182 protein-coding genes, 1 tRNA gene, 1 other RNA gene and 1 riboswitch (2 of these 185 cut by a window edge) are annotated in these 230686 nt (G+C 68.7%); of the genes, 103 read left to right on the forward strand and 81 right to left on the reverse strand.

All coding sequences use genetic code 11. The features are described 5' to 3' along the window. Positions 1-2845, reverse strand: partial view of a pyruvate dehydrogenase (acetyl-transferring), homodimeric type gene (gene aceE / locus HPY32_RS07265; RefSeq protein ID WP_067592186.1) — the 5' portion only. The gene continues 47 nt to the left of window position 1, outside the view; the window shows 2845 of its 2892 coding nt (coding positions 1-2845); its start codon is at positions 2843-2845; its stop codon lies beyond the left edge, outside the window. A gap of 227 nt (positions 2846-3072) precedes the next feature. Between aceE and HPY32_RS07270 the strand changes: the two genes are divergently transcribed. From HPY32_RS07270 to HPY32_RS07290, 5 genes are all read left to right on the forward strand, one after another. After that, positions 3073-3645: an Rv2240c family protein gene (locus HPY32_RS07270; RefSeq protein ID WP_067592183.1), complete on the forward strand. Its 573-nt coding sequence runs from the start codon at positions 3073-3075 to the stop codon at positions 3643-3645. Positions 3646-3799: 154 nt separating this feature from the next. Further along, the gene (locus tag HPY32_RS07275; RefSeq protein ID WP_067592180.1) at positions 3800-4222 is read left to right on the forward strand and encodes a DUF3052 domain-containing protein; all 423 of its coding nucleotides are present in this window, start codon (positions 3800-3802) and stop codon (positions 4220-4222) included. Between the two features lie 82 nt (positions 4223-4304). After that, positions 4305-4769 (forward strand): peroxiredoxin, encoded by a 465-nt coding sequence (locus HPY32_RS07280; RefSeq protein WP_067592178.1) that lies wholly within the window; start codon positions 4305-4307, stop codon positions 4767-4769. A 52-nt stretch (positions 4770-4821) separates the two neighbouring features. Continuing rightward, a tRNA-Val gene (locus tag HPY32_RS07285) sits at positions 4822-4893 on the forward strand. 951 nt (positions 4894-5844) lie between these two features. Continuing rightward, positions 5845-6660, forward strand: coding sequence for an AfsR/SARP family transcriptional regulator (locus HPY32_RS07290; protein WP_171982738.1), 816 nt, complete (start codon positions 5845-5847; stop codon positions 6658-6660). Here the strand turns inward: HPY32_RS07290 and fabG are convergent. Next, the gene (gene fabG / locus HPY32_RS07295; protein WP_067592175.1) at positions 6654-7439 is read right to left on the reverse strand and encodes a 3-oxoacyl-ACP reductase FabG; all 786 of its coding nucleotides are present in this window, start codon (positions 7437-7439) and stop codon (positions 6654-6656) included. The two genes, HPY32_RS07290 and fabG, sit on opposite strands and share 7 nt — an antisense overlap. Before the next feature lie 192 nt (positions 7440-7631). Here fabG and HPY32_RS07300 point away from each other — a divergent pair, with 192 nt between their 5' ends. Genes HPY32_RS07300 through HPY32_RS07345 form a run of 10 tightly spaced genes read left to right on the forward strand, consistent with a single transcriptional unit; the run spans position 7632 to position 17783 of the window. Continuing rightward, positions 7632-8675, forward strand: a complete 1044-nt coding sequence (locus HPY32_RS07300; protein ID WP_067592172.1) for a methyltransferase — start codon at positions 7632-7634, stop codon at positions 8673-8675. A 28-nt stretch (positions 8676-8703) separates the two neighbouring features. Further along, a complete protein-coding gene (locus HPY32_RS07305; RefSeq protein WP_067592170.1) occupies positions 8704-9966 on the forward strand; it encodes a beta-ketoacyl-[acyl-carrier-protein] synthase family protein in 1263 nt (420 codons plus the stop codon). After that, entirely contained in the window at positions 9966-11168 is a 1203-nt protein-coding gene (locus HPY32_RS07310; RefSeq protein ID WP_067592167.1) for a ketosynthase chain-length factor, read from the forward strand. The genes HPY32_RS07305 and HPY32_RS07310 overlap by 1 nt, the downstream gene beginning before the upstream one ends. Before the next feature lie 24 nt (positions 11169-11192). Further along, a complete protein-coding gene (locus HPY32_RS07315; protein WP_197696578.1) occupies positions 11193-12263 on the forward strand; it encodes a methyltransferase in 1071 nt (356 codons plus the stop codon). A gap of 14 nt (positions 12264-12277) precedes the next feature. Beyond that, positions 12278-13612, forward strand: coding sequence for a methyltransferase (locus HPY32_RS07320; protein WP_156674615.1), 1335 nt, complete (start codon positions 12278-12280; stop codon positions 13610-13612). Then, the gene (locus HPY32_RS43805) at positions 13609-14559 is read left to right on the forward strand and encodes an aromatase/cyclase (RefSeq protein WP_067592161.1); all 951 of its coding nucleotides are present in this window, start codon (positions 13609-13611) and stop codon (positions 14557-14559) included. The genes HPY32_RS07320 and HPY32_RS43805 overlap by 4 nt, the downstream gene beginning before the upstream one ends. Positions 14560-14597: 38 nt before the next feature. Next, positions 14598-15485 carry an MBL fold metallo-hydrolase gene (locus HPY32_RS43810; RefSeq protein ID WP_197696577.1) on the forward strand — a complete coding sequence of 296 codons (888 nt, stop codon included), beginning with the start codon at positions 14598-14600 and terminating at the stop codon, positions 15483-15485. A gap of 9 nt (positions 15486-15494) precedes the next feature. Further along, a complete protein-coding gene (locus HPY32_RS07335; protein ID WP_067592155.1) occupies positions 15495-15941 on the forward strand; it encodes a nuclear transport factor 2 family protein in 447 nt (148 codons plus the stop codon). Further along, on the forward strand, positions 15938-16390 hold the full coding sequence (locus HPY32_RS07340; protein ID WP_067592152.1) for a nuclear transport factor 2 family protein: 453 nt from the start codon (positions 15938-15940) through the stop codon (positions 16388-16390). Before HPY32_RS07335 ends, HPY32_RS07340 begins: the two co-directional genes overlap by 4 nt. Before the next feature lie 28 nt (positions 16391-16418). Then, entirely contained in the window at positions 16419-17783 is a 1365-nt protein-coding gene (locus HPY32_RS07345) for an FAD-binding oxidoreductase (protein ID WP_231951805.1), read from the forward strand. Here HPY32_RS07345 and HPY32_RS07350 read toward each other — a convergent pair. The 8 genes from HPY32_RS07350 to HPY32_RS07385 all read right to left on the reverse strand — a co-directional run bounded on the left by HPY32_RS07350 (position 17755) and on the right by HPY32_RS07385 (position 30506). Beyond that, entirely contained in the window at positions 17755-19965 is a 2211-nt protein-coding gene (locus tag HPY32_RS07350; protein WP_082871643.1) for an AfsR/SARP family transcriptional regulator, read from the reverse strand. The two genes, HPY32_RS07345 and HPY32_RS07350, sit on opposite strands and share 29 nt — an antisense overlap. 252 nt (positions 19966-20217) lie before the next feature. After that, the gene (locus HPY32_RS07355) at positions 20218-20916 is read right to left on the reverse strand and encodes a response regulator transcription factor (RefSeq protein ID WP_067592146.1); all 699 of its coding nucleotides are present in this window, start codon (positions 20914-20916) and stop codon (positions 20218-20220) included. A 14-nt stretch (positions 20917-20930) separates the two neighbouring features. Further along, positions 20931-22097, reverse strand: coding sequence for a sensor histidine kinase (locus HPY32_RS07360; RefSeq protein ID WP_067592142.1), 1167 nt, complete (start codon positions 22095-22097; stop codon positions 20931-20933). Between the two features lie 71 nt (positions 22098-22168). Beyond that, positions 22169-24388: an MMPL family transporter gene (locus HPY32_RS07365; RefSeq protein WP_067592139.1), complete on the reverse strand. Its 2220-nt coding sequence runs from the start codon at positions 24386-24388 to the stop codon at positions 22169-22171. A gap of 133 nt (positions 24389-24521) precedes the next feature. Continuing rightward, positions 24522-26357, reverse strand: coding sequence for an asparagine synthase (glutamine-hydrolyzing) (gene asnB / locus HPY32_RS07370; RefSeq protein ID WP_067592137.1), 1836 nt, complete (start codon positions 26355-26357; stop codon positions 24522-24524). 305 nt (positions 26358-26662) lie between these two features. Continuing rightward, positions 26663-27946 carry an ABC transporter ATP-binding protein gene (locus tag HPY32_RS07375; RefSeq protein ID WP_309247505.1) on the reverse strand — a complete coding sequence of 428 codons (1284 nt, stop codon included), beginning with the start codon at positions 27944-27946 and terminating at the stop codon, positions 26663-26665. A gap of 47 nt (positions 27947-27993) precedes the next feature. After that, complete coding sequence (locus tag HPY32_RS07380; RefSeq protein ID WP_082871642.1) at positions 27994-29748, reverse strand: ABC transporter permease; 1755 nt, start codon at positions 29746-29748, stop codon at positions 27994-27996. Positions 29749-29786: 38 nt separating this feature from the next. Next, a complete protein-coding gene (locus tag HPY32_RS07385) occupies positions 29787-30506 on the reverse strand; it encodes a DUF8020 domain-containing protein (protein WP_067592132.1) in 720 nt (239 codons plus the stop codon). Between the two features lie 342 nt (positions 30507-30848). Next, a riboswitch (M-box (ykoK) riboswitch) is annotated at positions 30849-31018 on the reverse strand. Positions 31019-31195: 177 nt separating this feature from the next. Between HPY32_RS07385 and HPY32_RS07390 the strand changes: the two genes are divergently transcribed. The 9 genes from HPY32_RS07390 (at position 31196) to HPY32_RS07435 (ending at position 49482) form a co-directional block, all read left to right on the forward strand. Continuing rightward, positions 31196-31915, forward strand: a complete 720-nt coding sequence (locus tag HPY32_RS07390; protein WP_067592129.1) for a beta-ketoacyl reductase — start codon at positions 31196-31198, stop codon at positions 31913-31915. Then, positions 31912-32304 carry an MFS transporter gene (locus HPY32_RS07395; RefSeq protein WP_067592127.1) on the forward strand — a complete coding sequence of 131 codons (393 nt, stop codon included), beginning with the start codon at positions 31912-31914 and terminating at the stop codon, positions 32302-32304. The genes HPY32_RS07390 and HPY32_RS07395 overlap by 4 nt, the downstream gene beginning before the upstream one ends. Positions 32305-32585: 281 nt before the next feature. Further along, positions 32586-32786, forward strand: coding sequence for an MbtH family protein (locus tag HPY32_RS07400; RefSeq protein WP_098693977.1), 201 nt, complete (start codon positions 32586-32588; stop codon positions 32784-32786). 37 nt (positions 32787-32823) lie between these two features. Beyond that, on the forward strand, positions 32824-36111 hold the full coding sequence (locus HPY32_RS44455; RefSeq protein WP_171982741.1) for a non-ribosomal peptide synthetase: 3288 nt from the start codon (positions 32824-32826) through the stop codon (positions 36109-36111). Further along, complete coding sequence (locus tag HPY32_RS43825) at positions 36042-39419, forward strand: non-ribosomal peptide synthetase (protein WP_253949668.1); 3378 nt, start codon at positions 36042-36044, stop codon at positions 39417-39419. The genes HPY32_RS44455 and HPY32_RS43825 overlap by 70 nt, the downstream gene beginning before the upstream one ends. A gap of 32 nt (positions 39420-39451) precedes the next feature. Continuing rightward, positions 39452-44635 (forward strand): non-ribosomal peptide synthetase, encoded by a 5184-nt coding sequence (locus HPY32_RS07420; protein ID WP_171982742.1) that lies wholly within the window; start codon positions 39452-39454, stop codon positions 44633-44635. Between the two features lie 10 nt (positions 44636-44645). Further along, complete coding sequence (locus tag HPY32_RS07425; RefSeq protein ID WP_067592113.1) at positions 44646-46670, forward strand: ABC transporter ATP-binding protein; 2025 nt, start codon at positions 44646-44648, stop codon at positions 46668-46670. Then, positions 46660-48468 carry an ABC transporter ATP-binding protein gene (locus tag HPY32_RS46085; protein ID WP_171982743.1) on the forward strand — a complete coding sequence of 603 codons (1809 nt, stop codon included), beginning with the start codon at positions 46660-46662 and terminating at the stop codon, positions 48466-48468. The genes HPY32_RS07425 and HPY32_RS46085 overlap by 11 nt, the downstream gene beginning before the upstream one ends. A gap of 150 nt (positions 48469-48618) precedes the next feature. Continuing rightward, positions 48619-49482, forward strand: coding sequence for a hypothetical protein (locus tag HPY32_RS07435; RefSeq protein ID WP_067596125.1), 864 nt, complete (start codon positions 48619-48621; stop codon positions 49480-49482). A 23-nt stretch (positions 49483-49505) separates the two neighbouring features. Here HPY32_RS07435 and HPY32_RS07440 read toward each other — a convergent pair whose 3' ends face one another. The 6 genes from HPY32_RS07440 to HPY32_RS07465 are packed head-to-tail and all read right to left on the reverse strand — an operon-like array spanning position 49506 to position 56874. Then, positions 49506-51341, reverse strand: a complete 1836-nt coding sequence (locus HPY32_RS07440) for a non-ribosomal peptide synthetase (protein WP_171982744.1) — start codon at positions 51339-51341, stop codon at positions 49506-49508. An 8-nt stretch (positions 51342-51349) separates the two neighbouring features. Next, on the reverse strand, positions 51350-52315 hold the full coding sequence (locus tag HPY32_RS07445; RefSeq protein ID WP_067592107.1) for a fatty acid desaturase family protein: 966 nt from the start codon (positions 52313-52315) through the stop codon (positions 51350-51352). A gap of 6 nt (positions 52316-52321) precedes the next feature. Further along, a complete protein-coding gene (locus tag HPY32_RS07450; RefSeq protein ID WP_067592105.1) occupies positions 52322-53077 on the reverse strand; it encodes a thioesterase II family protein in 756 nt (251 codons plus the stop codon). Next, a complete protein-coding gene (locus HPY32_RS07455; protein ID WP_067592102.1) occupies positions 53074-54384 on the reverse strand; it encodes a cytochrome P450 in 1311 nt (436 codons plus the stop codon). Before HPY32_RS07455 ends, HPY32_RS07450 begins: the two co-directional genes overlap by 4 nt. After that, on the reverse strand, positions 54381-56120 hold the full coding sequence (locus HPY32_RS07460) for a non-ribosomal peptide synthetase (RefSeq protein WP_067592099.1): 1740 nt from the start codon (positions 56118-56120) through the stop codon (positions 54381-54383). The genes HPY32_RS07455 and HPY32_RS07460 overlap by 4 nt, the downstream gene beginning before the upstream one ends. Positions 56121-56136: 16 nt before the next feature. Continuing rightward, positions 56137-56874, reverse strand: a complete 738-nt coding sequence (locus HPY32_RS07465; protein ID WP_067592096.1) for a hotdog fold domain-containing protein — start codon at positions 56872-56874, stop codon at positions 56137-56139. Positions 56875-57149: 275 nt separating this feature from the next. Between HPY32_RS07465 and HPY32_RS07470 the strand changes: the two genes are divergently transcribed. From HPY32_RS07470 to HPY32_RS07490, 5 genes are read left to right on the forward strand one after another with little or no spacing between them, the layout of a single operon-like run. Beyond that, complete coding sequence (locus HPY32_RS07470) at positions 57150-58298, forward strand: NAD(P)/FAD-dependent oxidoreductase (protein ID WP_067596124.1); 1149 nt, start codon at positions 57150-57152, stop codon at positions 58296-58298. Then, positions 58291-58563, forward strand: coding sequence for a phosphopantetheine-binding protein (locus HPY32_RS07475; protein WP_067592093.1), 273 nt, complete (start codon positions 58291-58293; stop codon positions 58561-58563). Before HPY32_RS07470 ends, HPY32_RS07475 begins: the two co-directional genes overlap by 8 nt. Next, positions 58560-64592, forward strand: coding sequence for a non-ribosomal peptide synthetase (locus HPY32_RS07480; protein ID WP_067592090.1), 6033 nt, complete (start codon positions 58560-58562; stop codon positions 64590-64592). The genes HPY32_RS07475 and HPY32_RS07480 overlap by 4 nt, the downstream gene beginning before the upstream one ends. Next, positions 64582-66105, forward strand: coding sequence for a serine hydrolase domain-containing protein (locus tag HPY32_RS07485; protein ID WP_067592087.1), 1524 nt, complete (start codon positions 64582-64584; stop codon positions 66103-66105). Before HPY32_RS07480 ends, HPY32_RS07485 begins: the two co-directional genes overlap by 11 nt. A gap of 37 nt (positions 66106-66142) precedes the next feature. Beyond that, a complete protein-coding gene (locus HPY32_RS07490) occupies positions 66143-67732 on the forward strand; it encodes an acyl-CoA synthetase (protein WP_067592084.1) in 1590 nt (529 codons plus the stop codon). On the opposite strand, the gene HPY32_RS07495 is transcribed toward HPY32_RS07490, so the two are convergent. Continuing rightward, the gene (locus tag HPY32_RS07495) at positions 67643-87709 is read right to left on the reverse strand and encodes a type I polyketide synthase (protein ID WP_171982745.1); all 20067 of its coding nucleotides are present in this window, start codon (positions 87707-87709) and stop codon (positions 67643-67645) included. The two genes, HPY32_RS07490 and HPY32_RS07495, sit on opposite strands and share 90 nt — an antisense overlap. Positions 87710-88400: 691 nt before the next feature. Here HPY32_RS07495 and HPY32_RS07500 point away from each other — a divergent pair. Next, positions 88401-90476 carry a BTAD domain-containing putative transcriptional regulator gene (locus HPY32_RS07500; RefSeq protein WP_067592076.1) on the forward strand — a complete coding sequence of 692 codons (2076 nt, stop codon included), beginning with the start codon at positions 88401-88403 and terminating at the stop codon, positions 90474-90476. Positions 90477-90519: 43 nt separating this feature from the next. On the opposite strand, the gene HPY32_RS07505 is transcribed toward HPY32_RS07500, so the two are convergent. Further along, complete coding sequence (locus HPY32_RS07505) at positions 90520-91515, reverse strand: aldo/keto reductase (RefSeq protein WP_082871636.1); 996 nt, start codon at positions 91513-91515, stop codon at positions 90520-90522. Between the two features lie 11 nt (positions 91516-91526). Continuing rightward, positions 91527-92273, reverse strand: coding sequence for a 2OG-Fe dioxygenase family protein (locus HPY32_RS07510; RefSeq protein WP_067592073.1), 747 nt, complete (start codon positions 92271-92273; stop codon positions 91527-91529). A gap of 330 nt (positions 92274-92603) precedes the next feature. Between HPY32_RS07510 and HPY32_RS07515 the strand changes: the two genes are divergently transcribed. The 4 genes from HPY32_RS07515 to HPY32_RS07530 all read left to right on the forward strand — a co-directional run bounded on the left by HPY32_RS07515 (position 92604) and on the right by HPY32_RS07530 (position 99522). Continuing rightward, complete coding sequence (locus tag HPY32_RS07515; protein ID WP_067592070.1) at positions 92604-93716, forward strand: amidinotransferase; 1113 nt, start codon at positions 92604-92606, stop codon at positions 93714-93716. A 252-nt stretch (positions 93717-93968) separates the two neighbouring features. Continuing rightward, positions 93969-96413, forward strand: coding sequence for a leucine--tRNA ligase (gene leuS, locus HPY32_RS07520; RefSeq protein ID WP_197696574.1), 2445 nt, complete (start codon positions 93969-93971; stop codon positions 96411-96413). A 266-nt stretch (positions 96414-96679) separates the two neighbouring features. Further along, a complete protein-coding gene (locus HPY32_RS07525; protein ID WP_067592064.1) occupies positions 96680-97873 on the forward strand; it encodes a cytochrome P450 family protein in 1194 nt (397 codons plus the stop codon). Positions 97874-97917: 44 nt separating this feature from the next. After that, positions 97918-99522 carry a dolichyl-phosphate-mannose--protein mannosyltransferase gene (locus tag HPY32_RS07530; protein WP_067592061.1) on the forward strand — a complete coding sequence of 535 codons (1605 nt, stop codon included), beginning with the start codon at positions 97918-97920 and terminating at the stop codon, positions 99520-99522. A gap of 5 nt (positions 99523-99527) precedes the next feature. On the opposite strand, the gene HPY32_RS07535 is transcribed toward HPY32_RS07530, so the two are convergent. Both HPY32_RS07535 and HPY32_RS07540 read right to left on the reverse strand, forming a co-directional pair. Further along, complete coding sequence (locus tag HPY32_RS07535; RefSeq protein WP_156674613.1) at positions 99528-99674, reverse strand: hypothetical protein; 147 nt, start codon at positions 99672-99674, stop codon at positions 99528-99530. Positions 99675-99834: 160 nt separating this feature from the next. After that, a complete protein-coding gene (locus HPY32_RS07540; RefSeq protein ID WP_197696573.1) occupies positions 99835-101154 on the reverse strand; it encodes a helix-turn-helix domain-containing protein in 1320 nt (439 codons plus the stop codon). Positions 101155-101279: 125 nt separating this feature from the next. Here HPY32_RS07540 and HPY32_RS07545 point away from each other — a divergent pair, with 125 nt between their 5' ends. Then, a complete protein-coding gene (locus HPY32_RS07545) occupies positions 101280-101669 on the forward strand; it encodes a hypothetical protein (protein ID WP_067592058.1) in 390 nt (129 codons plus the stop codon). 4 nt (positions 101670-101673) lie between these two features. Here the strand turns inward: HPY32_RS07545 and HPY32_RS07550 are convergent, their stop codons facing one another. Both HPY32_RS07550 and HPY32_RS07555 read right to left on the reverse strand, forming a co-directional pair. Continuing rightward, entirely contained in the window at positions 101674-102504 is an 831-nt protein-coding gene (locus HPY32_RS07550) for an SAM-dependent methyltransferase (protein WP_067596121.1), read from the reverse strand. Between the two features lie 222 nt (positions 102505-102726). Then, on the reverse strand, positions 102727-103788 hold the full coding sequence (locus HPY32_RS07555) for a right-handed parallel beta-helix repeat-containing protein (RefSeq protein WP_156674612.1): 1062 nt from the start codon (positions 103786-103788) through the stop codon (positions 102727-102729). A 219-nt stretch (positions 103789-104007) separates the two neighbouring features. On the opposite strand from HPY32_RS07555, the gene HPY32_RS07560 reads away from it, so the two are divergent. Further along, entirely contained in the window at positions 104008-104793 is a 786-nt protein-coding gene (locus HPY32_RS07560) for a nuclear transport factor 2 family protein (RefSeq protein ID WP_067592052.1), read from the forward strand. 69 nt (positions 104794-104862) lie between these two features. Continuing rightward, positions 104863-106629 carry an Eco57I restriction-modification methylase domain-containing protein gene (locus HPY32_RS07565; protein ID WP_228786506.1) on the forward strand — a complete coding sequence of 589 codons (1767 nt, stop codon included), beginning with the start codon at positions 104863-104865 and terminating at the stop codon, positions 106627-106629. A 12-nt stretch (positions 106630-106641) separates the two neighbouring features. Here HPY32_RS07565 and HPY32_RS07570 read toward each other — a convergent pair whose 3' ends face one another. From HPY32_RS07570 to sigJ, 6 genes are all read right to left on the reverse strand, one after another. After that, the gene (locus tag HPY32_RS07570) at positions 106642-107262 is read right to left on the reverse strand and encodes a TetR/AcrR family transcriptional regulator (protein ID WP_067596120.1); all 621 of its coding nucleotides are present in this window, start codon (positions 107260-107262) and stop codon (positions 106642-106644) included. 121 nt (positions 107263-107383) lie between these two features. Then, entirely contained in the window at positions 107384-107563 is a 180-nt protein-coding gene (locus HPY32_RS07575) for a hypothetical protein (protein ID WP_067592046.1), read from the reverse strand. 140 nt (positions 107564-107703) lie between these two features. Then, on the reverse strand, positions 107704-108219 hold the full coding sequence (locus HPY32_RS07580) for a gamma carbonic anhydrase family protein (protein ID WP_067592043.1): 516 nt from the start codon (positions 108217-108219) through the stop codon (positions 107704-107706). Positions 108220-108262: 43 nt separating this feature from the next. Further along, positions 108263-108520 (reverse strand): Txe/YoeB family addiction module toxin, encoded by a 258-nt coding sequence (locus HPY32_RS07585; protein WP_067592040.1) that lies wholly within the window; start codon positions 108518-108520, stop codon positions 108263-108265. Then, positions 108517-108849: a type II toxin-antitoxin system Phd/YefM family antitoxin gene (locus HPY32_RS07590; RefSeq protein WP_067592037.1), complete on the reverse strand. Its 333-nt coding sequence runs from the start codon at positions 108847-108849 to the stop codon at positions 108517-108519. Before HPY32_RS07590 ends, HPY32_RS07585 begins: the two co-directional genes overlap by 4 nt. Before the next feature lie 41 nt (positions 108850-108890). Beyond that, entirely contained in the window at positions 108891-109829 is a 939-nt protein-coding gene (gene sigJ, locus HPY32_RS07595) for an RNA polymerase sigma factor SigJ (protein WP_067592034.1), read from the reverse strand. A gap of 508 nt (positions 109830-110337) precedes the next feature. Between sigJ and HPY32_RS07600 the strand changes: the two genes are divergently transcribed. Both HPY32_RS07600 and HPY32_RS07605 read left to right on the forward strand, forming a co-directional pair. Beyond that, positions 110338-111381 carry a cobalamin biosynthesis protein gene (locus HPY32_RS07600; RefSeq protein ID WP_171982746.1) on the forward strand — a complete coding sequence of 348 codons (1044 nt, stop codon included), beginning with the start codon at positions 110338-110340 and terminating at the stop codon, positions 111379-111381. After that, positions 111378-111608: a hypothetical protein gene (locus tag HPY32_RS07605; protein WP_067592031.1), complete on the forward strand. Its 231-nt coding sequence runs from the start codon at positions 111378-111380 to the stop codon at positions 111606-111608. The genes HPY32_RS07600 and HPY32_RS07605 overlap by 4 nt, the downstream gene beginning before the upstream one ends. Before the next feature lie 6 nt (positions 111609-111614). Here HPY32_RS07605 and HPY32_RS07610 read toward each other — a convergent pair whose 3' ends face one another. From HPY32_RS07610 to HPY32_RS07635, 6 genes are all read right to left on the reverse strand, one after another. Next, positions 111615-113105, reverse strand: a complete 1491-nt coding sequence (locus tag HPY32_RS07610; protein ID WP_067596119.1) for a cation:proton antiporter domain-containing protein — start codon at positions 113103-113105, stop codon at positions 111615-111617. A gap of 954 nt (positions 113106-114059) precedes the next feature. Next, the gene (locus HPY32_RS07615) at positions 114060-114992 is read right to left on the reverse strand and encodes an SURF1 family cytochrome oxidase biogenesis protein (protein WP_373686620.1); all 933 of its coding nucleotides are present in this window, start codon (positions 114990-114992) and stop codon (positions 114060-114062) included. Between the two features lie 5 nt (positions 114993-114997). After that, positions 114998-115519, reverse strand: a complete 522-nt coding sequence (locus HPY32_RS07620; RefSeq protein ID WP_067592028.1) for a low molecular weight protein-tyrosine-phosphatase — start codon at positions 115517-115519, stop codon at positions 114998-115000. A 128-nt stretch (positions 115520-115647) separates the two neighbouring features. Then, positions 115648-116484, reverse strand: coding sequence for a helix-turn-helix domain-containing protein (locus tag HPY32_RS07625; RefSeq protein ID WP_067592024.1), 837 nt, complete (start codon positions 116482-116484; stop codon positions 115648-115650). After that, positions 116481-117011, reverse strand: coding sequence for a DUF6879 family protein (locus HPY32_RS07630; RefSeq protein WP_067592021.1), 531 nt, complete (start codon positions 117009-117011; stop codon positions 116481-116483). Before HPY32_RS07630 ends, HPY32_RS07625 begins: the two co-directional genes overlap by 4 nt. Beyond that, positions 116992-117327 (reverse strand): hypothetical protein, encoded by a 336-nt coding sequence (locus HPY32_RS07635; RefSeq protein ID WP_067592018.1) that lies wholly within the window; start codon positions 117325-117327, stop codon positions 116992-116994. Before HPY32_RS07635 ends, HPY32_RS07630 begins: the two co-directional genes overlap by 20 nt. Positions 117328-117513: 186 nt before the next feature. Here HPY32_RS07635 and HPY32_RS07640 point away from each other — a divergent pair, with 186 nt between their 5' ends. The 3 genes from HPY32_RS07640 (at position 117514) to HPY32_RS07650 (ending at position 120138) form a co-directional block, all read left to right on the forward strand. After that, positions 117514-117678 carry a hypothetical protein gene (locus HPY32_RS07640; RefSeq protein WP_156674611.1) on the forward strand — a complete coding sequence of 55 codons (165 nt, stop codon included), beginning with the start codon at positions 117514-117516 and terminating at the stop codon, positions 117676-117678. A 95-nt stretch (positions 117679-117773) separates the two neighbouring features. After that, complete coding sequence (gene cobC, locus HPY32_RS07645; protein ID WP_309247516.1) at positions 117774-118829, forward strand: Rv2231c family histidinol phosphate aminotransferase CobC; 1056 nt, start codon at positions 117774-117776, stop codon at positions 118827-118829. Positions 118830-119037: 208 nt separating this feature from the next. Further along, a complete protein-coding gene (locus HPY32_RS07650) occupies positions 119038-120138 on the forward strand; it encodes a Nif3-like dinuclear metal center hexameric protein (protein ID WP_082871633.1) in 1101 nt (366 codons plus the stop codon). Here HPY32_RS07650 and HPY32_RS07655 read toward each other — a convergent pair. After that, positions 120128-120568, reverse strand: coding sequence for an OsmC family protein (locus tag HPY32_RS07655; RefSeq protein ID WP_067592008.1), 441 nt, complete (start codon positions 120566-120568; stop codon positions 120128-120130). The two genes, HPY32_RS07650 and HPY32_RS07655, sit on opposite strands and share 11 nt — an antisense overlap. Positions 120569-120731: 163 nt before the next feature. On the opposite strand from HPY32_RS07655, the gene HPY32_RS07660 reads away from it, so the two are divergent. Beyond that, positions 120732-121469: a zinc ribbon domain-containing protein gene (locus HPY32_RS07660; RefSeq protein ID WP_067592005.1), complete on the forward strand. Its 738-nt coding sequence runs from the start codon at positions 120732-120734 to the stop codon at positions 121467-121469. Between the two features lie 5 nt (positions 121470-121474). Continuing rightward, complete coding sequence (locus tag HPY32_RS07665; RefSeq protein WP_156674610.1) at positions 121475-122797, forward strand: bifunctional RNase H/acid phosphatase; 1323 nt, start codon at positions 121475-121477, stop codon at positions 122795-122797. Positions 122798-122828: 31 nt separating this feature from the next. On the opposite strand, the gene HPY32_RS07670 is transcribed toward HPY32_RS07665, so the two are convergent. Continuing rightward, positions 122829-123716, reverse strand: coding sequence for an alpha/beta hydrolase (locus HPY32_RS07670; protein WP_067591999.1), 888 nt, complete (start codon positions 123714-123716; stop codon positions 122829-122831). A 351-nt stretch (positions 123717-124067) separates the two neighbouring features. Between HPY32_RS07670 and rnpB the strand changes: the two genes are divergently transcribed. From rnpB to HPY32_RS07690, 4 genes are all read left to right on the forward strand, one after another. Next, positions 124068-124487, forward strand: an RNA gene (gene rnpB, locus HPY32_RS07675) — RNase P RNA component class A. A 119-nt stretch (positions 124488-124606) separates the two neighbouring features. Beyond that, a complete protein-coding gene (locus HPY32_RS07680) occupies positions 124607-125548 on the forward strand; it encodes a slipin family protein (protein WP_067591996.1) in 942 nt (313 codons plus the stop codon). 460 nt (positions 125549-126008) lie between these two features. Beyond that, entirely contained in the window at positions 126009-126341 is a 333-nt protein-coding gene (locus HPY32_RS07685; RefSeq protein ID WP_067591993.1) for a hypothetical protein, read from the forward strand. Between the two features lie 17 nt (positions 126342-126358). After that, the gene (locus HPY32_RS07690; protein WP_067591990.1) at positions 126359-127822 is read left to right on the forward strand and encodes an RNB domain-containing ribonuclease; all 1464 of its coding nucleotides are present in this window, start codon (positions 126359-126361) and stop codon (positions 127820-127822) included. A 46-nt stretch (positions 127823-127868) separates the two neighbouring features. Here HPY32_RS07690 and HPY32_RS07695 read toward each other — a convergent pair whose 3' ends face one another. The 4 genes from HPY32_RS07695 to panB all read right to left on the reverse strand — a co-directional run bounded on the left by HPY32_RS07695 (position 127869) and on the right by panB (position 131137). Further along, positions 127869-128732: a CHAD domain-containing protein gene (locus HPY32_RS07695; protein WP_067591987.1), complete on the reverse strand. Its 864-nt coding sequence runs from the start codon at positions 128730-128732 to the stop codon at positions 127869-127871. Further along, positions 128732-129691, reverse strand: coding sequence for a prolyl aminopeptidase (gene pip, locus HPY32_RS07700; RefSeq protein ID WP_067591984.1), 960 nt, complete (start codon positions 129689-129691; stop codon positions 128732-128734). The genes HPY32_RS07695 and pip overlap by 1 nt, the downstream gene beginning before the upstream one ends. Next, positions 129691-130152: a hypothetical protein gene (locus HPY32_RS44470; RefSeq protein ID WP_231951799.1), complete on the reverse strand. Its 462-nt coding sequence runs from the start codon at positions 130150-130152 to the stop codon at positions 129691-129693. Before HPY32_RS44470 ends, pip begins: the two co-directional genes overlap by 1 nt. A 136-nt stretch (positions 130153-130288) precedes the next feature. Further along, the gene (panB, locus tag HPY32_RS07710) at positions 130289-131137 is read right to left on the reverse strand and encodes a 3-methyl-2-oxobutanoate hydroxymethyltransferase (protein ID WP_067596117.1); all 849 of its coding nucleotides are present in this window, start codon (positions 131135-131137) and stop codon (positions 130289-130291) included. A 143-nt stretch (positions 131138-131280) separates the two neighbouring features. Here panB and HPY32_RS07715 point away from each other — a divergent pair, with 143 nt between their 5' ends. The 6 genes from HPY32_RS07715 (at position 131281) to HPY32_RS07740 (ending at position 140844) form a co-directional block, all read left to right on the forward strand. Further along, a complete protein-coding gene (locus tag HPY32_RS07715; protein WP_067591978.1) occupies positions 131281-132825 on the forward strand; it encodes an alpha/beta hydrolase in 1545 nt (514 codons plus the stop codon). Positions 132826-132898: 73 nt separating this feature from the next. Then, positions 132899-134236: a glutamine synthetase family protein gene (locus HPY32_RS07720; RefSeq protein ID WP_067591975.1), complete on the forward strand. Its 1338-nt coding sequence runs from the start codon at positions 132899-132901 to the stop codon at positions 134234-134236. Between the two features lie 24 nt (positions 134237-134260). Next, positions 134261-137275, forward strand: a complete 3015-nt coding sequence (locus HPY32_RS07725; protein WP_067591972.1) for a bifunctional [glutamine synthetase] adenylyltransferase/[glutamine synthetase]-adenylyl-L-tyrosine phosphorylase — start codon at positions 134261-134263, stop codon at positions 137273-137275. A gap of 312 nt (positions 137276-137587) precedes the next feature. Beyond that, positions 137588-138961: a bifunctional lysylphosphatidylglycerol flippase/synthetase MprF gene (locus HPY32_RS07730; protein WP_067591969.1), complete on the forward strand. Its 1374-nt coding sequence runs from the start codon at positions 137588-137590 to the stop codon at positions 138959-138961. 95 nt (positions 138962-139056) lie between these two features. After that, on the forward strand, positions 139057-139536 hold the full coding sequence (locus HPY32_RS07735) for a MarR family winged helix-turn-helix transcriptional regulator (RefSeq protein ID WP_067591966.1): 480 nt from the start codon (positions 139057-139059) through the stop codon (positions 139534-139536). A gap of 18 nt (positions 139537-139554) precedes the next feature. Then, on the forward strand, positions 139555-140844 hold the full coding sequence (locus HPY32_RS07740; RefSeq protein ID WP_067591964.1) for an FAD-dependent oxidoreductase: 1290 nt from the start codon (positions 139555-139557) through the stop codon (positions 140842-140844). A 2-nt stretch (positions 140845-140846) separates the two neighbouring features. Here HPY32_RS07740 and HPY32_RS07745 read toward each other — a convergent pair whose 3' ends face one another. Continuing rightward, entirely contained in the window at positions 140847-141653 is an 807-nt protein-coding gene (locus tag HPY32_RS07745; protein WP_067591962.1) for an alpha/beta fold hydrolase, read from the reverse strand. Positions 141654-141976: 323 nt separating this feature from the next. On the opposite strand from HPY32_RS07745, the gene HPY32_RS07750 reads away from it, so the two are divergent. The 4 genes from HPY32_RS07750 (at position 141977) to HPY32_RS07765 (ending at position 145185) form a co-directional block, all read left to right on the forward strand. Then, positions 141977-142384: a VOC family protein gene (locus HPY32_RS07750; RefSeq protein WP_067591959.1), complete on the forward strand. Its 408-nt coding sequence runs from the start codon at positions 141977-141979 to the stop codon at positions 142382-142384. Between the two features lie 49 nt (positions 142385-142433). Continuing rightward, positions 142434-143708, forward strand: a complete 1275-nt coding sequence (locus HPY32_RS07755; RefSeq protein ID WP_373686621.1) for an MFS transporter — start codon at positions 142434-142436, stop codon at positions 143706-143708. 23 nt (positions 143709-143731) lie between these two features. Beyond that, on the forward strand, positions 143732-144178 hold the full coding sequence (locus tag HPY32_RS07760; protein ID WP_067591953.1) for a VOC family protein: 447 nt from the start codon (positions 143732-143734) through the stop codon (positions 144176-144178). 92 nt (positions 144179-144270) lie between these two features. Then, positions 144271-145185 (forward strand): DMT family transporter, encoded by a 915-nt coding sequence (locus tag HPY32_RS07765; protein WP_156674609.1) that lies wholly within the window; start codon positions 144271-144273, stop codon positions 145183-145185. An 81-nt stretch (positions 145186-145266) separates the two neighbouring features. On the opposite strand, the gene HPY32_RS07770 is transcribed toward HPY32_RS07765, so the two are convergent. From HPY32_RS07770 to HPY32_RS07795, 6 genes are all read right to left on the reverse strand, one after another. Further along, entirely contained in the window at positions 145267-146433 is a 1167-nt protein-coding gene (locus HPY32_RS07770; RefSeq protein ID WP_067591950.1) for a glycosyltransferase, read from the reverse strand. Then, positions 146433-147200: a DUF2334 domain-containing protein gene (locus HPY32_RS07775; RefSeq protein WP_067591947.1), complete on the reverse strand. Its 768-nt coding sequence runs from the start codon at positions 147198-147200 to the stop codon at positions 146433-146435. Before HPY32_RS07775 ends, HPY32_RS07770 begins: the two co-directional genes overlap by 1 nt. A gap of 66 nt (positions 147201-147266) precedes the next feature. Continuing rightward, positions 147267-148052 carry an alpha/beta hydrolase gene (locus tag HPY32_RS07780; RefSeq protein ID WP_309247507.1) on the reverse strand — a complete coding sequence of 262 codons (786 nt, stop codon included), beginning with the start codon at positions 148050-148052 and terminating at the stop codon, positions 147267-147269. A gap of 166 nt (positions 148053-148218) precedes the next feature. Beyond that, on the reverse strand, positions 148219-149565 hold the full coding sequence (locus HPY32_RS07785) for a M20/M25/M40 family metallo-hydrolase (protein ID WP_067591944.1): 1347 nt from the start codon (positions 149563-149565) through the stop codon (positions 148219-148221). Beyond that, the gene (locus HPY32_RS07790; RefSeq protein ID WP_253949544.1) at positions 149562-151208 is read right to left on the reverse strand and encodes a CocE/NonD family hydrolase; all 1647 of its coding nucleotides are present in this window, start codon (positions 151206-151208) and stop codon (positions 149562-149564) included. Before HPY32_RS07790 ends, HPY32_RS07785 begins: the two co-directional genes overlap by 4 nt. Positions 151209-151277: 69 nt before the next feature. Continuing rightward, positions 151278-152177 carry an oxygenase MpaB family protein gene (locus tag HPY32_RS07795; RefSeq protein ID WP_067591938.1) on the reverse strand — a complete coding sequence of 300 codons (900 nt, stop codon included), beginning with the start codon at positions 152175-152177 and terminating at the stop codon, positions 151278-151280. A 514-nt stretch (positions 152178-152691) separates the two neighbouring features. Here HPY32_RS07795 and HPY32_RS07800 point away from each other — a divergent pair. From HPY32_RS07800 to HPY32_RS07810, 4 genes are all read left to right on the forward strand, one after another. Further along, positions 152692-153507, forward strand: a complete 816-nt coding sequence (locus tag HPY32_RS07800; protein WP_067591934.1) for an SDR family NAD(P)-dependent oxidoreductase — start codon at positions 152692-152694, stop codon at positions 153505-153507. A gap of 41 nt (positions 153508-153548) precedes the next feature. Continuing rightward, positions 153549-153623 (forward strand): 50S ribosomal protein bL37, encoded by a 75-nt coding sequence (locus HPY32_RS46500; protein ID WP_373686622.1) that lies wholly within the window; start codon positions 153549-153551, stop codon positions 153621-153623. A 141-nt stretch (positions 153624-153764) separates the two neighbouring features. After that, positions 153765-154202 (forward strand): TY-Chap domain-containing protein, encoded by a 438-nt coding sequence (locus HPY32_RS07805; protein ID WP_156674608.1) that lies wholly within the window; start codon positions 153765-153767, stop codon positions 154200-154202. 122 nt (positions 154203-154324) lie between these two features. Then, a complete protein-coding gene (locus HPY32_RS07810) occupies positions 154325-154498 on the forward strand; it encodes a hypothetical protein (protein WP_156674607.1) in 174 nt (57 codons plus the stop codon). 16 nt (positions 154499-154514) lie between these two features. On the opposite strand, the gene HPY32_RS07815 is transcribed toward HPY32_RS07810, so the two are convergent. Then, positions 154515-155396 carry a tyrosine-protein phosphatase gene (locus HPY32_RS07815; protein ID WP_067591927.1) on the reverse strand — a complete coding sequence of 294 codons (882 nt, stop codon included), beginning with the start codon at positions 155394-155396 and terminating at the stop codon, positions 154515-154517. A 394-nt stretch (positions 155397-155790) separates the two neighbouring features. On the opposite strand from HPY32_RS07815, the gene HPY32_RS07820 reads away from it, so the two are divergent. Further along, on the forward strand, positions 155791-156774 hold the full coding sequence (locus HPY32_RS07820) for a phospholipase D-like domain-containing protein (RefSeq protein WP_067591924.1): 984 nt from the start codon (positions 155791-155793) through the stop codon (positions 156772-156774). Between the two features lie 845 nt (positions 156775-157619). On the opposite strand, the gene HPY32_RS07825 is transcribed toward HPY32_RS07820, so the two are convergent. Next, positions 157620-158213, reverse strand: a complete 594-nt coding sequence (locus HPY32_RS07825) for an HIT family protein (RefSeq protein ID WP_082871265.1) — start codon at positions 158211-158213, stop codon at positions 157620-157622. Next, a complete protein-coding gene (locus HPY32_RS46505) occupies positions 158095-159033 on the reverse strand; it encodes a GntR family transcriptional regulator (RefSeq protein ID WP_082871266.1) in 939 nt (312 codons plus the stop codon). The genes HPY32_RS07825 and HPY32_RS46505 overlap by 119 nt, the downstream gene beginning before the upstream one ends. On the opposite strand from HPY32_RS46505, the gene HPY32_RS07835 reads away from it, so the two are divergent. From HPY32_RS07835 to HPY32_RS07865, 7 genes are read left to right on the forward strand one after another with little or no spacing between them, the layout of a single operon-like run. Continuing rightward, positions 159032-159289 carry a hypothetical protein gene (locus tag HPY32_RS07835; protein ID WP_067586764.1) on the forward strand — a complete coding sequence of 86 codons (258 nt, stop codon included), beginning with the start codon at positions 159032-159034 and terminating at the stop codon, positions 159287-159289. The genes HPY32_RS46505 and HPY32_RS07835 overlap by 2 nt on opposite strands. A 2-nt stretch (positions 159290-159291) precedes the next feature. Further along, positions 159292-159570: a hypothetical protein gene (locus HPY32_RS07840; protein ID WP_156674384.1), complete on the forward strand. Its 279-nt coding sequence runs from the start codon at positions 159292-159294 to the stop codon at positions 159568-159570. Next, on the forward strand, positions 159567-159878 hold the full coding sequence (locus tag HPY32_RS07845; protein WP_067586770.1) for a hypothetical protein: 312 nt from the start codon (positions 159567-159569) through the stop codon (positions 159876-159878). The genes HPY32_RS07840 and HPY32_RS07845 overlap by 4 nt, the downstream gene beginning before the upstream one ends. Next, positions 159875-160264, forward strand: a complete 390-nt coding sequence (locus tag HPY32_RS07850; RefSeq protein ID WP_067586773.1) for a hypothetical protein — start codon at positions 159875-159877, stop codon at positions 160262-160264. Before HPY32_RS07845 ends, HPY32_RS07850 begins: the two co-directional genes overlap by 4 nt. Beyond that, positions 160261-161934 carry a replication initiator gene (locus HPY32_RS07855; RefSeq protein WP_067586775.1) on the forward strand — a complete coding sequence of 558 codons (1674 nt, stop codon included), beginning with the start codon at positions 160261-160263 and terminating at the stop codon, positions 161932-161934. The genes HPY32_RS07850 and HPY32_RS07855 overlap by 4 nt, the downstream gene beginning before the upstream one ends. An 8-nt stretch (positions 161935-161942) precedes the next feature. Beyond that, the gene (locus HPY32_RS07860) at positions 161943-162173 is read left to right on the forward strand and encodes a helix-turn-helix transcriptional regulator (RefSeq protein ID WP_216675889.1); all 231 of its coding nucleotides are present in this window, start codon (positions 161943-161945) and stop codon (positions 162171-162173) included. A 53-nt stretch (positions 162174-162226) separates the two neighbouring features. Then, the gene (locus HPY32_RS07865; protein WP_231951604.1) at positions 162227-163396 is read left to right on the forward strand and encodes a tyrosine-type recombinase/integrase; all 1170 of its coding nucleotides are present in this window, start codon (positions 162227-162229) and stop codon (positions 163394-163396) included. A gap of 6 nt (positions 163397-163402) precedes the next feature. Here HPY32_RS07865 and glnA read toward each other — a convergent pair whose 3' ends face one another. Then, positions 163403-164839 (reverse strand): type I glutamate--ammonia ligase, encoded by a 1437-nt coding sequence (gene glnA / locus HPY32_RS07870; RefSeq protein WP_067591916.1) that lies wholly within the window; start codon positions 164837-164839, stop codon positions 163403-163405. A gap of 255 nt (positions 164840-165094) precedes the next feature. On the opposite strand from glnA, the gene HPY32_RS07875 reads away from it, so the two are divergent. Next, a complete protein-coding gene (locus tag HPY32_RS07875; RefSeq protein ID WP_067596114.1) occupies positions 165095-165553 on the forward strand; it encodes an RDD family protein in 459 nt (152 codons plus the stop codon). Between the two features lie 62 nt (positions 165554-165615). Here the strand turns inward: HPY32_RS07875 and HPY32_RS07880 are convergent, their stop codons facing one another. The 8 genes from HPY32_RS07880 to sucB all read right to left on the reverse strand — a co-directional run bounded on the left by HPY32_RS07880 (position 165616) and on the right by sucB (position 175033). Then, positions 165616-166470 carry a C1 family peptidase gene (locus HPY32_RS07880; protein WP_082871630.1) on the reverse strand — a complete coding sequence of 285 codons (855 nt, stop codon included), beginning with the start codon at positions 166468-166470 and terminating at the stop codon, positions 165616-165618. A gap of 264 nt (positions 166471-166734) precedes the next feature. Further along, positions 166735-167478, reverse strand: coding sequence for a DUF4191 domain-containing protein (locus HPY32_RS07885; protein WP_067591913.1), 744 nt, complete (start codon positions 167476-167478; stop codon positions 166735-166737). 24 nt (positions 167479-167502) lie between these two features. Next, positions 167503-169704, reverse strand: a complete 2202-nt coding sequence (locus tag HPY32_RS07890) for an elongation factor G-like protein EF-G2 (protein ID WP_067591910.1) — start codon at positions 169702-169704, stop codon at positions 167503-167505. Between the two features lie 154 nt (positions 169705-169858). Continuing rightward, positions 169859-170914 carry a lipoyl synthase gene (gene lipA / locus HPY32_RS07895; RefSeq protein ID WP_067591907.1) on the reverse strand — a complete coding sequence of 352 codons (1056 nt, stop codon included), beginning with the start codon at positions 170912-170914 and terminating at the stop codon, positions 169859-169861. 21 nt (positions 170915-170935) lie between these two features. Continuing rightward, positions 170936-171727 (reverse strand): lipoyl(octanoyl) transferase LipB, encoded by a 792-nt coding sequence (gene lipB / locus HPY32_RS07900; protein ID WP_067591904.1) that lies wholly within the window; start codon positions 171725-171727, stop codon positions 170936-170938. Then, complete coding sequence (locus tag HPY32_RS07905; protein WP_231951793.1) at positions 171724-172254, reverse strand: GNAT family N-acetyltransferase; 531 nt, start codon at positions 172252-172254, stop codon at positions 171724-171726. The genes lipB and HPY32_RS07905 overlap by 4 nt, the downstream gene beginning before the upstream one ends. 90 nt (positions 172255-172344) lie before the next feature. Further along, positions 172345-173244 (reverse strand): TIGR01777 family oxidoreductase, encoded by a 900-nt coding sequence (locus HPY32_RS07910; RefSeq protein WP_067591901.1) that lies wholly within the window; start codon positions 173242-173244, stop codon positions 172345-172347. 10 nt (positions 173245-173254) lie between these two features. After that, complete coding sequence (gene sucB, locus HPY32_RS07915; protein WP_171982752.1) at positions 173255-175033, reverse strand: 2-oxoglutarate dehydrogenase, E2 component, dihydrolipoamide succinyltransferase; 1779 nt, start codon at positions 175031-175033, stop codon at positions 173255-173257. 258 nt (positions 175034-175291) lie between these two features. Between sucB and HPY32_RS07920 the strand changes: the two genes are divergently transcribed. Continuing rightward, positions 175292-175642, forward strand: coding sequence for an oxidoreductase (locus HPY32_RS07920; protein WP_067591898.1), 351 nt, complete (start codon positions 175292-175294; stop codon positions 175640-175642). A 7-nt stretch (positions 175643-175649) separates the two neighbouring features. Here HPY32_RS07920 and HPY32_RS07925 read toward each other — a convergent pair whose 3' ends face one another. Continuing rightward, positions 175650-177158 (reverse strand): leucyl aminopeptidase, encoded by a 1509-nt coding sequence (locus HPY32_RS07925; protein WP_067591895.1) that lies wholly within the window; start codon positions 177156-177158, stop codon positions 175650-175652. Positions 177159-177201: 43 nt separating this feature from the next. Here HPY32_RS07925 and gcvT point away from each other — a divergent pair, with 43 nt between their 5' ends. Further along, positions 177202-178302 (forward strand): glycine cleavage system aminomethyltransferase GcvT, encoded by a 1101-nt coding sequence (gcvT, locus tag HPY32_RS07930; protein WP_067596111.1) that lies wholly within the window; start codon positions 177202-177204, stop codon positions 178300-178302. Between the two features lie 270 nt (positions 178303-178572). Continuing rightward, positions 178573-179673 carry a branched-chain amino acid aminotransferase gene (locus HPY32_RS07935; RefSeq protein WP_067591892.1) on the forward strand — a complete coding sequence of 367 codons (1101 nt, stop codon included), beginning with the start codon at positions 178573-178575 and terminating at the stop codon, positions 179671-179673. 16 nt (positions 179674-179689) lie between these two features. On the opposite strand, the gene HPY32_RS07940 is transcribed toward HPY32_RS07935, so the two are convergent. The 3 genes from HPY32_RS07940 to HPY32_RS07950 all read right to left on the reverse strand — a co-directional run bounded on the left by HPY32_RS07940 (position 179690) and on the right by HPY32_RS07950 (position 181940). Continuing rightward, the gene (locus HPY32_RS07940; protein WP_067591889.1) at positions 179690-180403 is read right to left on the reverse strand and encodes an MBL fold metallo-hydrolase; all 714 of its coding nucleotides are present in this window, start codon (positions 180401-180403) and stop codon (positions 179690-179692) included. Between the two features lie 25 nt (positions 180404-180428). Further along, positions 180429-181403: a carbohydrate kinase family protein gene (locus HPY32_RS07945; protein ID WP_067591887.1), complete on the reverse strand. Its 975-nt coding sequence runs from the start codon at positions 181401-181403 to the stop codon at positions 180429-180431. Positions 181404-181589: 186 nt separating this feature from the next. Further along, positions 181590-181940 carry an iron-sulfur cluster assembly accessory protein gene (locus HPY32_RS07950; RefSeq protein ID WP_067591884.1) on the reverse strand — a complete coding sequence of 117 codons (351 nt, stop codon included), beginning with the start codon at positions 181938-181940 and terminating at the stop codon, positions 181590-181592. Between the two features lie 232 nt (positions 181941-182172). Here HPY32_RS07950 and HPY32_RS07955 point away from each other — a divergent pair, with 232 nt between their 5' ends. After that, the gene (locus tag HPY32_RS07955) at positions 182173-182844 is read left to right on the forward strand and encodes a DUF3043 domain-containing protein (protein WP_067596110.1); all 672 of its coding nucleotides are present in this window, start codon (positions 182173-182175) and stop codon (positions 182842-182844) included. A 6-nt stretch (positions 182845-182850) separates the two neighbouring features. On the opposite strand, the gene HPY32_RS07960 is transcribed toward HPY32_RS07955, so the two are convergent. After that, positions 182851-183036: a hypothetical protein gene (locus HPY32_RS07960; RefSeq protein ID WP_067591881.1), complete on the reverse strand. Its 186-nt coding sequence runs from the start codon at positions 183034-183036 to the stop codon at positions 182851-182853. 85 nt (positions 183037-183121) lie between these two features. Here HPY32_RS07960 and HPY32_RS07965 point away from each other — a divergent pair, with 85 nt between their 5' ends. Continuing rightward, on the forward strand, positions 183122-184075 hold the full coding sequence (locus HPY32_RS07965) for a helix-turn-helix domain-containing protein (RefSeq protein WP_067591878.1): 954 nt from the start codon (positions 183122-183124) through the stop codon (positions 184073-184075). 6 nt (positions 184076-184081) lie between these two features. On the opposite strand, the gene HPY32_RS07970 is transcribed toward HPY32_RS07965, so the two are convergent. Next, positions 184082-184954, reverse strand: coding sequence for an alpha/beta fold hydrolase (locus HPY32_RS07970; protein WP_197696570.1), 873 nt, complete (start codon positions 184952-184954; stop codon positions 184082-184084). A gap of 173 nt (positions 184955-185127) precedes the next feature. Between HPY32_RS07970 and cobT the strand changes: the two genes are divergently transcribed. Both cobT and HPY32_RS07980 read left to right on the forward strand, forming a co-directional pair. Then, on the forward strand, positions 185128-187242 hold the full coding sequence (gene cobT / locus HPY32_RS07975; protein WP_216675891.1) for a nicotinate-nucleotide--dimethylbenzimidazole phosphoribosyltransferase: 2115 nt from the start codon (positions 185128-185130) through the stop codon (positions 187240-187242). Between the two features lie 38 nt (positions 187243-187280). Further along, positions 187281-188030, forward strand: a complete 750-nt coding sequence (locus HPY32_RS07980) for an adenosylcobinamide-GDP ribazoletransferase (RefSeq protein WP_067591872.1) — start codon at positions 187281-187283, stop codon at positions 188028-188030. Positions 188031-188032: 2 nt separating this feature from the next. Here HPY32_RS07980 and HPY32_RS07985 read toward each other — a convergent pair whose 3' ends face one another. Then, the gene (locus HPY32_RS07985; RefSeq protein ID WP_067591869.1) at positions 188033-189670 is read right to left on the reverse strand and encodes a purple acid phosphatase family protein; all 1638 of its coding nucleotides are present in this window, start codon (positions 189668-189670) and stop codon (positions 188033-188035) included. 447 nt (positions 189671-190117) lie between these two features. Further along, entirely contained in the window at positions 190118-192043 is a 1926-nt protein-coding gene (gene asnB / locus HPY32_RS07990) for an asparagine synthase (glutamine-hydrolyzing) (RefSeq protein ID WP_067596108.1), read from the reverse strand. A gap of 417 nt (positions 192044-192460) precedes the next feature. Between asnB (HPY32_RS07990) and ctaC the strand changes: the two genes are divergently transcribed. Both ctaC and HPY32_RS08000 read left to right on the forward strand, forming a co-directional pair. After that, on the forward strand, positions 192461-193459 hold the full coding sequence (gene ctaC / locus HPY32_RS07995; protein WP_067591866.1) for an aa3-type cytochrome oxidase subunit II: 999 nt from the start codon (positions 192461-192463) through the stop codon (positions 193457-193459). A 13-nt stretch (positions 193460-193472) separates the two neighbouring features. Further along, on the forward strand, positions 193473-193889 hold the full coding sequence (locus HPY32_RS08000) for a cytochrome c oxidase subunit 4 (RefSeq protein ID WP_067591863.1): 417 nt from the start codon (positions 193473-193475) through the stop codon (positions 193887-193889). 110 nt (positions 193890-193999) lie between these two features. Here the strand turns inward: HPY32_RS08000 and HPY32_RS08005 are convergent, their stop codons facing one another. Both HPY32_RS08005 and HPY32_RS08010 read right to left on the reverse strand, forming a co-directional pair. Continuing rightward, positions 194000-194803, reverse strand: a complete 804-nt coding sequence (locus HPY32_RS08005) for an SDR family NAD(P)-dependent oxidoreductase (RefSeq protein ID WP_067591860.1) — start codon at positions 194801-194803, stop codon at positions 194000-194002. A gap of 4 nt (positions 194804-194807) precedes the next feature. Continuing rightward, positions 194808-196091 carry an FAD-binding oxidoreductase gene (locus HPY32_RS08010; protein WP_067591858.1) on the reverse strand — a complete coding sequence of 428 codons (1284 nt, stop codon included), beginning with the start codon at positions 196089-196091 and terminating at the stop codon, positions 194808-194810. Positions 196092-196318: 227 nt separating this feature from the next. Between HPY32_RS08010 and HPY32_RS08015 the strand changes: the two genes are divergently transcribed. Next, a complete protein-coding gene (locus HPY32_RS08015) occupies positions 196319-197512 on the forward strand; it encodes an MFS transporter (RefSeq protein WP_228806164.1) in 1194 nt (397 codons plus the stop codon). Between the two features lie 47 nt (positions 197513-197559). After that, on the forward strand, positions 197560-198327 hold the full coding sequence (locus HPY32_RS08020) for an SDR family oxidoreductase (RefSeq protein ID WP_067591852.1): 768 nt from the start codon (positions 197560-197562) through the stop codon (positions 198325-198327). A 381-nt stretch (positions 198328-198708) separates the two neighbouring features. Here HPY32_RS08020 and HPY32_RS08025 read toward each other — a convergent pair whose 3' ends face one another. Then, positions 198709-199608: an IclR family transcriptional regulator gene (locus tag HPY32_RS08025; RefSeq protein WP_309247508.1), complete on the reverse strand. Its 900-nt coding sequence runs from the start codon at positions 199606-199608 to the stop codon at positions 198709-198711. A 109-nt stretch (positions 199609-199717) separates the two neighbouring features. Between HPY32_RS08025 and cysD the strand changes: the two genes are divergently transcribed. The 6 genes from cysD to HPY32_RS08055 all read left to right on the forward strand — a co-directional run bounded on the left by cysD (position 199718) and on the right by HPY32_RS08055 (position 206224). Then, positions 199718-200623: a sulfate adenylyltransferase subunit CysD gene (gene cysD, locus HPY32_RS08030; protein WP_067591849.1), complete on the forward strand. Its 906-nt coding sequence runs from the start codon at positions 199718-199720 to the stop codon at positions 200621-200623. Beyond that, positions 200623-202485, forward strand: coding sequence for an adenylyl-sulfate kinase (cysC, locus tag HPY32_RS08035; protein ID WP_067591846.1), 1863 nt, complete (start codon positions 200623-200625; stop codon positions 202483-202485). Before cysD ends, cysC begins: the two co-directional genes overlap by 1 nt. Positions 202486-202509: 24 nt before the next feature. Then, the gene (locus HPY32_RS08040) at positions 202510-203685 is read left to right on the forward strand and encodes a hypothetical protein (RefSeq protein WP_067591843.1); all 1176 of its coding nucleotides are present in this window, start codon (positions 202510-202512) and stop codon (positions 203683-203685) included. After that, complete coding sequence (locus HPY32_RS08045) at positions 203682-204464, forward strand: SDR family oxidoreductase (RefSeq protein ID WP_067591841.1); 783 nt, start codon at positions 203682-203684, stop codon at positions 204462-204464. The genes HPY32_RS08040 and HPY32_RS08045 overlap by 4 nt, the downstream gene beginning before the upstream one ends. Positions 204465-204581: 117 nt before the next feature. Next, positions 204582-205715: a sulfotransferase family protein gene (locus HPY32_RS08050; RefSeq protein WP_067591838.1), complete on the forward strand. Its 1134-nt coding sequence runs from the start codon at positions 204582-204584 to the stop codon at positions 205713-205715. A gap of 53 nt (positions 205716-205768) precedes the next feature. Next, on the forward strand, positions 205769-206224 hold the full coding sequence (locus HPY32_RS08055; protein ID WP_067591835.1) for a MaoC family dehydratase: 456 nt from the start codon (positions 205769-205771) through the stop codon (positions 206222-206224). Here HPY32_RS08055 and HPY32_RS08060 read toward each other — a convergent pair. Together HPY32_RS08060 and trpD are read right to left on the reverse strand one after the other, a co-directional pair. Continuing rightward, a complete protein-coding gene (locus HPY32_RS08060; protein ID WP_067591831.1) occupies positions 206221-206865 on the reverse strand; it encodes a YdcF family protein in 645 nt (214 codons plus the stop codon). The two genes, HPY32_RS08055 and HPY32_RS08060, sit on opposite strands and share 4 nt — an antisense overlap. A 187-nt stretch (positions 206866-207052) precedes the next feature. After that, positions 207053-208108, reverse strand: coding sequence for an anthranilate phosphoribosyltransferase (trpD, locus tag HPY32_RS08065; RefSeq protein WP_067591828.1), 1056 nt, complete (start codon positions 208106-208108; stop codon positions 207053-207055). Between the two features lie 362 nt (positions 208109-208470). On the opposite strand from trpD, the gene ctaE reads away from it, so the two are divergent. From ctaE to qcrB, 4 genes are all read left to right on the forward strand, one after another. Continuing rightward, on the forward strand, positions 208471-209082 hold the full coding sequence (gene ctaE, locus HPY32_RS08070) for an aa3-type cytochrome oxidase subunit III (RefSeq protein ID WP_067591825.1): 612 nt from the start codon (positions 208471-208473) through the stop codon (positions 209080-209082). A 67-nt stretch (positions 209083-209149) separates the two neighbouring features. Further along, positions 209150-210016 carry a cytochrome bc1 complex diheme cytochrome c subunit gene (gene qcrC, locus HPY32_RS08075; RefSeq protein WP_067591822.1) on the forward strand — a complete coding sequence of 289 codons (867 nt, stop codon included), beginning with the start codon at positions 209150-209152 and terminating at the stop codon, positions 210014-210016. Positions 210017-210039: 23 nt separating this feature from the next. Further along, on the forward strand, positions 210040-211197 hold the full coding sequence (gene qcrA, locus HPY32_RS08080) for a cytochrome bc1 complex Rieske iron-sulfur subunit (RefSeq protein WP_067596107.1): 1158 nt from the start codon (positions 210040-210042) through the stop codon (positions 211195-211197). Further along, positions 211194-212825 carry a cytochrome bc1 complex cytochrome b subunit gene (gene qcrB / locus HPY32_RS08085; protein WP_067591819.1) on the forward strand — a complete coding sequence of 544 codons (1632 nt, stop codon included), beginning with the start codon at positions 211194-211196 and terminating at the stop codon, positions 212823-212825. Before qcrA ends, qcrB begins: the two co-directional genes overlap by 4 nt. A gap of 55 nt (positions 212826-212880) precedes the next feature. Here qcrB and HPY32_RS08090 read toward each other — a convergent pair whose 3' ends face one another. Both HPY32_RS08090 and HPY32_RS08095 read right to left on the reverse strand, forming a co-directional pair. Beyond that, the gene (locus HPY32_RS08090) at positions 212881-213156 is read right to left on the reverse strand and encodes an Lrp/AsnC family transcriptional regulator (RefSeq protein ID WP_067591816.1); all 276 of its coding nucleotides are present in this window, start codon (positions 213154-213156) and stop codon (positions 212881-212883) included. A gap of 9 nt (positions 213157-213165) precedes the next feature. Continuing rightward, positions 213166-214989 carry a DEDD exonuclease domain-containing protein gene (locus HPY32_RS08095; protein ID WP_231951789.1) on the reverse strand — a complete coding sequence of 608 codons (1824 nt, stop codon included), beginning with the start codon at positions 214987-214989 and terminating at the stop codon, positions 213166-213168. Between the two features lie 501 nt (positions 214990-215490). Between HPY32_RS08095 and HPY32_RS08100 the strand changes: the two genes are divergently transcribed. From HPY32_RS08100 to HPY32_RS08145, 10 genes are all read left to right on the forward strand, one after another. Then, on the forward strand, positions 215491-216096 hold the full coding sequence (locus tag HPY32_RS08100; RefSeq protein ID WP_067591813.1) for a C40 family peptidase: 606 nt from the start codon (positions 215491-215493) through the stop codon (positions 216094-216096). A gap of 190 nt (positions 216097-216286) precedes the next feature. Beyond that, positions 216287-217324 carry an NlpC/P60 family protein gene (locus tag HPY32_RS08105; RefSeq protein ID WP_231951787.1) on the forward strand — a complete coding sequence of 346 codons (1038 nt, stop codon included), beginning with the start codon at positions 216287-216289 and terminating at the stop codon, positions 217322-217324. A gap of 31 nt (positions 217325-217355) precedes the next feature. Then, positions 217356-218363, forward strand: coding sequence for a hypothetical protein (locus tag HPY32_RS08110; protein WP_067591807.1), 1008 nt, complete (start codon positions 217356-217358; stop codon positions 218361-218363). 38 nt (positions 218364-218401) lie between these two features. Further along, the gene (locus HPY32_RS08115; RefSeq protein WP_067591804.1) at positions 218402-219559 is read left to right on the forward strand and encodes a glycosyltransferase family 4 protein; all 1158 of its coding nucleotides are present in this window, start codon (positions 218402-218404) and stop codon (positions 219557-219559) included. Positions 219560-219574: 15 nt separating this feature from the next. After that, the gene (locus tag HPY32_RS08120; RefSeq protein WP_067591801.1) at positions 219575-219973 is read left to right on the forward strand and encodes a polyketide cyclase / dehydrase and lipid transport; all 399 of its coding nucleotides are present in this window, start codon (positions 219575-219577) and stop codon (positions 219971-219973) included. 46 nt (positions 219974-220019) lie between these two features. Then, entirely contained in the window at positions 220020-220457 is a 438-nt protein-coding gene (locus HPY32_RS08125) for an SRPBCC family protein (RefSeq protein WP_067591798.1), read from the forward strand. Positions 220458-220477: 20 nt separating this feature from the next. Further along, the gene (locus tag HPY32_RS08130) at positions 220478-221695 is read left to right on the forward strand and encodes an ArsA family ATPase (protein WP_082871905.1); all 1218 of its coding nucleotides are present in this window, start codon (positions 220478-220480) and stop codon (positions 221693-221695) included. After that, entirely contained in the window at positions 221692-222261 is a 570-nt protein-coding gene (locus HPY32_RS44475; RefSeq protein ID WP_231951785.1) for a hypothetical protein, read from the forward strand. Before HPY32_RS08130 ends, HPY32_RS44475 begins: the two co-directional genes overlap by 4 nt. After that, on the forward strand, positions 222258-223376 hold the full coding sequence (locus HPY32_RS08140) for an ROK family protein (RefSeq protein ID WP_082871625.1): 1119 nt from the start codon (positions 222258-222260) through the stop codon (positions 223374-223376). Before HPY32_RS44475 ends, HPY32_RS08140 begins: the two co-directional genes overlap by 4 nt. 144 nt (positions 223377-223520) lie before the next feature. Then, complete coding sequence (locus tag HPY32_RS08145) at positions 223521-224246, forward strand: lysophospholipid acyltransferase family protein (protein ID WP_067591796.1); 726 nt, start codon at positions 223521-223523, stop codon at positions 224244-224246. Positions 224247-224540: 294 nt separating this feature from the next. On the opposite strand, the gene HPY32_RS08150 is transcribed toward HPY32_RS08145, so the two are convergent. After that, on the reverse strand, positions 224541-225035 hold the full coding sequence (locus HPY32_RS08150; RefSeq protein ID WP_171982753.1) for a polyadenylate-specific 3'-exoribonuclease AS: 495 nt from the start codon (positions 225033-225035) through the stop codon (positions 224541-224543). Positions 225036-225155: 120 nt separating this feature from the next. After that, positions 225156-225524, reverse strand: a complete 369-nt coding sequence (locus HPY32_RS08155) for an Rv2175c family DNA-binding protein (protein ID WP_067591790.1) — start codon at positions 225522-225524, stop codon at positions 225156-225158. 162 nt (positions 225525-225686) lie between these two features. Between HPY32_RS08155 and pknB the strand changes: the two genes are divergently transcribed. Further along, a complete protein-coding gene (gene pknB, locus HPY32_RS08160) occupies positions 225687-227663 on the forward strand; it encodes a Stk1 family PASTA domain-containing Ser/Thr kinase (protein WP_067591787.1) in 1977 nt (658 codons plus the stop codon). A 15-nt stretch (positions 227664-227678) separates the two neighbouring features. Here pknB and HPY32_RS08165 read toward each other — a convergent pair whose 3' ends face one another. From HPY32_RS08165 to HPY32_RS08180, 4 genes are all read right to left on the reverse strand, one after another. After that, entirely contained in the window at positions 227679-227996 is a 318-nt protein-coding gene (locus HPY32_RS08165) for a hypothetical protein (RefSeq protein ID WP_231951784.1), read from the reverse strand. Between the two features lie 136 nt (positions 227997-228132). After that, positions 228133-228432 carry a hypothetical protein gene (locus HPY32_RS08170; protein WP_067591784.1) on the reverse strand — a complete coding sequence of 100 codons (300 nt, stop codon included), beginning with the start codon at positions 228430-228432 and terminating at the stop codon, positions 228133-228135. A gap of 13 nt (positions 228433-228445) precedes the next feature. After that, positions 228446-229831: a class II 3-deoxy-7-phosphoheptulonate synthase gene (locus tag HPY32_RS08175; protein ID WP_067591781.1), complete on the reverse strand. Its 1386-nt coding sequence runs from the start codon at positions 229829-229831 to the stop codon at positions 228446-228448. Between the two features lie 61 nt (positions 229832-229892). Further along, positions 229893-230686, reverse strand: partial view of a phytoene/squalene synthase family protein gene (locus HPY32_RS08180; RefSeq protein ID WP_067591778.1) — the 3' portion only. Its footprint extends 184 nt past the window's final position; 794 of the gene's 978 nt are visible here — the last part of the coding sequence; the start codon falls outside the window, past its right edge — the gene reads right to left on this strand; its stop codon occupies positions 229893-229895.

Here is a 230686-nt window from a genome sequence, read left to right on the forward strand (position 1 = left end):
CGTCGTGGATGCGGTAGCGGGCCGCGGCCTCGACGACCGTGCCCCGCTCGATCTTTCCGCCGCGGGCCAGCGCCTCCAGCACCGCGACCGCGATCGACTGCGCGTCGACGTTGAACACCCGGCGCGCGGCCGGGCGAGTATCGGAGAAGCCGAATCCGTCGGTGCCCAGGGTGGTGTAGTCGCCGGGAACCCACTTGCGGATCTGGTCGGAGACCGCGCGCATCCAGTCGGTGGCGGCCACGAACGGCCCCTGCACCCGCGACAGCGCCTCGGTCACGTACGGCACGCCCGGCTCGGTGTCGGGGTGGCGCAGCGTGTGAATCTCCTTGGCCAGGGCCTCTTTTCGCAGTTCGCTCCAGGAGGTCACCGACCACACGTCGGCCTGCACGCCCCATTCCGACGCCAGCAGCTCCTGCGCGCGCAGGCCGTCGGGCACGGTCACGCCCGACACCAGGATCTGCGCCCGCACCTCGCCCTCGCCGCCGCGCCGGTACAGGTAGATGCCCTTCAGCAGGCCCTCGATATCGAGGTTGTCGGGCTCGGCGGGCTGCGGGTAGGGCTCGTTGTAGAGGGTGATGTAGTAGGAGACGTTCTCGCCGCCGAAGGCGTCGTTCTTCGAATGCGGGTGGGTGCCGGGCAGGGCGATCGATTCCGGTGCGGGCTGCCCGCCGCCGTACATCCGGCGCAGACCGTCGCGCACGATGTGGGCGATCTCGAAGGCGAACGCCGGATCGTAGGACACCATCGCCGGATTGGTGGAGGCCAGCAGCAGCGAGTGACCGTCGTTGTGCTGCAGGCCCTCACCGGTCAGCGTGGTGCGCCCGGCGGTCGCGCCGAGGATGAAACCGCGCGCGAGCTGATCGGCCGCGGCCCACAGACCGTCGCCGGTGCGCTGGAAGCCGAACATCGAATAGAAGATGTACAGCGGGATCATCGGCTCGCCGTGCGTGGCGTAGGAGGTGGCCGCCGCCGTGTAGGACGCGGTCGACCCGGCCTCGTTGATGCCCTCGTGCAGGATCTGGCCGACCTGACTCTCCTTGTAGGCGAGCATCAATTCCGCGTCGACGGATGTGTACAACTGACCGTTGCGGTTGTAGATCTTCAACGACGGGAACCACGAGTCCATGCCGAAGGTGCGGGCCTCGTCCGGGATGATCGGCACGATGCGCTTGCCGATCTCCTTGTCGCGCAGCAGTTCCTTCATCAGGCGCACGAACGCCATCGTGGTCGCCACGTTCTGCTTGCCCGACCCCTTGCGCACCGAGCGGTAGGGCTCGTCGCCCGGCAGCTGCAGCGGCTTGGCGACCGAGCGGCGCTCGGGCAGGAAGCCGCCCAGGGTGCGGCGGCGGTCCAGCAGGTACTGGATCTCCGGGGCGTCCTGACCGGGGTGATAGTACGGCGGCAGATAGGGATCGGCCTCGAGCTGCGCGTCGCTGATCGGGATGCGCTGCACGTCGCGGAACGCCTTGAGATCGTCCAGCGTCATCTTCTTCATCTGGTGGGTGGCGTTGCGGGCCTCGAAGTGCTTGCCCAGGCCGTAGCCCTTGATGGTCTTGGCCAGGATGACCGTCGGCTTGCCCTGGTGCGCCAGCGCGGCGGCGTAGGCGGCGTAGATCTTGCGGTAGTCGTGACCGCCGCGCTTGAGGTTCCAGATCTGTTGATCCGTCAGCCCTTTCACCAGCTCCTTGGTGCGCGGGTCGCGGCCGAAGAAGTGCTCGCGCACGTAGGCGCCGTCGTTGGCCTTGTAGGTCTGGTAGTCGCCGTCGGGGGTGGAGTTCATCAGGTTCACCAGCGCGCCGTCGCGGTCGGCGCCCAGCAGCGCGTCCCACTCGCGGCCCCAGATGACCTTGATGACGTTCCAGCCCGCGCCGCGGAAGAACGACTCCAGCTCCTGGATGATCTTGCCGTTGCCGCGCACCGGACCGTCGAGCCGCTGCAGGTTGCAGTTGATGACGAAGGTCAGGTTGTCCAGCCCCTCCAGGGCCGCGACGTGGGCCAGGCCGCGCGATTCGGCCTCGTCCATCTCGCCGTCGCCGAGGAACGCCCACACGTGCTGGTCGGAGGTGTCCTTGATGCCGCGGTCGTGCAGGTAGTGGTTGAACCGGGCCTGGTAGATGGCGTTCATCGGGCCCAATCCCATGGACACCGTGGGGAATTCCCAGAAGTCCGGCATCAGCCGCGGGTGCGGATACGACGACAGGCCGTGGCCGGGACCCCCGGCGCTGTACTCCTGCCGGAACCCGTCGAGCTGGGCCTCGGTGAGCCGGTTCTCGAGGAAGGCGCGGGCGTAGACGCCGGGGGAGGCGTGCCCCTGGATGAAGACGTGGTCGCCGCCGCCGGGGTGGTCCTTGCCGCGGAAGAAGTGGTTGAACCCGACCTCGTACAGCGCCGCCGACGAGGCGTAGGTCGAAATGTGGCCGCCCACAGCGATTCCCGGGCGCTGGGCGCGATGCACCATGATCGCGGCGTTCCAGCGGATCCAGGCGCGGTAGCGGCGCTCGACCTCCTCGTCGCCGGGGAACCACGGCTCGTTCTCGGTCGGGATGGTGTTGACGTAGTCGGTGGAGGTCAGCGAGGGGATGGTGACATGCCGTTCACCGGCGCGCTCGAGCAGGCGCAGCATCAGGTAGCGGGCCCGGCCCGCGCCCTCGCGGTCGAGCATCTCGTCGAACGATTCGAGCCACTCGCTGGTTTCCTCCGGATCGATGTCCGGGAGGTAGGACGCCACCCCCTCACGGATCACACGCACACGCGCTCCCGCCGGCCGCGTGCGCGCCGACCCCGGATCGGCGGTGGCGCCGTTGGCGGTGGGGCTCGACGACTTCGGGTGCATCACGTCGGTCAAAATCAATGCTCCTCGTACAGGGGTGGACAAGCGGATGGCTCTAACCCCGGGTGGCTCGCCGATGGGCCGGCCGACCCGTCACAGTTGGGGCGCATCTCACATCCTTGTCGATGATGCGTCCCAGGTCATCATGTCAGCAGGGGATCCAGTACCGTTCGCTAGGCAAACGCGGCGCTGTGGCCGCCGCCCATTTCAACACGTCGAGGGCTCGGGAAGCGGGGAGGACGATGAAACTGCTGAACCCACGCGGGTTCGGACTGGTATGTGCGACCGTCGCGGTCGGTTCGGGACTGGTGGTTGCGGGCTGCTCCAATGCCGTCCACGGTACCCCGACCGTGAATCAGGCCGATGCCGCGGCGTATCGCACCGAGATGGCCTCGTCCTCGGCGGCGGCCACCTCCTCGCGCAAGGCGGCCGCGCAGGCCAAGGCGATCGCGGAGGGCTGCAAGTCGTTTCGCGACGTGGCCGCCACGCCGATCACCGGCAACGCGGTGACCAGGTACAACGATTTCGTCGACGCGCACGACTCCAACGCCCCCGACCAGGACGCCAAGCGCGATCTCGCGGCGCAGACCCTCGAGGACGCGGCCCGCCAGGTCGAGAACGGCATCAACTCCGGCGGGGCGGCGCTGCCGCCCGACGTCGCCCAGAAGTTCACCGACTACGTCAACGCGGCGCGCGCCCTGGCGGCCGAGACCCGCAAGATGGTCTATACCGCACCGGTCGGTCCGCTCAACGACGCCAGTCAACGGGTCAACGACGCGCTCGGCATCGCACGCAACCTGTGTCCGACCAAATAGCCGTCGGCGGTTCGCCGAACAGCGGTTTCACGGCGCGTCGGCCCGGTTCGGCCCGACATTTCGGAGGGTAATCGGCCCGATCGGCTTGCGCTTGCGCGCATAACCATGTTCGCTTGCAAATACCTTACTGTCGGGAGTTGAGGAGGACACCACCGTGGTCGCCGCGGCGGACGCGCAGAACTACGCTCAGAAGCTTGGCATTACCCACGACATGGTGGTTCAGGAACTGGGTTGGGACGAGGACACCGACGACGCCCTGCGGGCCGAGATCGAGGAGACGATCGGGTCCGAGCTGCTCGACGAGGACACCGACGAGGTGGTCGACGTCGTGCTGCTGTGGTGGCGAGACGGTGACGGCGACCTGGTCGACGAGCTGTTGAATGTCATCACACCGCTCGCCGAGGAGGGCGTGGTCTGGGTGCTCACCCCCAAGACCGGGCAGGACGGCCATGTCGACCCGAGCGAGATCGCGGAGTCCGCGACACCGGCGGGGCTGACCTCGACGACGCCCGTCAGCCTGGGTGCCTGGACCGGAACCAAGCTGACGCAGCCCAAAACACCCTCGAAACAGCGCTGATCCGTCAGTTGGCTAAGGTTTTCGCGGGGGCGGCGCACGGCGCTCCCCCGCGGACGTCGCCATCGACACAGGAGGACTGCGCATGCCGCTCGAAGTGGGCACGGTCGCGCCGGATTTCACGCTGAAGGACCAGAACAACCAGAACGTGTGCCTGTCCGACTACCGGGGGCACAAGAACGTCCTGATCGTGTTCTACCCGCTCGCGTTCACCGGCATCTGCCAGGGTGAGCTGTGCAAGGTGCGCGACGAGCTGCCCAAGTTCCAGAACGACAACGCCGAGATCCTCGCGATCTCGGTCGGCCCGCCCCCCACCCACAAGATCTGGGCCGCCGAACAGGGCTACACCTTCCCCCTGCTGTCGGACTTCTGGCCGCACGGTGCCGTCGCCCAGACCTACGGCGTCTTCAACGACTCCGCCGGCTACCCCAACCGCGGCACCTTCGTCATAGACAAGGACGGCATCATCCGCTTCGCCGAAATGAACGGCCCCGGCGAACCCCGTGACCAGGCAGCTTGGGAGAAAGCCCTCACTGCGTTAGATTCGTAAACCGCTGCGCCTCACCACCGCAGCACCCACTTCGCCGAATCGGCGAGGTCCCGGGCGTATAGCTCAGCGGTAGAGCACTGGTTTTACACACCAGCGGTCGGGGGTTCGAACCCCTCTGCGCCCACTGTGGTTCGTGCAGCTCAGGAATGCTTCTGCGGGGGCTGGGAGATTCCGTAGGCGAAGTGGCCGAGAACTGGCCCACCCGCGGTGGCGTTATTGTGTCGCCGTTTCCGTGAACAACGGCGTCACCAGCTCCGCCGAGTGCTTCCTTGTTCGGGTGCGCGTAGACCCGCAGAAGTACGGCCGGGTCGTGGCCGAGCCACTTCGTCACGGTGGCGGGCTGCTTCGCCACGGTGGCGGGCTGCGCGCCGGAGCCCAGGAGAACCGTGGCGGCGGTGTGGCGCATATCCTTCAGCCCGATCACCGCTACGCCCGCTGCAGACATCCGGGGGAACCGGGAGAGTCCGCCCGGATCGCCACGACTTCGGGTCGCCGATCTCCGGCTCCGTCGCGGTAACCGCGACGCGGCCCTGACGAACCTCGACGGTACTGCCGTCGAAGTCCACTGCGCCCCATTTCATTCCCATGCCCTCGGCCCGCCGCAATCCGCACAGAGACACGTAATCCGCATAGAGGGCAACAGGAACACTGCGTACAACCGATGCGGGCGCACATGCTCGCGGAACTGTCGGCTCTGGCTGCGGGTCCACACCTGCAGATTTCGCACGGTAGGCCGCCGCACCAGCTGCGCGACGTTGCGAGTATCTCGATCGTTGTGTCGGTTTCGGGGGTGTCGAAAATGTCGGCGGGTGCGGGTGAGACCACGATAGGCCCTCCTACACTTGCTGTCTAAGTCAGCCGATCGGTCAGGTCCTGCCGCTGTTGTAGCTGAGGGTGTGCCGAGATGCCGGATTGACCACCGGCGCAGCGTTTTCCTTCTGCTGCGGCGGGTCTGCGGGAGTATATGTCGAGGAGGGGCTGGCAGCCATCTGTTAACAAACCGCATCGGTGGTTCGGGAATGCTGGGTATGACCGTTTCCCGTGGCGGTCGCAATGCCGAACAAGGGGGCTGTGGATGGATATTCGAATTCTGGGACCGCTGGCTGTCACGCATGACAATCGTAGTGCCACTCCTTCGGCGCGGAAGCAGCGGCAGCTGCTCTCGTTGCTGTTGTTGAACGAGGGGGAGGTTGTGTCGAAAAGTTCGCTCATCAGCGAGATTTGGGACCTTCGGCCGCCGAAAAGTGTCCAGACTACTCTGCAGACCTATGTAATGCAGATTCGTAAGCATCTGTCGACCGCCCTCGAGATGCCGGTTGTGGAGGTTTCTCGAAGTGTGCTTCGTACTCGAAACGGCGGATACGCGCTGACGCTGCATGATGCGGTCATCGACCTTGACGAATACCGCGTGCTGGAGAGGGAGGGACTGTCCGCCCTTGCTGAGCGAGATGACGACAGGGCGGTCGGAATCTTTAACGAGGCCTTGGGGTTGTGGCGAGGTAAGGCGCTCGCGGATGTCGAGCACGGGCGTGTCCTCGAACCTACGGTTGCCGGGCTCGAACAGTCTCGGCTTACCATCGTGGAATGTCGCCTCGAAGCGGAGTTGCGCCGCGGTCGGCATCGCGAGTCGCTCAGCGAACTGGTTTCGTTGAGCGCACAATACAGCTTCAACGAGAACCTACGGGCGCTGCACATGCTGGCGCTCTATCGCTCCGGTTGCCGGGGGCAGGCACTAGAGGTGTACGGCGCGCTGCGTGAATTGATGATCGACCAATTGGGGATCGAGCCGTCCACTCGGCTGCGTCGTCTGCACCACGCCTTACTTACCGGGGCGTCGGCACTCGACGAGCCGAGGACCGAATGGCTGGCCGTGGTGGATGAAGGTCAGTAGTTGCCGAGTCCTCCGCAGACATTCAGCGCCTGTGCTGTCACCGCGGTCGCATCGTCACTGGCCAGGTAGTCCACCATCGCGGCGACTTCTTCTGGTGTGCTGTAGCGGCCCATCGGGATTTTGGCGTTGAACCTGGTAAGGACGTCCTCCTCGGATGTACCCCAAATGCTCGCGTAGGTGGCTCGTACGCGTTGAGCCATTGCGGTCTCGACGTAGCCGGGGCACACGGCGTTGACGGTTATTCCGCTCTTGGCAAGCTCGAGTCCGAGTGCTTTGGTGAAACCGACGACGCCGTGTTTCGAAGCGGAATATGGAGCTCCGAGAACGACGCCCTGTTTACCGCCGGTCGAGGCGATGTTGATGATGCGTCCGTGCCCTAGGTCGAGCATTCCGCCCATGGTTAGGACGCGCCGTGTCACGAGAAAAACACTGTTGAGATTGATGTTGATGACATTGAACCAGAGCTCGTCCGGCAACTCCGCCGTGATACCTCCGCCACTTCGGCCGGCGTTGTTGACCAGGACCGAGATCGGGCCGAAACGATTCGTCGTTGCCCGCACCAGCAGTTCGATCTGTGCGACGTCACTCACGTCGCACACTGCGCCGTCGGCTTGGTGGCCCGCTGCCCGCAGATCTTTCACCGTATTGTCGATCGCCGTGCGATTGCGAGCGCAGATGTACACCCGGTGGCCGCTGCGTGCCAGGCGCCTGGCTGCGGCGAGCCCAATGCCACTTGTGGCGCCGGTGATCAGGGCGACTCGACCAAATTCATTCGTCATCGATCCTCCAAGCTTTCGTGCCGAATCTGCTATGGATCATCCGGCGGGCTCGTCGAGTAAACCTCGAGATACAGTCGAGATTACCTTGAATGTATGCCTCGAAGAATTTTCGAGGGTTTCTCGATGACAGGGTTACTAATGTGAATCGGGTCGATCATTCAATTATCGAATGCGATCCGAACGGAGCCATCGATGAGAATCGAGCATAAGGACATCGCCGACCATGGCGCAGTCATCGGTGTGCGTGAGCTCGCGCTCAGCGCCTCGGCGGCCTCGGCATTGCGCGCTGCGGTGCGCATCGGCATAGCCGAAGAACTGGGCGAGTCGCCGATAACGACAAATGAACTGGCCCGGGCATTGGACGTGAACGGGGAGGTGCTGGGCCGGTTGCTGCGCGCGCTGGCACAACACGGTGTGTTCGCCGAGACTTCGGCGGGACATGTGCATACTCCTCTCTCCCGACTGCTCAGAGAAGATGATCCCAACAGCCTCAAGTTCTATGTTCTCTGGGTTACCGAGCCATGGACCTGGGAGCTGTGGCCGCATCTCGAGGAGGCTGTGCGCAAGGGGCAAGGGGGGTTCGAGGAGGCGTACGGCGTTGACTTCTTCAGTTATCTGCACAAGACGTGGCCGGACTCCGCGGACGTGTTCAACAAGGCTCAGACCGAGTTGAGCAGGTTGGCCACCAACGCGGTGACGGAGGCGCTCGATCTGCGCGGAGTTGGCACGCTTGCGGATATCGCTGGCGGTCATGGGTACACATTGGCCACACTGCTCGAAAAAAATCCTGATCTACACGGGATCCTGGTGGATCTACCGCCGGTAGTCGTAGAGGCCGATGATCGATTGCGGACGGGCGGCTCGTTGGCCTCGCGAACACAGATCATTGGGGGTGACTGTCTTCGGGAGATCACCGTCGAGGCCGATGTGTACCTGTTCAAGAACATTCTCGAATGGGCCGACGAGAAATCGATTGTAGCGCTGCGAAATGCCGCTCAGGCGGGTCGGCGAGACAGTCGGATTTTCATCATTACCAACCTGATCGACGGTAGTCCGGAAATTAGATTTACCACGGGAACGGATCTTCTCTTCCTCTTGAATTCCAACGGTAGAAAGCACACAATAGAGACCATTACGGCGGTGGTCCGTGAGGCGGGCATGCAAGTTGTCGACATGCGGCCGGTGAACTCGTACCTCCATCTCGTCGAGGCAATGCCAACGAAAGTCCCGCACTGAAAGTAGAAATGCGTTGGAGGAGAAAGCTGTGGACCGGAGTGTGGTAATCACCGGTATTGAGGTGATCGCGCCAGGAGGTATGGGTAGGAAGGAATTCTGGAATCTAATCACTGCGGGACGCTCCGCGACCAGGAGAATTTCTTTCTTCGATCCGAGCCCGTTTCGTTCGCACATCGCGGGCGAATGTGATTTCGATCCGGCGGCCGCAGGACTGCGCCCGCGTGAAGTTCGGCGCCTGGATCGGGCGGCGCAGTTCGCCATTGTGGGTGCTGCGGAGGCAGTTGCCGACAGTGGGATCGATCTGAACGTCATCGATCCCGGACGGGTGGGCGTGAGCTTGGGCAGTGCGGTGGGTGCTACTACGAGTATCGAGCGCGAGTACCTTGTGCTGTCCGATAGCGGCCGAGAGTGGCTAGTGGACGAACGGCATCTCTCGCCGCATATGTACGACTACCTGGTGCCCAGCGCGGCGGCGGCCGAGGTTGCATGGCGAGTCGGCGCCGAAGGGCCGGTCTCGATGGTTGCGACTGGCTGTACGGCCGGTCTGGACGCGATGGGGCGCGCACATGAACTGATCATGGATGGGACGGTCGACGTGGTGGTTGCGGGCGCCTCCGATGCACCGATCTCGCCGATCGCGGTCGCCTGCTTCGATGCGATCAAGGCGACGACGCCTCGCAACGATGACCCGGAACACGCCTCCCGGCCCTTCGACCGGACGCGGAACGGGTTCGTCTTGGCGGAAGGTGCCGCTGTCATGGTGTTGGAAGACCTCGAGCACGCCAGGGCCCGCGGCGCGCACATCTACGCCGAGGTTGCGAGCCATGCCACACGCTGCAACGCATATCACATGACCGGACTGCGTGCGGATGGCAGGGAAATGGCCGCGGCGATTCAGCACGCACTGGCGGACGCGCGGTGCACGTCCGAATCCGTCGATTACATCAATGCGCACGGTTCGGGCACCAAGCAGAACGACCGGCACGAGACAGCGGCCTTCAAGGCGGCACTCGGATCACAAGCGTACCGGATCCCGGTCAGCTCGATCAAATCCATGGTCGGTCATTCGCTCGGCGCAATAGGCGCGATCGAGGTGGCCGCGTGCGCACTGGCCATCGAAAACGATGTGATCCCGCCAACAGCAAATCTCCACGAACCGGACCCCGAGTGCGACCTGGATTATGTGCCTAACGAGGCACGTGAGACCAGAGTGAACACGGTACTGACGGTCGGCAGCGGTTTCGGTGGCTTCCAGAGTGCGGTGGTCCTTCGTGCTGTGGAGAAGGCGTGATGTGCAGCGCCGTTGTGACCGGGATAGGGGCCATGGTCGGGGACGGTACCGATATCGAGGCCTATTGGAAGGCCGTACTTGACGGTCGCTCTTGGATCCAGCCGATTCGGCGGTACGACGCGTCGCGCTACAGCGCTCGATTGGCCGGTCAGATCGTCGGTTTCGAGGTCGCGAAGCACCTGCCGAGCCGACTCGTTCCGCAAACCGACCGGGTGACACAGCTGGCGCTCGTCGCCGCTGACGAGGCCCTGGCCGATGCCCGCATCTCTGATCGCGGTCACGATCCACTCGAGATGGGCGTGGTCACGTCCAACGCCTCGGGTGGCTGGGAGTACACGCACACAGAGATGAACAAACTGTGGACTCGAGGGCCCGCTCAGGTCAGCGTGTACGAGTCGTTCGCCTGGTTCTATGCGGCCAACACCGGACAGATATCCATCCGCAACGGCATGCGCGGCGCCAGCGGGGTGTTGGTCGCCGACCAGGCGGGTGGACTGGACGCGATCGGCCAAGCCCGGCGGAACCTGCGCCGGGGTGCCCAGCTGATGGTGACCGGTGGGCTCGATTCTTCACTCGATCCGTGGGGGTGGCTCTCCCATGTCTCCGGCGGTGAGGTGAGCACTGCCGAAGATGCGTTGAGCGCCTACTTGCCCTTCGATGCGACCGCGCGCGGATATGTCCCCGGAGAAGGCGGCGCGATCTTGGTACTCGAACGCGATGATTCGGCATGTCCTCCCTGTAAGCGGTACGGGCGGGTGGCCGGATATGCGTCGGCATTCGATCCCTCGCCGGGCAGCGGTCGGGCGCCCAACCTGACCCGGGCTCTGCGACTCGCGCTGGCCGATGCCGGGGTCGAACCTGCCCGGGTCGATGTCGTCTTCGCCGACGGCGCCGGTGTTCCGGAGCGGGATAGAAGCGAGGCACAGAGTATCGCCGAGGTCTTCGGGCCGAAAGGGGTTCCGGTCACTGTGCCGAAAGCCGGGGTGGGGCGGCTGCTCGCCGGCGGGGGTCCGTTGGATGTGGTCGTCGCGCTGCTAACCATCCGGGATGGCGTACTTCCTCCAACCCCTAACGTCCGAACGGTTCCAGATGAATACGCCATCGATCTGGTGCTGGGTCGGCGAGAGATGGAGGTCGGCGTCGCCGTCGTGCTGGCCCGGGGTCGCGGCGGTTTCAATTCGGCATTAGTGATCACCAAATGAATAGAAAGAATCGGAGAGAACAACATGCCCGAGCAAAATATGAAGTCAATGCACACCATGTCGGCGCTGCATGGTGATTCGTTGTTCAGTGACATGATCTGGCTGCTCAGCGGTATGCCGCTGGCATACATGCTCCAAACGATTGCGGAACTTGGCATTGCGGACGAATTGGTTAGCGGGCCGCTTTCTGTGGAAGAATTGGCGGAACGGACCGAGAGTGATGTCGATGCTCTGTACCGGGTACTTCGGGCAGTGGCGACAAGAGGTGTATTCACCGAGATCTCGAACCGTATCTTCGGGCTCACCGAACATGCTCAGATCCTTCGGTCCGACGTGCCGAACTCGCTGCGCAATGCCTTTCGAATGCACGGCCAGAAATGTATGCGTGATATGTATGCAGAGACGGCCTATTCGGTGCGGACCGGAAAATCCGCCTTCGAGTACGTGAATGGCGCGCCGCTGTTCCAATACTTCGCACAGCGACCGGAGTGCAAGGAACTCTTCGACAGTTTTGTGGGAATGGCCGCTCGTCGGATTCAGCATGCCGCGATCGAGACCTACGACCTGACCGGGGTGCGTAAGCTGGTCGATATCGGTGAAATGCACGGTGGTCTGCTGGCATCTATCCTGACCAACCATCCTGGAATGCGCGGTGTGTACGCCGACTTGCCTGTCGTAGTGCCGTCCGCCGAAAAGGTACTACGTGAAGCTGGGGTCGGCGACCGGGTCGAGCTGGTCGGCGGCAGCTATCTCGAGTCGGTCCCGTCCGACGCCGATGTCTACTTGTTGCCGCAGCTGCTCCACCGTTTGAGCGATGCCGAGGCGGTCGCCGTGCTGACGAACATCCGGCAGGTGATATCGCCAACCGGTCGAGTCCTGGCAATCGACGCGGTTCTTCCCGAGGGCGATGTGCCGCATCTGGCGAAGGTACTGGACAGTACCCAGCTTCTGCTGGGGCCGATTCGGGATCGCACCGAGGCCGAGTTCGTCGAAATCTTTGAGAAGGCGGGTTTCCGGCTGGTCGAGATCACCGGCCGGACATTGCCCGCCGGTGTGTTGGTCGCAGTGTCCCGGCCGCGCGTGGAACCGGCCTGAACGGAGGAATCGAAGTGGCTGAGGAACCAGTACGCGCCGCGATCGATGTTGATCGTGATGCGGTGTCGTCGCGAAAAATGTGGGAATTCCACAGCGGTCTGCGAATGGGTTTCATGCTGTCCGCAGTCGCCGAGATCGGCGTCGCCGACCATCTCGTGGAGGGCCCGCTACCGGTGGTCGAGCTGGCGGAGCGGACTCACAGCGATGCGGATTCGCTATACCGGGTGCTGCGGGCTTTGGCGAGCCAGGGAGTCTTCACCGAGGTCTCCCGTCGCGCTTTCGGCCTGACTCCGCTCGCGGCGATTCTGCGATCCGACTCGCCGGACTCGCTGCGCGATGTCTTCCGTCTGCAGGGGCAGAAGTTCATGCGGGATGCGTATGCGGACATAGGGTATTCGATACGCACCGGGGAACCTGCCTTCGACCAGGTGAACGGTGTGGAGCTGTTCGAGTATTTGGCCGGACATCCGGAGATGAACGATCTGTTCAGCCGGGCGATGGGAAATACAGCCCGGCAGACGCAGCGGGCGGCCGTCGAGGCATACGACCTCACCGGGGTAGGGAGGCTGGTCGATGTCGGTGGAGCACATGGGCACCTACTGGCGTCGATTCTGACCAGATATCCCGATATGGCAGGCGTTGTCTTCGATCAGCCACACGTAGTCGTCGGCGCGGAGCGGGTCCTCCGCGAGGCTGGTGTACTCGATCGGGCCAAACTGATCGGGGGCGACTATCTGGATTCGGTGCCGGCAGGTGGCGACGTCTACGTGATCTCTCATGTGCTGCATCAGTTGAGCGATGCCGATGCCATCACAGTGCTGACGAATGTTCGTCGTGCGATGTCTGAGGTCGGCCGTGTCCTGGTGATCGACCCGGTGATTCCTGAGGGTGATGTGCCGCACCCGGGAAAGTTCATGGATATCACCATGCTGGCGTTGAGCCGGGGCCGGGATCGGTCCGAGGAAGAGTTCGCCGACGTTTTTGAGAAGGCCGGTCTGCGACTGGCCGACATCATCGGGCTGGCGGCACCCTCGAGCGTTGTCGTCGCTGTACCGAGCCTGACGGAGCCACGAAATTCGGAGCGGATCATGACAGATCGAATCGCGCTCGACGACTTGCGATCGATTCTCGTCGAGGCGGCCGGTGGCGCCGAAGCTACGGCGCCGGATGAGGAACTTCTCGATGTCGATCTTTACGAGTTGGGCTACGACTCGCTCGCGTTGATCGAGGTCGGGGCGCGGATTAAGGATCGGTTCGGGGTGGCGATACCCGACGACAAGCTGACCGATCTGCGCACGTTCCGCCTCATCCTCGATCGGGTGAACGCAACCGAGGAGGGCGAACAATGACCGTGTCGAAGATCGATGTCCGGCGCGAAATCATCGTCGATGTATCGCCTGCGGTGGTCTACGAGCTGATCACGAACGTCGAGCTGTGGCCGGTGATCTTTGGTCCGACCGTGCACACGCGAGTGCTGGAACGTACCGAGCACCGGGATCGCTTCGAGATCTGGGCGACGATGTCGAACGGTGAAGTTGAAACGTGGCGTTCGCGCCGAGAATTCGACCGGCCTGCCAGTCGGGTTTCGTTTGAGCAGGACCACGACAACGCGTTCGGTCGCATGGCCGGTGGTTGGGCCTGTATCCCGCGCGCTGGCGGGCGGACACTGGTTGTGCTCGAACACAGCTGCGTCCCATCGGCGGATCGGGCCGACGCTCGTCAGCGGATCACCCGGGATCTGGACCACAACACCGCGGCCGAGCTCGAGGCGCTGCGGACTGTCGCGACTCTGCCCGGCGGTTTGGATCGATGGCTGCTGACATTCGTCGAGTCGACCGAACTGGCGGGTCCGGTGAGTACCGCGCGCGAGTTCATCTGGGACGCGGATCGCTGGTCGGAGAGATTACCACATGTCGTCGACCTCGAGCTGGTCTCAGGAGTCGGTGGCACCCAGGACCTGACCATGCGGACCCGAGCCCCGGACGGTGCGATCCACAGGACTCGGTCGGTGCGGGTACTGCTCCCGGACGGTTCGATCGTATACAAGCAGACCCGACTACCGCGTGCGTTGCTCGGGCACAGCGGCCGCTGGGACTTCCGCACCGACCATTCGAGTGCCTCTCTCCGCTCGTCGCACACATTCCTGCTGGATCCTGTGGGGGTGGCGGAGGTGTTCGGGTCTTCGGTGTCGGCGGACGAGGCGATGGAGCGAGTCCGTGCGGCATTGTCGGCCAACAGTCTGGTCACGATGGAATATGCATCCCGGTACGCGGCGATGCACGGGGCGCTGCGGTGACCACCGGGCTACGTGCTCCGCTCGGCAGACTCCACGAGGTGGCGCCGGACATCCACGCGTTCCTCCAGCCACCGGGAAGCTGGTGTCTGAACAACGCCGGGGTGATCGCCGGACGGAACGGAGTGGTCCTGGTGGATACAGCCGCGACCAGATCCCGCGCCGAGGCGCTGCGCACCGCGGCCGAGGGACTCGGCCGCGGTGCGGTGCGGTTGGTGGTCAACACACACAGCCATGGCGATCATGTCTTCGGCAACTGCGTGTTCGCACCACCCGCCACCATCGTCGCGCACGAACTGACCGGGCCGGAGATCGCGGCTGCCGACCTAGGGCTGCGCACGTTGTGGCCGGACGTCGAATGGGGGGAGCTGTCCCTTCGGCTGCCGACGGTTACGTTCGGACGGAGTCTGACTCTCTTGCTCGGTGACCGAGTTGTCGAGCTCTACCATGTCGGTCCCGCGCACACCACCAACGACGTCGTGGTGTGGATCCCGGACGTCCGCGTGCTCTTCACGGGTGATGTGGTGCTTCCTGGCTGCACCCCGTTCTGTCTCATGGGTTCGGTTCGCGGCAGCCTCGCGGCGCTCGACCGGCTTCGTAATTTCGGTGCGGAGACGGTGATCGGCGGGCACGGTCGGATCAGCGGGCCCGAAGTCTTCGACGAGACCGAGCGTTACCTGCGCAGGGTCCTCGATCTGGCGGCCGAGGGCGTTGCCGAGGGGATGACTCCGCTCCAGATCGCCGGTCGCCACGGGCTCGGCGAGTTCGGCGAACTGCTCGACTCGGAGCGGCTCGTCGGAAATCTCCACCGGGCCGTCCTGGAGATCGAGCGACCGGATCTGCCACTCGGCTCGGACACCGATGTTTTCGCGGTGTTCGAGGAGATGATCGATTTCAATGGCAGGTGCATGCCGGCCTGTTTGGCGTAGCGAGGAAATATGCTGTCTACGAAAATCTATTACGAATTGAGACAATTCTACGCTGATCAATTGGATGCTCGCGACCGGGGGCGTACCCAGGAATGGTTGGATGTCTTCGACGACGACGCGACGATGACGACCAAGGTGCTCGGTCACGGCTCGCCGGTGAGGAAGGCTGACTTCGCGCCCGCAGTGTGGGATCTGGACGCCTCTTTCCATGAAAAAGGAATCCAGCGGCGCCATTGCGTCCACGGCTTCACATTTCAGGCCCGTGACCGCTTGATCGTCACAAGGTTCTACGGGCTTTTCCTGGTTGTCGATCCCGAAAGGGGAGCTCGGGTGCAGTCTGCCGCGATGATCTCCGATGTGCTGCGGAGATCCGGCTCTACCTGGCGAGTGCTGTCCCGCGAAATAGAGCGGGATGATCTCGGTCGGTTGAAAGATATCGAAGGAGATAAGTCATGAATCAGATGGTCAACCAAGGCATCGTGACAGTATCGGCCGAAGTGTATTCCTGCGTAGACCAATTCTATGCATTTCAAATGCAGACTCTGGACGACGGTGACATCGACGGATGGGTGGGTACTTTCACCGATGATGGAGTGTTCATATCTAACGGTTTGCCGGATCCTGTCGTGGGAAGGGAACAGCTGGCAGAACTCGGCAGGAAGACGGTGGCCCGCTTGAGTGAGAGGGACGCCATTCGACGGCATTTCGTTTTCAACGTCATCATCGAACCGGCTTCCGGCGGAGTCTTGCGCACGACGTGCTACGTCCCGGTCTTCGACACCGTTGACGGCATAACGAGTTTGACCACGAGCACGGTCATGCATGACGAACTGGTGAAGTCCGACGACTGCCTGCTGGTACGGCATCGTGTCATCTCGCGCGACGATCTTGCGGTGAAGTCGTGACTGCCTCGGTAGCGAAGAGGGCGGGCCTGTGATCACCTTCCAGACGCTGACCATGCGGCTCGATGGAACGGCACTGCGCGTCGGGGACATCGGCTACGAGGAGGCCCGCAGCGGCGTGCAGCGTGCCTATCTGCACCGTCCATCGGTCGCTGTGCGCGCGACCTGTGTGGGCGATGTGCGGCTGGCGGTTCGGTACGCCGCCGAGCGCGGCCTCGACGTCGCGGTGCAGGCTACCGGACACGGCCTCAATGTCGCCACCAAAGGTGGTGTATTGATCGACGTCTCGCGGATGGCCGACGTCCGGGTGGATCCGGTGTCGCGCACTGTATGGGTGTCGGCCGGGACCCGATGGGAGCGGGTGATTGCCGCCGCGGCCGAGCACGGCTTGGCGCCGTTGTCCGGTTCCTCCCCGGACGTCGGTGTGGTCGGGTACACCCTCAGCGGTGGCCTCGGCCTGCTGAGTCGCAGATTCGGCTACGCGGCAGACCATGTGCGCCGGTTGGAGCTGGTCACCGCCGACGGAGAGGTCCGATCCGTGACACCGGGGGAGGATCTCTTCTGGGCGTTGCGGGGTGGCGGCGGAAACTTCGGCGTGGTGACCGGGTTGGAATTCGATTTGTTCCCGGTAGCCAGCCTCTATGGCGGTGGCTTGTACTTCGATACCGACCGCATACCTGTTGTGCTGAAGGCCTATCGGGAGTGGACCGCGACGGTGCCGGACGGGATGTCTTCGAGCATCGGGCTGATCCCGCTGCCGGATGCCCCGGTCGTGCCGGCGCCGCTGCGCGGGCGGCATGTTGCACACGTCCGTATTGCTTATCTCGGCACGGTCGAGGACGGTGAGCAGTGGGTGACTCCGCTTCGGGCATTGGGGGCATGTCTGGTGGACACTGTTGGCGAAATGCCTTACACGGCAACGGGTTCGATTCATAACGAACCGAAACAGCCGCGAAACTTCTACTGTACCAACGCGATGCTCAGCAAGTTCGACGCGTCGGTCCCGGACGCCGTGCTCGATCTGGTCGGTCCTGGCGCTGAAACTTTCGCAGTGGTGCAGTTCAATCACCTGGGCGCAGCGCTGGCTCGTTATCCAGAGGTATCCAACGCGGTATGTCATCGAGACGCCTCCCATGTGCTGCGAGTGGTGACCCTGCCTGCAGGACCCGAGCGGGACATGGCCCACGAGACTGCCGATGCCGTGACACGGACCGTGGCGCCCTGGACATTCGGACGCTCACCCAACTTCGTGCAGGGGGAGTCGATTGCGCAGGAACAAATGCGAGATTGTTATGACACGACCACCTTCGGCAGGCTCTCCGCGATCAAGGCTGCCCACGACCCGAGCAATATGTTTCGGTGCAATGTCAATATCCCTCCGGCACCACGGATTTGATAATTGTGGCTTCCCGCGCGAGATCCCTGCTGGTTCGGTGATTCGTTTTTCGAGTCCCCGCTAACTCTGTGGCCAGCATTCGGAAGTACGGAATGAACCCCGCCAGCAGCGGAATGTGCCGTGCACCCGAGCCGGCCACCCAGGAGCGGACATCGAAACTGCCCGCCATGGACTGGTCGAATATGGCGAGCAGCACTCGCCGTTCGGCGGTTAGCCACGACATCGCCGCAGCGCAGTCAGCGAAATGCTCAGGATACGCGGTCGGGGATGCTGGAGGTAGGACATCGGGGTTCCGGTGCGGGTATAGCAGCCGAGCCGCATTGTGGGCCGTGTGCAGGTAGTGGTCGAGCATCCGAGTGGTGGCGGCGTGGCGTTGCTCGCGAGAGTCGATGGTGTGGGTGAGTTCGGTGGCGTAGGCACGCAGCAGATCATGGACGGCATACCGGCCGGGGGTGTGTTCGACGATCACATTACCGCCCACCAACTCGGACAATGCACGGCGCGTCTCGTCCGGGCTCTGGCCGACGAGGCTGATCACCGCGGCCACCGAAATATCCGGACCAGGGTGCAGGCTCAGCAGTCGGAACAGCCGCGCGGCCGGCGAAGTCAGGGTGGTGTACGACCAGGAGAACACAGCTCGCACCTGGCTCGCACCGTCACCGCCATCGAGCGCGTCCAGTTGCCGACCGGTTTCGCGTAGTTCGTCGACGAGAGTGGTGAGAGGGAAGCCGGTCAGTTGGGCGCGTGCGGCGACGATGGCCAAGGCGAGAGGGAGCCGAGCGCAGGCGGTGATGATCTTGTCGACCGCGTTCGGATCAGCAGCAATGCGGTCGGCGCCCAGCCGCTGGGCGAGTAACTCGTGTGCTTCTGCCATTGGTAGCAGGTCGAGCGTAAGGGCCTGCGCACCCTCGACCGCGACCAGGGACGTCAGCTGGTTGCGGCTGGTCACGAGGACCAGGGCGCTGGGCGTTCCAGGTAGCAGCGGCCGAACCTGCTCGACGTCGCGGGCGTTGTCCAAGACGATCAACACCCGCCGGTTCGCAGTGAGGGTGCGATACAGGCCGACTCGGGCCGCTAGGCCGGCCGGTACTCGAGATCGCCGCACGCCAAGAGCGGCGAGAAATCCGCGCAGGGCCTCAGACGGGGACACCGCCAACTCTGTGGGGCCGAAGCCGCAAAGGTCGACATACAGCTGCCCGTCCGGGAACCGGTCTTTGACTCGATGCGCCCAATGAACCGCCAAGGCCGTCTTGCCGGCTCCGGCGGTGCCTGACATGGCCCAAATCCCGATCTGATTCTCAGCCGACAATAGGGCATCCAGCCGGGCGAGGTACTCGGTGCGGCCGGTGAACTTGCTGACGTCGGCCGGTAGCTGCCCTGGCACCGGAGCGGCCTGGGGAGAGCCGTAGTCAGACGGTGGTTGACGGATGCTCGAGCGCAGGACGGCCCGGTGCAACCTCTGCAAATCGTGCCCAGGGTCGATGCCCAGTTCGTCGGCTAGTGTCCGTCGGGTACGGGCGTACACCTCCAGGGCGTCCGCTGTACGCCCCACCCTGTGCAGTGCGCGTATCAGTTCCGCCGTGAGTGTCTCGGCGAACGGGTGTTGGTCGGTCAGCTCGGTCAGCGGTCCGATCACCGCCGCCGGGTCCCCTGCGCGGAGTTCGGACTGTGCCCAGGCCGCGACGACGTCCAGATACTCCTGCCGCCAGGCGGCGCGGTTTCGAAACGCCCACGGTCCGGGTAGCCCGGACAGCGGCTCGCCTCGCCACAGTGCAACCGCCGCGCGCAGATCGGTCACTCGGTCGCCGTCTCGACGATTCGGGTCCCGCGCGTTGGTCACCAACCGCCGGAACCGGTGGAGGTCGACACAGGACGGGTCGATGTCCAGCAGGTAGCCGCCGGAGGAGCGAACCAACGGTACTGCGGTGGCGGTCGTGTCGCGCAAGTGGGCGAATAACCGGCGCAGCCGAGCGACATGCACTTGCAGGGTCCGACGTGCACCGATGGGAGCGACCTCCCATACCCGGTCGATCAGTGTCTCGATCGTGACCAGATGCCCGGCGTGGACGAGCAGGATGGCCAAGACCAACCGCTCCTGCGGCCGCCCGAGCGGGATCATTCCATTTTCTGTGTGACCCTCTACCGGGCCGAGTAGGCAAAAATCCACAGATCTTCCCCCCATCCACAACCCTCAGACATTCCCCCCGGAAAACAATCGGCGCAACCTGATTACCCCGCGATTACATCCTACCCTCGCGTGTTCGTAGAGGTCGGTGGCGGTGTCCGTCCGGAGCAGTACCTGTCCGGAGTTCGTGCAGGCTGTCCAGCTTCCGGTGATATCGATGGCTTGACAGCAAGATTCGGCGCAGCGGTGGCAGCGGATGTCGTGGCAGATCAGTGAATTGGTGAGTCGGCTGCCGAGTTCGGTATCACACTATGATCGAAATTCGGGCGAATTGCCGAATGGTCGTGGTCGTACCAGCCCGGTCTGATAGGCGATGACCACCAGTTGTGTGCGGTCGCGGGCACGCAATTTGGTTATGGCGCGCTGGATATGGGTACGGACCGTCAGCGGGCTTACGACGAGGAGCTGGGCGATCTCGGCGTTGGACATGCCCTCGGCGGCTAGGGCCAGTACCTCCCGTTCCCGCCCAGTGAGCGCCGCCAGTCGTTCGTCGGCGTGGACCGGAACTTCAGGTTCGTTGGTGGCGAGGAACTGTGCGATCAAGGCTCGGGTGGCCGTGGGGGACAGCAGCGCCTCACCGCTGGCGACGGTTCTGATGCCGTCGAGGAGAGCTTCCGCGGAGATGTCCTTGCCGAGAAATCCGCTGGCGCCCGCGCGTAGGGCTTGGGCGACGTACTCGTCGGTTTCGAAGGTCGTGAGGATGAGGACGCGGGTGGCGGCCAGATTCGGATCGGCGCAGATATCGGTGGTGGCGGTGAGACCGTTGACGCGGGGCATGCGGATGTCCATGAGGACGACGGTGGGGTGGTGCGTGCGGGTCAGCGCGACCGCTTCCTCGCCGTCGGCGGCTTCACCCACGACCGTCATGTCCGGGTTGGCCTCGATGAGCATTCGGAAGGTCGTACGCAGCAGCGCTTGGTCGTCGGCGATGAGGACGCTGATGGGCATGGTCGTCGCTCGGGTCAGAGCCGGATCGGCAGTGTGGTCGTGACGGTGAACCGGCCTTCGGGTCGCGGTCCGGCCTGGAACCGACCGCCCGCGGACAGGACGCGCTCACGCATCCCGACGATGCCGAAGCTCTTACCCTCGGGTTCGGGCTGCACGGGTCCGGCGGCGTTGCTGATGGTGATGGTGAGCCAATCCTCCCTGTACGTCAGCCGAACGGCGGCGGTCTTGGTGACGGCATGCTTGGCGGCGTTGGTGAGTGCCTCCTGCACTATGCGGAAGGCTGTCAGGTCCGTGCCCGGAGAAAGCGGTTGCTCCTCGCCCTCGACAGTGACGCCGACGTCGAGCCCGGCGGCGGCGAACGCGGCGGTGAGCTCCGGTAGCTGTCCGAGTCCGGGCGGGGGATCCAGCGGGGAGTTCGTATCGTCGAGGTTTCGCAACAGGCCCACGGCGGCCTTGAGTTCGCGTAACGCGGCGGATGTGGTGCCGCTCAGCTCCGTGAGGATTGCCTGGACCTGCTCGGGGCAGGGCTTCGCCAGGTAGGCGGCCGTCCCGGCCTGGGCGTTCGCCAGGGCCAAGTGGTGGGCGACGACGTCGTGCAGTTCGCGGGCGATCCGCACGCGGTCCTCGGCGACGCGCCGACGAGCCTCCGCCTCGCGGTTGCGCTCGGCGTATTCGGCACGCGTCTCGACGGCCACGAGGTAGTCGCGCCGCAGACGGGCGGTGCCGGCCAGCGCGACCGGAAGTAGCAGGAACAGAATGGGATTCAGCACCGTGAGGGGCCAGGGATAGTCATAGCGATCGCCGATGGTCGCCGCCACGACGATCGATGCCGTCGCCGCCAGGTAATACAGATGAGTGGTCCGTCCGGGGATCTGCACGGCCAGTTCGTAGAGCGCGATCATCACGGGGGCGAGGAGCACCGGAGTGATCAGGAAGCCGGACCCTCCGGCCGCGGCTGCGGATGCCGCGGTGAACACGACCACGATGCGCGGATGGCCGCGTCGCCACAGCAGGGCCAGCGCGCCGATCACGGCGGGTGGGATAGCGGACTGCCAGCCCAGGCTGGTGGACAGGTGGCTGTTGAGCACCGCGGGGCCGGATATCGCGAGCAGTAGCAGGGCGATGAGCGCCACGTCGACGACGCGATGGTCCCGCGTGTACCGACGCCAGCCGACCGCCATCACCTGCTCCGCCCCTCGAGTGACCTGGATCCATGGTGGCCGATTCCCGTATCGGAGGCCACCCCGCCGGGTCAGCCGTCCTCCGGAGCGCGTCCGGCCGCACCGGACACCGCGGCCACGGCCGGAGCGTCGGTGGCGCGGTGGTGCAGGGCCGCTCCTTCCACGTCGACGTGCGGCAGCAACCGGTCCAACCATCGCGGCAGCGCCCATGCCCGTCCACCGAGCAGTCCGAGGACGGCGGGCACCAGGGCCATGCGAACGATGAAGGCGTCGAACAGGATTGCGGCGGCCAGACCGAACCCGATCATCTTGATCAGGGCTAGATCGGCGCCGACGAACCCGGAGAACACGGCGATCATGATCAGCGCGGCGGCCATCACCACCCGGGCGCTGTGCCGGAAACCGGTGACCACAGCTTGCCGGGCGGGCTCACCCTGACTCCTCGCCTCCCGTATCCGGGAAACCAGGAACACCTCGTAGTCCATGGCCAGGCCGAAGATCATGCCCACCAGCACGATCGGCATCATGCTGATGATCGGGCCGGTCTGCTGCAGGCCGATCAGATCCGCGCCCCAACCCCACTGGAAGACCGCGACGATCGTGCCCAGCGCGGCGAGCACCGACAGCAGGAATCCCAGGACAGCCTTGAGCGGTACCAGCAGGGAACGGAACAGTACCAGCAGCAGCACGAACGCCAGACCCAGCACGAGCGCGAAGTAGGGGATGAGCGCGTTCTGTACCTTTTGTGCGACATCGATGTTCACTGCGGTGGTGCCGCTGACCAGGAAGGTCGCCCCGGTGCCAGCCTCGATGGTCGGGCGCGCGGCCCGGATGCGGTGGACTAGGTCCTTGGTTCGTTCGTCGGTGGGGGCAGTAGACGGTACGGCGGTCAGCAGCGCGGTGTCTTGTGCCGGATTGAACTGCGGCGGAGAAACGACCACCACGCCTGCGGTACTGGCGATCTTCGTGGTGATGGTGTGCACGGCCGCCTGTGGATCGCCGGCGCGGCGGGTGTCCACCACGATGGTCAGTGGGCCGTTGGCGCCGGGGCCGAAGCCGCGGGCGAGGTCGTCGTACGCCCGGCGCTCGGTGGTCCTGGTGGATTTCGCCTCGTCACCGGGCATTCCGAGTTGCAGGTGCGCGACCGGCACGGCCAGCACCGCCAAGACCGCGACTAGGGCCAGCACTACGAGCACGGGTCCACGCAGGACGAATCCGGCCCATCGGGCCCCGCCATTGTCGGTCATCGATCCGGTTGTGCCCCTGCGGGTTCGGCGAGACAGGACGGCGTTCGGGCAGAAGGCCAGTAGCGCGGGCACCAGGGTCAGTGCGATGAGGACCGCGATCGCGACCGCTCCAGCGGCGCTGAGCCCCATCTTGGCCGCCGTCGGAATGCCGACCACCGTCAGCCCGGCGAGCGCGACGATGACTGTCGCCCCGGCGAAGACCACGGCCGAGCCCGCAGTGCCCACAGCGAGGCCTGCGGCTTCCTCGGGGGAGTGCTTGTCGGCTCTCTCCTCGCGGTAGCGGGAGACGACGAACAGGGCGTAGTCGATGCCGACCGCCAGCCCCAGCATCGAGGCCAGGGTGTTGCTGGAGGTAGACAGCCCGAGTGCACTGCCGAGGGTGAGGATGGTGAGCATGCTGACTCCGACGCCGAGCAGAGCGGTCACCAGCGGTAGCCCGGCCGCCACCAGTGAACCGAACATGATCAAGAGCACCAGCCCGGCGAACACGACACCGATCACCTCGCTGATCCCACCGACCTTGGGTTTGCCGGCGAGCACAGGCCCGCCGACCTCCACGGTCAACCCCGCCGCCCGAGCTTGATTGACGGTCACTTGCAGCTGGTCCTTCGTGGAGCCGGTGAGGTTGTCGACGGTCGCCCGATACATGACGCTCGCGTATGCCGTAGACCCGTCCGGACTCACTCCGCCCGCCTGGAACGGGCTCGTGACAGTGGCGACCTGGCTTCCCTGCCCGATCTCGCCAACGAACCGCTCGATAGCCGCCCGGTACCGGGAGTCGGTGACCTTGTCCCCCACAGGGGAGACGAACACGACTCGGGCCGTTGCCTTGTCGATATCCCCCATGCCGCCGGGGAAGCGCTGCTGAACCAGGTCCAAAGCGCTCTGCGCCTCGATACCGGGCATGGATGCGCTGTCCTCGGGGAGCCCGGATGCGGTGCTCGATGCTATGCCGACACCTCCCAGAACGACCGCCCACACCAGAATGACGTACCAGCGCCGCCGATAGGCCAGGCGGCCCAGCCGGTAGAGAAACGTAGCCACGGAACAGCGCCCTCCCAGCTCGGAATCGTTTATCACGTTCAGCCTCGTCCCGGTGCGAGGCGCCGTCGTCGTGCGATTGCTGATACCTGCCTACTGAAATTGCAGTACGCCACGACCACCCCGCGGCGGGCGATCAGTCCAGCTTCAGCGTGGGCTTCCGGAGGTCCAACCAGGTTGCGAAGTCGAGGAATCGTTCGATGCCGAACCGCTGTGCCGGGGTGATGGTGTCGACGGTCGTGTTGCTCGCCGCCAGCACCTCCTCCCGGTTGTAGAGGTCTATGACCGGATGGCCGTTGGTGACCAGGCCTCGTACCTGATCTTGGATAGCGGTGAGGTAGTGGGGGTCGTAGCTGCCCGGGTAGCCGCTCTTCTTGCGGTCGGCCACCACCGCAGGCAGCAGGTTGCGTGTGGCGCCGCGCAGGATGCTCTTCTCTCTGCCGTCATAGGTCTTCATCGACCATGGCGTGTTGAACACGTACTGCACCAGCCGGTGGTCGCAGTAAGGCACTCGAACTTCGAGGCCGACCGCCATCGAGATCCGGTCCTTGCGATCGAGCATGAGCCGTAGCACCCGCGTCAGACTCAGATGGCACACTTCCCGCATGCGTCGTTCCAGTCCGGATTCGGATTCCCGGTGTGGGACCTCCCGAAGCGCCTGCCGGTACTGATCCGCGGCGTATGTCTCCAGGTCCAGTTTCCCGACGAGGTATGGATCCAGCATCCCGGTGGCCCGCAGGGGGGAGTTCTGATTGCCCAGCCAGGGAAAGCCGTCGATGCTGCGCATGGCGTCGACGTGGAACCACGGGTAGCCGCCAAAAATCTCATCCGACGATTCACCGGACAATGCTACGGTCGACCGCTCTCGAATTGCCTTGAACAGCAGGTACAGCGAGTTATCTCGGTCACCGAAAGCTCCGGGGAAATCCCTGGCGCCGACCGAGGCAGCCCGAACCGCCGGGTCGGCCATCTCGGTGCCGTCCAAAACGATGTCCTTGTGCTCGCAGGCGATGTGTTCGGCGAGAAGGTGTACATACGGGGTGTCGTGGGTCAGCGATATCTCGTTGGCCCGGAAGTTGTCCGCTTGCTGAGCGAAGTCCACCGCGAAACTGCGCACAACCTCGCCTTGGCGCTGCAGCTCGGCAGCGGCGAGCGCAGTCATAGCCGAGGAGTCGAGTCCGCCGGATAGCAGCGTGCACTTCGGCACATCGGCGATCAGCTGACGGTGGATGATGTCGTCCAGCAGTTCCCGCACCCGGGCCACCGTGGTTGGCTGATCGTCCGTGTGCTCCTCGGCCTGCAGCTTCCAATAGCATCTCTCGCGTAACCCGGTGCGATCCAGCACCGCGAAATGGCCGGGCCGCAGCTCGCGCATACCCTCCCAGACCGCGTGTCCCGGAGTTTTGGCGAAGGTGAGAATTTCTCGCAGTCCGTCGAGACAGACCAGGGCATCTGCGAGCGGGTTGGCCAAGATGGCTTTCGGCTCGGAGCCGAACAGCACACCGCCGTCGATCGGGTAGTAGTAGAACGGCTTGATTCCCATCCGGTCCCGGATCATCACCAGCTTGTCGACGCGGGAGTCCCAGATGGCGAAACCGTACATGCCGTTCAGCCGGTCTACGACCGCCTCACCCCACTTCAGATAACCGCGGAGGACCACCTCGGTATCAGAATCGGTGCGGAACGTTGTGCCCTGACGGCGCAATTCGTCGCGCAGTTCGATGAAGTTGTAGGTCTCGCCCGAATAGACGGTCGCTACCGGCCCCTGCGGGGTGTCGATGACCATCGGCTGTGTGCCGCCGGGCAGGTCGATCACGGCGAGCCGACGGTGCCCCAACGCGACATGCGCGCCGAGCCATGTCCCCGATTCGTCCGGCCCCCGGCAGGACATGGTCGCGGTCATCGCCTCCAGCGTGGACTTTCGTGAAGAAAGATCTTCACCGAACGATACCCAGCCAGCAATACCGCACATCGATTTCCCCTTTCGGATATTTCCCGACCATTTCGCTGTGGCACAGCGACTCGGCCGATATTTCGAGCCGCCACAGTCCATGAACGTGTCCGTGGCCATGCGATTCACTATCGAGGTGTGCCCTCGACTTCACCTACAGCCGGTCTCGACCTGCGAGCCCCGAGCGATGCGGAGAGCTGAGCGGTGGGTTGGTGCGTCGGCTGATCGAGCCTGTGTTCGAGTGCGCTTGCTCGGTGCGACCGCAGGTGACCGAACATCGCTCGCGGTGATCTTGGGTCTGCCCGACGGTGATCACCCCGCCCGTCTCACCCCTCCACCGATCCCCGGATCAACAACTGATCATCCGCATCATAATCGAACAATTCCCCATACCGCCCCCAGTCGATGGCGATGCGCAGTTGTTGTTGGGCGGTCGTGTCGGTGAGGTTGCGGCGGAGGAGGTTCAGGAAGAAGGCGGTGGGGATTTGGTGGTGGGGGGTGGTGGTCAGGGTTTGGGTGATGGCTGATATCAGGGGGGAATTTGATTGGGCGGCTCGGGCGAAGATTTGTTTGGCTGTTGTGGGGTCGGCGGTGGTGAAGGCTTGGCCTTCGGGGGTGAGGGTGAGGTGGGCGGTGTGGGTGGTTGCCAGGTTGAGGAGGGTGGCGGCGTCTACCAGGGGCATGAGGTCGTCTAGTTCGAAGCGTAATGAGGTGGCCAGGTCGGGGAGGTTCAGGCGGCCGTTGTGGGCGGCGAGTAGGTCGAGCAGGCCCGCGATGGCGTCTACGTCGGCGTCGGGCAGGGGGTGGGTGGTCGGTGTGGGGGTGGTGGGGGTAGCGGGGTGGTCGGTGGTGTCGGTCAGCATTCGGTACGCCTGGTCTACGATGCGGTGGAATTGGGGGGTGCGTACGTCGCGGGGGCGGGGGAGGTCTACGGGTAGATCGCCTTTGATGCGGCCGGGGTTGTTGTCCAGCACCAGGATTCGGTCGGCCAGTTGGACGGCCTCCTCGATATTGTGTGTTACCAGCAGGATGGCCTTGGTCGGGAAGTCGGGTTGTCTCCACAGCCGGATCAGTTCGCCGCGAAGGTTTTCCGCGGTGAGGACGTCCAGGGCCGAGAACGGTTCGTCCATCAGCAGCACCTCCGGTTGCACGACCAGGGCGCGGGCGAAGCCCACTCGCTGACGCATGCCGCCGGAAAGCTCCTTGGGGTAGGCATTGTCGAAGCCGTCCAGGCCGATCATGTCGATCGCCCTGCGGGCCCGCTCGCCGCGTTCCGGATCCGAGATCCCCTGTGCCCGTAGGCCGAGTTCGACATTCTGGCGCACCGTCAGCCAGGGCAGCAGGGCGAAGGTCTGAAACACCATGGCGGTGCTGCGATTCGGTGCGGTGATGACCTCGTCGCGGAGCGTGGCGGCACCGGCCGAGGGTTGGATCAGACCGGCGACGATGCGCAGCAGGGTCGACTTGCCGGATCCGGATTTGCCGAGGAGCGCGACGATTTCGCCCTCGCGGAGCTCGAGGCAGACGTCGGCGAGGACCGGAAGCTGTTCTCCGGCAGGATTGGTGAAGTTCTTGGTGACACGATCCACGGTGATGATCGGTGCGGGCACGTGATTCTCCATCCGAGTTACATAGTGTGGGGGACAAGGGTTTTCGGTCACAGCAGGGCGTAGCGTCGTTCGGCGATGCGCTGTAGCCGCCGCCAGGCGAGGCGGTTGATGGTGACGGTCACGATGCTCATGACGACCGTGCCCAGCAGGACCTTCGCGAAGGCGTCGGCCGCGGTGGCATTGGTGATGTAGGCGCCGAGGCCGAATGCCTGCAGGTGGGTGTCGCCGGAGTCGACGACCTCGCCGACCAGGGTGGCGTTCCATGCCCCGCCGAATGCGGTGATGGCGCCGACCACGTATCCGGGCACGATGGCGGGCAGGATCAACGACTTCCATCGCAGGAGTCCGCGAACTCCCAAGTCGTCCATGGCTTCTCGCAGATCGGTCGGGATCTGTCCGGCGGCGGCGATGACATTGAACAGCACGTACCACTGGGCGCCGAGCGCCATCAGCGCGATACCGCCGACATTCAGCGAGATGCCGCTCCAGGTGAGCGCCGCGATGACGAAGATGTACAGGAACTGCGCCGGGAAGCTCGCCAGCACCTGCACCACCGGTTGCGCGAACCGGCAGATCCGCGGGTTCATCCCGATCCAGACGCCGACCGGCACCCACACGACCGTCGACACCACCAGCAGCACCAGCACCCGGCCGAGGCTGACCAGGCCCATCAGCGTCGTCGGCCCGAACTCGGCGAGTCCTACTGTGCGCGCGAAGTATTCGGCGAGTGTCCAGGTGAGCCACCCCAGCGCGGCGAACAGTACCGCGAAGAAGACCGCGTCGGCGGGCGTGCTCCGATGCTGTTCCCAGGCAGCGGGTTTCGTGCTGCGCCCGAAGATCGCCATGGCCCGATCGACCCGGTCCGCGACCGGCCGCAACCGTCGCCCGAGGCGGCTCGGGATCGTGGTCCGGCGCAGCAGATCGAGGACGACACTGCGTGGCGCGACGGCGCTTTCGGTGTGTTCGATGCGGAAGCGTTCGGCCCAGGCGGTCAGCGGCCGCCAGAACGCGACATTGATCGCGACGATGCTGGCGATCATGACGAGCGCGCCCAGCAGCAGCGGACCCACCTGGGCGTCGGCGGTCGCGGCGGCGATGAAGCTGCCCATGCCGGGCAGGGCGTGGTCGTTGCCCGCCACGGTGATCACCTCGGAGGCCGCGAGCATGAACCAGGCGCCGCCGAAGCTCATCATCCCGTTCCAGATCAGCGGGACCATCGCGGTCGGCACCTCCAGCTGCCACAGCCGCTGCCAGCGGGTCAGCCGCATCGAGCGCGCCGCCTCGTCGAGTTCGCGCGGCATATTGCGCAGCGCCTGGTAGTAGGCGAAGGTCATATTCCACGCCTGTGCGGTGAAGATCGCGAACACGCAGGCGGCCTCGGCGCCCAGCAGCGAGCCGCGGAACACCCCGATGAACGCCGTCACGGTGATCGACACCAGGGCCAGCACCGGCACCGATTGCAGGATGTCCAGGGCGGGGATCAGCACCTTCTCCGCGCGCCGGGATCGGGCCGCCCACTGCCCGACGATCAGGGTGAACACCATCGACGCGGCCAGACCGACGAACATGCGCAGCGCGGTACGGGCCGCGTAGTAGGGCAGCTTCGCCGGATCGGTCGACACCGTGTCGTCGGAGTCGGGTGTCCACGGTATCGACATGTCGCGAAACAGCCGCAGGGCCACCACGATCAGCGCGGCCGCGGCCACGATGAGCAGGTAGTCCGCGGGGTGCAGGCGCTCCCGTGTCCTACGGTCGCCGACGTCGGATGGTTTGGGGGCGTTCGAGATTGCCAGGTCAGCCATGACGGCCGTACCCCTTTCGTCGCTGGCCTGTCGTTCGGTCAGTTGTCGGCCGGGCCCGCGTCGGGGGCGGGCGGCGCGGTCATGGTGGTGAGGAAGTGGATGGCCGTCGCGATGAGGGCGGGCACCCCGATGAGCAGGTCGAACACGATCACGCCCATGCCCGCGCCGGTGACGGCGCCGGTCAGGCATCCGGCGAGCGCGCCCGGGGCCGCCAGCGCACCGAGGCTGGCGGATCCGGTGGCGGCACCCCCGGCGGCACCGAGTGCGATGCAGCCGATCGGGCCGCCGATGATCGCGCCCAGCAGCGTGCCCACCGCCAGGGCCACCGTCAGTTCGTTGTTGGCGTTGCTCATCGCGGTGTTCAGCCGATCCTCGAAACTGTCGCCCGCGATGTCGGCGGCGGTGGGATAGGCCCGGTCGGGACGCGGGGTCAGCAGCGCCGTGTGCTCGTCGGCCCGGGCGTCGATCGGGTATGCGGTGCCGTCGCGAACGATCGTCAATGGCACACGGCCGATGACGATCTCGTGCGGGTCGATGATCTGGAGCTGGTTGTCGGCGACGCGCAGCGTGCCGAGGTCGGTGTGCAGCCGGACCGCCCCGTCGGCGATCCGGGCCTCGACGGGAAGCGACGGCAGGCCGGACTCCGCGGCCGCGGGGCGGACGATCGGCGGGGTCGGTTGCGCGTCGGCGGTGGCCGTGGCTCCGGCGAGCGCGGTCACGGTCAGTGCCGCGACGACGGCGGTGGAACGAATGCTCACGGGTATTCTCCTGAAGTTTCCGCCCGATTTCGGGCAGGCTCGATTGCCGTTGCGCCGGGCGCGAACGGATAATTGTTCATCGCTGAATTTCCGGTCGTCTGCGAGAATTCGACCGGATATCTGAATGGAGGGGAAACGGCTGCTGTACGGAATGCGGACATCCGCGAACCGGCGCGCTACCGAATGCTGTCAGCGGCGGTTTCGAGGCGGGTGCGCGGCGGAGCGGCCGGGCGGGCAGGGGTACGGATCGTCGTCTGACGCCAAGGTGGTTTCTCCACCTCCTCGCTGGTAGCACACGGATTCGACGCACGCGAGGAGAGTGCCGGACGCAACGGCGCCGGGCACGCACCCCTCTCGTCAGAGCTTTGGCACTGCGCGACGTGTTCCGAATCGGAAAGCCACTTTGGATATCCCCTTAATCCGAAGATATCTGTCCTAACCTTGGGCGTCTCTCGACGTCGTCAGATCAGTGGCCTATGTTCACGCAGGAGCCTCGCCTATCGAGGTGCAGTGCCAACGTAGGCAAGCCTCGGGAAAATGTCAACTCCGGATATCGGGAGAATAGTTTATTTTCGAAGCAGACCTCGGCCCGCGGCCCCGTCCGACCGACCGGCAGGCAGGTTCCTGCTATTGACTGAATGTCTTGTCAGACGGTGTCGTAGCTGACACGTCGGGCCGTACTTCCCGGCATGAACGGGGCGGCCAACGCCTTCCTCGACGCCTTCGCCGTGCACCGCAACCGCACCGGCGACCGCCCCGACGCCACCACCTTCGCGTGGGCGGCGTGGCGCGGGCTCGGCATGGCCGCCGGGACCGTCACCGAGCTGTACAACGCGGAGGCCGAGGCGCTCGGCGTCGCCGACATCACGGCCGAACAGGCTTTGCGTGCTTGGGAATTCGCCGTCCGGCATCGGGTCGAGTGCTGCTCGGTGATGCGGGTGCTGCCGCTGGAATCGGGTGCGCCGCGGCTGCCGCTGCTGAGCGAATTGTCCGCGGCCGCGGTCGCGTCCGGGACACCCACGCGCGCACCGGACTCGGCGCCGGACTGGTCGGCGCTGCCGCCCGAGCAGCTGCACGAGCGGCTGCCGGACGAGGTGCAGGCACAGTTCGAGGCCGAGCTGGGACTCCCGGAGGGGCAGCTGGACGTGCGGCGCCCGCTGGCCGACACCGGCCTGGACTCGATCATGACCGTGGCGATCCGGGCGGCATGGCGTCCTACTTCCTGGTACTCGCCCTCTATCTGCAATTCGGCCGCGGCCTGGACGCTCTCGGCGCGGGCCTGGTCTTCATCGCCGTCGGCACCGGTTACCTCGGCGCCTCCCTGGCCGCCCGCCACATCGCGGCCCGACTGGGCCGCCAGGCCATCGCCGTCGGCGGCCTGCTACGCATCCTCGGCCTTGCCGTATTGATCGCGACCGTGGCGCGGATCGGCGTATCGGGGTCGGCCCTGTGGCTGGTGCCGGGCTTGATCATCGACGGAGCCGGATTGGGTCTCGCCGTCGCACCACTGACCACGACGGTGCTGGCCCGCATGACCCCGCAGCACGCCGGTGCCGCCTCCGGTGTGCTGGCCACGGGGCTCCAGGTCGGTAATGCGCTGGGGGTGGCGGTGATCGGGGTCGTGTTCTATGGGCTGCTGCCGCCGGGGGCGGAGGCCGTGGCGGGGTGGAATGCGGGGTACGGGCATGCATTCGGTTGGAGTTTGGTGTATTTGACGGGTGTGGCCGTCGCCTTGATCGCGTTGGTGCAGGTGCTGCCTCGGGGGGTCGAGCGGGGCTCGGCGGTGGGTGGCCGCTGACAAGCCTTGCGGGCATGTCGAGGTGATTCTCGGGCGTCGCGGCGGTGGATCGGTCCCGTACTGCGCCGGGCGGACCCGTAGTCAAACCATGTGCCAAGGGGTGGAGCGCGGGCTGACCAGGGGGTTGAGGGTGGTGATGCGTCAGCCGTGCGTCTGCTCGATGTCGGGGGGCGTGGCGAGTATGGGTTCGTGACGATGGCAGGAGTCGGGGTGGCGTCGCGGGCCGTCGGGGGTGCTGGTGCGGCAGGTTGCTCCCGGGGATTCTCGAAAGGACTTGCGTGGTGATCGGTTTCGACGAATATCTGGTTGTTCGGAACGACGAGGAGCAGTATTCCGTGTGGCCGAGCGCGCGGCCGGTGCCGGACGGGTGGACGGCGACCGGTGTGCGGGGCGGGCGCGACGAATGCCTGGCGCATATCGACGAGGTGTGGACCGATATCCGGCCCAAGAGTGTGCGTGACCGTCTCGGATCCGCCGACTGACAACACTTTCTGCTTCTCGACTTGGATGGAGTGTGCCGTGTCCGGTTCGGCTGAGAGTTCGATTGCGTCGCGCCGTCGGTTGCTGGTGGAACGGATGCTGGCGGCGGGCGGGTCGCCGGGCGGAGGCGGGACGATCGGCCGGGCGGATCGATCCGGTGCGCTGCCGGTGTCGTTCGCGCAGCAGCGGTTGTGGTTTCTCGATCAGCTGGTGCCGGGGAACCCGTTCTACAACATGCCGGTGTCGTTCCGGCTGCGGGGTTCGGTCGATGCGGGCGCGCTGGACCGGGCCGTGCGGGAGCTGATGGTGCGGCACGAGGTGTTCCGGACGGCGCTGGTGAGCGCGGGCGGTGAGCCGCGGCAGGTCGTCGGTGAGCCGCCGGTCGGGTCGGTATTGCCCGTGGTGGATCTGTCCGGCGCCATCGATCCGTTGGCGCGCGCACGGGAGTCGGCGCGCGCGGAGGGGCGACGTCCCTTCGACCTGTCGGTGGGTCCACTGTTGCGGGCGTGCCTGATGCGGTTGGCCGACGACGACCACGTGTTATTGCTGACGATGCATCACATCGTGTCCGACGGGTGGTCGATCGGGGTGCTGCTGCGTGAACTGAACACGCTGTACAAGGCGTTCGCCGCGGGTGAGCCGTCGCCCCTGCCGCCGCTGCCGGTGCAGTACGCGGATTTCGCGGTGTGGCAACGGGATTGGTTGTCCGGTCCGGTGCTGGAGGAGCAGCTGGGATACTGGCGGGATCGGCTGGACGGGCTGGCCCCGTTGGAATTGCCGTTGGATCGACCCCGTCCGGCCGTCGCGAGTTTCGATGGTGGCGCGCATTCGTTTTCCCTGTCGGCCGAGTTGAGCGAGAGGCTGCGGGCACTGAGCCGCCGGTATCAGGTGTCGCTGTTCATGACCTTGATGGCGGCGTTCCAAGCGCTGCTCAGCCGGTACGGCGGCAATGCGGATTTCGCGGTCGGCGTCCCGATCGCCGGACGGGTGCGTCCGGAGCTGGAGCAGCTGATCGGATTCTTCGTGAATACGCTGGTCATGCGGGCCGACTGCGCGGGGGACCCGACGTTCGAGGAATTGCTGACGCGCACGCGCGAGACCGCGCTCGGCGCCTACGCGCACCAGGACCTGCCCTTCGAGCGGCTGGTGGAGGAACTGGCACCGGAGCGGGACCTGTCCCGTAACCCTCTGGTGCAGACCACCTTCCAGCTGATCAATACTCCTCGCGAAGACATTCGGATCGGTGCGACGACCGAGGACGAATTCGATGTCGACGCCGACATCGTCCGGTTCGATCTCGAACTGCACATGATCGAACAGGGCGAACAGCTGGAGGGCGCGTTCATCTACGCGCGGGATCTGTTCGATGCGGTTACCGTGCGGGTATTGGCGGAGCGGTTCGTGGCCATCCTCGAAACGGTGGTGGGCGACGTCGGAGTGCGGCTGTCGGAATTGCCGATGGTGGTCGGTGGCGAATGGACCGACCTCGTCGAGCTGCGCAACCGGACGGCGATGGAACTACCCGGAGCGGCGACGGTGGTGTCGCTGCTCGAACAGTGGGCAGACCGGACACCGGACGCGGAAGCGGTCGTGTGCGAACAACAGCGGCTGTCGTATGCGGAGCTGGATGCGTGGGCCAATGGTGTGGCATGGCGTCTGCGGGACGCGGGCGTCGGGCCGGAGACGGTCGTCGGAATCTGTGTCGAGCGTGGCGTGGCGGCTATCGTGGCGATCGTCGCGGTCCTGAAGGCCGGTGGCGCGTATCTGCCGCTGGATCCCGGCCACCCCGCGGATCGAATCGCGCAGGCGCTGACCGATACCGGCGCGGCAATTCTGCTGACCGACACCGAGTCCGGAGCGTTCTCGGCGTCGATCGTGGACTCGATGCCGGGTCTGCGGCGGGTGGATGTGGAACGGCCGGGGTCCGGCGAGCGGTCCGATCGCCCGATGGTGGAGATCCGCCCCGGGAACGCGGCCTACGTCATCTTCACCTCGGGATCGACCGGGCGTCCGAAAGGCGTTGTGGTCGAGCATCGTTCGCTGTCGAATCTGTGCGCATTCCTCTCCGGTGGTATCTATCCGGATGCCGGGGTGTCGCGGTCGACGGTGGGTTTGTTCGCGTCGCTGGTCTTCGATTCCTCGGTGAAGCAGCTGCTGCCCATGATGTGCGGGCATGTGCTGCACGTGATTCCGGAATCGGTGCGGCGCGATACCCGAGAACTGGTGAGCTACGTGCGCCGCGGCGGGATCGACATCATGGATGCGACACCGTCGCTGGCGCGAGTGCTGATCGACGACGGTCTGCTGGACGGTGAGACCGTGCCGCGAGTGCTGCTCGGCGGTGAGGCGGTGGATCAACAGCTGTGGGATCGGTTGGCGGACACCGCCGGAGCTTCCTACAACCTGTACGGGCCCACCGAGTGCACGGTGGACACGACCTGGGCCGCGATCGAGTCCGGTTGTTCCCCGTCGATCGGTGTGCCGGTGGGCAATTCGCGAGTGTATGTGCTGGATAGGTCCGGGAATATCGCCCCGATCGGCGTGGTGGGGGAGCTGTATATCGGCGGTGCGGGGGTGGCGCGGGGCTATGTGGGCCGAGGCGGAGCGACCGCCGATCGGTTCGTGCCGGACCCGTTCGGGCCGCCCGGTTCTCGGCTGTATCGCACCGGTGACGCGGTGCGCTGGACACGGTCGGGTGTGCTGGAATTCGTCGGCCGACTGGACGATCAGGTGAAGGTGCGGGGCTTCCGGATCGAACCGGGTGAGATCGAATCCGCGCTGACCGGCTATCCGATCGTCAACGACGCGGCGGTCTTGGCGCGAGAAGACACACCCGGCGATATTCGGCTGGTTGCCTATGTAGTGCCCGCCGAGAGTGGCGCCAACGACGAAACCCCGCACCACACCGAGACATTGGCCGGTGATCAGGTCGCCGACTGGCGGATGATCTTCGACGACGTGCAAGGGTCGGAACGCGCCGCCGCGGACGGCGGTTTCAATGTGTCGGGGTGGAACAGCAGCTACACCGGTGAACCCCTTGCCGCCGAGGAGATGCGCGAATGGGTGGACGCGAGCGTGGACCGCGTGCTGGCGCTGGGCGGCCGCCGCATTCTGGAGATCGGCTGTGGTACCGGCCTGCTGGCGCTGCGGCTGGCATCGCATGCGCAGGAGTACGTCGGCGTCGACTTCTCCGCGGAGACACTACGCGCGAGACCGCGCTCGGCGCCTACGCGCACCAGGATCTGCCTTTCGAGCGGCTGGTCGAAGAACTCGCGCCGGAACGCGAGCTGTCCCGTAACCCCTTGGTGCAGGTCATCTTTCAACTGATGAATGCGCCCCGCGAGGAGTTGACACTCGCCGGAACGAAGGCCGAGACCTTCGACGTCGAATCCAATATCGTGCGATTCGACCTGGAACTGCACATGATCGAGCAGGGCGAACAGCTGGCCGGGGTATTCGTCTACGCCCGAGATCTGTTCGATGCGGCGACGATCGAGGTCATGCACGACCGGTTCGTCAAGGTGCTCGAAGCCATCGTCGGTGATGTGAGCGTGCGGCTGTCGGAGCTTCCCGTGGTCACGGGCGCCGAGTGGACAGATATTGTGGTGGAACGCAATCGGACCGCCGTGGAGCTGCCGAAGACGACCGTGGTGGCGCTGTTCGAGAAGCAGGCCGACAGCGCGCCGGATGCCGTGGCCGTGGTGTGCGGCGACCAGCGGCTGTCGTATCGCGAGCTGGATGCCTGGGCCGACCGGGTGGCGTGGCGGCTGCGGGATGCGGGCGTGGGCACCGAAACCATTGTGGGCGTCTGTCTTCCGCGCGGCACCGCGGCGATTGCGGCGATCCTGGGCGTGCTCAAGGCCGGTGGCGCGTACCTGCCGCTGGACCCGGGGCATCCCACCGATCGGATCGCGCAGGCGCTCACCGACACCGACGCACGCGTGGTGCTCACCGATTCGTCGACCTCGTCCGTGCTGCCGGGGCGCGAGTCGATCGATATCGGCGAGCTCGAACGCGGCGCGGATCGGGGTCGGCTCGCGCTCACGGCCGAACCCGGGAACGCGGCGTATGTGATGTACACGTCGGGCTCCACCGGCCGTCCGAAAGGCGTTGCGATCGAACATCGCTCGATCCTGCGATTGATCTGGGACGCGAACTACGCGAACCTGGGCGACGACGTGGTGATGCTGCAGGCCGCGCCGCTGGCATTCGACGCCTCCACCTTCGAGATCTGGGGCCCGCTGGCACACGGCGGAAGCTGCGTGGTGTCGCAGGAACGGGTTCCCTCCGCGGCCGGTCTTCGTGAGCTGTTCGACCGTGCCGCAGTGACGACCGCGTGGCTGACCTCGGCCATGTTCAACGCGCTCAGCGATTCGGACCCGACGGTGTTCGCGGGACTGAAACAACTGCTGGTGGGTGGCGAAGCACTGTCTCCGGATCATGTGGCGCGCGTGGGCCGCGCCGTCCCGGCGCTGCAACTGATCAATGGCTACGGCCCGACCGAATGCACCACATTCAGCTGCTGCGGGCCGATCTCGATCGATGACCTCGACAGCTCCCGGCCCGTCGCCATCGGCGGGCCGATCTCGAATTCACAGGCGTATGTGCTGGACGGGTTCGGGAATGTGGTTCCGGTGGGCGTGGCCGGGGAGCTGTATATCGGTGGGGCGGGCGTCGCTCGCGGGTACGTGGGTCGGGGTGGTCCGACCGCGGACCGTTTCGTGCCGAACCCGTTCGGGCCGCCCGGCTCTCGGTTGTATCGGACCGGTGACGCGGTGCGGTGGACGCGGTCGGGTGTGCTGGAGTTCGTCGGGCGACTCGACGATCAGGTGAAGGTGCGGGGCTTCCGGATCGAGCCGGGCGAGATCGAAGCCGCGCTCACCGGTCACGACGGGGTGGCCGAGGCCGCGGTGGTGGCGCGCGAGGACTCCCCGGGCGACCTGCGGCTGGTGGCCTATATCGTGCCCGACACCGACGCCGAGACCGGTATCGATGTGGCGGACGGGGCCGAGGAGCTGGCCGGTGACCAGGTGGCGGACTGGCGGTCGATCTTCGATGACGTGCAGGGACAGTGGGGCGGCGACATCGATGGCGGCTTCAATGTGTCGGGCTGGAACAGCAGCTACACCGGCGAACCCATTCCCGCCGAGGAGATGCGGGAATGGGTGCAGGCGAGTGTGGACCGCATCTCGGCGCTGGGCGGCCGCAGAATCCTGGAAATCGGCTGCGGCACAGGCTTGCTGATGTCGCGGCTGGCGTCGCGGGCGGACGAGTACGTCGGCGTCGACTTCTCGGCCGAGACACTGGCCGGGCTGCAACAGGTGCTCGACGAACACGACCTGAGCCAGGTGCGGCTGCTGTGCCGGGAAGCCGCCGATCTGGGTGATCTGCCCGAGGGCGGGTTCGATGTGGTGGTCATCAATTCGGTGGCCCAGTACTTCCCGGACCAGGAGTATCTGATGCGGGTCCTGCGGGAGGCGACCCGGCTGGCAGTGGGCGGCGGACACGTCCTCGTCGGCGACGTGCGGAACCTTCGGGTGCTGGAGGATTTCCACACGCGGGTGCAGGCCGCCAAGCGCGGTGACGCGGCGGTGTCGGCGCAAGAGGTGGCGTGGGGAGTCGCCGAGGAAACCGAATTGCTGATCGACCCGGCATTCTTCACCGAGCTACCGCGGACGCTTCCGGAAATCGTTGCGGTGCAGGTGATGCCGCGACGCGGGCGATTCGCCAACGAGATGTCGCAGTACCGGTACGAGGCGGTGCTGCGCGTCGGCGAGCCGGTCGCCGGGACCGCGGTCGGGCGGTGGCTGGAATGGTCCGAGCCGGAATCGTCGCTGGAGTGGCTGGCCGGGCAGCTGACCGGCGCGGGTGTGATCGGCGTGCGAGCGGTACCGAATGCGCGTATGCACCGGGTCGTTTCGGGTGCGGTGCACCCCGAGGATCTGTACGAGCTGGCCGCCGAGCACGGCTACCGGGCCGTCCTGAGCTGGGCCGACACCGACCGGCACGGCCGCTTCGACGCCGCATTCGTTCCCGCGACCGAACCCGATTCCGCGCGGATGCCGTGGATCGAGTTCCCGGTGGCCTCGGCGCGGCCGACCGGCCTGATGAACGACCCGTTGCGCGGGCGACGACTCCAGCAGCATCGCCGGACCTTACCGCCGGTACTGCGCGAGTATCTGTCGGATCGCCTGCCCGAGTACATGATTCCGTCGAGCTTCGTGGTGCTGGACGCGCTTCCGTTGACCGCCAACGGCAAACTGGATCGGCGAGCCCTGCCCGCCCCGGAGGGACGGCGTGCCCTGCGGGCGGAACTGGTGGAGCCGCGCAATCCGGACGAGGAGACCCTGGCGGGGATCTGGCGCGCGGTACTGAGCCTGGACCGGGTGGGTGTGTTCGACAATTTCTTCGAGCTGGGCGGTCATTCGCTGCTGGCGACCCAGGTGGTCACCCGGGCATCGGAGGCGTTCGATGTGCAATTGCCGGTTCGCATCATGTTCGACACCCCCACCATCGCCGAGCTCGCCGAGCGGATCGCGGAGTCGATTGTCGAACGGCGACAACAGATCACCGATGCCGTGTCGAATATGAGCGACGAAGAAGTCGAGCGCCTGCTTCGTGAATACGATGCGTAACCCGCGATCCCTCGATGTGGATGGAGCATACTGTGGCCGATTCGATTGAGAGCTCGCGTCGTCGGTTGCTGGTGGAGCGAATGCTGGCGGGCAAGGGCGGATCCGGAAAAGACCGGGCGATCGGCCGGGCGGATCGGTCGGGTGCGCTACCGGTTTCGTTCGCACAGCAGCGCCTGTGGTTCCTGGACCAGCTGGTGCCGGGGAATTCGTTCTACAACATGCCGTTCTCGTATCGGTTGCGGGGCCCGGTGAACGTGGACGCCGTGGATCGAGCCGTGCGGGAGATCGTGGCGCGGCACGAGGTGTTGCGGACGGTGCTGGTGAGCGTGGCCGGTGAGCCGCGTCAGGTGGTGGGCGAGCCGCCGACGGAGTCCCTGCTGGCGGTGGTGGACGTGTCGGATTCGGGCGATCCGGTGCAGCGGGCGCGGGTTGTGGCGCGGGAGGAGGCGCGGCGGTCGTTCGATCTGTCGACGGGCCCGTTGCTGCGGTCGTGTCTGGTGCGGTTGGCCGACGACGACCACGTGCTGTTGTTGACGATGCATCACGTCGTGTCCGACGGGTGGTCGATCGGTGTGCTCGTGCGCGAGTTCAACGCGCTGTACGACGCGTATTCGGCGGGGGAGGAGTCGCCGTTGTCGCCGTTGTCGGTGCAGTATGCGGATTTTGCGGTGTGGCAGCGGGATTGGTTGTCGGGGGTGGTGCTCGAGGAGCAGTTGGGGTATTGGCGGGATCGGTTGGAGGGGTTGGTTCCGCTGGAGTTGCCGTTGGATCGGCCACGCCCGGCCGTCGCCAGTTTCGATGGCGGCGCGCACGTCTTCGCGCTGTCGGCGGAGCTGAGCGAGCGGCTGCGCACGCTGAGCCGCCGATACCAGGTCTCGCTGTTCATGACACTGTTGGCCGCATTCCAGGCGTTGCTCAGCCGTTACGGCGGCGGCGAGGATTTCGCGGTGGGCGTTCCGATCGCCGGGCGGGTGCGGCCGGAACTCGAGGAGCTGATCGGGTTCTTCGTCAACACCTTGGTGATGCGGGCGGACTGTGCGGGTGATCCGACGTTCGAGGAACTGTTGACGCGCACGCGCGAGACTGCGCTCGGTGCCTACGCGCACCAGGATCTGCCGTTCGAACGGCTGGTGGAGGAACTGGCACCGGAACGGGATCTCTCCCGTAATCCCCTGGTGCAGACCACCTTCCAATTGATGAACGCACCCCGTGAAGATCTCCGGATGTCCAGCACCGAGACGGAACTGTTCGGAGTGAGCACCAGCATCGTCCGATTCGATCTCGAACTGCATATGTACGAACACGCCGATGAACTCGTCGGTCGCCTGGTCTACGCGCGGGACCTGTTCGATGCGGTGACGGTGCAGATGCTGGCCGAGCGGTTCGTGGGAATCGTGCAGGCCGTGGTCGCGGATGTGAGTGTGCGATTGTCGGCGCTGCCCGTGGTGGCGGGTGCCGAATGGACCGATGTTGTGGTGGAACGTAATCGGACCGCCGTGGGGTCGCCGGAGACGGGGACCGTGGTGTCGCTGCTCGAGGGCTGGGCGGATCGTGCACCGGATGCCGTGGCGGTGGTGTGCGGCCAGCGACGGTTGTCCTATCGCGAGCTGGATGCCTGGGCCAATGGGGTGGCGTGGCGGTTGCGGGACGCGGGTGTGGGTCCGGAGACCGTCGTCGGCGTGTGTGTCGAGCGCGGTGTCGCGGCGATTGTGGCCATCGTGGCCGTCCTGAAGGCCGGTGGCGCGTACCTGCCGCTGGACCCGGCGTACCCCACCGATCGGCTGGCCGGGATTCTCGCCGATGTCGCGGTGCCGGTCGTGGTGACCGATTCGTCGACCTCATCGGTGGTGCCGGTTGCCGCGGGGGTCGGGCTCGTCGATGTCGGCGAGTTCGAACACGCGTCGGACCGGGGTCGGCTCGCCCCGACCGCCGGGCCGGAGAACATGGCGTATGTCATCTATACCTCCGGTTCCACCGGGCGGCCGAAAGGTGTTGTGGTCGAACACCATTCGCTGTCGAATCTCGGTTCGTTCCTCGCGAGTATCTATCCGGATGCCGGGGTGTCGCGGTCGACGGTGGGTTTGTTCGCGTCGCTGGTCTTCGATTCCTCGGTGAAGCAGCTGCTGCCCATGATGTGCGGGCATGTGCTGCACGTGATTCCGGAATCGGTGCGGCGCGACGCCCGCGAACTGGTCGACTACGTGCGCGACCACGGGATCGACATGGTCGATGCGACACCGTCGTTGGCGCGGTTGCTGGTGGACGAGGGCCTGCTCGACGGTGCGGCCGGTTCGGCGCCGCGAGTGCTGCTCGGCGGTGAGGCGGTGGATCAACAGCTGTGGGACCGGTTGGCGGGCCATGCCGGGGTCTCCTACAACCTGTACGGACCGACGGAGTGCACGGTGGATACCACCTGGTCCGCAATCGAGTCGGGTCGTTCGCCGTCGATCGGTGTGCCGGTGGGCAATTCGCGGGTGTATGTGCTGGACGGGTTCGGGAATGTGGCCCCGGTGGGCGTGATGGGGGAGCTGTATATCGGCGGTGCGGGGGTGGCCCGGGGTTATGTGGCTCGTGGCGGTCCGACGGCGGATCGGTTCGTGCCCGACCCGTTCGGGCCGCCCGGGTCGCGGTTGTACCGCACCGGGGATGCGGTCCGGTGGACGCGCTCGGGTGTCCTGGAGTTCGTCGGGCGACTCGACGATCAGGTGAAGGTCCGTGGGTTCCGGATCGAGCCGGGAGAGGTCGAGGCGGCGCTGACCAGCCATACCGGGGTCGCCGAAGCGGCGGTGGTGGCGCGGGAGGACGCGCCGGGAGATGTGCGACTGGTGGCCTACCTGGTGCCCGGCGAGAATGCCGCCGTCCCGGACGGGGGCGACGGCGAGACCATCATCGATGCGGCGGATGGTCTGGCCGGTGAGCAGGTGGCCGATTGGCGGTCGATCTTCGATGACGTTCAGGGCGAGTGGGGCAGCGGCATCGACGGTGGCTTCAATGTGTCGGGGTGGAACAGCAGCTACACCGGCGAACCCCTTGCCGCCGAGGAGATGCGGGAATGGGTGGACGCGAGCGTGGACCGCGTGCGGGCACTGGGTGGCCGCAGGATCGTGGAAATCGGGTGCGGCACAGGGCTGCTGCTGTCGCGGCTGGCGACGGAGGCGGAGGAGTACGTCGGCGTCGACTTCTCGGCGGAGACCCTGGCAGGATTGCGGTCGGCGTTGGATCAGCGCGGCCTACAGCGGGTGCGGTTGCTGTGCCGGGAGGCCGCCGATCTGGGCGACCTGCCCGAGGGCGGGTTCGATGTGGTGATCATCAACTCGGTGGCCCAGTACTTCCCCGACCGGGATTACCTCGTACGGGTGTTGCAGGGGGCGACACGGCTGGTCGCGGGCGGCGGGCAGATCCTGGTCGGCGATGTGCGGAACCTGCGGATACTGGAGGATTTCCACACTCGGGTGCGACTCGCCCAGGGAAGTGGTGCCGCGGCACCGGCGTTCGAGGTGGCGCGGGGGATGGCCGAGGAGACGGAGTTGGTTATCGATCCGGTGTTTTTCACGGGTCTGCCGGAGGTGTTGCCGGAGGTGACGCGGGTGCAGGTGATGCCGCGTCGGGGGCGGTTCGCCAATGAGATGTCGCAGTACCGGTACGAGGCGGTGCTCCAGGTCGGTGCGTCGGTCCCGGAGATCACGGTCGGGCACTGGCTGGAATGGACCCCGGCATCGTCACTGGACCGGCTGGCCGCGCAGCTCACCGGCACGGGTGCGGTCGGGGTGCGGGCGATACCGAATGCCCGCATCCATCGGTCGATTCCAGGTGCGGTGCATCCTGAAGATGTGCACGATCTGGCTGTGACACATGGTTATCGGGCGGTACTGAGCTGGGCCGACACCGACGACAAGGGCCGATTCGACGCCGCATTCGTGCCCGTGACCGGCCCCGGCGACAAGCCGCACCCGGCGGGCATGCCGTGGATCGACTTCCCGACGCCGTCCACGCGGCCGGTGCGGCTGGTGAACGACCCACTGCGCGGACGCCGACTCCAGCAGCAGCGGCGCGACCTGCCGCCGACCCTGCGCGAATACCTGTCGGAACGACTGCCCGAGTACATGATCCCGTCGACATTCGTGGTCCTGCACGCCCTTCCGCTGACCACCAATGGAAAGCTCGATCGCCGCGCCCTGCCCGTGCGCGACAACGCGACCGGCAGCGGTTACCGCGCCCCGTCGACACCGACCGAGGAAGTGTTGGCGGGCCTGTTCGTGGACCTGCTGGGAGTCGATCGCCCCGGCGTCGACGACAACTTCTTCGCACTCGGCGGAAACTCGCTGCTGGCAATGCGTTTGATCGCCGCGATACAGCGATCGTTCGGCACGGGAATGGCGGCCCGTGCGATCTTCGAGGAGCCGACCGTGGCGGGCCTGGCGCGCCTGGTCGAAACCGGCCTCACCACCCTGCCCGACCTCGAGCCCCTGGTGCAGGTGCGCGACGGCATCGGCAACCCGGTGTTCTGCATACATCCGCACAGCATCATGCCGTGGCGGTGGCGTGAGCTCGGCGAGTACACGCGGCGCCCCGTCCACGTCGTGCGGCTGGCCTTCACCGGTGACGATGCGCTGCCGGAGTCGCTCACCGCGGCGGCCGAAGACTATGCGGACCGGATCGTCAAGATTCAACCCGAAGGACCCTACGACCTCATCGGATGGTCGTTCGGCGGCCGCGTCGCGCACGAGATAGCGAATGTCCTTCAGGGGCGCGACCTTTCGGTACGGCGACTGATCATGCTGGATACCCGCCTCACCACCGATGTCGCCGAGATCGAGGCCGCGATGTTCAAGTCGGCGGTCCTGCGGGAAATCCTGTCCGACAGCGGAGTCGATTCCTCCGCGGTCCCCGATCCACTGAGCCAGGAGGCCGCCGTCGCGCTGGCGGACGGGCGCGATATTCCCCTGCCGCAGGACTGGTATCTGGATCTGCTGGTCGAGGCCGTGCGCATGAACCGCCAACTCGCCGCCGGGCACACACCCGGGGCATTTCGCGGGGACCTGCATATGATCACCACCCCGCACAGCCGCCACCGGTTCCGGCCGTCGCACGGATGGCGGCCCTATATCGGCGGGAACGTCGAGGAAATCGTCGTGAACTGTTCCCATTTCACGATGCTCCGGCCGGAATCGTTGCGGGAGTACGGCGAATTCCTCGAAACGGTACTGGGCGATTGAGGACGCGCCGATGAAGCGTCCGATGGTGCCGCGCGAGCCGTGGCCGGGCCTGACGCTGATGCGGATGGTGCCGGCCAACGGCCGCGGACTCACCTGCCTGCTGGCCGGACTGATCGTCGTGGCGGGCGCGGCACCCACGCTCGCGATCGTCGTCTCCGGCCGGTTGGTATCGGCGATCGTGAGCGCCGGACCCACCGGCCTGCATGCCGCGGCCGGGCATCGCGCGGTGCTGATGCTGGTTCTCCTGGCCGTTCTGTTCGGGGTGAGCCAGGTGTCGGCGCGGCTGTGCAGCGAGCTCGCGGCCACCCTCGGCGCGCGGCTGGACGCGCGGTTGCAGCGCCGCGCGATCCGTGCCGTGAACGGTCCCGCCGGAGTGGCCCACCTGGACACCCCCGAGGTGCGAGACCTGCTGTCCCGCATCACCGGAGTGGGCATGGGTGGCTACACCACCGGCGGCGCGGTCAGCGGATTCGTCACCAACGCCGTGCAACTCGTGCAGTGCGTCGGCGCGCTGGTGGTGCTGTGCGGCTACCGATGGTGGCCCGCGGTGCTGGTTTTCGCGGCCGGGCTGTGGTGGAGCAGGGAGAGCCGTCGTGACTACCTCGACCAGACCCGCACGCTCGCCCGGCAGACGACGGCACTGCGGCGCTCGAACTACCTGCGCGACCTGGTGTTGCGGCCGGAGGCGGCCAAGGAGATCCGCCTGTTCGGTCTCGCGGGATGGCTCACCGACCGATTCCGAATCGCCTGGGACGAGACGATGGACGCGGTGTGGCAGCGGCGCGGCGCGCGGAGCGTTCCGGCATTCGCGGCACTGCTGATGCTCAGCGGGGCCAACTTTCTGGCGTACGCACTGCTCGGTGCGGACGCGGCGCACCACGTGATCGGGCTCGGTGCGGCGGTGGTCTTCCTGCGCGCGGTCACCCTCGTCGGTCAGGTGTCGACCAGGGGACAGCAGGACATGCAGATCGCGTACGGCCTGAGCGCCCTGCCCGCGGTGACGGGTGTGGAGCGGGCCGCCGCCCGGGTCGTCGAGCGTCCCGGCGCGCCGTTACCGCCGGGAAACGCGGGAGTGCGAATCACCCTGCGGGACGTGCATTTCCGCTATCCGGGCACGGAGAAACCGGTGCTGAACGGCATCGAGTTGGACATCCCGGCGTCGGGGTCGCTGGCGATCGTCGGCAACAACGGCGCGGGCAAGACCACGCTGATCAAGCTGCTGTGCCGGTTCTACGACCCGGACGCGGGCGCCATCCTCGCGGACGGCACGGATCTGCGAGAGCTGGACGCCCGTGGCTGGCAGCGTCGAGTGTCCGCGGTATTCCAGGACTTTCAGCGATTCGAGCTGTCGGCTCGGGAAAACGTGGGCTTCGGCGCCATCCCGCTGCTCGGCGACGACGCGGCGCTGCGGAGAGCGGCGGCCAAGGCAGGCATCCTGGAACGCATCGAAGCGTTGCCCGCGGGCTGGGACACCCCGCTCGCCCGTCACCTCGCCGGCGGCGCTGATCTATCCGGCGGCGAATGGCAACGCATCGCCCTGGCACGAGCGCTACTGGCCGTGGAGGCGGGCGCCCGTGTCCTGATTCTCGACGAGCCCACCGCCAGCCTGGACGCCCGCGCCGAAAGCGCCTTCTACGACCGGTTCCTGGAGCTGACCCACGAGGTCACCACCATCGTCATCTCCCACCGCTTCTCCACGGTGCGGCGAGCGGACGCAATCGGCGTCCTGGTCGACGGCAGAGTCGCCGAATTCGGCTCCCACGAGACGTTATTGGCGGCCGAGGGCCGATACGCCCGGATGTACCGTGCGCAGTCGTCGCGGTTCGACGGACTCGGTCGAAATACGGGCCGAGTCGACGCGATGACGGGCCGGTTCGACGCGATGACGGGCCGAGTCGACGCGATGACGGGCCGAGTCGACGCGATGACGGGCCGGTTCGACGCGATGACGGGCCGAGTCGACGCGACAACGGGCCGGTTCGACGCGACGACGGACCAACTCGACTCGAGGAATGGCTCGCGTCGTGACCGATGATCCTGTGGTGGTGCGCGAGGCGTCCTGGTGGCGGCGGGCGGGGACCGTTTTCGCGCTGTGCTTTCGGGCGGACCCTCGGCGCGCGAGTCTGCTGTTCGGCATGCAGGTGCTGGCGAATCTCGCCACTCTGGCCTCGACCCTCGGGATCAAGGTCGTCATCGATGCCATCGTCCACGGCGATGTGGCGCGGGTGCTGGCGGGGGCGGGGTTCATGGCCGGAGCGGCGGGACTGGCGTCGGCGTTCGGCCGCGGCTATTTGCGGTTCACCACGGTCGTTTCCGAGCGGGCGGGCAGATACATCGATACCGAGCTGATGCGGCTGGCCGGGTCGATACCCACCATCGAGCATTTCGAGCGGCCCCGGTATGTGAATCAGATGACGCTGCTGCGCCAGGAACGGAGCGCGCTGGCCGGTGCGGTCAATGCGGCCGTGCTGAATCTGCGCGTGGCCGTGTCGCTCACGGGCGCGGTCGTGGTGCTGGCGGTGCTGCACCCGGTGCTACTCGCATTGCCGCTGTTCGGGATTCCGCAGGTGCTGGCGCATCGGGCGTCGACTCGGATGGCCCAGCGTGCTCGCGAGGACAATGCCCAGGACACCAGGGCTCGTGACCATCTCTATCAGGTGGCCGCGTCGCTGTCCGCCGGGCGGGAACTGCGGCTGTTCGGTCTGGTCGACGAGGTGTTGACCCGGCACGAGGAGATCGGTGAGCGGATCGTGCGGCGGACCGCGCGGGCGGCGCTGCGCGGAACCGCGTTGACCGCGGCGGCGTCGCTGGTGTTCGCGGCGGGGTATGTCGGCATGATCGTGCTGATGCTCGCCGATACCGAGGGCGGTGGGGCGGCCGCCGTCGGCACGATCGTGCTCGTGGTGTCGCTCGCGACCATGATCAATACCCAGCTCGCCGCCGCCGTGCAGTTCGGCTCCTATTTCCAGCGGGTGGCCGCCGCGGCCGGGCGGCTGCTGTGGCTGACCGAGGTGAGCCGACGCGCCGCCCGGCCCGAGGCCGACGCGTCGCCGCCCGCGTCGTTGACCGAGGGGATCACTCTGGAGTCGGTGTCGTTCCGCTATCCCGACACCGACCGCGATGTGCTGCGCGAGGTGTCGGTGCGGATCCCGAAGGGCAGCGTGGTCGCCGTCGTCGGCGAAAACGGTTCGGGGAAGTCGACTCTGGTGAAGCTGCTCAGCGGCCTGTACCAGCCGACGGCGGGCGTCATCCGGGTGAACGGCACCGACCTGGCGGGTATCGCGCCGGATCGATGGCAGCACCGGGTGAGCCCGGCGTTTCAGGACCATGCGCGATTCGAGTTCCTGCTCGCGGAATCGGTGGGGTTGGGCGACCTGCCGCGCATCGACGATCGGCAGGCCGTCTCCGCCGCGCTGGTCCGTGCGGGCGCGTCGGAGCTGACCCGATTGCCGGATCCGGGCCTGGCCACCCAGCTGGGCACCACGTGGGGCGGGGTGGACCTGTCCGGCGGTCAGTGGCAGAAGCTGGCGCTCGCCCGGGCTCTGATGCGGGAGGACGCCCTGCTCGTGGTGCTCGACGAGCCCGCGGCCGCGCTGGACGCGTTCGCCGAGAAGCAGTTGTTCGAGCGGATCGGCGAGATGGTGCGCGAACGGGCGGCGGCGGGCGCGATCACGCTGCTGGTATCGCATCGCTTCACCACCGTCACCATGGCGGACCTGATCATCGTGCTGACCGCCGGGCGGATCACCGAGATCGGCGACCACGAGACGCTGCGCGGCAACGGCGGCCTCTATCAGGAGCTGTACGAGTTGCAGAGCCGCCTGTACCGGTGACCGGCGGCGCGGCGATCGGGTGCGCACCGCACTCGGCCCGTACCATTCGACCACGATCCGGCCGCATGCGTTCTGAGCTGCGGACATGGCAGGGGTTTCGAGGTGGCGCGGGGTACGTTGCGCACGATCGCGGATCGGCACCATGAAGACATGACCGCAGAGGAACTCGTCACCGCGCCTGTCACCGGAACGGCCTTGCCCGCCGAGCAGTTTCGCCTGCATCGGTCCCACGGTGAGGTCGATGTCGCGCGGGTGCTGGACGTGCTGCACGGCAGGCTCGCGGCCTACCGGGTCAGCGACTTCGTGCCCGAGGCGGACCGCCGGAGGATCACCGCCAACTTCATGGCGTCTCCCGCGCGCACGCCGCGCTACGGCGAGGGCGCCGACGGGGTCGAGGCATACATCATGGGTGCCTCACATATCGACAAGACCACCGCGGCCTACCTCGACACTGTCGAACGCACCGCCGAGGCGGTGGCGGATCTGTACCGCGGCGCCGCCGACCCGGTGGCGCGGCTGCGCGAACTACTCGTCGATCACGGCGGTGTCGCGGGCGCGCGTGCCGCGGCGCACGGGGGCCGCCGGGCGGGATCGTCGAAGGCGGTGTGCTGGAACAATATCGGCGACTATCTGCTGCTGCCGCACGACGATCTCGCGCAGCTGAGCGATCCGCTCCAGGCCGGGTTCGAGATCCAGCGCATTCGCCGGGTGATGGCGGTTAACGTGTACCCGCACATTCCCGGCCGCGGCGGCGCGCTCCGGCTGTGGAATGTGCTGCCCGACGACGCGACTCGCGCCCGCCTCGGGGTGACGCACAGCGGATACCCGTACCCCCCGCAGCTGCTCGTCGACCATCCCAGCCTGGACATCCCGGTCGAATCCGGTGACCTGTGCGTCATCAACGGCAATCTGATTCACGGTGTGCTCGGCGGCGATGAAACGGACCGGGGCAGGCTGCTGCTCACCTGCTTCACCGGGCTCGCCGAGAACGGCGAATTGCTGTGGTGGACATGACCGTGGCGGGCCGGTCGGCGGGGTCAGAGCGCGTCCCCGCCGAGTTCGGCCAGTAGCCGGTCCACCTCGTCGTCCGACATCCCCGCGACATCGCGGCGCAGGCGCACCAGCGTGGCGAGCCGATCCGGGTCCGGATGACCGCCGCGAACCGCCTCGGCCAGCGCCGCCACGGTCGGCGCCGACATCGCCACCTGCGCGGGGAGGTCGGTGTCGAGCAGCTCGCGCAGGCGCGCGACCAACTGCGTCGCCAGCAGCGAATGCCCGCCGAGGGCCAGGAAGTCCTCGTGCACATTCGGTGCCCGGTCCGCCAAACCGAGTACCTCGTACCAGACTTCGGCGATCAGGGCCTCGAGATCGTCACGGGGCGGTTCGGCGAGAGCGGATTCGGCCGCCGCGGGATCCGGCAGAGCCGCCCGGTCCAGTTTGCCGTGGGCGGTCAGCGGGAAGGCCGGGACGGACATCAGAGTCGCCGGAACCATTGCGGCGGGCAAGGTTTGCCGCAGGAAATCGAGAATGCCTGCGGGCGTGGCCTTCCCGGACGCAGGAACGATATAGGCCGCCAGGTGATCGTGGCCGTTGGGCGCGGGTCGCACGATCACCGCGGCATCCGCGACCTCCGGGTGCGCCCGCAGGCGCGCGGTGATCTCACCTGGTTCGATCCGAACACCGCGCAGTGACACCTGATCGTCGCGCCGACCGACGAAATCGATGGCCCCGTCGTCCCTTCGACGCACGATATCGCCGGTCCGATACAGCCGCTCGCCCGATCCGGACGGATCGGCGACGAAACGCTCCGCCGTCCCTCCGGGGCGACCCAGGTAGCCGCGAGCCAGTCCGGGTCCGGCCAGGTACAGCTCCCCGGGCGTGCCGACCGGTACCGGCAGCAGTTTTTCGTCGAGCAGCTGCGCCCGCACCCCGTCGATCGGCCACCCGATGGACGGCAGACCGGCCGCACCCGCGGATACCGGACCCGCGGTGGCGACCACCGTCGCCTCGGTGGGGCCGTAGTGGTTCACGACGCCGAACGGGGTACCGACGGGTGGGGCCGCGGTCAGCGCGTCGCCGCCGACGAGGAGCAGACGTGCCTGCAGCGCACGGTGATCCGGGACTCGCAGCACCTCCTCGGCCAGCGGCGTGGGCAGGAAGGTCACCGTGATGCGCCGTTCCGCCAGCCAGCGGGCCAGGCTGTCCGGCCGGGTGCGCCCGGCGTCGTCCGGTAGATGGAGCCCGGCGCCCGCCGCCAGCGTCGGCCAGATCTCCCACACCGAGGCGTCGAACCCGAAGGACGCCACGTGTGCGCAGCGGTCGCTGCGGGTGATCCCGTAGGCGCGAATGTGCCAGTCCACGAGGTTGTTCAGGCCGCGATGCGGGATCTGCACCCCTTTCGGCGCGCCCGTGGAGCCGGAGGTGTGGACCACGTAGGCCAGATGGTCCGGATGGACGGCCACCTCCGGGTCGGTATCCGGCTGGGCCGCAAGAGCTGCGGCGTCGCGGTCCGGATCCAGCACCGCGGTGCCGTCGGGTAGCGACAGCCGGCGCCCGATCGAGTCGGTGGTGATCAGCAAGGGGGGACGTGCGTCGGAGAGGATGTGCCGCAGGCGTTCCGGAGGGTAGGAGGGGTCCAGCGGGCAGTAGGCGGCACCGGCCTTCAGCACCGCGAGGATGGCGACGATCAGCCGCGGCGTCCGTGGGAGCGCGACACCGACCACCACCTCGGGTCCGGCGCCGCGCTGCCGGAGCAACCGGGCGAGCCGGTTGGCCTGCCGGTCCAGATCCCGATAGCACAGCGTGACGGTTCCGTCGGTGACCGCCGTCGCCCCGGGCTGCTCGGCCGCCAGCAGTGAAATGCGCTGGTGCACGCCGTGGTTCATCGGTTCGTCGGGGTGTAGGGCCGGGTGCGGTGCAGCAGCGGCCTGTTCCGGTGCAGGAAGCCGAGCATCGCCGGAACCGGGCTGATGATCCGCGGCTGGGCGTCGAGCAGGTCTCTGCGCCGCTCGCGCACCGTCGTCAGCTGGGACCAGTGCGCCGACGGATTCAGGTGGTGCTCCTGGTGATAGCCGTCGTTGAAGGTGAGCCGGTTGTACACGCGGCCGTAGTAGCTCACCGAGTCCGCCCCGCGGTGGCTGGGATCGGCCCCGAAGTGCCGGTAGTAGTTCTGAACATTGACCAGCATGAGCGCGGCGAAGAAGGCGGGCAGGTAGCACAGCAGCGTCCACTGCCAGGACAGGGCCGCGAACCCGGCCAGCGACAGGATGTGCGCGGCCCGGTCCGCTCGGATCTGCCGCAACTCCCGGGTGCGCCGCGGTTCCCGACGGGAGACCAGCGACAGCAGGTGCGTCTCGCCCGAGCCGACGCCCCACAGGCGCGTGCTCGCCCACACCTCCCGGCCACGCGTGATCAGGCTGTCGACGGCGCCGGACACCACGTAGCGCAGCAGCGGCGTATGCTCCCCGTCGCGGCCGTCGCGATAGGTGGAGGAGGTGTCGCCGGTGGTGCCGTCCGGGCCGATCGGATCGTTGTTGTAGCGATGGTGATTTCGGACGTGGGTCAGGTGATAGATCTGCACGGACTGACCGATGCAGATCGAATTCAGCACCGAGACCGCGGCATTCAACCGTGCCGAGACGAACCACGGGACGTGAGTGAACAGGTGCGACACCACGATGATGTGATAGGCGGTCAGCACGGTGATCAGGACGAAACCGCCGATCGCCGCCGCGACGCCGAGCCCGTCCCAGTTCCACGCGAACCAGATCATCACCGCCAGCTGCGCCACGGTGAACCCCAGCAGCGCAGCGTCTTTCGGGGTATGCCTCCAGATGCGAACCGACATTGCCGTCTATACCTCCATGGTCACCGGACGGAGTCCGCGGCTCAGTTCCCGCAGCAATGGGTCCGGGGCGCTGAGGAACTCGTAGTGGCTGCCCGGCAGCACGACCCGGGAGAACCGGTCCGGGGTCGCGTACGAGTGCCAGCCGGTCATCTGGTCGGGCCGGATCTCGGGGTCGGCGTGCCAGCCGATCGCGCAGAGCCCGCCGGGCAGGATGCGGGGGGCATCGAGCCGGTATCGCTGGTTCGCGGTGACATCCGCGCGCAGCACCCGCAGGCTCATGGCCAGAATCTCCGGCTGCGGTTCGGCGCCCAGGGCGCGGGTCAGGTCGGCCAGTTCGACCTCGAGTTCGTCGTCGCTCATGCTCAGGAACCGGCCGAACGGCCCGTCGTGCGGCGCCACCTGGGACGAGACGAACAGGCACTGCGGGGCGGGCAGTGACTGCTCGGCGAGCAGCAGTGCGGTCGCGAACGCCGCCAGCGCGCCACCGCAGTGGCCGAACAGGCCGAACGGGCGATCCAGCAGCGGTGCGAGGCCGTCGACCACCTCCTCGGCCAGCTGCTCGTAGGTGCCGAAATGCGGGTCCCGCATGCGGTTCTCGCGTGCGGGCGGCTGGATCAGGCAGACATCGATGTCGTCGAAGCGGCGGGGCCAGCGCCCGAACATCGAGGCGCCCAGGCCCGAATAGGGGAAGCAGAACAGCCGTGCCGCACAGTCGTCGCTGGGCGGTCGCAGCAGCAGTTTGCCGGGACGCTTCGGACTCATCCGATACCTCCGGTCGCAGGGGTCGGTACGGCCGCAATCGCGGTGCCGGACAGCGGTTCCGGCGGTCGTGCATGCGGGAAGAGGCGTGCGGTCAGCGGCAGTCGTTTCACGCCCGCGGTGAAGGTCGATTCCAGATGTTCGACCGGGCCCGCGACCGCGAACTCCTCGACCACGGCCGTGATCCGTTCGAACAGCACCCGCAGGGCGATGCGCGCCAGTGGCGCGCCGATGCAGTAGTGCGGCCCGTATCCGAACGCGATGTGCGGGTTCGGGGTTCGGGTGAGATCGAACCGGTAGGGCTCGGCGAAGGCGTCCTCGTCGCGGTTGGCGGAGCCGAGCCACGCCACCACCGCCTCACCGGCGGCGATCGAGTGGCCCGCGAGCGTGGTGTCCGCGGCGACATAGCGCATGAAATGGTTCGCGGGCGACGACCAGCGCAACCCCTCCTCGACCGCCGTCGGGGTCAGTGACGGGTCGGCGGTCCAGTGCCGATACTGGGCGGGATTGTCGATCAGGGCCAGCACGGTGGCCGCAACCGCGTGCGGCGTGGTGACATTCGCGCCGAGCAGCAGGCTGTAGCAGTTGTAGACCAGTTCGTCGTGGCGCAGGGGGCGGCCCGCGGTGGTCATGCGGGTGAGAAAGCCCACCAGGTCGTCGGACGGATGTTTCTTGCGGTGCAGCACCAGCGTGGAGAAGTAGGCGAACAGGTCGTGATGGGCGGCCGCCAGGGTTCCGGAGGTCTCCCGGAAGTCGGGGTCCTGCGGTGCGATCGACATCGTCGTCAACCGCGTCAGGGTGGGCCAGTCGGACTCGGGGATGCCCATCAGCGCGCCGGTGAACATCATCGGGAACCCGGCCAGCGCACCGGCCAGATCCCAGGTGCCGCCGTCGAATACGGGCGCGAGCAGGGTGTCGACGATGCCGCGGATGCGGGGTAGCTGGGTGCGCAGTTCGCGCGCAGACAGCACCTTGCCGAGCGGTTCGCGCAGTTCGGTGTGCTCCGGGGGATCGCTGGCGGCCATCATTTTTCTGCCCGCCGGATCGGCGCCGCCGAGGATCGACAGCAGCGTGCCCCGCGTGGAGGTGAAGCGGGTGTGGTCGCGCAGGACGGCGCGCACGTCGCCGTAGCGGGTGACCGACCAGAACGATCGGCCGTCGGGAAGGACCTGCCGGTGGGCGGGAGCCCGGCGGCGCAGCTGCGCCCAGATCGGATGCGGGTCTCCGGTGGAGTAGAGCAGGGGGTCGGCGAGATCCAGTGTCGCGAGGTCGATGTCGGGCGCGTCGGGCGCGGGCACGGTGATTCTCATCGGCGATCCTCCTCGGTGCCGTCGGCCGCGGCCTGTTCGATCAGTTCCGCGAGCCGGGCGATCGTCGGCTCCTCGTAGAAGGTGACCGCGGAGACGGTGCGCCCGAACCGTTCGCCGATCTCGACGGTGATGCGGGTGGCCATCAGGGAATGGCCGCCGAGCTCGAAGAAGTCGTCGTCGACACCCACCCGGTCGACGTGCATGAGGTCGGCCCACAGCTGCGCCAGCCAGGTTTCGGTCGCGCCGCCGGGGGCGCGGTACTCGGTGCTCAGCTCGGGGCGCTGCGGTGCGGCGATCGCGGCGAGCGCGGTGCGGTCGACCTTCCCGTTCCCGGTCAACGGCAGCCGCTCCAATCGCTGGAAGGTCGCCGGAATCATGTACTGCGGCAACAGTTCCGCCAGATGTGTCCGCAGATCCGCCGACACCAGGGGCAGATCGCTGAGATAGAACGCCGACAGCACCCGGTCGCCGTCGTCGCCCCGCGCGACGACCGCCGCGTCGAAGACCTCTGGGTGGCCGCGCAGGGCGGTCTCGACCTGCCCGGTCTCGACCCGGAACCCGCGGATCTTGACCTGGCCGTCGGTGCGACCGTGGAATTCCAGCACCCCGTCGGGCCGTCGGCGGGCGAGATCGCCGGTGCGGTAGAGACGGTCACCGGGCGTCCGGGAGAACGGATTCGGGATGAACCGCGCCGCCGTGAGCGCCGGATCGTTCCGATATCCGAGCGCCAAACCCGCACCCGCGGCGAACAATTCACCGACCTCGCCGTCGGGCGTCGGTGCCAGATCCTCGGTCAGCAGGTGAACAGTGGTGCCGTGAATCGGATACCCGATCGGGACGCGGTCGTCGTCGAGCGGTTCGGTGATCGGATGGCAGGCGGTGAAGGTGGTGTTCTCGGTCGGCCCGTAGCCGTTGATCAGGGTGGTGCCGGGCAGCGCGCGCAGCGCCCGGTTCACGTGGTCGGCGGAGAGCACGTCGCCACCGGCGACCAGGTACCGCAACCCTTTCAGGCGGCCGATGCCCGCATCCACCACGGTGTGGAACAGGCCCGCCGTCAGCCACAGCACCGTCACCCCCGCGCGCGCGACCAGGCGGGCCAGCGCGGCCGGGGACAACTCCTCGGGCGGGGCGACGACCAGGCGGGCGCCGTTGAGCAGCGGCCCCCAGATCTCCAGCGTGGAGGCGTCGAAGGCGACCGGCGCCAGCTGGAGGAAGACGTCGTCGCTATCGATGGGCAGCGACGGCTGATTCGTGACCAGCCGCAACACCGCTCGATGCGGCACGCACACCCCTTTGGGGCGGCCGGTGGAACCGGAGGTGTAGGCGAAGTAGGCGACGCTCTCCCCACTCGAGGTGTCCGTGGGCGACGCCTCGGCCGTCGCGGGCACCTCGGCGACGACCTCGGGCGTCACGATCACCTTGACCCCGGCGTCGGCCAGAATGCTCGACCGAACCTCCTCCGGCTGATACGGATCCAGGGCGAGATAGCCCGCGCCGGCCTTGCCGACGGCGAGCAGGGCCACGATCAGGTCGGCAGAGCGCGGCAGGTCGACACCGACCGGATCGTCGGGCTGGACGCCCAGCTCGCGCAGGTGTGCCGCGAGCCGGTCGGCGCGAATGTTCAGCTCCGCGTAGGTGAGTTCGGCGGCGGGGGCGCTGATCGCGACCCGATCGGCGAACTCGGCGGCGCGGCGCTCGAACACCGCCGCGATGGTGTCGGACGAATCTGGGCGCACACGATCTCCTTTCCGATCAGTGGCCGGTGTGGTCCGGAAAATCGGTCCACGTCGCGGTGGCCTTGGCGACCAGCTGCAGGGTGTCGGTATAGAGGGCGGTGGCGACCGTGCGGGTCCGGCCGTGCCGGCGCACCACTGCCCCGACGACCGCGTGCCGACGCCCGGCCCGGACGGGCCCGGTGATCTCGGCCGACATCCGGGTCAGCACCGCGCGGACGGGGGACGATGTTCCGGCCCAGCCGCCCGGACAGTCGAGCGCGCTCCATACGAATTCCTCGGGCACGGGATCGCCCAACTCGGCGGCCGGTGTCCAGGGGCAGGCGACGGTGTCCGGCCGGTCCGCCAGCGCGCCCGGCCGCAGCCGCAGACCGGACCCGCCCGATCGGCCGTGCCCGCAGACGAAGCAGGTCGGGAAGGGGTGATCGGTGTTGCTGAAACGCTCCGCCGCGGCCTCGGCCGTGCGCAGGTCGACCGCCGCGACGGGACCGCCCACGCCCTTCGGCAGCGTCGCCACCGTGGCTATCAACTGCCCGTCGGCCCGGACCGTGCAGCGCGTCGTGCCGGGAAATATCTCGATCGCGCTGTCGAGCGGGGGCGGGACGAGCAGCGTGACCGCCAGCGGCGGCGGCAGACCGCATCCGCGTGCGAATCTCGCACACGCGTAACCGCCGTGCGCCGAATCGGCTGGGCCGTTGAAAACGCGGTCGATCGATAGTCGAATCGGGTCGGACGCGGGCCCCGAATGACTGATCATGAACCGATTCTCGGTGGACGGGCCGCTGGACCGGTGGCATCCGCGCCCCGGGGTTCATCGGCCCCCGCCCTGCTCAGGGCGGCGATGATCAGGCCGCTACCGGCTTTCTGCGGATGTCCGCGGGTACGGGGACACGGGAAGCGCCGGGCCGCCGCGACTCCCGTACCGGACTGTTGCCCGTTCCGCTGTCACGGGGCCCTCCAGCGTCGCGACCGGCGGCCACGGCGCGACCGACCATCCATCACACGTAGTGCCCCTCGCCGACCATGAGCGGCATGGCCTTTCCAACGTCGGCTCGGGTCGTGATCGTAGGCGGCGGCGTCATCGGCGTGAGCATCGCATACCACCTGGCACGGGTCGGTGTTCGCGACGTCGTGCTGCTCGAACGCGACAGTCTCGGTGCGGGTTCCACCAGCCGCGCCGCCGGCGGGATCCGCGCGCAGTTCTCCGACCCGCTCAATATCTCGATCGCCCTGCGCAGCATGGCCGCCTACCGGCGGTTCGCCGCGGACTTCGGCCAGGAGATCGACCTGCACACCACCGGCTACCTGTTCCTGCTGTCGCGGCCGGAGGACGTGGCGGCGTTCGAGCGGAGCGTCGCGCTGCAGAACGAGTTCGGCGTGCCCAGCCGGATGATCGATCCCGTTGCGGCACAGCGTCTCTCGCCACTGATCGAGATCGACGGCCTGCTGGCGGCATCCTATTCGCCCGACGACGGCCACTGCACGCCCGAATCGGTGGTCCTGGGCTACGCGACCGCCGCGCGCAGGCTCGGCGCACGGCTGATCACGCAGTGCGAGGTCACCGGAATCCGGGTGGCGGACGGCGAGATACGCGCCGTCGACACGAACCGGGGCACTCTTGCCGCGTCGACCGTGATCTGCGCCGCGGGCGCGTGGTCGGCGACGATCGGCGATATGGTCGGCGTGCGGTTGCCCGTGGTGCCCTACCGGCGGCAACTCGCCTTCACCGATCGCATCGACCCCGACGTGCCGGTGCCGATGACGCTCGATTTCTCCTCGGCGCTGTACTTCCGGCGCGAGGGACGCGGATTGCTCGTCGGACTGTCCGACCCGGACGAGCAGCCCGGTTTCGAGACCCGGCAGTCCGGCACCTGGCTGGCCAAGACGACCGAGGCACTGGCCGCCCGCGCACCGCGGCTGCTCGATGTCGGCCTGGCGGGCGGCTGGGCCGGACTGTACGAGGTGACCCCCGACCACAACGCGCTGCTCGGCGAGGCCGCCGGGGTGGGCCGATTCCTGTACGCCACCGGGTTTTCCGGGCACGGATTCATGCAGGCGCCCGCCGTGGGCGAGATCGTCGCGGATCTGGTGCGCGAGCGCCCGCCCTTCGTCGACGTGCACGCCCTGCATGCCGAGCGCTTCTCCGGTCGGCAGCGATGTGCGGAGTTGAACTATGTCTGACAGTGTCGAACCCGGGGCCGACGCGGTGACTTGGCACATCACCGAGTCGTGGCGGCGAGCCCTCGGCGTGCCGGAGATCGCGGACGACGACGACTTCTTCGAACTCGGCGGCAACTCGCTACTGGTTACCCGGATCGTGTCCTATCTGCGCCGCGAACTGCAGGTCGAGGTCGAGATGCTGCAGGTCTTCGACACCTCCTGCTTCGGCGAATTCCGCAGCGTGGTCGAGGAATCGGTGGCACGGTCGAAGGAGTCGGGCCGATGAGCGCTGAACAGTCGGCGCGCCGCCGGCAACTGCTGTCGGTGCTGATGCGGCGGGAGGGCATGGCAGCACCGGCTCCCGCCATCGAGCGAGCGGATCGCAGCGGTCCGCTGCCGATGTCGTATGCGCAGCAACGATTGTGGGTGCTGGACCGGTTGCTGCCGCGCAAGTCGGTCTACAACGCGCCGATGGCGTATCGGGTCGGCGGCCCGCTCGACGTGGCCGCGCTGCGCGGCGCCTTCGGTGTCCTGGTGGCCCGCCACGAAACCCTGCGCACCACGTTCACCGTTCGTGACGGCATGCCGGTACAGGTGATCGGCGCACCGGCGGAGGTTCCCGTCCGGGTGATCCGAGCGGATTCGGAGGCCGACGCCGAGCGGCTCGCCCGCGCGGAGGCCGCCGAACCGTTCGATCTCGAACACGGACCGCTGCTGCGCGTCACGGTGCTCGAGCTGGCACCCGACGATCACGTCCTGCTGCTGACGATGCACCACATCATCACCGACAGCTGGTCGCTGTGGGTGATGTACCGGGAGCTGGCGATCGCCTACGCCGCCACCCGCTCGGGGCAGATTCCGGAACTGCCGGAGCTGCCGATTCAGTACGCCGACTTCGCGGCCTGGCAGCGCGCCCCGCAGACGGAGGCCCGGCAGCGGAGCGATCTGGACTACTGGGTGGAACGACTGCGCGGGGCTCCGCAGATCGTGACCATCCCTGCGGACCGGACCCGCTCGGTGGTACCGCAATTCGACGGCGGCGAGCACATGTTCACCCTGCCCGAGCAGACGGCCGCGACCCTGCGCGCGCTGGCGGTGCAGGAGAACGCGACGCTGTTCATGGTCCTGTCGGCCGCGCTGGCGGTGCTGCTGGCCCGCTACAGCGGCGAGTACGACGTCGTGATCGGCTCGCCGGTCGCCGGTCGCGGCCTGGTCGAATTGGAGCCGCTGGTCGGCTTTTTCGTCAACAGCATCGTGCTGCGGATCGATCTCACCGACAACCCGACCTTCCGCGAGACCGTGCGGCGTGCGCGCCGGGCCGCCCTGGACGCCTACGACCACCAGGATCTGCCGTTCGATCGTCTGGTCGAGCAATTGCAGCCCGTGCGGCAGCTGAGCGTGCACCCGCTGCACCAGATCAGCTTCCAGGTCATGACCCCGCTCGACGCCACCACCGGTGAACTGGCCCTGGACTCCGTCGCGGGGGCGGGCACCGAGGTGGCTCCGACCCTGCCGGGGTTGACGATTCGGCCGTTCCCGACCGGGACGGGCACCAACAAGTTCGATCTCGCCATGTCCGTCGCGGACACCCCGGAGCTGCTGGCCGGGCGGATCGAATACTCCGCGGATCTGTACGACCACGCCACGATCGAACGCGTCGCCGACGGATTCCGATCGATCCTCGCCGCCGCCGCCCATCGGCCCGATGCCCGCGTGACCGAGCTTCCGCTCCTCGGTGAACGGGATCTGCACCTCGTGCTCGAGGAGTGGAACGCAACCACCGTCGACTGCGAACAGCGTTGCCTGCACGAGCTGTTCGCCGACCACGCCCGCCGGACCCCGGACCGGGTGGCGGTGCGCGCCGAGGGTCGATCGCTGTCCTACGGGGAACTCGATCGCCACGGCAATGCGCTCGCCCATCGGCTGCGCGAGCTCGGCGCCGGTCCCGAACGCATCGTCGCCATCTGCGCCGAACGGTCGGCGGAGGCCGTCATCGGCATGGTCGGCGTGCTGAAATCCGGTGCGGCGCTGACCATTCTGGATCCGGCGCAGCCACCGGCCCGGCTCGCCACGCTGCTCGCCGACACCGGCGCCCTGGCCGTCGTCTCCCGCGCGGGCGCGGGCGCGGATCCGGCGGCCGCGGCGGGCCTGCCGTTGGTCGACCTGGATCCGGAGCTCTCCGGCCTGGCCGGATATCCCACCGCCGCGCCGGAAACCGGTGTGACGCCGGACAATCTGGTCCACGCGGTGTTCACCTCCGGATCGACCGGCGCACCCAAGTGCATCGTCACCCCGCACCGGGGTGCGGCCAACCTGCTGGCCTGCGATCAGGCCGAGTACCGGCTCGGTCCCGGCGATCGACTGCTGCAGAAGGCGCCGTTCACCTTCGACGCCTCCATGTGGGAGGTGTTCTGGCCGCTCACCAGCGGCGCCGCCGTCGTGGTGGCCCCGCCCGGCGGTCAGCGCGACCCGAAGTACCTGGCCCGGCTCATTCGCGCCGAACGGGTCACCGGCGTGCATTTCGTGCCGGCGATGCTGCGGGCGTTCCTCGCCGAGCCGGAGGCCGCGCTGTGCAGCTCGCTGCGGATGGTGCACTGCGGCGGCGAGGCCGTCACCGCCGATCTGGTGCAACGGTTCCACGAGGTGTTTCCCGCGGCGGAACTGCACAATCAGTACGGTCCGGCGGAGTGCTCGGGACAGACCAATTTTCATCGGTTGCGGCCCGGTGAGCAGCGCATCCCGCTGGGCGGGCCGACGTGGAACACTCGGCTGTACGTGCTCGACAGCGGATTCGCTCCGGTGCCACCGGGTGTCGCGGGCGAACTGTACGTGGCCGGGGTGCAGCTGGCCCGCGGCTACCACGGCCGATCCGGCCTCACCGCAGGCAGATTCGTGGCGGACCCGTTCGGCGCTGCGGGGACCCGCATGTATCGCACCGGCGACCTGGTCCGGTGGCTGTCGGACGGAACGCTGGAGTTCATCGGCCGCACCGACTACCAGATCAAGGTGCGTGGCTTCCGGATCGAGCCCGGTGAGGTCGAGGCGCAGCTGAAGTCCCATCCGGCGGTGAGCGCCGCGGTCGCGGTGGCGCGCGCCGACGGCGGGGGCGCCAAGCGGCTCGTCGCCTACGTTGTGGCGGAGGCTGTTTCGGCGCCCGAGTCCGCGGCCCTGGCCGCGCGGTTGCGCGCGCACCTGGTCGAGCGGGTGCCCGAGTATCTGGTGCCGAGCGCGATCGTGGTGCTGGACGAGTTGCCCCTCACCGTCAACGGCAAGGTCGACCAGCGTGCCCTGCCGGAGCCGCCGATCGAGCGCAGCGGCCGGGCGGTGCCGCCGCGCACCGCCACCGAGCGGCTGCTCGCCGATATCTGGCGGGAGGTGCTGCGGGTCGACGAGGTGGGTGTCCACGACAATTTCTTCGCCCTCGGCGGGGATTCGCTGCGCGCGATCGATGTGGCCGCCCGCGCCGATACCGCGGGCCTTCGGCTTTCGCCCAATCAGCTGTTCCGCTACCAGACGCTGGGGGAGCTGGCCACCGCCGCGCGGACCGCCGAAGCGACCGCTGTGGTGGCCGAGCAGCAGGAGATCACCGGGTCGGCGGTTCTCACCCCGATCCAACGGGACTACCTCGAACTCGGTGACCCCGGCCGCGATTGGGTGTCGCAATATGTGGTGCTGTCGGTACCGCCCGAGCTGGAACCGGCGGTGCTGGACGCGGCGCTGGACCGGCTCGTCGCCCGGCACGACATGTTGCGGGCGGCATTCACCCGGGAGACGGACGGCTGGACCCAGACGATCCTTCCGCACCGATCGCTTCCGCGAATCGAACCGCTACGGGGACACCACGATTCGCCGATCGAGGCGGCGATTTCGCAGGCCCACGCCGGTTTCGCACCGGAGACGGGTGCCGTGGTGCGCGCGGTGCTCGCGGACCGGCGCCTGGTGCTGGCGATTCACCATCTGTGTGTCGACGCCGTGTCCTGGCGCATTCTGTTGGCCGACCTCGAGACCTTGGTCGCCGATCCGGGGGCCGCGCTCCCCGCCAAGACGACGTCCTACCGCACGTGGGCGGATCGCCTGCTGGCCTACGGTTCTTCGGCGGAACTGGCGGACGAGATTCCCCGGTGGCGCGCCGCGCTCGAGGCGCCCGTGCCGCGTCTGCCCCGCGACGGCGGCACGGATACACCGGGTCGCCGCGCCGACATGGTGGTACACGAGGCCGCGCTGTCGGCCGACGTCACCACCGCCCTGCTCACCGACTTCCCGATCGCCTACCGGACGGGTGGCGAGCGTTCGGCGGTCGCCGATGCCGTGTCGACCGCGCTGCTCATGGCCCTGCGCCGCTGGGTCGGCGCGCCACGGCTGCTCATCGATCTCGAGGGGCACGGCCGCGAGCCGCTGTTCCCCGATGTGGACACCACCCGCACGGTCGGCTGGTTCACCTCGGTGCACCCCGTGCGCGTCGACCTGTCCGACCCCCAGGACGTGACCGGCAGCCTCGCGGCGGTCAAGGAAGCCGTCCGTGCCGTCCCGCGCCGCGGGATCGGCTACGGGCTGCTGCGGTCTCTGCACCCCGCCGGGAATCCGTTCGCCGACCTGCCCACCGCCGAAGTCCTGCTCAACTACCTGGGGCGCACCGACGACACCGCCTCGGACGGCCGGATGCTGCGGCCCATCGGAGACCCGTTGTACGCCGCTGCGGCGGGCACCCGTGCCTACACCCACCCCCTCGAGGTGGTGGCGCAGGTACACGGTGGACGACTGCGGTTCGCCCTGTGCTACGACCGGCAGGCATTCGCCGCGTCGACCATCGAAAAACTGAGTGCCGCACTGTGTTCCGGCCTCGAGCAAATCGCCGCCTGGGCGGGGCGGCCCGATTCCGGATGTCCGGTGGCCACCGACTATCCGATCGCCGGGCTGACCACACGGGACCTGGCGCGGCACTTCGGTTCCTGCCGCGGCATCGCCGACATCTACCCGCTCACACCGCTGCAGGAGGGCATGCTCTTCCACGCCCTCCAGCAGCCCGGATCCGGCCTGTATACGACCCGAATGACCTGGGAGGCAGGCGATATCGACCCCGACGCGTACGCCGGGGCATGGGCCGAGGCGTTCCGGCGGCACCCGGCGCTGCGCACCCGGATCGTCTGGCGAACCGTCGACCGGCCGCTGCAGGTGGTTGACGAGCGGCCACGCGCCGATGTCACCCGCCTGGACTGGACCGGCCTGTCCGCCGCGGACCGCGACAGCGCGCTCGACGGCTTGCTGGCCACATCCCGCGACCGCGATATCGACCTCGAGCGGGATCCGCTGGTGCGCGTGACGCTGATTCGCGTCGGTGCCCGGAATTGGCGCGTGGTCCTGGAGTCGCATCACCTCGTCATCGACGGCTGGAGCAGTGCCATGCTCATCGGCGACGTGCTCGCGCTGTATCGCAGCATTCGCGACGATCGTCCCGCGGAGCTGCCCGCCCGCCGCCCCTTCCGCGATGTCGTGGCCTGGCTCGCGGAGCGGCCCGCCGATCGGGAGGCAGGCTTCTGGGCCGATTATCTCGCCGGATTCACCGAGCCGACGCCACTGCCGTTCCTGCGGCACACCGGGGCGGATTCGCGACACCTGCTGCTGCGGGTCGACCTGCCCGACGATTTCGGGCCCGCGCTCACCCGATTCGCCCGGGCCGCCCGGCTCACCCGGAACACGGTGTGCCAGGCGGCATGGGGCGCGGTGCTGAGCAGCCGCACCGGTCGCGACGATGTGGTGTTCGGCGCCACCAGCGCGGGCCGATCCGGGATGACCGGGATCGAACTCGTCATCGGCAACCTGATCAACACCCTGCCGGTGCGGGTACGGGCCACCTCCGACCGGCCCCTCGCCGATTGGTTGCGCGACCTCCAGAACAGCAGGGCGGCAATGCCTTCCGAGCACACCCCGCTGGTCCATGCGATACGGGCGGCCGGTATCCGGCGCGGTCGCGCGCTGTTCGACAGCGTCCTGGTCTTCGAGAACTTCCCCGTCGGCGACGATGTCCGCGAGGCCCTGCACGGCCTGTCGCCCGACGCGCTGCGCGCCGACGATTCGAACAACTATCCGCTCACCGTCATCGTCGAGGGCGACGAACGGCCGTGGCTGCAACTGATGTACGACACGGCCCGATTCACCCCCGACGCCGTCGCTCTCCTCGGCCGCGACCTGGCCGCGGCACTGTCCGCGCTGGTGGACCCGGCGAACACCCGGGTGGCCGATATCTTCACCGCCATTGCCGCCGACCCGGTCGGCGATCGAATCACTACCAGGGAGGAGGCCGGCCATGCTCGATGAGCTCGCCGAGGCGATCGAGGAGGTGCTGCCGAACATCGTTGCCGCGACCGGCTCGCCGGGTGTGGCGGTCGCGCTGGCCACGGCCACCGAGCTGCGGACGATCGGGTCCGGGTACGCCGATCTCGCGCAGCGAATTCCGATGACCGGCAACAGCGTCGGTCCCGCCGGGTCGCTGACCAAACCGCTGCTCGGCGTCGCGCTCATGCAGATGGTCGAGGCCGGGGCGATGACGGTGGACGCGCCGATCAATGATTTTCTCCCGCCCGGCCTGCGCCCCGCCGATCCGGTTGGGGCACCGGTCACCCCGATGATGCTGGGCTCGCACCAGGGCGGGTACCGCACCGATTTCATCGATGCCACCCTGCACCGGCCCGGCCCGTTCGCCGACCATTTCGCGCGCCGCCTGGCCGCCGACCGCACACCGGAGTACGGCGGTGTCTCCCCACTGCTCGGCACGCCCGGCACCTACGCCTACTCGAGCCTGGGCATGTCCCTGTTGGGTTGTGCGGTGGAACATCTCACCGGGCTCGGCTACGCCGAGTACGTCGACGAACACATCCTGCGCCCGCTGCGGATGAACGGCTCGGCGCTGCCGACCGGCGCACCCGGACCGTCGCACTGGGACGAACTGTGGCAGCGGCCCGATCGTGCCGTCGGCTATATGGGATTCGGCGGCTGGTGCGTGCCGACACCGGAGTTCCACGCCGCGACCTACCCGGCCGCCGGAATGGTCACCTCACCCGCCGACTACGCGAGACTCCTGCGGTCCCTGCTGCGCAGCACCGCGGGCGACACCGGCGTCGTGTCTCCGGAGAGCGTGGCCGAGATGCTGGTGCCGCGAATTCTGCGCAGCAGTCCCGTCACGCCCGACACCTGGGCCGGGATCGCCCTCGAGATCAGCAATCCCGAACGGCTCGGCCGACAGTGGTGGTGGGGACATTCGGCGGCCTATCCATGGGGCCACTGGTGGGACGCGCGGGTCTATCCGCACGCCGGACTGATCGTCGTCGCCATGACCAACAAGTGGGACATGATGCGGCTGCACAATCCGGCGGACCGGAATGCGGCGGGCATCGTCGCCCAGTGGGCCGGGCGCTGGGCCGTCGAGGGTGTGCCCGCGCGACCGCGACAGGTTGTCGGGGACGGGCGCACCGCCATCGTGCCGACGTCGCCCGCATGGATTCCCGACGAATCGGCGGCCGCGTGGATCGGCGCGCTGACCGCCGAACGCGCCTACGGCACCCTCGGCGTCACCGAACGCTGGGACGCGGCGACCACCAAATCGATGGTCCTCGACGCCCGCCCGAGCGACGGCAGCAACCCGCCCGGCCTGGACCCGGCCGCCTTCGAGGCGGCCGTGGACACCGTCGCCGCTCTCGCCCCGGACCCGGACGCGATCCGCGACTACGGGCGATCGCAAGGCCCCGAGGCCGCGCTGTGGGCGCTGGCCTGTGGCGCGAGCACGGCCGAATTCCCGATGCCGGTGGCCGCTCTCGCCGGACCGCATCCCTGACACCGCGTCGCATCCGGACCCGTAGCCGAGGAGCGCCATGTACCTGACCCAGTCCCTGCATCGTGCCCGGCAACAGCATCCGGCCCGGATCGCCAGCATCCATCGGGGGCGGCAGCGGACCTTTGCCGAGCAGGCCGACCGGGTCGCCCGGCTGGCGGGCGGCCTGCTGGCGCTCGGTGTCGAGCCGGGGGACCGGGTCGCGATTCTGGCGCTCAATTCGGATCGCTACCTCGAATATCTGATGGCGGTCCCGTGGGCGGACGCGGTGCTCGTGCCGGTGAACACCCGGTGGGCGGCGGCGGAGATCGTCGACTGCCTGCGGGACGCCGAGGCCCGGCTGCTGGTCGTCGACGACGACTTCGCCCGGCTCGCAACCGAACTCGCGGCCCGATGCCCGAGCGTGCGGCGGGTGATCCATGCCGGAGACGGCCCTGCCCCGGCGGGGTGTCTCGATGACGAGGAGCTGATCGGCTCCACCGCACCTGTTCCCGACGCGCGCCGCGGCGGCGCCGCGTTGGCCGCGCTGTTCTACACCGGAGGCACCACGGGGCGGCCCAAAGGCGTCATGCTCAGCCACGACAACCTGCTCACATCGGCGCTCGGCTGTCTCACCGCCGGATTCATGGCCACCCCGCGGGGGCGGTTTCTGCACTCCGCCCCGATGTTCCACCTCGGCGATCTCGCCCACTGGCTCATGCAGGCGCTGGTGGGGAACACTCAGGTCACCGTGCCGAAATTCGCTCCCGCCGAGGTGCTTTCGGCGCTCGCCGAGCACGCGATCACCGACCTGTTCCTGGCGCCCACCATGCTGCAGGCGCTGCTCGATCACCCGGAGTTCGGCCGTCACGATCTGCGCGCGGTGCGGCGGATCGTGTACGCCGCCGCGCCCATGCCGCCGGATCTGCTGGATCGAGTCTCCGACAGCTTCCCCGGCGTGGAACTGGTGCAGGGATACGGAATGACGGAACTGGCCCCGGTCGCCACGCTGCTCGGGCCCGCCGACCACGCCGACCGCACCGCGCACCGCTACTCGGCGGGACGGGCGGCCGCGCACAGCGAGATCCGCGTGGCGGGACCGGACGGGACCGACGCCCCGATCGGGACGGTGGGCGAGATCCTGTGCCGCGGTGGGCATGTCATGCTCGGCTACTGGCGTCGCCCGGACCTGACCGCGGCCGTCGTGCGCGACGGCTGGATGCACACCGGCGACGCCGGTTACCTCGACGCCGACGGTTACCTGTACGTGGTCGACCGCATCAAGGACATGATCATCACCGGCGGCGAGAACGTGTATTCGGCGGAGGTCGAGTCCGTGCTGCGCGACCATCCGGCGGTTTCGGCGTGCGCGGTGATCGGGCTGCCGGACCGCCGGTACGGCGAACGGGTGCACGCCGTCGTCGTCGCCTCCGGCGCGGTGACCGCGGATCAGTTGCGCGCCCACGTCAAACGCCATCTGGCCGGGTACAAAACGCCCCGCAGCATCGACTTCGTCGACGAGCTTCCGGTCTCCAACGCGGGCAAGATTCTCAAACACCAGCTACGCGACCGATACCGCGGCCAGGAGGCCGGCGATGTGGGCGGCCAGCAGCCGCAGGGTCGGGAATCGGAACAGGTCGGTCGGGCGTAGCGCGATACCGAGCTCGGCATTGATCCGGGTTGCGATCTGCATGGCACGTACCGAGTCGACCCCGTGATCCTTGTGCGAGGTGTCCGGTTCGAGTGTGCGTGACTGTCCGCCTGTCACCTCCGTGATGGCGTCGACCGCCGTCGTCATGGCGATGCGGTAGACCTCCGACTCGTCGGCATGCTGTCCATTGTCGCGAAACGGGTTGTGTACCTCGGGAATCGATGGGGGTGTCGTCGCCGGTGTCACGGCACCGAATACTTGGTCGTCGGCGGTGAACCAGTGCGGTTGCGGCTCGAACGGGTAACCGGGCAGCGTCAGCGGCGGGCCCGACCGGCCGTGCCAGTTGCTCGCCCATTTCACCTCTGCGCCCGACAGGTAGGCCGCGGCCGTCTCGTCCCGGACAGCAGCATCGGCGGAGGCTGTATCGGGATGTTCGAGTGCCGCGCGTAGGGCCGTGCGATCGGCGACCACGAACACGGCCCGATGGGCGAAATGGTCTTGGCGCGTTTGCAAGTGGTAGGCGAGATCGGCCAGCGGAGTCTGCGTACCGGGGCCATCCAGCCACCGTGCCAGTTGTGCGCATCGAGCCCGCAGTGCGCCGGGTGTGTGCGCGGAGATCGGCACCACCACGGGTCCGGCCATGGGCTCGAATGCGGACAGGCTCGGTCGCGGCGGTTCTTCCAGCAGCACATGGGCATTGGTGCCACTGAACCCGAAACTGCTCACGGCCGCGCGGCGCGGTGAGCCGGGCTGCGGCGTCCACTCTCGCAGCCGGGTGTTCACCACGAACGGTGACGACTCGAAATCGATCATCGGATTGGGGTTGTCGAAATTCAGCGAGGGCGGAATCTGCCGGTGCCGCATGGCCAGCAGCACCTTGATCAGGCCGACAATTCCCGACGCCGCGGCCGTGTGACCGACATTGGTTTTCGCCGTGCCGATGGCGCAGAACCCGACGCGGTCGGTCCGGGTCCGGAAGGCCGTGGTCAGTGCCTCGACCTCGATGGCGTCGCCGAGCCCGGTCCCGGTCCCGTGCGCTTCGACGTATCCGATTGTCGCGGGGTCGATATCGGCCGCGGCGTAGGCCGCCAGTGCCACCTCGGTTTGCGCCGTGCCGCTGGGCGCGGTGAGCCCGTTGGTGCGGCCGTCCTGATTGACGGCGCTGCCCTTGACAACGCCGTGGATACGGTCGCCGTCGCGCAGGGCGGCGGCCAGCGGTTTGAGCACGAGGGCGGCTACCGCCTCGCCGGGGACGAAACCGTCTGCCGCCGCGTCGAACGTCTTGCATCGGCCGTCGGCGGCGAGCATGCCACCATTACCGGCCACCACGTAGTAGTCGGGGTCGAGGGTGATGAAAACACCACCGGCGATTGCCGTCTCGCATTCGCCGCGAATCAGGCTCTGCACCGCCAGATGCAAGGCGACCAGCGACGACGAGCACGCGGTATTGACCGCCATGGTCGGGCCCTTCAGATCGAGCAGGTAGGCGATGCGGCCTGCCAGGACCGAGGATTCGTTGCCCCAGAACACCTGTGCCGGTTTGGGCGCCCCGGCCGCGGTCATCCGGGACAGGTACTGGCTCGGGCCGACACCGACGAACACACCGCACCGGCTGCCGCGCACGGCCGCGGTCGGATAGCCGGTGTCCTCCACCGCGCGCCAAGCTTCTTCCAGGAACAGCCGCTGCTGGGGATCGGTGTAGGCGGCCTCCTCCGCCGAGATGCCGAAGAATGTCGCATCGAATCGCGAGACGTCGTCGAGGAATCCGCCCCACTTGCAGTTCGACGTGTCCAACCGCCGCGGGTCGGGGTCGTAGTAGGTCTCCGACCTCCAGCGCTCGCCGGGAACCTCCCGGATCGAGCTCGTGCCGGAGGCCAGGTTGTCCCAGAATGCGTCGACATCCGGTGCGCCGGGGAAGCGTCCGGACATGCCGATCACCGCGATATCGGTGTCGCGCACCGGGATCTCGTCGGGTGTGGGTGGTTCTTCGGCGGCGAGCGAGGCCGAGACCGTGTGCGGGTCGGGCATCGTGACCACCACCCGCCCGATCAGCGCCCGATCCTCTTTCAGCGCATAGGCTTCGGCGATCCGATCGAAGGGAACCACGTGCGCCACGGCCGGAACGACCTTGCCCGAGGCGAGATATTCGGCGGCCGTGTGCAAATAGCGCGCCCGCAGCTCCGGATGTCTGCGGAAGAACTTCTTGGTGTTGAAGCTGTGGAAGCTCTGATTGTCCACAAGCCGGGACAGATCGAGGCCGCCGGAGGACTGCAAGCCGAACACCGCGATCTCCACATAGCGCCCCTCCGGCGCCAGCACGCGCAGACCCTCCTGTGTGGCGCTCCCGCCCCGGGTGTTGATCACCACGTCCACGCCGACGCCATCGGTCCGGCGGAGTACCTCGCTCGCGACATCGGCGCGCGAGTGGTCGATGGCGTCCGGTACACCCATCCGGGTCAGGTAGTCGACCTTGTGTTGCCCGCCCGCGGTCGCCATGACCCGGGCCCCCGCGAGCCGGGCGAGCTGCACGGCGACCAGACCGTTGGTGCCGGTGGCCGCCGGGATCAGCACCCTGTCGCCGGGGCGGACCCCGGCCCGTTCGAACGCCAGGTACATGGCGAGGAATGCGACCGGGAACCCGCATGCCTGCTCATGACTGACGTTGTCGGGCTTGGCGACAACGAAGTCCTCGTCGGTGACCACCACCGACGCCTGCCCACCGAACTCCGGCCCGGTCAACGCAATGACCTCGTCACCCACCGAGAACCGCTGCACCCCCGGCCCCACCCGGCGCACGACTCCCGACACCTCCACCCCCGGGGTGCAGGGGAAGTCGGGCATTGTCGGGTAAAGGCCCTGGGCGAACAGGAAATCCGAGAAGTTGATCGGAAACGCCCTGACCTGAACCTCCACCTGCCCCGGCCCCGGCGCGACCGGATCGAACGACACGACCCGCAAGTCCCTCGGATGCCCCGGCCGGTCGAACCGCACGGCCCGGAAAGGGGTTGGCGGCAAGGGAATTTCGTCCACCGCGGTCTCGCCCGGTTCGTCGTCTATCAGCGCCCCGAGCCGATCCCCATACCGCGCCACGATATAAGCCGACAAATCCGCGACCGTCGGATGATCGAAGACGACAATCGTCTTCAGCCCAACCCCCAACGCCTCACTCAACCGATTCGTCAACTCCACCGCCACGATCGAATCAACCCCCAACTCCGCCAACGGCGTCCCCTGCCCGACCTCCGCTACCCGCACCCCCGAACACGCAGCCACAAGCTCGGTAACGACCGCCCGAACCCGCGCCCCGACCCGCTCACCATCAACAGCCACTCCACCCCCGACCACACCGCCCCCTTCCCGCAATCCCCCCACTTCTCCTGCCCCACCCACACTCCCACCTCTCCGCCCCGAAGCAGCACCACTTCCAGCCCTCGGTGTGCTCCCACTCCCGAACTCCAGTGCGCTCCCGATTCCGAACCCCAGTGCGCTCTTACCTCCAAACCCTGCTGTGCTCTCACTATCGGATTCCGGTGTGCTCCCGCTTCGGGACTCTGGTGTGCTCCCGCTTCGGGACTCTGGTGTGCTCCCGCTTCGGGACTCTGGTGTGCTCCCGCTTCGGGACTCTGGTGTGCTCCCGCTTCGGGACTCTGGTGTGCTCCCGCTTCGGGACTCTGGTGTGCTCCCGCTTCGGGACTCTGGTGTGCTCCCGCTTCCGGACTCTGGTGTGCTCCCGCTTCCGGACCCCGGTGTGCTCCCGCTTCCGGACCCCGGTGTGCTCCCGCTTCCGGACCCCGGTGTGCTCCCGCTTCCGGACCCCGGTGTGCTCCCACCTCTGGACCCCGGTGCGCTTCCACCTCTGGACCGTGGTGTGCTTCCACCCCCGGATCCTGATGTGCTTCCACCTCTTGGGGCCGGTGCGTTCCCACCTCTTGGCCCGGGTGTGGTCTCCCCTCTCGTTCCCGGTGTGCTTGTCCACTTTGTTCCCGGCGTGCTTTTGGCCGGGACCTCGTGCGCGCCGAGCTCAACCCCATCCGCCTGCACTCTCGCGCTTTCGACAGTCGCCACCAGAACGTGCTGCCGTAGCACCCCCGGCGTCGCACCACTACCGAGCACCCGGACATCGGTGAACCCCGCGTCCTCCAGCCGACTACGCCACATATGGGTGTCGAGCAGTGGGGAGCCTGGCAGCCTGCGGTCGGTATCGCTGTGGCGCCACCAGCCGTCCAGCAGGCCGAAGGTGATGGTGTGGAACGGCTGTACGGCGGTGACCTCGGTGAGGACCACTCGGCCGCCCGGGGCCAGCAGCCGCCGGATCTCGCCGAGCGCGGTATCGAGGTCGGCGGTCGCGTGCAGGACGTTCGCCGCGACGACGATGTCGTAATGCGCTGGGGCGAAGCCTTGTTCGAGTGTGGGGCGCTCGATGTCCAGCGTGCGGAATCGGGCGGTGTCGCCCGCCGCGGCGAGCGTGGCGGCGGCCTGGCGGACCAGGGCCGCGGAGACGTCGGTGACGTCGTACTCGGCCTCGACGTGCCCGGCCGCCAGCGCATCGAGGATCCGCTCGGTGGTGGCACCGGTCCCGGCCCCGACCTCGAGCACCCGCAGCGGGCCTGCGGCCGCGGTGCCCGCGATCAGTCCCGCCACGATCGCATTGCAGTAGTCCGCTTGCGGCTCACCGCGATACAGCGCGGCCACCTGCGCCATCGAACCGTTCGGGAAGAGCACCTCGGTGGCCGATCGGGCGCCGGTGAGGACATCGGGCAGCGCGGCCAGGCAGACCGACACGAGGTCGAGCCGGTCGCCGAGACGGGGGAACCGGGCCCGCAGCGCCTCCGGCTCCGGCGATGGGCGGTGCGCGGCAGCATCGGTGGTGACCAGCAGATCGGCCTGCTCGACCAGGACACCGTGCCGCACGAGAATGCCGATCACCGCATCGATGAGTCCGCGGTACCTCGGGAGGGCACCGAGCCGCCGCGACAGCGAGGTGCGCGTGTAATGCTCCTCCGGGCGGGTGAATATGCCCAGCCCCGCGAAGGTTCGGCGCAGCTCCGCCACGACGAACTCGTCGAGGGCGGCCTGTTCGGCCGGGTCACCGTCGAAGGTCGCGTCGGTGCGCGCCATCGTCACGGCCCCGGATCTCACGACGCCGATCGAGTCGAGCACCTCCCGTTCGGCGCGGAGCACGACCAGTTGTCGTTCCGCGCCGCCGAGAATCCTTTCCAGCGCGGCGATCGCCTCGGTCGGCCGCAGCGGCCGGTAGCCGCGGGCGATCAGGTCGTTCTGATAATCGGATGCGGCGACCCGGCCGACCTCCGCCCAGGGACCCCAGTTGACGATGTGTACCGGGAACCCGCATCGGGTCGCGAGCCGGTGGGCGACGGCGTCCTGGGCCGCCGACGCGGCCGCGTAGTTGGCCTGACCCGCTGCGCCGGTGAAGGTTTGCAGCGAGGACATGACCAGCAGAAAGTCCAGCGGTTCGGTGGCCAGGAGATCGGCCAGGACCGCGGTGCCGCGCGCCTTGGGGTCGAGTACTGCGTCGAAGGCGTTGTTGGACAGCCGTTCCACGATGCCGTCGTGCAGCACCATTGCCGCGTGCACGACCCCGTGCAGCGGGCCGAAGGTCTTGGCCTTGGCGATGGCCGCGGCCATGTCGTCCCGGTTGGTCACGTCCGCCTGCCGGTAAGCGGCCTGCCCGCCCAGCTGGTCGATCCGCTCGAGGGCGGCCTCGATGCGGCGATCGCGTGGGCTGCGGCCGATCAGGATCAGCCGCGCGGAGCGGGTGGCCGCCAGGTGTTCGGCGAGCGCGAGGCCGATGCCTCCGGCGCCGCCGATAATCATGTAGTTGCCGCCGTGCCGGAACGCGGATCGCGGTGCGGGCCCGAGGGCGACGGGTCGTAGTACGCGCACCATCCGTCGGCCCCCGACCAGCGCGACCTCCCGGCCGTCCTGTCGCACGGGCTCATCGAGCAGCGCATCGACCACCCGCTCCAGTTCCGCGCCGGTGGGCCGATACCCGACCGGGACGCCGATGTCGACGCAGTTCACCCCGATCCGCGGATACTCGTGCGTCACCGACTTGGTCAGCCCCGCGAGTGCCGCGGCCATCGGATTCCCGACCCGCCGCCCGGCCACGTCGTGCGCGTCGTTCACCACCGACCGAATCGACTCGACGTGCTGGATCAGATCGGTCTCGGTCAGGGCACGCACGAGCCGGAACAGCAGGGCGGCACCTGCGCCCAAGACCGCGGGATCGTCGGGCGCGGTCTCGTCGACCAGCAGCCCGCCGAGGAACCAGATATGCCGGACGGTGCCGATCTCGCGCAGGCAATCGCGCAGACCCTCGGCGGGGTCGGTGGGATCGATCTCCCAAACCCGTTCGGCTGTCCGGCGATTCGCTCGACCCGTGAGCACCCGCCAGACCGGTCCGGTATGCCGAGCGGTGAGCGCGGCGTCCAGGCCCAACCCGTCCGGCGGACCCACCACCAGCCAACCACCGCCGGGCGACGTCGCGGTCGTCGGCGGACTCGCGGCGGTCCAATACGGCCGGAAGAACACACCGTCGAGCACATCCCGCTCGGGCCGGACCACGACCTGTCGCAGCACGACACACGGCCGACCCGCATCGTCGAGGATGAGAATGTCGTGACCATCCGGCCCGCGCAGCACATGCACATACCCGGTGGCAGGCGGATCGGCGATCAGCTCGACCGATTCCACGGAGAACGGCAGCCGAGTCGTGGTGATCGCCTCGCCCGCGGCCTCCAGCACGGTGATCGCCTGCAGCGCCGCATCCAGGACCGTCGGCGGGAATACGTACGAGCGATCGTCCGAGCCGCTGTCGGCCGTGTATCGGGCCAGCAGTTCGCCCTTGCCGATCCACGCGGTCCGCAGCCCCCGGTACAGCCGCCCGTACTCGATCTCGATGGCATCGAAGATTCGGTAGATCTGCGACCGATCGATCTGCTCGACGCACCTGCGCCGGACCGTATCGATATCCGGTTGCGCCACATCCGCCGCACCATGGCCGGTGGTCCAGCGTCCGGTGGAATGAAGGATCGACTCTCCGCGTCGCTCGGTCCGAATCTCGTGCACGATGTCGCCGCCGTCCTGCGTCAGGCGGATGATCACCTCACGCCCCGACTCCGGCACCTCGAGCGGGCGCAGCCAGCGCAGCTCGGTCACCCGTCGCGGCCGGGGCAGAGCCAGTGCGGCAGCGGCCAATTCCAGCTGAACCACCCCCGCGACCACGGCCGCCCCGTGCACGCGATGCTCATCGACCAGCCGATCGGAGGTCGCGAGCCGCACCCGGAACACCACGCCCTCGTCGTCATCGGTGAAGCCCGTGCCATCGACCAATCGCCGGGCCGCGACCGGTTGCGCGGGAGCGGTCGGCTCGGTCTCCGGTTGCGGGATCCAATGCCGTTCCCGCGCAAACGGATACGTGGGCAGGCTCACGCGCCGCGGGCGAGAGCCGGTGTGCAGGGCGGGCCAATCCACCGCCGCGCCGCCGACCCAGTGCCGCGCCAGTTCGCGGAGGTCGCCGCCCTCGACGGTGTCCGGTCGGTCGTCGGCCACGGCATACCAGGCGTCGGCGCCCGGGGCGCCCGTCGCCGCGAAACGCCGTAGCTCCGCGGCGAGTTCGGTTGTCGAGGCGGTGACCAGGGCCAGCCGATGCGGCAGCGGCTCGCGGCCGAGCTGGAGGGTATAGGCGATATCGGCTGGGGCACCGGCGGATTCGCAGTGGTCTGCCACCACCCGGGCGTGCTCGCGGAGCTGCTCGGGGGATCGGGCCGACAGCACGAATATCTGCTCGGTCGGCATCGTCCGGGGCTGAGGCTCGGGGATGTACTCCTCGAGCAGCACATGGGCATTGACCCCGCCGAATCCGAAGGAGCTGATCCCCGCCCGGCGGGGCAGTTCGGCGCCGTCGGCGTCGCGCATTCGCGGCCATGCGGTGGTGCGGCGCACGATGGCGAAGGGGCTGTCGTTCAGCTCGATGTGCGGGTTGATCTCGGAGATGTGCAGGTTGCCCGGGATTCGGCCGTGCTTCATGGCGAGAACGACCTTGAAGATTCCGGCCATACCCGCGGCGGCCTCGGCGTGTCCCATATTGGATTTGACCGAGCCGATCAATGTGGTCGGCTCGGTGAGCCGCGGCAGTCCCGCCCGATCCCGCAGCTGCCGGAAGGCGCGCTTGACGCCGTTGATTTCGATCGGATCGCCGAGAGCCGTTCCGGTGCCGTGTAATTCGAGATAACCGACCGTGGCCGGGTCCACCTCGCCCTCGGTGAGCGCGCGCGTGATCAGATCGGCCTGCGCGACCGGATTCGGGGTGGTCAGGGTGCTCACCTTGCCGCCGTGATTGACCGCGCTGCCGCGAACGATCGCGTGGATGTGGTCGCCGTCGCGTTCGGCGGCCGACAGCGGCTTGAGCAGCAGCGCCCCGACGCCCTCGGCCCGCACATATCCGTCCGCAGCGGCATCAAAGGTGCGGCAGCGTCCGGTGGGACTGAGCATGCCCGCCCGCGCGAACGACAGGTAGACCATCGGCGACAGCAGCAGGTTGACGCCGCCGACGAGCGCGGTGTCGCAACTGCCCGCGCGCAGCGATTCGATCGCGGTGCGCAGCGCCACCAGCGAACTCGAGCATGCGGTATCGATCGGGAAGCTGGGTCCGGTCAGATCGAGCAGATACGACACCCGGTTGGCGAGAATGGCGTGGAACAGGCCGGTCGTGGTGTGCGCCTCGATCGGGACCCCGGCGTCGCGCAGCAGGTCGTAGTAGTCGTGCGAGGCCACGCCGACGAACAGCCCGGTCCGGCCGCCGGACAGATCGGACGGCCGGTATCCGGCCTCCTCGATCGCCCGATAGGCGGTCTGCAGGAACAGCCGCTGCTGCGGATCCATGAGCCGGGCCTCGCGCGGGGAGATCCCGAAGAACGCGGCGTCGAACCGGTCCACCTCGGGCAGGAAGCCGCCCCATTTACTGTTGGTCCGCCCCGGGCCGGGAATCGTGTGATAGTTCGTGCGCCAGTCCCACCGGTCGGGCGGAATCTCGGTGACCAGGTCGCGGCCGTCGTCGAGATTGCGCCAGAAGGCATCCAGATCGGGGCTGCCCGGGAGAATGCCATGCATGCCGATGATGGCGATCGGCTCCGGGCCGTCGGGCACCCGGCGCTGCGAGACGACCGGCGCGCCCGGTTCGGTCCGCGGTGTCGAGACGGCCTGTGCCGGTGTGGCCGACAGCGTCTCGGCCAGTTCCGCCGGGAACGTGTCCACCAGATGCGCGGCGATCTCGTCGACCGTCGTGTACTCGAAGAACAGCGCGGCGGTGATGTCCACCGCCAGCCGTTTCACGAGCCGGTTGGCCAGGGTCCCCAGCGACAGCGAGTCGAAACCGTAGTCGCCGATCGGCCGATCGGCGCGGATCCGGTCCGCCGCCAGCTTGCCGATGTCGGCGATCTCCGTGATCAACAGGTCGCGGACGGCGCCCGTGCTGTCCGAGGCGTTGGCCGACATGGAAACCTCCTGTCCTGCTTGCGGAGTCGGCCCGGGTTCGGGCGGTTCGGCAATGCCCAGGTGACGGCCGACCGCGTCGCCGTCGCCGGGGACGAACATCACCTGCGTCCACGAACTGTCGAGAGCCGTACCGAGAGCGGATAATCCGAGCGCCGTCGGGAGCGGGTGCAGCCCCAGCCCGGCACGCAGCCATTCGGCCACCGCGCCATCGACACCCATGCCGCCCTCGGCCCAGAGCGGCCAGTCGATCGAGATGGTGCGCTGCCCACGGGCTTCCCGCCAGGCGGCGTAGGCGTCGAGGAAACCGTTGGCGTAGGAATACGGTGCCTGGCCCGCGCTGCCCAGCGCGGCGGCGGTCGAGGAGAACAGACAGAGGAAGTCCAGCCGCCGGTCGACGGTGGCGGCATCGAGATGAACCGCACCCAGCACCTTGCCCGCCACCACGGCCCGCAGTCGCGCCGCGCTCTGCCGGACCAGGTAGTCGTCACCGAGCACACCCGCGCAATGGAATACACCGTGCAGGCCGCCGTATTCGGCCACCGCGGCCTCGACGGCCGTCCGGGTGCCGACGGCTGTCGACAGATCGGCCTGGACGTAGGTGACCGCCCCGCCCGCCGATCGGACGGTGGCCGCGACGGCGTCGAATCGCTCGCCCGGTGCCGAGCGGCCCGCCAGAACGACGCGCGCGCCGCACTTTTCGGCCAGCCACCGGGCCACCAGCACGCCCAGCCCACCCGCGCCGCCGGAAATCAGATAGACACCGTGGTGTCGTAGTCTCGAGGCCGACTCGGCCGGGTGCGGGGTGCGCCGCCAGCGCAGGACCGTGCGGATTCCGTCGCGGTATCGCACCTCCGATTCGGTGGTGACCGAAAGAGCCTCCCGCACCATATGGTTCGTTTCACCGGAGCCTTCGCGGGGGAGTGCCACGAGCACGGTCGACAGCCGGGCGCTCTCCCGACCGGCCGTGCGCAGCAAGCCGCCCAGGGCGGCGTGGGCGGGGGAGTCGCCGGAATACCCGCACACCACCCGGATTCGGCGCTTGCTGGTGGCGCGTACCAGCGCGCGCAGCAACAGCAGTACCGGCAGGACGTCCGTGTCGATCTGTTCGGTCACCCGCTCCGCCGTCGGCGGGGTGCCGCCGCCGGAACACTCGACGATCACGGTGTCGAAGGGCCCGGCGGCGCACAGTGTTTCGAGATCGACGTCGCTGTCCGGCCGTACTCGGTACCGGTCCGTGCCGGTCGCCTCGAACGAGGTTCCCACGGTTGCCAGCACGGTGTGCACCGGCCCGCCCGCCTGCCGGTTCAACTCGTCGGCAATCCGTTCGGCCGCCGTGCTCGTGGGGGCGAGCACCAGGACGTCGCCCGGCTCCCGTCGATCCGCCGCCGCGCTCGGCACCCAATCGGGACGAAAGTACGTGCCGGTGTCGTCGCTGCCGCCCCGTGGCCACGGACGCAGCCACATGTCCGCGACACGCAGCACGACGCGCCCCGATTCGTCGGCGACCCGGACATCGATCTTGGTTCCGGTCACGGTGGATTTCCGCACGACGACATGGGATACGGCCCGAGCCGGCAGCGGACCGAAGATATCGACGGATCCGATGCTGAACGGTAGGTGCAGATCCCGCGACCGTTGCGCGACCAGCCAGAGCGAGGATTGCAGTGCGGCGTCGAACATGCCCGGATGCAGGACGTAGGCGGCGTGGTCGCCCGCCTCGGGCCGGTGGATCTCGGCGATCGCCTCGTCGCCGTTCCACCGCACCCGGGTGATGCCCTGGTATGTCGGCCCCAAATGCAGGCCGCGGCGGTGGATCTCGCCGTAGAACTCGGCGGCGTCGATCTCGCCCAGGCAGCGCGCCCGGATGGCCGCGAGGTCCAACGGGTCGGGACGATCCCCGTCCGGCAGGTCCGCGATGCGCCCGGTCGCATGCGTCGTCGGCGTGCCGTCGGGCGCGGTGCCGACCACCGTGTACTCGGTGTGGCCCGCGACCTCGGCCAGCGCGACCCGGACCGTCCGCGCGTCGGGGACGGCGATCGGGGCGGCCCAGACATTGTTGCGCAGCCGAACGGGGACACCGCCGCTCGATGTCGCTGCGGCACGCACCATTTCGATATATCCGGCCGCGGGGAAGATCGGCACGCCGTCGACCCGATGGTGATCGAGGAACGGTTCGTGGCCGGTGAACTCCACGGAGGTTCCGTCGTCGTGGCGGGTGGTGGCGAACGGGTGCTCGGCCGAGGAAATGATCGGCACCCAATACCGTTCCACGGCGAAGGGATACCCGGGAAGGTCGACATGCGGCAGCGGCGCCGGATACAGCGACTCCCACGGCACCTCCGCGCCCGTCACCCACGCGGCCGCCAGGGCGGGCAGATCGCGGCGGGCGAGGGCATCGGGCAGATCTCGCACCGCACGCTCGCGGGCGGCGAGATCCCGTACCGTGGTCCAGTTCCGGCCGGTCGAGGGTCGATCCTCGGCGAACTCGGTCAGGCGGTCGGCGAGTTCGATCGGATCGTCGGCGATCAGGGCGAGCCGTTCCGCCAGCGGTTCCCGACGTACCTGCAACTGGTGGGCGATCTCCGAGACGCGGAGATCGCGTGCGTGCCCGCGGATCTCGCGGGCCAGGTTCGCGCAGTGCGCGCGCAGCCGATCCGCATCGGATGCCGACACCACCACCAGGTGCGAACCGTCGGCCGGGCCGCGGGCCACGGTCGACGCCGGAGCCTCCTCGACGACGACGTGCGCATTCGAGCCACCGGCACCGAAGGAGCTGATGCCCGCGCGGCGCGGGAGCTCCACCCCGCCGTCGTGCCGACGAGGCCATGGCCGCAGGTCGTGCGCGACGGTGAACGGTGTGGCGGCGAAGTCGATGCGCGGATTCGGTTCGGCGCTGTGCAGTGACGGGACGATCCGGCCGTGCTTCATCTGGAGCAGCACCTTGGTCAAACCGGCCAGGCCGGAAGCCGACTCCAGGTGACCGATAGCGGATTTCACCGAGCCGATCGCGCAGCTGCCGGACGGCACATCGCCGAATGCCTCGGTGAGACCGGCGATTTCGATCGGATCCCCCAGCGCGGTCCCGGTGCCGTGGGCCTCGATATAGCCGATCGCCGCCGGAGCCAGGCCCGCATCGGCCAGCGCGTCGGTGATCAGCCGGGCCTGCGCCCGCGGGTTGGGCACGGTGAATCCACTGGTCCGCCCGCCGTGGTTGACCGCCGTCCCCTTGATCACCCCGAGGATGCGATCGCCGTCGGCCACGGCCGCGCGCAGCGGTTTGAGCACGGCCGCCCCGACACCCTCGCCGGGCACGAACCCGTCGGCGTCCGCGCCGAACGCATGACAGCGGCCGGTGGGGGACAACATGTTCAGCTGCGCCAGCCACTCGTACTTGGTGGGGTGCAGATAGAGATTGACCGCCCCCACCAGCGCCATGGCGCACTCCCCGCGCAGCAGGCTGTGCGCGGCCAGGTGCACGGCGGTCAGCGCCGCCGCGCACGCCGTATCCACCGGCATGCTCGGACCGTTCAGATTCAGCCGATACGACAGGCGATTCGCGATCGACCACTGCGTGGACAGCGGAATCACGCCGGTCCCGGCGCGCCGCTGCTCTGGCCCCCACAGGTTGTAGGTCTGCGTCGTCACCCCGACGAACACCCCGACCGCGCGACCGCCCGGCAGATCCGGATCCCCGAGCCGCCGCGGCGGATACCCCGCGTCCTCGAGCGCATGCCAAGCGGTCTGCAGCAGCAACCGCTCCTGCGGGTCCATCGTCTCGGCCTCGCGCGGCGAGATATTGAAGAACAGTGGATCGAAAGCATCGACACCGTCGAGAAATCCACCCCACCGGTAATCTCCCGCCGCCGGGCCATCCCCACCGTGCGGCCGATCCTGCGGAACCTCCCGGATGCAGTCCCGCCCGGCGCTGAGGTTCTCCCAGAACGCGCCCAGATCGTCGGCCATCGGATACCGTCCCGCCAGCCCGACGATCGCGATGTCCCGGTTCTCCGGCTCGATGCTGCGGGGCGCCATCGAAGGCGTTGCGTCGATTCGTCTTTCCTCGACAGCGGTGGGCGGGTTGCTCGTCTGCCCGTAGTGGGTGGCGAGTTCGGCGGGGCGGGTGGCGGCTATGCGGGCGGCGGCGGCGTTGAGGGTGCGGGATTCGAACAGGAGGGTTTCGCTCACGGGGCCCAGGTCGGCTTCGATGCGGGCATTGAATTCGCTGACGACGATGGAGTCCAGCCCGAGACGGTCCAGGCCGAGGTCGAGATCGATGGATTCGGGTGGGACGCCGCGCAGGCGGGCGATGAGGGTTGCCACGTAGTCGCGGGCCAGCGCTGCCGCGGATTCGGTCGACGGACCGGATTCGGGTGTCGGGTCGAGCGTTTCGGCCTGGCGGACAGCGGTGCGGTCGATGCTCGGTAGTAGACGGGCGGCCGTGGCAGGGTCGCCGTAAAGGAAGGAGCAGGAGCCGGTGCGGGTGGCGCGGATTCGGTCCCACAGCGCCAGGCCGGTGTCCGCGGACATGGGGCGCAGGCCCGATGCCGTGCCGAGGATGCCGTGTTCGGTCACCGTCATCCCGCCGTCGCGCCAGATGGGCCAGCCGATGGATATGCTGCGGCCGTTCCGAATCCCTTTTTCCCGCAATGCTTCCCGCTGTATCGCGAACTCGTCCAGATAGGCATTGGCGGTCGCGTAGTCGCCCTGGCCCGGGTTGCCGATCACCGCGACGACCGACGAGAACAGTGCGAACAGGTCCAGGGGATCGTCGCGGGTGGCCAGATCGAGATTGTGCGCGCCCCGCACCTTGGGCGCCAGCACGGCGGCCAGGTCATCGGTCGACTTGTGCGCCAGATACCCGTCCCGGAGCGTGCCCGCGCAGTGGAGGACCCCGCGCAGCGGGCCGAACCGGTCCCGGATGCGGGCGGCCACGGTCACGGTTGCCTCGAGGTCGGCGATATCGGCCTGGAAGTAGGCGATGCGGTCGGTCGCGGCGGGCCCGAAGCCGGACAGATCCGGTCGCTGCGGACCGGTCTGCGGGGCGCGCCCCACCAGCGCGACCCGAACTCCGGGCCGGGTGAGCAGGTGGGCCGCCAGCAGCCGTCCGATGCGACCGAGTCCGCCGGTGACCACATAGGTTCCCGCGCCCGGTGATTCGGCGGCCGCCGGTGGCAGGTCCGTGATCGACGGGACGACCATCCGGGTCTCGCGGCGCCCGTGGTAATGCCGGATCAGGTCGCCACCGTCGGCACGACCCAGCTCTGCGGCAACGATCTCCCAGGTGGAGCGATCCGCCGGACCCTCGGGCACCGCGAGCACCCGCAGCGTCACCGAATCGGTTTCCCGATGCAGGCAGCGACCCATGCCCGCCAGCGCCGCCAACTCCGGCGCGATCGCGCCGCCGACATGTCTGCCCAGTGCGAGGATCGAAATCCCGCGTCCGTAGGCCGCTTTGATCAGTTGCAGCGCGGTGGTCGCGGCATCGATCCCCGCGACGGTGAGCACTACCGTCCGCACCGGGGCGTCGCGTTCGGCCACGGCGTCGAAGACCCGATGCCACGCATCGATGTCGGTCGGCGGAACCGTCCACCCACGATCGCCGACTCGGCCGAAGCGATCCCCGGATTCGACTGTGGCATAGGCGTCGTCGCAGGCGGTCCGAATCGCCTCCGCGCGGTCGCCCGAGGTCACCACCAGCACGGAACCGCTGCCCGTGCTCGGAATACGGTCGGTGACCCGCCATTCGGGACGTAGCTCGATCAACCGCGCCTCGTCGGGGACCGTGGGGGTCGCCTCGACGGCCGCACCGGTGCGGCGATGCTCGACCCCGTCGAACTCCGTGGTGGGCAACGGCACTCGCTTTCCCGCGGTCGCCACCGGGTGCCTGTCCCATCGCACATCGACGCCGCGCCGCCACAGCTCGACCGACGGTGTCGTGAGCGGATCGTCGGCCGAAACGGCGTCGACGAGAACGGTCGCGGGGCCGTCCGCGACGGAGACGACGGACAATTCCGGCGCGATGGCGGCGGACTGCCCGGTGCCTGACAGCGATACCCAGGTGTCGACATCCCGCAGCTCGACCGGCAACGCCGACGCGCGCCACAGCATCGGATAGCGATCCCGGTCGGCCGGGGTGATCCGGTGCCTGTTGCGGTGTGCGACAGCGGCTGCCGCCTCCAGGCCGGAATCACCGTCGAGCACGAGGCCGAGCAGATCGTCGGCCTCCAACACCCCGTCCAGGAGCAGGTTCAGCATTTCGGTGATCGGCTCCCCGTCGAGGAACCGGTGTAGCGGCAGATCCCACTTCCGATCGAGCCGGTCCAGCGCGTACTGCACGGCGATGCCCGTCACCAGGGCGCGGCGCGGCTCGCCGAGAGCGTCCGTCGGGGTGACCTCGTCCACCCGCCAGTGCCCCAGGCCCCGGGCCGCCAGCCTGCCCTGCCAGTCGCGCAGGGTGTGCCCTATGGAGCGCTGTCCGCCGAGCCGTTCGGCGAAGGCGAGCAGTTCGGTGAACCGTTGCGGATCAGGGGCTCCGGCGGCACGCAGCCGATCGAGATAGTGCCGGTCGACCGACAGCGGCTGGATGATCCGTCCGGACCCCGGCATCGCGACAGCCAGTTCCGGCGGGCGCAATTCCGCTTGCGGCCGTTGCCCGGCGGCCAACTCCGCCGCCACGGCGATATCGAGGCAGCCCGCGGCGGCCAGGGTCGGCCAGATACCCGGCCCGCTGCCCGCGATCAGCTCGGCTCGCAGGCCGAGCCGTCGAAGCGCCGAGACGACAATGGTGGTGAACACGGACCGTGCCACCCGACCGTCCGGGTGGTCGAGCAGTGCGCGGACCCGAGAACCGTACTCGTCCACCACCTCCCGGAACGGAGATAGCGTCAGCAGCAGCTCTACCTCCCCCGGGGAAGGCATCGGAAGCGTACCGACGCGCAATGCCCACCGCCGGGCCTCCGGAGCATGCTCGGGCACCTGGGCCGTGGCCAGCAACTCGGCGATGTCGGCCCGATCGGCGGCGAAACCGGCGATCCGGAACGGCAAGGGGGAGCGTCCGGTGGCCAGCGTGGCGCAGATATCGCCGACCGAGGCATCCAGCCAGCCCGCCGGACTCAGCGCCGCTTGCCAGCTCGTGACCAACCGCCGCAGCGATGTGGCCGACGCGGCCGACAACAGATACGGCAGTCGCGGAGCGCCCTGCGGCGACGAAAGGGTAAGCGCCGTAGCCGATTCCGCATCATCCCCGGGTGCCTTCGGCGACGGGTCCGGCAGGTATTCCTCCACGATCACGTGCGAATTCACCCCGCCGAAACCGAACGAACTCACCCCCGCACGCAGGGGCTCCCCGGGTGCCGTCGGTCGCCATTCGGCCTCGTCGAGGGCCAGCCGGAACGGCCCGTTCTCCACATCGATGAGCGGATTCACCGTGCGCACGTGCAGCGTCGGCACGATCCGCCGGGCCCGCATCATCATCAGCACCTTGATCAGCCCCGCGATCCCGGCGGCCCCCTCGAGGTGACCGATGTTCGACTTGACCGAGCCCAGCGCACACCAGCGGGTGTCCGCCGAGGCGGGCGCGAACACCTGACGCAGCGCCTCGACCTCGATCGGATCGCCCAGCGCCGTTCCGGTGCCGTGCGCCTCCACATAGGTGATGTCGCGCGGGGAGATCCCGGCCCGCTCGATCGCCGTCGCGATCACGGCGCGCTCGGAGGCGACCGTGGGGGCGGTCATCGTCGCCCGTCGGCCGCCGTGATTGACGGCGGTGCCGGTCACCAATCCGTAGATGTGGTCCCCGTCGCGGATCGCGTCCTCGTACCGCCGCAACAGCACCACGCCGACACCGTCACCGGGCACGAACCCGTTGGCATCCCGATCGAAGGTCTTGCACCGACCGTCCGGACTCAGCATGCGTGCCTTGGAGAAACCGACGTACTTCCACGGCCGGGTGGACAGATTGACCCCACCGGCGAGGACGTAGTCGGCCTCACCGCCGGTCAGGGCCTGCACCCCGAGATGCACCGCGACCAGCGACGACGCGCACGCCGCATCCACCGACACGCTCGCCCCCGACAGATCGAACGTCTGCGACAGCCGATTGGCGAGCAGGCAGTCGTAAACACCGAGCACCGAATGGGTTTCGACGTCCCGATCCGGGTGGGTCATATGAATCAGATGGTCGCGTTCGAAGTTTCCGATATAGACCGCCGACCGGGCGGACGCCAGCATCGCCGCCGTGACCCCCGCATCGTCGAGGCAGTGCTGGGTCTCCTCCATCAGCAGTCGCTGCAGCGGATCGAACAGCGCGGCCTCGCGCGGGGAGACCCCGAAGTACTCGTGGTCGAAGGACCACGGATCATCCAGTGCCGCAAGCCATTTGCTGACCGAGCGGTTCGGGGCGGTGATGTCCCGGTCGTAGAACAGGTCCGCCTGCCAGCGATCCGCCGGTATCTCGCGCACCGAGTCCACGCGATCGCGCAGGTTGGCGAGGAATTCGCGGTGGTCGCGCGCGCCGGGCATGCGGCACCCGATACCCACGATCGCGACGGCGGTGGCCGCCGACCGCGGGGAACACGACCGCCGCGGCGGCACTGGGCCCGCCGCCGTATCGGCCGCGGGTTCGGTCGCGCGAATCGCGGTGACCAGTTTGGTCAAAACGTTTCCGGGACCGACTTCGCGGATGGTCGTCACGCCCTGAGCCAACAGGTGACGCACGGTCTCGTCCCACCGCACCGGACCGGTGAGCTGTTCGGCCAGCAGCGCCCGGATATCGCCGTCCGGGTACGGGCGCGCGGTCGCATTGGCGACGACGGGCACCCGGGGCGACCGCAGCTCGACACCGTTCAGGAAGCGCTCGAATTCGACGCGGGCCGGTCGCATGTAGCGGGAATGAAATGCGCCACCGACTCGCAGCGGGACGTAGCGCGCGCCCGTTTCGAGGAATGTTTCGCGGGCCCGCGCGAGGCTCGTGGACGGCCCGGATATGACCAACTGGTCGGCACTATTGATATTGGCGATGTCGAGATCGTCGAACCCGTTCGCCGACAACGCCGCGCACACCCGAGACTCGTTCAGTCCGACCACGGCGGCCATACCACCATCCGCTATAGCGGACATCAGTGCACCGCGTTCGCGAACCAACCGAACCCCGGTGCCGAAATCGAAGGCGCCCGCCGCCCACAGCGCGTTGTATTCGCCGAGACTGTGCCCGGCGAAAACGTGTGCCGGGCCGTGTTCGCGTTCCCATGCGCGGTAGTACAGCGCGTTGGCGACGAACAGTGCGGGCTGGGTGAATTCGGTTCGTCCCAGCACGCCGTCCGGGTCCTCGACGCACAGTTTCCGCACCGAATAGCCCAGCACGTCGTCGGCCTGCGCCACCAGGTCGGGGAATTCGCCGAACAGGTCCTCGGCCATTCCGAGCATGTGCGAGCCCTGGCCGGGAAACACGACGGCGGTGCGCGGCGAATCCGGCTGCGGCGCAGGGCCCGGCCGTGTTCGGGCGGTCGCGCGCAGCGCGCGGGCCTGCGCGAGCCCCTGCCCGGCGGGCGCGAACCGGTCCAGCAGCGGAATCGCTTGTGCGCCGGAGCCGGAGCGGACGTTCTCGGTCGCGAACCGGGCCAGGGTGCCCGACGGGGTGAGATCGATGTAGCGCAGGTCATCGTGCTGCGCCTCGAGCAGACGGACCGTGTCGCGAAACTCGATCCGGCCGCGGAACATTCGCCACAGCGTCTCCGGCGCCGGATCGGTCACCTCGGCGACCAGCGCGCTGGAGAGCAGCCGGATGCGCGGCTGGCGCAACGGTATTCCCGACAGCAGCCGCAGATACGGTTCGGCGACGGCATCGACGGCCGGGGAATGGAAGGCATACCGGACCGGAAGCCGCACGCAGGTGATGCCGCGGGCGCGCAATCGCTCCTCGATGCGCCCGATCGTCTCCGAGGCTCCGGAGACGACGAAATGCCGGTCGTGGTTGACCGCGGCCAAATCCACGCCCTCCCATTGTCGTTCGGCGGGATCGTACAATTCGCCGACCGCGCCGAGTATCGCCGACATGGCGCCGGGGGAGCAATTCTTTTCGACCAGGCGCACCTGTTCGACGACGGCGGCGACCAACCGTTCCCGATCGAGTACTCCGGCGACCGTCGCCGCGACCGATTCGCCGAGACTGTAACCGATCAGACAATCGGGCTCCACACCGTCGGCGGCGAGTGCGTCGAACAATGCCAGCTGAATCATCGCAATGGCGGGATGCGTATGCCGGAGAGTGTCGAACGACATTCTCTCGCTGCCGTCCGGGGGATATACCTCGTGCAGTAGTCCCGGAATTCCGAAATCGCCGAACATGGTGTCGAGTGCCCGCATCGATCGCTCGAAGACCGGATGCGCCGAAAACAGCTCGCGGCCCATTCCGTAGTACTGCGAACCCTGTCCGCCGAACATGAATACGTTACGGATCGACACGTTCGTCTTTCCTCCTGTGCCGGACTTACCGGTGGGTGGATCGTTGGCGCCGAGGTCACAGTGGGCCTCGAATCGTATTCACCATGACGTGTCCGCCGGGCGATCGACGGTCGCCGACCTGACACGTCGGAAGCCGCGTCAACGCTGGTGGGACAAGTTCTTCGGCGAGGAGGAGCATTCGGTACGGTCTTGAGTTCGGCTCTGGGCGCCAGCATCTCGCCGGGGGCGTGCGCCCGGATCCCGGGCCGGGCCCGCGCGGCGGTGGCCGGGACGGGCGGCCCGGGCTCCGTAGCGCCACCGTACTCACTCCGTAGCCGGTGCCGCACTTCCATCTGAAACGTGATTCGTTTCTTCTATCAATTGCCGGAGGATGGCGTTTCTCGACATCCGGGCGGCGGTCCGGTATTGGTGACGGAAACACGAACCGCTCACATCTGTTCACTCCAATTCAGGTACAAATCGGACATTTCTCTCGCGGCCGGAAGCGGCTCTTGCCCGCACCCTGTATCGCTGCTAGCCTCCACGAGGAAGGGGTTTAGGCGCCGACGGCGGAATTCTGCCGCATCGCTGTGAGAAACCGATCTGCTCTGGGAGGGGGGATCTCGATGGAACCCGCATTCGTTTCGTTGTCGAATGCGGTGGATATTTCGGTAATCTTCGATCGAGTTTTGCACGGTGCAGGTGAAGGTGTATGGACAATCGGGCACAACACGAGCTGGGTGCATTGATCCGCCGGGGTCGAAACCGCATCGGGCTGACCCAGCACGAAGTCGCAACCAGAGCACGGATCAGTGTCGGTGGTTTGCGCGATATCGAACAGAATCGGGTCACCCGGCCGCGGAGCAACACCCTGCGGCGGATCGCGGCGGCACTGGAGCTGTCGCCGGTCGAAACAGAGGAACTCATGCAGCGCGGGCAGCAGGGCTCGGTGCTGGCCAACGATCTGCGCATGCTCGTGCTCGGCCCGCTCGAGGTGCAGGTCGATGGCGCCCGTGTCGAACTGAACTCGGTGCGCCAGCGCCTGCTGCTGGGCATGCTGGCGCTGTCGCCCAATGCCACCGTCAGCGTCGACGTCCTCGCCGACGGGATGTGCGACGGGCAGGCGCCGCCCTCTGCGGTCGACGTGGTGCGGACGCAGGTGTCGCGGCTGCGCCGACGGTTGCAGTCCAAGGGGTACGGGCCGAGCCTGCTCGTGGCCAATGCGGGCGGCTACATGCTGCAGGTGGAGAGCAACCAGCTCGATGTGCTGGCGTTCCGGAAGCTGGCCGACAGCGCCCGCCGCGACTGCACCGCGGGGCGCCTGGAACTCGCTGCGCGCCAATATCATACGGCCGTCGAGCTGTGGCGCGGGGCGCCGCTGGCGGACCTGCCCGGCCTGCACACCCAGGCCGCGGTGGCCGAGCTGAACCGGGAGCTGGAGAAGGTCCTGCTCGAATACGCCGACGTCGCATTGCAGGTCGGCCAGCATTCCCAGGTGCTGGAACCGCTGCGGCGATTCATCGCCGCCAACCCGCTGCACGAGCTGGCGCACGCCTCCCTGATGACAGCCCTGGCACGCAGCGGTCAGCGGGCCGCGGCCCTGGAGCTGTTCGAAACCCTGCGCAAGGCACTGGCCTACGAGCTCGGTGTCGATCCCGGTCGCGAGATCTCCGAGGCGTATCTGGCGGTGCTGAGCGAATCGGACTACACCGGACCGGAACCGGGCCAGGCGAATGTGCGCGCCCTGCCCACACCGGCGCAGTTGCCCGCCGACATTCCCGGCTTCATCGGCCGCGAACATCAACTGACACACCTGGATTCGGTGCTGGCGCAGCAGCACACGCCGATCTTCGCGATTCACGGGCTGGGCGGAGTGGGCAAGAGCGCCTTGGCCATCCACTGGGCCCACCGGGTGGCCGACCGTTTCCCCGACGGTCATCTCTACGCCGATCTCGGCACCTCCGAACCGCCGGATGTGTTGCGCGGCTTCCTGATCGCGCTCGGAATGTCGCCGCTGATGGTCCCGACGGAGTCGGCCGAACGCGCCGGGCTTTACCGCAGCATGCTCAGCGACAAGCGGCTGCTGATCCTGCTGGACAATGCCGCGCACGCACATCAGGTGCGGATGCTGCTGCCCGGGTCCCCCGGATGCGTGGTGGTGGTGACCAGCCGTCATCAGATGCGCGGTCTGATCGCCGCCGAGGGCGCCACCCCGCTGCCGCTGGATGTCATGTCCAACGACGAGGCCCGCGCGCTGCTGCATCGCCGGATCGGCTCCGCGCGCGTGATCGGCGAGCCCGAGATCGCCGACGAGATCATCGCCCGCTGCGACCGGCTGCCGCTCGCGCTGGCCCTCGTCGCCGCGCGCGCCGTCACCAACCCGCAGCTGCCGCTCGCCGACATCGCATCCCGATTACGAACCGCCGCAACGGTTCTCGATGTCTTCGCCACCGGTGAAGAGGCCACCGACCTGCGCATGATCCTGTCGTCGACCTACCGCACCCTCGGCAACGAGGCCGCGACCCTGTTCTGTGCGCTGGGCGCGTTCCCCGAGCGGCACTTCCGGGCGGAGACCCTCCGCGACCGTCTCCGGATCCCGGCCGACCGAGTCGCCCGGCTGCTCGACGAACTGGCCCGGGTCCACTTCGTGATCGAGGTCCAGACGGGGGAGTACGTGATCCCCCTGGTCGTCTACGCCTATGCGACGGAGTCGGCGCCGTCCGAGCTGTGCGGGACATTCGGCGGCCGACGCGACCACGACGAGCCGGTGGTGGAGGAAGCCGGATAGCGTCGGCGGCGTACCGTGCGGGGCCCGCACGGTACGCCGGTCCTCAGTCTGTGTCGCCGCGCCGATCGGTCCGCGGCACCGCGAACGAGTGGCGGCTGCCGGACCAGGACGACCGCGCCAGGGTCGTCTCGATCTCGGCGAGATCCTCGGCGGACAGGTCGATGTCGGTCGCGGCGGCGTTCTCCGCCAGCCGATCCCGGCTGCGCGTTCCCGGAATGGGCACCACGTCCTCGCCCTGATGCAGCAGCCAGGCCAGGGCCAGCTGGCCCGGGGTGATGCCGCGGTCCGCGGCCAGGCCGGACAGCTGCCGGAGCCGGTCGGTGTTGCGAGCGAGGTGCTCGCCGTGGAAACGCTGATCCGGAAGCCGGTCGTCGTCGGGCCCGAGCGAGTCGAGATCGAGTGCGCCGGTGAGGAATCCGCGCCCGAGCGGGCTGAACGCCACCACGCCGATGCCGAGCTTGCGGGCCAGCGGGACGATGTCGTCCTCGAGCTCGCGCCACGACAGTGACCACTCGTACTGCACCGCGCTGATCGGATGCACCGCCGCCGCCCGCTCCAACTCGGCCGGATCGGTCTCCGAAATGCCCAGGTAGCGAACCTTTCCCGCGGCCACCAACTCGGCCATGGTGCCGACGCTGTCCTCGATGGGGACCTGCGGATCCACCCGATGCAGGTAGTACAGGTCGATCCGGTCGGTGCCCAGCCGGGCGAGCGAGGCGTCGCAGTAGCGGCGGATGTCGTCGGGCCGCGCGCACAGCCGTGCCGGGTCGCCCGGCCGGTCACGGACGATGCCGAACTTGGTGGCGAGCACGACCTCGTCACGCCGCCCGGCGAGGGCCCGCCCGACGAGGCGTTCGTTCTCGCCCGCCCCGTAGCTCATGGACGTATCGATCAGGGTGATGCCCAGATCGAGTGCGTGCCGGATGGTCCGGATCGAGTCGGCCTCGTCGGCCGGACCGTAATCCTGTGACATCCCCATGCACCCGAGCCCGAGCGCCGAGACGGCCAAACCCTGACCGCCGAGCAATCGTGTCTTCATTCGCCGTCCCCTCAGGACAATCGGCCGGGCAGCGCGGAGTAGTTCAGGACGAGCACGTCGCGGTGTGCGGGCTTGCCCTTGTCGATCGCCTCGATCGGAGTCACCGCGTGATAGGTGCGCTGATCGTCGTTGAGCAGCAGCTCACCGGGATTCGACAGCGTCACCGTGCGGAGCCGCCGGGCGTCCTCGTCGTAGGTCGAGCTCTCCCCGCCGGTGATGTTGAGCCGATCGACGAGCAGCGAGCCGACGAAGGTGACGCCGTCGCGGTGCCGCCCCTCCGGCGCGGGCTTGCCGATCTGCTCACCCGCCACGATCCGGACCGGATGCAATTTGATCAGCCACCGCCGGGTCTCGTCGACGGCGGTGAAGACCTGGCCGAGCCGGATGAGCAGGGCACGCAGCAGGGGATCGGTGGCGAACGTGTCGGTGAGCGGTTCGTAGACCCGGTCGACGCCGCCGTTGAGCCGGTTGAAATAGCGCTCCTGCCGGTAGGGTTCGTGCGGCAGCGCCGTCAGCTCACCGGTGTCCGGGTCGAGTTCGAACTGACCGTAGCGACGGTAGCGGTAGGTGCCGCCGTCGGCCATGAAGGTGTCGAGCCGCAGGTCTTCCCAGTTCTTCGCGAACCGTGCCCAGTCGCCGGCGTCGGCGTCGAGCAGCGCGGACAGCTCCTCGGCCTGCACCAGGCTCTCGCCGACCTCGGTCAACTGCTCGACAACCTCGCGCTCTTTGTCCTGGAGGGCGATGCTGCTAGGGGACATAGCAGTCCTTTCCGTATGTGACCAGGTCTCGATGGTGGCCGGTGCCACCGGCGCTACGTGGGCAGCCTGATTACAGCCGCACCCGTTCCATCCCCTGATCACGACGGTTCCCCTCGGCGACGCGTGGTTCCGCTACGGGGCGTGCCCGTATCGGGTGACGCGGTGGTCGGACACACGACCGAACTTGCGGCAGATCCTTACTCGGATCGATGCGACCCGGCTGAGCTGGGGGCCGCGCCGGGGATCGTGCCGTCCCGGGTGCCAGGCCGTTGATCCCCCGGCCCCACAGAATCGGCAGCGACTTCGCCATTGTGAGGACGGGAAACGAATATGACGAGTGCAACCCAGGCGACGCACGACGGTAGCGAGGATCGGGAAGTGCCCGCGAGCCCGGTCTGTTCCTACAACGAATGGGATCCGCTGGAGGAAGTGATCGTCGGCATCGTCGACGACGCCAGCTTCCCGACCTGGCACGAGTGCCTGCCGCCGGTGCTGCCCGCCGATCAGGTGGAGACCTTCCGCTGCAACGCCGGTCGCTCCTTCCCGGCCGAGCGGATCGACGCCGCCCGCCGGGATCTCGAGGAATTCGCGCACATCCTGGAGGCCGAGGGCGTCACCGTGCGCCGCCCCGAACCCATCCCGCAGCGCACCACCTACAGCACCCTGGACTGGTCGAGCACCGGCATGTACGCCGCGATGCCGCGCGACGCCCTGCTGGTGGTCGGCACCGAGATCATCGAATGCCCGATGGCCTGGCGGTCCCGGTACTACGAGTCGCTGGCCTACCGGCCGCTGCTGAAGGAGTACTTCCACGGCGGCGCGAAGTGGACCGCGGGCCCGAAACCGGAGCTCACCGACGCCCAGTTCGACCAGGACTGGACCGACGATCACCCCGACCAGGGCGTCCGGCTGGTCGTCACGGAATTCGAGCCGACGTTCGACGCCGCCGATTTCACCCGGTGCGGCCGCGACATCATCGCGCAGATGAGCAATGTCACCAACGCCTTCGGCATCGAGTGGCTGCAGCGCCAGCTCGGCGACGAATACCGCATTCACGTCTTCGAATTCGCCGACACCCACCCCATGCACATCGACGCCACCCTGGTCCCGCTGGCACCGGGCAAACTGCTCGTCAACCCCGAACGCGTCCCGAAGGTTCCGGCGCTGTTCAAGAATTGGGATGTGCTCGAGGCCCCGCGGCCGATCATTCCGGACACGCATCCGCTGTATATGACCAGCAAGTGGATCAACATGAACGTGCTCAGCCTGGACGAGGACCGGGTCATGGTCGAGCGTGAGGACGAGCCGATGATCCAGGCGCTGAAGGACTTCGGATTCACGCCCATTCCGTGCAGTTTCCGGAACTTCAACAGTTTCGGCGGCTCGTTCCACTGCGCCACGCTGGACGTCCGCCGCCGCGGCACCCTGCAGTCGTATTTCTGATCCGACGCATTTGTCCGTTTTTCGGCTGGGCGGGTAAAACGCAGCGGCGGGTCGGGTGCCGGTGTTGATACGCTCGACGGGCGCGTTCCCGGGGGTTACCCCGGGCGCGCGGCTGCCCAAATGCGCCCTACCGCATGGTTGTTCCGTATGATCGACAGGCTGTCCGACCCGAACCCCGAACAGAGCGAGCGAACCTGAGCTATGACCTCCTTCGACCCTGTGACCAGCGATGAGACCTTTGATTCGCGTGCCGTGATCGACAAGTGGATCGGGGTGTGGGACAGGCTCGGCACGTTCGCGGTCGATCGGCTCACCGGTGACGGGGATCAGGGAGAGCGGCGTTATGTGGTGAGCATGTTCTCCTATCCGTCGGGTGATCTGCACATGGGTCATGCCGAGGTGTATTCGATCAGCGACGCGATGGCCCGTTATGCCCGGATGCGCGGGTTCGACACGCTGTTCCCGGTCGGCTGGGACTCCTTCGGCCTGCCCGCGGAGAACGCGGCGTTCAAACGCGGGATGGATCCGCGCGACTGGACCTACGCCAATATCGAGACGCAGGCGGATTCGTTTCGGCGGCTGGGAGTTTCGTTCGATTGGCGGACCCGGCTGCACACCAGCGATCCGGAGTACTACCGCTGGAACCAGTGGCTGTTCCTGCGGCTGTTCGAGCGCGGGCTGGCCTACCGCGCCGACGCCACCGTGAACTGGTGCCCCAACGATCAGACCGTGCTGGCCAACGAGCAGGTCATCGCGGGCCGGTGTGAACGCTGCGGCGCGCATGTGGTCAAGCGGGCGCTCACCCAGTGGTTCTTCAAGATCACCGATTACGCGCAGCGGCTGCTCGACGACATGGCCCAGCTCGAGGACGGGTGGCCGTCGGAAATCCTGACCATGCAGCGCAATTGGATCGGGCGGTCCGAGGGCGCGTACATCGACTTCGCCATCTCAGAGCGCGACGAGCCGGTGCGGGTGTTCACCACTCGTCCCGACACCCTGTTCGGCGCAACGTTTTTCGTGGTCGCCTTCGACGCGCCGCTGGCGGCGGAGCTGTGCGCGCCGGACCGCAAGGAGGAGTTCGACGCCTATGTCCGGCAGGCGTCGGCGGCCACCGACATCGAGCGGCTGGCCACCGACCGGACCAAGACGGGCGTGTTCCTGGGCCGGTACGCGATCAATCCGGCCAGCGGCGAACGGATTCCGGTGTACGCGTCGGATTACGTGCTGGCCACCTACGGCACCGGCGCGGTCATGGCCGTGCCCGCGCACGATCAGCGCGACCTGGATTTCGCTCGGGCCCTGGGCATTCCGGTGCGCACCGTGGTCGACACCGGCGGCGAGGACCCGGAGCGGACGGGGATCGCCACCGACGGCGCGGGTGTGCTGGTCGCCTCCGGCCGCTTCACCGGGCAGCCCAATACCGAGGCCGGGGCGGCGATCGTCGCCGACCTCGCCGAGCGGGGCATCGGCGAGCACGCGGTCACCTACCGGCTGCGGGACTGGCTGCTGTCGCGCCAACGCTATTGGGGCACACCGATTCCCATCATCCACTGCGGTGACTGCGGTCAGGTGCCGGTGCCCGACGACCAGCTGCCGGTGCGGCTGCCCGACAGCGGCTACGAGCTGCGCCCCAGCTCCGGGCGCTCGCCCCTGGCCAGCGCCGAGGAGTGGGTGGCGGTGCCGTGCCCGCGCTGCGGCGGCCCGGCCCGGCGCGACACCGACACCATGGACACCTTCGTCGACTCGTCGTGGTACTTCCTGCGCTACCCGAACCCGAATTTCACCGGGGGCCCGTTCGACCCGGCCGGTATCGCCCGCTGGCTGCCGATCGACGAGTACATCGGCGGCAAGGAGCACGCCACCGGGCATCTGCTCTACGCGCGGTTCCTCACCAAGGCGCTGCACGACATGGGCCTGCTGCCGTTCACCGAGCCGATGACCCGCCTGACCAACCAGGGCCAGGTGCTGATGGACGGCAAGGCCATGAGCAAGAGCCTCGGCAACCTGGTCGACCTGCAGGATCAGATCAGGCAGTTCGGGCCGGACGCGGTCCGGGTCACCATGATCTTCGCCGGGCCGCCGGAGGACGACGTCGACTGGGCCGATGTGTCCCCGCAGGGCGCGGTCAAGTGGCTCGCCCGGGTCTGGCGGCTGGCCTGCGACATCGGTTCGGCCGCAGGCGCATCCGCGCCCGCGCAGGCGTCCGCCGCGGTGCGCCGGGGCGTGCACGAGGTGATCGCCAAGACCACCGAGCTGATGGAGGGCAAGCGCCTCAACGTGGCCATCGCCCAGCTCATGCAGCTGACGAACCTGCTGCGCAAGGCCGTCGACACCGGCCCGGGCCCGGCCGATCCCGTCGTCCGCGAGGGCGTGGAGGCGCTGGTCCGGATGATGTCGTGCTTCGCGCCCTTCACCGCCGAGGAGGCGTGGGAGCGCCTGGGCCACGCGCCGTCGGTCTCCGACGCGGACTGGCCGACGGCCGATCCGGCGCTGCTCGAACGCGACACCACCACCTGCATCGTCCAGCTCGACGGCAAGCTGCGCGACCGCCTGCAGGTCCCCACCGACATCGGCGAAACCGCCCTGCAGGAGCTGGCGCTGGCCTCCGAGCCCCTGGTCAACGCCCTGGCCGGGCGCGCGGTGGCGAAGGTGATCGTGCGCGCCCCGAAGCTGGTCAATATCGTGACGAAACGGTAAGCCGGGCAAGAACTCCGGGTCGTCCGGCTACCCGGCGATTCGCGGAAGTGATCCGGCGCCGACCGGGGCGACTGCGGATCGGGTACGGGAACGGCTGTCGCGGCGGTCGAGATACTGCCGAACGGAAATCGAATCGGTTGTTTGCGTGGTAGCCGCGTCTCCACCAGCGGTGTCGTCGCCGTGTCCCGGTCGGGGGATGGGCACGCGCTGCCACGGTCGCCGGTCACCATGGGCTCACCATCCGATCGGCGAAAGGTTGTCCCTCGATGACCGAGGTCGTAGCACTGGACACCGCATTCCTCGGTGACCCCCACCGGCTGTTCACGCGGCTGCGCGAGCGGGAACCGGTGTGCGTGGCGGAACTTCCCGGCGGCGAACGATTCTGGCTCGTCACCCGATACGAGGACGTGCGCGCCGTGCTCACCGACCCGGCGATCGGCAAGGACGCCGCCGGGCTGCTGCGCGCCCAGGGACTGCCCGGCCCGACCGCGGACAGCATGCAAACCCACATGCTCAATTCGGATCCGCCCGATCACACCCGGCTGCGCAGGCTGATCTCCAAGGTGTTCACCGGCCGCGCGGTGGAGCGGCTGCGCCCGCGGATCACCGAACTCGCCGACGACCTCATCGCGGCCGTCGCGGCGCACGACGAGGTCGACCTGCTCGCCGAATTCGCCTATCCCCTTCCGCTGACGGTGATCTGCGAACTGCTCGGCGTGGACACCGACGATCGCGACGACTTCCGGCGGTGGAGCACCACCATCGCGGGCACCGGCACCCTGCGAGAGATGCGTGACGCCTCGGCCCGGATGCGGGCTTACCTGGTGTCGTCGATCGCGCGGAAGCGGGCCCGGCCGCGCTCGGATCTGCTCAGCGAACTCGTGCACGCGCGCGACGGCTCGGACGCACTCAGCGAACGGGAGCTGGTATCGACGAGTTTCCTGCTGCTGTTCGCCGGGCACGAGACCACCGTCAATCTGATCGCCAGCGGCACCCTGGCCCTGCTGCGCAATCCCGACCAGTGGGCCGCGTTGCGCGCCGATCGATCCCTGATACCGGGCGCTATCGAGGAGTTCCTGCGCTACGAGAGCCCGGTGAACCTCACCTCGTCCCGATACACCAAGCGCGCCACGCGAATCGGCGGCGTCGACATTCCCGCGGGCGAATTCGTCGTCGTCGCACTGGGGTCGGCCAATCGCGACGCCGCCCGCTTCGCCGACCCCGACGGCGTGCGGATCTCCCGGCCGGCCGGTGGCCACCTGGCCTTCGGCCACGGCATCCACTACTGCCTCGGCGCACCCCTGGCCCGGTTGGAAGGGGAGATCGCGTTCGACCGGTTGCTCACCGCCTTCCCCGACCTGTCCCTCGCCGTCGATCCCGATCGGCTGACCTGGCGCGAAAGCGCGCACATTCGGGGGCTGACCACGCTCCCGGTCCGGCTGCGGCCGACCCGGGGATGAGGGCGGCTCACCGCGGGACCGGCCGCCGCATACGATCGTAAGCCGTGACCCAGCTGACCGACGTGCGACCGCCGATCGGCGCGGGCCCGGCCTCTTCCAGTCCGGCGCCGCTGCGCCCCTCACCCGACTTCGGCCCCACCGACCGGGCGCGAGGGTGGGTGGTCACGTTGTTCCTCACGGCCATTGCGGCGGTCACCCGGTTCACGATGGTGAACTACCCGACCGATGCGGGGACGCCGACGTTCGACGAGAAGTACTACGCGCATCAGGGGTGGGAGATGCTCACCGGGGGCGGGGTGGAGGACAACCCCGCCTACGGGGTGATCGTGCACCCGCCGGTCGGCAAGCAGATGATCGCGCTGGGGGAGGCGGTTTTCGGCTATACCCCCCTGGGCTGGCGGTTTGCCGCGGCGACCTTCGGAACCCTGCTGGTGCTGCTGGTGATTCGGATTACCCGCCGGATGACCCGCTCCACCATGATCGGCGCCATCGCGGGCCTGCTGTTGATCTGCGACGGCACCACCTTCGTGTCCTCGCGCATCGGCATGCTCGACATCTTCCAGGCGCTGTTCGTCGTCGCCGCGTTCGGCTGCCTGATCGTCGACCGCGATGTGGTGCGCGCCCGCATGGCGCGGGCCGCCGCCGAGGGCCGGATCGCGTTCAGCCCGTACGGTCCGCGGCTGGGGGTGCGCTGGTGGCGGTTCGGCGCGGGCATCCTGCTCGGATTGTCCTGTGGCACCAAATGGTCCGGGCTGTACTTCATCGCCGCCTTCGGTCTGCTATCGGTGTGTTTCGATCTGGCCGCGCGCCGCGCGTACGGGGTGTCGAGGCCGTGGGTGGGGACGGCCGTGCGCGATATCGGCCCCGCGGTGGCTTCCCTCGTCGCCGTTCCGCTGCTGGTGTATCTGGCCAGTTACGGGATGTGGTTCGCCAGCGAGGACGGATACGACCGCTATTCGGTCGGCAATCCCTATGCGGGCAAGAACCCGATCGGGTTCGGCGGCTTCTGGTCCTGGGTGCCCGATATTCTGCGTTCGCTCTGGCACAACCAGGGTGAGTCGCTGGCTTTCCATACGGGCCTGACCAATTCGGCGGGCAACCATCACCCCTGGGAATCCAAGCCGTGGTCGTGGCCGATGAGCCTGCGGCCCATGCTGTACCACTACGCCGACACCGGCTCCACCGGCTGCGGCCAGTCGATGTGTGTGAAGGCGGTCATGCTGGTCGGCACGCCCGCGCTGTGGTGGCTGTCGCTACCCATGCTGGCCTGGGCGATCTGGCGCACCGCGACCCGCCGCGATTGGCGCTACGCCGCGGTGCTCGTCGGCTACTGCGCCGGTTTCCTGCCCTGGTTCGCGGACCTGGACCGCCAGATGTACTACTTCTACGCGGTCCCGATGGCCCCGTTCCTGGTCATGGGCATCGCCCTGGTGCTCGCCGAAATCCTCGGCCCCGCCCCCTACGCCCGCGCCGCGAACGGCTACCGCTTCCTGATCCCCACCGAGCGCCACCGCCTCAACCTCCTGCTGGTGTGCCTCTACCTGGGCCTGGTGGTAGCCAACTTCATCTGGCTCTGGCCCATCCTCACTGGCCTCCCCATCACCGTAGGCAACTGGCACGCCCACCTCTGGCTCCCCAGCTGGCGCTGACCTTTTCACGGTTCCCGCTCCTCGGCCTCGATGCGCCGCCGAATCCCGCCCACGGACCGCTCCCGCGGAATCCGCTGCGGCCACAGGGTGATTCCCGCGTACACCAGGCCCGAGACGGCCAGGCAAACCAGCACCAGCCCAATGAATTGCATCCTGCGCCCACCTCTTTCCGAGCTTGAATGGGGAGTGGCCCAGGCGGTTCCGGGCGGGTAACGCCGGGCCGACATGAACTGTGGCCCGTGCCCGCGCCGCGAATGGGCGCAGAGTGCGACCCCTGTCGAAAAGGTCGCGAAGTGCCTCTCGGCGGTTCGCTCAGAAACCGAGGCCGATGCTGCCCGCCAGTGAGCGGGCGCGGTGGCTGATCAACGCGCCGCCGTGGGTGAGGGCGTCGGCCGCCATTTGCCTTGCCGTGGGCGAGTATCGGACCGAGTCGTTGGCTGTCCGGTACGCATATTCCAGCCAGTGCAGCATGGCCGGATAGTCGCGGCGCTGATGGTAGGAGCGGGCGATTTCGACACCGAGCCGTCCTCGCCGCTCCCGGCTCGGGATGGACTCGGGATCGATGCCCTCGGCCCGGCTTCGGGCGTCGGCGGACTTGGACAGGTCGATGGAGATCGAGACCGCGTGCAATTCGACATTCGAGGCACCGAACATCGTCCACGGGTGGTGATATCGAGCATCGAGACGGGCGGCGATCCCGTCGGCGGCGTCCCAGTACCGCCAGGCATCGCCCTCGCGGCCCGCCCGCGCGGCGGTGGTCGCGGCGTGCAATCGGAGCGCACCGTACATGGCACGCACTTCGTCGCCGCCCTCGGGCAGAGCGGGGGCGAGCAGGTCCGCGGCGTCGTTCACCAGGCCGATGGCGGCGTCGGTGTCGCCGGTCGTGCGCTGCACCATGCCCAATGTCCATGCCGCACTTGCCAAGGCCATCGGGGTGTCGGCGTCCTGGGCCGCGGCCATCGCACGATCGGCCACGATCCACACCAGCTCGGCCTCGCTGGCCCAGACCACCTCGTGCTGCGCCAGGGCATAGATGTCGGTGAGGACGGCATTGGCCCGGCGCCGATCACCACCTTCGGTGGTGCGCACGGCAATCCGGGCATCGGTGATCAGCCGGGGCAGTATCCGGCCCACGTCGGTGCGATGCTGCGAGGAGTGGTGCCACACGCGCCACGCCTGCGCCGTTCTCGACGCCAGCGCGGCAATGTCGACAGTCCCGGTCGGCGTCCGGAGCAGTGGGGCGCGGACGGCCTCGCGAATAGCGGGCAACGCATCATGCGGAATGCGTCCGAACGAATCGACCGGGATCGATGTCGAACCCCCGAGGTCCAGATCGGTCCCGGCCAGCACCGCCACATCGCTGGTACCCAACGCCTCGGCCAGCTTCACCAACATCGGCAGTCGCGGCGGCAGGCGGGAACCCCGTTCGATCCCCTTGAGCCAGGACGGTGACATACCGACCAGTCCGGCCAGCACGGGCCGACTCAGACCCTTGCGTTCCCGAAAAGCTTGTATGCGTTCACCGGTACGCATTCCGGCCATGTCATCGAGCATGTCCCAACCCCAGGTGTTCGGCGCCCGCTGGATCTCCTGCGCATCGTATCCGCTTCCCGGGCGCTCACTGCGCGTCAAGGCAACTTTCCTGCGCTTCTCGACAACCGGCGGTGGTCTCGCACTTCTACCGTGAGCTACTGATTTCCGCAGGAATAGTGTTGTGCGGGAACGGGATTCGAACCCATTGGAAGAGGTAATTACCCATGCGTAGCACCATTGTCACCATAGCCGTGATCGCGGGAATGGTCGGTGGTGGTTTGGTGGTGGCCGGAACGGCGGGGGCGGTGAGTGATGATGCCACCTGTTCGGTGGTGAAGCAGGCGGTGGAGGATTACAGCGCCGGTAGTGATGCCATCGATGGGGCCGGGGCCGATGCGGCGGCGCGGTCGGGGGAGTTGTGGCGGGGGCTTATCGCGAAGTTCTCCGATGCGGCCGCCGATGCCGATGACGGGCAGGTCAAGTCCGCGCTCAATGTCGCGGTGGCGCAGATGAATCGGGTGGTCACCCCGGCGGAGACGGATCTGAAGACCATGATGTCGGATCCGGCGTTCCGTGACGCGATGACCGGGCTCGATTCCGCCTGCGGGTTCTAGCGGGTCAGCGTTTGCGCCCGACGCCGCCGACGATGCACTGCCGGACCGGGGACAGCGGGGCCAGGCGGGGGCCGTCGGGCCACCAGTCGTCGCACAGGACGAGGCCGGGGTCGACCATGTCGAGATCGCCGAACATGGCCTGGATTTCGGAGCGGGTGCGGAAGCGGCCGCTGCGCATGGGGCTGTGCACGAACTTGTCTTCCATTTTCACGGCGAGGTCGCTGAGGCCGGGGACCTCGGGGTCGTAGAAGTGGGCGATGGCGACGAACGAGCCCGAGGGGAGGGCGTCGATGTAGGTCTGCATCACGGCGGCCACGTCCTCGCCGAGATAGTGGTGCAGGGTGCCGATGTGGAACAGCGCTATCGGACGGCTGAAGTCGAGTTCCTCGCGGACCACCTGGTTGGACAGCACCTCGAGCGGGCGGAAGATATCGGCGGTGACAATGCTGGTCTGCGGATTCTCCTCCAGCAGGGCCCGGGCGTGGGTGAGCACCATGGGGTCGTTGTCGACGTAGACGACGCGGGCGTTCGGGCGGATCCGCTGCACCACCTGGTGGGTGTTCTCCGCGGTGGGCAGGCCCGAGCCCAGGTCGAGATACTGCTCGATGCCCGCCTGCGAGGCCAGGAAGCGGCACGACCGGATCAGGAAATCCCGGTTGGCCCAAGCCAGTTCGGCCACCCCCGGCGCGACGGTGCGGACCTGCGCCAGCACCTCGCGGTCGATCTCGAAATTGTCCTTCCCGTTCAGCGCGGCGTCGTAGACACGGGCGATACTCGCGCGCGTAGTGTCCACCCCGACCGGTACTTCGCTCGGGTAGGCCGACGGTTTGGACATCACCACTCCTGACATGGTTGGACGGGATCGGATCGGGATATCTCGAGTCTGCCGCAACCGGCGACGGGGCGGGGCGATACCGGCAAGTTTCCGGCGTGTTCGGACCTATCGGGCCGAACCGGTCGTCGCGGCCGACACCGCCATCGCGAGGAGCCAGGCGAGGGCCTGGCCGGTCGTGGTCATCCAGTCGTTCGCATTGAACGAACCCATATCGCCCTCCGATCAGGGATGGATCTCGTCGCCGGTGGCGGTCAGGTCGCACGAGGCGTCGTCGGCGCGGTTGCCGCCGGTGGAGACGATGTGCGCGAAAGCCTTGGCGCAGTTGCGTTCTCCGCAGTCGGAGGCGTTGGCGGCGATGGTCGAACCGCGCACGATCAGTTCGCCCGCGCCGGGGGCGAGGGCGTCGGTGACCGGCCGGGGCAGGGTGTCCAGGTAGGCGGGGGCGATATTGATTCCGCCGCCGCCGTCGGTGGCGGAATTGCCGGTGACCGTCGAGTCGATCAGCACCACCGCCCCGACGCCGCGGATGTCGAGTCCGCCGCCGCGCCCGGCGAATCCGCCGAACCGATACCAGCGCCGCGGATTGATGACGTGGTTGCCGGTGATCGCGGTGCGGGTGAAGGTGCAGGTGTTGTCGCAGCGCACCCCGCCCGCCTCGCCGGAGGCATTGCCGGTGACGACGCCGTCGGTCATGGTGAGATCCGCGATCGGAATATTGAAGATCCCGCCCCCGTAGTCCGCCGCGTTCCCGGTCACGGTGACGTGATCGAGCCGCAGCCTGCCGGAGTTGGCGATGCCGCCTCCGCCGGTGTCGTAGAGGGGGATCTCGTGCTCGGCGGCATTCCCGCCGGTGACCGTCAGGCCCGAGATCGAGACGTGCGCGGTGGTGACCAGCGCCCGATCCAGATGATTCGCGTCGATGATCGTCCGATCCTGCCCCGCGCCGATGACGCTGGTATCGGCGGTGATGTCGAGATCACCGGTGGTCGGATCGACGAGCGGGCCGTTGATGTTCCACGGATTCGGCGGAATGCTCAGCACGAACCGCCCGGCGGGCACCACGATGGTGCTCCCCGGCCGCACATCCGCCGCCTGAACCGCCGCCCGCAGCGTGCACCGTCCGGCCCGGTCGCGGCACTGCCCATCGAACGGATTCGCCGCCGCCCCGTCGTCCGTCGTCGTCACCCTGAATATCCCCGGACCCGAATCCGCCTGCGCAACACCGGCATTCACGGCGAGAACTGCCATCGCCGAACCGATCAGGCACAGCAGTGATCTCCTCATCGGCGTGCTCCCTACGAAGGCCGGACCGAGGATGCGGTATCCCGATCGTTCTACCACCCGCACCGCCACCGCCGCAGCGGAATCGGAGTTCGATCGAGAACCTCGGCACGCCGATTATGCAAGGGGCACAAAGAATTTGGTGATATCGCAGCAGTCGACCAAGGCGGCGCTCGGCTCGGAAGGTGACGCCCGGCTGGGTAGAACCGGTTATAATTCGGTATGTCTGCCGAGTTGCTGGCCGTTGTCGAGGGGTCGCCGCGTGCGGTTGCCGCGCACGATCGGGCGGCGTGGGTCGGGTTGTTCGCGGTCGATGCTCGGGTGGAGGATCCGGTGGGGGCGCGGGTGCATGTCGGGGCGGCGGCTATCGGGCGTTTTTATGACACGTTCATCGGGCCCAACGGCATTGCCTTTCGGGTCGAGCACGACGTGGTGTGCGGGACGACCGTGTATCGCGATCTGGATGTCGAGATCACCATGTCGACCGGGGTGCGGCTGCGGGTGCCCATGCATTTGCGGTACGATCTTGAGCAGGTCGGTGGCTCGTGGAAAATCCGTGCGCTGCACGCTCATTGGGAGTTGCCGGTGATGGTCGGGCAGCTGCTGGCCGCCGGAGGCCGGGGGCTGGCCGCGGCGGCGCGGCTCGGGCCGCAGCTGCTCGGGAATCAGGGGATCGGGGGCGCGCTGGGGTTCTGCCGGGGATTCGTCCGGGTCGGTGCGGGCGGGAAGCGGCTCGCGACGGGGATGATGGAGGCGGCCGGGCGGGGCGATGCCGCGGTCGTGCGACCGGTGCTGGCGTCCAGCGCGGTGGTGGAGTGGCCCGCGGGGACGCCGCTGGGGGTCGCGGAATTCGTGGCGCGGGCGCGCGGGCTGACGGTGGGCAAGACCATTGCCGCCGGTCGTTTCGTGACGCTGAGCGTGCAGACCCCGGGCGGGCGCGGAATCGCGGAGGTCCAGGTGGCTCCCGGCGGGCGGCGAATATCCGCGGTGCGGGTTTTCCTCGCCTGACTCACCGCCTTCGACTCGCCGTGATCGTTTGACAGGCATCGAGCGGGGTGGGCGGGCAGAATGCCGGGCATGGATGGCTGGGGCGGGCAGGCATCGGATGTCCGTGGCGCGGGTTCGGGGCGCGACGGCGATGGGGTGCGCAAGCGGCACGGCCGACATTACACGCCGCCCCGGCTGGCCGAATTCCTCGCCGACCGGCTGCTGGAACACCTTGTGCCGCAGCGGGAACTGCGGGTGCTGGACCCGGCCTGCGGGGACGGGGAATTATTGCGCGCGCTGGCCGAGCGTGTGGCGCAACGCCTTCCGGGAGTGCGGCTGCGCCTGGTCGGTTACGACCTGGACGAGCAGGCCGTCCGGATGGCGCGCGAGCGGATCGAGCCGGGCATCGTCGACTGGCATGTCGGCGACTTTCTCGGCGCGGCAGTGGAATTGGGGGAGGACGGCTTCGACGCCGTCATCACCAACCCGCCCTACGTGCGCACCCAGCAGCTCGGCGCGGCGACCGCGCAGCTGCTCAGCCAGCGCTTCGGCCTCCGCGGCCGCATCGACCTGACCCATCCGTTCGTGGCGAGCATGCCCCGGCTGCTGCGCCCGGGCGGGGCGCTGGGCCTGCTGTGCGCGAACCGGTTTCTCACCACCAAGGCCGGTGCGAACCTGCGCGCGCTGCTCCGCGCGGAACTGGCTCCGGTGGAACTGTACGACCTCGGCGACACCCGCCTGTTCGAGGCCGCGGTGCTGCCCGCCGTCACCATCGCCGTGCGCGGCGGGCCGGTGTCGTCGTGCCGATACGTCTCGGCCTACGAGGTGGACGGCGAGGAAACCGCCTCCGGCACCGACCTTTTCACCGCCCTGGCCGCGGACGGCGACTCGCTGGTCCGGCACGAGAAGCGCCTCATCGCGGTCGAGGTGGGCCGCCTGGATGCCGGTCGTGGCGACGCGAATGCGGTTGCGCAGCAGCCAGATACGGATGATGCGGCACGGCTCGCACCCATGCCGGAGCGTGGCGGAAACGCCGATGTCACCGTCCCCTGGCGCATGTCGCGACCCGGTGTCGACGCCTGGCTGAGCCGGGTCGGCGCGGGCACCTGGCGCACATTCGGACAGGTGGCGCGAATCAGGGTGGGAATCAAGACGACCGCGGACCGGGTGTTCATCTCCGACCGCTGGCACGAACGGGAGCCGTGCCCGGAACCGGAACTGCTGTTCGATCTGATCACCCACCACGATCTGCTGCCGTGGCGGGTGGCGCGCACCCGGCCGACCCGGGTGCTGTATCCCTACGACATCACCCGGCCCCGCCGCACGCCGGTGGACCTCGCCGAATTCCCCGGGGCCGCGGCATATCTCGCCGAGCACAAGGACACCCTGGCCGCGCGCGGATATCTCGCGGCGGGCGGGCGGGAATGGTTCGAGATCTGGGTGCCGCAGCGGCCGCACCTGTGGCGACCGCCGAAACTGGTGTTCCCGGACATCAGCGTGCGGCCGCGATTCGCGCTCGACCGCAGCGGCGCGATCGTCAACGGCGACTGCTACTGGATCTCGCTGCCCGACATCGGCGACGACGCGCTCGCGTATCTGCTGATGGGCGTGGCGAATTCGACCATGGGGCTGCGCTTCTACGACGCGGTCTGCGGCAACCGGCTCTACGCGGGCCGCCGCCGCTGGATCACCCAGTACGTGGCGCGGCTGCCCGTGCCGGACCCGGCCACCCCCGCGGCCGCCGCGCTCGCGGCACTGGTCCGCGATGTGGTCGACGGGGCGGACCCCGACCTCGCCGCCCTCGACGAGCGGGTGGCCGCCGCCTTCGCGCTCGGCTCGACCGCCGAAATCGCCTAGGGCGCAGGGGTTTCAGCCGCGGCGGCCGCCCACCATCGGCATCAGGGTGCGGCGGGCGAACTCCCGCGCGGCCTGGGCGTCGCCGAGCGGGATGAGCCCGTCCGGGGTGAGGGCGAGGGAGTGCGCGAGCCGGGCCATGATCTCGGCGACCAGGTCGGCGTCGAATTCCAGCTCGGGGTTGGTCTTCTGGAGCCCGCGCAGCTTGTCGGCCAGATAGGCGCGGCCGACGGCGAGGATGGGGCCCGCCTCGGTGGTCAGGCGCGGCAGGATCATGTCGGGCTCGGTGCGCAGCAGGCGTTGCAGCAGCTCGTTGCGCGCCAGCAGCGTGATGAAGGCGACGAAGATCTCCGCCAGCTGGTCCTCGTCGTCGGCGATGCCCGCGACCCGTTCCTCGATCTCGGCGACGAACAGCTGCGCCTCCCGGACCCCGACCGCCTCGACCAGGTCGTTCTTGGATTCGAACCGCCGATACAGGGTGGCCGGGCTGATACCGGCCCGCCGCGCGATCTCACCCATGCTGGTGCGCTTGATCCCGAAGTCGAGGAACGCGGACAGGGCGCTCTCGAGCAATTGCTCGCCATCGGCCCGCGGCTTCTCCAGGATGCGAGCCAGGATGGAGGGAACGGAGGGCATCGAGTCTCCAGTCGAATCGGTGGTCACCGCGTCGATGCGGAAGGGTGACCATCATTATCTCATCGAACTGCGCAGCCTTCCGCCGCCAGCGGCGTGTCGCACCGGCAAGCCGGGATCCCGGTCAGCGTAAATTCAGTGCGGCCATTTCTCTTTCGATCGCGTTCGCGGCGAAATCTATTCCGCTGGAACGTAATTCGTGTACCCGGCGACGCAGTGCCTCGATACCGCCGGGCTGGGCCGCGATATCGGCCACGCTGAGTCGCCGCTGGGGTCGGCGCATACCGGACTTCTCGTACGCCACCGTCGAACCTCCTGCTCACCCACACCGCGGCCCTGCCGGAAATACGAGTGTCGAATATCGGCACAGTGGTCCGGACCCCGAGCACGCTGGGACGATGCTAGCAAGCGCCGGACGGCCGCATCGGCGAATTGTGGTCTGAGTCACACCTCGATGCCGTCGCGGTGGACGGTCGTATTGTGCCGGTACACCGCGGCATTGAGCCGGATCCGGTCCCTCTCCGCCTCGCCGAGCTCGCGCCGCACCTTGCCGGGCACGCCCGCCACCAGGGAGCCCGGCGGGATCTGGGCGTTCTCCGGGATCAGCGCGTTGGCCGCGATCAGGCTGCCCGCGCCGATCATCGCGCCGTTGAGCACGGTCGCGCCCATACCGACCAGCACGTCGTCACCGATCGTGCATCCGTGCAGAATCGCGTTGTGCCCCACCGAGACTCCGCTACCCACCGTCAGCGGGAAGCCCGGGTCCGCGTGCAGCGCGCACCCGTCCTGGATATTGCTGCCCGCGCCGATCGCGATGTCCTCGACATCGCCGCGCAGCACCGCGTTGTACCAGATGCTCACCTCGGCGGCCAGCCGCACCCGCCCGATCACCGTCGCCGTCGGTGCGAGCCACGCGCTCTCATCGATCCGCGGCTCGTGCTCACCCAATCGAATCCTCATGATCGTGAACTTAGTGGTCCGTCGCGACCGGGTCGACGGGCGGTTACTCGTAGTGGAAGCGACACGAGATGATCACCACGGCGTCGTCGTCGAGTGCGTAGACCAGGCGATGCTCGCTCGTGATCCGCCGCGACCAATACCCGGAGAGATTGTGCTGCAACGGCTCCGGCTTTCCGATCCCTTCGTGTCCATTGCGGCAGATGTCGTCGATCAGGCGGTTGATCCGCCTCACGACCCGTCTGTCGTTGGATACGAACCACTGGTAGTCGTTCCAGGACTCGTCGGTGAACGTCCTCTTCACTCGGCCGCCGCTTTTTTGGTGGTCGTCTTCGTCCTGCGAGGTGTCTTGGTCGGCGCGGCGGCGGGTTCATCGTCGGTGATCTCGACAAGGTCACGCGGGGTGGCCTGTCCCTCGCGGTGCTGCGCGATGGACCGTTCGAGGTGGCGCGCGTTGGCCGGGTTGCCCAGTAGATACGCGGTCTCTTTCAGCGCCTCGTATTCACGCAGGGATACAACCACGGCGGGTTCGTGGCCCGCGCGGGTGATCACGACCTCTTCGAGGTCGTCGGTTGCACTCTCGAGTACCGAGGCGAGGTTGGCCCGCGCGTCGGTATAGGTCATCGGTTTCATATCCTCTAATGTACAGGATTCTGTACATGTCGCCGTGAGCCTTACAGATACCACTCCGGTTCCACGTCGGCGGGTAGGTCGCGCAGCTTGTCCGGGTTGCGGACCACGGTGATCGCGGTGATGCGGCCGTCGTCGACGGTGAAGGAGAAGACCCCGGTGTGCGTGCCGTCGAATACCACCAGGCCCGGGCGGCCGTTGACCAGGACCGAGCGGCCCCACGCCCCGTTGGTGGAGCGGTACCAGCCGAAGAACAGCTTGGCCACCAGTTCCGCGCCGTGCACCGGCTGCCGGATGGCGGGCACCTTGCCGCCGCCGTCGGCGGTCAGGCTGACATTCGCGTCCAGCACGCCGAGCAGTGCGCCGAGGTCGCCGGAGCGCCAGGCCAGGGCGAAGGCCGAGACCACCTTCTCCTGTTCGTCGCGGCTGGCGGGGAAGCGCGGGGTGCCCTCCTCGACGTGCTTGCGGGCGCGAGAGGCCAACTGCCGCACCGCGGCCGGGGTCCGGCCGACCACCTCGGCCACCTCCGGGCCGCTCATGCCGAACACGTCCTGCAGCACGAAGGCGGTGCGCTCGGCCGGGGACAGCGACTCCAGCACCACCAGCAGGGCGGTGGTGACCCGCTCGTCCTGGGTGATCCGATCGGCGGGATCCTCCCACGAGGTGACCTCCGGTTCGGGCAGCCACTCGCCGACGTATTGTTCGCGCCGGGCCCGAGCCGACCCGAGCTGATCGAGCGCCAGCCGCCCGGTGACCGTGGTGAGCCAGGCCCGCAGATTGTCGATCCGCTCATCCCCGGAACGATTCTCGTGCCACCGTTGCAGCCGCAGCCACGCCTCCTGCACCACATCGTCGGCATCGCTGAGGCTCCCGAGCGTGCTGTACGCCAGCCGCCGCAGATACGCCCGATGCTCCTCGAACTCCCGCGCCAACTCCACCCGATCCAGCCCGTCCACCACCGTCTTCCTTCCACCCCGCCCCATCGAGCAACCCTATCGACGCCTTCTCTAGGATGACGCCGCCAGGTGTGACATCGCAGGATGAACCTCGGCCACCTGCCGGTGTATTCCGCCCACCCTTGCTCCTGGCGTGCTTCCGCCCTGTGCTCTCGACGCGCTCCCGTCCTGTGCTCTTGGCGTGGTCTCGTCCTGTGCTCTTGGCGTGCTTCCGTCCTGTGCTCTCGATGTGCTCCCGTCCTATGCTTCCCGGCGTGCTTCGATCCTGGCGTGCTCTCGCCTTCTGCTCTCGGCGTGCTTCCGCCCTTTGATCCCAACGTGCTCGCCCTCTATTCCCGACGTGCTCCTGCCCACTGATCCTGGTGTGCTCTCACCTTTGCTCCCGATGTGCTCTCGTCCTCTGGTCCCGGCGTGCTCTCGCCCTTTGCTCTCGGCGTGCTCCTGCCTTCTGCTCTCGGCGTGCTCCTACCTTCTGATCCCGGCGTGCTTTTGGCCGGGATCTCCCGACCGGCCGGGTGCCGGTTAGTCTCACTCGATGCGTAAGGGGACTGCGGCCGCCGTTGGGATGTTGGTGGGGTTCGGGTTGGATCGGGTGCTGGGGGATCCGCGGCGGGGGCATCCGGTGGCGGGGTTCGGGGCGGTGGCGGGGCGGGTGGAGGCGGTGACCTATCGCGATGGTCGGGGGGCGGGGGTTGGGCACGAGATGTTGCTCGTCGGTGGGGTTGTCGGGCTGGGGGTGGTGCTGGATCGGCTGGTCGAATCCGAAGGGGCGGTGGTGCTGACGGCGCTGGCCACGTGGACCGTGCTCGGAGGGCGCACGTTGGCGCGGACGGGGCGGGAGATGGCGGATCGGCTCGAGGGTGGGGATCTGGCGGGGGCGCGGGCGTTGCTGCCGTCGCTGTGCGGGCGCGATCCCGAGGTGCTGGATGCGGACGGATTGGCCCGGGCCGCACTGGAATCCATTGCCGAGAACACCTCCGATGCGACGGTGGCGCCGCTGTTCTGGGGGGCGGTCGCGGGGGTGCCGGGGCTGCTCGGGTATCGCGCGGTGAACACCCTCGACGCGATGGTCGGCTACCGCAACGAGCGGTACGGGCGCTTCGGCTGGGCCGCCGCGCGCACCGACGATATCGCGAATCTGATTCCGGCGCGGCTGGGCGGCCTGCTCACCGCCGCGCTCGCCCCGGTCGTCGGCGGGCGGCCCGCGGCGGCGCTGCGGGCGTGGCGGCGCGACGCCGCCCGGCATCCGAGCCCCAATGCCGGGGTGGCCGAGGCAACCGTGGCGGGGGCGCTCGGTGTCCGCCTGGGCGGGCGCACCCAGTACCGGCACGGCGTCGAACAGCGGCCGACGCTCGGCGACGGTCCCGCGCCCCGCGTGCCCGATCTTCTTCGGGCCGTGCGTCTTTCGGAGGCGGTGCAGCTGGCCGCCGCCTGCGCCATGGCGGCGCTCGCGCTCACCCGCCATCGGTCTGCCAAGGTTTCGTCAATATTCCGTTCGGAATCGAAAGGCGTTGTGTTGCATCGACGTAAGGTCGGGCGGTCGGCGGTGTCGACCGCCGGGAAAGGTGGGACGGAGTGAGAGGGAAGGTTCTCGATATCGTTCTGCTCGTCGCGTGGGCGATCCTGTTCGTCGCCGTGGCGAACTTCGCACCGGGCGTGGGCGTGGCCCTGATCGCGTGGGGCGGCATCGCGGTGCTGGGGTACTACAACTCGTTCGTGCGCCACGATCGGGCGCTCGATCTGGGCCACCCCGCCCTCGGCCGACGCGTGAACCACGACGAGACGCTGCGCCCCGCGTGGCGCTGACCATCGTTACGAAACCGGTTGCGGCCCCGTCGATTCGGAGCTGAACAGGGCGGCGACCTGGGGGAGCGCGGCGCGCTCGGCGAGCACGACGACCTCGTCGCCGCTGTGCAGCAGGGTATCGGCGCTGACGGTCACCAACCGCCCGCGGCGAATGATCACGCTCACCCACAGATCGTCGGACGGCAGCTCGGCGACGCTGCTGCCGTCCGCGGCCGACCCGGCGGCCACGGTGAACCGGTGCAGGCTGTCCGGCTCCTCCTCGAACCGCGTATTCATCGTCCACGGCCGGAGATTCACCGTTTCCAGCGGCACACCCAGCCGCCGTGCCAGCGCCGGTACCGCACTGCCCTGCACGATGACCGAGAACGCCACCACCACGAAAATAATCTCGTAGGCGCGCCGGGCGTCCGGGACCTCGGCACGAAGAATGAAGGTGCCCAACAGAATCGGTACCGCGCCCTTCAATCCGGTCCACAGCACGAAAAGCCGTTCCCCGCGCGACAATCGGATCCGCCAGGTCAGCGCGCCGACCAGCAGCGGCCGGATCACCAGCGCCAGCAGCACCGCCAGCCCGAGTCCGATGAACCACGCGCCGCCCACGGCCACCCCGTGCGACCCGGTCACCTGGATGGTCAGCCCGAGCAGCACGAAGGCGACGATCTCGCCGAGATTGGCCAGCGCGGAATGGAATCGGGCGATCTCCGCGCGATACGGCGCGCGCTGGCCGCCGATCACGATCCCCGCCACCAGCACCGCGAGGAATCCGGAGCCGTGCGCGAGGGTCGTCGCCGCGTAGATTGCCAGCACGCTCATCAGCACCCGCAGCGAGTACAGCCCGGACGTCGGCAGCGGCACCCGCCGCATGAACCACAGCAGCCCGAGGCCGCCCGCGAGACCCAGCACCGCGCCGACGACGATCTGCACCGCGAATTCGCCCAGGACCGAGCCGATCGCGTCGCCGCCGAGGCTCGTGGTGCCCAGCAGCACCACCAGCAGCGCGATGCCGACCGGATCGTTGGCCCCGGATTCGCCCTGCAGCAGCACGCCGCTGCGGCCGCCGATCTGGCGGCGGCCCAGCACCGAGAACACCACCGCCGGATCGGTCGGCGACAGGGCGGTGCCGAGCAGCAGCGCGATCCGCCAGTCCAGGCCGAACAGCGCGTGCGCGGCCAGCGCCAACGCGGCCGCGGTAACCAGGGTGCCCGCCACCCCGATCCAGGCGATGGCCCTGGCATTCTCCCGAAACCGCCGCCAGCCGATCTGCATCCCACCGTCGAACAGGATCACCACCAGCGCGACCGTGACCACCCGCTCCACCAGGGTGACCGGCACACCGCCGAGGGCGGGCCAGACATCGGAGGCCGCGGCGGCGCAGACCAGAAACAGCGCCGGAGCAGGCACCGGAAACCAGTCACCGAGTCGATTGGACAGCACGGCCGCGAGCCCGACCAGCGAGACCACCAGCAGGGCACCGGAAAAGACCGTCACGTCGGTCATCGCGCCCAAACCCGGATCGCCCAGCACGACGAAATGTCCCTACAGGGGCATCGCGAGACCGACACGTGATGTCCTTCCGCCGATCGAACCACCACCACTTCGTCGACCAGACTTCCCGACACTCCGCTTCCACCTTAACGGTTTATTGACGCGCTGAACGAAGATGGTCCCGTGGCGGCGTCGGGGGTCATGGGCGAGTCCGACCCTGCTTCGGTCTCGAGACCGCGCTGGCAGTCTCTACCGAACCTGGCCATCACCGCTGCGGTTCCGTTGCCGCCGGAGTCTCTGCTGAGCCCGGCCGTTGCCGTTTCGATCTCGAGACCGTGCTGGCAGTGTCTGCTGGACATGGCCGTCGCCGCTGCGGTTCCCGTGGCCGCGCCGAAGAGTCTTTGCTGAATGCGGCCGTTGCCGTTTCGGTTCCGTCGCCGCGTCGGGCAGTCTCGGCGGAACCTGCTCGTTGCCGCTGCGGTTCCGTGGCCGCGTCGGAGAGTCTCCGCTGAATCCGGCCGCCGCCGTTTCGGTCCGTGGCCGCGCCCGGCAGTGTCCGCCGAACCTGGCCGTTGCCGCTGCGGTTCCGGGGCCGTGCCGGGGGGTGTTGGTCGAGCCTGGCCGTCGCCGCTTCGGTCCTGTGGTCGCGCTGGGCGGTTTCGGTCGAATCCGGCTGTTGCCGCTTGGGTCGCGGGGCCGCGTCGGGCGGGCTTGGCCGAACCCGGTTGTTGTCGCCTGGGTTGCGGGGCCGCGTCGGGTGGTCTTGGTCGAATCCGATTGTTGCTGCTTCGGTTCCGTGGTTGCGATGGGGAGTCTTTGCTGAATTCGGCCGCGTCGCTGCGGTTCCGGGGCCGTGCTGGGCGGTTCTGCCGAAGTCGCCGGTCGCCGCGCCGGGGCCGGGATCGGCTGCGCGGTGGGCGTTCCGTGTATCGCTGGCATTGGCTGTGTACGCGGGTGGGGGTGGTTTCAGCGGCGGGCGTTGCCGTAGCGGTCTGCCAGGCGTTCGGCGGTGGTTTGCTGGTGGGGGGTTGGTGGGGTTGTGGAAATCGGTGTGGGGGAGGGGGGTTCGGTGGGGGCGTGTGAATCTTTCACCGGCTCGGGGGGTTCGGTGGGGGCCGGGGCGGGAGGGGGTGTGGCCGTGGCGCGTTCCTTGCGGCGTTCGCGGAGTTCGGCGTAGACGAAGTAGCCCAGGCCCAGGGGGGCCATGACGCCGAAGGCTATCCATTGCAGGCCGTAGGACAGGTATGGGCCCGCGTCCAGCTGGGGTAGCGGCTGGGAGGTGAACGCGCCCGGCTGCTTGTCGGTGAGTTGCAGGTAGCCGGGGTGGCCGCCGGTCGGGACGGTGGTCAGCGGGGTGCCGAGTACGGTCGAAACCTGGCCGGTGTCAATGGAATACACCTGGCGGTAGCCGTCGCGGGTCATCGGGTCCTTGCCGGGGATGATGCCCTCGGACTTGCGCAGCCGGGCCTCGATGCGTTGCGGGCCGCTCGGCGGCTCGGCGATCGGCGGCAGTTGCACGCCGTCGGCGGCCGCGACCAGGCCGCGATCCACCAGCAGGGTGCGGCCGTCGTCGAGACGGAACGCGGCCAGCACCCCGTAGGCGGGCTTGTCCTCGAGCCGCTGCAGCCGCTCCAGGACCGTCGAGCCGGGTACGTAGTTGCCGGTGGCGCTGACACGCCGCCATTCGGTGTCCTCGGTGGCGGGCTTGTCGAGCAGCGTGGTGACGTCCACCGGGGCGGCGCTCACCGAGTCGGCGATGAGCTGGTTGCGGTGCGAGGTCCTGCCGTTCTTGCCCAGCTGCCAGGGCGCGAGGATGGTGAAGCACAGGTAGGCGAACGCCACGACCACGGCGGCCAGGATCACCCAGCTGGGTCGCAGCAGGAAGGTGAGTCGGCGCAGCATGGTCATCGAGCCCGCCCCGATGTCTCCCCGGTGCCCGCGGGTTGCGCACCGTCGAGCCGTTCGCGCACCCAGTCGAGCAGGCCCGGGACCGCGGCCTCGATCTGTTCGCGAACCTCCTCGAAATCGGCGTCGTCGCCGTAGTAGGGATCGGCGACATCGGCGCCGCGGGCATCCGGATCGAAGCTGCGCAGCAGCCGACGGCGATCGGCCGGAACGCCCAGCGCCGCCAGATCCCGGTCGTGCGAGGTATCCAGCGCCACCACCAGATCCGCACTCTTGTGCTCGGCCCCCACCACCGCCGCCCGATGCCCGACCGGATACCCGTACCGCCGCAGCACCGCCGTCGTCCGCGGATCGGCCTCGGCCCCGACATGCCACGCCGTGGTCCCGGCACTGCTCACCCGGACCCGACCACCCAGCCCGGCCCGCTCCAGATGCGCAACGAAGATCTTCTCGGCCATCGGCGACCGACAGATATTGCCGGTGCAGACGAAGGTCACGTGCAGCTCACCCACGACAGCCATTGTGTCGGGTCGGCGCGCGGTCCGCTACGGAGGGTAGTAGATGGGCATGAGGGCGGGAGCGCTGGCGGCGGGGTTGACTCGCGCTCTCGGGGTGCCGCGAGCCCTCGAGCTGCAGCGACGGCGTACGGCTATGCGGTCCGCGTGTCCATCGCCTTGCGAAGCAGTCGCCGAGCCTGCTCGCCGATGACGGATCGGCTCGCGAGGATATCGAACGCTCTCCCGTACAGCGCGATCTCTCGTGGCTGCGTGACCGCTATCCCGGCCGTATGACCCTCCACTTTCACCATACGATTGTCGAACATCACGAAGTTTTCCACCACTACCACTCCCTCGGTCTCCCTGGGCACAATCCCCAGGGTGACGCGAGGCATCCCGATTATCGAGTAAAGCCTGTCCAGCTGCCCTGCCATTACTTCGTCGTCGCCGATTGTCGTGTACAGAGATTGCTCTCCGATCAGGAAATGGAACCTGTGGTTGCGTTTGTAGAGGACCTGTTGCCGTTCCATCCGCTTGGATACGGCTCCATCCAGGTCGTCGGGTATGCCGTAGAAGTCTATCGCGTATTTCAGGATCGCCTCGGCGTAGTCGGCCGTCTGCAACAGCCCGGTTATGACCTGAGGTTGCCAATTGCGAATAAAGGTCGCTTCGGCTTCCAGCTTCAGAGTTTGTTGTTGTATGCGTTTTATGCCTGTGCCGAGTGCCTGCCGCCATTCGATGTATGCGGAGTCGATATTGTGCAGAGTGGCCAGTAGGTCGGCTAGTTGATCCTCGGTGCCGGTGTGAACGCAGTATGCGCGTATGTCGGCGTCGGAAGGTTTGATCTTCCCGTATTCGATCTTCGAGACCTTGGACTCGTGCCATCCGGCGCGTGCGGCAAGCTCCCGGCCCGTGACTCCTGCCCTCCGACGAATTTCCCGGAGTCGTTTGCCGAGAGCTTCCCGCGCTTCCTGTACCGCGTTCGTCACAGTCCGGCGGCCGCCGCATACTCGACGTAAGGTGTTGCCAGCTCCCAGAGTCGTTCTTTCGCCCTCACGCAGTAGGCGGCGATATCGGGGTCGGTGGTTACGGCTGCACCCGCCGGTCCGCCCTCTCGATCGACAAGGTTGAAGGCGACTGTCCGGTCATCGAACAACCAGAAGTCGTCTGTGGGCACTTCCCCGGCGAGATGACGAGGCAGGTACCGGATATCTTCACCGGCCTCGATATTGTCGCCCGTCTCGCTGAGCAGCCATCGCTGATAATCGCTGTGGGGAACCGTAACCACCCGTACACGGCTCACTGTTACTCCGGACCGCGTCAGCCTCCGCATCAGATCTTTCCATTCCCGCCATTTCGGATCGGGCTCGGCGATCCTGGGTTCCCCATGCAGGAATCGACGAAACGGCTCGAACTCATCGGGCACTGCGTAACTGTCTCGGACCTCTAAATGGAAGGCCGACCGTCGGCAGGCTTCGAAGAGCTCCGGCCACGGGTTATGCTGCCTCAATTCCACCGTAGTATTCCCTTCGAATTTTCGATACCTCGACAGCTGCCTCGTAGGCTTCAATTTTAAGCTGCGCGAGGAGGCGTGACTCGGTCACCGGGTTCCCGGTGAGTGTGAATGTTCCCCGGCCGGTATCGGTCATAGTCGCACCGATGAATGTTTCCTTCTCCGTGAAGCCGAGTAGTAGATGTGGTATCTCGATCGTATCCGGCGCATCGGTCTTCCAGCCGATGATTACATAGGTTCCGTAATCGGTGGTGTACAGGGTCGGGCAGTCGTTGACTTTCGATCCGCCTTTGCCGAGAAACGTCAACTCCGTATCCATGATCTTGTCTCCTGTCGGGCGGTGTGCTCATGCTTGCACTGCCGGTTCTGATGTTCCCTCAGCGCGGTCGGTTTCGCGTAGCAACGGCCGATTTTGGGCAAATTTGTGCAAGTTCGTAGACGCCGAGAGCTGCCGGTTTCTAGCGTCGGGTCTGGTTCTCGGGAGGCAAAGGAGGAAAGGATTGCCATGACCGCACGTTCGAGGACGTTCGTCTTTCCCGGTGGAATGCTGCAAGTCGCTGCCTATGACGATGACAGTGATGACGATCCGGGTGTTTACCTCCAGCTGCATGATTACCGCGAGGCTGGGGCGGCGGAGAACCGGGACGCCGCCGATACCAGGGTCGGGTGATGTGTCGATGGGCCCACGTAGGGTGGAGGGCTGTGTCTGAGGAGATCCCGACGCCCCACATTGCCCGGCCCGCCGTGTGCGGCCCGGGGGCCGATGTGGAGGACGTCGATCGGGTGGCGCTGCGGCATCACGGGGATGTGGAGGTGCGGGCGGGGATGGTGGATTTTGCGGTGAATGTGCAGGGGAGTGGGCCGCCGGAGTGGTTGCGGGAACGGTTGGTGGGGCGGCTGTTCGATGTGGGGCGGTATCCGAGTGCGGGGGATGTGCGGGGCGCGCGGGAGGCGGTGGCGGGTCGGCATGGGCGGGGGGTGGAGGAAGTGCTGTTGCTTGCTGGGGCGGCGGAGGGGTTTGCCATGGTGCCGCGGCTTGGGGCGCGGTTGGCGGCGGTGGTTCATCCGTCTTTTACCGAGCCGGAATTGGCGTTGCGGGACGCGGGGGTGGCGGTGACTCGGGTGGTGTTGCCGCCGCCGTATGAGCTCGAGCCGGGGCTGGTGCCGGAGGATGCCGATTTGGTGGTGGTCGGTAATCCGACCAATCCGACCTCGGTGCTGCATCCGGCGGCGACGATTCGGGCATTGCGGCGGCCGGGGCGGTTGCTGGTGGTTGATGAGGCGTTTGCCGATGCCGTGCCGGGGGAGGTGGAATCGCTTGCCGGGGAATCGCTTCCGGATGTTCTGGTGCTGCGCAGCCTGACCAAGACCTGGGCGCTGGCGGGGCTGCGGTGCGGCTATTTCCTCGGTGCCCCTGATGTTTTGGCTCGTCTCGATCATGGTCGCGCGCACTGGCCGCTGGGCACGCTACAACTGGAGGCCATTGCCGCCACCGCGGAACCGGCCGCCGTCGCCGAATCCCGTTCCCGCGCCGAACGAATCGCCGCCGACCGCGCCGCCATGATCCCCCGCCTGCGCGAGCTCGGCCTCGATATCCACGAACCCGCTCACGCCCCCTTCCTCCTCGTCCGCACCTCCGACGCCGACCTACTCCGAAAACAACTCTCCGAAAAGGGAATAGCCGTCCGCCGCGGTGACACCTTTCCCGGCCTCGACTCCACCCACCTCCGCCTGGCCGTCCGCCCGGCCCCCGTCGTGGACCACCTCGTCACCGCCCTGCGGGAGATCCTGCTCCCACCGAGGCACCGCCCTGCCCGGTAGTTGTAGTGCCCGTCCTGCGTGGTAGTTCTATTGCCTGTCTTGCTCGGTAGTTCTAGTGCCTGTCCTGCTCGATAGTTCCAGTTCCCGGCATGCTTCATAGTTCTAGTCCTGGCACGTCATAGTTCTAGTTCCCGGCGCGCTTTTGGCCGGGATCCAAGGCCAGAAAACGAATCGGCATGAAAAATACTGGTGTGAAGGAGGTTTCAGCGTGACGCAGGCGGAAGTGAGCCTAGCGGAACTCATTGCGGTACTCGAAGCGGCCTACCCCCCGCGGTTGGCCGAGTCGTGGGATTCGGTAGGGCTCGTGTGCGGGGATCCCAAGGACGGGGTGAGCCGGGTGCTGTTCGCGGTGGACGCGACCGCCGCGGTGGTGGACGAGGCGATCGAGTGGGGTGCGCAAGCGCTGGTGGTGCATCATCCGCTGCTGCTGCGCGGTGTCGACACCGTGGCCGCGAGCACGCCCAAGGGGGCGCTGGTGCACCGGCTGATCCGGAGCGGCTGTGCGCTGTTCACCGCGCACACCAATGCCGACTCCGCCGATCCCGGGGTGTCCGATGCGCTCGCGCAGGCGCTGGGGCTGACCGTCACCGGTCCACTGGAACCGAAACCGACTGCGCCGGTGGATGAATGGTCGGTATGGGTGCCGGTCGCCCACGCCGACCCGATGCGCGCCGCGCTGATCGCGGCCGGGGCGAGCGCCCGCTCGTGTGCGTGCGGTGGCTGGCGGGAGGCCCCGACCGCCGAACCCGCACGCGAGCAACAGGAACGCCTGGAACTCACGGCCCCGCCCGCGGCCCGCACGGCGGTGCTCACCGCCCTGCGCACCGCGCACCCGGACCCTGACCCGGCATTCCACGTGACCGAGCGCGCGGCACTCCCGTCCGGTCTGGGCCTGGGCCGCATCGGCGAACTCCCCGAACCGGAATCGTTGCGCGCCTTCACCACTCGCGTCCAGGCCGCGCTACCCGCCACCGCCTGGGGCGTGCGGGCCGCGGGCGATCCGGACCGGGTCATCCGCCGGGTCGCGGTGTGCGGCGGCGCGGGCGATTCCTTCCTCGCCACCGTGTCGAGGCTCGGCGTGGACGCCTATGTGACCGCCGACCTGCGCCACCACCCCGCCGACGAGCACCTGCGCGCCGGTGGTCCCGCCCTGATCGATGCCGCGCACTGGGCCACCGAATTCCCGTGGTGCGACCAGGCTCGCGACCTCGTCCGGGCGGCGCTGCCCGGCCTGCAGACCCGCGTTTCCGCGATCCGCACCGATCCCTGGACGCTCGGCGCGGCGGACCGGTCGATTCCTATGGCGTGACGATCACCGGTTCGTGCTCGACCGGGAAGTTCATCGAATTGGCGAGGAAGCAGCGCTTGTGCGCCTCCTCGTGCAGTTCGCGGGCGTGGTCGGCGTGCTCGGGATCGGTGACGGTGACCCGGGGACGCAGCACCACCCGCTGGAAGCGAACGTTGTCCATGGTGCCCGCTGCGGAATCGCGATAGTCCACGACGACGATGCCCGCCTCGGCACACAGGTGCAGGTACCACAGCATGTGGCATTCGGAGAGCGCGGCGACTAGCAGCTGTTCCGGGTTCCAGCGGTCGGGGTCGCCGCGGAAGGTGGGATCGGCCGTGGCGAGGATCGGCGGGCGGCCGGGCGCGTGCGCCTCGTGATTGCGGGTGTAGGACCGGTAGTCGGTCGTAGCCCCGCTCCAGACCACCTCGACCTCGTAGTGATGTTCGCTCATGGTTTCGAGAGTGCCACGGCACATTCGCACCCGGTCCGACCTGAGCATTCGGGTGGGGTTGGGACGCGGTGGGGCGGGAAGAGAGTACGGTTGGACTTTCGGCATCGCCGCGATCGGGCGTCGATGCCGCCGAACCGTCCATAGTGTAGGAGTAAGTTCCGCGTTGAATGTCGAACCACCGATCCAGGCCAAGTTGCTCGATCTTGCCGCCGTCGACGCCGAACTGACGCGGATCGCGCATCGCCGCAAGGTGCTGCCCGAGCAGCAGGAGGTGCAGCGCCTGGAAGAGGAGCGCACCGTCCGCAAGGACGCGGCCGTCAAGGTCGAGATCCTGATCGACGACCTCGACCGCGATATTCGCAAGCTGGAGAACGAGATCGACGGCGTCCGCAAGCGCGAACAGCGCGACCGGGGCATGCTCGACAACGGCAGCGTCGGCGCCAAGCAGCTCTCCGAGTTGCAGCACGAGCTGGGCAGCCTGGAGCGCCGCCGGTCGGTGCTCGAGGACGATCTGCTCGAGGTGATGGAGCGCCGCGAGGCCGCCGTCGCCGACCACCAGCACGCGGGCGCCAACCTCAGCAAGGCCGACGACGACCTCGCCGACGCGCAGCGCCGCCGCGACGAGGCGGTGGCCGATCTCGACACCGCCGCGCAGCGCTGCACCACCGACCGCGAGCGGTTGACCGCGGGCTTCCCGGCCGAACTGCTCGCCATCTACGACAAGCAGCGCGGCCTGCACGGCGTGGGCGCGGCACTGCTGCAGGCCCGCCGCTGCGGCGCCTGCCGCATCGAACTGGACCGCGGCGAGATCGCCCGGATCGCCAAGACCGCCCCCGACGTGGTGGTCCGCTGCCCGGAGTGCGGCGCGATCATGGTGCGCACCAAGCAGTCCGGATTGTGAGTGCCGTGCCGACGAGGGTGATCGTCGAGGCCGACGGCGGTTCGCGCGGCAATCCGGGTCCCGCGGGCTACGGCGCGGTGGTGTGGGACGCGGACCGCGAGCGGGTGCTGGCCGAGCGCAAGGAGGCGCTCGGCGTCGCCACCAACAATGTCGCCGAATATCGCGGCCTGATCGCGGGCCTGTCGGCCGCCGCCGAACTCGGCGCCCGCGAGGTCGACGTGCGCATGGACTCCAAACTGGTCGTCGAGCAGATGACCGGCCGCTGGAAGGTCAAGCACGCGGCCATGATTCCGCTCGCCGACCAGGCCCGCCGCCTGGCCGCAGGCTTCGACCGCGTCGACTTCGAATGGATCCCGCGCGCGCAGAACTCGCACGCCGACCGCCTCGCCAACGAAGCCATGGACGATGCCCCGCTGGTCGGCGAGGTGCGCGCCTCCGACGCGAATGCGGCTGCCTCGCACAGAGATTCGCCTGGCACCCGAACCCATCGGTCGAGTCGGGCCGGGTTCGCCGACGAAGGCCGGGACCGGACGCCCGGCCCCGTCGCCGAGACTCGGGGCGAGGCGACCGGTCTCGCTGCCGAGAAGCGCGGCGACGCGACCGGTCTTGTCGCCTGGGAGCGGGGCGGGTCGTTCACCGAGAATCGGGGCGACGCAATCGAACCCGCTGCCGAGCGGCGCTCCGAGGCGGTCGGCCCCGGATGGACCGGTGCCACCGGTCGCCCGACTCGTCTGCTGCTGCTTCGGCACGGGCAGACGGAACTGTCTGTGCAGCGGCGGTATTCGGGGCGAGGGAATCCGCCGCTGACCGCGCTGGGGCGGGAGCAGGCGGCGCGAGCCGCCAAATATCTTGCGACCAGGGGTGATATCGCTGCGGTGGTGACCTCACCGCTGGACCGGGCTCGTGAGACCGCCGACGCCGCGGCGCAGGCGCTGGGGGCGCCGGTGCGGGTGCTGGACGGGCTCATCGAGACCGACTTCGGCGCCTGGGAGGGGCTCACGTTCGCCGAAGCGGCGCAACGGGATCCGGAGCTGCACGCGCGCTGGCTGAGCGACCCGTCGGTGCCCGCGCCGGGCGGGGAGAGCTTCGATCAGGTGCGCGAGCGGGTCGAGGGCGTGCGACGAGACATCGTGGCGCTGTATCCGGAACAGAACGTGGTGGTCGTCAGCCACGTGACGCCGATCAAGACGCTGCTGCAGCTGGCGCTGGCGGTCGGCCCCGAGCTGCTGTTCCGGCTGCATCTGGACCTGGCGTCGCTGTCGGTCGCGGAGTTCTATCCCGACGGCGGCACCTCGGTGCGTCTGGTCAACGACACCTCGTATCTGTAGGCGGCGCGGCGCGTTCCGGCCGCCGACCCTGCTACGGGCGCAGCACCGACACCAGGAATTCGGTCTGGTCGTAGACGGCCTTCTCGAACCAGTCGTCGAAGTAGATGTCGAAATGACCGATCGGATAGCGCTTCACGACAGCGTGTTTGGTGCGTTCGGCGGCCTTGAGCGTCGGGCCGACCGGCGCGACCGAATCGTTGTCGCAGACCGCGTAGAACACGGGCACCTTGATGGATTTCGTACGCCGCCACGGGGAGTCGAACAGCACCGACAGGCCGAACCGCGCCGCCACCTTCGGCTGATAGCGCTGGCTCTCCTCGGCCAGGCGGCCGAAGCCCTCCGGGACGTCGGCCGCGCTCATCAGCGCGGCCGAATGCTTGCGTCCGGCTAGTCGGACGCCGACGGGCTTGCGGCGGATCGGGCCGACGAGAATGTCGGTCATGGCCAGGGTTCCGGTCTTGGTCAGGCTGATCGGGCCCTTGGCGAACGCCGAGGCGCGGCCGCTGGTGAACGGGCACTGCGCGACCACGGCCGCGAGATAGTCGTCCTCGTGCGCGATCGACAGCACGTGCCCGCCGCCGAACGAACTGCCCCACAACGCGATCCGCGTCGCATCGAAACCCTTGATGGTGCGGCCGAAGGCGATGGCGGCCCGCCAGTCCTCCCGCTGCCGCGCGATGTGAATGAGCTGCCGCGGCGTGCCCCCGCTCGCGCCGAAATGGCGATAGTCGAAGGCCAGCACGCCCATTCCCGCCGCCGCGAACCGCCGGGCATACCGATCCAGCCCCATCTCCCGATCGGCCCCCAGCCCGTGTGCCATGATGACCAGCGGCCGCGGCTTCGGCGGCCCATCCGGGCGATAGAGCCACGCTGCACACTGTTCGCTTCCCGCCGGGAACCCCACCTCGACACGCTCCATGGCGAAATACCGTACTGTGTCCCGAAATCCTTCGCCGACCTGGCTACGGTCTACGCCCGCCCCCAGAACGCCGAATCCGGCATACCGGACGGCCTGCTGCGGGCAAGACCATGCCCACCTCTACGACACAGAACATGCCCCGGCGCATGAATGGGACCATGCCCCGGCGCTATGAAATGGGTGCGACTCCCACGCAACCACAACGGTTTGCGGCCCGGCTCGTCGTTCAGCGGCCGAAGCGCATGCGCGAAGCGCGAGTCTCGGCCGCTGAACGACGAGCCCCCCAGGGGCCGCAAACCCCGCGACGCCGGAGGCGGCGCCATAAACACAGTGCGGCATAATAGGCACAGACGAGTCGGTCAGGCGACCGCGGCGAGAGGAACGGGCACGTATGTGTCGCTGCCTGGCGCCGAGGAAAGTCCGGACTCCACAGAGCAGGGCGGTTGTTAACGGCAACCCGGGGTGACCCGCGGGACAGTGCCACAGAGAACAGACCGCCGGTGCCGGATTCGCGTCCGGTGCCGGTAAGGGTGAAACGGTGCGGTAAGAGCGCACCAGCGCCCCGGGTGACCGGGGCGGCTCGGTAAACCCCGCCCGGAGCAAGGTCGAAGGTCGCATTCCTCGCGAGTGCGGCTGCGCGGGTGTTCGAGGGCTGCTCGCCCGAGCCCGCGGGTGGACCGCTCGAGGTGCCCGGCAACGGTGCACCCAGATGGATGGTCGCCGCCCGGTATGCACCGGGTACAGGATCCGGCTTACAGACCGACTCGTCCTCCTCCGTCCCGCCCCCTGGGCGAGCAGAAATTCCGCTCGCCCGGGGGCGGATGGTGCCATGATCGATGGCAAGGGTTCGGTTGCGTTGGTGTGCCGGGCGATTCGCGGGGCGGTGCGAGATGGACTTGGTGGCGATTCTGGGGACGATCGTGGGGGCCGGGGCCGTGGTGAGCGCGGTGGCGGTCGGGACCGGGCTGCGGGTGGTCGAGCAGTTCGAGCGGGGGCTGGTGTTCCGGTTCGGCAGGGTGCGCGCGGTGCGCGAGCCGGGGTTGCGGGTGCTGATCCCGTTCGTGGACCGGATGCGCAAGGTGCCGATGCAGATCGTCACGATGCCGGTGCCCGCGCAGGAGGGCATCACGCGCGACAACGTCACCGTGCGGGTGGACGCCGTGGTGTATTTCCGGGTGATCGATCCGGTGCAGGCGGTGGTGGAGGTGCAGGATTATCTGTTCGCCGTCGGCCAGGTGGCGCAGACCTCGCTGCGCTCGATCATCGGCAAGAGCGAATTGGACGATCTGCTGTCCAATCGGGAACAGCTCAACAAGGGCCTGGAATTGATGATCGACAGCCCGGCGCTGGCGTGGGGTGTGCACATCGATCGGGTGGAGATCAAGGATGTGGCGCTGCCGGAATCGCTGAAGCGGTCGATGTCGCGGCAGGCCGAGGCCGAACGCGAGCGGCGCGCCCGGATCATCACGGCCGAGGGCGAATTGCAGGCGTCGCAGATGCTCGCCGACGCGGGCTCGACCATGGCCTCCGCCCCCGCGGCCTTGGAACTGCGGCTGTTGCAGACGGTCGTCGAGGTGGCGGCGGAGAAGAATTCGACGCTGGTGCTGCCGTTCCCGGTGGAGTTGCTGCGGTTTCTGGAGCGGTCTACTCCCAAGGACGGAGAATCGGGCGGCTCCGCCGCCGAATCGAAAGCCGAAGTGACGGAGGAATCTGCGGCCGCCGAGCCGCTCGGGCTGGAGGCGGGGGCGTCGGAGATTCCGGCCAAAAGCACGCCGGAATCTGTGGTGAGTGCGCCGGAATCTGTGGCGGGCGTGCCGGAAAGGCGTGCGTAAACGGCAACGGCGGCACCCGGATTCGGGTGCCGCCGCGGGTGTCGGAACGCTCAACCGGCCGGATTGACGACCAGGATCTGCGCCCAGTAGGCGGCCTGTTCCGGACCGAGCAGCGGCAGCAGGTAGTCGTAGACGATGGACGACATGCGGTGCGGGACTCCCTTTGTTGTCGACGATTGCGGATGCTTGCGAGCGTGTGCCGGAACCGGCATCCACCCGGCACACGCCGCCACAGTAACAGCGCGCGCCGTCCCCGCCCACCGCCAGCGGAAATCGGTCGATCTGAAACATGGGTCCGACAGATAAGACCGGTCGGCGTGTCCGGCGCGGCATACCGCGTCTAACTGGCAGGAAGGGTGATCGGCGTCATAAGGTAGTGCGCGTTGGAAAGCTTCCGTTGCAGGGGGTGGCTGCGGGGGCTGTGGGTGTCAACGAACGTCGGAAAGCAGGTTCTGTCTTTATGCGAGTGGTTCGCAAACTGGTCGCCGGTGCCTTGATCGCCGGTGCTGCTTCTGTTTTGGCTGTGCTGGGGGCCGGCTCCGCGTCGGCGGTGACGGTTAGTCCGCTGCCGGGCGGGGTCCAGGTCGACCTCACCCCCGGGGACACCCAGTGGGTCCATCAAACCCACATCGGCCAGGCCATTTCCGGCCTGCCGCACCCGTCGGCGGCGTCGTTCGGGCAGGCGCTCGACGCGGCGGCCGATCTGTCGTCGCACTACCCGGACGGGCGGGTCGTGTTCACGGTGTACGGGCCGTTCGATCAATTGAACGGCACCATGCTGGCGCTGCAGTAGTTTCTCAGCGTATCCGCGTGGAGTTTCATCCCTGGATCGTGTCGGCGCCGGTCGATTTCGGTGCCGTCCGAACCGAATTCGGATTGGCCTCGGAGTATCCGTCCGAGGCCCTCTCGGAGGCCCGCGGCGCGGCCGATGCGTTCGCGGGCTCCCGGGCCGATCTCCGCGATATCCCCTTCGTCACGATCGACCCGCCCGGCGCGCTGGATCTGGACCAGGCGCTGTATCTGGAACGCACCCCCACCGGTTTCCGATTGCAGTACGCGATCGCCGATGTCGGGGCCGTCATCGCCCCGGCCGGGGCGCTCGCCAAGGAATCGCTGACCCGGGGCCAGACCTACTACCTGCCCGACGGCGCCGTCCCGCTGCACCCGACCGTGCTGTCCGAGGGATCGGCGAGCCTGCTGCCCGGCCAGGACCGCCCCGCCGCGCTGTGGACCATCGACTGCGACGACCGAGCCGAAATCCGGCACTGCTCGGTACAGCGCGCACTGGTCCGCTCCCACGCCCGCCTCGACTACGCCGGTGTCCAGGCCGATGCCGATGCCGGCCGCCTGCACCCCGCCATCGCCGCCCTGCCCGAATTCGGCCGGCTCCGCATCGAGTCCGGCCTATCCCGCGGCGCCATCGGTCTGCGCCTGCCCGCCCAGACCGTGGTCCGCGACGGCAAGGGACCGGCCCGCGACGGCGATTCCGGCGACGGCGAACAACGCTGGCAGCTGGTGGTGGAACCGCGCATGGCGGCCGAGGATTGGAACGAGCAGGTCTCGCTGCTCACCGGGATCTGTGCGGCGCGGATCATGCTCGACGGCGCCGGCGGTCGGCGGATCGGGCTGTTGCGCACCATGCCCGCACCGGCGAAATCGGCCCTGGACACCATGCGCCGCACCGCCGCCGCGCTCGGCGTGGAATGGCCCGAGGGCGAGTCCGCCGGGCGCATGCTCGCCGGGCTGGACACCGGCACCCCGGCCGCGCTGGCGCTGATGTCCGAGGCGACCGGCCTGTTACGCGGCGCGACCTACACCGTGCTCGACGGCGAGACGCCGGAAGTCTTGCGGCACAGCGGTATCGGCGCACCGTATGCGCACGTCACCGCCCCGCTGCGGCGACTGGCCGACCGCTACGCCACCGAGATCTGCCTGGCGCACTGCGCGGGCACACCGGTGCCCGACTGGGTGCGCGACGGTCTGGCCGCGGCCGCGGAATCCATGCGCCGCTGCGACGCCCTCGCGGGCAGGCTCGACCGCGCGTGCATCGATCTCACCGAGGCCACCGTGCTGGCCCAGCGTCTGGGCACCGCATTCGACGCCGTGGTGGTCCGCGAGGCCAACGGCAGCCGCCCCGCCGAGGTCTTCGTCACCACCCCACCCGTGGTCGCCAAGTGCGTCGGCGGCCCCCCGGAGGGCTGGCGCGTCCGCGTCCGCCTCATCGAGGCCGACCCCACCACCCGCACGGTCACCTTCGCCTTTCCGGCCGACTGATCCCGGCCAAAAGCGCGCCGGGATCAGTTGTTGGTGCGTGCCGGGATCAGTTGTTGGTGCGCAAGAGGAATTCTGCGGTGGCTGGGTAGTCGGAGAGGGCCTTGCGGGCGGCGTCGGATTCGGTGCGGTACATGCGGTCGTAGGCGGCTCGGCCGTGGGGGGAGCGGGCGCGGGTGGCGCGGTGGCGGATGGTGGTCATGGCTTCGATCGCGTCGCGGTGGTCGCCCAGGACGCTCTGGAGTTTCTTTGCGCGACCGGCCAATTCGACGGCGGGGCCGTTGAGCACATCGTCGGCGGCCTCGGCCGCGTAGCGCAATCGCTTGGCGGCCTTGCGGATATCGTGCAGGTGCTCGACGTGGGCGTCCTCGGCCACCTCCGGCTCGGCCTTGATCAGGCGGCGCAGGGCGCGGAATTCGGTGCGCAGCACGCTCGCGAACACCTTGGTGGCCTCGCGGCGGGAGCGCTTGCGGCGCAGCGGGGGATCGGTGCGCAGCTGCTCCAGCCGCCGCACCAGCCGGGTGTAGCGCTCGCTGTCGAGGGCCTCCAGCACCACGCGGTGGGCCGCGGCGTAGCGGGCCCGCTCGGCGGCGACCAGGCGGCGGCCGATGCGGCGCTCCTGCGCCGGCTGCTCCTCGAGGTGGGCAGCGAACCGCTCGGCCCGCACCTCGGCGTCTCGTGCGACGCCGAGAACTCCAGCGAGCCAGCGCAATTCGCTGCGCGTCTCGTCGATGGGCGTGCGGTGGAAGACCTTTCGGTACGAGCGCAGCACGCTGCGGAGCCGCCTGGTCGCCACCCGCATCTTGTGCACCGCGTCCGGAATGTCGTCACGCACGGCGGGTTCGGCCGCCAGCAGCCGGTCCACGTCGTCGCTCAGGGCGGTGACGAGGGCCGGACCGGCTGCGGCTGGCATCAGGACTCCCGGAACTTGTCGGTGGCTTCGAGCAGGTGGTGGGTGATCCCCGGCTCGGCGGCCGCGTGACCGGCGTCGGCAACCATGTGCAACTCCGAATTCGCCCACGCCTTGTGCAGATCCCACGCGCTGACCGGCGGGCACACGACGTCGTGGCGGCCCTGCACGATCACGCCGGGGATGTGCGCGATGCGGTCGATGTCGCGCAGCAGCTGCCCGTCGTCGAGGAAGCCGCCGTTGACGAAGTAGTGGTTCTCGATGCGCGCGAAGGCCAGTGCGAAGCGCGGCTCGGCGCTCTGCGCGACCCGATCGGGTTGCGGCAGTAGCGTACTCGTCGCGCCCTCCCACGTGGACCAGGCGACCGCCGCCGCGGTGGCGACCTGTGGGTCGGGGGAGTGCAGCAGCCGATGGTAGATGCTCACGAGGTCTCCTCGGCGCTCATTCTCCGGCACCGGCGCCAGGAACTGTTCCCACTGATCAGGATAGACGTATCCGGCCGCGCCGTTGTAGTACCAGTCGATTTCCTTGCGCCGCAACAGGAAGATCCCGCGCAGCACCAGTTCGGTGACGCGCTCGGGATGGGTCTGCGCGTACGTCAGCGCCAGCGTCGAACCCCACGATCCGCCGAACACCTGCCAGCGCTGCACGCCCAGATGCGTACGGAGCCTTTCGATATCGCCGACCAGATGCCAGGTGGTATTGGTCTCCAGGCTTGCGCCGTCGGCGATGTGCGGCGTGGATCGGCCGCAGCCGCGCTGATCGAACAGCACGATCCGGTACGCCTGCGGGTCGAAGTAGCGGCGATACGACGGCTCGGTGCCGCCGCCGGGGCCGCCGTGCAGGAAGACGACCGGTTTCCCGTCCGGGTTGCCGCTCTCCTCCCAGTAGAGGTGCTGGCCGTCGCCGACGTCCAGCATGCCGGTGCGGTTGGGTTCCAGGGGCGGGTACAGCGTGCGCATCAGAAGGCGATCCCCGAGGCCAGGTCCTGCAGCTCCAGCGCCTGCAGCGCCTGGGTGCGGACGTCCGGGCAGGACTTGACGGTGATCCGGTCGATCACCGCCTTGTCGCCGAGCACCTGCAGGTTGAAACCGCCGTTGCGCAGCGCCCATTCGTGCACGGTGATGTTGAGGGCCGTCCGGCCCAGCGTGGGGCCCTGCACCCGCCAGTCCGACAGCTGCGGCGCGATGGCGTCGCACAGCTGCTTGGAGACCTCGTCGGTGACCTGCACCGGGGTCTGCGGCGCGCCGCTGGACGGCGCCGCCGACCCGCTGTGGTGCGCCGCGCCGGACGAGGTGGGCCCGCTGGATCCGGCCGGTGTCGGCGCCCCTCCGGTGCCGCCCCCGCATCCGGCGATCAGCGCGACAGTCACCACCCCGGTGGCGCCCAGCGCCCCACGAGTCATCCAACGGCTCTGCGACATCAGTTCCCTTTGCTCGAGTAGTGCTCCGTCGACCCCGAGTCTGCCATCCCGGCCAAAAGCATGCCGGGATCGCGATGGGAACGTGGTGGGAACAAGACGGGCGGCCACCGGGTGGTGGCCGCCCGATCTTTCGGGCTCAGAAGCTGTGTTCCGGGCCCGGGTATGTGCCGGTGCGGACCTCGGTGGCGTAAGTGGCTGCGGCGGTGCGTAGTTCGTCGCCGAGGTGGGCGAAGTGTTTGACGAACTTCGCCGTTTTGCCGCTGGTGTAGGCGGCCATGTCCTGCCAGACCAGGACCTGGGCGTCGCAGTCGCGGCCGGCGCCGATGCCGACGGTGGGGATGGTCAGCTTGCGGCTGACCTGGCCCGCAAGTTCGGCGGGGACCATCTCCATGACCACCGAGAACGCCCCGGCCTCCTGGACCGCGAGGGCGTCGGCGACCAACTGCTCGGCGGCGTCGCCGCGGCCCTGCACCCGGAATCCGCCGAGGGTGTTGACGCTCTGCGGGGTGAACCCGATATGCGCCATCACCGGGATTCCGGCATCGGTCAGCGTCGCGATCTGGTCCGCGACCCGTTCGCCGCCTTCGAGTTTCACCGCCTGCGCGCCGCCCTCCTTCATGAAGCGGACGGCCGAGGCCAGCGCCTGGGCGGGGGAGCCCTCGTAGCTGCCGAACGGCAGATCGGCGACCACGAGCGCGTGCGGTGCGCCGCGCACCACGCCGCGCACCAGCGGGACCAGCTCGTCGATGGTGATCGGCACGGTGGTGTCGTAGCCGTACACCACGTTGGCCGCCGAATCGCCCACCAGGAGCACCGGAATTCCGGCCTCTTCGAACAATTTCGCGGTGGAGTAGTCGTAGGCGGTGAGCATCGCCCACTTCTCGCCCGCGGCCTTCATCTGCTGCAGGTGCTGTACTCGCGTCTTCCGCCGGGAAGTAGCCGGTGCAGCGCCGTAGGCAGGGGTTTCCTGATCGGTTGCGGACATCATCGTCCCTTTCGTCGTCCTCGAGGCCCGTTCGGGTCCCCGGGTTGATGTGACGGCTTCAGTGTGCCACCGGGCCGCGGGCGCGAATAGGGCGTCCGAGCCATGCGATTGCTCACACCGTCCGGGATGGGAGGATCGTGCGCATGTCGTTGTTGCGAACCGGTCGTGTGGCCGCCGCGGTGGCCCTGATGTGCGTGGCCGCCGCGTGCTCCACGTCGTCGAAGAATCCCGCACCCGGCCCTTCGGCGGCCGCGCCCATTCCGGCCGGGCTGGAGAAGTTCTACGAGCAGAAGCCGCAGTGGGGTCCCTGCGACGGCTATGTCGACTCCTCCACGCGATTCCCCGACGGCACCGAATGCACCCGCATCACGGTGCCGATCGACTACGCCAAGCCCGACGGCGGCACCGCGCAGATCGCGCTGTCGCGGGTCAAGGCCACCGGCCAGCGGATCGGTTCGCTGCTGTTCAACCCCGGCGGCCCCGGCCAGGCCGGGCTGTGGATGGCCGGGCAGGGCCAGGACACGCCGGTCGCGCAGCGCTTCGACCGGGTCGGGTTCGATCCCCGCGGCGTGGGCGCGTCCACCCCGCTCATCACCTGCCTGACCGCCAAGGAGTGGGACGACGAGCGGGCCGAGCCGCCGAAGGACAACTCCCCGGCGGGCATCGCGGCCGCCGAGGACGAGAACAAGAAGTTCGCGGCGCACTGCAGCGAGCGCACCGGCAACGAGTTCCTCGCCCACGTCGGCACCCGAGAGGTGGTGCAGGACATGGACGTAGTCCGCGCGGTGCTCGGCGATCCGAAGCTGACCTACGTCGGCTTCTCCTACGGCACCCGGCTCGGCTACTCCTATGCGGAGAAGTTCCCGGACAAGGTGCGCGCGCTGGTGCTCGACGGCGCGGTCGACCCGTCGCAGGATCCGGAGAAGGAATCGGTGCAGCAGGCCGCCGGATTCCAGAAGGCGTTCGACGCCTACGCCGCCGACTGCGCGACCAAACCGGAGTGCCCGCTCGGCACCGACACGACCCAGGCGGTGGCCAGGTTCCATCAGCTGGTCGCGCCGCTGTGGGAGCACCCCGCCACCACCAAGGACGGCCGCGGCCTCGCCTTCGGTGATGCCATCACCGGTGTGCAGAACACGCTCTACGCCGAGGACAGCTGGAATGTGTTGAGCGCCGGGCTCACCGAGCTGGCCAACGGGCAGGGCGACATCCTGCTGAAGCTGGCCGACCTCTACGACGGCCGCCGCCGCGACGGCAGCTACGACAACTCGCAGGACGCGTTCCTGGCCATCCACTGCGCGGACGATCCGGCCGTGAAGGACCGCGCCGAGGCCGACAAGCAGGACACCGAATACCGCAAGGCGGCGCCGTTCCTCGACGACGGCCACGGCAACGGCAACGCCCCGCTCGAGCTGTGCGCGTTCTGGCCGGTGCCCAATACCGCGAGCCCGCACAAGCTTTCGATCCCGGGCCTGCCGAAGACCGTCGTCGTGTCCACCACCCAGGACCCCGCCACGCCGTATCAGAATGGTGTCGACCTGGCCCAGCAGCTGGGCGCGTCGCTGATCACCAACCGCGGCACCCGGCATACCGCGTTCCTGTCGGGCGGCGTGTCGTGCGTGGACGACGCGGTATTCGCGTACCTGACCGACCTGAAAGAGCCGCAGCAGGGCCTCACTTGCGGATGACGCGCGAAGTTGGCTTCGGTGTCGCATTCACCATGTAACACGGATTTAACGCCGGATGCTTACAGTCGCGCGTATGGATCGCCAGAAAGAATTCGTGCTGCGGACGCTCGAGGAACGGGATATCCGCTTCGTGCGGCTGTGGTTCACGGATGTCCTGGGGTATCTGAAGTCGGTCGCGATCGCGCCCGCCGAACTGGAGGGCGCGTTCGAGGAGGGCATCGGGTTCGACGGCTCGGCCATCGAGGGCTTCGCCCGCGTGTCGGAGGCCGATATGGTCGCCAAGCCCGATCCCTCCACCTTCCAGGTGCTGCCGTGGTCGACCAGCAAGGGCCACCAGCACTCGGCGCGCATGTTCTGCGATATCGCGATGCCGGACGGCTCGCCGTCGTGGGCCGACCCGCGGCACGTGCTGCGCCGCCAGCTCAACAAGGCCGGTGATCTGGGCTTCAGCTGCTACGTGCATCCGGAGATCGAGTTCTTCCTGGTGAAATCGGGCCTGCAGGACGGGATGCCGATCCCGGTCGACAAGGGCGGCTTCTTCGATCAGGCCGTGCACGACGAGGCGCCGAACTTCCGCCGCCACGCCATCGACGCGCTGGAGTCGATGGGCATTTCGGTGGAGTTCAGCCACCACGAGGGCGCGCCCGGCCAGCAGGAGATCGACCTGCGCTACGCCGACGCGCTCTCGATGGCCGACAACGTGATGACCTTCCGCTATCTCATCAAGGAGGTGGCGATCGACGAGGGCGTGCGCGCCACGTTCATGCCGAAACCCTTTGCCACGCACCCGGGTTCGGCCATGCACACGCACATGAGCCTGTTCGAGGGCGAGCAGAACGCCTTCGCCGACCCCGACGATCCGCTCAACCTGTCGGAGACCGCGCGGGCGTTCATCGCGGGAATCCTGGAGCACGCCAACGAGATCAGCGCGGTCACCAACCAGTGGGTGAACTCTTACAAGCGGCTCGTGCACGGCGGCGAGGCGCCCACGGCGGCGTCCTGGGGTCGCTCGAATCGCTCTGCGCTGGTGCGGGTTCCGATGTACACGCCGAACAAGTCGTCCTCGCGCCGGGTCGAGATCCGCAGCCCCGATTCCGCGTGCAACCCGTACCTGACCTTCGCGGTGCTGCTGGCCGCCGGTCTGCGCGGCGTCGAGAAGGGCTACACGCTGCCGCCGGAGGCCGAGGACGACGTGTGGTCGCTGACCGTCGCCGAGCGCCGCGCCATGGGTTTCCGTGAGCTGCCCGCCAGCCTGGACGAGGCGCTGCAGGCGATGGAGCGGTCGGAGCTGGTCGCCGAGACGCTCGGCGAGCACGTGTTCGATTTCTTCCTGCGCAACAAGCGTCGCGAATGGGCGGGCTACCGCGCTCAGATCACGCCCTACGAACTCCAGGAGTATCTGGATCTGTGAGGGCGACCCTGTAGTTTTAAGGGCATGGTAAGGCCACCGACAGCCCGTCCCGCTGTCCCAGGCGCCGGACGGCTCGGCCTGCTCGAGCCCACGGCCGCGGCGTCGCTGCACGAACTGGGCTGGGACAACGTCGACAGTGTCGCACTGCTGTGGGCGCTGTCGCGCTCACCCGACGCCGATCTGGCGCTGGTGACGCTGATCCGGCTGCGCGAACGGCTCGGGTCGGATTGGGACGCACTGGATTCGGCGCTGCGCACCGAGATCCCGCTGCGCGGTCGGCTGTTCGCGCTGATCGGCTCGTCGACCGCGTTCGCCGATCACCTGGTGGCCGAGCCCGCGAGCTGGCAGCTGCTGCGCCGCGGCACGCTGCCCGAGCGCGCGGAGCTGATCGCCGATCTGCTGGCGGCGGTCTCGGCGGCGCCCGAGCCGGGCACCGCCGACACCGCGCCCATGCTGTATCGCGCCGGGGTGGCCGGTCCGGACGCTATCGCGTTGCTGCGCAAGCGGTATCGCGATCAGCTCATGCTGCTGGCGGCCCACGACCTGGCCGCGACGGTGGAGAACGAACCGGTGCTGCGCTACCAGCAGGTGGGCCGCCACCTCACCGACCTGGCCGACGCGGCGCTGACCGCCGCGCTGTCGGTGGCGGTGGCCAGGATCTGCCCGGACGAGCCGGTTCCGGTGCGGCTGGCGGTCGTCGCCATGGGCAAAAGCGGTGCGCGCGAACTGAATTACGTCTCCGACGTGGACGTGGTGTTCGTCGCCGAGCCCGCCGACACCACCGCGACCCGGCTGGCCGCGGAGATGATGGCGGTGGCGGGCAACGCCTTCTTCGAGGTGGACGCCGGGCTGCGCCCGGAGGGCAAGGCGGGCGCGCTGGTGCGCACGCTGGATTCGCATCTGGCGTACTACCGGCGATGGGCGCGCACCTGGGAGTTCCAGGCGCTGCTGAAGATGCGGCCCGCCACCGGCGATCTGGCGCTGGGCGAGCAGTACCGCGACGCGCTCATGCCGATGGTCTGGAGTGCCTCGGAGCGGCCGGATTTCGTGACCGACGTGCAGGACATGCGCCGCCGCGTCGAGGATCTGGTGCCCGCCGACCTGCGCGAGCGCGAGCTGAAGCTGGGCCACGGCAGCCTGCGCGACGTCGAATTCGCCGTGCAGCTGCTGCAATTGGTGCACGGCAAGGCCGACGAGTCGCTGCACGTGCAGGGCACCGTCGAGGCGCTGACGGCGCTGGCCGCCGGGGGGTACGTGGGCCGCGACGACGCCGCGAACCTCACCGCCTCCTACGAATTCCTGCGCCTGCTCGAACATCGCCTGCAGCTGCAGCGGCTCAAGCGCACCCACACCCTGCCCGCGCCCGAGGACGAGGAGGGCATGCGCTGGCTGGCCCGCGCCGCGCACATGCGCCCCGACGGCCGCCAGGACGCGGTCGGCGTGCTGCGCAGCGAGATCAAGCGCAATGCGGTGCGGGTGCGCCGCCTGCACGCCAAGCTGTTCTATCGGCCGCTGCTGGACTCGGTGGCGCGCCTGGACGCCGACGCGCAGCGGCTGAGCCCGGCGGCGGCGATCCGCCAGCTCGCCGCCCTCGGCTACGCCGCGCCGGAGAACGCGCTCGGCCACCTCAAGGCGCTCACCGGCGAGGTGGGCCGCAAGGGCCGCATCCAGGCGCTGCTGCTGCCGACGCTACTGGGATGGCTCGGCGACACACCGAATCCCGATGCCGGGCTGCTCGCCTACCGCCGGGTGTCGGAGGGCCTCAGCGAGCAGACCTGGTTCCTGCGCGAGCTGCGCGACGAGGGCGCGATCGCGCAGCGGCTGATGATCGTGCTCGGGTCCTCGGCCTACCTGCCGGACCTGCTGATCAACGCGCCCGAGACCATCCGGATGTTCGCCGACGGTCCCGACGGCCCGCTGCTGCTGGTGCCGCAGCCGCCGGCGGTGCGCGAGGGCATCCTCGCCGGGAGCGCCCGCTACGACGATCCGCGGCGCGCGATCGCCACGGCGCGTTCGCTGCGCCGCCACGAGCTGGCCCGCGTCGCCTCCGCCGATGTGCTCGGCATGCTCGAGGTGCCGCAGGTGTGCAAGGCGCTGTCGTCGGTGTGGGTCGCGGTGCTGGAGGCCGCGCTGCAGGCGGTGACCCGGGCGAGCGAGGCCGAACTGGGCAGGCCCGCGCCCGCGGACTTCGCGGTCATCGGCATGGGGCGGCTCGGCGGCTGGGAGCTGAGCTACGGCTCCGACGCCGACGTGCTGTTCGTCTGCGACCCGCGCCCGGGCGAGGACGAGACCGTCGCGGTCAAGTGGGCCAACGGGATTGCCGAGCAGGTGCAGCGGCTGCTGGGCGCGCCCAGCACCGACCCGCCGCTGCAGGTCGACGCCGGGCTGCGCCCCGAGGGCCGCAACGGCGCGCTGGTGCGCACGCTCGCCGCCTACGACGCCTACTACCAGCAGTGGGCGCAGCCCTGGGAGGTGCAGGCGCTGCTGCGCGCCCACCAGGTGGCCGGTGACCAGGAGCTGGGCGTGCGGTTCCTGCACATCATCGACAAGGTGCGCTACCCGGAGGGCGGGGTGTCCGAGGAGGCGGTGCGCGAGATCCGCCGCATCAAGGCCCGCGTCGACTCCGAGCGGCTGCCGCGCGGCGCCAATCCGGCGACCCACACCAAACTGGGCCGCGGCGGCCTCGCCGACATCGAGTGGACCGTGCAGCTGATGCAGCTGCGCCACGCCCACGACGTGCCGGAGCTGCACAACACCTCCACGCTGGAGTCCCTGGACGTCATCGAGCGGACCGCGCTGCTCGACGCGGCCGACGTCGCGCTGCTGCGCGACGCCTGGCTCACCGCCACCAAGGCCCGCAACGCCCTGGTCCTGGTCCGCGGCAAGCCGACCGACCAGCTGCCCGGTCCCGGTCGCCTGCTGTCCGCGGTCGCCCGCGTGGCGGGCTGGCCCACCGACGACGGCAGCGAATTCCTCGACCACTACATGCGCATCACCCGACGTGCGAAAACAGTGGTCGAGCGGGTATTCGGGGCCTGACCCCGGACCGGGCGTTCCCGGTGATCGGCACCCATGCATCGGTGGATTGTGCTGTGGGGCAAGACATAACCCGTTGCGGGAAGAGAAGCGGCGGAGTATCGGTTTACTCGGGCATAGTGCGCCGCCACGGTCTGTCTTTCCGGTCGGGCGGGTGGGTGCCGAGTCGAGGGGAGCCACCGATGCCGGTCGGATGCGGTATGCGCCGCACGCCACGCCGGGGGTCACCCGTAGCCGGAACCCACGTTCCGAATAGTGTGTCCGTGGGCACGCGACCATCGGGAGGATCACCATGGTGAAGAGGGAGGTTGTGACGTGGCGGAGCTGAATTCGGCCGTATCCGGTCACCGCACCTACCGCCAGGCCGCGCTGTCGCCCACCCGCGCGGTGCGGGTGCCGCTGATCGCGGTCCTGCTGCTGGTCGGTGTGGTGCTGGTGTACGCGGCCGATCGGGCCGCCCAGGAGGGGGTGAACCGCGGCTGGTTCGTGGCGGTCTCGCTGTCGGGGCTGTTCGTGGCGCGCGGGCTGCATCTGCGCCGGCCGATCACACTGCCGCATTTCACGATCGCCGTCATCGTGCTGGGTGTATCCAATGTCGCCTATCGCGGCGAGCATCCGGGGGTCGGCTTCGTCTGCCTGGCCTCGACCGGATTCATCCTGATGCTGCCGCAGTCCACGCGCGCGCAGCCCGAGCAGCGCTTCCGGGTGGCGGCGCTGGTCGACCAGACGGTGGGCGACCCGCTCGCGCCGTTCGCGCTGCACTCGTCGAAAACCTACTTCTTCAACGCGAATTCGAGCGCGGCCATCGGCTACCGGACCCGCTTCGGCATCGCGGTGGTGGCGGGCGACCCGATCGGCAACAGTACCGAGTTCCCGCTTTTGATCAGCGAGTTCTCCGAATTCGCCCGCAATCACGGCTGGCGGGTCGCGGTGCTGGGCGCCAGCCCGGAGGTCACCGAGCTGTGGCGCACCCGGGCCGCGGATCACCATGGGCTGCACGCGATTCCGATCGGGCGCGACGTGGTGGTCGACGTCGACACCTTCGACATGGTGGGCCGCAAGTTCCGCAACCTGCGCCAGGCGGTCAGCCGCACCCACAATTTCGGGGTGACCACCGAGATCCTGCCCGAGCGGGAGCTGACCCCGCAGCTGCGCGACACGCTGCTCGGCATCGTCGACGAATGGCACTCGGGCCGCCAGACCCGCGGCTTCTCGATGATCCTGGACCACCTGCTCGACGGCCGGAACCCCGGCATGATGGTCGTGCTGGCGCGCGACGCCGACGGCGGGGTCGTCGGCTTTCAGCGCTACGGCGCCGCCAATCACGGCGGCGAGCTGAGCCTGGACGTGCCGTGGCGGCGCAAGGACGCGCCAAACGGCCTGGACGAGCGCATGATCGTGGATCTGGTCGGCTACGGGCGCGAGCACGGCGTGCATCGCATCTCGCTGGCGTTCGCGGCGTTCCCGGAGTTGTTCGCGGAGAAGGACCGGTCGCGGTCGCGGCAGGCCATCTACATGGCCGCGCGCACCCTCGATCCGCTGATCCGGCTGGAGTCGCTGTACCGGTTCCTGCGCAAGTTCAATGCCTTCGGCGATCAGCGGTACGTGCTCATCCGCTGGCGGGAGATCGTCTTCACCGCCGCGGCCCTGCTCACGCTGGAGTTCGTGCCCCACCGCAAGCAGAGTTAGCAGTCAGGACTGGTCCCGGCCGGTGGCCTCGCCCCGGCCGGGATTTTTTCGCCTCAACTCTTTTGTTTCATCGAAGCAAGTAATACTATTGCTTCATGGAAGCAAATAAAGAGCAGATGCGGGCGCTGGCCCGGACCACGCAGCGCTTCGCGGAGGCCATGCGGCAGGGCATTGCGCGCACCTACGATCCGGTGCGGGTCGGGGTGCTGAACCTGGCCGCCGAGCACGGGCCGCTGCGGGCGGGGGAGATCGCGGTGCGGCTGGACGCGCTGCCGTCGTCGGTGACCCGGCACGTGCGGATCCTGGTCGACTCCGGATTGGTGACGGCCACACCGGATCCGGCCGATCGGCGGGCGGTGCTGGTGGAGGCGACCGCAGCCGGGCGCGCCGAGCTGGCCGATTTCCAGCGGGTGGGGGACGAGGTCTTCGGCGCGGTCATCGCCGACTGGTCCGCCGAGGACGTCGTCGCCCTCACCGGTCTGCTGGACCGGATGGTCGAGGCATGGCTGACACGCGGCGTCGACCAGCAGGAACGCGTCCATCACCCGGCCCGCTTCGTGTGGAGCCGGAGCTGACTCGGGGAGGACATTGTCATGGCTACCAACGAACCTCTGCACGTCCTGATCGCCGGTGGCGGCATCGGCGGGCTGGCGCTGGCCAACGGGCTGCGTCGGGCCGGGGTCCGCGTCACGGTCCTCGAGCGCGATCGGCATCGCATCGATCGGTTGCAGGGCTTTCGCATTCACATCGATCCGCGGGGCAGCGGGGCGCTGCGGGAACTGCTGGCGCCCGAACTGTTCTCGGCCTTCGTCGCCGCGGCGGGCAAGGGCGGCAACGGATTCGGATTCGTCACCGAGCAGATGCGCGAACTGACGCGGGTCCGGATGGCGGAGCAGGGCCACTACGGCGTCAGCAGGATCACGCTGCGACAGATTCTGCTGGCCGAGCTCGGCGATATCGTCCGGTTCGACAGCATGGTGGTGGGTTTCGAGCGGCGCGGCGACGGGACGGTGGCGGCGCACCTCGCCGACGGCGATGCGGTGGTGGGCGATGTGCTCGTCGGCGCGGACGGCGGCGGCTCCCGGGTGCGGGCGCAGTATCTGCCGCATGCGCGGCGGGTCGAGACCGGAATCGTCGCCGTCGCCGGGAAATACGCGCTGACCGACGAGGCGCGGGCTCGGCTCGATCCGCGGCTGGTGGCGTCGCCGCTGAGCGTGCTGCCGCCCAGCGGGTGTGGAATGTTCGTCGCCCCACACGAATTCGATCCACCCGAGCTTCCCGGTGGGGTGGGCGGCAATGACGGTGCGGCGCAACGGTATCCGGGGCTGCTGTTCGACAACACGCAGCCGTATGTGTTCTGGGCGTATGCGGCGCGGCGCGAGCGCTACGGCGTCGATCTCGAATCGTTCGATCCGGCCGGGCTGCACCGGCTGGTCGGTGAGCTGACCGCGGGCTGGGCGCCGGAGCTGCGGCGGCTGATCGGCGAGTCCGATCCGGAGACCACCACGCTGCTGCCGATCCGGACCTCGGTGCCGATCGAGCCGTGGTCGGCCACGACGGTGACGCTGCTCGGCGACGCGATCCACAGCATGACGCCGTTCCGGGGGATCGGCGCGAACGTGGCCCTGCGCGACGCACAATCGCTGTGCCGCAGGCTGATTGCCGCCGACCGGCGGGAGCAGGGGCTGGTGGCGGCGATCGGCGACTACGAGCGGGAGATGATCGACTACGGTTTCGCCGCCGTGCGGTCCTCGCTCGCCGCGGCCGAACAGGCGGTGTCGGACAGTCGATTCGGGCGCGAGGCCGGGAAGCTGTTCTTCCGCACGGTCAATGCGGTTCCGGCGGTCAAGCGGCGGGTGTTCGCGGAGTTCGGGACCTCCTGAGCTCAGGGGCGGGGCAGCGTGGCAAGGAAATCCCTGGTGGCGGTGAGTAATCCGGGACGATCGTCGTAGTGCACGAAGTGGCCGCAGGCGGGGAATTCGACCAGGGTGGTCGCGGGGCGACGGGCGGCCATGGCGCGGGCCAGCGCGGTGGGCAGCACGGTGCTGAGACCGCCGTGGATCAGCAGGGCCGGGCAGTCCGAGCCCAGCCAGTCCGGCCACCAGTCGCCGATCAGATCCCGCTGGGACGCCATCATATCGGCGGGGTCGAACGGGAAACGCCAACCGTTGCCGTCGAATTCGGTGTTGTCGAGGAAGTAGTCGGCGACCGGTGCGCCGAAGCCGGTGACGACCGCGGCCAGTTCCTCGCGCCTCGCCGCCCGGCGCGGCCAGCCGCTCACGTCCAGGACGGGCGGCCCGACCTCGGGACCGCCCACCACGGCGGCCGCGTCCTCCAACACCAGCGCGCGGACCAGCCCGGGATGCCGGGCGGCCAGCCGGTAGGCCACGATGCCGCCCATCGAATGCCCGTACACCACAACCGGCCCGAGCCCGAGATGACGCAGGAATGCGGCGGCATCGGCCACGTAGTCGTCCGGATCGAACGGCCCCCCGGCCGCGGTCCGGCCGTGCCCGCGCTGATCGAGCGCGATCACCCGATATTCCGGAGCCAGCGCCTCGCCCAGAAACCCGAACATCCGCCCCCGCCCGAAATGCCCGTGCAACGCGAGCACCGGAACCCCCGCCTGCGGCCCGAAGTCCACATACCCGAAGCGACGACCATCCAACAACACATCGAGTTCGGCAGGCATTCGGCCGAATGTAGTCCGGACCTCGGCCCCGCACAATGTATTTCCCGGCGCGCTCACTCTTTGTGGTCCCGGCGAGCTTGCCCTTTGTGGTCCCGGCGAGCTTGCCCTTTGTGGTCCCGGCGAGCTTGCCCTTTGTGGTCCCGGCGAGCTTGCCCTTTGTGGTCCCGGCGAGCTTACCCTTTGTGGTCCCGGCGTGCTTTTGGCCGGGACCTCCAGAGATTCCGGCCAAAAGCATGCCGGAATCAAGGCGCGCTTGCCGGAATGGCGTTTATCACCGCGAAAGCCCCTGGGCCGGTGGGGGATCGGTGCAGTAGCGTGCGGGTATGGGGTTTTCGGTGGAGCGGTTCGATCATATTGTGCTCAACTGTCGGGATGTGGCGGCTACCGCGGCGTGGTATGAGCGGGTGCTGGGGATGCGGGTGGAGACGTTCGGCCCGGCCGGGCGTACGGCGCTGGCCTTCGGGCAGCAGAAGATGAATCTGCGGCCGCTGGGCGCGCTGGATTCCGACCCGAACTGGGTGACCGGGGCGGTGGAGGCCGCCGGGTCCGAGGACCTGTGCTTCATCACGACCGCGACGCCCGAGCAGGTGCGCGACCATTTGACCGCGTGCGGGGTGGAGATCATCAACGGGCCGGTCACCAAGGTGGGCGCGCTCGGCGAGATGACCTCGCACTACTGCCGCGACCTGGACGGCAACCTGGTCGAGATCGCGGTGTATCCGAGCGAGTGATCCGATAATCGCCGTCGATGTCTCCCGGAGCACCCTGCGCAAGGTCGGCCTGCGCCTGGTGCCGTTTCTCGGGCTGCTCTATTTCGTGAACTATCTGGATCGGGTGAACATCGGGTTCGCCGGACCCAGCGGAATGAAGACCGACCTCGGCCTCAGCGAGACCGTCTTCGGATTCGCCTCGGGCATCTTCTTTCTCGGTTATCTGGTGCTGGAGGTGCCCAGCAATCTGGCGCTGCACCGGTTCGGGGCGCGGCGCTGGCTGGCGCGCATCATGCTCACCTGGGGCGTGCTCGCGACGGCCATGGCCTTCGTGCCCAACCCGACGATGCTGATCGTGCTGCGGTTCGCGCTCGGCGTGGCCGAGGCCGGATTCTTCCCCGGCATCCTGCTGTATCTGACGTACTGGTTCCCGCAGGCGCACCGGGCGCGGGTGGTGGCGCTGTTCATGACGGCGGTGCCGATCTCCACGGCGGTCGGATCGACGTTGTCCAGCTTGGTTATTCGCTACGGCGACGGCGTCTTCGGTTTGCGCGGTTGGCGTTTCATGTTCCTGGTCGAGGGCATTCCGGCGCTGCTGCTGGCCGCGCTCACCTGGTGGTATCTCACCGACCGGCCCGAGCGGGCGCGGTGGCTGGCACCGGCCGAACGGGCATGGCTGGCAGCCGAACTCGACCGCGAGCGGGCCGAGCGGGAGCGCGGCGAGCGCTGGACGGTGCGCAAGGCGCTGACCCATCCGCGCATACTCGGGCTGGCCCTGATCTACGGCGGCATCGCCTACGGGCTGTATGCGCTCGGCTTCTTCCTGCCGACCATCATCGCGGGATTCCAGCAGCAGTACGGGGTGAACTACTCGATCGTGCAGCGCGGAGCGATCACCGCGGTGCCGTATCTGATCGGCGCGGTCGCGATGGTGTGGTGGGGGCGGCACGGCGACCGCACGGGCGAGCGGCGCTGGCATGTCGCGCTGCCCTCGGTGCTGGGCGGGCTGGCCATTCCGATCGCGCTGTATCTGGGCGACCCGCTCGCGGCCATGATCGCGGTGACCGTGTGCGCGATCGGCGTGCTGGCCGCCCTGCCCACCTTCTGGGCGCTGCCGAGCACCTTCCTGTCCGGGGCCGCGGCGGCGGGCGGGATCGCGCTGATCAATTCCCTCGGCAATATCAGCGGATTCGCCGCACCCTACGTGACCGGCTGGCTGCGCGACCTGACCGGATCGCAGCGCGCGGGCCTGTGGGTGGTCGGCATCTACCTGGTGCTCGCGGGACTGGGGGCGCTCGCGCTGCGCCCGCCACGGCGGGATACCTTCTCCGGCAACGGAATCTGATCACCGAAGTCGAAGGGATCCCGATGGGTATTCGCTATCAGGTCGTCATCGATACGCCCGATCCGAACGAACTGGCGCGGTTCTGGGCGCAGGCGCTCGGATATGTGGTGGAGGACCACCGGCCACTGCTGGAACGAATGCTCGACGCGGGCGAGATCACGCCGGATCGTGTTGTGCGCGAGGACGATCGACTGTACTGGCTGGACTTCGCGGCCATCCGGGAACCGGCCGCTCCCGTGGACGAGACGACGGGGATCGCGCAGGGCGACCGAATCGTGTTCCAGCGCGTGCCCGAGCCGAAAACCGTCAAGAACCGCCTACACCTGGATGTCGAAGTGGGGCCGCAGCGACGGGAATCCGAGATCGCCCGCCTGGAAGCACTCGGGGCCCGGCGGCTCTACGACGGCGACCTGGGCGGTCCGTGGACCACGATGGCCGACCCGCACGGCAACGAATTCTGCGTCCAGTAGTCGCGCCGTTGCGGTCGTCGGTGCGGTGATCGGCGGGGAGCGGCCATCGGTTGGACAACCGGGGTTAACCCGGGGTGCCCAGGATAGGGCCTATGCCGGGTGTGCTGGATATGGCCGGGGTGGCGAGTGGTGGGCTGGCGCTGCTGTCCGCCCTGCTGTTCGCGCTGGCCGCGTCGTTGCAGCAGGGCAGTGCTCGGCGGGCCGCGCTCGAGGGGGCGGGTGGTGCGCGGTGGTTCGCCGTGGTGGGCATCGCGCGCACGCTGGTGACGAATCGGCGCTGGTTGCTCGGACAGGGCGCCAGCGCGACGGGGTTTCTGTGTCATGCGGCGGCGTTGCGGCTCGGGGCGCTGTCGATGGTGCAGGCGCTGCTGGTGGTGCAGTTGCTGTTCGCGCTGCCGTTCGCGGCCCGGCGGCGTCGGGAGCGGCTGCTGCGGCGGGACTGGATCGGCACGATCGCGGTGTGCGGCGGGCTGGTGCTGCTGGTCGCCCAGGGCGCGCCGCACGGCCCGGTGCGATCGGCGGCGCTGCCGTTCGCCGGTGGCGGGGTGGTCGTCGCGGTGATCGCGCTGGTGGTGGCGGCGCGGCTGACTCGCTCGCCGCAGCTGCGCGCCGCCCTGACCGCCCTGGCCTCCGGCTGCTGCGTCGCCACCACCGCCGTCCTGGTCGTCATCGCCACATCCGCCCTGCCGCACCCGAGTTGGGCCCTGCTCGGCATCCCCCTGTCCACCACCATCGGCGCGATCCTCACCCAGGAGGCCTTCGCCCGCGGCTCCCTCCCCACCGCCCTCACCACCATGACCATCACCGACCCGGTCCTCAGCTACACGGCCGGACTCACCCTCTTCGCCACCACGGTCCGCCCCGCTCTCCTCGCGCTCGCCCTCGCGGCCGCGCTGATCATCGGAGGTGTTGTCGTACTGGCGAATTCGCCCACCCTGCACGACGAAAGGCGATTGGCCTCGCCGGACGCCGCGGGCCATCGCCTCGAGGCCGATGCTTCTGCGTAATGACGGGGCTCTCCTGAGCGCGTCGGCAGAAGTACCGCTCGTCATTCCGATGGGCTTGAATTCGGTATCGGGCACCGGCTTTCAGGCGGAGCGGGTGATCGTGGTGTGCTCCGTATACAGGCTCAGTAACGCATCCACCGTGGTCGACCACGGAAAACGTTCTGCGGCGCGGCGGGCGGCGCGGCGGCGTTCGGGGGCGGGGATGGCCAGCAGGGCGCGGACGGCGGCGGCCAAGCCCTCGGGGGTGCCGTCGCAGTCGAGGCCCGAGCCGGGGCCGCCGAGTAGTTCGCGGGCGGCGCCGTCCTGCGGGACCACCACCGGTGTGCCGCAGGCCAGCGCCTCCAGCACCGCGAGGCCGAAAGTCTCGGCGGGGGAGGGACATACGGCGATATCGGCGGCGGCGATCGTGGTGGCCACGGTGTTCCGGTCCGCGAGGTGGCCGAGGAAGGTGACCGGTAGCCCGGCCGCGAACTGCCGCAGGCGTTCTCGCAGTGGTCCGTCGCCGACAATGGTCAGCTCGGCGGGGATTCCGTTGTCGCGCAACAGGCGCAGCGCCTCGATCGCGCGGCCCGGTCGCTTCTCCCGGGACAGGCGGCTCACCATGACCAGTCGCGCGGCGGCGGAATCGGCGGTGCCGCTGCCCGTTTCGGGGGCGGGTTCGTCGCGGCCGACCAGGCGCAGGGGAGCGGCCACGGTGTCGAGCGGGCGGAAGGTGTCCAGGTCGACGCCCAGGGGAATGCGGTGCACATTGCGCGCGCCGATGCGGGCGAATTCGTCGCGGGCGAATCCGGAGGTGACCACGATGCGGTGGGCGCGCGCGACCAGCCGTCGATTGGCCACGTCGGCGGCGGTATTGAGTGGGAAACCGGGCGGTACCCGCGAGCGGAGGATGGCGTCGATCCGCTCGTGCGAGAACAGCACCAGCGGCACCCCCGCCCGGCGCGCCCACGGCGCCAGCCACCGCACGCTCAGCTTGTCGCTGCATTCGATCACGTCCGGTCGCAGCCGTTCCAGCAGCGGGCGGGTGCGGCGGGCGGTCAGCACGTGATACCCGGCCGAGCCGAAGCGCGGGCCGCGCACCGTGATTCGGCGTCCGGCGGCGGTCGGCTCGTCGGCGTCGGTCAGCCCCGGCACCACCAGGACGCGGTCGTGCCCGGCCGCGAGGTAGCCGCGGCCGATCTCGTCGACACAGGTGCGCAGTCCGCCCGACGCCGGGGTGTAGAAGTTGGCGAGCTGCACGATCCGCATCAGCCGACCACCGCCCGGTCGGTCACGGCCTGCACACCCGCGCCGCCGATCACCTCCGCGTAGGTCATGGGGCGGGCGCCCGCGGTGAGGGCGGCGTCGATCGCGCGCAGCGCCGAGTCGCGCAGCCCCGGCCGGTGCAGATCGTCGGGATGCAGGGCGATGCGGACGAATCCGCCGCGCTCGGCGGTGCGGCGGGCCAGGGTGCGCATCAGCCACGCGGCCGCGCGCTCGCCCCGCCCGCCCGGCCGCTGCGACAGCGCGAACCCGGGCCAGCGGCGGCCGGTGCGCAGATCGCGCAGCCCGAAATGGTCTGTGGTGTGCGAGAATCCGGCCCGGCACAGCACCCGCTCGGCGGCCGGGGAGGCCAGCCAGCCCGGTGGGGTGAAGCCGCCGGTGGCCAGGCCCAGCTCGTCCATGATCGCGATCGCGCGGCGCAGCCGGGCCTCGGCGCCCGCGATATCGAGCGCCGCGAACTCCGCGGCCCCCCGGGCCACCAGCTGCGCCACCGCGCGCCGCCACAGCGCCCCTTCGCGGGGCGCGCGATGCTCCCAGCCGTGCAGGACGATCTCGTCGCCGTGCGCGCGTCGCTCGCGTAGGAACATCCCGTAATCGGGCATCTCCGCCAGACTCGCTCCCCGCCACGGGCCGGGAATCACCAACAGCGACACCGGGATACCGAATGCGTCGGCGTCACCACACCAGCGTGCGGTCTCGGCGTCGGTAGCCGGTGCAACATCATGAACACTCACCACCAGGCGTGCGGGCACGCGCGCAGGCTAGCAGCGTCCGGTTGCCGCAAGCTGAACATTTGGGGGTGTTGCCGGGCGGACGACTTACCGATGGGCGTCGAGCCAGCCGACCAGGTCGGTGAGGACGTCGTCCTGTTCCGGCTCGTTGAAGACCTCGTGATAGAGGCCGGGGTAGCGGTTGATGGTCAGGTCCTTGGTCGCGGCGTGGCGTGCTATGAGGTCGGTGCCGGTGGGGGAGGCGAGGGCGTCGGCGGTGCCGTGCAGGACCAGGGTGGGGACCGTGAGGTGGTCGAGTCGGTGGCGGACGGTGTCGGCGGTGTGCAGGATTTCGGTGGCGGTGCGGGCCGGGAGTTTGCCGCAGAAGACGAGGGGGTCGGTGTCGTAGGCGCGGACCACCTCCGGGTCTCGGCTGATCGCGGAGGAATCCAGTTGCAGCACACCGAGGTTCGGGGTCCATCGGCTCAGTGCGGGGGCCAGGAGGCGCTGGACGGGGTTGCCCGCCTCGATCACCAGCGGCGGGGCCGACACCGCGATCCCCGCGACGTCCAGCGGTCCGCGAGTGGCCAGGTGGAGGGTGATCAGGCTGCCCATGCTGTGCCCGACGACGAATCGCGGCACGCCCGGATGCCCGCCGGACGCCAGGTCGAGCACGGTCGCCACATTATCCGCCGCCCCGTCGATCGAGTCGATATTCCCCCGCACCCCACCCGACCGCCCGTGCCCGATGTGATCGAGCGCATAGGTGGCAAACCCATTGTCCGCCAGCCGCTTCCCCACATGCTCATACCGCCCCGAATGCTCCGCCACCCCGTGCACGAGCGCCACCACTCCCCGCACCTCCCCCTCCGGCACCCAAGCCCGCCAGAACACCCTCCCACCCCGCCCTCGAACCCACCGCTCGCACTCCGAGCCATAACGCCTCCGTTCCGGCCAGCCCCACCCGCGCCATTCTCCCGCGCCCATCCTCGCCGCCGCCGCATTGACGAGGGTCGGTGTGACGGTTCCGTCGTTCCGGCGCGCTCTTGGCCGGAATCGACTACGTCGTGAGGTGGTCCAGCAGGTGGGTGTTGAAGGCTATGAGGCGGGCGTAGTTGGTGCGGGAGAGGCGTTCGTCGGTGCCGTGGATTCGGGACAGGTCGGATTCGGTGAGGAGGATGGGGGCGAAGTTGCAGCGGGTGGTGGCCAGGTCGGTGTAGTGGCGGGAGTCGGTGGCGCCGGGGACTATGCCGGTGGTGATGAGGGTGTCGGGGAGCAGGGTGTGGGTGATGTCGGCGATCAGGTCGAAGGCGGGGCCGGGGGTGGTGATCTGGGAGGGCTCCGAGGACAGGCCGACCAGGTCGATGGTGACGGCCGGGTCGCGGACCACGCGGCGGCAGTGGGCGAGGACGTCGTGGACCGAATCGCCGGGCAGGATGCGGAAATTCACCATGGCCTCGGCCTGCTGGGGCAGGACATTGGCCTTCACTCCGCCGTGGATGATGGTGGGGGCGGTGGTGGTGCGCACCATGGCCTCGGTCTGCGGCTGGGAGGCCATGATGCGGGCGACCGCGGGCCCCGCCAGCGGCAGCAGGCCCAGCGCGGTGCGGCGCGGTTCGGGCATGGCGGGGCGCAGCCGGGTGAGCATGTCCGCGATCAGCGGCGTCATGCGCAGCGGCATCGGATGGTCCTGCAGGCGCGCCACCGCCCGCGCGATGCGCCCGACCGCGGTCTGGCGGCCGGGCATGGAGGAGTGTCCGCCGGGATCGGTGACCGCCAATCGCACGGTGGCCCAGCCCTTCTCGCCGAGCGCGATGGTCGCGATCGGTTGGCGCATGCCGTGCGCGAGCCCGGTGGTCACCACCCCGCCCTCGTCGAGCAGCAGATCCGCGCGCACCCCGAGTTCCCGCAGCCGCGCGGCCATCCGGGTGGCGCCCTCGGTGCCGAAGACCTCCTCGTCGTGTCCGAAGGCCAGGAAGATGGTGCGGCGCGGGCGTTTTCCCGCCGCCAGCGTCGCCTCGACCGCCTCCAGGATCGCCAGCACCCGGCTCTTGTCGTCGATCGCGCCGCGGCCCCAGACGAATTCGTCGTCGACCACGCCCGCGAAGGGCGGATGCGTCCAGCGGCGCTCGTCGTCGACGGGCACGACGTCCAGGTGCGCCAGCAGGATCGCCGCCGGGCCCGGTTCGGCGCCCTCCCAGCGATACAGGCGGCTGTGCCCGAAGCGCTCCAGCGCCAGCCGCGCGTGCACCAGCGGGAAGGACCGCTCCAGATGCTCGGCGAGCCGGTCGAATTCGCGCTCGTCGTCGGCGGCCTCGTCGGTCGAGACGGTGACGCAGCGCAGCGCGGCGGCCAGCCGCTCGGCGGTGGGGTCGTCGACGCCGGTCGCGGCGTGGGTGGCGGTCATCGGCTGTCGCGCCGGTCGGGGAACGGAACTGTCACGCTGGCATTGTTCAGCACATCCGCGCCGAGGGCGACGGTCTTCTCGGCGCGCCACTTGGTAATGCTGTCGGTGACCGCCCCCGGCCGGTCCGGATGCCGCACCTCGGTCAGCAGCGGCAGCCGCACCGACCCGTCGGTCACCCGCACCCGCGCCGCGGCCGGGGCGTGCGACCAGACATCGTCGACGACGTCGGTGACCCGCGCCCCGATCCGATGCCCGGCCGGGATCGGCCAGTCCTGCGCCAGCAGGCGCACCTGCGCGGTGGCGGCGACGGGGGCGATGCCCCGGGTGATGACGGTGGCCCGCCCGTCCGGCGCGATATCGTACAGCTCGACGGCCACCGTCGCCGCGGCGGGCCCGTCCAGATGCAGTGTCGCGGTGGGGATTCCGGCCAGATGCTGATCGCGCGGCAGCGGTTGCGAGACGGACCAGAACTCACGATCCGGTCCCGGCAGCAGGCCGCGATCGGTGTAGGCGCCGGGTCGCAGCGGCATGGTGATCCGCACGGAATCGGCGGGCGGCCAGGCGTTCTCGCCCCGCCACTGCCCGTCGAACTGCCCCACCGTGATCCGCGGCCCCGGCACCTGTACATCGCGCCCCGCCACGTGCCGGTCGAAGAACGCCAGCAGTTCGGTATCGAATTGCGGTGTGCCGCAGGCGTCATGGCAGGTGCGGTGCCCCCACTGCCCGAACCACGCCCGATGCTCCCCGGGCCCGAGCGAATTCCACAGGTCGAACACCCGATAGGGGCGGGTGTTGTAGTCCACGAAGCCCTGGCCCAGGAACAGCGGAATGGTGTTGCCGCGCACCCGATCCACCAGATCGCGATCGCGCCAGAACGGCGTGGACCCGTCGTGATTCATGATCCCGGACAGATACGGCGGCGCGCACTCGGCCGGATTACGCGCCGCGTCGGCCTGATACTCCGGCGGATCGGCCGGATGCGCGGGCGTCGCCGAGATCAGCAGATGCTCGAACCCGGCCAGATCCGAGGGCCGAATGCCGTTCTCGGTCACCGGCTTTCCGGAGAATTTCCACGAGATGCCCTGCATGTACAGATAGGAGTAGGGATCGATGACCGGTTCGAACGCCGCCACCGCCGCCAGGCCCTGCGGCCTGTCGGCCAGGCCCATGATCCCGGTCCACGCCTCGTAGGAGGTGCCGAACAACCCCACCCGCCCGGTCGACCACGGTTGCCGGGCCGCCCATTCCACCGCGGTGCGCACATCCGAGCGCTCGCCCGGCCCGCCGAAGTCCGGGCAGCCGCTGGAGCCGCCGAACCCGCGCAGATCGACGATCACATAGGTGTACCCGGCCCGCAGGAACATGTCGACCTGGAGGTTCTCCGTGGACGGCCCGCCCAGCGGCCGCGGATTGCTCAGATACGCCAGATGCGCGCGGTACGGGCTGACGGTCATCACCACCGGCGTGCGCACATCGTCGGAAAGCCCTGCGGGGCGCAGGATGTCGGCGTGCAGCCGGGTGCCGTCCGGCGCGGTGAGAAATTCTTGCCGATACTGATACGGCACGCTGGGCGCGGCCACGGCGGCGGCCGGGGTCAGCAGCCCGAGCACCAGCAGCAGCCCGCCGAGGGCACGCGTGATCATCGTCCGAAGCACCATAGGACTATCGAGTCTGCCTGGACGTGGGTCCAGCCCCCGGAACCGGGGTCGGTGTCACACCGGCCGCAGGTCGATCATCCTGCGCAAGCGCGCCCGGTCGCGTTCCAGGCGGCGGGCCTCGTAGGCGATCGGGAAGTAGCGCAGCCGCTCCGGCAGCAGCGGCACGGCGCGGCCGATGGTCCAGCCCAGCGCGCGCAGGGTGACTTCGTCGGCGGCCGACCAGCGCAGGCCGAGCTTGCGGCGCACGGGTTCCGGCGTGGTGCCGACGGTGAAGAAGTACTGCAACCGGCCCACCGGGGCCGCCGCGACCCGCCACAGCGGGGCGAGCGGGCGCGGCAGGAAGGCCGGTGGCGCGATCGTGCGGATCACGCGCAGGTAGTCGTAGGCCACGGCGGTGGGCCGCAGCCGGTTCTCCACGATGTCGGCGAAGTACCGCTCCCAGTCGGCGTAGGTCGGCGGAATCTCCTTGGACGCCACCGAGAAATTCCGCATGAGCTGCACGATCTCCGCGTAGTACTGCTCCTTGTCCGCCTCGGTGAGCGGGGTACGGGTGAAGTACCGATTGCCCTCGGTGTAGGCGAACATGCCGGTGTGCAGCACCCAGGCCCACGGCCCGGCCGTCAGCGCGGCATGCCGCACCCCGCGCTCGTCGACCGTCTGCAGCCGAGCGTGCATGGCCCGCAGCCGATCGGCCTCCGCCAGCGCCTCGTCCCCGGCGTAGATCCACATCATCACCGAGGCGATGCTGCGCGCCGCCCGCCCGAGCGGGTCGGTCCGGAACGTCGAATGCTCGTCCACCACCGCGGCGATCGTCGGCTCCATCGTCTGCAGCAGAAACGCGGACCCCGCGGTGAGGGAGAAGGTGATCAACCCGAGTTCCTCCCACACCCGATGGCCGGGCCCGAACGGCCGCCGCGGCGGCAGATCGATATTCGCGATCCGAGCGGACGTCATGGGATCTCCTTTGATCGCACGAGGTTATGAGAGGCTGATGCGTTAATCTTCTCATTATATCGAGCGAGTGACAAGGCTTCCCCGGACCTCGAGCGGCCGAGCCGGTTGTGGCTCTAACGGATGCTGCCCGGCGGCGTCGAGGGGGATGGTTGACAATTTTCCGTCAAGACGGGGGCCGGGGCTTGCCCGGGGATATCGCCGTTGGGTCTGATGGAGGCATGGCCGACTCGCGCACGATGATTCGTGCATCGCTGGGGACCCGCGGGGTCCTCGAGGGGTCGGCGTGCTGCCCGGAACCGGCGCCGACTTCGTTGGAGCGCTTCGGTTTCGGCGGTGAGGACGAGCCGCCGTCGTGCGGCTCGCCGCGTATCTGACGGTCGAGCCCGATCGAATTCCGTTCCGCTGAGCGCGGTTCGGGCTCGGCGTCCGTTCATTCCCACTGATCCGCAGGACGGTGCCGCCGCGGGTGTACGCGCGCGGCCGGACGGTCCTGCCCCTTTCCCATGGAGGGCCGATGCCCGATTTCGTTTCCCGTACCGCGCTCGTCACCGGCGCCAGCACCGGCCTGGGGTTCGCGCTGGCCCGCCGCCTGGTCGACGACGGCGCGACCGTCATCCTGCACGCACCCGACCGGGAGTCCGGTGAGCGGGCGCTGGAGGAGCTGACCAAGGACGGGGCCGAGCCGCTGCGCCTGCGGCTGGTGGTCGCCGATTTCACCCGGATGAGCGAGGTGTTCTCGCTCGCAGGCGAACTGGCCCGCACCGCGGGGTCGCTGGACCTGCTGGTCAACAATGCCGCCATCGCCGGACCGGAGCGGCGCACCCGCACCGAGGACGGTCACGAGGTGACGCTGCAGGTGAATTACCTTGCGCCCTATGTGATCACCCGCGCGCTCACCGATGCGCTGACCGCCGCGCACGGCCGCGTCGTGAACATCGCCTCGGCGCTGCACCGCGGCGGCAGCATCGCGTGGAACGACCTGGACCGCAGGCAGGGCTACTACCTGCCGCTGCCGGTCTACGCGCAGTCCAAGCTGGCGCTGGCGATGTTCACCCGCACCCTCGCCGAGACCGCGCACGGCGCGTTCGGCGCGGTCAGCGTCGACCCGGGCAATGTCAAGACCGCCATGCTGAAGGTCTACGGCCAGGTGGGCCGCCCCGCGGCCGAGGTCGCCGCGGAAATCGCCACGCTGTGCGATCCCGCGCATCCGGTGACCGACGGCGGGTACTACGTGCGACTCGAATCGGTCGCGCCCGGCGCGCTGGTCGAGAACGCGAGCATTCGCGCCCGGCTGGCCAAACTCAGCGCCCGACTCACCGAAATCCACTGAACCACACCGAATCACAGATCCACGATAAGGAGAAGATCGTCATGTCCAAGCGTGCCGACAAGAAGCGGGCCCGGCGCAGGAAGAAGGCGAATCACGGCAAGCGGCCCGGCGCCTAGCCTCGCGCGCCCCGGCGTCCCGCCTACGGGTGGGACGCCGGAAATGTCCACCGGGCAGGATAATCCGGCTGTCACGCCCGTTCGACGGCGTATGATCGGCCCCGTCGATATGAGGGCTTCGGGGGACGGATGGGCGATTCGGTGACCGCGGAATGGGATGAATTCGAAGTGATGCTCGCCCGCTGCCTGTCGGAATTGCCCTCGCGAGTCACCTTGATCATCGCCGCGCCCGGTAACCGCTACGTGCAATTCTTGCAGTACGACATCCGGCTGACCGTCGAATTGACCGGGAATCACTATCTGTCCGAGCCCATGGGCGCGGCCGCCGAGCAACTGCTGCGCCGACACGGATGGACCGCCCCGGTCATGGCGCACGAGATCGAGAACTGGCATCGCACGCTGTTCTGGCCGATCACCCGGCGCGGCATGCTCGAGCTGGCCCGCGCGGTCGCCGTCGGGCTGCGCGACGCGCTCGGCGTCGGGTCGCCGTCGGAGTTACGGGCCATGGGGTGGACCCAGGCGTCCGGTGATCTCGATCTGAGCGTGCTCGGCACGATGGCGCGGCGGCGCGTGATCTGATCGTCGCCGAATCGATTCCGTAAGAAGCCCTTTCGCCCAACGGATTTCACGAAATATTGACGCTCGCCGCGGTCGATCGGTGGAAGAATGGATCTTCCTGCCGAAATCGAGAGGGGAGTGTGATGAGATATTTCCGCCGCGCCGAGCACCGCGCCTTCCTGCCCACCCTGCGTGACTATGCCCGCCGCTCGTTGGTCCGTCACACGCTCACCCCCCAGGAGCGCGCGAATCTGGCGGCGGGCCGCCGTCCGGCCGCGGTGTACTGCGCGTCGCTCGGCTGTCACCCGGATTTCTAGCGGCGTCGTCGGTCCGTCAGCCGACCAGATTCCGTCGTAGTTTCAGGATCGTTCCCGGATCCAGGCCCAGGCCCTGGGTAAGGAATTTCCCGAATTCACCGTAGGTCTGCTGCACCTGTTGCAGCGCCGTGTCCAGATAGGTTTCGCGTACCTCCTGGAGCGGAATGAGCAGATCCGGGTCCTGCATCAGACCGGCTCGCTTCACCTGATCGCGCAGTTGCGCGTCGGCGGCCGCGCGGTACCGATTGGACAGCAGATAGTCCTGGCGCGCGGTCTGTTCCGGCACGCCGACCGCGCGCAGCGTGACATAGGTCAGCCAGCCGGTGCGATCCTTGCCCGCGGTGCAGTGGTACAGGGTGGGCCCGTCCGTGTTCGCGAGATCGCGAATGGTCGCACCGAATTTCGCCCGCGAATCGTCGGACAGGAAACTGCGGTACACATTCGCCATGATCCGCTCGGCCCCACCGTCGCCCAATACCTGCTGTTGCCGCTGCGGGTCCGCCGACCGAATCACCTGCATCATCTGGAGATACAGTCCGGTGTCATCGATCGGCCGCGCCACCAGCGGCACCCCGGGCGGCAATTTATCCGCCCCCATGGCCTGAATCTCGGCCCGGGTGCGCAGGTCGACCACCGTTTGCAGATTCAGCCCGGCCAATGTCCGCACGTCGCCGGGCGTGAGATTGTTCAGCGCATCCGCGCGAACGACCTTGCCGGACCGGACCTGTGCGCCGTCGTAGGTGCGATAGCCGCCGATATCGCGCACATTCACCGCGCCCTGCAACTCGATCCGGGTGACGGCGGGCGCATTCGCGTCGGGGGCGGCCGAGGCCGAGGTCGCCGTCGGCACGGAGGCCGTCAGGGCGGCAGCGATCAGGGAAATAAGAATAAACTTCATGCTCGGCGAGGGTAAGTCCGTGGGCGAGGTGCGCGGCGACTTTCCGGCTCATCTCGCGGCTTCCGACTCGCTGACCGGGATGGTTCGCGCGGCCACCGGGATTCGGGTTTGTGCACGGCGAATCCGCTGTCCCGGTGGATGTTTCAATGTTCAAGATATACGCGGATGTGAACACACAATGCCGGTTGTAGCTTGAATGTGCGGAGCGCCCAGCGGGATTCGACCGGTGCTCCAGCGATTCCCCTGTGGCCGACGAGATTCGAGTGGGGTCTGTCGCCGAGACGACCCCCGGGCGACACCTTCGGTTAGCGCGATGGCCAGGTCCGGGCGGTGTGCTGGCGGTCCGGGCCCCGGCGGCCGGCCGGGGCGAACTGTCGAGCTCGGAGGTTCAACCATGCGCCACACCGTTATTCGACGCTGCGCCCTCGCCGTCGCGGCGGCCGCCGCCACCCTGGTCACCGCGGCCCTGCCCGCGCACGCGGCGACGGCGTTCTCGCTGGTCGTATTTCCCGATCAGGACCGTTCCACCGTCTACGATTTCATCAATTCGGCGGGGCGGTCGATCGATATGACCATGTACGAGCTCCGCGACAGCACCGCGGTCGACGACCTGGTGGCCAAGCAGCAGGCGGGCGTCGCGGTCCGCGTGATTCTGGACCGCACCAGGCAATCGGTGAACGACGCGGCCTACACCGCGCTGTCGAATGCGGGGGCCGGGGTGACCTGGTCCTCCTCGGATTTCGTGTTCACCCATCAGAAGACGCTCACGGTGGACGGCGAGAAATCACTGATCATGTCCGGGAATCTGGACGATCACTACTACGCCAACGACCGCGATTACGGCGTCTACGACTCCGATTCGGCCGATGTGGGCGCCATCGAGCACGTCTTCGCCGCCGACTTCGCGCAGAACTCGATCTCGCCCACCGACGGCGACGACCTGGTGTGGTCGCCGACCGACGCGCAGGACCGGCTGCTCGGCCTGATCAACGGGGCCCAGCGCAGCCTGGACGTGGAGGAACTCGAATTCGGTGACGCCGCACTGGTGGACGCCCTGGCCGCCGCCGCGCAGCGCGGAGTGGCGGTGCGCGTGGTCGGCATGAACCCGAGCTCGTACGGCAGCCAGTTCGACGAGGTGAAATCCGCGGGCGGACAGATCGTCACCTACTCCGCGAGCGGTGGCCTATACGTCCACGCCAAGGCCATCGTCGCCGACAACGGCACCTCGTCGGCGAAGGTGTTCGTGGGGTCGGAGAACTTCTCGGACAACTCGCTGAACAAGAACCGCGAGCTGGGATTGATCATTGGGGATTCGGGTGTCGTGAGCGGGGTCGAGCAGACCATCGACACCGACTTCACCAATGGGACGCCTTACTGAGACGATCCCGGCCAAAAGCATGCCGGGAACATGAGGTGAGGCGCGTGCCGGGACGGTGAGCCGAAACCCCTGGGCCCCAGCCGAATTCGGCTGGGGCCCTACTTCGGCTTACACGTCGTAGTACAGCTCGAATTACGTCCTGGGCTTTTGCGATTGATGGATTGTGATGGCTCAGGGCGTCTACCTGCATGTTCGATGATTGGCGGCGTTGGTGGACGGTGGTCCAAGTAAGAGGCGCTGCGGACGAACTGCGGACGAAACTGGGCCTGGTGCCCGGAGGATAGGTTGTCTATCCGACCCTCCTGACTACTCTCCCCCGCCTTCCTCATACTGGCCATCCCTCAGCGGAAGACGGATGGGTCAAGGATGCCGTAGGCACCGCGTAGCGGACACCGAAGGTGGTCCTTGATGCGTCCGGCTGGAGCGAGACAATCGGGCCATGAGGAAGGTGGGGGAACTCCCGACCGGACCACTGCCAGCAGGAAAACGGATGGATCGACGGACCGAAACCGCCCCGGCCGAATCCCAGCCGGGAATGTCGTCGGAGTCGAGCACTTGGTGTGTGAGGTCGAATGCCAGATCGGCTATCAGGAGCTCCGGTGCGATGCGCGGGCCGCGACGCGCCCGACGCTCCGGTGGGCCGGAGCGAAGCGGAGGCCCTTGCCGCAGTGCGGCCGGTTGCGTGGCGCGGCGCGCGCAGCGCGCCGCCTTGACTCTATATAGCTAAATTCGGCAAAGAGCTTGCACGCGAAGGGCGTTGAGTACGAGAGTCGGGAACGGCTGGGACTTCCGCCCGAAGGTTAGGCGAACGGAGAATCTCAGCCGTTGGTATGACTGGACGGGGGTTAGTGGCGAGAGTGACCCAAGGCTGTCGACAATGCCTTGCCGTCCTGCTCGAGCTCTTCGCCCGAGATGGCAGGCTCGGAACCATCCAGCGGCAAAAGTGGAAAGGGTCGGCCTGGTGCTGGGTCTTCGACATATCGCGGAAGCATATGAGTGTGTAGATGAGGGAGGCTGTTTCCGAGCGTCTCGTAGTTCATCTTCAGCGGCTGGTAGTAGTCCGTCAGGGCTGCTCCAACGGTCATAACGGCGTGCCAATACTCCAAAGCTTCCGATTCGGAGAGCTCGAATGGTTCGTTGACGTGTCGACCGCGCCAGATGACCAGGGTGTAACCTCGCTGCACATTGGCACGCTGGAGAATGGCGTCTACGTGTTCGGAGCGGAATATCCGAATACCATGGCGATCATTATCGGGGCGGCTCGAATTACACATTTCGCAGCCGATTCCGCTGGTCAGGTCATCCCAATTGGATGGCCAACTAAGGTTGCTCATGTCGGATATCACCTTCAGACCACTCGTAGGCAAATTCATGTCGATCACCTGCGTATATGTCATGCGCCGCTTGAAGTGTTCGACCTTGAGAATTGTAGTCCACATCCCACATGTGAACGACTGGAACGCCCGCTGGAAGCTGTAAGAGATCAGCTTCTTCGGGTGTGGGCATTCGTGCCTGAAATACTTCCACGCCGCGGTAGAAGTCATGACCTAGCGACTCGATAAGTTCATCCGGACCTTCCGGGAGAGGCTCCGGAGACTCAAGTCGTGTTCCCGCTGCGACCCAGAGCGGATAGTAGCTTGTTGACAATACGGCTGGTTGATCATCCAGCAACTGGAGACGTTTCCGAATTACAACTTCGTCTCCAGGTGAGATTTGGAGCCATTGTGCAGCTTCGGCCGGTATCTCGATGCGTCCGATATGGAGCATTCGCCGAGATGGAACCTGGCCTTGTTCGATCGCCATGGTATCGAAAATCGGCTTTCCGGACTGGCGGTGCTCGGCATGTCGGCGGGCGGCCGAGACACGGCGTATTGCTGGTCGTTTACGAACGAAAGTTCCACGCCCGAACTGGCTTTCGAGAAGACCTTCGGAACGAAGAAGGTCGATTGCCTTGTTCGCGGTGCTCTTCGAAGTCCGGTAGTGCTCGACGAGCTCCCGCTCAGACGGCAGCAACGATCCTGGTTGGCGCTCCCCCGACAGGATGGAGTTCCGCAGGTCCGCTGCGATCCGCCTACTGAGCGGTTGCTTATCCGTCGTCAATGCATCCACCTCCTGTCTACCAGGGTAGTGCAGCCACCCTAGAGAAGTCTCCTCAGGGAAGATTCCGCCAGTCTCTTGACAACCTCCCCAGGGAGGGTCATTGTTAGAGATGACCCTAGGGAGGTCGCCCCAGGGAAGTTGAGATCGGGAGGTCATCATGCAGGCGCTTCAGCTTCAGGGGATGGGCGACGTGGTCCGTCCGGCTCGGCTCAATGCGGCGGGTTGGTGCATGTGGTGCCTGGAGCGCGGTTGCTCCAAGGTGCGGTGCATCCAGTCGCACGAGCGGTCGGCGTGGGCGGTGTGCCCGGTGTGTGATGGCACCGAGTGGAGTGATCCGGCTACCGCGACTCGGTGCACGAACTGCATGTACGGCGTGGTCGAGATCGATGCTCCCTGCCTGTCGGTGGTGCGGTGATCATGGCTGAGGTACTCGCGCCTGCGGGCTGGATGGCTCCGGATCGGGAACTGCTGCTCAGTGTCCGGCAATCGATGGGTTTGGGCCGCAAGGCTTTCGCTGAATGCCTCAACGACGTCATCGGCCCGGTGGAGTATCCGGCGGTGCCCGTGTCGTGGCATGCGGTGCACGTGTGGGAGACGGCCGTTCGACCGCCTGCCTACGTCGTGGATGCGGCCCTGATGGCGCTCCGCGGTTCTCGTCCGGTGGTGGACCTGGATGTCCTGGAGGTCGCGGCATGAACTCCGGGACGGTCCTGAAATGGTTTCTCGGGCAACGGCATTGGCAGTCCTACCAGTCGTTCCGGCGGGAGTGGGACAAGGCTGCGGCGACGGTGGATGCGTCGCTGACGGCTCCGGGGGAGCGGACGTTGCGTCGTTGGAAGTCCGGCGGCATTCATGTTCCGCATGCGGAACGGTGCCGGGTCCTGGAGTCGATGTTTCCGGGCTACACCGCTGATCAATTGTTCGCCCCGCTGCCCAAGCGGAAGCCTCGTGCGCGCCGCTGCGAGTGCCGGGGTCAGATGACTCTCTTCGAGGTGATGGCATGAATTCCGGCACCGTGATCGCCCTGCCCTCCCGGCAGGATGCCGACGTGGTCCGCCCGCCCCGGCTGACGTTCGCGGGCCGCTGCGTCTATTGCGGCGCTATCGACTGTGCTGACGCGAATTGCATTGCCCTGCACGAGATTTCCGAATGGGCGGTGTGCGGGCATTGTCACGGCACGGGGGAAGGCTTCCGGTCGGAGTCCAAGGGCTGCACGTGCGCGTTCGGGCTGGCGCTGGTGGCACCGGAGATCGAGCGCCGCCGCAACCTGCCCGGTACCGGGCTGCACCAGATCGACGAGGGGCACTGGTCGTCCTACAACCACATCACCTACGGCGTGCCCGTGGTCCGTGAGGGCTTCACCGTGCGTGCCGGGAAGGCGGCGGCATGACCGAGACGAACGTGGTGGACCTGGACGAGACCAGGGCGAAGCGGGAGACGGCGGCGGATCGGCGATCGCAACCGAACCTTGCCGGGATCGCTGAGGCGCTGGCGGACAAGTACGGCACGTGCCGTCGCCCGTTGGTGATGTACGCCTACGACCCGTCGACGGGGGACTCGAAATATGTTGGCGCACCGTGTAAATCAACCCAGGAGTGCCAGTGCCCGGGATGCGCCGCCCGGGCCTTGCGTTTGCGGCAGCAGCAATGCCGTGAGGGCTGGCACATTGAGGAGGAACCCGTGAATCCGAAACCCGAACCGACCGAGCGGCAGATAGAGCTGTTCGCGGCGCGTGCTCAGATGCAGGTCGATTACGACCAGGCGAAAGACGCTGGCGACAGTGAGGCCATGGACGGTATTCGGGAGGTGGTGCACGACCTTGATGCAGAGCTCCGCTCGACCGGGGTCCGGGGCCGTCTCCCGGGATTGGATCCGCAACCTACGACCAAGCGCCAGCGCAGTACCAAGCGTCGCCAGGATGCCGCCGACCTGCCGCGTAAGAAGGTCGCTCGCTCGACCATCGGCCGCCAGTTCGCGGGCAAATACAGGCCCTCGATGTTCATGACGTTGACCCTGCCCAGCTACGGCAAGGTCTACGCCCATGGTCATCCGGACGCAGGTGCGCCGATCAACCCAGAGACCTACGACTACCGGCGGGCGGCCCGTGACATCGTCCATGCGCCGGCACTTTTCGATCGGTTCATGCAGAACTACCGGCGTGCGGTCGGCTACGACGTGCAGTACTTCGCCACCGTGGAACCCCAGAAACGCGGTGCCCCTCATTGGCATGTCGCGGCCCGGGGCACCGCGGAGAAGGAATTGATTCGGCAAGTGGTGGCAGGCACCTATCACCAGGTGTGGTGGCCCAACTTCGACCACGAGGAATACAGCGACGGGCACATGCCGACCTGGGATTACCACGCCAAGACCTTCGTCGATTCCGATACCGGGCATCCGTTGCCGGGCTGGGACGAGGTGATGGAGCTGATCGACAGCGTGGACGAGTACGAGCCTGCGCACGTGGTCCGGCTCGGTAGTCAGGTCGATGCTCAGGGCGTGCTCGGCGGTACCGAGGAGGCGGGGCAGAAGGTTGGCTACCTGACCAAGTACCTGACCAAGTCCATCGGCGAGATCGTGGAAGCCGATACCGCCCGGCTGGCGCGGCATTACGACCGCTTGCACGAGGAGCTGTGCAAGACGCCGTGCTCGCCCAAGTGCGGCGTGTGGCTGCGTTACGGCATTGTTCCGAAGGGCGCCACCGAGAAGATGGTTCCGGGCCGCTGCAAGGGCAAGGCCCATCGTCGCGAGACCTTGGGAATGCGGGGCCGTCGGGTCCTGGTGTCGCGCAGGTGGACCGGGAAGACGCTGGCGGACCATCAGGCCGATCGGGTGGATTTTGTGCGCGAGATGCTCAGGGAGGCAGGCATTTCCCGCCCTGACGATCGGGATCGGTGGGTGGTGCGGCCGTCGGATCCGGGTGACCCGAACAAGCCGCCCCGGGAACACCTGATCATGAACGATGTCACGACCAGGCTGGCGTGGCGCTACGAGTACGACAAGGCCAGATTGTTCGAACCACCTACGCCGCAAGGTGATTCGGCAAACCAGGATGCGGCATAGGGGGAATCATGATCGAGGAAGAGACGTACCTGCGGGCGACGCAGTTGGAAGCACTGACCGGGATTCCGGCGGCAACCTGGCGGTGGTGGGCGTATGTCGGTGATCCGACCAAGCCGCCCAGCTTCAAGCTCTCGGCTCGTCGGCGCGTGTGGAAGAAAACCGCCGTGCTGGCTTGGCTGGCGGATCAGGAACGCGTGGGCCTGGAGCTGGAGGCACAGCGTCGCCGGATGGTGGCCTGATGGCTGGGATCCGGAATCGGCGCGGTGGTGTCGAAGATCGCTGGCATAAGACCGTGACCAAGGTCGATTCGGACGGCACCAGGAAACAGGAGAAGGTGCCTTCGGCGAACTACGGGTGCGCGAAGCGGTGGCGTGCCCGTTACGTCGATGATTTCGGCAATGAGCACGTCCAGGGCTTCCGTCGAAAGACTGATGCTGAGCAGTGGCTCACGAATCAGATGTCGACGCTGGTGCAGGGTACGCATGTGGCTCCGCGTGATGCCGCGATCACAGTGCAGCAATGGTGTGATCAGTGGATTCTGGGCTACGAGATTCATCGCAAAGGCACCGTGCGCGAGGCCAAGACACACATCAAACGGATTACCTCGGAATTCGGCAAAGTGCAGCTCTCGGCGGTGCGGCCGTCCTCGGTGAAGGCGTGGGTTGCCAAGCTGAAAAAGGAAGGGCTGAAGCCGAGCTACGTCTACGCCCTGCACGCTCGGCTGTCGCAGATCATGACCGATGCGTGGCATGAGGGACTGATCGCGCGAAATCCGTGCTCGCGCAAGACATCTCCGCCGATGGGTAAACAGAAACCCTACATCGCAACCACTGAGCAAGTTTGCCAATTGCATGCTGCGTTCCCGAAACACATGCAGGCGGCGGTACTGCTCGGAGCGTTCGCGGGCCTGCGAGTCGCGGAAGTGGCAGCACTGCGAGTGGATGACATCGACTTCATGCGCGGCGTGATTCATCCGAAACAGCAGTGGCCGAACGAGCCGCTGAAATCGGAGACCAGCGAAACACCGATCCCGATCCCGCGTGAGCTGACGCTGCTGCTGTCGGCATCGAAACAGCGCTGGCCACACGAGAACATGATCACCAATGGGGAAGCGGGGCCGTGTCCACCGTGGCAGATCGAACGGGCGTTGCGGGACCTTCGTGAGAATGGCGAATTAGCCAGTCTCCCAGAGGAATTCAGCTTCCATGACCTGCGGCACTACTTCGCGTCGCTGCTGATCTCCAAGAAGGCGGACGTGAAGACCGTGCAGGCCCGGCTACGTCACGCATCGGCCCGGACCACCTTGGACACCTACGGACATTTGTGGCCGGACGCAGACGAGTCCACCCGAACCGCCATCGGTGAAGTGATCGCGGAACGGATGGACTCGCTGATCGCTACTGCGGACGAACTGCGGACGGAAGATCGTGTAAAGGCAGTGCGCCGCAGGTCAGAGGGCTAAGCCGACTTACACGTCGTAGTACAGCTCGAACTCGTACGGGTGCGGGCGCAGGTTGATCGGGGCGATCTCGTTGTCCCGCTTGAGCTGGATCCAGGTCTCGATCAGGTCCTCGGTGAAGACGTTGCCCTCGGTGAGGTATTCGTGGTCCTGCTCGAGCCTGTCGATGACCGAGGCCAGGCTGGTGGGGGCCTGCGCGATGTTCTTGGCCTCCTCCGGCGGGAGCTCGTAGAGGTCCTTGTCGACCGGGGCGGCGGGCTCGATCTTCTTCTTGATGCCGTCCAGGCCGGCCATCAGCATGGCGGCGAAGGCCAGGTACGGGTTGCCCGAGGAGTCCGGCGCGCGGAACTCGATGCGCTTGGCCTTCGGGTTGTTGCCGGTGACCGGAATGCGCACGGCCGCAGAGCGATTGCGCTGCGAGTACACCAGGTTGATCGGGGCCTCGAAGCCCGGCACCAGGCGGTGGTAGGAGTTCACCGTCGGGTTGGTGAACGCCAGCAGCGACGGCGCGTGGTGCAGGATGCCGCCGATGTACCAGCGCGCGAGATCCGACAGGCCGCCGTAACCCGCCTCGTCGTGGAACAGCGGCTTGCCGTCCTTCCACAGCGACTGGTGCACGTGCATGCCCGAACCGTTGTCACCGAACAGCGGCTTCGGCATGAAGGTGACGGTCTTGCCCTCGGCCCACGCGGTGTTCTTCACGATGTACTTGAACAGCATCAGATCGTCGGCCGCGGACAGCAGGGTGTTGAACCGGTAGTTGATCTCGGCCTGACCGGCGGTGCCCACCTCGTGGTGGCCGCGCTCCAGCTCGAAACCGGAGTCCTGCAGGTTGGTCGAGATCTTGTCGCGCAGGTCGACGTAGTGGTCGTAGGGCGCGACCGGGAAGTAGCCGCCCTTGTTGCGCACCTTGTAGCCGCGGTTGAGGGTGCCGTCCGGGTTGAACTCCGCACCGGTGTTCCAGGAACCGGAGATCGACTCGATCTCGTAGAAGGCGCCGTTCATCTGCGAGTCGTAGCGGATCGAGTCGAAGATGTAGAACTCCGCCTCGGGACCGAAGTACGCGGTGTCGGCGATGCCGGTGGAGCGCAGGTACTCCTCGGCCTTGCGCGCGATATTGCGCGGGTCGCGGCTGTAGGCCTCGCGGGTGAACGGGTCGTGCACGAAGAAGTTCAGGTTCAGCGTCTTCGCGGCACGGAACGGATCGATCCGAGCCGTCTCGAAGTCGGGCAGCAGCAGCATGTCCGACTCATCGATCGACTGGAAGCCGCGCACCGAAGAACCGTCGAACGCCAGGCCCTCCTCCGCGAGGTCCGCGGTGAACGCCTTGGCCGGGATCGAGAAGTGCTGCTGGATACCCGGGAGGTCGCAGAATCGGATGTCGACGTACTCGACGTCCTCCTCCTTGATGTACTTGATGACCTCGTCGGCCGTGCTGAACGCCACTTAGTACTCCTTACGGATCGGTTCCCAGCCAGGTGCCGATTGCTGGGTTAGTCGCTGAACCTATGGATGCGGTGTTTCCCCGTAATCAAGCTCGTGTTTCGCCGGTGTTACACGTACCGCTCGGCGCGAGGCGCCGGTCGATGCCGACAGCACGCATATCCTGCCATCAATGCCCGGCAAGCGTGCGGGGACATCGCGGAAAGTCCGCCCGGGTGTGACGTGGTCGACCCGGCGGCGGTGCCTAAGCTGGATCACATGGCACGAATCACCGGCTCCTGGTTGTCCGGACCGAACGCGGGCGATCCCGGAGAGCCGGGGGCGGAGGAGTATCCGGGCAAGCTGCTGGGGCTGCCGGAGAGCGGGGCCGGATCGCTGGCGCCGATGGTGCGGCGCATCGTCGCACTGTTCGTGGACTGGTTCATCGCCATGGGCATCGCGGCGCTGATCGTGCGCGGCGGGTCGGTGAACACCATGACGCTGGTGGTGTGGTTCGTGATCGGCGTCGTGACCGTGACGCTGTTCGGCTTCACGCCGGGGCAGTTCTTCCTGCGGATGCGGGTGATCCGGATCGACGCCGACGCCACGGTGGGCATCGTGCGCGCCCTGGCCCGGCAGGTGCTGCTGGTCTTCGTGGTGCCCGCGCTGTTCACCGACTCCGACGGTCGCGGCATGCACGACCGTGCCACCGGTACGGCGCTGCTGCGTTCGCGCTAGCGGCTGTTCGGCTGGCGTCGATCCCCAGCCGAACATCCCTCACCTAGGAATTGCGCGGGTGATCACTCCTCGGTGACCAGTCGGCCCATCGAATGGACCTCGACGATATCGTTGCCGGTGATGAACGACCAAGGGGCGGTGAAGAATCCGTCGTCGCCCCAGCCGGAGCCCCACGAGTTCTCGATGGTGACACCGTCGCTGCCGTAGCCCACGATCGTCACCTCGTGGCCGCCCAGGGTGCGCTCGTCGGGGGAGGGATTGTAGAAGGAATTGTTCTTGTTCAATCCCTCGAAGCTCTCCCGAACCTCGAATCCGATCGGTACCGGCAGGCCGGACGCGATCGCCTTCTCGATATTGGTGATCCGATCTCCCCGGGTCAGATCCTTGTTGCCGGACAGTTTGAAGTGCGCGGCATTCGCCCGCTCCTGATCGGTGGGCTGGGTGGTGTAATCGAAACTGCCCTGCCAGTAATCGGATTTGGTATCGATGCCCTGACGCTGTTCCATCGGCAGCGCCACCGACGCCCAGGTGCCCCGGTCGTTGCCGCGCGCGATCTGCGAGTAGATGAACATCGGCGCCATCGGGCCGCCGCCGATATTCTGCTCGTTCATCAGGATTCCGTAGCCGGAGTAACCGGTCGCCCACGTCACGCACGATCCGACGCGGCCCTGATTCCCCGGCGCCAGCGCGTAGTTGCGCAGCGAATAGGTCGGCGGCGGCGTCTCGGCGCCGACGCGGACCGGCAGCGCGTCCCCGGAACTGGTGTCGCCGCGCGCCTCGGCCTGGCGCGCGTTCTGTATGTCGAGACCGTAGGCGTGGTCACCGGGCGGGGCGGGATCCGCGCCCGCGAATCCCGCCGACATGATTCCGACTCCCACGGCGAATGCCACCGCCGCGGGTAAACACGAGTAACGCATGGATTTCTCCTGGATGCGGAGGATGATTTCAACCGGAGCGAACTCTTTCGAGCACTCTTTCCCGGCGGAATCAATGTTTCGGCACGTCGCGGTAAACGGCAAGGGTGTTCAAGTGTCCGTTATGGGACACTCGTGCCGGACCCGTTACCATCGTCTGCGACACCAGAATTCCCCGCCGAATTCAGGCGGTATTTCCGTGCCTGGAACACCGTGCAGCGAAAAGGCCCACACCCGTGATGGGCGTGGGCCTTGTCGGATCGATCGTCAGCGGCGGCGGATCGTGCGCTGCACGCCGCGCATCTTGGCGCCCGCGGGCAGCGGGCCCTTGGGCAGGGCCGGGCCGCCGCGCGTCGCCAGGGCCGACAGGCGACCCTCGATGAGTTCCATGCGCTTGGCGTCGATATTGCGGGGGAGCTTGGTGAGGAAGCGCTGCAGATCCTTCAGCGGCACCTGGCCCTCGTCGTTGCCGACGACGATGTCGTAGATGGGGGTGTCGCCGACCAGCCGGGCCGTCTTCTTCTTCTCCTGTGCCAGCAGCGATTTCACCCGCTGCGGGGAACCCTCCGCGACCAGCACGACACCCGGCAGGCCGATGGCCCGGTGCACGGCGTCGAGCTGGGTGGTCGCGGCCACGCCCTGGGTGACGCGCCACTTGCCCTGGAGGTTGTCCAGTACCCACGCGGCCGCGCCCGCCTGGCCCTCGGCCTTGGCGTACACGTTCTTCTGCACCCGGCGGCCGAAGACGATGAAGGCCACCAGCGCGCCGAGGATCAGGCCGATCGGCAGCAGGAACCACTGCAGATGCACGAACAGGCCGACAACGAACAACACCACGGTGATGCCGACGAAGACGCCGATCATCAACGGCAGCAGCAGCTTGTCTTCCTTGCGCTGCATCTGGAACGCCTGCCAGAGCTGCTGACGCCGCTCCTTCGACGCCTGCCGGCGCGCCGCCCTCGCCGCGGCCTTCGCTTCCTTCGACGGCTTACCGCCCTTGCCTGCTGCCATGCCTTTCAGAATATCGGTCGCCGGTCAGGCCGACGCCTTGGCCTGGGCTCGGATGGAATCGGCCAGTGGGGCGGGCATCGCTTCGTGCCGGATGTAGGTGCGGGTGAACTGGGCGGCGCCGTGCGACAGCGAGCGGAGGTCGATGGCGTAGCGGCTCAGCTCCAGCTCCGGGACCTCGGCGCGAATGACGGTGCGCCCGGCGGTGGCCGGTTCGGTGCCCACCACTCGGCCGCGGCGGCTGGACAGATCCGACAGCACCGCGCCCACGTAGTCGTCGCCGACCGTCACCGCCACCTCGGCGAGCGGTTCCAGCAGCGCGATCCGCGCGGCGGTGGCCGCCTCGCGCAGCGCCAGCGCGCCCGCGGTCTGGAACGCGGCATCGGAGGAGTCCACCGAGTGGGCCTTGCCGTCGTACAGCGTGACCCGCACGTCCACCAGCGGGTACCCGGCCACCACACCGCGGGCCGCCTGGGCGCGCACCCCCTTCTCCACCGACGGAATGAATTGGCGCGGAACGACTCCGCCCACCACCTTGTCGACGAATTCGATGCCCGAACCCTCCGGCAGCGGCGACACCTCGATCTCGCAGATGGCGTACTGGCCGTGGCCGCCGGACTGTTTCACGTGCCGCCCGCGCCCGGTCGCGGTCCCGGCGAAGGTCTCGCGCAGCGCCACCCGATGATCGACCACGTCCACCTGCACCCCGAACCGCGACCGCAGCCGCTCCAGGGCGACCTCGCGATGCGCCTCGCCCAGGCACCACAGCACCAGCTGGTGGGTCTGGCCGTTCTGCTCCAGGCGCACCGTCGGGTCCTCGGTCATCAGGCGGCTCAGGGCCAGCGAGAGCTTGTCCTCGTCGGCCTTGCCGTGCGCGCGAATCGCGACGGGCAGCAACGGTTCCGGGATCGGCCACGGCTCGATCAGCAGCGGGGTGTCCTTGGCCGACAGCGTGTCGCCGGTCTCGGCGTGCCCGAGCTTGGTGACGCAGGCGATGTCGCCGGCGATGGCCTGGCCGAGCGGGCGCTGCTGCTTGCCGAACGGCGCCGATACCGCGCCCACCCGTTCGTCGAGATCGTGATTGCGGTCCTCGTCGGGGCCGTGCCCGCATACGTGCACCGTTTCGTCCGGGCGCAGCGTGCCGGAGAACACCCGCACCAGCGACAGCCGCCCGACGTACGGGTCGGAGGCGGTGCGGATCACCTCCGCCGCCAGCGGGCCCCGCGGATCGCAGGCCAGGGGAGCGGGCGCCGCCCCCTCCGACGAGCCGGTCGCCGAGACGGAATGCTCTGCGGGCGTGGGGAATCCGCGTGTGATCAGCTCCAGCACCTCCACCATGCCCAGGCCCTCGCGCGCGCCCTCCGGGGGCGGGGCGGCGATGAGGACGGGGTGGAAGGTGCCGCGCGCGACGGCCCGCTCCAGATCGGGGACCAGCGTGGCGAGGTCGATCTCCTGACCCTCGAGGTAGCGGTCCATCAGGGTTTCGTCTTCGCTCTCGGCGATGATGCCCTCGATGAGCCGGGCGCGCGCCTCGTCGATCAGGGCGGCCTGCTCGTCGGTCGTCTCGGTGCGGGTGTGCTCGCCGGCGGAGTAGTCGAACACCTTCTGGGTGAGCAGGTCGATGAGACCGGCCACCGGGCGGTGGCCGTCGCCGCCCTTGGGCCCGTACACCGGAAGGTGCAGCGGCAGCATGCTTTCCGACGCGCCGCCGCCGAGGATCTCGCGGCAGGTGCGGGCCATCTCGTCGAAGTCGGCGCGGGCGGCGTCGAGGTGGGTGATCACCAGGGCGCGCGGCATGCCCACCGCCGCGCACTCCTCCCACAGCGCCAGCGTCTGCCCGCCGACACCCGCGGCGCCCGCCGCGGCGGATACCACGAAAAGGGCCGCGTCCGCTGCTCGCAGACCGGCCCTCAGCTCGCCGACGAAATCCGCATACCCGGGCGTGTCCACCAGGTTGATCTTGATTCCGTCCCAGAAGATCGGCACCACCGACAACTGGACGGAGCGATGTTGTCGCTGCTCGATATCGTCGTAGTCCGACACGCAGGTGCCGTCCTCGACCCGCCCGGCCCGGGTCACCGCCCCGGTGGCGACGGCGAGCGCCTCCACCAGTGTGGTCTTCCCGGAGCCGCTGTGGCCCACCAGCACCACATTGCGGATCTCCTCGGGACGCTCCGCCGTCGGCACTCTGCCGTTGGCGCCTGCGGGTGCACTCGCTTTCTCGGCCATGTGTCCTCGCTCCCGGAGTACGACACGTGCGGTTCATCCGAGCTTCCCACCCTGGACCGCCATGTGTCAGCAATTCGAAAGATCCCGAGACACACCGCAACCGACCCGGTATACGCCGGACGGGCGGAATCGGGCCGGTTGCGCGGAGCGAGCCTCAGGAACCGAAGCGGGCCAGCACCGAGCTGGCCTCCTGGGCGGCGGTGCCGCCCTCGGCGAGATGCGCCATCTGGGCGGGCAGTTCGCGGCCGTGGTGGGCGAGGGCCTGGGCGTAGAGCCGACCGGCGCGGTAGGAGGAGCGCACCAGCGGTCCGGCCATCACGCCGGCGAAGCCGATTTCGGTTGCGACGCGGGAGTGTTCGACGAACTCCTCCGGCTTGACCCAGCGGTCCACCGGGTGGTGGCGCGGCGAGGGGCGCAGGTACTGGGTGATGGTGAGGATGTCGCAGCCCGCGTCGTGCAGGTCGCGCATGGCCTGGGTGACCTCCTCCGGCGTCTCGCCCATGCCGAGGATCAGGTTCGACTTGGTGACCAGACCGGCCGCGCGGGCCGCGGTGATCACCGCCAGCGAGCGTTCGTAGCGGAATGCCGGGCGGATCCGCTTGAACACGCGCGGCACCGTTTCCACGTTGTGCGCGAGCACCTCCGGGCGCGAGGAGAACACCTCGGCCAGCTGTTCGGGGTTCGCGTTGAAGTCCGGGATCAGCAGCTCGATGCCGGTGTGCGGGTTGAGCCGCTTGATGGCGCGCACGGTCTCGGCGTACAGCCAGGCGCCGCCGTCCTCGAGGTCGTCGCGGGCCACGCCGGTGACCGTGGAGTAGCGCAGGCCCATCGCCTGCACGCTCTCGGCGACCCGGCGGGGCTCGTCGCGGTCGAGTGCCGCGGGTTTGCCGGTGTCGATCTGGCAGAAGTCGCAGCGCCGGGTGCACTGGTCGCCGCCGATCAGGAAGGTGGCCTCGCGGTCCTCCCAGCACTCGAAGATGTTCGGACAGCCGGCTTCCTCGCAGACCGTGTGCAGCCCTTCGCGTTTCACCAGGCCCTTGAGCTCGGAGTACTCCGGGCCCATGGTGGCGCGGGTGCGAATCCACTGGGGTTTGCGCTCGATCGGCGTCTCCGCGTTGCGGGCCTCGATGCGCAGCAGCTTGCGCCCGTTCGGTGCGGCAGCCGTGTGCGGCGTGCCGTTCTTCGATGTCGGGGTGTCGACGGAAGTCACCAGAACGATGCTACGCCCGTGTCATTCCGCCTTGGCGGGTGCTCCGGCACCGGCCAAGGCGGGTGTGACGCGCGCGATAGTGTGCTCGGCGACGGGCAGTTCGCCGTCCAGCGCGCGAATCACGGCCCGCGCCACCATCGGCCGCACCTCGGCCACGGTGACCTCGCGGCCCAGTTCCCGGCTCAGTGTGGTGACCCCGGCGTCGCGAATGCCGCAGGGCACGATGGCCTGGAAGCCGTCCAGCGCCGCATCGCAGTTGAGCGAGATGCCGTGCAGGGCGACCCCGCGCTGCACCCGCACGCCGATCGCGGCGACCTTGCGCTCGGGCTGGGTGGCGTTCGCGGGCACCCACACCCCGGAGCGGCCCTCGACGCGGCCGCACTCGACGCCGAGGCCGAGGCACACCGTGATCAACGCCTCTTCCAGCCGGCGCACGTAATCGACCACGTCGACCGGTTCGGCCAGGCGCACGATGGGGTAGCCGACCAGCTGGCCGGGGCCGTGCCAGGTGATCTTGCCGCCGCGGTCGACCGGCACCACCGGGCTGCCGTCGCAGGGCATGTCCTCCGGCTCGGTGCGGCGGCCCGCGGTGAACACGGGCGGGTGCTCCAGCAGCAGCAGCCGGTCCTGACCGCGGCCCTCGGCGCGGTCGGCGGCGATGCCGCGCTGGATCTCCCAGGCACGGTGGTAGTCGACGACGCCCAGTTCCTCGATGAGAACGGGGGTGTTGTCGTAACGCGCGGAGTCGACGGCTACGGAGGGTTTGCTCGTAGGCTCGCTCGATAAAGAGGGGTCGCTGGCAAGCTCGCTCACGATATCGACGTTACGCCATTGTCGAAGCCGCGCTGCATCAACGTCAGGTCGAGCCAGCGGCCGAACTTGTGACCGACTTCCGGCAGCTCACCGACGATGCGGAAGCCGAACTTCTCGTGCAGCTTGATCGATGGCGCATTGGCGGAGTCGATGACGGCGATCATGGCGTGCACCCGGCCGCTCGCCGCCGCGCGCGCCAGTAGCTCGGCCATCAGCGCCGAGCCCACGCCGCGGTGCTGGAACCGGTCGGCGATGTACACCGAATGTTCCACGCTGAAGCGATAACCCGATTTCGGCCGCCATTGCGCGTAGCTCGCGTAGCCCGCGACCGCGCCGTCGATCTCGGCGACCAGGACGGGGTAGCCCGCGGCCACGCGGTGGCGCCACCAGGTCCGGCGCTCGTCCAGGTCGACCGGCTCGGTGTCCCAGATCGCCGTGGTCTCGGCGATGGCGACATTGTGGATGGCGAGGATCTCGGGCAGATCGTCCTCGCGGGCATCCCGGATCACCGGCGCGTTCTCACTCACGCGGCAAAAATATCCGGCCGGACGGTTCGTCGTCCAACGACCGCCCGCGGACGAGGCGTGCGTCACTGTGTGCCTGGGACAGTGGCGAACTCAGCGTCCGTCGCCCAGGGCGGCGGCCAGGGCTTGCCCGACCGTGGAATGGGTGAAGGCATAACCGGCCGCCTCGAGGACGGTCGGAATCGCGCGCGGGCCGTGCAGGATCGCCTCCTGGGCGAACTCGCCGATCAGGGCGCGCAGCGCGAAGGCGGGCACCACCAGGGCATCGGGGCGGTGCAGGGTGCGGGCGAGGGCTCGGCTGAATTCGGCATTGGTCACCGGGGCGGGCCCGGTCATATTGACCGGGCCGCGCACGGTGTCGCGAGCGAGGGCGAACTGGATGGCGCCGATCTCGTCGGCGAGCGAGATCCACGGCAGGTACTGGCGGCCGTTGCCGAGCCGACCGCCCAGGCCCAGGAAGTACAGCGGGTGCAGCATGCTCAGCATGCCGCCGTGCCGGGCCAGCACGACCGCGCTGCGCAGCAGCACCACCCGCGCGCCCGCCTCGGCGGCGGGCCGGGTGGCGGCCTCCCAGTCGCGGCACAGCGTGCCCAGGAATCCCGTTCCGGCCGAGTCGGATTCGGTGACCACCCGGTCGCCGGTGCCGCCGCCGTAGTAGTGCACGCCGCTGGCGTTGACCAGCGTCGGCACCCCCGCGGCGGCGACGGCCCCGGCGAGCACGTCGGTCGGCGTGATCCGGCTGTCCCGCAGCTCCTGCTTGTAGCTGCCGTTCCAGCGCCGACGGCCGATCCCGGCGCCGCACAGATTGACCACCGCGTCCGCGCCGCGCAGGGCGCGTTCGGGAACCCGCGCGTGGGCGGGATCCCAGGTGAGCTCGTCGCGGGCGGCGGCGGGCCGGCGGACCAGGCGAGTCACCTCGTGCCCGTCCCGCCGCAGCGCCGCCACCAGCGCCGTTCCGATCAACCCGGACGAGCCGGCGATCACGACCTTCATGTCGGGCGGTCTACAGACCCAGGTCCGCCTCGAACGCGGCCTCCTCCAGCCGGTGCTTGATGGTGGTGACGAAGCGCCCGGCGTCGGCGCCGTCGATGAGCCGGTGGTCGTAGGTCAGCGGCAGGTAGCACATCGAGCGGATGCCGATGAACTCGTTGCCGTTGTCCGCGATCACCATGGGCCGCTTGACGATTGCGCCGGTGCCCAGCATCGCCGACTGCGGCGGCAGCAGGATCGGGGTGTCGAACAGCGCGCCCTGGCTGCCGATATTGGTGATGGTGAAGGTGCCGCCCGCCAGCTCGTCCGGCTTCAGGCCGCCGGTGCGGGCGCGGCCCGCGATATCGGCGATGGCGCGGGCCAGCCCGGCCAGCGACAGATCGCTGGCATTGTGGATGACCGGGGAGAGCAGGCCCTGCTCGGTGTCCACGGCGATGCCGAGGTGGACGGCCGAGTGGTAGTTGATCTCCTTGGCCTCCTCGTTGTAGGAGGCGTTGACGTTCGGGTGCACGCCCAGCGCCTCGACCGCGGCCTTGGCGAAGAACGGCAGGAACGTCAGGTTGACGCCCTCGCGCTCGCGGAACGCGTCCTTGGCCTTGGCCCGCAGCGCCGCGATCCTGGTGACGTCGACCTCGTGGGTCTGGGTCAGCTGCGCGGTGGTCCGCAGCGACTCCATGGTCTTGGCCGCGGTGATCTGGCGGATGCGGTTGACCTTCTGGGTGGTGCCGCGCAGCGCCTGCAGCTGCGGGCGCACCCCGGCGGGCGCGGCGGGAGCACTCGGCGCGGCGGCGGGAGCGGCCGGAGCCGACGCCGCCGGTGCGGCGGCCGGGGCCTTGGTGGTCTCGGCGGCGGCCAGCACATCCTGCTTGCGGATGCGGCCACCGACGCCCGAGCCCTGGACCCGGGACAGGTCGACGTTGTTCTCCGCGGCCAACTTTCGCACCAGCGGGGTCACATACGGGGCCTCGCCGTTGCCGGACGCGGCCGCCGGGGCGGGCGCGGGCTTGGGGGCCGGGGCGGGGGCCGGTGCCGGGGCGGGAGCAGCCGGAGCGGGGGCCGGGGCGGGCGCGGGAGCCGGTGCCGCGGCGGCCGGAGCGGGCGCGGGTTCCGGGGCGGGCGCGGGCGCCGGGGCCGGGGCCGGGGCCGGAGCGGCAGCAGGGGAGCCGCTGCCGATGACGCCGAGCTGGCCGCCGACGGCGACGACGTCGTCCTCCTGCGCGGTGATCTCCAGCAGGGTACCGGCCACCGGCGACGGGATCTCGGTGTCGACCTTGTCGGTGGAGACCTCGAGCAGCGGCTCGTCGACCGCGACCTGGTCGCCGACCTGCTTCAGCCAGCGGGTGACGGTGCCCTCGGTGACGGACTCGCCGAGCTCGGGCATCTTCACCGAGGTGCCGGAGGCCGCGTCGGACTGCTGCGCCGCGGCGGGCTGCGGCGCGGGCGCGCTCGGCTGCGGGGCCGGGGCGGGCTGTTGCTGGGCGGGTGCCTGTGCGGGGGCCGACTCGGGGGCGGCGGCCTCGGGGGCGGGGGCGGCCGCGGGAGCGGGGGCCTCGCCGGCCTCGCCGATCACGCCCAGCTCGCCGCCGACCTCGACGACGTCGTCCTCCTTGGCCACGATCTTGGTGAGCACACCGGCCGCCGGCGACGGGATCTCGGTGTCGACCTTGTCGGTGGACACCTCGAGCAGGGGCTCGTCGACCTCGACCGTGTCTCCTTCCTGCTTCAGCCACCTGGTCACAGTGCCCTCGGTGACGCTCTCACCAAGAGCTGGCATCTGGACGGAGAAGGCCATGTCCGTTGACTCCTCTAACTGCTCGACGGGTCTACAACAGTTCGTCTCCCGGCGGGCGCCCACCGCGGTCGCGGCGAATGTCCTACACGCCACCGAACACTCTGTGGCACCGGAGATCCGTTTGGGTTCATGTTCCGGGTATCCATCCTTGCACTCGTCGTTGCGATGCGTGGCACAGGGCGGGTCGGTGTGCGCTGCTGGCAGTATCGATGGACCGGGTCCGAGCGTGTCCGGTGTCGGAACAGGAGGTGGGCGGGGATGGGTTTGCTGGATCGTTTCCGCCAGACGGTCGGCCGTGCGCCCGGCGGTGTCGAGGCCGCCGACGCGGATCATCTGACCGCGTGGGTGCGCACCCACGTCGGCGTCGAGGCCTATGTGGAGCCGCGAACGACTGTGACAGATGTCACAGTCGTTCTGGTGGCCGCGGACGGCGAATGGACCAGGCGGGTGGTCGGTGAGCGCGGCGCGCAGCGGTTGTCGGGCTGGCTCGGCATCCCCGTCTACGACGTCCGGCGCACCGGCTATCCGCAGCGCATGCGAGACCACGACGCCCGCCGCCGCATCGAGCGGCGACGGGCGCTGGAGAACGATCTGCGCGACGGCGACTGAGCCGCCGCTACTCCGCGGCGATGTCGTCCAGGACCGCGATCAGGGTGCGGACCGGAACGCCGGTGCCGCCCTTGCCGATGTAGCCGAACGGGCCGCCGGTGTTGTAGGCCGGGCCCGCCACGTCCAGGTGCGCCCACTGCACGCCCTCGGGCACGAACTCCTTCAGGTACAGCCCGGCCACCAGCATGCCGCCGTGGCGGTGCGGGGAGACATTGGCCAGGTCGGCGACCTTGGAGTTGAGGTCGGCGCGCAGCTCCGCGGGCAGCGGCATGGCCCAGGCGTTCTCGCCGACCTGCTGGGAGATGCGCGCGACGCGGTCGCGGAACTCCTCGGTGCCCATCACGCCGGGGGTGCGCGTGCCCAGCGCCACCAGCTGCGCGCCGGTCAGGGTCGCGACATCGATGAGGTAGTCGGGGTCGTCCTCGCTCGCGCGGACCATGGCGTCGGCCAGGATGAGCCGGCCCTCGGCGTCGGTGTTGATCACCTCGACGGTGATGCCGCCGTACTGGGTGAGCACGTCGCCGGGCCGCTGCGCGGTGTCCGAGGGCATGTTCTCGGCCATCGGCACGGTCGCGGTGACCGTGATCGGCAGGCTCAGCCGCGCCGCCAGCAGCACGGTGGCGATGACCGCGGCGGCGCCGGCCATGTCCGAGGTCATGTTCTCCATATTGGCGGCGGGCTTGATGGAGATGCCGCCGGTGTCGAAGGTGATGCCCTTGCCCACCAGCGCCACCTTCTTGGCGCCGCCGCGGTAGGTGATGCGGATCAGCCGCGGCGGGCGCGAGGAGCCCTTGCCGACGCCCACGATGCCGCCGTAACCGGCTGCGGCGAGCGCCTTCTCGTCGAGCACCTCGACCTCGAGCCCGGCGGCCTCGGCCAATTGCTGTGCGCGCGCGGCGAATTCGGCCGGGTACAGGTGGCTGGGCGGGGTGTTCACGAAATCGCGGGTGGTGGCGACGGCCTCGGCGACCGCCTGCGCGCGAAACAGCGCCTCCTCGCCGAAATCCGGTTCGGGGACCAGGAATTCGATCCGCCGCACCGGCCGTTCGTCCGGCTTCGGCGCGGACTTGTCCGACCGGAACACCGGGAAGTTGTACGCGCCCAGGTAGAATCCCTCGGCCGCGGCGCCCAGGTCCAGCCCGGACAGCGTGGTCACCGCGGTGCCGACGCCCGTCAGCGCCCGGCTCGCCACGCCCGCGGACTTGCGGATCTGCTCGGCGTCGACCTTGTCGGCCGCGCCCAGCCCGACCGCGAGCACGCTGGTGACCCCGAGCCCCTCGGGCGCCGGAATCCGGGTCAGCTCTTCGCCCTTGCCCTTCGCCCCGACCGCTCGTAACCGCTCCGTCAGCGCCGCCCGCAGATCCGTGCCCAGCACGTCGGTGAACTCGTCGCTCGGCGCCAGCGCCACCCCGTCGTCGGTGGTGACGAGTCCCACCACGAGCACATCGGCATCCGTCCCGATGGTCACCGTACGAGCCAGCTCCGGCCCGAGCGAACGATCTGCTACAGCTGTCATGCGTGCCAGGCTACTGATCGCGGGCACCGATAAGCTCCCTCGGGTGACCGAGACGAACTTGCTGCAGGGCCCGATTCATGACGTGCACGTCGAGCTGGGGGCGTCGTTCGCCCCGTTCGGCGGCTGGGAGATGCCGGTGTCGTACGCCGGGACGGTGGCGGAGCACACCGCCGTCCGCGAGACCGTCGGGGTGTTCGACGTGAGCCACCTCGGAAAGGCGACCGTGGCGGGGCCGGGGGCGGCGGCGTTCGTCAACGCGGCGCTGACCAACGACCTGGGCCGGATCCGGCCGGGGAAGGCGCAGTACACGCTGTGCTGCACGCCCGAGGGCGGGGTGATCGACGACCTGATCGCCTACTACGTGAGCGACGACGAGGTCTTCCTGGTGCCCAACGCCGCCAACACCGCCGCCGTGGTGGCCGAGCTGCGCAAGGTCGCGCCGGAGGGCATCACCGTCACCGATCAGCACCGGGAGTACGCGGTGTTCGCGGTGCAGGGCATCAAGTCCACGGAAGTGCTTACCGCGCTGGGTCTTCCGACCGACATGGAGTACATGGCCTACGCCGACGCCGAGTGGGAGGGCCGCCCGGTCCGGGTGTGCCGCACCGGCTACACCGGCGAGCACGGCTACGAGCTGCTGCCGCGCTGGGACGACGCCGCCCCGCTGTTCCGGGCGCTGATCGAGCGGGTGAAGGCCGCCGGTGGCCAGCCCGCCGGGCTGGGCGCGCGCGACACCCTGCGCACCGAGATGGGCTACCCGCTGCACGGACACGAACTGTCGCTGGACATCTCGCCGCTGCAGGCGCGCTGCGGCTGGGCGATCGGCTGGAAGAAGCCGGAGTTCTGGGGCAAATCCGCACTGGAGCAGGAGAAGTCGGCGGGCCCGCGGCGAATCCTCATGGGCCTCAAGGGACTCGATCGCGGCGTGCTGCGCCCGGGCCAGGCCGTGCTGCGCGGCGACGAGACCGTCGGCGAAACCACCTCGGGCACTTTCTCGCCCACGCTGAAGGTGGGAATCGCGTTGGCGCTGTTGGACACCGGCGCGGGGCTGGAGCCGGGTGACCAGGTCGAGGTCGACGTGCGCGGGCGACGGTTGCGCGCGGAGATTGTTCGGCCGCCGTTCGTTACTGCGCGTACTTCTTGATCGCAGTTGCCCGGCCCACCAGTGATTCCGGCGTGCTTTTGGCCGGAATCATCGGTGAGGTCCCGGCCAAAAGCACGCCGGGACCATGGGGGCTGGGCCGCCGGGACCATGAGGGCCGCGGCGGTGGGGTGGGGCGCAGAGCGTTTCGCTCATCGCGAATGGCGGCCCGACCTGGACAGCTGAGCAATGTGCGCACCACTCGTGATCGGTTCTATTCGGTTTGCCGGACCGCGCACCGAACGAGGGGGTGGTCGTTCTAGGATCAGCTGCATGACCGTTGCTGCCCAGTTCACCCGTGTTTCGCATCCCGCGCCGACCCCGGCGCAGCGGCGGCAGGAAATCCTGGCGGCGCCCGGATTCGGGCGCTATTTCACCGACCACATGGTGTCGATCGAATACAAGAACGGGCAGTGGACCGATGCCCGCGTCGAGCCCTACGGTGCGCTGACGATGGACCCGGCGACCATGGTCTTCCACTACGGCCAGGCCATCTTCGAGGGCCTCAAGGCCTACCGGCAGGGCGACGGCGGCATCGCGACCTTCCGCATCGACGCCAATGCCCGGCGCTTCCGGAACTCGGCGCGCCGGATGGCGATGGCCGAGCTGCCCGACGAGCTGTTCGTGGAGTCGGTGCGGCAGCTGCTGGAGGTCGACGCCGACTGGGTGCCCGCCGCCGGTGGCGAGGATTCGCTGTATCTGCGGCCCTTCATGGTGGCCACCGAGTTCGGCCTGGGCGTCAAGCCCGCCGACAGCTACCGGTACCTGCTGCTGGGTTCTCCTGCGGGCGCGTACTTTCCGCGCGGCCTGAAGCCGGTGCGGGTGTGGCTGTCGACCGAGTACGTGCGGGCCGCGCCCGGCGGCACCGGCGAGGCGAAGGTCGCCGGTAACTACGCGGCCTCGCTGCTGGCCCAGAAGCAGGCCGCCGAGCAGGGCTGCGATCAGGTGGTCTGGCTGGACGCCGCCGAGCACCGCTACGTCGAGGAGATGGGCACCAACAACCTGTTCTTCGTCTTCGGCTCGGGTTCGGATGCGCGCCTGGTCACCCCGGAACTGTCCGGCGCGCTGCTACCCGGCATCACCCGCGACTCGCTGCTGACCCTCGCCGCCGACGCCGGTTACCAGGTCGAGGAGCGCAAGATCTCGGTCGAGGAGTGGCGCAAGGGCGTCGAATCCGGCGAGATCACCGAGGTTTTCGGCTGCGGCACCGCCGCGGTGGTCATCCCGGTCGCCACGGTCCGCTCGGCCGAGGGCGAATTCACCGTCGGCACCGGCGAACCCGGCGAGGTCACCATGGCCCTGCGCGACACCCTCACCGGCATCCAGCGCGGCACCTTCGCCGACATCCACGGCTGGCTCCGCCGCATGGTCTGATTCCGGGGCCCTGGGATCACCCCGGCATCAGCATGTGCCACTGCTCCAAGGTCTGCGGTCGCAGGACGTAGTTGTTGTCCCGCACCGCGGACAGGGCGGCGCTCGGTTCCTCGGAGTACCAGTGGCCGGGGTAGACGACGGGGTTGCCGGGGAGGGCCGCCAGGGAGCGCAGGCTGCGGAACATGGCTTCCGAGTCGCCACCGGGGAAGTCGGTGCGGCCGCAGCCGTCGATGAAGAGGGTGTCGCCCGCGACGAGCCGGTCGTCGACGAGGAAGCACAGGCTGCCCGGGGTGTGGCCGGGGGTGTGCAGCAGTTCGATGTCGACCGCGCCGACGCCGATCGTGTCGCCGTGCTCGTGGCCGGTCAGCTCGCCCGGCGCGATCTCGGTGACGTTCGCGACCCACGGCAGCTCCTGCCGATGCACGTGCACGGGAACGTCGATCCGCTCCAACAGCTCTCGCACCCCCTGCAACGTGAAGCCGAGCATGGTGCCGCCCACGTGATCGGGGTGGTGGTGGGTGGCGAGCACGCCCGTCACCCGCAGCCCGTCCGCCTCGGCGATGTCGACCAGATCGCCCGCCGCGTACGCCGGATCCACGACCACGCACTCCCCGGACTCGCGGTCGCCGATCAGATACGCGAAATTGCGCATCTGGGTCGCGATCGGATCGCCGACGGCCCAGTCCCGGCCGGCGAGCAGCTGACGGAAATACAAACGGTCGGATCCCATGCGCCCCACCCTATTGCCCGGGAATTCAGGCGAGCAGGGGGGTGATCTCCGCGGCGGCCTCGGGCCCGTAGGCGCGGCCGAGTCGTTCGATGGCGGCCGGGCGGTCCAGGATCCATTCCTGCGGGCCGTCGGTCTCCAGCACCAGCACCGCGACGAGCGAGCCCAGCTGCGCCGAACGCTCCAGGCTCAGCCCGGCGTTGTGTCCGGTGAGGAAGCCCGCGCGGAACGCGTCGCCGATACCGGTCGGGTCCACCTTCGAAGTCTCCGGCACCACTTCGACATTCAGCTCGGCGCCGTCGCGGTCGACGATCAGCACGCCCTTGGCGCCGAGGGTGGTGACGCGGATGCCGACGCGGCTGTCGATCTGCTCGAGCGTCAGGCCGGTCTTCTGCCGCAGCAGGCCCAGCTCGTACTCGTTGGTGAACAGGAAGGCGGCGCCGTCGATCAGCTGCAGCGCCTGCTCGCCGTCGAGGCGGGCCAGCTGCTGGGAGGGGTCGGCGGCGAACGGCAGGCCGATCTCACGGCACTCGCGGGTGTGCCGCAGCATGGCGTCCGGATCGTCGGCGCCGACCAGCATGAGCGCGAGATCGCCACGCGTGCGCGCGATCTCGGCGATGGAGATGTTGCGGGCCTCGCTCATCGCGCCCGGGTAGAACGCCGCGATCTGCGCCATCTCGCTGTCGGTGGTGCAGATGAACCGCGCGGTGTGCGCCTTCTCCGAGATGTACACCGCCGAGCAGTCGACGCCGTTGCGCTCCAACCACTCCCGGTAGTCGCCGAAGTCGGCGCCGACCGCGCCGATCAGCAGCGGGGACCCCCGCAGCAGGCCCATCGCGTAGGCGATGTTGCCGGCCACGCCGCCGCGCCGGATCGCCAGGTCGTCGACGAGGAAGCTGACCGACACGTGCTGCAGCTGATCGGGCAGCAGCGACTCGGAGAACTTTCCGGGGAAGGTCATGAGATTGTCGGTCGCGATGGATCCGGACACGGCGATGGTCACGGGAGAAGCCCTTCGGTGTCGTGCGATATGCCGGAGTGACGGAAGACTGTGCGGAATGTCGGTAATCGGTAACGTACACCGTACGCGCGCGTGCCCACCAGCCCCGGTTCGAGCCTCCGGACACGCGTCAGCGCGGAACTCCGGAAGGGTGTTCCGCGCTGACGGTGTGCGTTCGGGTTGTCCGGCTCAGTTGAAGCTGTCGCCGCAGGCGCAGGAGCCGGTCGCGTTGGGGTTGTCGATGGTGAAGCCCTGCTTCTCGATGGTGTCGACGAAGTCGATCGCCGCGCCCTGGACGTAGGGGGCGCTCATGCGGTCGACGGTGAGGGTGACGCCGCCGAACTCGCCGGTGAGATCGCCGTCGAGACTGCGATCGTCGAAGAAGAGCTGGTAGCGCAGGCCGGCGCAGCCGCCGGGCTGCACCGCGATTCGCAGCGCAAGGTCGTCACGGCCCTCCTGATCGAGCAGCGCCTTCGCCTTGGCGGCAGCGGCATCGGTCAGAGTCACACCGTGGGTGGTGGTCTCGTTCTGCACAGTCATGAAGTCTCCTCGCGGACCTGTGTTCAACCCGTGAACAGCGCACGGCTCGAAGGCTGTCAACGCCACTTCGCGGGTGGCTATTCCAATCTTGCCACTTCCGAGCCCGCCGCGGGTCCGGCGACCCCTGGAAACGGTGGGTTACCAGCCGCTGAACGGGCGGATATGCGCGGTGTCGCGGCGGCCGGGGCAACCGGATTTCCAGGGCGATGCGTCATCGAATAGCCTGGTCGGCGTGAAGTTCCTTCGCCGCGGCGATGCCAGCACCACCGACAACCTCGCCGACGAGGCCCCGGCCGACAACTCCGAGGGCAACTCGGCCACCGGCCGGGCGGCCGCGACGGCCACGTCCGGTAAGGGGCGACCCACCCCGAAGCGCCGGGATGCCCAGGGCCGCAAGCGCGGTCCGATCGCGCCCGCGCCCATGACGGCGAAGGAGGCCCGCGCCCGGCGCAAGGCCAATCGCGGCACCCGCGCCGAGCGCAAGGCCGCCTCGGCCGAGCGTCGCGCCGCCGCCGCCGACCGCCGCGCCCGCATGCTGGCCGGTGAGGACAAGTACCTCTTACCCCGGGACCGGGGCCCGGTGCGCGCGTATGTCCGCGACCTCGTGGACGCCCGGCGCAATCTGGTCGGCCTGTTCATGCCGCTGGCCCTGGTGCTGATTCTCACCATGTTCCTGACCCCGGCCCTGCAGGCGTACGTCACGCTGGCCATGCTGGTGATGATGGTGTTCATGATCGCCGAGGGCTTCGTGATCGGCCGCATCATCAATCGCCGGGTGCGCGAGCGGTTCCCGGACCACACCGATTCCCCGTGGTCGCTGGGCTGGTACGCGTTCGTCCGCGCCTCGCAGATCCGCCGCATGCGCGCGCCGAAGCCGCGCGTCTCGGCGGGCGAGGCCGTGTAGGTCCCGTCACGAGTGTTCCCGCGCGCTGGCGATGGTGCGCAGTTCCATGACGATGCGCTGGGTGTCGCGGTCGGTGGGGTCGACGACGCCGGTCAGGGTGGGGAGTATGCGGCGGTAGATCAGGACCGCCGGGGTGGCCAGGGCCAGGAAGGCGAGTGCCGCGGCGACGGGGACGAGCAGTGCGATAACCATGGCAGTAATTTTTCGCGCATCTAGTTACCGCCAACAGTGGCAGTAACGTCACTGTTCGTAAAGATACTGCCAGTAGACTGTCGGCATGCTCTCGAAGGTTTCCGTTCTGGTCACCGATCGGCTCGCCATGTTCGAATTCGGCGTTGTCTGCGAAGTTTTCGGGTTGGACCGCAGCGACGACGGGCTGCCGGTATTCGACTTCCGGATCTGCGGCGCCGAACCGGGCCGCCCGCTGACTTCCAGCTCACCGGGTATCACCGTTATTCCCGAGTACGGCCTCGACGAGCTGCTCGACTCCGATCTGGTCGCGATTCCGGCCTTCTCCCGCGTCGGCGGGCCGCCCGAGCCGCGCGTGGTCCGGGCGGTCGCCGATGCCGCGGCGGCCGGGGCGACCGTGCTCACCGTGTGTTCGGGCGCGTTCCTCGCCGGGGCGGCCGGGCTGCTGGATGGGCGAAAGTGCACCACGCACTGGCGTTTCACCGACGAATTGGCCGCGCTGCATCCCACGGCGACCGTCGATCCCGATGTGCTGTTCGTCGACGCGGGTCCGTTGATCACCAGCGCGGGCACGGCCGCGGGCATCGACGCCTGCCTGCATCTGGTGCGCCGGGAACTGGGGTCGTCGGTGGCGAATGCGATCGCCCGGCGCATGGTGGTCCCGCCGCAGCGCGACGGCGGGCAGCGTCAGTTCATCGAGCGTCCGGTGCCGGAATGCACGTCCGACAGCCTGGGCGCGACCCTGCTGTGGATGAGCGAGAATCTCGACCTGCCGCACACCATCGAGGACCTGGCCGCCCGCTCGGCCATGTCCACCCGCACCTTCGCCCGCCGCTTCCTGGCCGAGAGCGGCACCACCCCCGTGAAATGGCTGACCAACCAACGCATCCTGCTGGCCAAACAACTCCTGGAAGACACCTCCCTGGACCTGGAATCAATCGCCGGCCGCTGCGGTTTCGGCTCCGGCGCCCTGCTCCGCCACCACTTCCAGCGCCTGGTCGGCCTGGCCCCGACCGAATACCGCCGCCGCTTCGGAAGCTGAGCCAACTCACCCCTTCAGCAGCATGGTCAAAATATCGGTGGCGTGGGTCCACAGCAGCGAGCCGCCCGAGTCGGGGAGAAAGTGCCTGGTGGCGTTGGGTATTCGGCTGGCGAGAGTGGCACCGTGGTCGGGGGAGTGGGTGGGGTTGGTGTCCAAGCCGCCGTACCAGAGGTCGACCCGGGTGCGAATGTCGGCGACGTCGAACGGCCAGGGTGCGAAGTGCAGGACGGTGTCGCGGGCGTAACCGGCTGGGCCCTGGGCGAATCCGTCGCGCAGCGCCCGGCGGAACGCGCGTTCGAATTGCGGTTGCCGGTAGATCGCCCGGTCGATGTCCGCGCTGCCGTCGATGCTCATGCGCCACAGCGTGTCGGCGCTGCCGAAGCGGGTGAATTCCGCCTCGGCGGCCGCCGGATCGGCGGCGACGAGCTCGACCAGGGCCCGGACCTCGGGCGGTAGCGCGAATTCGGGTCGGGCCAGTTCGTCGCCGCCGGAGACGATCGCCACGGCCGAGGCGATGCCCCGGGCCGCGCAGGCGAGCGCGAACGGCGCCCCTTGCGAGAAGCCGACGATCGCCGGATTCTCCAGGCCGAGGCGCTCGATATCGTCCGCCCAGTCCGTCAGCGTGCGGCCCGGCGCGGGCGTGGAATCCCCGAGGCCCGGCCGGTCCACCGAGATGAGCCGCACGCCCAACTCGTCCACGACATCCGCGCCGAATCCCAGCCACCGGCTCCAGCCCGCCCCGGGACACAACAGCACGGGCGTGCCGTCGGCCGGTCCCCACTCGGCCCAGGCCAGTCGGCGTCCGCCCGAGATGCTTGTCGTGCCCAGCCGGGCCGGATCGGTAGCGGCGATATCGCCGGAGTGCTCATGATCAGTCACGGGCCGATCGTGCCGGGTGCGGCCGGGCTCGGCAAAGGACTTTTCTCCGGCCTTCGATCGGAGTCCGGCACCGGACACCTCGCCCGGCTGTCCGGCGCGGTGGCTCCGGTCGCGTCGCCGGTGTGTCCCGGGTGTGAGCGACCGGGCCCGCGCGTGGTTGGTACCGTTCTGGCGTGTTGAACGATGCTGGGAGCGGGCGGGCGATGCGGACGCTGGTACTCGGTGGGGCGCGGTCGGGGAAGTCGGCGTTCGCCGAGGAACTGGCCGGACGGGACCGGGCGGTGCGCTACGTCGCGACCGCCGTCCTGGATCCCGACGACGCCGAGTTCGCCGATCGCATTGCGGCACACCGGGATCGGCGGCCCGCGCGCTGGAGCGTCGTGGAGGGCGACCCCGTCGACGTGCTCACCATCCCGGCCCCGATCACGCTGATCGACGACCTCGGCACCTGGCTGACCGCCCGCCTGGACGCGCGCTCGGCCTGGGACTCCCCGCGCGGCACCATCACACCCGATATCGACGCCCTGATCGCCGCCGTCGCCGCCTACTCCGACCGCCTACTGATCGTGAGCCCCGAGGTCGGCCTCGGCATCATCCCCGCCACCCGCTCCGGCCGCCTCTTCCAAGACGAACTCGGCAAACTCAACCAACGCCTCGCCGCCCTCTGCGACGAGGTCCTGTTCATAGTCGCAGGCCGAGCAATCCCCCTCCAACCACCCACCGCACCCGAACAACCAGCATCGACCACCGGTGTGGCCGGACAGCTGACGGAACCCGCCGCGAGCAACGAAACCGGCTCCGCGGCAGCGACTATCGCGAAGCCGGGCGTCGGTTCAACCACAGCGCCTGCCATCACCGATTCGGTGGTCGGCGAGTCTGCCGCAGCGGCTTCGCTCAGCGCAGGCGACGAAGCGGGTTCCGCGCCAACAGATGCCGTGGCCGCGTCGGCCGGACCGAGCGCGCCTGCGGAAACCAGTGTGGGTGGCGAGACTGGTTCTGCGGCAGGGAGTGCGGCGGACTTGGGTGGCGGGGTTGGTTCTTCCGCAGCGGCTGTTGTGGCGGGGGCGGCTGGGGTCGGCAGGGTTGTGGCGGGCGTGGGGGATGAGACCGGTTCTGCGGGGGTGGTTGTCGATGCGGGGGTGGGGGGTTCTGCTGTGGGGGATGATGTTTCGGGGCGGGGGGGCGTGGGGGACAATGGGGTTGGGCGGGGAGTGGTGGGGGTTGAGGGTTTTGGTGGGGTGCCGGTTTTCGGGGCGGTGGCGGAGCCGGATCGGCGGGTGTGGGGGGTGGCGGAGGAGCGGCAGTTGCGGCTTACCAAGCCTGCGGGGGCGTTGGGGCGGTTGGAGGCGCTGGGGAATTGGGTGGCGGCCTGTCAGGGGGTGTGTCCGCCCAGGCAGTTCGAGCGGGCTCGGGTGGTGGTCTTCGCGGGGGATCATGGCGTTGCGCGGCAAGGGGTTTCGGCCTATCCGGCGGAGGTGACCGCGCAGATGGTCGCCAACTTCGTTGCCGGTGGGGCCGCGGTGAATACCTTGGCGCGGCTGGCGGATGCCACGGTGCGGGTGGTGGATATCGCGGTGGACGGGGATACCGATCCGGCGGTGTCCGGCTACAAGGTGCGGCGCGCGAGCGGCAGCATCGACCGGGAGGACGCGCTGAGCGAGGCAGAGGTGCACACCGCGCTGGCGGTGGGGCGCGCGATCGCCGACGAGGAGATCGACGCGGGGGCGGACCTGCTGATCGCGGGCGATATGGGCATCGGGAACACCACGCCCGCAACGGTTCTGATCGCCACGCTCACCGATACCGAGCCGGTGCTGGCCATGGGGCGCGGCACCGGCGTCGACGACGCCGGGTGGATGCGCAAGGCCGCGGTCGTGCGGGACGCCATGTGGCGGGCCCGCCCGCACCGTCACGACCCGGTGGCGCTGCTGCGGACCGTCGGCGGCGCCGATTTCGCCGCGGTCACCGGCTACCTCGCCCAGGCGGCCGCCCGCCGCACCCCGGTGATCCTGGACGGCGTGGTGATCACCGCCGCCGCCGTCCTCGCCGAGATGCTGGCGCCCGGCGCCAAGGCGTGGTGGGTGGCGGGGCACCGCTCCACCGAGCCCGCCCACCAACTGGCCCTCACCAAACTCGGCCTGGAACCGTTGCTGGACATGAGCATGCGCCTCGGCGAAGGCTCCGGCGCTCTCACCGCCCTGCCGGTACTCCGCGCCGCGGTCGGTGCGCTCGGCGAGATGTCGACCTTCGACGAGGCGGGCGTCAGCACCGCCGACGCCGCGCACTGAGCCGTGATCCGGGAGACCGGCGGCCGAAGGGGCCGCGCGTGAACGGGATTCGGCTGGCGTTCTCGTGGCTGACCGTGTTCCCGGTGCGGGGGCCGGAGACCGTCGAGCGCGCCGATGCGGCGCGGGCGATCGCCATGGCGCCGGTGGTGGGTGCCGTGCTCGGGGTCGGGGCCGCCGGGCTGACGCGGGTATTCGCCGCGGCGGGAACGGGTTTCGCGCTGGCCGGGTTGCTGACGGTGGCGGCGCTGGCGCTCGTCACGCGCGGCATGCACGTGGACGGGCTGGCCGACACCATGGACGGGCTCGGAAGTTACGGGCCGCCGGAACGGGCCCGCGAGATCATGAAAAGCGGTGGGGTGGGGCCGTTCGGCGTGGTCGCGCTGATCGTCGCGATCGGCGTGCAGGCACTGGCGTTCGCGACCCTGGCCGCCGACGATCGGTGGTGGGCAATCGCTCTGGCGGTGGCGGTGGGCCGGGTGGCCGTGATCCCGGCCTGCCGCCACGGGTATGTCGCCGCACCGGGCGCGGGCTTCGGCGCCTTGGTGGCGGGCACCCAATCGCTGCCGACGGCGACGGTATGGACCGCGATCGCCTGCGTCACAGCCGTATTCGCCGTCCCCGACCACTGGTGGCTGGGCCCGCTGGCCGTGGCCGCCGCCCTGGCCGCCACCGTATTCCTGGTCCGCCACTGCGTCCGCCGCTTCGACGGGCTCAGTGGCGACGTCCTCGGCGCCGTTGTCGAGACCGCCGTTTCCATTGCTGCGGTGGGACTCTCGCTCACCTTCTGATCTCACCTGTCGGCCCGCGGTCGCGTCAGCGTGAACGAATCCACCACCTTCAGCTCGCTGGTCGGGCCTACGAGGGCGTAGTAGGTGGCCTTGATGGTGGTGTGGCCGCCGGGGTGGCCGGGGTCGACGTCGAAGGAGCAGAAGCCGTAGGGGTGTTCGGCGTCGGCGAAGGCGGACCAGGGGGCCTGTTCCCGGACGTAGACGGGAGTCTTCTTGCCGGTGCCCGGGTCGACGTCGCCGACGCCGGTGATGACGCGGCACTGCTTGCCGGGGAAGAACAGGGTGTTGGACGGCAGCGAGGTGCCGCCGCCGCCGATCACCAGGTGCACGGTGCCCCTGCTGGTGTCGATGACATCGGTGCGGGTGTCGACGGGATTCGGGGTCAGGGTGTCGGTGCCGAGGGCGCCGCGCACGGGATGCGAACGCTCGTAATGATGTTCGTGCCCGCACAGCACCAGGTCGACCTGATACCTGTCGAACAGCGGCAACCACTCCTGGCGGATGGCCAGGTCCGCGCCGTTGAACTTGTCCGCCGACGAGATGGCGGTCTGGTGCATGAACACCACCACCCAGTCGATGCCGCGGTCGGCGCGCGCCTTCGCCAATTCCGCCTCCAGCCAACGCTTCTGGGCGCCGCCGGAGTATCCGCGCACGTACGAGTTGCCCGCGTCCTGGTAGCAGATGTCGTCGTTGGCCAGCGCGATGACCCGCATGCCGCCGACCGTGAACGAGTACCACAGGCCCCGCGACAAGTCCTCGCCGCCGGAATCGGGCACGGTGAAATACGTTTGGAACGCCTGGTATCCGATCGGCCCGTTGCCGAGCTCGTTCTCGTGATTGCCCGGCGCGGGCATCCACGGCCGGTAGCGGGCCGAGCGAGAGTTGTTGGCCCACCAGTCGTTCCAGGTGCGGATGCGGTCCTTGGACAGGTTGGCGTAGCACAGGTCGCCGTTGACGAGATTGAACAGCGGGGCCACCCGCTCGACTCCGGCGGTGACGTCACCGGCGAACGGGGAGCCGAGATTGTCGTTGACCCACTTGCCGTTGTCGAGCTTGCCGAGCGTCGGGGTGCCCTGATCGCCGAAGCTGGTGAACCGGAACGCCGCCCGGCCCGCCGGGGCGGTGCGCAGCGTGCCGAGTTCCGGGGGAGCGCCGTCGTGTCCCGCCGAGTACACGTAGTCGGTGTCCGGGGTGAGTCCGGTGAGGCGGGCGTGGTGCACCTGAATCTCGATGCCCGACTTGGCATCCTGGTACGTGCGCGTCTCCGCCTGCACGGTGCTGCCGAAGCCGTTGCCCGCGGTGCCGAAGCGGACCATGGGCTTACTCACCGATCCGACGGTGTGCCAGGACACCACCGCCTCCCGCGCCGCGTCCGCGCCGAATTGCAGGTGCAGACCCGAAACCCGCGGCCCGGCACTGTGATCGGCCCCCACGACCAGTTCCGCCGAGCGCGGCCAGACCTCGCTGCCGCCACTCGACGACCGCAGCGCCGTAGCCCCGCCCGCCCCCACCGCAAGCCCGGCGACCGCGGCCCCGGCCGACGCCCCGAACAACCACCGGCGACTCACACCCCGCTGCGCGGTATCGGCCTGGTCGGCGCCCGTTACCGGGTCGCTGGAGGAATCCTCACGCTCGCTCATGCCCTCTAGCTAACCTGTCCGGAGTGCCCGAATTCCCACGACACGGCCAACGAGAGGTGAACGGGGACCCGGCCGCACGGCCCTGGGGGCCGTGCGGCGGGGAATCGGGAGGCCCGGCGGGGAATCGCGGGGAATCGGGAGGCCCGGGCGGTGAGGGTATGGCTCACTTCGATGAAGATACGGCCCCGCCGACCGGCCTGGGGCCGGTCGGCGGGGAGACGGGGTCGGGCAGTCCGGCCCGGTAGGGGTGCCCCTGTCGGTCTCGGTGATCCCTCAAGTCGAGCTTGGGGACGGCACTTTCCGTCGACCCCGGCGTCGGTGATCTATCCGTCGATCCCGCCGTATGGTCCTTCGGCGGTCCTGGCGTGGTCCTTCGTTGATCCCGGGTGGTCCTTCGTCGACTCCGGCATTTTCCTTCGTCGGTCCCGGCGTGCTTTTGGCCGGGAGCTACAGGCGTACCGGGTAGGTCGGGGTTTGGATGTCGGGCTTGATGCGGTCTTCTACGAAGATGCCGTGCCAGATCATGAAGATCAGGAGGGTCCAGAGGCGGCGGCTGTGGTCGGTGGGGCCTTGGCGGTGGGATTCCAGCATGGCCTTGATGGCGGATTTGTCGAGGAGGTGGTCGGTTTGGGATTCGGCGATCTGTTGGGCGGCCCAGTCGTAGAGTTCGGGGCCGCGCAGCCAGTGGCGGAGGGGGACGGGGAAGCCGAGTTTGGGGCGGTGCAGGACGTGCGGGGGGACGATGGTCTCCAGCGCCTTGCGCAGGGCGTATTTGGTGGTTTCCTTGGTGAGCTTCTGCTCGTAGGGGAGCTGCTCGGCGATGCGGAAGACCTCGGGGTCCAGGAACGGGACCCGCAGTTCGAGCGAGTTGGCCATGGTCATCTTGTCGGCCTTGACCAGGATGTCGCCGCGCAGCCAGGTGAACAGGTCCAGGTGCTGCATGCGCGCCACCGGATCCCAGCCGCGGGAGCGGGCGTAGATGGGGGCGGTCACGTCCCGGTGGGTCCACTCCGGCCGGAAGTCGCGCAGCACCGCACGCAGCTGGGCGTCGTTGAAACTGCGGGCGTTGCCGTAGTAGCGCTCCTCCAGCGTCAGCGAGCCGCGATGCAGCAGGCTCTTGCCGCGCGTGCCCTCCGGAATCCGGTCGGACAGCGCCCCGGCCAGCCTGCGCACCCCGCGCGGCAGATACTCGAACGGCCGCAGCGACAACGGCTCCCGATAGATGGTGTACCCGCCGAACAGCTCGTCGGCGCCCTCGCCGGACAGCACCACCTTGACGTGCTTGCGCGCCTCCTTCGCCACGAAGTACAGCGGCACCAGCGCCGGATCGGCCACGGGATCGTCGAGGTACCAGACGATTTCGGGAATGGCCGCCGCGTACTCCGCCGGGCTCACCATGCGCACGAAGTGCTTGGCGCCGATGGCCGCGGCGGTCTCGGCGGCCACGTCGGCCTCCGAGTAGCCCTCCCGCTCGAAGGCGGAGGTGAAGGTCAGAAGGTTCGGGTTGTGCCGGATGGCCAGCGCCGCCGTGGCGGTCGAGTCGATGCCGCCGGACAGGAACGCGCCGACCGTCACGTCCGCGCGCATGTGCTTGGCGACCGAATCCTCGAGCACCTCGGCGATCTCGCGGTAGCGGCGCTCCTCGCCGCCCACCGCGAACGGCCGGACCCGGAAGGTCGGCTCGAAATACCGTGTCACCGCGGGCTTCTCGCCCGGCGTCAGGGTCGCGTAGCAGCCGGACTCCAGCCGCCGGACATCCCGGTGCAGCGACTCCGGCTCCGGAACGTACTGCAGCACCGTGTAGTGCTCCAGCGCCCGCACATCCAGCGCGTCCGACAGGCCCAGCGCCGGAAGCAGTTCCAGCAGGCTCTTCTTCTCGCTGGCGTACGCCGTGCCGTTGGGGCCGGTGGCCAGGAACATGGGCTTGATGCCGAACGGGTCGCGCCCCAGCACCAGCTGCCGAGTCTCGGTGTCCCAGATGGCGAATGCGAACATGCCGCGCAGCCTCGAGAACGCCGCGGTGCCCCAGTGGTGATAGGCCGCGACGATCGACTCGCCGTCGCCCTCGGTGTGGAACCGCGCACCGTGCTCGGCGGCCAGCTGCTCGCGCAGCTCCAGGTAGTTGTAGATCTCGCCGTTGAACGCCAGCGCGTACCGCTGCGGGTTGTCAGCCGGTCCCCAGCGCAGCGGCTGGTGCGAGTGGTCGATATCGATGATCGACAGGCGGTTGAAGCCGAGAATGATGTGCTCGTCGTGCCAGGTGCCGCGCTCGTCCGGGCCGCGGTGGCGCCCGCACTGCAGTGCGTCGTAGACCTGCTGCACGACGTCGTCGGTCGCCACATCAGCTGTCAGAAATCCGAGCAGGCCACACACTGCGTCGAGAACCTCGTTTCCGGAGTCGGGGGTGCGGGCGGGGACGAGCGAAACCCGGTCTCCGAGTATGCCGCACCGGGCGCGATCGTGCCGTATCCACCGGCCGCCGCCGGACCCGTCCGCACCGGTTTCCGGTTCCCGGTGTGTCGAATGCGACCCGGCCACAACGCGGTACCCGGTTTGGTCTACGCTGCGTAGTACTCGGGAACTCCCGGGGCGGATCGTGCGTTGCCACCAGTCCGCCCGCGAGCGACCCGAACGTGCTGAAAAAGTGCCGCCCGGCGCACCGGGCGGCGCCGAGTCGGATAGACGACCAGGAAGGCGTTGAGCGTGGCGCACAAGGCGAGCGAAGCGATAGGGGCACGACCCGCCCGGGGGCGGGGCCGCATCCTTCGGCGGGCCGGGCTGGCGGTGTCCATGGGGATCACCGTGCTGCTCGTCTCGGGCTGCTCGATCGACAATCCCGTGCTGCGGTTCGGCTGGCCGACGGGTGTCACCCCGCAGGCTACCCGGATGCGCGAGCTGTGGACGTGGTCGGTCGTCGCCGCTCTGGCGATGGGTGTGCTGGTCTGGGGTCTGACCTTCTGGGCGGTGGCCGCCTACCGCAAGAAGCCGAACTCCCCGGAGTTCCCGCGGCAGACCGGGTACAACGTGCCCCTGGAGCTGACCTACACGGCCATCCCGTTCGTGATCATCGCGGTGCTGTTCTACTTCACCGTGATCGTGCAGAACTACGTGCACGAGAAGGTCTCCAACCCGGACGTGGTCGTGGACGTGACCGCGTTCCAGTGGAACTGGAAGTTCGGCTACCAGAAGGTGGTGGGCGCGAACGGCCAGCTCTACGACGGTGTCGACCAGACCCGCCAGGGCCTCGACCAGCAGATCATCGACGAGTACAAGGAGCGCCGCGCCAACGGCCACGCGCAGCCGGGTCCGGTGCACGGCAAGCCCGCCAACGACATCAGCTACCTGCACTACGACAAGGTCGAGACGGTCGGCTCCAGCTCGGAGATCCCGGTGCTGGTGCTCCCGACCAACAAGGTCATCGAGTTCCAGCTCGCGTCCGCGGACGTCATCCACTCCTTCTGGGTGCCGGAGTTCCTGTTCAAGCGCGACGTGATGCCGAACCCGAAGGAGAACCACTCCGACAACGTCTTCCAGATCACCAAGATCGAGCGGGAGGGTGCGTTCGTCGGCCGCTGCGCGGAGATGTGCGGTACCTTCCACTCGATGATGAACTTCGAGGTCCGCGCGGTCTCGCCGGAGAAGTTCGATCGGTATCTGGCCGCCCGCGAAACCGGTAAGACCAACGCCGAGGCGCTGGCCAGCATCGGCGAGTCGCCGGTGGCGGTGGTGACCCACCCGTTCGACACACAGCGCACGGCGCGCGGCGCCACCGTGGCCGAGAGCAAGTGAGGACTGAACTGACATGAAGGTCGAAGCACGCATCTTCGAGCTGCTCACGGTGTTCTTCATCATCGTGGCCGTCGTCTACGCCTTCTTCACCGGCCAGTCGCGCACCGGCGTCGAGTGGGCCGGTACCACCGCGATCGTGCTGACCGCGGGCCTGACGCTGATCGTCGGCACCTACTTCCGCTTCGTGGCGCGTCGTCTCGATCTGCGCCCCGAGGACTACGAGGACGCCGAGATCGTGGACGGCGCCGGCGATCTGGGCTTCTTCTCGCCCGGTAGCTTCTGGCCCATCCTCATCGCCGCCGCCGCGTCGGTGACCGCGATCGGGTTCGCGTTCTTCCAGCTGTGGCTGATCGGCATCGGCGTGATCTGCGTTCTGATCGCCGTCGGCGGCCTGGTGTTCGAGTACCACCTCGGCCCCGAGAAGCACTGATCTTCCTCCTGATCGACGCAATGGCCCCGGTCTTTCGACCGGGGCCGTTGCGTATTCGACCGGGGCCGTTGCGTATCGACCGGGGCTGTTGCGTACCGGGGCTACGGTGGTCAGATTCTGAAGGCGTGTGCGATGTGTGGGGCGGAGCGCGGCGCCGCGTCCGTCAGGCCGCGCGGCGTGCGGGCCGCGCACGGTTCGACCCGGGCGGGCCGGGTGTGCAGGGCGGTCTCGATCCAGCGGGCGGCGGTGACGGGGAACGGCTCGGCGTCGGTGGGCTCGATGTGGGCCCCGGGGTAGTGGACGGCGGTGACGTGGATGCCGTGCGGGGACAGTTCGGCGTCGGCGCACAGGCCGAAGGTGGTCCAGGCCGCCTGCGCGCTGGCGTAGGAGGCGAAGTTCGGGGCGGGACCGGCGCTCGGATGCCACGGTCCGACGTTCACCACGTGCCCGGACCCGGCGGACAGCATGGCGGGCAGCAGCCCCAGCGTGAGCCGCAGCGGGCCGAAGTAGTGCACCGCCATCATGGCCTGATAGTCGCGAAACCGGTCCAGCGACTGGGCGATCGGGCCGCGCTGCGGGCGGCAGGCATTGTTGATCAGCACGTCGACGCTGCCGACATCGCCCAGCACCCAGGCGATCACGGCATCGATATCGGCCAGCGAGGCGATCTCGCAGCGCATGCACGACGCCCGTCCGCCCGCGCGCACCAGGGTGTCGGCGAGCGCGGCCAGCCCGTCCGGGCAGCGGTCGACCAGCAGCAGCTCCGCGCCGCGGCGCGCCAGCAGTGCCGCGGTGGCGCGGCCGACCTCGGAGCAGGCGTCGGTCACCAGCACCCGCCTCCCGGTCGATGACTCGGTGCCGCGCGGGCGCCGGAGATCGGCGAAACGGGCCGGGGCGGAACGGAATTCGATCATGCAATTAGTCGTCGGTGTGGTAGCGGATCGCTCGCTCCGAGCGACAGACGTCGTCGACGCCGGAGGCGAGCTCGCGCAACAACTCCGGCGTGCCGGACTTACCGGTGTAGGTGCCGGTGGGGCGCAGCCGGCAGGTGAAACTGATGAAACCGTGGTCCTCCCCGGCGGATTCGTGCAGATACGGCGACCGCACGCCGTAGGTCAGCGCGGAGATGACGGTGAAACAGCCGTTGCGCTCGCGGTTGTCGGCGAACAGGTCGTGCAGCCGGTGGAACACCGAGGTGTAGGTCGACAGCGGCGCGAACACGGCGACGCGCAGGGCGGGACCGCGCTCGGAGGAGGTGATCACGGTGTCGGCCAGATACTCCGCGTCGCGCAGGGTCAGCACCTTCGGCGCGAACAGCAGCGCACCGGCGGCGGCGTTGCGCACCGGCATCCCGGCCGGGCCGCGGGCGGCGGAGGCGATGGCGCCCAGCGACTTTCGCGCCCGGGCGCCGAGCTCGCGGCGGGCCCGCAGCGACGGGGTGGCGGTGGTGGGGTGCAGGCTCGACCACTGCCCGAAGCGGACGGTGCCCAGCTGCACGTGCCCGGTGCCGACCGGCCGCGACACCCGCAGCGGCGCGGTGTCGACCCACCGGCCGACCTGCAGCATGGCATCGCCGGGCCGGTCGATCTCGGCCCGCGAATGCTCGACGAAGGTGTCGAAGTCGAGGAAGCGGTGCGCGTCGGAGGTGAGCCAGGTGTGGTCCTTGTCGACCTCCACGGCCTGCAGGGTGAGCGCGGTGATGATGCCGGTGCGGCCCGCGCCGCCGAGCACGCGGCGGAAGCGATCGGCGTGATGGTTGCGCCCGCAGGTGCCGAATCGTCCCTCGGGATCGACGTATTCGAGCGCCAGCACGTTGTCGCTGAACATGCCGTACCGGTGCGAGGCGGCGCTGAGCCCGCCCACGGCCGCGAAGCCGCCCGCGGTGATCTCGCGGTGGTCGCCGACGATCGGCAGCCCCAGCCCGTGCGCGGCCAGCGTCCGATCGATATCGGACAGCCGCGCGCCCGCCTGCACCCGCACCAGGCGCGCGTCGGCGTCGACGGCCTGCACCCGGTTCATCCGCCGCAGCGACAGCACGATGCGGCGATCCGGCGGGGAGAGCTCGTCGTCGGTGTGTTCCACGCTGTGCTCGCCACCCCGGACGGTCAGCGGTTGCGGCCGTGAATCGCGAACTGTACGAACGACATCCGCGGTGTCGCGCGGTAGATATTCCTCCGGGAGGGCAGCCAGCGACGTGCTCATGGCCCCACAGCTAACCACAGTCCCGCCCGCGCGTCTGCCCCCAGCGCCCCGCCCCGCCCCCACCCCAGGTAGCGCCCTTGCCGACCCGCGCTCGGGTGGCGCAAATCAGACATCGACCGGCGGGTTTGCTTTTTCGAACGAAACGGTCGGGCGTGGCGGATTGTCGACAGTACTTGGCAAGTTATCGGAAGCCGCCCACCCGGTTCCGTCCTTACCGTGGTCATCGGATGAATCGGCGGGAGGATGTGACCGTGACGACGGTGGTGGCGGGGGAATCGGTGTGGAAACGCATGCGGCAGTGGGCCGTTGCGCACGCGGTGGACGACTTCTATCAGGGGCTGGTGCCCGCGAGCATTCCGTTCTTCGTGTTGGAGCGGCATTACAGCTATGTGGCGGCGTCGGGGCTGGCGCTGGCGGCGAATCTGGGGAGCTCGCTGCCGCAGCCGGTGCTGGGGGTGCTGGTGGATCGGCGGCGGCTGCTGTGGATGTCGCCGGTCGGGGTGAGCGCGGCGGGGATCGGGGCGGGGCTGGCGGGGTTGGCGCCGCCGTACTGGATGGTGTGGACGCTGCTGCTGATGTCCGGAATCGGTATCGCCGCTTTCCATCCGGCGGCGGGACGGGACGCGCGGCAGGCCGCGGGTGACAGCGCGGCGGCGATGAGCCTGTTCGCGGCCGGGGGCAGCGCGGGCTACTTTCTCGCGCCCGCGCTGGCGACCCCGGTGCTGGCGGCGTGGGGTGTGGGGGCCACGGCGCTGTTCATTCCGCCCGCGGTGCTGATGGGCGTGATGCTGTGGCGGCATCAGCGGCGCGCGGCGGCGCAGGCCGTGGGCGGGCGGGCGCGTGCCGGGCGGGATCGGTGGCGGCCGTTCGCGGTGCTGACGGCGCTGGCGGTGGTGCGGTCGGTCGTGTTCGCGGGCCTGGGCACCTTCCTGGCGCTGTACTGGATCAGGCAGCTGGGCGCGTCCCGGATCCTGGGCGGGACGGCGCTGACGGCCCTGCTGGTCGGCGGGGTGCTCGGCACGCTGTGCGGCGGGCGCATCGCGGACCGGTTCGGCATGCTGTGGACCGTCCGGATCGGCTGTGCCGCAGTCGTTCCCGCCCTGATCGCGGTGCGGCTGGTGCCGGATCCGGTGTCGGGGCTGGCCCTGGTGGCGCTGGTCGGGGTGGCGTTGAACCTGCCGTTCGCGGTGCTGGTGAAGCTGGGGCAGGACTATCTGCCGACCCGGCCCGGCACGGCCGCCGGGGTCACCATGGGGCTGGCGGTGAGCGCGGGCGGGCTGTTCGTCCCGATGTTCGGGGTGCTGGCCGACGCGCGCGGCACCGGGGCGGTGCTGACCGCGCTGTGCGCGGTGCCGGTGGCCGCGGTGCTGCTCGGCTGGCTGCTGCCCGACCCCGCCGCGCGAAAAACCCGGGCCGGGTGAGCGATTCGCACTTGTTTTCGGCCCCGGGCGGCGGTAGGTAGAAATACATGAGCACGGTACTCGTGACCGGGGGCACGGGGGCCCTCGGACGGCGCATTGTGGAGCGGCTGCGGGTGCGGGGGCACGATGTGCGGGTGCTGTCGCGGCGGGAGGGCGCGGGCACCCATGTGGGCGACCTGGCCACCGGGGAGGGGGTGCGCCCGGCCGCCGCCGGGGCCGAGTTCATCGTGCACGCCGCCTCCGACTTCCGGCGGGTCGGGAAGCCGGACTTCGCGCAGACGCGGAATCTGCTGGCCGTGGCCGGGGGCGCGCGGCACCTGCTGTACGTCTCGATCGTCGGCATCGACCGGATCCCGTTCCGCTACTACCGCCGCAAGCTGGAGTGCGAGCGACTGATCACGGGAAGCGCTGTCCCGCATACGATTCTGCGCGCCACCCAGTTCCACGACCTGATCGCGACCCTGCTGCGCGCCGCCGAGCACGTGCCCTTCGCCCCGCTGCCGCTGGACTTCCGCTTCCAGCCCGTAGCCGCCGAGGACGTCGCCGTCCGCATCGCCGACCTCCTGGACGCCGAACCCTGCGGCCGCGCCCCGGATTTCGGCGGCCCCGAGGTCCACACCCTCGCCGACCTGGCCGACATCTGGCGCGCCCACCGAGGCGGCCTGCACCACCCCCTCCGCCTCCCCCTCCCCGGCCGGGTGGCCGCCGCGTACCGGGCGGGGTACAACACCTGCCCCGACAACGGCGACGGGATTCAAACGTGGGCACAGTATTTGGCTACGCATCCGGAGACGGGCTACCGGCTGCGGCGATAACGGGTGGTGCTCTGGGGCCCCGGCGTAATGGGGGGTCGTCGTAACGCGCAGGCGCCGTAACGCCCGCCCGCTCTCATGATTCCGGCGTGCTTTTGGCCGGAATCCAGGGTGAGATCCCGGCCAAAAGCATGCCGGGATCAGGAGGTGTAGGTGTGTGCCGGGATCGGGGGGTGTGGGTGTGTGCCGGGATCGGGGGGTGTGGGTGTGTGCCGGGATCAGGGGATGCGGGCAGGCCTGGATCGTGAGCGTTAGCGTTGGCCCGGGCGCGGCGGCGGGGTTTCGTTTGTCGATCCCGGCGTGCTTTTGGCCGGGATCTCTTGTCGGAGGGTGGATTCCGGGCCCTGCATGACGGAAGGGCGCGGAAGGTTTTCGGCTGTGGGGTCAGTCGGTGGGGGTGAGTTGGGTGGAGAGGGTGTCGGCGGCGGATTTGGTGGCGGCGCCGAGGGTGGCGAGGGTGGGGGCGGAGAGGTGGGTGTCGGGGCAGAGGACCAGGGCGGCGGGGACGGTGGGGCCCAGGTGGATGGGGGCGGCGATGGTTACTACCGCGTTGTGGTCGCCTAGTTCGTGGGGGAGGTAGTCGATGGTGATGAGGTCGGCGATCATGGCGCCGAGGCGGTGGCGGAGGGGGTCGGTGACGGGGGAATTGCGCAGGGCGGCAAGGGCTTCGAGCATGGGGGTGGCGTCGTCGGCCAGGCGCTCGACCGAGTAGCCGCGGTGGCGGACCGCGTCGAGCACCGTCACCAGGCGGTCGCGGTGGGCGGGGTCGGCGCGGTCGAGCCAGGCGCGCTGCTCGGAATCCGGTGCCCAGGCGATGAATTCGCGGGCGACGGGCGGGGCCAGGGGGAGGCGGCGGCCCTGGCGGATCCACGGCACCGAGGGGGTGCCGACCACCTCCGTGATCGCGATGGCGTCGCCGTCGCGTTCGGCCAGGAAGACCGGAAAGCCGTGCCGCCGTGCGAGTTCGCGCAGCGTGCCCAGGGCGAGCCGGGGCAGCGGGAAGGCCGCCTCGGCGCGCCGGGCCACGGTGAGCAGCCGCAGGCCGAGCCCGTAGGCGCCGTCGTCGTCGCGCACGGTCCAGCCGTCGGCGGTGAGCTGGGTGAGGACGGCGTGGGCGGTGGCGCGGGACAGGCCGGTGTGCCGGACGATCCGCGCCAGCGACAGCTGCTCGGTCGGGCGGCGGGACAGCAGCTCGATTACTTGGACCACGCGGTGGGTCGGCGGGGAGGCGAGCGCACTGGGGTCTTGACCGGCGTCCGGGGCGCGGCTTATCGTCGGTGTCACAATATCGAACTATAGCGTCGAATATTCGACACTGCAAGGTCCCGGCCAAAAGCGCGCCGGGACCGACAAGGTGAAAACGCGCTGGGACCGGGAAGCGGGTAGGTGAGTGATGCCGACGGGATATGAGCTCTCGCATCTGGCGGCCCTGGAGGCCGAATCGGTGCATATCTTTCGGGAGGTCGCGGCGACCTTCGAGCGGCCGGTGCTGCTGTTCTCCGGTGGTAAGGATTCGGCGGTCATGCTGGAGTTGGCGCGCAAGGCGTTCTGGCCCGCGCCGCTGCCGTTCCCGCTGCTGCACATCGACACCGGGCACAACTTCGACGAGGTGATCGCCTTCCGCGATCGCACCGCCGACCGGCTCGGCGCGCGCCTGCTGGTGGCGCGGGTGCAGGACGATATCGACGCCGGGCGGGTGGTGGAGCGGCCGGGGCAGACCCGTAATCGCCTGCAGACCACCACATTGCTGCGCGCTATCGCCGAGCATCGGTTCGACGCGGTGTTCGGCGGGGCCCGCCGCGACGAGGAGAAGGCGCGGGCCAAGGAGCGGGTGTTCAGCTTCCGCGACGAGTTCGGCGCCTGGGAGCCGCGTGCGCAGCGCCCGGAGATCTGGAACCTCTACAACGGCAGACACCGTGCGGGCGAGCACATTCGGGTGTTCCCGCTGTCGAACTGGACCGAGCTCGACATCTGGGAGTACATCGACCGCGAGGCCGTGGACCTGCCGCCGCTGTACTACGCGCACCGCCGCCGGGTGCTGCGCCGCGACGGAATGCTGCTGGCCGCCAACCGGTTTCTGCCCACCCGCCCGGGCGAGGAGGTCTTCGAGACCACGGTGCGGTTCCGGACCGTGGGCGATGCCACCTGTACCGGCTGCGTCGAGAGCGCGGCCGTCGACCCGGCGGCGGTGATCGCCGAGACCGCGGTCACCCGGGTGACCGAGCGCGGCGCGACCCGCGCCGACGACCGAATCTCCGACTCCGGCATGGAGGATCGCAAGCGAGAGGGCTACTTCTGATGAGCCGCAACCTGTTACGGCTGGCGACCGCGGGCAGCGTCGACGACGGGAAGTCGACCCTGATCGGGCGGCTGCTGTACGACTCGAAGAATCTGTTCGCCGATCAGCTGGCCGCCATCGAGCAGGTCAGCGCCCGCCGCGGCGACGGCGCCACGGATCTGGCGCTGGTCACCGACGGGCTGCGCGCCGAGCGCGAGCAGGGCATCACCATCGACGTCGCCTACCGCTATTTCGCCACGCCGCGAAGGAAATTCGTGATCGCCGACACCCCCGGGCACGTGCAGTACACCCGGAACATGGTGACCGGCGCGTCCACCGCGGATCTGGCGCTGATCCTGATCGATGCCCGCCGGGGCGTGGTCGAGCAGACCCGGCGGCACGCGTTCCTGGCCGCGCTGCTGGGGGTGCCGCACCTGGTGGTGTGCGTGAACAAGATGGATCTGGTCGGCTGGTCGGAGCAGCGTTTCGACGAGATCCGCTCGGATTTCGCGGATTTCGCGGCCAAGCTGACCGTCGGGGACCTGAGTTTCGTGCCGGTGTCGGCGCTGCTCGGCGACTCCGTGGTGGAGCCGTCGCCGCGGCTGCCGTGGTATCCGGGTCCGCCGCTGCTGCGGCACCTGGAGGACGTGCACATCGCCTCCGACCGCAATCTCATCGACGCCCGGCTCCCGGTGCAGTATGTGATTCGCCCGCAGGGTGTTTCGAGCTCGGAGCCCGATCGCGGCTATGCGGGCACCGTCGCGGGCGGCATCTTCAAGCCGGGCGACGAGGTGGTGGTGCTGCCGTCCGGGCGGACCAGCCGGGTGCGGCGCATCTGGGGTCCGGGCGGCGCCAAGGTCGACGAGGCGTTCACCGGCATGGCGGTGTCGCTGACCCTCGACGACGAGATCGACGTGGGCCGCGGCGATCTGGTGGCCTGGCCCGGTAATCGCCCGCATCTCGACCGCGAGGTGGACGCCATGGTGTGCTGGTTCGCCGACGACACCGTGCTGCGGCCCGGCGGCGACTACCTGATCCGCACCGCCGCCCAGTCCGCCCGGGTGCGGGTGACGGGCCTGGAGTACCGCCTCGACGTCAATACCCTGCATCGGATGGTGACGGCGGAAAGCTTGGCGCTCAACGACATCGGTCGCGTCTCGGTGCGCGCGCAGGGCCCGCTGATGTTCGACGCGTATCGGGACAACCGCCGCACCGGGAGCTTCATCCTCATCGACGAGACGACGAATCAGACCGTGGCGGCGGGGATGATCCTCGCCCGCGACCGGGGTTCGCGCCCGGTGGCCCGCGCGAGCAGCAATGTGGTCTGGCACGGGTCGGCCGTGGAGCGCTCCGAACGGCCGCACGCGGGCGCGACGGTCTGGCTCACGGGCCTGTCCGGCTCCGGAAAGTCCACGATCGCCACGGAATTGGAGCGGCTGCTGGTCGTCTCCGGTCGCCCGGCCTATCTGCTGGACGGGGACAATCTGCGCCACGGCCTCACCGCCGACCTCGGTTTCGGCGACGACGACCGGCGCGAGAACATTCGCCGCGTCGCCGAGGTGGCCGCGTTGTTCGCCGATGCCGGTGTGCTGGCGATCGTCTCGCTGATCAGCCCGTTCGCCGCCCAGCGCGACCGGGCCCGGACCGCGCACGCCGACCGCGGGCTGCCGTTTCACGAGGTGTTCGTCGACACCCCGCTGGCGGTGTGCGAGAACCGGGATCCCAAGGGCCTCTACGCGCGTGCCCGCGCCGGGCTGCTGCCGCAGTTCACCGGCATCGACTCCCCGTACGAGCGGCCCGGGCATCCGGACCTGATCGTCACCCCCGAGCACGGCACGCCCGCCGAGATCGCGGCGCACATCCGCCGCGCGCTCGGGCTGTAACCCGCACATACGAAGAGGTATTCGATGGATTCGCTCACCGAACCGTTCCTGGCCGCCGTGGCCGAGGCCGAAAAGCTGATCGCCACCGCCGATTTCGTGCGCGACGAGCGCGACCTGGCCGAGGGGTACGACTATCTGTCGGGCAGTATTCAGGCCGTGCTGCAGCTTTCGCGCGCGCACGGCACCGTACATCCGTACTTCATCACCTCCACCGGCCCGTATACCAAGATGGGCCTGGACAATCCGGACACGCTCTACTATCACGCGAATGTCGAACCGGGCGCGGAGTACCTGATCACCGGCACCCGCGGCAGCACCGTGGACCTGAGTTTCCAGGTGCTGAAGGGCGATTACACCGCCACCGACGTCCCGAACGGCGACGACGCCTTCGACGATCGCCGCCTGCGGATCGCCGCGGACGGCAGCTACACCCTGAGATTCGGTCCGCCCGAACGGAATTCGGGGGAGAACTACTTCGTGCTCGGCGAGGGCGCGTCCATGCTGGCCGTGCGGGAGGTATACGGCGACTGGGCCACCGAGCGCAAGGGCTCGATCCGCATCGAGCGTGTCGACACCATCGGAACCGCGCCCGCCGCACCGGATCTGGAGCAGCTGCGCAAGCGCTACCGGGCCGCCGGGCGAATGCTGGTGCAGCGCATCCACACCTGGTTCACCTTCCCGAAGCGGTTCTACCTGGACCTGCCGGTGAACACGCTCACCGAACCGCGGCTCACCCCGGGTGGGTTGAGCACCCAGTATTCCTCGGTCGGCCACTTCGACCTCGGCGACGATCAGGCGCTGCTGATCACGGTCCCGAAATCCGATGCGCCGTACCAGGGTTTCCAGCTCGGCAGCCGCTGGTACATCTCGCTGGACTACGTGAACCATCAGACCAGCCTCAACAGCGCGCAGGCGCAGGTGGATCCGGACGGGATGATCCGGATGGTGGTGTCGGCGCGCGACCCCGGCATCGCCAACTGGATCGAGACCACCGGCTGCCGCCACGGCATTCTCCAGTTCCGCTGGCAGCGCACCGATCGGCCGATGACCGCCGCCGACGGTCCGACCGCCACCGTGCTGCCGCTGGACGCCGTGGCCGGGCGGCTGCCGTATTACGACGCCAATCGGATCGACGAAAAGGGTTGGCGGGCGCGGATCGCCGACCGGCAGCGCGCCTTCGCGGAAAGGATGGTGTCATGAGCGGTCTGCTCGCCGACAAGGTGGTCGTGGTCAGCGGCGTCGGGCCCGGCCTGGGGCGCTCGATCGCCCTGCAGTCGGCCGCCGCCGGTGCCCGCGTGGTGCTCGCCGCCCGCACCGAGTCCCGGCTGCGCGAGGTGGCCGCCGAGATCGAGGCGAACGGCGGTGCGGCACTGAGCGTTACGGCCGATATCACCGACGATGCCGCGGTGGCGAATCTGCTCGATCGCACCGTCGACCGCTTCGGCCGGGTCGACGCGCTGGTGAACAATGCCTTCGCGGTGCCGTCGATGAAACCGTTGGAGCGCACCGGTTTCGAGCAGATCACCGACAGCCTGGACCTGACCGTGCTGGGCAACCTCCGGATGACCAAGGCGTTCGCCAACGCACTGGCCGAGACCGCCGGTGCGGTGGTGATGATCAACTCTGCCTCCATCCGGCACTCCGAACCGCGTTACGGCAGTTACAAACTCGCCAAGGCGGCGCTGCTGGCCATGTCGCAGACGCTGGCCACCGAGCTCGGCAGGCGCGGCATCCGGGTGAACAGCGTGGTGCCGGGCTACATCTGGAGCGACCAGCTGAAGTGGTACTTCGGCGAGGTCGCGAAGAAGTACGGCACTACCGTGGAGCAGGTCTACGCGCAAACCGCGGCCCGCTCCGACCTCGACCGCCTGCCCGAGCCCGACGAGATCGCCCGCGCCGTGGTGTTTCTGGCCTCGGACTGGTCCAGCGCCATCACCGGCCAGACCCTCGATGTCAACTGCGGCGAATACCACATCTGACACCCCGCCCATGTTCCCGGCATGCTGCCGCCCATGTTCCCGGCGTGCTTTTGGCCGGGACCTCGCGAGATTCCGGCCAAAAGCACGCCGGAATCATGAACCGACACAAGGAGTGTGATGACCACACGCACCGACGTAGGCACCGTGGACGACTTGCACGCCTCCGCCACCAAAGCCTGCGGGCTCACCGATTTCGGGCCCGACGACTATCTCGAGGCCCTCCAGGTGCTGCTGGAGTCCTATCGGCGCGACGCCGACCTCACCGAGCTCGGCAGCAAGATGCACCGCTACTTCCTGCGCGGCGCGCTCGTCGCCCGCGCGCTGAGCGAGGCATCCTGGAAGGCGCACCCCGCCTATGCCGAAACACCGGTCACCCGGCCGATTTTCGTGACCGGCCTGCCGCGCACCGGCACCACCGCCCTGCACCGGCTGCTGGCCGCCGATCCCCGGCACCAGGCGCTGGAGATGTGGCTCACCGAGTATCCGCAGCCCCGCCCGCCCCGCGAAACCTGGTCGGAGAACCCGATTTTCCAGCGGATCGAGGCGGGGTTCACGCAGCATCACGTCGAAAACCCGGAGTTCATGGGATTGCACTACATGAGCGCCGCCGAGGTCGAGGAATGCTGGCAGCTGTTGCGGCAGACCGTGAAATCGGTCTCCTACGAATGCCTGGCCTATCTGCCGACCTACTCGCGGTGGCTGCGTACCCGGGACTGGACCGACGCCTACGCCCGCCACCGCCGCAACCTGCAACTGATCGGGCTCGGCGACGACCGCCGCTGGATCCTCAAGAATCCCAGCCATCTGTTCGCGCTGGACGCGCTGCTGGCGGTCTACCCCGACGCCCTGATCATCCAGACCCACCGCGACCCCGCCACCGTGCTGGCGTCGGTGTGCAGCCTCTCCGATCACGCCGCCCGCGGCTGGTCGCACACCTTCACCGGCTCCCGCATCGGCGAAACGCAACTGGAGCTGTGGTCTCGCGGTCTCCGCGAGTTCACCGCCGCCCGCGCCCGCCACGACCCCGGCCACTTCCTCGACATCGACTTCGACGACCTCCGCGCCGATCCCCTCGGCACCATCGAAACCATCTACCGCGCTTTCGATCTCGAACTCACCCCCGCCGCCCGCGCGGCCATGACCGCACTCGACACCGAAAGCCGCACCGGCCACCGCAAACCCACGCACCGCTACTCCCTCGCCGACTACGGCCTCACCGAGGACCGGGTGCGGGCGCAGTTTCGGGGGTGAGCAGGTCCGAGCCGGTAGCCTCATCGAAGGACGAGCGGCGAAGGGAGCGCGGTATGACCGAGTTTGCCGATCTGGCGGCGTTGCAGAAGGCGGTGGGGGAGGAGATCGGGGTCAGTGGGTGGCTGACCGTGGATCAGGAACGGATCGATCGGTTCGCCGAGGCCACCGGGGATCACCAGTGGATCCATGTGGATCGCGAGCGGGCGGCGCAGGGGCCGTTCGGGGGGACGATCGCGCACGGGTTCTTGACCCTGTCGCTGCTGGTTCCGCTCGCGGACGAGGCCACCTCGGTGGGCGGGATTCGGATGGGAATCAACTACGGGCTCAACAAGGTTCGGTTCATCACGCCGGTGCCCGCGGGCGGGCGGATCCGGGCGCGGGTCAGGCTCGACTCCGTCGCGGAGATCCCGGACGGGGTGCAGGCCGTTCGCACGGTCACCATCGAATTGGAGGGGGCCGCGAAACCGGCCTGCGTCGCCGAGTCCATCGTCCGGTATCTGCGGAGTTAGTTCGGTCCGAAGGGGAGGGCCGACGGTGGGGCCTGATCGGGGGTCAGGGTGGCCAGGACTTTGATCCCGGCGGCGATGAAATCGCCCTCGGCGCGGTTCATGTGATCGGTGGAGGTGACCAGGACCGCGTTGCCCGCCCCGATCGTGTTCATCATCTGCGCGGAGAATTCGGCGTTCTGGACCGTGGAGCAGGCGCGGTCCTCGATGTGCACGCGACGGGGTGCGATGCCGTGGCCGACAAGCCACTCCGCCATGGCGCGGGCCTCCGTCACGCCGTTCTCGGGGTTGCCGCCGGTGACGATGATGGGGGCCGCGGGCGACAGCAGGGCCTGCACGTAGCCCGCCGACAGGCGGTTGATCAGCTCCGGCCGCATACCGCCGTCGGGCTGCAAGCCGTACCCCAGCACCACGATCGCGGTATCGGGGCCGAGGCCCGCGATCAACGGCAGGCCGGGGAGCTGGAACGAGGTCGGATCGGCGATCGGCGGCAGCCGGTCGAGGAATGCGCGCACCGGATCCGGTGGCGGCGGATCGGCATGTGCCGCAACGGGTCCGGTGAACACGGCCGTGGCGGCAGCGGCGACCAGCACGGTGCGGAGGAGACGACGGGTGGCGGTGGTGGGGCGAGCAGGGCGGAACATCGGAACCTCCCAGGCGGGCCGCGCCGGTAGACCCCGGCGCAACGGGCACTAGCGTCACCACAATGATCGCCCGGCGGGCGAGCCCGGTCCGCGATTTCCGTCGAAAGGGGCTGGTAGTACGGGGAATTCACCGGAGTGTCGCGCGGATGTCGGGTGTCGTGTGTGAGGTAAGGGTGGGGCCGCCGGGTCAGTCCTCGGCGAGCCTGTTGCTGACCGTCGCCCAGCGCTCCAAAAGTTTCGTGGCCGCGCCGCTGTCGACCGCGTGGGCGGCGCGCTGCAGGGATGCGGCCAGTAGGTCGTGGATGTCTTTTTCGGCGGTGGCGGGGGTGAGGTCGTAAGCGGTGAGGGCGGCGGCGGAGTTGAGGAGGACCGCGTCGCGCACGGGGCCGGGCTTGCCGCCGAACATCTCTCGGGCGATGGTGGCGTTGACCTCGGCGTCGCCGCCGCGCAGGGCCTCCGGGGACACCCGCGCGATGCCGAGGCGGGTGGGATCGATGGTGGTCTCGGTGCGGCGGCCGCCGGTCACCACCCAGGCGGCGGTGGTATCGGCGGTGGTGATCTCGTCCAGGCCGTCGTTGCCGCGCACCACCAGGGCATCGGCGCCGCGCTCGGCGAACGCCCCGGCGATCACCGGCACCAGATCGGGGAAGGCGCAGCCGATCAGCCCGGCCCGCGGCTGCGCCGGATTGGTCAGCGGGCCCAGCACATTGAACACCGTCGGAATGCCGATGTCCTTGCGCGCCGGACCGGCGAAACGCAGCGCCGGATGAAACAGCGGCGCGAAACAGAAGCCGATGCCGACCTCGCGCACGCACCGCGCCACCGCCTCGGGCCCCAGCGCGATGCGCACCCCCAGCGCCTCCAGCACATCCGCGCCGCCGCTCTTGGACGACAGCGCGCGGTTGCCGTGCTTGACCACCGGAACCCCGGCGGCCGACACCACGATCGAGGACATCGTGGAGATATTGACGGTGCCGGAGCGATCGCCGCCGGTGCCGACGATGTCGATCGCGCCGGTGTCCAGCCGCACCCGGCGGGCGTGGGCCAGCATGCCCGCGGCCAGACCGGTCAGCTCCAGCGCGGTGGGGCCCTTCATCTTCATCGCCACGCCGAACGCGGCGATCTGGGCCTGACTGGCATTGTCGGAGAAGATCTCATCGATGGCCCACGCCGCCTCCTCCGCGGTCAGATCGACCCCGTCGGTCAGGGCCCCGAGAATCTCGGGCCAGCTGCGCGCGCTCATCACCGTCTCCTGTCGCGATTTCCGCACATGACGTGCTCGGCTGCCAGCCTAGTGTGGCCGCGCAATCGGATTGCCGACCGTGTCCGCACTTTCCGTCGCACCCGGCGCGACACCCGCGAGAAAAAATTTTCGCCGCATCCGGAACTCGGCGCCACGCGCATCCGACAGACAAGGGGACCGCCGCCGACCACTGCCCGCCCGAAACCGCCCGTGACGAGGGCCGAAACGCTCTCGAACAGGAGGTTCCCGAGACACGCCGGGGGCGCGGCGAGACGCGCTCTCGCCGTGCGGATTCCGACACGGACCATCAAGATTCGCACCCGGCTACGCCTGTCGTACTACGACGAGTCATACTTACCGGCGTGACGACCGCAGTAGGAGCCCAAGGATCGGCCATTACCCAGCGTGTGCATTCGCTGAACCGGCCCAACATGGTCAGTGTCGGAACCATCATCTGGCTGTCGAGCGAGCTGATGTTCTTCGCCGGCCTGTTCGCCATGTACTTCGTCGCGCGTGCCCAGGCCCACGGCAACTGGCCGCCGGAACCGACCGAGCTCGACATGAAGCTCGCCGTGCCGGTCACGGCCGTGCTGATCGCCTCCTCCTTCACCTGCCAGATGGGCGTGTTCGCCGCGGAGAAGGGTGACGTCTTCGGCCTGCGGCGCTGGTACGTGATCACCTTCCTGATGGGCCTGTTCTTCGTCATCGGCCAGGGCACGGAGTACCACGGGCTGTACTCGGAGGGCACCTCGATCTCGAGCAGCATCTACGGCTCGGTGTTCTTCATCACCACCGGCTTCCACGGTCTGCACGTCATCGGTGGTCTCATCGCGTTCATCTTCCTGCTGGTCCGCACCAAGGTCAGCAAGTTCACCCCGGCGCAGGCCACGGCGGCGATCGTCGTCTCCTACTACTGGCACTTCGTCGACATCGTGTGGATCGGGCTGTTCGCCACGATCTACTTCGTCCGGTAGGACGCCCAGCTCGAGGGCACCCCAAGCTTCAGCATCAGTCGGTTCCGTCTACTCCAAAGGGACACAGATGAGTTCATCTCCCCCGTCAGCGCCAGATCCCAGCATCGCCGGGGTCGGCGAGGCCACCAAGACCCGCAAGCAGCGCCGGATGCGCCGGAAGCTGGCTGGCGGTCTGGTTCTCCTGATGGGCCTCGTCGGAGCCGGCTTCGCGGCGTCGGCACTGACTCCGAATGCACAGGTCGCCACCGCCAACGAGGATCAGTCCGCGCTCCTCCGCGAGGGCAAGCAGCTCTACGACACGTCCTGCATCACCTGCCACGGCGCCAACCTGCAGGGTGTGCAGGACCGGGGTCCGAGCCTGATCGGCGTCGGCGAGGCCGCCGTCTACTTCCAGGTCTCCTCCGGTCGGATGCCCGCCGCCGCCAACGGCTCCCAGATCCAGCGCAAGCCGCCGAAGTTCGACGAGCGCCAGACCGACGCGCTGGGCGCGTACGTCGCCGCCAACGGCGGTGGCCCGACCGTGATCAAGGACCCCGACGGCAAGGTGGCCCAGGAGTCGCTCATCAAGGGCGCCGACCTCGGCCGCGGCGGTGAGCTGTTCCGCATGAACTGCGCGTCCTGCCACAACTTCACCGGCAAGGGTGGCGCGCTGTCGTCCGGCAAGTTCGCGCCGCCGCTGGAACCGGCCAGCGAGGCGCAGATCTACGCCGCGATGCTGACCGGCCCGCAGAACATGCCGAAGTTCTCCGACCGGCAGCTGACGCCGGAGGAGAAGCGCGACATCGTCGCCTACGTCAAGAACCGGACCGAGTCCAAGCCCGAGGGCGGCTACGGCCTCGGCGGCTTCGGCCCCGCCACCGAGGGCCTGGCCATCTGGGTCGTCGGCATCGTCGTCCTGGTCGGTTCCGCCATGTGGATCGGATCGAGGTCATGAGCAGCGAACAGGAGCGAAACGAGATGGGGCGTCCGGAGGACGGCCAGCCCGACAAGGGCCACGGGGACGATGTGAACCCCACCGAGGAGCAGCTCGACGCGATGTCGCGGGACGAGCTGGTCGAACTCGGTACCGCGCGGGACGGCGTCGACGTCGCCTACCGCGCTCCGCGCTGGCCGGTTCCGGGCACCCGCGCGGAGAAGCGGGCCGAGCGGCAGGTGGCGCTGTGGTTCGCCATCTCGGCGCTGGCCGGGCTCGCGCTGATCGGTGTCTTCCTGTTCTGGCCGTGGCAGTACAAGAGCCGCGACGAGTCCGGTGCGGGCATCTACTCGCTGACCACCCCGCTCTACGGCGTGCTGCTCGGCGTCGCCGTGCTGGCCATCGGCATCGCGGTGGTGCTCATCCGCAAGAAGTTCATCCCCGCCGAGATCTCCATCCAGGACCGTCACGACGGCAAGTCCGCCGAGGTGGAGCGCCGCACCCTGGTCGCCGAGTTGCAGGACGCGCTGGACACCTCGACGCTGGGCCGCCGCAAGCTGATCACCCGCACCGCGGGCCTCGGCGTGGGCGCGCTGGGCATCGGCGCGCTGTTCCTGTTCGTCGGCGGCATGGTGAAGAACCCGTGGGCCAAGGGCGACAAGTCCCCGCTGTGGGTGTCGGGCTGGACCCCGGACTACCCGGGCCAGACCGTGTACCTGCGCAAGGACACCGGCCGCCCGGAGGACGTCGTGCTGGTGCGCCCGGAGGATCTCGACGCGGGCGGCATGGAGACGGTCTTCCCCTGGAAGGAGGAGTGGCGCGGTAACGAGGAGGAGACCCTCCAGTCGCTGCGCGGAATCCGCAACGCCGTCATGCTGATTCGCCTGCGCACCGCCGACGCGCAGAAGGCGATCAAGCGCAAGGGCCAGGAGAGCTTCAACTACGGCGACTACTTCGCCTACTCGAAGATCTGCACCCACCTGGGCTGCCCGACCTCGCTGTACGAACAGCAGACCAACCGGATCCTGTGCCCCTGCCACCAGTCGCAGTTCCTGGCGACCGAATGGGGTAAGCCGATCTTCGGACCCGCCGCGCGCGCCCTGCCGCAGCTGCCGATCACCGTCAACACCGAGGGCTACCTGGTCGCCCAGCACGACTTCATCGAGCCCCTCGGCCCGGCCTACTGGGAGCGTCGTTCATGAGTCCTAGCAAAGCGGCCGCTCAGGCCAACGAGATGGATGAGCGCTACCACGCGGCGGCGTTCGTCAAGCGGTCGATCAACAAGGTGTTCCCGACGCACTGGTCGTTCCTGCTCGGTGAGATCGCGCTCTACGCCTTCATCATCCTGCTGCTGTCGGGCGTGTACCTGACCCTGTTCTTCGATCCGTCGATGACCGAGGTCGTGTACAACGGCTCCTACCAGCCGCTGCGCGGCGTCACCATGTCGCGGGCGTACGAGACCGCGCTGAACATCTCCTTCGAGGTGCGCGGCGGTCTGTTCGTGCGGCAGGTGCACCACTGGGCCGCGCTGCTGTTCGCGAGCTCGATCATCATCCACCTGTTCCGCATCTTCTTCACCGGTGCGTTCCGGCGCCCGCGCGAGGCGAACTGGGTGATCGGCTCGCTGCTGCTGGTGCTGGCGATGTTCGAGGGCTTCTTCGGCTACTCGCTGCCCGACGACCTGCTGTCCGGTACCGGTCTGCGGGCCGCGTTCGGCGGTATCACCATGGGCATCCCGGTGATCGGCACCTGGCTGCACTGGCTGATCTTCGGCGGCGACTTCCCGGGCACGATCATCATTCCGCGCCTGTTCATCGCGCACGTGCTGCTGTTCCCGGGCATCATGCTGGCGTTGATCGCGGCACACGTGGCGCTGGTCTGGTACCAGAAGCACACCCAGTTCCCCGGCCCGGGCCGCACCGAGACCAATGTCGTCGGCGCCCGCATCGTGCCGGTGTTCGCCGCCGACCAGGGTGCGTTCTTCATGTTCACCCTGGGCGTGGTCGCGATCATGGGCGGCGTGCTGCAGATCAACCCGATCTGGAACCTGGGTCCCTACAACCCGTCTCAGGTCTCGGCCGGTTCGCAGCCCGACATGTACATGATGTGGACCGACGGCATGGCGCGTCTGATGCCGCCGTGGGAGCTGTACCTGGGCCGCTACACCGTGCCCGCCCCGTTCTGGGTGGCGCTGATCATGGGCCTGGTGTTCACGGTGCTGATCGCCTACCCGTGGATCGAGAAGCGGCTGACCGGTGACGACGCGCACCACAACCTGCTGCAGCGGCCGCGCGACGTGCCGGTGCGCACCGCCATCGGCGCCATGGCCATCACCTTCTACCTGGTGCTGACCCTGGCCTGCGTCAACGACATCATCTCGCTGAAGTTCGATATCTCGCTGAACGCGACGACCTGGTTCTTCCGCATCGGCCTGCTGGTCGGCCCGCCGCTCGCCTACTTCGTGGCCTACCGGATGTGCCTGGGCCTGCAGCGCGCCGACCGCGCGGTGCTCGAGCACGGCATCGAGACCGGTGTCATCAAGCGGCTGCCGCACGGTGAGTACATCGAGGTGCACCAGCCGCTGGGTCCGGTCGACGAGCACGGCCACCCGATCCCGCTGGAGTACCAGGGCGCGCCGGTGCCCAAGAAGATGAACAAGCTGGGCTGGGCCGGTAAGCCGGGGTCCGGGTCGTTCCTGCGGGCCGATCCGGCGTCGGAGGCCGAGGCGCTGACCGCCAACGATCACGAGCAGGAGCACAAGCAGCTCGAGATCCTGGCCTCGTACCAGGATCGGACCGGCGGCGAGAGCGGCGGCAAGCACAGCCACTGAGCTCACGTTCGAACGCACAGGGCCCCGAGTCGAATTCGACTCGGGGCCCTGGCGCTTATTCGCCGATGGAGAACCCGGCCTCGACGTCGGAGCGCGAATAGGACTTGAACGCGATGTGCGTCGCGGTCCGCTGCACGCCCGCCGTCTTGTTGATCTGCCCGGTGACCACCTCGGCCACCTGCCCGTGATCGCGCACCCGCACCATCGCGATCAGATCGACGTCGCCCGCACAGGAGTACACCTCGGTGACTCCCTCGATCTCGGCCACCGCCTGCGCGGTCTCGGGAATGCGGGCGGCCTCGGCGTGGATCAGAACGATCGCGGTAATCATGAGGTGAGTTTATGTGTTGGGTACCGGGGTATCGGCATGGGCGGCTTCGGCTCGGGTGGCCCACGACAACCACGAGCCCGCGCCGAGGCGGGGCTCGCGGTAGCCGTCGGTGGTGCGGACTATGCGGGTGCCGGGCTGTTCCAGCCAGCGGGCGATGAGCGCGGTTTCCTCGGGGGAGGCGCCGCGCAGGGGCGGATGGTCGGGGTCGCCGAGGAAATCCTCCGCGGCGGCAGGGAATTCGGCGGCGAAGCGCAGATGGCCGTCCGCCTGCGGGGCGAGCCTGCCGGTGTCCGCGCCGAGCCGGGTGGGGATGATCGTTTCGGCGGCGGCCACCAGTGCCTCGACCACCGGCATGGGGGACACGCCGCGCACGGCGGTGCCCGCGGCGGCGAGGCGGCCGTGGCGGACCACCGCGAACTCCCAGCCGCCCGCGCCGTCGGAGCGGGCGGCGATCAGTTCGGCGATGCGGGCCAGGGCCGCGAGGCGCTGGGTGCGGCGCAGGGCGCGCACCACGGTGGCGGTGCGGTCGCGCAGCCGGGCGGCGGCCTCGAAATGCTCGGCGGCGGCGTAGCTTTCGATCCGGTCGCGCATGGTGTGCAGCGGCGCGTCCGCGCGGCCGGTGCACAGATCGCGGACCGCGCGGGGGGCCGCGGCGTACTCGGCCGCGGTCGACGGCCGCCCGAATTCGCTCGCGGGGCAGCCGCCGACGACCGCGGGCGGGCAGTCGTGCCGATCGTCGCGCCGCAACCGGGTCGTGCAGGTGCGCAGGCCGCTGAATTCGGCGATGGTAGCCGCGACTTCGGCGGCGTCGGCGCGGGAACCGAACGGGCCCAGGGCGTCCCGCGCGGGGGTGCGGCTCACCGCGAAGCGCGGGAACGGTTCCTCGGTGAGGGTGATCCACCACGCCCGCTTGGGGAACTTCGAGCGCCGGTTGTAGGGCGGGGTGTGCGCGACCAGCAGCCGCAGCTCCCGCACCCCCGCCTCCAGCCCGTGCGCGCACGGCACATGGTCCACCCGGGTGGCCAGCGCCACCATTTCCCGCATGCGCGTGCGGGTTTCGGAGCCGGTGAAGTACCCGCGGACGCGGCGGCGCAGATTCACCGCCGTCCCTATATAGAGGACCTCCTCCCCGGGCCCGCGGAACAGGTAGACGCCGGGGGTGGCGGGCAGGTCGGCGGCGAGGAAGCGTTTGGCGCGCTGGCGGCAGGTCACCTCCGGCAGATAGTCGACGAGTTCGGTCAGGCTCTGCACGCCGAGATTGCCGACCCGCTCGATGAGCGCGTGCAGCACGTCGACGGTGGCGCGGGCGTCGTCCAGCGCGCGGTGGGTGGGGGTGGTCCGGGCGCCCAGCAGCCGCGCCAGCGCCGAGAGCCGCACCGAGGGGGCCTCGTCCCGGCCCAGCACGCGCCGCGCCAGCTGCACGGTGCACAGCACCCGGAACGCGGGCCAGGGGGTCTCGCAGCGGGTCGCGGCCGCCCGCAGGAAGCCGGTGTCGAAGCGGGCGTTGTGCGCGACCAGCACGGCGCCGGAGGCGAATTCGAGAAAGCCGGGCAGCACCGCCTCGATCCGCGGCGCCTCCCGCACCATGGCCGTGGTGATGCCGGTGATCTGCACGACCTGCGGCGGTATCGCACAGCCCGGGTTCACCAGCGTGGCGAACTCGCCGAGCACCTCGCCGCCGCGCACCTTCACCGCGCCGATCTCGGTGATCCCGTCGCCGTCCGGGCTGGTGCCGGTGGTCTCCAGGTCGACGACGACGAAAGTGGTGTCGTACAGCGGCGTATCCAGGTCGTCGAAGGCCAGCTGGGCCGGGCGCGGTGCGGGAGCGGGCACGGGCAGCAGCGTAGAGGTGGGGTACGACACCGGGGGCGAATCGATCGGCTACACCAAAAGGTGACCAGGGTCACATTGATTCGGTTTAGGTATTGATCGATCGGGGTTTCAAGATCGCGATCGGGCGCTGCCCGGGGCGTGCTGGCCCGGTTACCCCGCGGTCGGTATCGCGCTGGAGCCGGACGGTTTTTCGTTACTCGGCAGGATCGGTCGGACATGGGTCTTCCCTATTTCATGACGTTTCGAACCGGACAGCGCCGCGGCCGCGCTACTTCCCGGTAGCCTGCGGAAAGCTCCGCGAGTTTCCCTCGCTGTTATCAGTTCGTGATTGGTGTGACATATCTCTCGAGCGAGGCGACCGGTATTTGTTGCGCATACCCGTTTCGCGTGTTCGCGGCTTTACAAAGCACCGTTATGTGCTCGTAACCTTTTCGAGACCTCACGGAGTCCGACGCGCCGAACTGGGCGCGGTGCCGTGGGGCAGATGAGGAGTACCGCGTCATGGCGATCAAGCGACAGGTTCTGGGGCTGCCTCGCAACGCCTCCCGGGCCGTTGCGGCCGGAGCCGTCGGGGCTGCCACCCTCAGCGCACTGCTGCTGCCCGCCGCGCCCGCCTCGGCGGCGCCGGTCACCATTCCCGGCATCGGCAACTTCGATGTGCCGGATCAGGTGCTGGGCGCCATTCCGCCGGGTGCGATTCCGGCCAACATTCTCCCGCCGGGTGTGCAGATCCCCGGCATCACCCCGGCGCCCGCCCCGCAGTCCTCGCCCGGCCGCCGCGCGCTCGACGCCGCGCTGACCAAGGTCGGCGCCCCCTACGTGTACGGCGCCGCCGGTCCGGACGCCTTCGACTGCTCCGGCCTGGTGAAGTGGGCCTACGAGCAGGCCGGTCTGGAGCTGCCGCGCACCAGCTACGAGCAGCTGGCCGACGGCGCGCCGATCTCGATGGACGACCTGCAGCCCGGCGACGTGATCTCGTTCTACGGCGGCGGCCACTCGGGCCTGTACGCCGGTGACGGCAACGTGGTGCACGCCTCCACCCCCGGGCAGCCGGTGTCGGTCGCCCCGATCTCGTCCATGCCGTTCAGCGGGGCCCGCCGGTACTGAGCCTGGCGACACGCCGAGGAAACCGACATATCGGAATGGCGGCCGTGATCGTTTCGTGGCCCGCTGGACACGGGCGGTCGCCGTTTCGTAACCTGATCGAGACCTTCGTGATTTCCAGCTCGGGACGAGGAAGAACGGGGCAGCGCAGGCAGTGTCATCCCAGCACCGCAACAACCGAACCAGACGCCTGGTGGGCGGGTCACTGACGGCGGGGGCCCTGATCTTCGGGGTCTGCGCCGGCGGCGCCTCCGCCGACCCGGCGGCCCAGCCGACCAGCGCCACCGACGCGGTGCAGCGCCTGATCGACCTCTCCCACCAGTCCGAGCAGCTCAATCAGCAGGCCCTCGGCGCGCAGGCCGACCTCGACGCCAAACAGGCCGTCGCCCGCGACGCGGACGCCAAACTCGCCGGTGCCGGGCAGGCCGTCGAGGCGGCCCAGGCGGAGGTCCGCCAGTATCAGCCCGCCGTGGACCGCGCCGCCGTCGCCGCCTACGAGGGCGCGCACACCAATCGCATGTTCTCGGTGCTGACCAGCAACTCGCCCCAGCAACTGCTCGACCAGATGTCCACGCTGGACGTGCTGGGCGCGCAGACCGCCGACCAGTTCGCCAAATTCAAGAAGGCCACCGACGCCGCCACCGCGGCCCAGTCGGTCGCCAAATCCGCCGCCGATGCCGCCCAGGCCGCCGAGCAGCAGGCCGACCGGGTGCGGGCCGATCTGGAACGCAAGCGCGCCGACCTACAGGGCTCGATCGCGCAGGTCATCCAGGCGTGGGGCCAGCTGTCCGCGGGCGACAAGGCGTCGCTGTCGGGTTCGCTGTTCCCGGCGGGCTTCGACCGCGAGACCCTGCTGCGCGGCCTGGTACCGGGCAGCGGCACCAGCGCCCTGGCCGCCGGGCTCACCCGGGTCGGCGATCCGTACGTCTGGGGCGCCACCGGCCCCGACCAGTTCGACTGCTCGGGCCTGGTGCAGTGGGCCTTCCACAACGTGGGCATCAACCTGCCCCGGACCAGCCAGGCGCAGGCCACCGTGGGCACGCCGGTCTCGCGCGACGAACTGCAGCCCGGCGATGTCGTCTTCTTCTATTCCGATGCCTCGCACGTGGGTATCTACGCGGGTAATGGGATGATCCTGCACGCCTCGACCTTCGGCGTTCCGGTCCAGGTGGCACCCATGGGCTCCACCCCGTTCCACTCGGCGCGGCGCTATTGGATCGGAATGCCGTAAACACAGCACCACCGAGCACACCGAGGTGAGGATGAGCGTGTTACAGCGTGTCCGGGCCTGGCTGGGAGCACGGCGGCGATTCGAGTTCGTCGCCACCGTGGCCACGGTGATCGCATTGACGGCGACCGGCGGCGCCCTGCTGCTGTTGCCGAAATCGGTGCTACCGCAGGTGCGTCCGATGCCCGCGGCCGCGCAGGCCATGACCGCGGATCCGGTCGACCCGCAACTCGCCGAGGTGCGCCGGATCATGGAGTCCTACGGCCCGGTGGTGACCCAGCAGGTGTCCGACGACGACGGCCGGCTCTCGGTGGTCTTCGGCCACCCCTATCAGCGCGGCGACGTGGACACCCTGGCGCGCGAGATCGGCCCGGCGGTGACCGAGGTGACCGGGCTGTGGGGGCCGGACTGGGCCCGCGCGGCGGTGGTGACCGTGGCGTCGGGGCCCACCGAGTTCGCCGCCCTCACCCATGCCGTCGGACCGGTGTCGAATCAGGTTGCGGCCGCGTCGGTCTCGGATCCGTTCGTGCCCGGCACCCGGCCCACCGGCCAGCGGGTGGTCTTCGCCGCCGACGCGGGCCGCCGCCTGGGCCCCGACGGGCTGCGCGACACCCTGCGCCACGAGCTCACCCACGTGGCGGCCCGGGCGCAGACCACCGACGGCTCGCCGCAGTGGATGCTGGAGGGCTTCGCCGAATACTCCGCCCACCGCGGCGAACAGCGCACCTTCGCGCAGCTGGCCCCCACCCTGAACGGCCGCGCCCGCGCCGGGCAACTGCCCGCGGACCTGCCCGCCGACACCGCCTTCGCGCCCACCCCGGGCAACGACGCCGCCCTCGCCTACGAAACGGCCTGGTCGGCAAACGCTTTCACCGCCGCCCACTTCGGCGAGCCCAAACTGGTCGAGCTGTACCGCCGCGTCGCCACCGGCCCCGAGGACACCCCGACCCTCGACGGCATCCTGCACACCACCCTCGGCGTCGACCGCGCCGAGTTCGTCGCCGGGTGGCAGGACTGGATCAAAACCCACGCCGCGAGCTGACTGCACCGTGTCGCCGGGGCGGCAATAGACTTCCCGCCATGGCACGCACCCTGCTGGTAACCAACGACTTTCCGCCGCGACCGGGCGGGATCCAGTCGTATGTGCATTCGCTTGCCATGCAGCTGCCGCCCGACGACCTGGTGGTGTACGCGCCGCGGTGGCGCGGCGACAGCCATCTGCGCTTCGATGCCGAGCAGCCGTTCCAGGTGGTGCGCCACCCCACCACGCTGATGCTGCCCACCCCGCTGGTGCTGCGCCGGGCGGCGAAGCTGCTGCGCGACGAGCGGTGCGACACCGTGTGGTTCGGGGCGGCGGCGCCGCTGGCGCTGATGTCGCCGCTGCTGCGGCGGGCCGGGGCGCGGCGCATCGTGGCCAGCACGCACGGACACGAGGTGGGCTGGTCGATGCTGCCGGGCGCGCGGCAGGCGCTGCGGGCCGTCGGCGACCACACCGACGCGATCACCTATGTCAGCAAATACACGCGGCGGCGGTTCGCGGCCGCGTTCGGCGCGCGGTCGGCGCTCGAGTACCTGCCGCCGGGTGTGGACACCGAGGTGTTCCGGCCCGATCCGGCGGCCCGTAAACAACTGCGCGCCCGCTACGGACTGGGCGAGCGACCCACCGTGCTGTGCCTGTCCCGGCTGGTGCCGCGCAAGGGGCAGGACATGCTGATCATGGCCATGCGCGAGATCCGCAGGCGGGTCGACGGCGCGGTGCTGGTGATCGCGGGCGGCGGCCCCTACGAGGAGAAGCTGCGCGGCCTGGTCACCGCCCTCGGCCTCACCGACGACGTGGTGTTCATCGGCCGGGTGCGCGCGGCGGAACTGGCCGCCCACCACACCCTCGCCGACGTGTTCGCGATGCCGTGCCGTACCCGCGGCGCGGGCCTGGACGTCGAGGGCCTGGGCATCGTCTTCCTGGAGGCGTCGGCCAGCGGGGTGCCGGTGGTGGCCGGAAACTCCGGCGGCGCACCGGAAACCGTGCAGGAGGGCCGCACCGGGACCGTGGTCGACGGCCGCTCCGAACAGCAGATCGCCGACGCGATCGTGGCTATCCTCTCCGATCCGGACGCCGCCGCGCGCATGGGTGCGGCGGGCCGGGAGTGGGTGCGCGAGCAGTGGCGGTGGGACCTGCTCGGCGGCCGCCTGCGCGAACTGCTCGACGGGAACACGAGATCGAACAGACCTGCGGTCTGAGCTAGGCTCACCGGCATGAGCAGCATCCAGGTGGCCGATCAGACCTTCGTCGTCGCCTCCGGCAGCGCGGTCGCCGAGGTGCTGGCCGATCGCGCGCGGTGGCGCCGCTGGTGGCCCGATCTCACGCTCGAGGTCCGAGAGGACCGGGCCGACAAGGGCATTCGCTGGACCGTGAGCGGCGGCCTGACCGGCACCATGGAGGTCTGGCTCGAACCCTGCCTGGACGGGGTGATCCTGCACTACTTCCTGCACGCCGAACCGCGCGCCGCCCGGTTGTCGCCGCAGGGCCTGCTCGCCGCCAACCGTGCCCGCCGGGCGGCCGGGAAGGTCATGTCGTTCGAGGTGAAGGCGCGGCTCGAGGCGGGTCGTCCGGCCGGGGTCGCACCGGCCGTGCCGGTTCCCGTCGCGTCCTGAATATCGCTCTCCCGCACCGTAATCCGGAAAGGAAACGCTGTCAGTCATGGCCGACCGGACCCAGAGGTCGATCACCATCGACGCCCCGTCGGATCGGGTGATGGCCGTCATCGCCGATCTGGAGTCGTATCCGGAGTGGGTGTCGGCGGCGCGTTCGGTGGAGGTTCTCGACAAGTTCGGCGACGGCCGGGCGCACACCGCGCGCTTCGTGCTCGACGCCGGGGTGGTCAAGGACACCTACGTGCTGTCCTACACCTGGCGGCCCGACGGCAAGGCGGTGAGCTGGCAGCTGATCGAGGGCGAACTGCAGAAGGCGCAGGACGGCCGCTACGAGCTGATCGACCAGCCCGACGGCACCACCCAGGTGGTCTACGAGCTGACCGTCGACCTGACCATCCCGATGATCGGCATGTTCAAGCGCAAGGCCGAGAAGGTCATCACCGACACCGCGCTCAAGGAACTCAAGAAACGGGTCGAGGGCTGACCACCACCACGCGCCTGGAGCTGTTCGTCGGCAAGGGCGGGGTCGGCAAGACGACGCTGGCGTGCGCCACCGCGATCGCGCACACCCGCGGCGGCGCGCGGGTGCTGGTGGCGTCGCTGGACCAGGCCCATTCCCTCGGCGACGCGCTCGGCTTCCGGTTCCCGCACGATCCCGGCGCGGTGACCGGCGTGCGGACGGTCCGGCCCGGCCTGGACGTCATCGAGATCGATTCCCTTGCGCTGCTGGAGGATCGGTTCCGCGACGCGGCGCGGATGCTGTCCGGCGCGGGCCACGAGCACGGCATCGACCCCGCCGCCCTGGACCCGGCCGAGCTGACCGGCCTGCCCGGCGTGCAGGAGCTGCTCATGCTCACCGAGATCGCCCAGTTCGCGGGGGACGAGGACTGGGATGTGATCGTCGTGGACTGCCCGCCCTCGGCGGACATGTTGCGCATCGTCACCGCCCCCGACACGCTGCTCGGCTACCTGGAGCGGATCTGGCCCGCCCACGCCCGCATGCTCGACGCCACCGGCACCGATCTGCGGCGGGCGGTGCTCGCGACCACCGTGGAGCGCATCGCCGCCGCGGTCACCGAGGCCCGCGACCTGCTGGCCGACCGCGAGCGCACCGGCGCCCGGCTGATCACCGTGCCCGAACGGGTGGCGCTGGCCGAGTCGGCGCGGGTGCGGTCGGCGGCCGCGCTGCTGGGCCTGCGGCTGGACGAGGTGGTGGTGAACAAGGTGCTGCCGCCGGTGCCGCCCGCGGACCCCGCCGCCCATCCGGCCGTGCGCTGGTATCTCGACCGCCACGCCGAACAGCAGCAGGTGCTGGCCGAACTGCGCCGCCGCATGCCGGACGTGCCGGTGGCGATCGTCGAGCACAGCGGCGCGGAACCGGTCGGGGTCGCCTCGCTGTCCGCCATGGCCGTGTCCCCGCCAGACCCTATGCTGGGCGGAGCGAATGCCGACTTCGCCCGATCCGGTGCGCCGCAGGTGCGGCTGACCTCGGGGTCGGGCCTGGACTCGGTGTTCACCCTGCGGCTGCGGTTGCCCGTCGTCGACCCGGCGACGCTGCGACTGGGACGAGTGGAGGACGATTTGATCGTGGGAGCGGACGGGGTCCGGCGACGCCTGCGCCTGGCGCCGGTGCTGCGGCGCTGCACGGTCGACGGCGCCGAACTCGACGACGGCGACCTGGTCGTGCGGTTCCGCCCCGATGCCGAGGTCTGGCCGCAATGAGCGACGGCGCGGGCGGCCGCAGCGGGCGCGAGTGGGTCCGGGGCGAACCCGTCGGCCGCCGCACTGCCCCGGAAGACACCGCGACCGACGAGACCCCCGGCGACTCGGGCGGCGAAGCACGCACCGACGCGGCCGATCACGACGAGGCGGCGCACGGGGACAACTTCGCCGAATTCGCCGAGGAACTGCGCCTGCTGGCCGAGACGATCCTCGAGCGCGTGGAACCGGTGCTGCGCCAGGCGTCCGCCGACGGCCGCACCGAATGGGACAGCTGCAGCTGGTGCCCGGTGTGCGCGGCGGCCGCGCTGGTCCGCGGCCAACATCACGACGTGGTGGCGGCGCTGGCCGAGCACGGCACGGCGATCGTGACGGTGCTGCGCGAGGCCCTGGCCGGGGTGCCGGTGGAACCGATATTCCCGCCGGACGAGACGAGTGATTCCCGCAATGCGGGCGACGCGCCCGGCACGAAACATGGCACGATGGGCCGGATGTCCGCAACCACCCAACCCCGCCGCGACCGCGGCAAGTCCCGGTACGTCCCGATTCCGGTGCAGATCAAGGCATGACGACACGCATCGGGCGGGAGGCCCCGCTGACGGTCGGCATCGATGTCGGCGGCACCAACATTCGCGCCTCGGTGGTCGACGGCGCGGGCGAGGTGCTGGACACGGTGCAGGCCCCGACCCCGCATTCGGAGCAGGCGCTCGAGGACGGCCTCGAGCGTGCGGTGCGCGAGCTGTGCGCCCGGCACCCGATCGGCGCGGTCGGCCTCGCGGTGGCCGGATTTGTCGACGAGACCCGGTCGTCGGTGCGGTTCGCGCCGCATCTGCCGTGGGAGGACACGCCGGTCGCGCGGCGGCTCACCGACCGGCTCGGCCTGCCGGTCATCCTCGAGCACGACGCCAATGCCGCGATGTGGGCGGAATACCGATTCGGCGCGGCGGCGGGCGCGCACAACGGCGTGCTGGTCGCCATCGGCACCGGCATCGGCGCGGCGCTGCTGGTCGGCGGCCGGTTGTATCGCGGAAGCTTCGGCGTCGCACCGGAACTCGGCCATCTGCAGGTGGTGCCGCACGGCCGGGCCTGCCCGTGCGGCAAGCGCGGCTGCTGGGAACGGTATTGCAGCGGAACGGCTCTGGTGGACACCGCGCTCGAGATGCTCGCCACCGACCCGATGAGCTCGACCATCCTGGCCCGCGACGCCGCCCGCGATCCGGGCTCGCTGACCGGCCGCCGGGTGGCGGGCGCCGCGCAGGACGGCGATCCGGTCGCGCTGCGGGTGATGGCGGAATTCGCACGCTGGCTCGGTCTCGGCCTGGCCTTTGTCAGCGACATCTTCGATCCGGATCTGATCGTGATCGCGGGCGGGGTGAGCTCGTCCGCGCCGATGTTCCTCGACGACGCCCGCGAGCACTACGCCGCCGCGATCACCGGCGCTCGGCACCGCCCGCTGGCCCGCATCCGGACCACCCAGCTGGGCGAGGCGGCGGGCATGGTCGGGGCCGCGGAACTGGCGCGGGCGGCGCTGGTGTCCGAGCGCATCGGCGCGCCCGCCGAGAAGCCAACCCCCGGTGCGAAATCCACCGCGAAGACCTCCGGAAAATCGGGTGCGGGCCGCCGCTCGTCGACCGCGGCGGGCCGCTCCCCGGCCGCCGACGGCAAGGCGGGCGCCCGCCGCTGACGGCCCGGTCGGCGGTGTGGTTCGACCCGGTGTGAAATCGGCTGTGCGGGCTTGGTCACAACTCGTGACCGACGGTAGAGTCGGCAACGGATGGTGGCGCCGCGGTGGCGGCCGGTCCGTAAGCCTCACTGGGGAAAGGACGCAATGTTCTACTGGCTGCTGAAGTACGTGTTTCCGGGGCCGTTCATGCACCTGTACAACCGGCCCAAGGCCGAGGGCGTGGAACATATCCCGGCCGACGGACCAGCCATCCTCGCGGGCAACCACCTGTCGTTCACCGACTGGCTGTTCACCCCCCTGATGAGCCCGCGCCGAATCACCTACCTGGCCAAGGCCGAATACTTCACCACCCCGGGCCTCAAGGGCCGGTTGCAGAAGTTCTTCTTCTCCGGCACCGGCCAGTACCCCATCGACCGCACCGGCGCCGACGCCGCCGTCGACGCGCTGAACACCGCGCGCCGACTGCTCGAGCAGGGCCGGTTGGTCGGCCTGTACCCCGAGGGCACCCGTTCGCCCGACGGTCGCCTGTACAAGGGCAAGACCGGCGTGGCGCGCCTGGCCCTGGAGACCGGCGTCCCGGTCATCCCGGTGGCGTTGATCGGCACCGACGAGGTGTGCCCGCCCGGCCCGTTCACCTGGCGCCGCCGCCGGGTCACCGTGAAATTCGGTGCGCCCATCGACTTCTCGCGCTACGAGGGCATGGGCGGCAACCGCTTCGTCGAACGCGCCGTCACCGACGAGATCATGTACGAGCTCATGCGGATGTCGGGCCGCGAGTACGTCGACGTCTACGCCGCCAGCCTCAAGAAGGGCGTCCCCTCCGGCCCCCGCCCCGACGCCGACCGCGTCCCGGAAACCATGGCCAGCTGATCCCGGCCAAAAGCACGCCGGGATCATGGTGATCGTGTGGCGCCGGGATCATGGTGATCGTGTAGCGCCGGGATCATGGTGATCGTGTAGCGCCGGGATCATGGTGATCGTGTAGCGCCGGGATCATGGTGATCGTGTGGCGCCGGGATCATGGTGATCGTGTAGCGCCGGGGCCATGGTGATCGTGTCGCGTCGGGGTCGTGGTGATCGTGTCGCGCCGGGCCATGGTGATCGGGTCATGCTGGGGTTATTTCCCTTTTCTTGGTTCCGGCGTGGTTTTGGCCGGAGCCGAGGTCAGGAGGCTCGGCGGCGGTGGGCCTCGATTGCTTCGAACTTCGCTAGGTTGTGGCGGGCGTCGGCCAGGGCGTCGTGGGCGTCCGGGGGGACCGGGGGGAGCGGGGGGCGACCGGCCATGTCCCAGTGTTGGCGCAGCTCGTTGGTGTAGCGGGGTAGGGCGGTGGGCAGGTCCACCATCGAGCCCCACAGTTGGCACAGGGCGACGTGGTCGTAGGCGCTCACCCACGCCCACAGCTGCGGCTCGACGGTCGGGCGCGGCACCAGGAAGGCGTAGAGGTCCTCGCGAATCCGTTCCCGGCTGCGCCACAGCGGCGAGCTGGGCTCGGGCAGCTTCGGCAGCACGTGGCGCCGCACCCAGGGCCCGGCCCGATCGGGGTCGAACTCCGTCGATACCGCGTAGTACTCGCGCCCGTCCTCACAGACCACGCCGATCGAAATCAGGTCGATCGTGATTCCGTCCTCGACGAATTCGCAGTCGTAGAAATATCTCAATGATTCGAATGCCTTTCCGGCTCCCGCGGGCGACCGATCCGGACCGGGGAGCAACGCACGAAGGCTCCCGTGGGTGCGACCCAGGCCGCATCCACGGGAGCCCACCGAACAGCTATGTCATCAGAAGGGTTCGGCCGCCGCGCGCCGCACCACCTCCCGGGCGAGTGGACCGTGCAGGGCGTCGATCGGGCGACCCGGCAGGGTCTCGTCGACGGTGTAGATCCACTCGAGAATTTCCTCGTTCGTGTATTTTGCGTCGCGCATCACAGTGATCAGGCCGGGTAGGGGCTTGACGACAGCCCCGTCGGGATCGAAGAAATCCTTGGGAATCCCGGTGATGCCCTCGCGGCGCACCGCGATGAGCTGATGGTCGCGCAGCATCTGATGCACCCTGGTCACCGCGATGCCGAGCTGGTCGGCAACATCCGGTAGGGGGAGTAGGGTTACCGACTCCGACAGGACGTCGTCACTGCATGGAAATGCACTCACCCGGACAACGGTAGTCCGTCGCGCCAGGCAAGTCGTGAGACACCCGGGTCCTTTCCGCCTATACCATCGGGGGAGCCGTCACGGGGGCGGCTTCCCCTTGTCGCAGCCGAAGCGAGAGGCGAGAGCTTTGTGAAAGTCGGAGGACACCAGTTGATCGGCCAGATGCTCGACGGGCGCTACCGCATCGATGCACCGATTGCGCGCGGTGGGATGTCGATGGTGTTCCGGGGGGTGGACACCCGCCTCGATCGACCGGTCGCGATCAAGGTGATGGACCCGAAATTCGCCGGGGACCCGCAATTTCTGACCCGCTTCGAGTTCGAGGCGCGCTCGGTCGCCAAACTCAAACACCCGGCCCTGGTCGCGGTGTACGACCAGGGCATCGACGGCGAGTACCCGTTCCTCATCATGGAACTGGTCGAGGGCGGCACGCTGCGCGAGCTGCTGCGCGAGCGCGGGCCCATGCCGCCGCACGCGGTGCGTGCGGTCGCCGAACCCGCGCTGGCGGCGATCGGCGTGGCGCACGCGGCCGGGCTGGTGCACCGCGACGTGAAACCGGAGAACGTGCTGATCTCCGATTCCGGCGAGGTCAAGATGGCCGACTTCGGCCTGGTGCGCGCCGTGGCCGGGTCGAATCTCACCTCCGCGAGCGTGATCCTGGGCACCGCGCACTATCTGTCGCCCGAACAGGTCACCGCCGGCAGCGCCGACGCCCGCAGCGACGTCTACTCCTTCGGCATCCTGATCTTCGAAATGCTCACCGGTCGAACGCCGTTCACCGGGGACACCTCGCTGGGCATCGCCTATCAGCGGGTGGAGAAGGACGTGCCGAGCCCGAGCCGGTTCATCGCCGGGGTGCCGCCGGAGTTCGACGAGCTGATCGCGCGCGCCACCGCGCGCGAGCCCGCGCACCGCTTCGCCGACGCCACCGAGATGGCGGTCGAGCTACGCCGCATCGCCGCCGAATTACGGCTGCCCGACTACCGGGTGCCCGCCCCGCGCGAATCGGCCGAACACCTGTCCGCCCAGTACCGGGTCCCGCCCGTGCCGCCCGCCCCGCCGCGCGAGCGGGCCGAGCCCCGCCGGATCCCGGCCGACGCCACCACCCGGCTGGCGGCCGACGCGCCCGCGCCGCAGCGCACCCGGGTCATGACCGCCACCCAGCCGCGCGCCGAATCCGACGGGTACACCGGCCGGGTCGCCCACGCCCCGGAGCCGCCGGAGCCCTACCACGATCCGTATCGACCCGACCGCGGGCACACGGGCCGGGGCCGGGTGCTGTTCTGGGTGGGCCTGGTCATCGCCCTGGCGTTGCTGCTCGGCATCGGCGGCTGGTGGCTGGGCGTGGAGCGCTATTCGGCGGTACCGGCCATCGCGGGCATGGATTCCCAGCGCGCCACCGCCGCCCTGCACGACGCCGGATTCTCGACCACCATGCGCGGCAAGGCATCCGACACCGTGCCGGTGGGCGGCGTGCTGGGCACCGACCCGTCCGCGGGCACCCGGGTGGTGAAGGGCTCCTCGGTGGCGGTGCTGGTCTCCAGCGGGAAACCGCAGGTGCCGAAGTTTCAGGAGGGACAGGATCTGAAGACGGTCGAGCAGCTCATCCGCGATGCCGGTCTGCAACCGGTGGACGCGGGGGAGCGACCCAGCACCGCGCCGAAAGGCGCGGTGTTCCAGTTGGAGCCGGAGCCGGGCACGGTGCTGCCCACCGGCGCGGCGGTGAAGATCTACCGCAGCAAGGGATCCCAGCCGGTGCAGCTGCCCGAGGTGCGCGGCCGGACCGTCGACGAGGCGCGCGCCATGCTGCAGAGCGCGGGAATCACGGTGCGCGACACCAGGAACGACTTCGACCCCCGGATCAAGTCCGGCCAGGTGATCGGCACCGATCCCGGCGCGGGCACCCGCGCGCTGTCCGGCGACGCGGTCACGCTGATCGTCTCCAATGCCGTTCAGGTGCCCGACGTGACCGGGATGACGGCCGTCGCGGCCCGCACCCAGCTGGAGCAGCTCGGGCTGCGGGTGGTGCTGAACCAGGTCTTCGCCAGCGATCGCGGCATGGTGCGCATCCAGGCGCCGTTCGCGGGCGCCAGCGTCGCGCCCGGCGCCACGGTGACGCTCACGGTCCTGCCGATCTGAAACCGGCTGGGGGACTTAGCGATCCGAGTCCGTGTCCAGGCCCATGCTGGCCCCGCTGAGCAGTTCGGATTCGCTGATCCCGAGGCGCGTCGCCGCGAGTTCCAGCGCCTGCTCCAGCACCTCGTGGGCGCTGGTGCCGACCACCTGCGACTGTTCGATGCGCCCGGTGCCGCGCACCACGCGCACCCGGCAGCGCCAGGCCCTGCCCGCGCGATCCACCTCGGGGCGTTCGATCAGGACCGAGACCGGGATGCCGTTCACGACCGATTCGTGCTGCGCCAGGGCGGTCGGGCCGCCGCCGGACATGGATCGCAATTCCTCGGCTACCGTCATGCCGTACATCGGGCCTCCCAGTGCAAATACCGCCTCTGAACCGCCGCTGCCGCGAGCGGACACTGAGAAACCTAGTGCAATTCCGTCGGCTCTAGCAACCTAGTAGTTAACTTTTCATCCTTGTGACACCTGCCACTCACGCGACGGCGAGCAGCGGCGACCCGGTCTCCGGATCGTTGACGGCGACCACCGCGGCCGTGCTGAACACGTCCACCGACACCCCGCCGATGGCCGGGCTGATATTCGTGGTGACCTGGGCCGACACCGCGGCGGGATCGTAGCCCCAGGAGATGTTGAAGATCAGTAACCGGCTGCCGTCGCGCAGCACCACCTCCGAGGGCACGCCGTCGCGATCGCGATCGCGCAGCAACCGCAGGATGGTGCGGTCCGCCGGTTCCCCGTGCCGGGTATCCGGCGAGCGGAAGACGACGTGCATGTCGACGCCTCCGTCACCGCAGCATCTCGGCGACGAGGAACGCCAGCTCCAGCGATTGTTGGGTGTTCAGGCGTGGGTCGCAGGCGGTTTCGTAGCGGTCCTCGAGGTCGAGGTCGGAGATGTCCTGTGCGCCGCCGAGGCATTCGGTGACGTTTTCGCCGGTGAGTTCGATGTGCAGGCCGCCGGGGTGGGTGCCGAGGGCGCGGTGTACCTCGAAGAAGCCCTGTACCTCGTCGACGATGCGGTCGAAGTGGCGGGTCTTGTAGCCGGTGGAGGATTCGTGGGTGTTGCCGTGCATGGGGTCGCACTGCCAGATCACCTGATGCCCTGTGGCCTGGACCTTTTCGATGATCGGGGGGAGCACGTCGCGGACCTTGCCGTTGCCCATGCGCGCCACCAGTGTCAGGCGGCCGGGCTCGTTGTTCGGGTCGAGCCGTTCGACGTATTCCACCGCCAGTTCGGGGCTGGTGCTCGGGCCGATCTTGAGGCCGATCGGGTTGGCGAGTAGTTCGGCGAGGGCGATGTGGGCGCCGTCGAGTTGGCGGGTGCGCTCGCCGATCCACAGGAAGTGCGCCGACAGGTCGTAGAGCACCGGGTCGCCCGCGGAGTTCTCGGCCAGCCGCAGCATGGCCCGCTCGTAGTCGAGCACCAGCGCCTCGTGGCTGGCGTAGATCTTGGCGGCCTGCAGGCTGGGGTCCTGGACGCGGCAGGCGTTCATGAACGCGAGGGCGCGGTCGATCTCCTCGGCCATCTGCTCGTAGCGGGCGCCCGCGGGGGACTGGGCGACGAAGTCGCGGTTCCAGTCGTGGACCTTGTGCAGGTCGGCCATGCCCGCGCCGGTGAGGGCGCGTACCAGGTTCATCGCGGCGCTGGCGTTGGCGTAGGCGCGCACCAGCCGCGACGGATCGTGTTCGCGCAGCGCGGCTTCGGCGACCAGCGAGTTGACCATGTCGCCGCGGTAGGACTTGAGGCCGAGCGAGTCGGTGTCGGCGGAGCGGGGTTTGGCGTACTGCCCGGCGATGCGGGCCACCTTCACCACCGGCAGGCTCGCGCCGTAGGTGAGCACGACCGCCATCTGCAGCAGGGTGCGGATATTGCCGCGGATGTGTGGTTCGGTGTTGTCGGCGAAGGTCTCGGCGCAGTCGCCGCCCTGGATGAGGAACGCCTCGCCGCGGGCCACCTCGGCGAGCAGCGTGCGCAGCTCCTCGACCTCGGCGGGCACGCAGATGGGTGGCACGCTCTCGAGGACGGTGCGCATCTTCGCGGCCTGGTCCCGATCCCACGACGGCTGCTGTAGCGCGGGGCGGGACAGGGCGTCGTCGAGTCGGCGACGCAGCTCGGCGGGCAGTGGAGGCAATTCCGGCAAGCGGTCGATCGGTACGTCGACGGTCCAGTTCACCAGATCAGGATAGTGACCTCGAGCGGGCCTGTGGTAACCCCGGGCGTCCAGTGGACGACGATCACACTCGAGGCATACCGTCCGACCGGTTCGCGCCGACCGCCCGCACACCGGCAGCGGCGTAGCTGGTGGCCGCCACCCACAGCCGCCGACGCCGCGGCACCACCGCGCGGCGGTCGAATACCGCGTAGCCGGATTCCTCGATCTCGGCGAGGATTTCGGCGTAGAGGACCGCCGCGGTGCGGATCGCGGGCCGCACCCGCGGTTGCAGCAGCTCGATGCCCGGCTCGGCCACCCGGTACAGCGCCCGGGTGGTGGCGATCAGGTGGGCCAGGGCGCGCCGCAGCCGGATATCGGTGCGACCGGTCCAGCGGCAGTGCGCGAGCAGGTCGTCGTCGACGCCGAAGGCGGCGAGCTCGCGCGCGGGCAGATAGATCCGGCCGCGGTCGAGGTCCTCGCCGATATCGCGCAGGAAGTTGGTGAGCTGGAACGCCTCGCCCAGCGCGGCGGCCGCCGGTTCGGCCGCGGCCCGCGGGCCGACCGTGCCCAGGATCGGAAGCAGCTGCAACCCGATCGCGGCCGCGGATCCGCGCATGTAGCCGCGCAGTTCGGCCATCGTGGCATAGCGGCTGCGGAACAGCGGCGTGCCGGGGATATCCATCCGCATGGCGTCCAGGAACGTCCAGAAATGGTCGGGCGCAATGCGATACCGGGCGATGGTGGCCGCGACGGCGGACAGCACCGGATCCTGCGGATCCGGCGGCAGCGGGTGCGCGAGCCGCTCCCGCAGCCGCTTCTCGATCCGATCCACCTGCCCTGCGGCATCGAAGGATTCGTAGTCCACGAGATCGTCCA

It is taken from the genome of Nocardia terpenica (assembly GCF_013186535.1).
GTDB classification, from domain to species: domain Bacteria; phylum Actinomycetota; class Actinomycetes; order Mycobacteriales; family Mycobacteriaceae; genus Nocardia; species Nocardia terpenica.

Bases quoted from the DNA above. Each gene is read 5' to 3' on its own strand.
- HPY32_RS07950 (WP_067591884.1), bottom strand. From the start codon at position 181,940: ATGACTGTGCAGAACGAGACCACCACCCACGGTGTGACTCTGACCGAT.
- HPY32_RS44475 (WP_231951785.1), top strand. From the start codon at position 221,692: ATGAGCGACGGCGCGGGCGGCCGCAGCGGGCGCGAGTGGGTCCGGGGC.
- HPY32_RS07685 (WP_067591993.1), top strand. From the start codon at position 126,009: ATGCGAGTGGTTCGCAAACTGGTCGCCGGTGCCTTGATCGCCGGTGCT.
- HPY32_RS08115 (WP_067591804.1), top strand. From the start codon at position 218,402: ATGGCACGCACCCTGCTGGTAACCAACGACTTTCCGCCGCGACCGGGC.
- HPY32_RS07570 (WP_067596120.1), bottom strand. From the start codon at position 107,262: ATGCCCTCCGTTCCCTCCATCCTGGCTCGCATCCTGGAGAAGCCGCGG.
- HPY32_RS07920 (WP_067591898.1), top strand. From the start codon at position 175,292: ATGGGTTTGCTGGATCGTTTCCGCCAGACGGTCGGCCGTGCGCCCGGC.
- HPY32_RS08015 (WP_228806164.1), top strand. From the start codon at position 196,319: ATGAATCGGCGGGAGGATGTGACCGTGACGACGGTGGTGGCGGGGGAA.
- HPY32_RS08005 (WP_067591860.1), bottom strand. From the start codon at position 194,803: ATGATCGAATTCCGTTCCGCCCCGGCCCGTTTCGCCGATCTCCGGCGC.
- panB (WP_067596117.1), bottom strand. From the start codon at position 131,137: ATGTCCGCAACCGATCAGGAAACCCCTGCCTACGGCGCTGCACCGGCT.
- HPY32_RS07845 (WP_067586770.1), top strand. From the start codon at position 159,567: ATGAACTCCGGGACGGTCCTGAAATGGTTTCTCGGGCAACGGCATTGG.
- HPY32_RS08140 (WP_082871625.1), top strand. From the start codon at position 222,258: ATGACGACACGCATCGGGCGGGAGGCCCCGCTGACGGTCGGCATCGAT.
- HPY32_RS07475 (WP_067592093.1), top strand. From the start codon at position 58,291: ATGTCTGACAGTGTCGAACCCGGGGCCGACGCGGTGACTTGGCACATC.
- HPY32_RS07885 (WP_067591913.1), bottom strand. From the start codon at position 167,478: ATGGCAGCAGGCAAGGGCGGTAAGCCGTCGAAGGAAGCGAAGGCCGCG.
- HPY32_RS07290 (WP_171982738.1), top strand. From the start codon at position 5,845: ATGGATATTCGAATTCTGGGACCGCTGGCTGTCACGCATGACAATCGT.
- HPY32_RS07315 (WP_197696578.1), top strand. From the start codon at position 11,193: ATGCCCGAGCAAAATATGAAGTCAATGCACACCATGTCGGCGCTGCAT.
- HPY32_RS07590 (WP_067592037.1), bottom strand. From the start codon at position 108,849: ATGAAACCGATGACCTATACCGACGCGCGGGCCAACCTCGCCTCGGTA.
- HPY32_RS43805 (WP_067592161.1), top strand. From the start codon at position 13,609: ATGACCGTGTCGAAGATCGATGTCCGGCGCGAAATCATCGTCGATGTA.
- HPY32_RS07820 (WP_067591924.1), top strand. From the start codon at position 155,791: ATGCGCCACACCGTTATTCGACGCTGCGCCCTCGCCGTCGCGGCGGCC.
- HPY32_RS07470 (WP_067596124.1), top strand. From the start codon at position 57,150: ATGGCCTTTCCAACGTCGGCTCGGGTCGTGATCGTAGGCGGCGGCGTC.
- HPY32_RS07800 (WP_067591934.1), top strand. From the start codon at position 152,692: ATGCCCGATTTCGTTTCCCGTACCGCGCTCGTCACCGGCGCCAGCACC.
- HPY32_RS07985 (WP_067591869.1), bottom strand. From the start codon at position 189,670: ATGAGCGAGCGTGAGGATTCCTCCAGCGACCCGGTAACGGGCGCCGAC.
- HPY32_RS07850 (WP_067586773.1), top strand. From the start codon at position 159,875: ATGAATTCCGGCACCGTGATCGCCCTGCCCTCCCGGCAGGATGCCGAC.
- HPY32_RS07670 (WP_067591999.1), bottom strand. From the start codon at position 123,716: ATGGAGCGTGTCGAGGTGGGGTTCCCGGCGGGAAGCGAACAGTGTGCA.
- HPY32_RS07380 (WP_082871642.1), bottom strand. From the start codon at position 29,748: ATGGCTGACCTGGCAATCTCGAACGCCCCCAAACCATCCGACGTCGGC.
- HPY32_RS07760 (WP_067591953.1), top strand. From the start codon at position 143,732: ATGGGTATTCGCTATCAGGTCGTCATCGATACGCCCGATCCGAACGAA.
- HPY32_RS07765 (WP_156674609.1), top strand. From the start codon at position 144,271: ATGCCGGGTGTGCTGGATATGGCCGGGGTGGCGAGTGGTGGGCTGGCG.
- HPY32_RS07465 (WP_067592096.1), bottom strand. From the start codon at position 56,874: ATGATCAGTCATTCGGGGCCCGCGTCCGACCCGATTCGACTATCGATC.
- HPY32_RS07360 (WP_067592142.1), bottom strand. From the start codon at position 22,097: ATGGCGGTCGGCTGGCGTCGGTACACGCGGGACCATCGCGTCGTCGAC.
- HPY32_RS07600 (WP_171982746.1), top strand. From the start codon at position 110,338: ATGCGTAAGGGGACTGCGGCCGCCGTTGGGATGTTGGTGGGGTTCGGG.
- HPY32_RS07480 (WP_067592090.1), top strand. From the start codon at position 58,560: ATGAGCGCTGAACAGTCGGCGCGCCGCCGGCAACTGCTGTCGGTGCTG.
- sigJ (WP_067592034.1), bottom strand. From the start codon at position 109,829: ATGGGGCGGGGTGGAAGGAAGACGGTGGTGGACGGGCTGGATCGGGTG.
- HPY32_RS07735 (WP_067591966.1), top strand. From the start codon at position 139,057: ATGGAAGCAAATAAAGAGCAGATGCGGGCGCTGGCCCGGACCACGCAG.
- HPY32_RS08145 (WP_067591796.1), top strand. From the start codon at position 223,521: ATGTTCTACTGGCTGCTGAAGTACGTGTTTCCGGGGCCGTTCATGCAC.
- HPY32_RS08120 (WP_067591801.1), top strand. From the start codon at position 219,575: ATGAGCAGCATCCAGGTGGCCGATCAGACCTTCGTCGTCGCCTCCGGC.
- fabG (WP_067592175.1), bottom strand. From the start codon at position 7,439: ATGACGAATGAATTTGGTCGAGTCGCCCTGATCACCGGCGCCACAAGT.
- HPY32_RS07695 (WP_067591987.1), bottom strand. From the start codon at position 128,732: ATGCCAGCCGCAGCCGGTCCGGCCCTCGTCACCGCCCTGAGCGACGAC.
- HPY32_RS07490 (WP_067592084.1), top strand. From the start codon at position 66,143: ATGTACCTGACCCAGTCCCTGCATCGTGCCCGGCAACAGCATCCGGCC.
- HPY32_RS46505 (WP_082871266.1), bottom strand. From the start codon at position 159,033: ATGATGACCTCCCGATCTCAACTTCCCTGGGGCGACCTCCCTAGGGTC.
- HPY32_RS07270 (WP_067592183.1), top strand. From the start codon at position 3,073: ATGAAACTGCTGAACCCACGCGGGTTCGGACTGGTATGTGCGACCGTC.
- cysC (WP_067591846.1), top strand. From the start codon at position 200,623: ATGAGCCGCAACCTGTTACGGCTGGCGACCGCGGGCAGCGTCGACGAC.
- qcrB (WP_067591819.1), top strand. From the start codon at position 211,194: ATGAGTCCTAGCAAAGCGGCCGCTCAGGCCAACGAGATGGATGAGCGC.
- HPY32_RS07965 (WP_067591878.1), top strand. From the start codon at position 183,122: ATGCTCTCGAAGGTTTCCGTTCTGGTCACCGATCGGCTCGCCATGTTC.
- HPY32_RS07855 (WP_067586775.1), top strand. From the start codon at position 160,261: ATGACCGAGACGAACGTGGTGGACCTGGACGAGACCAGGGCGAAGCGG.
- HPY32_RS07510 (WP_067592073.1), bottom strand. From the start codon at position 92,273: ATGTCCCCTAGCAGCATCGCCCTCCAGGACAAAGAGCGCGAGGTTGTC.
- HPY32_RS08170 (WP_067591784.1), bottom strand. From the start codon at position 228,432: ATGCACGTCGTCTTCCGCTCGCCGGATACCCGGCACGGGGAACCGGCG.
- HPY32_RS08000 (WP_067591863.1), top strand. From the start codon at position 193,473: ATGAAGGTCGAAGCACGCATCTTCGAGCTGCTCACGGTGTTCTTCATC.
- HPY32_RS07425 (WP_067592113.1), top strand. From the start codon at position 44,646: ATGAAGCGTCCGATGGTGCCGCGCGAGCCGTGGCCGGGCCTGACGCTG.
- HPY32_RS07940 (WP_067591889.1), bottom strand. From the start codon at position 180,403: ATGGGATCCGACCGTTTGTATTTCCGTCAGCTGCTCGCCGGCCGGGAC.
- HPY32_RS07525 (WP_067592064.1), top strand. From the start codon at position 96,680: ATGACCGAGGTCGTAGCACTGGACACCGCATTCCTCGGTGACCCCCAC.
- sucB (WP_171982752.1), bottom strand. From the start codon at position 175,033: ATGGCCTTCTCCGTCCAGATGCCAGCTCTTGGTGAGAGCGTCACCGAG.
- HPY32_RS44470 (WP_231951799.1), bottom strand. From the start codon at position 130,152: ATGTCGCAGAGCCGTTGGATGACTCGTGGGGCGCTGGGCGCCACCGGG.
- HPY32_RS08060 (WP_067591831.1), bottom strand. From the start codon at position 206,865: ATGTTCCGCCCTGCTCGCCCCACCACCGCCACCCGTCGTCTCCTCCGC.
- HPY32_RS08040 (WP_067591843.1), top strand. From the start codon at position 202,510: ATGGATTCGCTCACCGAACCGTTCCTGGCCGCCGTGGCCGAGGCCGAA.
- HPY32_RS07880 (WP_082871630.1), bottom strand. From the start codon at position 166,470: ATGCGTTACTCGTGTTTACCCGCGGCGGTGGCATTCGCCGTGGGAGTC.
- HPY32_RS07390 (WP_067592129.1), top strand. From the start codon at position 31,196: ATGAACGGGGCGGCCAACGCCTTCCTCGACGCCTTCGCCGTGCACCGC.
- HPY32_RS07875 (WP_067596114.1), top strand. From the start codon at position 165,095: ATGGCACGAATCACCGGCTCCTGGTTGTCCGGACCGAACGCGGGCGAT.
- HPY32_RS07450 (WP_067592105.1), bottom strand. From the start codon at position 53,077: ATGAGTCCGAAGCGTCCCGGCAAACTGCTGCTGCGACCGCCCAGCGAC.
- HPY32_RS07680 (WP_067591996.1), top strand. From the start codon at position 124,607: ATGGACTTGGTGGCGATTCTGGGGACGATCGTGGGGGCCGGGGCCGTG.
- HPY32_RS07635 (WP_067592018.1), bottom strand. From the start codon at position 117,327: ATGGATACGGAGTTGACGTTTCTCGGCAAAGGCGGATCGAAAGTCAAC.
- HPY32_RS07810 (WP_156674607.1), top strand. From the start codon at position 154,325: ATGAGATATTTCCGCCGCGCCGAGCACCGCGCCTTCCTGCCCACCCTG.
- HPY32_RS08125 (WP_067591798.1), top strand. From the start codon at position 220,020: ATGGCCGACCGGACCCAGAGGTCGATCACCATCGACGCCCCGTCGGAT.
- HPY32_RS07960 (WP_067591881.1), bottom strand. From the start codon at position 183,036: ATGGTTATCGCACTGCTCGTCCCCGTCGCCGCGGCACTCGCCTTCCTG.
- HPY32_RS07515 (WP_067592070.1), top strand. From the start codon at position 92,604: ATGACGAGTGCAACCCAGGCGACGCACGACGGTAGCGAGGATCGGGAA.
- HPY32_RS07790 (WP_253949544.1), bottom strand. From the start codon at position 151,208: ATGATCACGCGTGCCCTCGGCGGGCTGCTGCTGGTGCTCGGGCTGCTG.
- HPY32_RS07750 (WP_067591959.1), top strand. From the start codon at position 141,977: ATGGGGTTTTCGGTGGAGCGGTTCGATCATATTGTGCTCAACTGTCGG.
- HPY32_RS08165 (WP_231951784.1), bottom strand. From the start codon at position 227,996: ATGACGGTAGCCGAGGAATTGCGATCCATGTCCGGCGGCGGCCCGACC.
- HPY32_RS08045 (WP_067591841.1), top strand. From the start codon at position 203,682: ATGAGCGGTCTGCTCGCCGACAAGGTGGTCGTGGTCAGCGGCGTCGGG.
- HPY32_RS07555 (WP_156674612.1), bottom strand. From the start codon at position 103,788: ATGAGGAGATCACTGCTGTGCCTGATCGGTTCGGCGATGGCAGTTCTC.
- HPY32_RS07455 (WP_067592102.1), bottom strand. From the start codon at position 54,384: ATGAGAATCACCGTGCCCGCGCCCGACGCGCCCGACATCGACCTCGCG.
- HPY32_RS07770 (WP_067591950.1), bottom strand. From the start codon at position 146,433: ATGCGGATCGTGCAGCTCGCCAACTTCTACACCCCGGCGTCGGGCGGA.
- HPY32_RS07910 (WP_067591901.1), bottom strand. From the start codon at position 173,244: ATGAAGGTCGTGATCGCCGGCTCGTCCGGGTTGATCGGAACGGCGCTG.
- HPY32_RS08020 (WP_067591852.1), top strand. From the start codon at position 197,560: ATGAGCACGGTACTCGTGACCGGGGGCACGGGGGCCCTCGGACGGCGC.
- HPY32_RS07280 (WP_067592178.1), top strand. From the start codon at position 4,305: ATGCCGCTCGAAGTGGGCACGGTCGCGCCGGATTTCACGCTGAAGGAC.
- HPY32_RS07835 (WP_067586764.1), top strand. From the start codon at position 159,032: ATGCAGGCGCTTCAGCTTCAGGGGATGGGCGACGTGGTCCGTCCGGCT.
- HPY32_RS08050 (WP_067591838.1), top strand. From the start codon at position 204,582: ATGACCACACGCACCGACGTAGGCACCGTGGACGACTTGCACGCCTCC.
- HPY32_RS07545 (WP_067592058.1), top strand. From the start codon at position 101,280: ATGCGTAGCACCATTGTCACCATAGCCGTGATCGCGGGAATGGTCGGT.
- HPY32_RS07860 (WP_216675889.1), top strand. From the start codon at position 161,943: ATGATCGAGGAAGAGACGTACCTGCGGGCGACGCAGTTGGAAGCACTG.
- HPY32_RS07890 (WP_067591910.1), bottom strand. From the start codon at position 169,704: ATGGCCGAGAAAGCGAGTGCACCCGCAGGCGCCAACGGCAGAGTGCCG.
- HPY32_RS07815 (WP_067591927.1), bottom strand. From the start codon at position 155,396: ATGAAGTTTATTCTTATTTCCCTGATCGCTGCCGCCCTGACGGCCTCC.
- HPY32_RS07350 (WP_082871643.1), bottom strand. From the start codon at position 19,965: ATGGGGGGAAGATCTGTGGATTTTTGCCTACTCGGCCCGGTAGAGGGT.
- HPY32_RS07300 (WP_067592172.1), top strand. From the start codon at position 7,632: ATGAGAATCGAGCATAAGGACATCGCCGACCATGGCGCAGTCATCGGT.
- HPY32_RS07560 (WP_067592052.1), top strand. From the start codon at position 104,008: ATGTCTGCCGAGTTGCTGGCCGTTGTCGAGGGGTCGCCGCGTGCGGTT.
- HPY32_RS07610 (WP_067596119.1), bottom strand. From the start codon at position 113,105: ATGACCGACGTGACGGTCTTTTCCGGTGCCCTGCTGGTGGTCTCGCTG.
- trpD (WP_067591828.1), bottom strand. From the start codon at position 208,108: ATGAGCGCGCGCAGCTGGCCCGAGATTCTCGGGGCCCTGACCGACGGG.
- qcrA (WP_067596107.1), top strand. From the start codon at position 210,040: ATGGGGCGTCCGGAGGACGGCCAGCCCGACAAGGGCCACGGGGACGAT.
- HPY32_RS07745 (WP_067591962.1), bottom strand. From the start codon at position 141,653: ATGCCTGCCGAACTCGATGTGTTGTTGGATGGTCGTCGCTTCGGGTAT.
- HPY32_RS07655 (WP_067592008.1), bottom strand. From the start codon at position 120,568: ATGAGCGAACATCACTACGAGGTCGAGGTGGTCTGGAGCGGGGCTACG.
- HPY32_RS08010 (WP_067591858.1), bottom strand. From the start codon at position 196,091: ATGAGCACGTCGCTGGCTGCCCTCCCGGAGGAATATCTACCGCGCGAC.
- HPY32_RS08100 (WP_067591813.1), top strand. From the start codon at position 215,491: ATGGCGATCAAGCGACAGGTTCTGGGGCTGCCTCGCAACGCCTCCCGG.
- HPY32_RS07740 (WP_067591964.1), top strand. From the start codon at position 139,555: ATGGCTACCAACGAACCTCTGCACGTCCTGATCGCCGGTGGCGGCATC.
- HPY32_RS07840 (WP_156674384.1), top strand. From the start codon at position 159,292: ATGGCTGAGGTACTCGCGCCTGCGGGCTGGATGGCTCCGGATCGGGAA.
- HPY32_RS08055 (WP_067591835.1), top strand. From the start codon at position 205,769: ATGACCGAGTTTGCCGATCTGGCGGCGTTGCAGAAGGCGGTGGGGGAG.
- HPY32_RS07565 (WP_228786506.1), top strand. From the start codon at position 104,863: ATGGATGGCTGGGGCGGGCAGGCATCGGATGTCCGTGGCGCGGGTTCG.
- ctaC (WP_067591866.1), top strand. From the start codon at position 192,461: ATGGGGATCACCGTGCTGCTCGTCTCGGGCTGCTCGATCGACAATCCC.
- HPY32_RS07620 (WP_067592028.1), bottom strand. From the start codon at position 115,519: ATGGCTGTCGTGGGTGAGCTGCACGTGACCTTCGTCTGCACCGGCAAT.
- HPY32_RS07435 (WP_067596125.1), top strand. From the start codon at position 48,619: ATGACCGCAGAGGAACTCGTCACCGCGCCTGTCACCGGAACGGCCTTG.
- HPY32_RS07715 (WP_067591978.1), top strand. From the start codon at position 131,281: ATGTCGTTGTTGCGAACCGGTCGTGTGGCCGCCGCGGTGGCCCTGATG.
- HPY32_RS07720 (WP_067591975.1), top strand. From the start codon at position 132,899: ATGGATCGCCAGAAAGAATTCGTGCTGCGGACGCTCGAGGAACGGGAT.
- HPY32_RS07640 (WP_156674611.1), top strand. From the start codon at position 117,514: ATGACCGCACGTTCGAGGACGTTCGTCTTTCCCGGTGGAATGCTGCAA.
- HPY32_RS07825 (WP_082871265.1), bottom strand. From the start codon at position 158,213: ATGTGGACTACAATTCTCAAGGTCGAACACTTCAAGCGGCGCATGACA.
- qcrC (WP_067591822.1), top strand. From the start codon at position 209,150: ATGAGTTCATCTCCCCCGTCAGCGCCAGATCCCAGCATCGCCGGGGTC.
- HPY32_RS07785 (WP_067591944.1), bottom strand. From the start codon at position 149,565: ATGACCGCCACCCACGCCGCGACCGGCGTCGACGACCCCACCGCCGAG.
- pip (WP_067591984.1), bottom strand. From the start codon at position 129,691: ATGCGCACGCTGTACCCGCCCCTGGAACCCAACCGCACCGGCATGCTG.
- HPY32_RS07445 (WP_067592107.1), bottom strand. From the start codon at position 52,315: ATGTCGGTTCGCATCTGGAGGCATACCCCGAAAGACGCTGCGCTGCTG.
- asnB (WP_067592137.1), bottom strand. From the start codon at position 26,357: ATGTGCGGTATTGCTGGCTGGGTATCGTTCGGTGAAGATCTTTCTTCA.
- HPY32_RS07935 (WP_067591892.1), top strand. From the start codon at position 178,573: ATGACCGTTGCTGCCCAGTTCACCCGTGTTTCGCATCCCGCGCCGACC.
- HPY32_RS07335 (WP_067592155.1), top strand. From the start codon at position 15,495: ATGCTGTCTACGAAAATCTATTACGAATTGAGACAATTCTACGCTGAT.
- HPY32_RS07355 (WP_067592146.1), bottom strand. From the start codon at position 20,916: ATGCCCATCAGCGTCCTCATCGCCGACGACCAAGCGCTGCTGCGTACG.
- HPY32_RS07535 (WP_156674613.1), bottom strand. From the start codon at position 99,674: ATGCAATTCATTGGGCTGGTGCTGGTTTGCCTGGCCGTCTCGGGCCTG.
- pknB (WP_067591787.1), top strand. From the start codon at position 225,687: ATGCTCGACGGGCGCTACCGCATCGATGCACCGATTGCGCGCGGTGGG.
- HPY32_RS07795 (WP_067591938.1), bottom strand. From the start codon at position 152,177: ATGACGTCCGCTCGGATCGCGAATATCGATCTGCCGCCGCGGCGGCCG.
- HPY32_RS07725 (WP_067591972.1), top strand. From the start codon at position 134,261: ATGGTAAGGCCACCGACAGCCCGTCCCGCTGTCCCAGGCGCCGGACGG.
- HPY32_RS07550 (WP_067596121.1), bottom strand. From the start codon at position 102,504: ATGTCCAAACCGTCGGCCTACCCGAGCGAAGTACCGGTCGGGGTGGAC.
- HPY32_RS07925 (WP_067591895.1), bottom strand. From the start codon at position 177,158: ATGACAGCTGTAGCAGATCGTTCGCTCGGGCCGGAGCTGGCTCGTACG.
- HPY32_RS07310 (WP_067592167.1), top strand. From the start codon at position 9,966: ATGTGCAGCGCCGTTGTGACCGGGATAGGGGCCATGGTCGGGGACGGT.
- HPY32_RS08090 (WP_067591816.1), bottom strand. From the start codon at position 213,156: ATGATTACCGCGATCGTTCTGATCCACGCCGAGGCCGCCCGCATTCCC.
- HPY32_RS07580 (WP_067592043.1), bottom strand. From the start codon at position 108,219: ATGAGGATTCGATTGGGTGAGCACGAGCCGCGGATCGATGAGAGCGCG.
- HPY32_RS07340 (WP_067592152.1), top strand. From the start codon at position 15,938: ATGAATCAGATGGTCAACCAAGGCATCGTGACAGTATCGGCCGAAGTG.
- HPY32_RS07485 (WP_067592087.1), top strand. From the start codon at position 64,582: ATGCTCGATGAGCTCGCCGAGGCGATCGAGGAGGTGCTGCCGAACATC.
- HPY32_RS07505 (WP_082871636.1), bottom strand. From the start codon at position 91,515: ATGAAGACACGATTGCTCGGCGGTCAGGGTTTGGCCGTCTCGGCGCTC.
- HPY32_RS08110 (WP_067591807.1), top strand. From the start codon at position 217,356: ATGAGCGTGTTACAGCGTGTCCGGGCCTGGCTGGGAGCACGGCGGCGA.
- HPY32_RS07500 (WP_067592076.1), top strand. From the start codon at position 88,401: ATGGACAATCGGGCACAACACGAGCTGGGTGCATTGATCCGCCGGGGT.
- cysD (WP_067591849.1), top strand. From the start codon at position 199,718: ATGCCGACGGGATATGAGCTCTCGCATCTGGCGGCCCTGGAGGCCGAA.